At 66.0% G+C, this 228976-nt stretch carries 199 protein-coding genes, 1 tRNA gene and 3 pseudogenes (2 of these 203 only partly in view); 63 read left to right on the plus strand and 140 right to left on the minus strand.

Features of this window, described 5'->3' with window-relative positions; translation table 11 throughout:
- The 6 genes from CY658_RS14920 to CY658_RS14945 all read right to left on the minus strand — a co-directional run.
- Positions 1 to 2777, minus strand: partial view of a filamentous haemagglutinin family protein gene (locus CY658_RS14920; protein WP_101490938.1) — the start only. Its footprint begins 8527 nt before the window's first position; only the first 2777 of its 11304 coding nucleotides appear in the window; its start codon is at positions 2775 to 2777; its stop codon lies off the left edge, out of view.
- 100 nt (positions 2778 to 2877) lie between these two features.
- Positions 2878 to 3897 (minus strand): FecR family protein, encoded by a 1020-nt coding sequence (locus CY658_RS14925; RefSeq protein ID WP_101490939.1) that lies wholly within the window; start codon positions 3895 to 3897, stop codon positions 2878 to 2880.
- A 99-nt stretch (positions 3898 to 3996) separates the two neighbouring features.
- Complete coding sequence (locus CY658_RS14930; RefSeq protein ID WP_101490940.1) at positions 3997 to 4515, minus strand: RNA polymerase sigma factor; 519 nt, start codon at positions 4513 to 4515, stop codon at positions 3997 to 3999.
- 6 nt (positions 4516 to 4521) lie between these two features.
- On the minus strand, positions 4522 to 5280 hold the full coding sequence (locus tag CY658_RS14935; RefSeq protein WP_101490941.1) for an STN domain-containing protein: 759 nt from the start codon (positions 5278 to 5280) through the stop codon (positions 4522 to 4524).
- 235 nt (positions 5281 to 5515) lie between these two features.
- Positions 5516 to 6193: a lipoprotein-releasing ABC transporter ATP-binding protein LolD gene (gene lolD / locus CY658_RS14940; RefSeq protein ID WP_101490942.1), complete on the minus strand. Its 678-nt coding sequence runs from the start codon at positions 6191 to 6193 to the stop codon at positions 5516 to 5518.
- Complete coding sequence (locus CY658_RS14945) at positions 6186 to 7442, minus strand: lipoprotein-releasing ABC transporter permease subunit (protein WP_101490943.1); 1257 nt, start codon at positions 7440 to 7442, stop codon at positions 6186 to 6188. Before CY658_RS14945 ends, lolD begins: the two co-directional genes overlap by 8 nt.
- A 123-nt stretch (positions 7443 to 7565) precedes the next feature.
- Here CY658_RS14945 and CY658_RS14950 point away from each other — a divergent pair, with 123 nt between their 5' ends.
- The 4 genes from CY658_RS14950 to CY658_RS14965 all read left to right on the plus strand — a co-directional run bounded on the left by CY658_RS14950 (position 7566) and on the right by CY658_RS14965 (position 11354).
- The gene (locus CY658_RS14950) at positions 7566 to 8534 is read left to right on the plus strand and encodes a hypothetical protein (protein WP_101490944.1); all 969 of its coding nucleotides are present in this window, start codon (positions 7566 to 7568) and stop codon (positions 8532 to 8534) included.
- Complete coding sequence (recJ, locus tag CY658_RS14955; protein WP_101490945.1) at positions 8531 to 10252, plus strand: single-stranded-DNA-specific exonuclease RecJ; 1722 nt, start codon at positions 8531 to 8533, stop codon at positions 10250 to 10252. The genes CY658_RS14950 and recJ overlap by 4 nt, the downstream gene beginning before the upstream one ends.
- Before the next feature lie 77 nt (positions 10253 to 10329).
- Positions 10330 to 10923 (plus strand): hypothetical protein, encoded by a 594-nt coding sequence (locus tag CY658_RS14960; RefSeq protein ID WP_101490946.1) that lies wholly within the window; start codon positions 10330 to 10332, stop codon positions 10921 to 10923.
- 83 nt (positions 10924 to 11006) lie between these two features.
- Positions 11007 to 11354: a zinc ribbon domain-containing protein YjdM gene (locus tag CY658_RS14965; protein WP_101490947.1), complete on the plus strand. Its 348-nt coding sequence runs from the start codon at positions 11007 to 11009 to the stop codon at positions 11352 to 11354.
- A gap of 146 nt (positions 11355 to 11500) precedes the next feature.
- Here CY658_RS14965 and CY658_RS14970 read toward each other — a convergent pair whose 3' ends face one another.
- The 5 genes and pseudogenes from CY658_RS14970 to CY658_RS14985 form a co-directional block, all read right to left on the minus strand.
- A complete protein-coding gene (locus CY658_RS14970; protein ID WP_257884873.1) occupies positions 11501 to 16867 on the minus strand; it encodes an autotransporter outer membrane beta-barrel domain-containing protein in 5367 nt (1788 codons plus the stop codon).
- A gap of 423 nt (positions 16868 to 17290) precedes the next feature.
- Positions 17291 to 17413 (minus strand): annotated as a pseudogene (locus CY658_RS33180) (ESPR-type extended signal peptide-containing protein); the annotation flags it as partial.
- 114 nt (positions 17414 to 17527) lie between these two features.
- Positions 17528 to 18250 (minus strand): response regulator transcription factor, encoded by a 723-nt coding sequence (locus tag CY658_RS14975; protein ID WP_101490949.1) that lies wholly within the window; start codon positions 18248 to 18250, stop codon positions 17528 to 17530.
- Positions 18247 to 20316, minus strand: coding sequence for a sensor histidine kinase (locus CY658_RS14980; RefSeq protein ID WP_101490950.1), 2070 nt, complete (start codon positions 20314 to 20316; stop codon positions 18247 to 18249). Before CY658_RS14980 ends, CY658_RS14975 begins: the two co-directional genes overlap by 4 nt.
- 425 nt (positions 20317 to 20741) lie before the next feature.
- Entirely contained in the window at positions 20742 to 23897 is a 3156-nt protein-coding gene (locus tag CY658_RS14985) for an ATP-binding protein (protein ID WP_101490951.1), read from the minus strand.
- Between the two features lie 141 nt (positions 23898 to 24038).
- On the opposite strand from CY658_RS14985, the gene CY658_RS14990 reads away from it, so the two are divergent.
- On the plus strand, positions 24039 to 24425 hold the full coding sequence (locus tag CY658_RS14990) for a hypothetical protein (RefSeq protein ID WP_101490952.1): 387 nt from the start codon (positions 24039 to 24041) through the stop codon (positions 24423 to 24425).
- Positions 24422 to 25237: a class I SAM-dependent methyltransferase gene (locus tag CY658_RS14995; RefSeq protein WP_101490953.1), complete on the plus strand. Its 816-nt coding sequence runs from the start codon at positions 24422 to 24424 to the stop codon at positions 25235 to 25237. Before CY658_RS14990 ends, CY658_RS14995 begins: the two co-directional genes overlap by 4 nt.
- Positions 25238 to 25309: 72 nt before the next feature.
- Here CY658_RS14995 and CY658_RS15000 read toward each other — a convergent pair whose 3' ends face one another.
- Positions 25310 to 26365 (minus strand): LacI family DNA-binding transcriptional regulator, encoded by a 1056-nt coding sequence (locus CY658_RS15000; RefSeq protein WP_101490954.1) that lies wholly within the window; start codon positions 26363 to 26365, stop codon positions 25310 to 25312.
- Positions 26366 to 26490: 125 nt separating this feature from the next.
- On the opposite strand from CY658_RS15000, the gene CY658_RS15005 reads away from it, so the two are divergent.
- Genes CY658_RS15005 through CY658_RS15025 form a run of 5 tightly spaced genes read left to right on the plus strand, consistent with a single transcriptional unit; the run spans position 26491 to position 32585 of the window.
- Positions 26491 to 27510 (plus strand): TRAP transporter substrate-binding protein, encoded by a 1020-nt coding sequence (locus tag CY658_RS15005; RefSeq protein WP_101490955.1) that lies wholly within the window; start codon positions 26491 to 26493, stop codon positions 27508 to 27510.
- Positions 27511 to 27516: 6 nt separating this feature from the next.
- Positions 27517 to 29412: a TRAP transporter large permease gene (locus CY658_RS15010; protein WP_101490956.1), complete on the plus strand. Its 1896-nt coding sequence runs from the start codon at positions 27517 to 27519 to the stop codon at positions 29410 to 29412.
- A gap of 37 nt (positions 29413 to 29449) precedes the next feature.
- Positions 29450 to 29989, plus strand: coding sequence for a VOC family protein (locus CY658_RS15015; protein WP_101490957.1), 540 nt, complete (start codon positions 29450 to 29452; stop codon positions 29987 to 29989).
- A 2-nt stretch (positions 29990 to 29991) separates the two neighbouring features.
- On the plus strand, positions 29992 to 31260 hold the full coding sequence (locus tag CY658_RS15020; RefSeq protein ID WP_101490958.1) for a ribulose-bisphosphate carboxylase large subunit family protein: 1269 nt from the start codon (positions 29992 to 29994) through the stop codon (positions 31258 to 31260).
- Positions 31257 to 32585: a four-carbon acid sugar kinase family protein gene (locus CY658_RS15025; RefSeq protein WP_101490959.1), complete on the plus strand. Its 1329-nt coding sequence runs from the start codon at positions 31257 to 31259 to the stop codon at positions 32583 to 32585. Before CY658_RS15020 ends, CY658_RS15025 begins: the two co-directional genes overlap by 4 nt.
- Positions 32586 to 32663: 78 nt before the next feature.
- Here the strand turns inward: CY658_RS15025 and CY658_RS15030 are convergent, their stop codons facing one another.
- Together CY658_RS15030 and CY658_RS15035 are read right to left on the minus strand one after the other, a co-directional pair.
- Positions 32664 to 33308 (minus strand): YqaJ viral recombinase family protein, encoded by a 645-nt coding sequence (locus CY658_RS15030; RefSeq protein ID WP_180838955.1) that lies wholly within the window; start codon positions 33306 to 33308, stop codon positions 32664 to 32666.
- Between the two features lie 192 nt (positions 33309 to 33500).
- Entirely contained in the window at positions 33501 to 34520 is a 1020-nt protein-coding gene (locus CY658_RS15035; RefSeq protein ID WP_101490961.1) for a DUF932 domain-containing protein, read from the minus strand.
- A 535-nt stretch (positions 34521 to 35055) separates the two neighbouring features.
- Between CY658_RS15035 and CY658_RS33010 the strand changes: the two genes are divergently transcribed.
- A complete protein-coding gene (locus CY658_RS33010; RefSeq protein WP_257884874.1) occupies positions 35056 to 35181 on the plus strand; it encodes a hypothetical protein in 126 nt (41 codons plus the stop codon).
- A gap of 151 nt (positions 35182 to 35332) precedes the next feature.
- Here the strand turns inward: CY658_RS33010 and CY658_RS15040 are convergent.
- From CY658_RS15040 to CY658_RS15070, 7 genes are all read right to left on the minus strand, one after another.
- Positions 35333 to 35408: transfer RNA gene (locus tag CY658_RS15040), tRNA-Thr, on the minus strand.
- 60 nt (positions 35409 to 35468) lie between these two features.
- Positions 35469 to 36047 (minus strand): ClpXP protease specificity-enhancing factor, encoded by a 579-nt coding sequence (locus tag CY658_RS15045; protein ID WP_101490962.1) that lies wholly within the window; start codon positions 36045 to 36047, stop codon positions 35469 to 35471.
- A 41-nt stretch (positions 36048 to 36088) separates the two neighbouring features.
- Positions 36089 to 36700 (minus strand): glutathione S-transferase N-terminal domain-containing protein, encoded by a 612-nt coding sequence (locus tag CY658_RS15050; protein WP_056572661.1) that lies wholly within the window; start codon positions 36698 to 36700, stop codon positions 36089 to 36091.
- Positions 36701 to 36796: 96 nt separating this feature from the next.
- A complete protein-coding gene (locus CY658_RS15055) occupies positions 36797 to 37573 on the minus strand; it encodes a cytochrome c1 (protein ID WP_101490963.1) in 777 nt (258 codons plus the stop codon).
- Positions 37574 to 37609: 36 nt separating this feature from the next.
- Entirely contained in the window at positions 37610 to 39046 is a 1437-nt protein-coding gene (locus CY658_RS15060) for a cytochrome b (protein ID WP_101490964.1), read from the minus strand.
- 14 nt (positions 39047 to 39060) lie between these two features.
- Complete coding sequence (petA, locus tag CY658_RS15065) at positions 39061 to 39678, minus strand: ubiquinol-cytochrome c reductase iron-sulfur subunit (RefSeq protein ID WP_101490965.1); 618 nt, start codon at positions 39676 to 39678, stop codon at positions 39061 to 39063.
- 160 nt (positions 39679 to 39838) lie between these two features.
- Entirely contained in the window at positions 39839 to 40600 is a 762-nt protein-coding gene (locus CY658_RS15070; RefSeq protein WP_257884875.1) for a response regulator transcription factor, read from the minus strand.
- A gap of 922 nt (positions 40601 to 41522) precedes the next feature.
- Here CY658_RS15070 and CY658_RS15075 point away from each other — a divergent pair.
- Complete coding sequence (locus CY658_RS15075) at positions 41523 to 42140, plus strand: YjbF family lipoprotein (protein ID WP_180838956.1); 618 nt, start codon at positions 41523 to 41525, stop codon at positions 42138 to 42140.
- Complete coding sequence (locus tag CY658_RS15080) at positions 42137 to 45193, plus strand: YjbH domain-containing protein (RefSeq protein ID WP_101491298.1); 3057 nt, start codon at positions 42137 to 42139, stop codon at positions 45191 to 45193. Before CY658_RS15075 ends, CY658_RS15080 begins: the two co-directional genes overlap by 4 nt.
- A gap of 102 nt (positions 45194 to 45295) precedes the next feature.
- Here the strand turns inward: CY658_RS15080 and CY658_RS15085 are convergent, their stop codons facing one another.
- Positions 45296 to 47299: a polysaccharide biosynthesis protein gene (locus tag CY658_RS15085; RefSeq protein ID WP_101490967.1), complete on the minus strand. Its 2004-nt coding sequence runs from the start codon at positions 47297 to 47299 to the stop codon at positions 45296 to 45298.
- A gap of 452 nt (positions 47300 to 47751) precedes the next feature.
- Between CY658_RS15085 and CY658_RS15090 the strand changes: the two genes are divergently transcribed.
- Together CY658_RS15090 and CY658_RS15095 are read left to right on the plus strand one after the other, a co-directional pair.
- Entirely contained in the window at positions 47752 to 48186 is a 435-nt protein-coding gene (locus CY658_RS15090) for a low molecular weight protein-tyrosine-phosphatase (RefSeq protein WP_101490968.1), read from the plus strand.
- Entirely contained in the window at positions 48183 to 50444 is a 2262-nt protein-coding gene (locus tag CY658_RS15095) for a polysaccharide biosynthesis tyrosine autokinase (protein ID WP_101490969.1), read from the plus strand. The genes CY658_RS15090 and CY658_RS15095 overlap by 4 nt, the downstream gene beginning before the upstream one ends.
- A gap of 69 nt (positions 50445 to 50513) precedes the next feature.
- Here CY658_RS15095 and CY658_RS15100 read toward each other — a convergent pair whose 3' ends face one another.
- From CY658_RS15100 to CY658_RS15180, 18 genes are all read right to left on the minus strand, one after another.
- Positions 50514 to 50870 (minus strand): VanZ family protein, encoded by a 357-nt coding sequence (locus tag CY658_RS15100; RefSeq protein WP_257884876.1) that lies wholly within the window; start codon positions 50868 to 50870, stop codon positions 50514 to 50516.
- Positions 50871 to 50911: 41 nt separating this feature from the next.
- Positions 50912 to 51553, minus strand: a complete 642-nt coding sequence (locus CY658_RS15105) for a PglD-related sugar-binding protein (RefSeq protein ID WP_257884877.1) — start codon at positions 51551 to 51553, stop codon at positions 50912 to 50914.
- Positions 51505 to 52065, minus strand: a complete 561-nt coding sequence (locus tag CY658_RS15110) for a sugar transferase (protein ID WP_101490971.1) — start codon at positions 52063 to 52065, stop codon at positions 51505 to 51507. The genes CY658_RS15105 and CY658_RS15110 overlap by 49 nt, the downstream gene beginning before the upstream one ends.
- A gap of 2 nt (positions 52066 to 52067) precedes the next feature.
- Positions 52068 to 53006: a UDP-glucose 4-epimerase family protein gene (locus CY658_RS15115; protein WP_101491300.1), complete on the minus strand. Its 939-nt coding sequence runs from the start codon at positions 53004 to 53006 to the stop codon at positions 52068 to 52070.
- Between the two features lie 32 nt (positions 53007 to 53038).
- Positions 53039 to 54286 (minus strand): glycosyltransferase family 4 protein, encoded by a 1248-nt coding sequence (locus CY658_RS15120; RefSeq protein WP_257884878.1) that lies wholly within the window; start codon positions 54284 to 54286, stop codon positions 53039 to 53041.
- Positions 54286 to 55353: a non-hydrolyzing UDP-N-acetylglucosamine 2-epimerase gene (wecB, locus tag CY658_RS15125; RefSeq protein ID WP_101490973.1), complete on the minus strand. Its 1068-nt coding sequence runs from the start codon at positions 55351 to 55353 to the stop codon at positions 54286 to 54288. The genes CY658_RS15120 and wecB overlap by 1 nt, the downstream gene beginning before the upstream one ends.
- A gap of 95 nt (positions 55354 to 55448) precedes the next feature.
- Complete coding sequence (locus CY658_RS32485) at positions 55449 to 57077, minus strand: hypothetical protein (RefSeq protein WP_143713694.1); 1629 nt, start codon at positions 57075 to 57077, stop codon at positions 55449 to 55451.
- Positions 57074 to 58219, minus strand: a complete 1146-nt coding sequence (locus CY658_RS15130) for a glycosyltransferase family 4 protein (RefSeq protein ID WP_101490974.1) — start codon at positions 58217 to 58219, stop codon at positions 57074 to 57076. Before CY658_RS15130 ends, CY658_RS32485 begins: the two co-directional genes overlap by 4 nt.
- A gap of 27 nt (positions 58220 to 58246) precedes the next feature.
- Positions 58247 to 59530 carry a hypothetical protein gene (locus tag CY658_RS15135; protein ID WP_101490975.1) on the minus strand — a complete coding sequence of 428 codons (1284 nt, stop codon included), beginning with the start codon at positions 59528 to 59530 and terminating at the stop codon, positions 58247 to 58249.
- Positions 59531 to 59542: 12 nt separating this feature from the next.
- Complete coding sequence (locus tag CY658_RS15140) at positions 59543 to 60691, minus strand: N-acetyl sugar amidotransferase (protein ID WP_101490976.1); 1149 nt, start codon at positions 60689 to 60691, stop codon at positions 59543 to 59545.
- 7 nt (positions 60692 to 60698) lie between these two features.
- Entirely contained in the window at positions 60699 to 61469 is a 771-nt protein-coding gene (locus CY658_RS15145) for an AglZ/HisF2 family acetamidino modification protein (protein ID WP_101490977.1), read from the minus strand.
- Positions 61470 to 62090 (minus strand): imidazole glycerol phosphate synthase subunit HisH, encoded by a 621-nt coding sequence (gene hisH, locus CY658_RS15150; RefSeq protein WP_101490978.1) that lies wholly within the window; start codon positions 62088 to 62090, stop codon positions 61470 to 61472. It lies immediately after the preceding gene.
- On the minus strand, positions 62074 to 63324 hold the full coding sequence (locus CY658_RS15155; protein ID WP_101490979.1) for a lipopolysaccharide biosynthesis protein: 1251 nt from the start codon (positions 63322 to 63324) through the stop codon (positions 62074 to 62076). The genes hisH (CY658_RS15150) and CY658_RS15155 overlap by 17 nt, the downstream gene beginning before the upstream one ends.
- A 38-nt stretch (positions 63325 to 63362) precedes the next feature.
- On the minus strand, positions 63363 to 64490 hold the full coding sequence (locus tag CY658_RS15160) for a DegT/DnrJ/EryC1/StrS family aminotransferase (protein WP_101490980.1): 1128 nt from the start codon (positions 64488 to 64490) through the stop codon (positions 63363 to 63365).
- A complete protein-coding gene (locus CY658_RS15165) occupies positions 64487 to 65077 on the minus strand; it encodes an acyltransferase (RefSeq protein ID WP_101491301.1) in 591 nt (196 codons plus the stop codon). Before CY658_RS15165 ends, CY658_RS15160 begins: the two co-directional genes overlap by 4 nt.
- A 17-nt stretch (positions 65078 to 65094) precedes the next feature.
- Positions 65095 to 66042 (minus strand): Gfo/Idh/MocA family protein, encoded by a 948-nt coding sequence (locus CY658_RS15170; RefSeq protein WP_101490981.1) that lies wholly within the window; start codon positions 66040 to 66042, stop codon positions 65095 to 65097.
- Between the two features lie 24 nt (positions 66043 to 66066).
- Positions 66067 to 67368: a Vi polysaccharide biosynthesis UDP-N-acetylglucosamine C-6 dehydrogenase TviB gene (gene tviB / locus CY658_RS15175; RefSeq protein ID WP_101490982.1), complete on the minus strand. Its 1302-nt coding sequence runs from the start codon at positions 67366 to 67368 to the stop codon at positions 66067 to 66069.
- A gap of 140 nt (positions 67369 to 67508) precedes the next feature.
- Positions 67509 to 68615 carry a polysaccharide biosynthesis/export family protein gene (locus CY658_RS15180; protein ID WP_374221118.1) on the minus strand — a complete coding sequence of 369 codons (1107 nt, stop codon included), beginning with the start codon at positions 68613 to 68615 and terminating at the stop codon, positions 67509 to 67511.
- A 724-nt stretch (positions 68616 to 69339) separates the two neighbouring features.
- Here CY658_RS15180 and mscL point away from each other — a divergent pair.
- Positions 69340 to 69774: a large conductance mechanosensitive channel protein MscL gene (gene mscL / locus CY658_RS15185; protein ID WP_101490983.1), complete on the plus strand. Its 435-nt coding sequence runs from the start codon at positions 69340 to 69342 to the stop codon at positions 69772 to 69774.
- A gap of 18 nt (positions 69775 to 69792) precedes the next feature.
- Here mscL and pdxA read toward each other — a convergent pair whose 3' ends face one another.
- Genes pdxA through CY658_RS15200 form a run of 3 tightly spaced genes read right to left on the minus strand, consistent with a single transcriptional unit; the run spans position 69793 to position 72961 of the window.
- Positions 69793 to 70833, minus strand: coding sequence for a 4-hydroxythreonine-4-phosphate dehydrogenase PdxA (pdxA, locus tag CY658_RS15190; RefSeq protein ID WP_101490984.1), 1041 nt, complete (start codon positions 70831 to 70833; stop codon positions 69793 to 69795).
- On the minus strand, positions 70830 to 71603 hold the full coding sequence (locus CY658_RS15195) for a Nif3-like dinuclear metal center hexameric protein (protein WP_101490985.1): 774 nt from the start codon (positions 71601 to 71603) through the stop codon (positions 70830 to 70832). Before CY658_RS15195 ends, pdxA begins: the two co-directional genes overlap by 4 nt.
- Positions 71600 to 72961 (minus strand): MFS transporter, encoded by a 1362-nt coding sequence (locus CY658_RS15200; RefSeq protein ID WP_101490986.1) that lies wholly within the window; start codon positions 72959 to 72961, stop codon positions 71600 to 71602. Before CY658_RS15200 ends, CY658_RS15195 begins: the two co-directional genes overlap by 4 nt.
- A 291-nt stretch (positions 72962 to 73252) precedes the next feature.
- Here CY658_RS15200 and CY658_RS15205 point away from each other — a divergent pair, with 291 nt between their 5' ends.
- Entirely contained in the window at positions 73253 to 74413 is a 1161-nt protein-coding gene (locus CY658_RS15205; RefSeq protein ID WP_101490987.1) for a S1C family serine protease, read from the plus strand.
- Positions 74414 to 74531: 118 nt separating this feature from the next.
- On the opposite strand, the gene tatC is transcribed toward CY658_RS15205, so the two are convergent.
- The 9 genes from tatC to CY658_RS15250 form a co-directional block, all read right to left on the minus strand.
- Positions 74532 to 75350: a twin-arginine translocase subunit TatC gene (gene tatC / locus CY658_RS15210; protein WP_101490988.1), complete on the minus strand. Its 819-nt coding sequence runs from the start codon at positions 75348 to 75350 to the stop codon at positions 74532 to 74534.
- A gap of 73 nt (positions 75351 to 75423) precedes the next feature.
- Positions 75424 to 75885 carry a Sec-independent protein translocase protein TatB gene (tatB, locus tag CY658_RS15215; protein WP_101490989.1) on the minus strand — a complete coding sequence of 154 codons (462 nt, stop codon included), beginning with the start codon at positions 75883 to 75885 and terminating at the stop codon, positions 75424 to 75426.
- Between the two features lie 19 nt (positions 75886 to 75904).
- Entirely contained in the window at positions 75905 to 76153 is a 249-nt protein-coding gene (gene tatA, locus CY658_RS15220; protein WP_101490990.1) for a Sec-independent protein translocase subunit TatA, read from the minus strand.
- 65 nt (positions 76154 to 76218) lie between these two features.
- On the minus strand, positions 76219 to 76578 hold the full coding sequence (locus tag CY658_RS15225) for a histidine triad nucleotide-binding protein (RefSeq protein WP_099795317.1): 360 nt from the start codon (positions 76576 to 76578) through the stop codon (positions 76219 to 76221).
- On the minus strand, positions 76568 to 76957 hold the full coding sequence (locus tag CY658_RS15230; RefSeq protein ID WP_101490991.1) for a DUF4870 family protein: 390 nt from the start codon (positions 76955 to 76957) through the stop codon (positions 76568 to 76570). Before CY658_RS15230 ends, CY658_RS15225 begins: the two co-directional genes overlap by 11 nt.
- A 25-nt stretch (positions 76958 to 76982) precedes the next feature.
- Entirely contained in the window at positions 76983 to 77375 is a 393-nt protein-coding gene (locus tag CY658_RS15235) for a phosphoribosyl-ATP diphosphatase (RefSeq protein WP_101490992.1), read from the minus strand.
- A complete protein-coding gene (gene hisI / locus CY658_RS15240; protein WP_056572729.1) occupies positions 77372 to 77761 on the minus strand; it encodes a phosphoribosyl-AMP cyclohydrolase in 390 nt (129 codons plus the stop codon). The genes CY658_RS15235 and hisI overlap by 4 nt, the downstream gene beginning before the upstream one ends.
- A 41-nt stretch (positions 77762 to 77802) precedes the next feature.
- Complete coding sequence (gene hisF / locus CY658_RS15245) at positions 77803 to 78588, minus strand: imidazole glycerol phosphate synthase subunit HisF (protein ID WP_101490993.1); 786 nt, start codon at positions 78586 to 78588, stop codon at positions 77803 to 77805.
- A gap of 22 nt (positions 78589 to 78610) precedes the next feature.
- Positions 78611 to 79444 (minus strand): D-hexose-6-phosphate mutarotase, encoded by an 834-nt coding sequence (locus tag CY658_RS15250; RefSeq protein WP_101490994.1) that lies wholly within the window; start codon positions 79442 to 79444, stop codon positions 78611 to 78613.
- A gap of 133 nt (positions 79445 to 79577) precedes the next feature.
- On the opposite strand from CY658_RS15250, the gene CY658_RS15255 reads away from it, so the two are divergent.
- The gene (locus CY658_RS15255; RefSeq protein WP_101490995.1) at positions 79578 to 80885 is read left to right on the plus strand and encodes a dicarboxylate/amino acid:cation symporter; all 1308 of its coding nucleotides are present in this window, start codon (positions 79578 to 79580) and stop codon (positions 80883 to 80885) included.
- Positions 80886 to 80896: 11 nt separating this feature from the next.
- Positions 80897 to 81799: an amino acid ABC transporter substrate-binding protein gene (locus tag CY658_RS15260; protein WP_101490996.1), complete on the plus strand. Its 903-nt coding sequence runs from the start codon at positions 80897 to 80899 to the stop codon at positions 81797 to 81799.
- A gap of 19 nt (positions 81800 to 81818) precedes the next feature.
- Here the strand turns inward: CY658_RS15260 and CY658_RS15265 are convergent, their stop codons facing one another.
- The 33 genes from CY658_RS15265 to CY658_RS15425 all read right to left on the minus strand — a co-directional run bounded on the left by CY658_RS15265 (position 81819) and on the right by CY658_RS15425 (position 114808).
- Positions 81819 to 82991 carry an AAA family ATPase gene (locus CY658_RS15265; protein WP_101490997.1) on the minus strand — a complete coding sequence of 391 codons (1173 nt, stop codon included), beginning with the start codon at positions 82989 to 82991 and terminating at the stop codon, positions 81819 to 81821.
- Between the two features lie 20 nt (positions 82992 to 83011).
- Entirely contained in the window at positions 83012 to 83755 is a 744-nt protein-coding gene (gene hisA / locus CY658_RS15270; protein WP_101490998.1) for a 1-(5-phosphoribosyl)-5-[(5-phosphoribosylamino)methylideneamino]imidazole-4-carboxamide isomerase, read from the minus strand.
- 63 nt (positions 83756 to 83818) lie between these two features.
- The gene (gene hisH, locus CY658_RS15275; protein ID WP_101490999.1) at positions 83819 to 84478 is read right to left on the minus strand and encodes an imidazole glycerol phosphate synthase subunit HisH; all 660 of its coding nucleotides are present in this window, start codon (positions 84476 to 84478) and stop codon (positions 83819 to 83821) included.
- 19 nt (positions 84479 to 84497) lie between these two features.
- Entirely contained in the window at positions 84498 to 85115 is a 618-nt protein-coding gene (hisB, locus tag CY658_RS15280; protein ID WP_056572744.1) for an imidazoleglycerol-phosphate dehydratase HisB, read from the minus strand.
- Positions 85112 to 86227: a histidinol-phosphate transaminase gene (gene hisC, locus CY658_RS15285; RefSeq protein WP_101491000.1), complete on the minus strand. Its 1116-nt coding sequence runs from the start codon at positions 86225 to 86227 to the stop codon at positions 85112 to 85114. Before hisC ends, hisB begins: the two co-directional genes overlap by 4 nt.
- Positions 86224 to 86595, minus strand: coding sequence for a hypothetical protein (locus CY658_RS15290; RefSeq protein ID WP_101491001.1), 372 nt, complete (start codon positions 86593 to 86595; stop codon positions 86224 to 86226). The genes hisC and CY658_RS15290 overlap by 4 nt, the downstream gene beginning before the upstream one ends.
- An 11-nt stretch (positions 86596 to 86606) precedes the next feature.
- Positions 86607 to 87434, minus strand: coding sequence for a hypothetical protein (locus CY658_RS15295; protein ID WP_101491002.1), 828 nt, complete (start codon positions 87432 to 87434; stop codon positions 86607 to 86609).
- Positions 87435 to 87471: 37 nt separating this feature from the next.
- On the minus strand, positions 87472 to 88794 hold the full coding sequence (gene hisD, locus CY658_RS15300) for a histidinol dehydrogenase (RefSeq protein WP_101491003.1): 1323 nt from the start codon (positions 88792 to 88794) through the stop codon (positions 87472 to 87474).
- Positions 88795 to 88805: 11 nt separating this feature from the next.
- Positions 88806 to 89447, minus strand: coding sequence for an ATP phosphoribosyltransferase (gene hisG / locus CY658_RS15305; protein ID WP_099795302.1), 642 nt, complete (start codon positions 89445 to 89447; stop codon positions 88806 to 88808).
- Positions 89444 to 90733 (minus strand): UDP-N-acetylglucosamine 1-carboxyvinyltransferase, encoded by a 1290-nt coding sequence (gene murA, locus CY658_RS15310; protein ID WP_101491004.1) that lies wholly within the window; start codon positions 90731 to 90733, stop codon positions 89444 to 89446. The genes hisG and murA overlap by 4 nt, the downstream gene beginning before the upstream one ends.
- Before the next feature lie 42 nt (positions 90734 to 90775).
- Complete coding sequence (locus CY658_RS15315; RefSeq protein WP_056572757.1) at positions 90776 to 91018, minus strand: BolA family protein; 243 nt, start codon at positions 91016 to 91018, stop codon at positions 90776 to 90778.
- 19 nt (positions 91019 to 91037) lie between these two features.
- A complete protein-coding gene (locus CY658_RS15320) occupies positions 91038 to 91802 on the minus strand; it encodes an ABC transporter permease (protein ID WP_101491005.1) in 765 nt (254 codons plus the stop codon).
- A gap of 82 nt (positions 91803 to 91884) precedes the next feature.
- Entirely contained in the window at positions 91885 to 92832 is a 948-nt protein-coding gene (locus CY658_RS15325) for an ABC transporter ATP-binding protein (protein ID WP_095949878.1), read from the minus strand.
- Positions 92833 to 92865: 33 nt separating this feature from the next.
- The gene (locus CY658_RS15330) at positions 92866 to 93141 is read right to left on the minus strand and encodes an STAS domain-containing protein (RefSeq protein ID WP_099795298.1); all 276 of its coding nucleotides are present in this window, start codon (positions 93139 to 93141) and stop codon (positions 92866 to 92868) included.
- Between the two features lie 12 nt (positions 93142 to 93153).
- Positions 93154 to 93816, minus strand: coding sequence for an MlaC/ttg2D family ABC transporter substrate-binding protein (locus tag CY658_RS15335; protein WP_101491006.1), 663 nt, complete (start codon positions 93814 to 93816; stop codon positions 93154 to 93156).
- Positions 93817 to 93980: 164 nt separating this feature from the next.
- A complete protein-coding gene (locus CY658_RS15340) occupies positions 93981 to 94730 on the minus strand; it encodes an MlaA family lipoprotein (RefSeq protein WP_101491007.1) in 750 nt (249 codons plus the stop codon).
- Positions 94727 to 95215 (minus strand): outer membrane lipid asymmetry maintenance protein MlaD, encoded by a 489-nt coding sequence (gene mlaD, locus CY658_RS15345; protein ID WP_101491008.1) that lies wholly within the window; start codon positions 95213 to 95215, stop codon positions 94727 to 94729. The genes CY658_RS15340 and mlaD overlap by 4 nt, the downstream gene beginning before the upstream one ends.
- A gap of 41 nt (positions 95216 to 95256) precedes the next feature.
- Entirely contained in the window at positions 95257 to 96039 is a 783-nt protein-coding gene (gene mlaE / locus CY658_RS15350) for a lipid asymmetry maintenance ABC transporter permease subunit MlaE (protein ID WP_101491009.1), read from the minus strand.
- Complete coding sequence (locus CY658_RS15355; RefSeq protein WP_101491010.1) at positions 96036 to 96899, minus strand: ABC transporter ATP-binding protein; 864 nt, start codon at positions 96897 to 96899, stop codon at positions 96036 to 96038. The genes mlaE and CY658_RS15355 overlap by 4 nt, the downstream gene beginning before the upstream one ends.
- A gap of 65 nt (positions 96900 to 96964) precedes the next feature.
- On the minus strand, positions 96965 to 98443 hold the full coding sequence (locus CY658_RS15360) for a glutamate synthase subunit beta (protein ID WP_101491011.1): 1479 nt from the start codon (positions 98441 to 98443) through the stop codon (positions 96965 to 96967).
- A 35-nt stretch (positions 98444 to 98478) separates the two neighbouring features.
- Positions 98479 to 103224 carry a glutamate synthase-related protein gene (locus CY658_RS15365; RefSeq protein WP_101491012.1) on the minus strand — a complete coding sequence of 1582 codons (4746 nt, stop codon included), beginning with the start codon at positions 103222 to 103224 and terminating at the stop codon, positions 98479 to 98481.
- 178 nt (positions 103225 to 103402) lie between these two features.
- Positions 103403 to 104104: a transposase gene (locus tag CY658_RS15370; protein WP_101491013.1), complete on the minus strand. Its 702-nt coding sequence runs from the start codon at positions 104102 to 104104 to the stop codon at positions 103403 to 103405.
- 29 nt (positions 104105 to 104133) lie between these two features.
- Positions 104134 to 105015 (minus strand): class I SAM-dependent methyltransferase, encoded by an 882-nt coding sequence (locus CY658_RS15375; protein ID WP_101491303.1) that lies wholly within the window; start codon positions 105013 to 105015, stop codon positions 104134 to 104136.
- Between the two features lie 14 nt (positions 105016 to 105029).
- Positions 105030 to 105605, minus strand: coding sequence for a DUF1415 domain-containing protein (locus CY658_RS15380; RefSeq protein ID WP_101491014.1), 576 nt, complete (start codon positions 105603 to 105605; stop codon positions 105030 to 105032).
- Complete coding sequence (locus CY658_RS15385; protein WP_257884879.1) at positions 105602 to 106882, minus strand: MFS transporter; 1281 nt, start codon at positions 106880 to 106882, stop codon at positions 105602 to 105604. The genes CY658_RS15380 and CY658_RS15385 overlap by 4 nt, the downstream gene beginning before the upstream one ends.
- Positions 106879 to 108015 (minus strand): deoxyguanosinetriphosphate triphosphohydrolase, encoded by a 1137-nt coding sequence (locus CY658_RS15390; protein WP_101491305.1) that lies wholly within the window; start codon positions 108013 to 108015, stop codon positions 106879 to 106881. Before CY658_RS15390 ends, CY658_RS15385 begins: the two co-directional genes overlap by 4 nt.
- Positions 108012 to 109136 carry a 3-dehydroquinate synthase gene (gene aroB / locus CY658_RS15395; RefSeq protein ID WP_101491015.1) on the minus strand — a complete coding sequence of 375 codons (1125 nt, stop codon included), beginning with the start codon at positions 109134 to 109136 and terminating at the stop codon, positions 108012 to 108014. Before aroB ends, CY658_RS15390 begins: the two co-directional genes overlap by 4 nt.
- 33 nt (positions 109137 to 109169) lie before the next feature.
- On the minus strand, positions 109170 to 109718 hold the full coding sequence (locus CY658_RS33015; protein WP_101491016.1) for a shikimate kinase: 549 nt from the start codon (positions 109716 to 109718) through the stop codon (positions 109170 to 109172).
- Positions 109719 to 109741: 23 nt separating this feature from the next.
- Positions 109742 to 111889: a type IV pilus secretin PilQ gene (gene pilQ, locus CY658_RS15405; RefSeq protein WP_101491017.1), complete on the minus strand. Its 2148-nt coding sequence runs from the start codon at positions 111887 to 111889 to the stop codon at positions 109742 to 109744.
- Positions 111886 to 112428 carry a pilus assembly protein PilP gene (locus tag CY658_RS15410; protein ID WP_101491018.1) on the minus strand — a complete coding sequence of 181 codons (543 nt, stop codon included), beginning with the start codon at positions 112426 to 112428 and terminating at the stop codon, positions 111886 to 111888. Before CY658_RS15410 ends, pilQ begins: the two co-directional genes overlap by 4 nt.
- Positions 112425 to 113105 carry a type 4a pilus biogenesis protein PilO gene (locus CY658_RS15415; protein ID WP_101491019.1) on the minus strand — a complete coding sequence of 227 codons (681 nt, stop codon included), beginning with the start codon at positions 113103 to 113105 and terminating at the stop codon, positions 112425 to 112427. Before CY658_RS15415 ends, CY658_RS15410 begins: the two co-directional genes overlap by 4 nt.
- Positions 113106 to 113111: 6 nt before the next feature.
- Positions 113112 to 113732 (minus strand): PilN domain-containing protein, encoded by a 621-nt coding sequence (locus CY658_RS15420; RefSeq protein ID WP_101491020.1) that lies wholly within the window; start codon positions 113730 to 113732, stop codon positions 113112 to 113114.
- Entirely contained in the window at positions 113729 to 114808 is a 1080-nt protein-coding gene (locus CY658_RS15425) for a pilus assembly protein PilM (protein WP_056572814.1), read from the minus strand. Before CY658_RS15425 ends, CY658_RS15420 begins: the two co-directional genes overlap by 4 nt.
- 251 nt (positions 114809 to 115059) lie before the next feature.
- Here CY658_RS15425 and CY658_RS15430 point away from each other — a divergent pair, with 251 nt between their 5' ends.
- Complete coding sequence (locus CY658_RS15430; protein WP_180838957.1) at positions 115060 to 117471, plus strand: penicillin-binding protein 1A; 2412 nt, start codon at positions 115060 to 115062, stop codon at positions 117469 to 117471.
- Positions 117472 to 117504: 33 nt separating this feature from the next.
- Here CY658_RS15430 and cyaY read toward each other — a convergent pair whose 3' ends face one another.
- Entirely contained in the window at positions 117505 to 117840 is a 336-nt protein-coding gene (gene cyaY, locus CY658_RS15435; protein WP_101491021.1) for an iron donor protein CyaY, read from the minus strand.
- 12 nt (positions 117841 to 117852) lie between these two features.
- Between cyaY and lptM the strand changes: the two genes are divergently transcribed.
- Positions 117853 to 118107: an LPS translocon maturation chaperone LptM gene (lptM, locus tag CY658_RS15440; RefSeq protein ID WP_101491022.1), complete on the plus strand. Its 255-nt coding sequence runs from the start codon at positions 117853 to 117855 to the stop codon at positions 118105 to 118107.
- On the plus strand, positions 118104 to 119381 hold the full coding sequence (gene lysA, locus CY658_RS15445) for a diaminopimelate decarboxylase (RefSeq protein ID WP_101491023.1): 1278 nt from the start codon (positions 118104 to 118106) through the stop codon (positions 119379 to 119381). The genes lptM and lysA overlap by 4 nt, the downstream gene beginning before the upstream one ends.
- Positions 119382 to 119388: 7 nt before the next feature.
- Here the strand turns inward: lysA and CY658_RS15450 are convergent, their stop codons facing one another.
- From CY658_RS15450 to CY658_RS15470, 5 genes are all read right to left on the minus strand, one after another.
- Positions 119389 to 120042, minus strand: coding sequence for a sulfite oxidase heme-binding subunit YedZ (locus tag CY658_RS15450; RefSeq protein ID WP_101491307.1), 654 nt, complete (start codon positions 120040 to 120042; stop codon positions 119389 to 119391).
- 31 nt (positions 120043 to 120073) lie between these two features.
- Entirely contained in the window at positions 120074 to 121087 is a 1014-nt protein-coding gene (gene msrP / locus CY658_RS15455; RefSeq protein ID WP_101491024.1) for a protein-methionine-sulfoxide reductase catalytic subunit MsrP, read from the minus strand.
- 116 nt (positions 121088 to 121203) lie between these two features.
- A complete protein-coding gene (ccsB, locus tag CY658_RS15460) occupies positions 121204 to 122523 on the minus strand; it encodes a c-type cytochrome biogenesis protein CcsB (RefSeq protein ID WP_101491025.1) in 1320 nt (439 codons plus the stop codon).
- Positions 122520 to 124709, minus strand: a complete 2190-nt coding sequence (locus tag CY658_RS15465; RefSeq protein ID WP_101491026.1) for a cytochrome c biogenesis protein ResB — start codon at positions 124707 to 124709, stop codon at positions 122520 to 122522. The genes ccsB and CY658_RS15465 overlap by 4 nt, the downstream gene beginning before the upstream one ends.
- 120 nt (positions 124710 to 124829) lie before the next feature.
- Positions 124830 to 125501: a c-type cytochrome gene (locus tag CY658_RS15470; RefSeq protein WP_101491027.1), complete on the minus strand. Its 672-nt coding sequence runs from the start codon at positions 125499 to 125501 to the stop codon at positions 124830 to 124832.
- A 70-nt stretch (positions 125502 to 125571) separates the two neighbouring features.
- Between CY658_RS15470 and yihA the strand changes: the two genes are divergently transcribed.
- Entirely contained in the window at positions 125572 to 126327 is a 756-nt protein-coding gene (yihA, locus tag CY658_RS15475) for a ribosome biogenesis GTP-binding protein YihA/YsxC (protein ID WP_101491028.1), read from the plus strand.
- 90 nt (positions 126328 to 126417) lie between these two features.
- On the plus strand, positions 126418 to 127332 hold the full coding sequence (locus CY658_RS15480) for an alpha/beta fold hydrolase (RefSeq protein ID WP_101491029.1): 915 nt from the start codon (positions 126418 to 126420) through the stop codon (positions 127330 to 127332).
- On the opposite strand, the gene CY658_RS15485 is transcribed toward CY658_RS15480, so the two are convergent.
- Positions 127326 to 128210, minus strand: a complete 885-nt coding sequence (locus CY658_RS15485) for an LpxL/LpxP family acyltransferase (RefSeq protein ID WP_101491030.1) — start codon at positions 128208 to 128210, stop codon at positions 127326 to 127328. The genes CY658_RS15480 and CY658_RS15485 overlap by 7 nt on opposite strands.
- Entirely contained in the window at positions 128207 to 129103 is an 897-nt protein-coding gene (locus CY658_RS15490; RefSeq protein WP_101491031.1) for a lysophospholipid acyltransferase family protein, read from the minus strand. The genes CY658_RS15485 and CY658_RS15490 overlap by 4 nt, the downstream gene beginning before the upstream one ends.
- A gap of 233 nt (positions 129104 to 129336) precedes the next feature.
- Between CY658_RS15490 and metK the strand changes: the two genes are divergently transcribed.
- Positions 129337 to 130521: a methionine adenosyltransferase gene (metK, locus tag CY658_RS15495; protein WP_101491032.1), complete on the plus strand. Its 1185-nt coding sequence runs from the start codon at positions 129337 to 129339 to the stop codon at positions 130519 to 130521.
- A gap of 70 nt (positions 130522 to 130591) precedes the next feature.
- Here metK and CY658_RS15500 read toward each other — a convergent pair whose 3' ends face one another.
- The 4 genes from CY658_RS15500 to CY658_RS15515 are packed head-to-tail and all read right to left on the minus strand — an operon-like array spanning position 130592 to position 136293.
- On the minus strand, positions 130592 to 132718 hold the full coding sequence (locus tag CY658_RS15500; RefSeq protein WP_101491033.1) for a TonB-dependent receptor: 2127 nt from the start codon (positions 132716 to 132718) through the stop codon (positions 130592 to 130594).
- Between the two features lie 37 nt (positions 132719 to 132755).
- The gene (locus tag CY658_RS15505; protein WP_101491034.1) at positions 132756 to 132968 is read right to left on the minus strand and encodes a hypothetical protein; all 213 of its coding nucleotides are present in this window, start codon (positions 132966 to 132968) and stop codon (positions 132756 to 132758) included.
- A complete protein-coding gene (locus CY658_RS15510; RefSeq protein WP_101491035.1) occupies positions 132965 to 134167 on the minus strand; it encodes a PepSY-associated TM helix domain-containing protein in 1203 nt (400 codons plus the stop codon). The genes CY658_RS15505 and CY658_RS15510 overlap by 4 nt, the downstream gene beginning before the upstream one ends.
- A gap of 29 nt (positions 134168 to 134196) precedes the next feature.
- Positions 134197 to 136293 carry a TonB-dependent siderophore receptor gene (locus tag CY658_RS15515; protein ID WP_101491036.1) on the minus strand — a complete coding sequence of 699 codons (2097 nt, stop codon included), beginning with the start codon at positions 136291 to 136293 and terminating at the stop codon, positions 134197 to 134199.
- Positions 136294 to 136468: 175 nt separating this feature from the next.
- Here CY658_RS15515 and CY658_RS15520 point away from each other — a divergent pair, with 175 nt between their 5' ends.
- Together CY658_RS15520 and CY658_RS15525 are read left to right on the plus strand one after the other, a co-directional pair.
- Positions 136469 to 138061, plus strand: a complete 1593-nt coding sequence (locus CY658_RS15520; RefSeq protein ID WP_101491037.1) for a phospholipase D family protein — start codon at positions 136469 to 136471, stop codon at positions 138059 to 138061.
- Between the two features lie 253 nt (positions 138062 to 138314).
- Entirely contained in the window at positions 138315 to 140483 is a 2169-nt protein-coding gene (locus tag CY658_RS15525) for a TonB-dependent receptor (protein WP_257884880.1), read from the plus strand.
- A 46-nt stretch (positions 140484 to 140529) separates the two neighbouring features.
- Here the strand turns inward: CY658_RS15525 and CY658_RS15530 are convergent, their stop codons facing one another.
- From CY658_RS15530 to CY658_RS15540, 3 genes and pseudogenes are all read right to left on the minus strand, one after another.
- A complete protein-coding gene (locus CY658_RS15530; RefSeq protein ID WP_101491038.1) occupies positions 140530 to 141024 on the minus strand; it encodes a cupredoxin domain-containing protein in 495 nt (164 codons plus the stop codon).
- A gap of 567 nt (positions 141025 to 141591) precedes the next feature.
- A pseudogene (locus CY658_RS15535) lies at positions 141592 to 141798 on the minus strand (ATP-binding protein); the annotation flags it as partial.
- Positions 141794 to 142057: pseudogene (locus tag CY658_RS15540) on the minus strand (helix-turn-helix domain-containing protein); the annotation flags it as partial. The pseudogenes CY658_RS15535 and CY658_RS15540, both read right to left, overlap by 5 nt.
- A 510-nt stretch (positions 142058 to 142567) precedes the next feature.
- On the opposite strand from CY658_RS15540, the gene CY658_RS15545 reads away from it, so the two are divergent.
- A complete protein-coding gene (locus tag CY658_RS15545; RefSeq protein ID WP_056572926.1) occupies positions 142568 to 142858 on the plus strand; it encodes a co-chaperone GroES in 291 nt (96 codons plus the stop codon).
- Between the two features lie 55 nt (positions 142859 to 142913).
- Positions 142914 to 144566 (plus strand): chaperonin GroEL, encoded by a 1653-nt coding sequence (groL, locus tag CY658_RS15550; protein WP_099795250.1) that lies wholly within the window; start codon positions 142914 to 142916, stop codon positions 144564 to 144566.
- A gap of 163 nt (positions 144567 to 144729) precedes the next feature.
- Here groL and xylB read toward each other — a convergent pair whose 3' ends face one another.
- The 11 genes from xylB to CY658_RS15605 all read right to left on the minus strand — a co-directional run bounded on the left by xylB (position 144730) and on the right by CY658_RS15605 (position 156379).
- The gene (gene xylB, locus CY658_RS15555) at positions 144730 to 146196 is read right to left on the minus strand and encodes a xylulokinase (RefSeq protein ID WP_101491039.1); all 1467 of its coding nucleotides are present in this window, start codon (positions 146194 to 146196) and stop codon (positions 144730 to 144732) included.
- Positions 146197 to 146248: 52 nt separating this feature from the next.
- On the minus strand, positions 146249 to 147190 hold the full coding sequence (locus tag CY658_RS15560) for an AraC family transcriptional regulator (protein WP_062471853.1): 942 nt from the start codon (positions 147188 to 147190) through the stop codon (positions 146249 to 146251).
- A gap of 15 nt (positions 147191 to 147205) precedes the next feature.
- Positions 147206 to 148174, minus strand: coding sequence for a carbohydrate kinase family protein (locus CY658_RS15565; protein WP_101491040.1), 969 nt, complete (start codon positions 148172 to 148174; stop codon positions 147206 to 147208).
- 23 nt (positions 148175 to 148197) lie between these two features.
- Entirely contained in the window at positions 148198 to 148869 is a 672-nt protein-coding gene (locus CY658_RS15570; protein ID WP_101491041.1) for a transaldolase family protein, read from the minus strand.
- Between the two features lie 14 nt (positions 148870 to 148883).
- Complete coding sequence (locus CY658_RS15575) at positions 148884 to 149672, minus strand: L-iditol 2-dehydrogenase (protein ID WP_101491042.1); 789 nt, start codon at positions 149670 to 149672, stop codon at positions 148884 to 148886.
- Positions 149669 to 151048, minus strand: coding sequence for a D-arabinitol 4-dehydrogenase (gene dalD / locus CY658_RS15580; protein ID WP_101491043.1), 1380 nt, complete (start codon positions 151046 to 151048; stop codon positions 149669 to 149671). Before dalD ends, CY658_RS15575 begins: the two co-directional genes overlap by 4 nt.
- Positions 151049 to 151142: 94 nt before the next feature.
- Positions 151143 to 152180 carry an ABC transporter ATP-binding protein gene (locus CY658_RS15585; protein ID WP_101491044.1) on the minus strand — a complete coding sequence of 346 codons (1038 nt, stop codon included), beginning with the start codon at positions 152178 to 152180 and terminating at the stop codon, positions 151143 to 151145.
- Between the two features lie 18 nt (positions 152181 to 152198).
- Positions 152199 to 153023 (minus strand): carbohydrate ABC transporter permease, encoded by an 825-nt coding sequence (locus CY658_RS15590; RefSeq protein WP_101491045.1) that lies wholly within the window; start codon positions 153021 to 153023, stop codon positions 152199 to 152201.
- Between the two features lie 10 nt (positions 153024 to 153033).
- Positions 153034 to 153891, minus strand: a complete 858-nt coding sequence (locus CY658_RS15595; RefSeq protein WP_099795241.1) for a carbohydrate ABC transporter permease — start codon at positions 153889 to 153891, stop codon at positions 153034 to 153036.
- A gap of 59 nt (positions 153892 to 153950) precedes the next feature.
- Positions 153951 to 155261: an ABC transporter substrate-binding protein gene (locus tag CY658_RS15600; protein WP_101491046.1), complete on the minus strand. Its 1311-nt coding sequence runs from the start codon at positions 155259 to 155261 to the stop codon at positions 153951 to 153953.
- A 176-nt stretch (positions 155262 to 155437) separates the two neighbouring features.
- Complete coding sequence (locus tag CY658_RS15605) at positions 155438 to 156379, minus strand: LysR family transcriptional regulator (protein ID WP_180838958.1); 942 nt, start codon at positions 156377 to 156379, stop codon at positions 155438 to 155440.
- Positions 156380 to 156472: 93 nt separating this feature from the next.
- On the opposite strand from CY658_RS15605, the gene CY658_RS15610 reads away from it, so the two are divergent.
- Together CY658_RS15610 and CY658_RS15615 are read left to right on the plus strand one after the other, a co-directional pair.
- Entirely contained in the window at positions 156473 to 157453 is a 981-nt protein-coding gene (locus CY658_RS15610) for a Bug family tripartite tricarboxylate transporter substrate binding protein (RefSeq protein WP_101491047.1), read from the plus strand.
- A gap of 70 nt (positions 157454 to 157523) precedes the next feature.
- Entirely contained in the window at positions 157524 to 158561 is a 1038-nt protein-coding gene (locus CY658_RS15615) for a PdxA family dehydrogenase (protein ID WP_257884881.1), read from the plus strand.
- Between the two features lie 59 nt (positions 158562 to 158620).
- On the opposite strand, the gene CY658_RS15620 is transcribed toward CY658_RS15615, so the two are convergent.
- The 3 genes from CY658_RS15620 to tal form a co-directional block, all read right to left on the minus strand.
- On the minus strand, positions 158621 to 158953 hold the full coding sequence (locus CY658_RS15620) for a DUF805 domain-containing protein (protein ID WP_062472662.1): 333 nt from the start codon (positions 158951 to 158953) through the stop codon (positions 158621 to 158623).
- Positions 158954 to 159126: 173 nt separating this feature from the next.
- Positions 159127 to 160680, minus strand: a complete 1554-nt coding sequence (pgi, locus tag CY658_RS15625) for a glucose-6-phosphate isomerase (RefSeq protein WP_101491048.1) — start codon at positions 160678 to 160680, stop codon at positions 159127 to 159129.
- A gap of 2 nt (positions 160681 to 160682) precedes the next feature.
- Entirely contained in the window at positions 160683 to 161639 is a 957-nt protein-coding gene (tal, locus tag CY658_RS15630) for a transaldolase (RefSeq protein WP_101491049.1), read from the minus strand.
- 244 nt (positions 161640 to 161883) lie between these two features.
- On the opposite strand from tal, the gene CY658_RS15635 reads away from it, so the two are divergent.
- The gene (locus tag CY658_RS15635; protein WP_101491050.1) at positions 161884 to 162555 is read left to right on the plus strand and encodes a lipocalin family protein; all 672 of its coding nucleotides are present in this window, start codon (positions 161884 to 161886) and stop codon (positions 162553 to 162555) included.
- On the opposite strand, the gene CY658_RS15640 is transcribed toward CY658_RS15635, so the two are convergent.
- From CY658_RS15640 to CY658_RS15655, 4 genes are read right to left on the minus strand one after another with little or no spacing between them, the layout of a single operon-like run.
- Positions 162501 to 163163, minus strand: coding sequence for an HAD family hydrolase (locus CY658_RS15640; protein WP_099795233.1), 663 nt, complete (start codon positions 163161 to 163163; stop codon positions 162501 to 162503). The two genes, CY658_RS15635 and CY658_RS15640, sit on opposite strands and share 55 nt — an antisense overlap.
- Before the next feature lie 12 nt (positions 163164 to 163175).
- Positions 163176 to 164216 (minus strand): ABC transporter ATP-binding protein, encoded by a 1041-nt coding sequence (locus CY658_RS15645; RefSeq protein ID WP_101491051.1) that lies wholly within the window; start codon positions 164214 to 164216, stop codon positions 163176 to 163178.
- Complete coding sequence (locus CY658_RS15650; protein WP_101491052.1) at positions 164213 to 166486, minus strand: ABC transporter permease; 2274 nt, start codon at positions 166484 to 166486, stop codon at positions 164213 to 164215. Before CY658_RS15650 ends, CY658_RS15645 begins: the two co-directional genes overlap by 4 nt.
- Positions 166487 to 167497: an ABC transporter substrate-binding protein gene (locus CY658_RS15655; protein WP_101491053.1), complete on the minus strand. Its 1011-nt coding sequence runs from the start codon at positions 167495 to 167497 to the stop codon at positions 166487 to 166489.
- A 144-nt stretch (positions 167498 to 167641) separates the two neighbouring features.
- On the opposite strand from CY658_RS15655, the gene zwf reads away from it, so the two are divergent.
- Positions 167642 to 169114, plus strand: a complete 1473-nt coding sequence (zwf, locus tag CY658_RS15660; protein ID WP_101491054.1) for a glucose-6-phosphate dehydrogenase — start codon at positions 167642 to 167644, stop codon at positions 169112 to 169114.
- Positions 169115 to 169142: 28 nt separating this feature from the next.
- On the opposite strand, the gene ygiD is transcribed toward zwf, so the two are convergent.
- From ygiD to CY658_RS15700, 8 genes are all read right to left on the minus strand, one after another.
- Positions 169143 to 170063 (minus strand): 4,5-DOPA dioxygenase extradiol, encoded by a 921-nt coding sequence (gene ygiD, locus CY658_RS15665; RefSeq protein WP_101491055.1) that lies wholly within the window; start codon positions 170061 to 170063, stop codon positions 169143 to 169145.
- A gap of 103 nt (positions 170064 to 170166) precedes the next feature.
- Entirely contained in the window at positions 170167 to 171207 is a 1041-nt protein-coding gene (locus CY658_RS15670; protein WP_101491056.1) for an ABC transporter ATP-binding protein, read from the minus strand.
- Positions 171204 to 172274 (minus strand): ABC transporter ATP-binding protein, encoded by a 1071-nt coding sequence (locus tag CY658_RS15675; RefSeq protein WP_101491057.1) that lies wholly within the window; start codon positions 172272 to 172274, stop codon positions 171204 to 171206. Before CY658_RS15675 ends, CY658_RS15670 begins: the two co-directional genes overlap by 4 nt.
- 20 nt (positions 172275 to 172294) lie before the next feature.
- Positions 172295 to 173206, minus strand: coding sequence for an ABC transporter permease (locus CY658_RS15680; protein ID WP_101491058.1), 912 nt, complete (start codon positions 173204 to 173206; stop codon positions 172295 to 172297).
- A gap of 104 nt (positions 173207 to 173310) precedes the next feature.
- Positions 173311 to 174891, minus strand: coding sequence for an ABC transporter substrate-binding protein (locus tag CY658_RS15685; protein WP_101491059.1), 1581 nt, complete (start codon positions 174889 to 174891; stop codon positions 173311 to 173313).
- Positions 174892 to 174925: 34 nt separating this feature from the next.
- Positions 174926 to 176209 (minus strand): M20 aminoacylase family protein, encoded by a 1284-nt coding sequence (locus CY658_RS15690; protein WP_101491060.1) that lies wholly within the window; start codon positions 176207 to 176209, stop codon positions 174926 to 174928.
- A gap of 1 nt (position 176210) precedes the next feature.
- Positions 176211 to 177191 carry an ABC transporter permease gene (locus CY658_RS15695; protein ID WP_056573001.1) on the minus strand — a complete coding sequence of 327 codons (981 nt, stop codon included), beginning with the start codon at positions 177189 to 177191 and terminating at the stop codon, positions 176211 to 176213.
- A 186-nt stretch (positions 177192 to 177377) separates the two neighbouring features.
- Positions 177378 to 178601, minus strand: a complete 1224-nt coding sequence (locus CY658_RS15700) for a porin (protein ID WP_101491061.1) — start codon at positions 178599 to 178601, stop codon at positions 177378 to 177380.
- 281 nt (positions 178602 to 178882) lie between these two features.
- Between CY658_RS15700 and coq7 the strand changes: the two genes are divergently transcribed.
- The gene (coq7, locus tag CY658_RS15705; RefSeq protein ID WP_101491062.1) at positions 178883 to 179512 is read left to right on the plus strand and encodes a 2-polyprenyl-3-methyl-6-methoxy-1,4-benzoquinone monooxygenase; all 630 of its coding nucleotides are present in this window, start codon (positions 178883 to 178885) and stop codon (positions 179510 to 179512) included.
- A gap of 25 nt (positions 179513 to 179537) precedes the next feature.
- On the opposite strand, the gene CY658_RS15710 is transcribed toward coq7, so the two are convergent.
- Positions 179538 to 179987 (minus strand): OsmC family protein, encoded by a 450-nt coding sequence (locus CY658_RS15710; protein ID WP_056509299.1) that lies wholly within the window; start codon positions 179985 to 179987, stop codon positions 179538 to 179540.
- A 272-nt stretch (positions 179988 to 180259) separates the two neighbouring features.
- Here CY658_RS15710 and CY658_RS15715 point away from each other — a divergent pair, with 272 nt between their 5' ends.
- Positions 180260 to 181543: a porin gene (locus CY658_RS15715; RefSeq protein ID WP_101491063.1), complete on the plus strand. Its 1284-nt coding sequence runs from the start codon at positions 180260 to 180262 to the stop codon at positions 181541 to 181543.
- Positions 181544 to 181638: 95 nt separating this feature from the next.
- Here the strand turns inward: CY658_RS15715 and CY658_RS15720 are convergent, their stop codons facing one another.
- A complete protein-coding gene (locus tag CY658_RS15720; RefSeq protein WP_257884882.1) occupies positions 181639 to 182610 on the minus strand; it encodes a hypothetical protein in 972 nt (323 codons plus the stop codon).
- Positions 182611 to 182842: 232 nt separating this feature from the next.
- Here CY658_RS15720 and ilvA point away from each other — a divergent pair, with 232 nt between their 5' ends.
- The gene (ilvA, locus tag CY658_RS15725) at positions 182843 to 184408 is read left to right on the plus strand and encodes a threonine ammonia-lyase, biosynthetic (protein ID WP_257884883.1); all 1566 of its coding nucleotides are present in this window, start codon (positions 182843 to 182845) and stop codon (positions 184406 to 184408) included.
- A 27-nt stretch (positions 184409 to 184435) separates the two neighbouring features.
- Here ilvA and CY658_RS15730 read toward each other — a convergent pair whose 3' ends face one another.
- Positions 184436 to 185068: a type II secretion system protein N gene (locus CY658_RS15730; RefSeq protein ID WP_101491066.1), complete on the minus strand. Its 633-nt coding sequence runs from the start codon at positions 185066 to 185068 to the stop codon at positions 184436 to 184438.
- A gap of 50 nt (positions 185069 to 185118) precedes the next feature.
- On the opposite strand from CY658_RS15730, the gene gspG reads away from it, so the two are divergent.
- From gspG to CY658_RS15820, 19 genes are all read left to right on the plus strand, one after another.
- Positions 185119 to 185559: a type II secretion system major pseudopilin GspG gene (gene gspG / locus CY658_RS15735; protein WP_056573020.1), complete on the plus strand. Its 441-nt coding sequence runs from the start codon at positions 185119 to 185121 to the stop codon at positions 185557 to 185559.
- Positions 185534 to 186040 carry a prepilin-type N-terminal cleavage/methylation domain-containing protein gene (locus CY658_RS15740; RefSeq protein ID WP_101491067.1) on the plus strand — a complete coding sequence of 169 codons (507 nt, stop codon included), beginning with the start codon at positions 185534 to 185536 and terminating at the stop codon, positions 186038 to 186040. The genes gspG and CY658_RS15740 overlap by 26 nt, the downstream gene beginning before the upstream one ends.
- Positions 186037 to 186417 carry a type II secretion system minor pseudopilin GspI gene (gene gspI / locus CY658_RS15745; protein WP_101491068.1) on the plus strand — a complete coding sequence of 127 codons (381 nt, stop codon included), beginning with the start codon at positions 186037 to 186039 and terminating at the stop codon, positions 186415 to 186417. The genes CY658_RS15740 and gspI overlap by 4 nt, the downstream gene beginning before the upstream one ends.
- Positions 186417 to 187106, plus strand: coding sequence for a PulJ/GspJ family protein (locus tag CY658_RS15750; protein ID WP_101491069.1), 690 nt, complete (start codon positions 186417 to 186419; stop codon positions 187104 to 187106). The genes gspI and CY658_RS15750 overlap by 1 nt, the downstream gene beginning before the upstream one ends.
- Positions 187103 to 188137 (plus strand): type II secretion system minor pseudopilin GspK, encoded by a 1035-nt coding sequence (gene gspK, locus CY658_RS15755; RefSeq protein WP_101491070.1) that lies wholly within the window; start codon positions 187103 to 187105, stop codon positions 188135 to 188137. The genes CY658_RS15750 and gspK overlap by 4 nt, the downstream gene beginning before the upstream one ends.
- A 129-nt stretch (positions 188138 to 188266) precedes the next feature.
- Positions 188267 to 189478, plus strand: coding sequence for a type II secretion system protein GspL (gene gspL, locus CY658_RS15760; protein WP_101491071.1), 1212 nt, complete (start codon positions 188267 to 188269; stop codon positions 189476 to 189478).
- Positions 189475 to 190026: a type II secretion system protein GspM gene (gspM, locus tag CY658_RS15765; RefSeq protein ID WP_101491072.1), complete on the plus strand. Its 552-nt coding sequence runs from the start codon at positions 189475 to 189477 to the stop codon at positions 190024 to 190026. The genes gspL and gspM overlap by 4 nt, the downstream gene beginning before the upstream one ends.
- A gap of 23 nt (positions 190027 to 190049) precedes the next feature.
- Positions 190050 to 190853 carry a type II secretion system protein N gene (gene gspN / locus CY658_RS15770; protein WP_101491073.1) on the plus strand — a complete coding sequence of 268 codons (804 nt, stop codon included), beginning with the start codon at positions 190050 to 190052 and terminating at the stop codon, positions 190851 to 190853.
- A 7-nt stretch (positions 190854 to 190860) separates the two neighbouring features.
- Positions 190861 to 193182: a type II secretion system secretin GspD gene (gene gspD, locus CY658_RS15775; protein WP_101491074.1), complete on the plus strand. Its 2322-nt coding sequence runs from the start codon at positions 190861 to 190863 to the stop codon at positions 193180 to 193182.
- Positions 193183 to 193209: 27 nt separating this feature from the next.
- The gene (locus CY658_RS15780; protein ID WP_099795208.1) at positions 193210 to 194601 is read left to right on the plus strand and encodes a GspE/PulE family protein; all 1392 of its coding nucleotides are present in this window, start codon (positions 193210 to 193212) and stop codon (positions 194599 to 194601) included.
- A 9-nt stretch (positions 194602 to 194610) separates the two neighbouring features.
- Complete coding sequence (gspF, locus tag CY658_RS15785; RefSeq protein WP_101491075.1) at positions 194611 to 195855, plus strand: type II secretion system inner membrane protein GspF; 1245 nt, start codon at positions 194611 to 194613, stop codon at positions 195853 to 195855.
- Between the two features lie 22 nt (positions 195856 to 195877).
- The gene (locus CY658_RS15790; protein ID WP_062472607.1) at positions 195878 to 196777 is read left to right on the plus strand and encodes a 5'-nucleotidase; all 900 of its coding nucleotides are present in this window, start codon (positions 195878 to 195880) and stop codon (positions 196775 to 196777) included.
- A gap of 466 nt (positions 196778 to 197243) precedes the next feature.
- Positions 197244 to 199304, plus strand: coding sequence for a LamG-like jellyroll fold domain-containing protein (locus CY658_RS15795; RefSeq protein WP_101491076.1), 2061 nt, complete (start codon positions 197244 to 197246; stop codon positions 199302 to 199304).
- 40 nt (positions 199305 to 199344) lie between these two features.
- The gene (locus tag CY658_RS32785) at positions 199345 to 199521 is read left to right on the plus strand and encodes a hypothetical protein (RefSeq protein ID WP_180288492.1); all 177 of its coding nucleotides are present in this window, start codon (positions 199345 to 199347) and stop codon (positions 199519 to 199521) included.
- Positions 199522 to 199553: 32 nt separating this feature from the next.
- Positions 199554 to 201773 (plus strand): phosphocholine-specific phospholipase C, encoded by a 2220-nt coding sequence (locus tag CY658_RS15800; RefSeq protein WP_101491311.1) that lies wholly within the window; start codon positions 199554 to 199556, stop codon positions 201771 to 201773.
- Positions 201774 to 201788: 15 nt separating this feature from the next.
- Complete coding sequence (locus CY658_RS15805; protein WP_101491077.1) at positions 201789 to 204032, plus strand: phosphocholine-specific phospholipase C; 2244 nt, start codon at positions 201789 to 201791, stop codon at positions 204030 to 204032.
- Between the two features lie 48 nt (positions 204033 to 204080).
- A complete protein-coding gene (locus CY658_RS15810; protein WP_101491078.1) occupies positions 204081 to 204983 on the plus strand; it encodes a LysR substrate-binding domain-containing protein in 903 nt (300 codons plus the stop codon).
- A 138-nt stretch (positions 204984 to 205121) separates the two neighbouring features.
- Positions 205122 to 206537: a nucleobase:cation symporter-2 family protein gene (locus CY658_RS15815; protein WP_101491079.1), complete on the plus strand. Its 1416-nt coding sequence runs from the start codon at positions 205122 to 205124 to the stop codon at positions 206535 to 206537.
- Positions 206534 to 207976: an 8-oxoguanine deaminase gene (locus CY658_RS15820; protein ID WP_101491080.1), complete on the plus strand. Its 1443-nt coding sequence runs from the start codon at positions 206534 to 206536 to the stop codon at positions 207974 to 207976. The genes CY658_RS15815 and CY658_RS15820 overlap by 4 nt, the downstream gene beginning before the upstream one ends.
- Positions 207977 to 207997: 21 nt before the next feature.
- Here CY658_RS15820 and CY658_RS15825 read toward each other — a convergent pair whose 3' ends face one another.
- The 3 genes from CY658_RS15825 to CY658_RS15835 are packed head-to-tail and all read right to left on the minus strand — an operon-like array spanning position 207998 to position 210217.
- Positions 207998 to 209296, minus strand: a complete 1299-nt coding sequence (locus CY658_RS15825; protein WP_101491081.1) for a c-type cytochrome — start codon at positions 209294 to 209296, stop codon at positions 207998 to 208000.
- 7 nt (positions 209297 to 209303) lie between these two features.
- Entirely contained in the window at positions 209304 to 210029 is a 726-nt protein-coding gene (locus CY658_RS15830; protein ID WP_101491082.1) for a c-type cytochrome, read from the minus strand.
- Positions 210029 to 210217 (minus strand): DUF2970 domain-containing protein, encoded by a 189-nt coding sequence (locus tag CY658_RS15835; protein ID WP_056573062.1) that lies wholly within the window; start codon positions 210215 to 210217, stop codon positions 210029 to 210031. The genes CY658_RS15830 and CY658_RS15835 overlap by 1 nt, the downstream gene beginning before the upstream one ends.
- Positions 210218 to 210316: 99 nt before the next feature.
- On the opposite strand from CY658_RS15835, the gene CY658_RS15840 reads away from it, so the two are divergent.
- The 3 genes from CY658_RS15840 (at position 210317) to CY658_RS15850 (ending at position 212653) form a co-directional block, all read left to right on the plus strand.
- Entirely contained in the window at positions 210317 to 211735 is a 1419-nt protein-coding gene (locus tag CY658_RS15840; RefSeq protein WP_101491083.1) for an aminotransferase-like domain-containing protein, read from the plus strand.
- 61 nt (positions 211736 to 211796) lie between these two features.
- Entirely contained in the window at positions 211797 to 212180 is a 384-nt protein-coding gene (locus CY658_RS15845) for an energy transducer TonB (protein WP_257884885.1), read from the plus strand.
- A 71-nt stretch (positions 212181 to 212251) separates the two neighbouring features.
- Entirely contained in the window at positions 212252 to 212653 is a 402-nt protein-coding gene (locus tag CY658_RS15850; RefSeq protein ID WP_143713696.1) for a hypothetical protein, read from the plus strand.
- Between the two features lie 6 nt (positions 212654 to 212659).
- Here CY658_RS15850 and CY658_RS15855 read toward each other — a convergent pair whose 3' ends face one another.
- Entirely contained in the window at positions 212660 to 213928 is a 1269-nt protein-coding gene (locus tag CY658_RS15855; protein ID WP_101491086.1) for an MFS transporter, read from the minus strand.
- A gap of 101 nt (positions 213929 to 214029) precedes the next feature.
- Here CY658_RS15855 and CY658_RS15860 point away from each other — a divergent pair, with 101 nt between their 5' ends.
- Positions 214030 to 214482, plus strand: coding sequence for a GNAT family N-acetyltransferase (locus tag CY658_RS15860; protein WP_101491087.1), 453 nt, complete (start codon positions 214030 to 214032; stop codon positions 214480 to 214482).
- Between the two features lie 40 nt (positions 214483 to 214522).
- On the opposite strand, the gene CY658_RS32790 is transcribed toward CY658_RS15860, so the two are convergent.
- From CY658_RS32790 to CY658_RS15875, 4 genes are all read right to left on the minus strand, one after another.
- Complete coding sequence (locus CY658_RS32790; protein ID WP_180838959.1) at positions 214523 to 214666, minus strand: hypothetical protein; 144 nt, start codon at positions 214664 to 214666, stop codon at positions 214523 to 214525.
- 92 nt (positions 214667 to 214758) lie between these two features.
- Complete coding sequence (locus CY658_RS15865; RefSeq protein ID WP_101491088.1) at positions 214759 to 216468, minus strand: putative 2-aminoethylphosphonate ABC transporter permease subunit; 1710 nt, start codon at positions 216466 to 216468, stop codon at positions 214759 to 214761.
- A gap of 312 nt (positions 216469 to 216780) precedes the next feature.
- Positions 216781 to 217854: an ABC transporter ATP-binding protein gene (locus CY658_RS15870; protein WP_101491089.1), complete on the minus strand. Its 1074-nt coding sequence runs from the start codon at positions 217852 to 217854 to the stop codon at positions 216781 to 216783.
- 22 nt (positions 217855 to 217876) lie between these two features.
- On the minus strand, positions 217877 to 218911 hold the full coding sequence (locus CY658_RS15875; protein ID WP_101491090.1) for a putative 2-aminoethylphosphonate ABC transporter substrate-binding protein: 1035 nt from the start codon (positions 218909 to 218911) through the stop codon (positions 217877 to 217879).
- A gap of 258 nt (positions 218912 to 219169) precedes the next feature.
- Between CY658_RS15875 and CY658_RS15880 the strand changes: the two genes are divergently transcribed.
- Positions 219170 to 220993, plus strand: coding sequence for an ABC transporter ATP-binding protein/permease (locus CY658_RS15880; RefSeq protein ID WP_101491091.1), 1824 nt, complete (start codon positions 219170 to 219172; stop codon positions 220991 to 220993).
- On the opposite strand, the gene queC is transcribed toward CY658_RS15880, so the two are convergent.
- The 3 genes from queC to CY658_RS15895 all read right to left on the minus strand — a co-directional run bounded on the left by queC (position 220966) and on the right by CY658_RS15895 (position 224537).
- A complete protein-coding gene (gene queC / locus CY658_RS15885) occupies positions 220966 to 221679 on the minus strand; it encodes a 7-cyano-7-deazaguanine synthase QueC (protein WP_101491092.1) in 714 nt (237 codons plus the stop codon). The genes CY658_RS15880 and queC overlap by 28 nt on opposite strands.
- Before the next feature lie 87 nt (positions 221680 to 221766).
- On the minus strand, positions 221767 to 222249 hold the full coding sequence (locus CY658_RS15890; RefSeq protein ID WP_101491093.1) for a cyanophycin metabolism-associated DUF1854 family protein: 483 nt from the start codon (positions 222247 to 222249) through the stop codon (positions 221767 to 221769).
- On the minus strand, positions 222249 to 224537 hold the full coding sequence (locus tag CY658_RS15895; protein WP_101491094.1) for a cyanophycin metabolism-associated ABC transporter: 2289 nt from the start codon (positions 224535 to 224537) through the stop codon (positions 222249 to 222251). Before CY658_RS15895 ends, CY658_RS15890 begins: the two co-directional genes overlap by 1 nt.
- 139 nt (positions 224538 to 224676) lie before the next feature.
- On the opposite strand from CY658_RS15895, the gene CY658_RS15900 reads away from it, so the two are divergent.
- Together CY658_RS15900 and cphA are read left to right on the plus strand one after the other, a co-directional pair.
- Entirely contained in the window at positions 224677 to 226920 is a 2244-nt protein-coding gene (locus CY658_RS15900) for a cyanophycin synthetase (RefSeq protein ID WP_374221114.1), read from the plus strand.
- 87 nt (positions 226921 to 227007) lie between these two features.
- Positions 227008 to 228976: the 5' portion of a cyanophycin synthetase gene (gene cphA / locus CY658_RS15905; protein ID WP_101491096.1), read on the plus strand. Its footprint extends 599 nt past the window's final position; 1969 of the gene's 2568 nt are visible here — the first part of the coding sequence; the start codon lies at positions 227008 to 227010; its stop codon lies off the right edge, out of view.

A 228976-nucleotide genomic window follows, 5' to 3' on the forward strand; every position in this document is an offset into this window, starting at 1 on the left:
GCCCCCGTGGCCAGCTCAACGTCGCCGTTGATGATGAAGAAATTGACCCGCCCCATGCCCGAACTGCCAAGCATGTCGTCGGACAGAAAAGTTAATTTCTTTGACCTCGGAGTGACGGGGTCCAGGGGAACGTAGAAGTCCGCGCCCAGAGCGGTACCGGCGTTGAATGCATTGCCCAGGCGTTTGGGATCATGGCTGACGATGAGGGTGCCTGGCGACCAGGCTTTGTCCTCTACCCTGCCGCCACCCAGCACCAACTGGCCCCCTTTGTTGCTGGCCGGTTTATTTTGTTGGCGATCACCCGTGATGACACCGCCCCACATATCGCCTTCGAGCACCATGGCGTCACCGGCGAATATCTGAACCGCGCCAGCCTTGCGGCCTTCGGTGTACCCGGCTTCTTTGAAGTCGCCGCCTATCAACGCGCTGCGCCAGGTCGTGTTCACGCCCCAACGCGCATGCGTTTGCGCGAACCGGCCGGCAAGACCCGTGTATTCCATGTCGGGCATGGCGCTGCTCATCGTGTAGATGCCGCCATTGGCGCCCGCGAGTTTTGTGGCGGTGTTCATGCCGTCCGAATAGCGCACCGAACCGCCGGAGATGTCGAGCAGCGAGCCGGCACGCGTGATGACGGCGCCGCCAGCACGCAGCATGATGCTGCCGGCGTCGGCCGACAGCTCCCGGAGGTCGGTCTTGCCCACACCGATCCAGCCGGTCACATCCGCCAGGGGGGTGCCTACCCACTCGCCTGGCATGTCGACCATCTGGCCGTTGCCGTCCGTCCTCTGGACCCACTTCACCCCCGCCATCGGTCCGTTGCCGAACACGCCGTTTTCCCGGCGGTCGACCATCACTTTCTGGCCGCGCAACCAGGAGTTCAGCAGCAGCGGTGAATCGCGCAACTCGTTGATGCGCAACTCCGCCTCGACGAAGTTGCGCGACATCGGCACCAGCATGTCGCGCAGACCCGCCACGCTGAGGAAGGCATCGCTGTCGAGGTATATCCGGCTGTCGTCTCCCGCACTCTGCAGCACGCCTCTGAACAACGGGTTGGTCGCCGTTTCGATGTTGATCTTGCCTGCGGGCGCCAGCACGCCGGCTTTCGACTGGATGTCGATCAGCTTGCCGTACATGCCGATCCAGCCCGGCTGGTAGCGGGTGCCCAGCGCGGACGCTTCGATCTCGCTGGTGTCGGTGGCGTCCGGCATGATCTGCGTCACGCTGCCACTGCCCAGCGTCAAGGTGCCTGCCGACCAGTTGTAAAACCGGTCAATGTCGCTGCCGTACTCGCGTGTCCCCAAACCCCAGGCACGCAACTGGATCGAACCATTGCGGTTGTTCAAAGCGGTGGTGGACAGCAACACGCCGTTCTGGCGAACGTCCTGTGCCTGCAGGGTGATGTTGCCCCGATCGGCCTGCACGACGCCGTTGTTGACCACTTCGTAACCCACCGCCTTCGCGCGCGCGGCCATTTCCGGCATCACGACATCGCGCACGCCGATGGCGTAGGGATAGGGGACCTGCGACAAACCAAGCGCGGCATTCAAAAACGAACTATTCAATGCCCAGCCCGGCACTGCCGACACGGCAACGTCCAGCCCGCGCACCGGATTCGGGTCCTGCGCCGAGGGGGTTTTGAGGTAGACGTTTTCGCCGGCCGCCAGGATGACCTGGCCGTCCGGCGCAGAGAGGCGCCCGGCATTGCTCACCTTGGGCGCGAAGAGCATGATCTTGCCGCCGCTGCTCACACTCAGCCCTGCGCCTGGCGCGACCGTGACGGCACCGGGCGGCAAGCCGGGGTCAAATCGATCGACCTCACCGAGGCGGTCCGGCACAACACCGTTGCCCGGAACATAGCCGCCGACCTGGCTGTAAACCCAAGGCTTGTGCGCGGTGAATTCCCCGAATTGCGGAACAGGGTACTCAGCGCTCTGGTGCTCCATCAGCTGCGCGTTGTTGATGCCCAGCTTGAATTGCTGGTCGGTCAGGCGCAGCGAGCTGGCGACCAGGCTGCGCGTGTTCACCTGGCTCGATCCATTGAAGACGATGCCGTTGCGGTTGATCAGGTACACCGACCCGTCAGCCTGGATCTGCCCGGCGATCTGGCTGGGCCTGCCGCTCGGGTCGTTGATGCGGTTCAGCGCGATCCAGCTGTTGGTGCCGTCCTTCACGTTGCGCCCCTTCGACTGGTCGAACTTCACCGTGGTGTTCTTGCCCACGTTGAAGCTCTCCCAGTTCAGGATCGCCTTCTCGTCGGTCTGCTCGATACCCACCACCGTGCGCCCGCCCGCGGCCGTCTGCACCGGCGCCTTGGCATTGAGCCAGCCGGCCGTCAGGCTGTGGGTGTCGACCTTCAGGCCGCCGTCGGCCAGGCCGTCGGGCACGTCCGAGGCACCAGCCAGCGCGGCATTGCGCGCCGCCTCCTGGGCGGCCTGCTGTGCGGCGATGCCGCGGGCGGCCAGGTTCAGGTTGTCGATGGAGCGCTGCAGCTGGGCGTTGTCACGCTGTTGCACGGCCAGCGGGTTGGTCAGCATCGATGCCGGCATGCCGTTGGGCAGGCGGCCCGTCGCCGAGGCGGTGTTCTGCATGGCACTCTTGTTGGCAAACCAGGCGCCGCTGAAGGCCTGCTGGGCCTGGGCATCCATCAGCAGTGCGCCGTTGGCCGCCAGCGTCATGGCAATGGCGCGCGCGATCGGCGCCATGCGAAAGCGCCGCGCCTGCCGCGGGTTGCGCGCCTTCGTTGCGTGGATCGGTGTGAGGGGCCCGCGTGTGCTCATGAGTCGTGTCCGCCGGAAAGTTGAGTCGATGCACTACGACGAACGGCCGCCCCACGACCCCGCAACTTATTTTTCAGGCCGCGCACCACGGCCGTCCGATTCAGCTGAGAACGGTCAACCCGCCCGGCAACGAACGGGCGTCGAGATCGAAGGCATGCTGCAGCTGCGCGAGCGCCAGGTCGAGCGATGCGATGTAGAAGCTGCCGGTGACTAGGCGGCTGCGCGCGGCCGTGTTCATCAGCACGACGCGGCCGCGCCGGTAGCGGTTGATCTCGTCGAGCACGTCGGACAACCGGGCCTGCGTGAACACCAGCTCGCCCTTGCGCCAGGCCGACAGGTTGGCGGCGCCGATCAGCGCCACGCTGCTCACCGACGTGCCGTCGTACACCGTCTGCTGGCGCGCGCGCAGCTCGCGCGCGCCCGCGGGGTGCTCCACGCGCACCGCGCCTTCGATGCAGGTCACGCACACCTTGGCGTCCAGGTAGCGGACCTCGAAACGCCCCGACTCGGCCAGGCTGCGGCCGGCCCCGGCCACGACGCCGAAGGGCCGCGCGCCGCTGCCGGACGACAGATCGAACGCGGCCTCGCCCTCGAGCAGGTCGACGCCGGTCGTCCGGCCGTCCACCGTGCGGCGCCGGATGCGGGTCTGGGTGTTCAGCGTGACCTGCACCCGCTCGGTGAGGCCCACTTCCAACTGCTCGCCGGTGGCGGTGCGGTAGTCGGCACCCCACCCCGCCGGCGCGGGCCACAAGCCCGCGGGCGGATGGAACAGCGCCACGCCCGCCACGCCGGCCATGGCCGCCGTGCCCGCTGCCGCACCGAGGAAGGCGCGGCGCGCGAGCACCGGCCTGGCCAGATGCCGCGCATGAAACGCCGCCGCATCGGCATTGCCGCGAAGCACGCCGGCAGAGGCCGGACCGAGCACGGCCCATTGCGCCCTGGCCTCCCTGAAGACCGACGCGTGCGCCGGGCTGCGCGCCAGCCAGTGCTTGAAACGCTGGGCGTCCTGCGGCTTGACGGCACCCGAATGAAACAGGCGCAGCCACTCCCAGGCCTCGTGCCGCGTCGTGTCGGCCGCGAGGGCGGGATCGTCGGCGGGGGCCGTCAGGGGGTCGTGCATCACGGCCGCGGCCCTTCTTCGGGGCCGCGGCCCGCTGCGAGGACCTGGGTGATTCGATGTTTCACTGCGTACGACGAACGGGCCGCGCCGATCCCGCAACTATTTTTTGTCATGGGCCATCCGGGCACTCAGGTAGTCGTGCGCATGCTTGAGTTCGTATTCGACGGTGCGCAGGGAAATGTCCAGCCGCCGGGCCACTTCGGGCTGCGTCAGTCCGTCCATGTGCACGAGCACGACGACCTCGCGCCGCCGCGCCGGCATGCGGTCCAGCAGCTTGACCACGGCGTCCAGCTGCGAGCGCGCTTCGGCGATCCGGGCCGGACCGGGCGCCGTGTCGGCCAGTTCCATCAGCGCGTCGATCTCGTCGAACGGCAGGTTGCGGCTCTGGCGACGCTGGATGTCCAGCGCGATGTTGAACGCCATGCGCACGAGGTAGCCGCCCGGCCGCTGGATCGGTTCCTGTTCGCTTCCGCCCTGGTCGTTCACGCGCAGCCAGGTGTCGTGCAGCGCGTCCTCGGCCAGGTCTGCATTGCGCAACGCGCGGCCCAGCTGGCGCTTGAGGGCGTCGTAGTGCCTGGACAGGTAGTCCATGAGCACGGGGCGGACGTCTTCGGCCATGCTGGATCAGGACGGCGCGCGGCCGGCCGCCTCGCGGCAGCGCGTTCCGCCGCGCGCATCGGTGGGCAGGATGAGCAAGGTCAAAGGCTGCGGCAGGTCTGGCGGCGGCGCATGCGCAAGGCGCACGCCCCGCAGAACCTCCAGCATCTCGGCGTCCCGGGCCGCGTCGCCGGTCAGGCCGAGCAGGCGCGGCCGGCGCAGCTGGCCCGCCTCGTCCACCTCGAAGCGCAGCAAGGACCGGTACGTTCCCGGCCGCGTGCGCGCGTTGTCGCACAACGCGTCCCAGACCCGCGCCTGCAGCAGGCTGGGGTAACCCGCGAGGCTTCCAAGGCTGGCCGCGCGCGGGGCCTCCGCCCGAGCCTGCGCCGGCCTCAGCGCGAGCGTGACGGCCGAACCCGTGCGGACCTTTTCGGCCACCAGGCCCGTGCCCTCCAGCAACAGGTCAAGCGCGGCGTCGGGGGCGTAAAGCCCGCGCACCGCAGAGGACGTCAGCTCGGCCAGGATTTCGCTGCGAAAGAGTGCAGGCTGCCGCGTGACAGCGGCATAGCGCTTGAGCGCATCGGCCAAGGGAAGCGAGGGAATGTCGAAATCCAGTGCTGCGTCACCCGTGCGGGGCAACGCGCCGGCCGGGGCCTCGCCCTCACGCAGCGGCGATGCAGGTCCGTCGGTCGCGCAGGCCGTGCCGGCCGCCCAGGACAGCGCGAGCGCGCAGAGTGCGACGCTGCGGCCTGTGGCGCCCGCGAACCCAAGGTGCACGTCGCTCACCCCCGAGGCGCGACGATGCCGCGCGCATCGTCACGCCCGCCGTGAGGATGCGAAAGCCATGGCAGGGAGAAAAGTCGAGTCGGCAAGGAATGCACGCCAGTCGGGAAACTTGCATGCTGTCACCGGCGTGTGACGGTCTCGTTGCAACGTCAGACTTTCGTACGCCTCGGCGCGTGGCGCGCATCCCGTGTGCCGCGGGAAGCCCGAGGCCTCCCCTCGAGCGGCTGACCAACGCTCAGCCCGCCAGCCGCCCCGCCACCAACTGCAGCACGCGGTCGCAGCGCTTGGCCAGGTCCTGGTCGTGCGTGACCATCACGAAGGCCGTGCCGTGCCGGTGCGCAAGGTCGAGCATCAGCGCGAACACGGCATCGGCGGTGCTGCGGTCGAGGTTGCCGGTGGGTTCGTCGGCCAGCACGCAGGCGGGCTTCGTGACCAGTGCGCGTGCAATCGCCACGCGCTGGCGCTCGCCGCCCGACAGCTCGGCCGGCCGGTGGTGCAGGCGTTCGCCAAGACCCACGCTCGCGAGGATCTTTGCGGCGGCCTGCGATGCTTCGCCGGCCTCGACGCGGCGGATCTTCAACGGCATCGCGACGTTGTCGAGCGCGCTGAACTCGGGCAGCAGGTGATGGAACTGGTAGACGAAGCCCAGGTGATGGTTGCGCAAGCGGCCCTGCTCGGCGGCATCGGCATGCGCAATGTCCTTGCCGAGCAGTTCGACCTTGCCCGCGGTGGGCGCGTCGAGCCCGCCCATCAGGTGCAGCAGCGTGCTCTTGCCGGAGCCGGACGCGCCGACGATGGCCAGCGTTTCCCCGGCGTGCACGTCGAGGTCGACACCGTGCAGCACGGTGAGGTCGATGCGGCCTTCGTGAAAGCGCTTGGTGAGGCCGCGGGCCTTCAGGACAACATCACTCATAGCGCAGGGCCTCGGCGGGATTGACGCGGCTGGCGCGCCAGCTCGGATACAGCGTGGCCAGGAAGGCCAGGATGAGGGAAATGATCGCGATCGGCATGATGTCGCTTTGCTGCGGGTCGCTCGGCATCTTGCTGATCAGGTAGATGTCCTTGGGCAGGAAGCTGGCGTGGAAGAGCTGCTCCAGGAAGGGCACGATCACGTCGATGTTGTAGGCAATGCCCAGCCCCAGCAGCAGGCCGCCCACGGTGCCGATCACGCCCACCATGGCGCCCTGCACCACGAAGATGGCCATGATGCTGCGCGGCGAACTGCCCAGCGTGCGCAGGATGGCGATGTCGGCGCGCTTGTCGGTCACGGTCATCACCAGCGTGGAGACGAGGTTGAAGGCCGCCACCGCGACGATCAGCGTGAGGATGATGAACATCATGCGTTTCTCGACCTGCACGGCCGCGAACCAGGTCTTGTTCTGGCGCGTCCAGTCGCGGATGAGGAACTGCCCCGGCAGCGTGACGGCGAGCTGGTCGGCCACGTCGCGCGCTTCGTGCAGGTCATGCAGCTTGAGGCGGATGCCGGTCGGGCCTTCGAGGCGGAACACCTTGGCCGCGTCTTTCTCGTGCACCATCGCCAGCGCCGAGTCGTACTCGTAGTGGCCCGAGTCGAACACGCCGACCACGGTGAACTGCTTCAGGCGCGGCACCACGCCGGCCGGCGTGACCTGTCCGCCCGGCGCCACCAGCGTGACTTGGTCGCCGGGCTGCACAAACATCGATCGCGCCAGCTCGACGCCCAGCACGATGCCGAACTCGCCGGGCACCAGCTTGTCGAAGGTGCCGCCCTTGGCGATGCTGCCGGTGTCGGTGACCTCGGGCTCGAGTGCGGGATCGATGCCGCGCACGATGGCGCCCTTCATGTCTTCGCCGCGCGCGATGAGTGCCTGCGTGTTGATGAAAGGCGCTGCGCCGATCACCTCGGGGTTCTTGCGGGCGTCGGCCATGATGGCGTCGATGTCCTGCAAGGCCTGGCCGTCGCGCGAGAAGATCTCGATGTGCGACACCACGCTGAGCATGCGGTCGCGCACTTCCTTCTGAAAGCCGTTCATCACGCTGAGCACGATGATCAGCGCCGCCACGCCCAGCGCGATGCCGAGCATCGACACGCCGGAAATGAAGGAGATGAAGCCGTTGCGTCGCGTGGCACGGCCTGCGCGCGTGTAGCGCCAGCCGAGCTGCAGTTCATAAGGGAATCGCATCAGAAGCCCCGCCCCGTGGCCTCAAGGGGCATGGGCGCACCCGCGGGGGGCGGCAAATACACGGGGTGAGGGGCGAGGGGGTAGGTCATACGGTGGAATTGTGGCATCCCGGACAATAGGGAAATGGCCGAACCTCTCCCACGTCATCTGTTGATTCCCTTTGCCGGCCGCGGTTCCCCGGCTTGCCGCGCGGCGCTCGCGACCCTGCGGCTGCCGAACCTCGAAACCCTGCTGCTGCGCCTGACGCTCGCCGACACCGACACGCAGGACGACAGCACCCGCTCCCCACCGCACGAACGCGCGCTGGCCCGCGCGCTCGGCCTGCCCGCCGCCGACGACGGCTGCATTCCCTGGGCCGCGCTCGAAGCCCGCCAGACCGGCCTGGCCGCGCCCGGCGACCACGAGGCCTGGGGCCTGGTGACGCTGTGCAACTGGCAGGTCGGCATCGACGACGTGGCACTGGGCGATCCGTCCGCCATCGAGATCGACGCTGACGAATCGACGGCCCTGCTGGCCGTAGCACAGCCGTTCTTCGAGGAAGACGGCATCGCGCTGTACCCCTCCGGCACGCCGGGCCGCTGGCTCGCCCGCGCGCCCATCTTCGACGGGCTGGCCACCGCCTCCATCGACCGCGCCGTGGGTGACCCGATTTCGAAGTGGTCGCCGCTGGGCGACGCGTCGCGGCCGCTGCGCCGCCTGCAGAACGAGATGCAGATGCTGCTGTACACGCAGCGCGTGAACGACGAGCGCACCGCGCGCGGCGTGCCGCCCATCAACTCGTTCTGGCTCAGCGGCACCGGCGCGCTGACGCAAGACGTCGCGCTCGCTGGCCCGGCGCCCGAAGTCAGCGACGCCCTGCGCATCGCCTCATTGCGCGACGACGGCGCCGGCTGGGCTGCTGCCTGGCAGGCCCTGGACGCCGGCGCCATCGCCAGCCTGCTGAGCGACTACACCCGCGGCGCCGACGTGGCGCTCACGCTGTGCGGCGACCGCGCCGCGCAGCGCTACACCGTGCAACAGCGCGGCCTGGCCCGCTGGGCCAAGAGTTTGTTCGATCGCACACGCGCCGCCAGCGTGCTGGAGGCCCTGTGAAAATCATCGCTCGAGACATCCCCCCGCGCACCGTCTGGGCGCTGGAACAAGCCGGCGTGCATCCGCTGCTGGCGCGCCTCTTTGCCGCACGCGGTGTGCGCGGCAAGGACGAGCTCGACGACGGCCTCGCGCGCCTGCTGCTGCCCGACACGCTGCGCGGCACGCGCGAAGCCGCCATGCTGCTGGCCGACGCCATCGCACAGGACAAGCGCCTGTGCATCGTCGCCGACTACGACTGCGACGGCGCCACCGCCTGCGCGGTCGGCGTGCGCGGCCTGCGCCTGCTGGGCGCCAAGCACGTGAGCTACCTCGTGCCCGACCGCGTGGTCGACGGCTACGGCCTGACGCCGCCGATTGCCGAGCGCGTGGCCAACGCCGGCGCCGACATGCTGATCACCGTCGACAACGGCATCGCCAGCGTCGAGGGCGTGGCCGCTGCCAAGGCGCGCGGCCTGCAGGTGCTGGTGACCGACCACCACCTGCCCGGCCCCGAACTGCCGCTGGCCGACGTGATGGTCAACCCCAACCAGCCCGGCTGCGAGTTCGAAAGCAAGAGCATCGCCGGTGTCGGCGTGATGTTCTACGTGCTGCTCGCGCTGCGCTCCGAACTGCGCACGCGCGGCGTGTTCGACACCGCCACGCAGCCCAAGCTCGATGCGCTGCTGCCGCTGGTCGCGCTCGGCACCGTGGCCGACGTGGTGAAGCTCGACGCCAACAACCGCCGCCTCGTGGCGCAGGGCCTGCGCCGCATCCGCGCGGGCGCGATGCCGGCCGGCGTGGCGGCGCTGTTCAAGGCCGCGGGCCGCACCGCCTCGGCCGCGACCACCTTCGATTTCGGCTTTGCCCTCGGCCCGCGTATCAACGCGGCCGGCCGGCTGGCCGACATGACGCTGGGCATCGAATGCCTGCTGACCGACGACGCGGGCCGTGCCGACGAACTCGCGCGCATGCTCGACGGCATCAACCGCGAGCGGCGCGACATCGAAGGCGGCATGCGCGACCAGGCGCTGCTGCTGGCCGAGTCGCTGTTCGCGGCCGACGGCGAAGGCGTCGACGCACCACCGCCGGCCATCAGCGTGTTCGGCGCCGACTTCCACGAAGGCGTGGTGGGCATCGTCGCCTCGCGCATCAAGGACCGTTTTCATCGCCCGACCTTCGTGTTCGCGGCCAGCGCGGCGCCCGGCAAGGAGCAGGAGCTGAAGGGCTCGGGCCGCTCGATTCCGGGCTTTCACCTGCGCGACGCGCTCGACCTCGTGGCCAAGCGCCACCCAGGCGTGTTGCTGCGCTTCGGCGGCCACGCGATGGCCGCGGGCTGCACCGTGGCGCGCGAGCACTTTCCGGTCTTCGAACGCGCGCTGGCGCAGGTCGCGGGCGAATGGCTGGCCGAAGCCGCGCTCACGCGCCAGATCGAGACCGACGGACCGATCGCCCGCGAGTACATGCGCATCGACCTCGTCGACACGCTGCACCGCGAGGTCTGGGGCCAGGGCTTCGCGCCGCCCACCTTCAGCGAGGAGGTCGAGGTGGTGTCGCAGCGGCTGGTGGGCGAAAAGCACCTGGCGCTCAAGCTCAAGCACCAGGGCCAGCCGATCGATGCGATCTGGTTCAGCCACACCGAGCCGCTGCCGCCGCGCGTGAAGCTGGCCTTCCGGCTCGATGCGGACGAGTGGCAGGGCGTGCGCCGGCTGCGCTTCCTGGTCGAGGGGGCGGAGGTCTGACGCGGCCGGGGTGACGGCGGGCGCGCAAGCGTCCTAGACTGGAGGCCCATTCATTCATTCGATCGGGGCACTCTCGAATGCAGCAAGAAGCCATCTCGGCCCACGACATCTTTCCGCACATCCGTGTCGTGATGGGCATGGTCATCGGCCTGGGCGTCACCCGGCTGCTGTCGGGCGTGGCGCGCATCGTGCAGCACCCGACGCAGTACCGGCTCTATGCCGTGCACCTGGCCTGGGTCGCCTCGGTGCTGCTGGCGCTGGTGCATTTCTGGTGGTGGGAGTTCGGCCTGTACCAGATCGACAGCTGGACCTTCGGCACCTACGCCTTCATCGTCAGCTACGCGATTCTTCTGTTCCTGCTGTGCGCGCTGCTCTTTCCCGACAGCATGCAGGACTACGCGAGCTACCAGGACTACTTCTACGCCCGCCGCGCATGGTTCTTCGGCTTGCTGGCCGCCACCTACCTGCTCGACGTGGTCGACACGCTGATCAAGGGCGAGGCGCACTTCGCCCGCTTTGCGATGGAGTACCTCATTCGCACGCCCATCCTCGTGGGCCTGTGCATCGCGGCGGCCCGCTCCGCCAACCCGCGCTTTCACACGGCCTTCGTCGCGGGCACGCTGGCGTACCAGCTGTCGTGGATCTTCCGGCTCTTCGACACCTTGGATTGAGCCGCTGCGGCCCACAGGACCTGCGTCCCTGAGGGCAGGCTAGTATCCACGTCCTTCAACCGATACGGACCCCACCTACCGCCGTGAGCACTCTGCCCCCTTGCCCCCAATGCCATTCGGAATTCACCTACGAAGACGGCCTGAACCTTGTCTGCCCCGAATGCGGTCACGAATGGTCCGCCTCGGGCGCTGCCGCCGAAAGCGCGGCCGATGAGGGCCGGGTCATCAAGGATTCGGTCGGCAACGTGCTGAACGACGGCGACACCGTCACCGTCATCAAGGACCTCAAGGTCAAGGGCTCGTCGCTGGTCGTGAAGGTCGGCACCAAGGCGAAGAACATCCGCCTGATCGATGGCGATCACGACATCGATTGCAAGATCGACGGCATTGGCGCGATGAAGCTGAAGTCGGAGTTCGTGCGCAAGGCCTGAGACCGGCCTGGCTCATGCGGGCGAAACCCGCTTTCTGGGCCTTTCCCTTGCACGCCGCCATCGCATCGACGCTCGCGGCCCCGGGATGGGTGCCCGGCGCCGCGCATCTCAGGACGTCGCATCCGAACCGAGCGACGAAGCGCTGGCTACCATTTCACGCGCACGCCGAGCGCCCCGTTGATCGAGCTTTTCACCTTTGCGTTGCCGCCCGATGACCAGAGCTTGCCGACTTCGCCGTACAGGCTCGTCGTCTGGCTCAACGCCATCGTGAAGCCGCCCGCCAGTTCGGTGCTCGTGCCGCCGGTGGGCGCCGCGATGTCGGTCGTGGTGGCACCGTTGACGAAGCGTGCAATGTCGGTGCCGCTGGACGACTTGTAGACGTTGAAGCGCCCGTACGGCTGCAGGGTGCCCATGCCGGTGTCGATCTCGCCCTTGACCCGCACGCCCGCGCGCGCGATCCAGCCGCTGTCGGCGCGCGGCTGCACGACGGCGCCGACGATGGCGGTGTTGCCCAGGTCGATGTGCTGATGGATCAACTGCAGCTGGGGTTCGATGCGCCAGCCGCTGCCGCCCAGCGCAAACGCCTGGCCCACTTCGATGGAACCCAGCAAGCTGTGGCCCTTGCCGCCGATGCCAGCACCAAGCATCGGCTCGGCGGTGTAGCGGTGACGCCCCGATTGCACGACGACATCGGCGTAGAAACCGCTGGCGCCGACATACGTGCCGTAGACGCCGGCGTACTGGCTGCGCAGGTCGTTGCGGCCGGTTCGCAGGTTGCGCACGCCACTTGCAAAACCGGTCGTCGTGGCATCGCCGTCGAGCTGGCCGACGTAGAGACCCGCGCGCCAGTGGGGCGTGGCCAGCAGGTCGGTACCGGCCTGGAAGCCCGTCAGGCGCCCCTTGCTGGCGGGAGAGACCGTGCCGCCCTGCTGGACGTCGATGTCGGTGGAGAGCACACGGGCCCAGGCGCGGCGCGGCGTGCTGCCGGCGTCCGGGACCGAGCCCTTCGCATCGTCGTCGCCCAGGCGCTTGTGCATGTCGCCCAGCATGGCGAGGTTGCCCTGGCGAAGCTGGCTTGGCAGTGCCGCATAGAGCGAGGCTTCAGCGCGGTACGTGGGGACGGGAACGACGACGGGGACCGGGGGCGCACCCGGCGCGGGCGGCACGGGCGGCGTGACCGCCGTCGTGGTGGAGCGCAGGTACCAGTTTTCTCCGGCGCCGGCGGCGTCCCCCGCATTCAGGCGGTACTCGTAGGCGCCCGCATCCACGTGGCCGCCGGCCAGCACGAAGGCATCCCTGGTGGTCTGCGCGGTGGTGGTGGCGCCGTTTCGCGCGCCGATCACCTCGATGCCGTCGCCCGTGGTGAGCGCGCCCAAGCCGCCCAGATTGGCGACCTGCACGCTGGTCTTGCCGCTCGCGGCGCCGCCGTTGATCACCAACCGGTCCGACAGCCCCGTGCCGTTGAGCGCAGCCGCCAGCTTGAGCACGCCGTTGTTGCCGACGTAGTTGCCATTCACCGTGAGCGTGGTGCCTGCGGCCGCACCGACGAGCGACACGGTGCCGCTGTTGGCGAGCGATGCCACGGTCTGATCGAAACCGGCGAGGTCGAGCGTGGCGCCAGTGGCCACGCTGTGTGCAGAGGACGCACTGAAGGTGTTCAGCGCACCAGCCTTCAACGTGCCCTGTGCCACGTTCGTCGCACCGGTGTAGGTGTTGGCGCCCGACAGCGTCAGCGTGCCCGTGCCCTGCTTGGTGATGAACCCGCCGCCGCTGATCGCGCCGGCCAGCGTGGCACTGAACGCACCGGTGTCGATGACCGGATCGTTCTGCCCCGTGAGCCGGATGGCATTGGCGAGGCTCACCCCCTCGGCGCTGAAGCCCAGCGTGGTGTCGTCGTCCATCGTCAGCGCGCCCGTGCCCAGCGCTCGGCTGTGGCCGACGTTCAACCGGCCCTGGCGCAGCGCGGTGCCGCCCGTGTAGGTGTTCGCGCCCGACAGCGTGAGTGTGCCGCTGCCGACCTTCACGACCGAACCGCCCGTGCCCGCTCCCGGCTGGGCGAACTGGCTGCCCTTGTCGCTGACCACGCCGGACAGCGTGTCGTTGGTGTTCAGGGCACCGAGCGTGAGCTTCGATGCGCCCAGCACCAGCGCACCCGCGCCGGAGAGCGACCCGATTTCGACACCGGAGGCAGAGGTCGAGCCCGACACGTCGACCGTGCCGCCTGCCGCGTTGGCGATGCGGGCGTGTGCCCCCGTGGCGGTGCCCTCGAAGTGCACCGTGCCGCCGCTGTGGTTGGCAATCTGCGCCGTGCCGGCCGACGACGCGCCGAGAAAGCTCAGCAGGCTCTTGCCGCCATTGACGATCGTGGCGTTGCCCGCGGTGGCATCCCGCAGGAAGTACACCGCGCCGCCCTGGTTCGTGATGCTCGACGTAGCGGCGGTGCTGGCGTCGCCGAACTGCAGCGCATTGGCGTCGGGCGTTTGCCAGCCCGCGCCGTTGACGAAGAGCGTCGAGGACATCGCGCTCGCGTCCTGCGCGAACGACATCCGGTTGCCGACGTCGGCCATGCCGGAGCGCCCGACCGTGTAGCTGTTGCTGCCCGCTTTGGCGCCGGCCGTGAAGACAAGACGCGTGCCGCTGCCCTGCTGCTGCACCGCGCCCGCGCCGAGCGTGCCCGCCCCCGCGACGCTGACCGAGGCGCCGCCCATGAGCGTGGTGCCGCCTTCGTAGGTGTTGGGCGCGGCGATCGCCAACGTGCCGCCGGCGCCTGTCACGCTCAGGGCTCCCGTGCCGCCGATGCCGCTGACGAAGCCGAGCAGGTTCGCGCCCAGGTCCAGCGTGCCTCCGCCTGCGCCGAGCATGACCGCTCGCGCGGAGATGATCGGCGCCGAGCCCGACGCGATGCGCAAGGTGCCCGCGTCGAGCGTCAGCCCCGCGCCCACCGCGCCGAGGTTGCGATCGTCCGAAATCTGCAGTGCACCGCCGCGCACCGCAGTGCCGCCGCTGTAGGTGTTCAGGCCCGTGAGCGCGAGCGTGCCGTTGCCGGTCTTCACCACGCCGTCCGTGCCCGCGATGACGTTGCCGATGGTCGCGTTCCAGCTGCTGCCCGCGGCGCTGCCGTCGCCCACGCGCAGCTCAACCGGTCCGGGCGAGGCCTTGTCGGCAACCAGCGTGAGCGTGCCGCCGGACAGCCGATAGCCGTCGCTCGCGAACTGGATGCCCGTGGCCGCCACCGCGCCGTCGGTGTTGTCCACCACGACGTGGCCCGCCGCGCCGCCGAAGATCGCGAACCCCGGCTGTGGCTGCATGGCCGCGGTGACCGCCCCCTTCACATCGGTCCAGTTCGGTTGTGTGGCGCTCCAGGTGCCGTCGCCCCCGCCCATCTGGGTCGCGCTGGCCAGGCCGTTGCCATTCCAGAAGTTCAGGACCTGGGCGGGATCGATGTTGACCAGGTTGACCTTCTTGTCCCCCGTGAGGTACTGGACAGAAAAGTTGTTGGGGGCCGCGCCGCCCAGTGCAATGCCGCCGTTCGTCCGCGTGAGCGTGTTGCCGTAGCTGAACAGGTTGTAGATCCCCGGCCCCATGGTGCCCGTGTCGATGATGTTCAACGTAGCGCCGTTGAGATACAGGTCGACGCCCACCTTCACGCTGTCGCCCACCCCGGGCACCGCGTAGCTGCTGCCCGGCGCGCCAAACTCGAAGTCGAGCACGCTGCCCTGGGCCAGGCTCAGGTCCCCGGCGATGGTTAGCGTGCCGATCGAATTGCCCGGCGCCAGGTGTGCGCCCGACGCGACCGTCACATTGCGCTCTATCGTGCCGGAGCCGCCCAGCGTGCCGCTGCTGTTGACCTGCACGCTCTCCGCCACCGAGCCGTTGACGGTCAGCCTGCCGCCGTTGACGGTGGTGTCGCCGCTGTAGGTGTGGACACCGTTGAGTGTCAGGTTGGCCGCGCCGTTCTTGATCAACCCGCCTGCGCCGGTGACCGGCCCGGAGAACGTCAGGTCCCGGGTGCCGCCGACGGTCAGGTCGGCCTTCAGGTCGAATCTGTTGTCCAGGGCCACCGCGGTATTGCTGTCGAGCGTCGCCGCCCCGGCGACCGTCAGTGGGTCCACACCCAGCGCCGTGTCGTGGCCGACGGTCAGGGTGCCGGCGTTCAGGATCGTGCCACCGAGGAAGTCATTAGCGCCGTTGATGACGAGGTTGGAAACGCCGACCTTGACCAGGCCACCGGTGCCACCGATCACGCCATCCAGGGTCAGCGCATGGTTGCCACCGAGGGTGAGGTTCGCGTGGTCGAGGTCGACCGCGTTGTGCAGGCGCAGCGGCGAATGGTTGGAGAGAACGCTGTCGCCGGTCACGGTCAGCGCGCTCGCGCCCAGGGCCGCGGCATTGCCGACGGTCAAGGTGCCGGCGCTGAGGGTCGTGCCGCCGCTGTAGCTGTTGGCGCCGTAGAGCGTCAGGTTGGCCGCGCCGTTCTTGATCAACCCGCCGTTGCCGCTGATCGTCCCGGAGAACGCCAGGTCCTGCGTGCCACCGATGCTCAGGTCGGCATTCAGGGCCATGTGGTTGCCCAGGAGCACCGCGGTATGGCTGTCGAGCGTCGCCGCTCCGGCGACCGTCAGGCCGCCCAGACCCAGCGCCCCGCTGTTGCCGACGGTCAGGGTGCCGGCGTTCAGGGTCGTGCCACCGAGGAATTCGTTGTCGCCGTTGAGGACAAGGTTGGAAGCGCCGTTCTTGGTCAGCCCGCCGGCCCCGGTGACGGTGCCATTGAGCGTGAGGGCGTGGCTGCCGCCCAAGGTCAGGTTGCCAGCCAGGTTGACATCGTTGCCCAGGGTGACCGCGACGCTGGCGTCGAGGGTGGTGCCTGCGCCCGTGATCAATGCGCCGGTGCCCAGGGCGGTATCGGAGCCGACGATCAGCGTGCCGCCGTTCAGCACGGTGCCGCCCTTGTAGCTGTTGACGCCGTTGAGGCTCAGGCTGGCAGCACCGTTCTTGAAGAGACCGCCCGCCCCGGCAATCTTGCCGTCGAGGCGCAGCGCCTGGCTGCCGCCGACGGTCAGGTTGCCGCCGAGGTCGACATCGTTGCCCAGGGTGACTGCAGCGCTGGCGTCGAGGGTGGTGCCTCCGGCCGCGTTCAATGCGCCGGTACCCAGGGCAGCGGCATTGCCGACGATCAGGGTGCCGGCGCTGAGGGTGGTGCCGCCGCTGTAGGTGTTGTCGCCGAAGAGCCTGAGCATTCCCCCGCCGGTCTTTGTGAGCGCGCCGTCGCCGGACAGCACGCCCGACAGCGTCGCGCCAAAGCCGTTGGTATCCAGCGTGGAAGTCGTGCCAGTCAAGGTGGCGGGCATGCCTGTCGTCAAGTCGCCGGTCGTCACCCGCAACGTGCCACCCGCCCAGTTGAAAGTGCCGGTGGCGCCGGCAACTGCAGGCCGCAGCCCTTGACCTGCGCCGACCTCCAGCGTGCCGCCTGCGTTCAGGTTGAGCGTGCCCGAGCCGCCAGGGACATTGCCCAACTCCAACTCGCGGCCACCGCCAACGCGGACTGTGCCGCCGTTTGCAATGCTGAGAATGCCGACGCCCGTCGCGCCAAGGCCGAAAAGGATTCCGCCGTCGACTTTGAGCAACGAGCCTCTCCCATTGACCTCTATAGTTCCCGCGTGGTCTACCCCCACAGCGAGCCTGAAAATGTTTAACGTCCCGCCATCGGTCACCTTGACCATGCCGCTGACGGAGCTGCCCAGGCTCATATGATCGCCATAGGCAACAGCGCCAGAACCCGATATCTCGGCAGTGCCGGAGCCCCAGAAAAACACGTGTTCGCCGATGGTGGGCGGTGCGCCCTCCTGCCAGTTGCTTCCGTCGAGCCAGTCTCCGGGCGCTACGGCCGTCCACGTTGCGGCCGCCGCCACCGGAGACATCGTCCCCACGATCAATGCAGCAGCGAGGGCAACCACGCACCGAGCCCCTGATGGCCCTCCTGCTGCCGACCTGGCGGTCTCGGATACGGCTTGGCACACGCCGGTGCGACGATTGAAAACAAGGCGATGGGTGCGGTTCATGAACTGGCTCCTCCGTAGGGTGGTGTGGGGCCCGCGCGGCGGGCTTTCAGGAAAGTCGGGTTCTCGTGGGCGCGCGCAGTGGCAGCCACCGATGTCATGTGTGAAGTGCGACCGTCAGGGCTCGACATACGCAGCGCCCTGGAAGCTGTAGCCTTCCCCGCGCACCGCGACGATGGGCAGTTTTTGCGCACAGGTCTGCTCGGCCTTGCGGCGCAACCGCGAGACCGTGACGTCGAGGTTGCGCTCGTACGCCTCCAGGCCAGGGCGCCCCATCGCGGCCAGCAAGGTGGCACGGTCGACGACCTCGCCGGCGCGTGCGACCAGCGTGTGGACCAGCCTCGCTTCGGAGTTGGACAGCTGCATGCGCTGGCCGTCGGGCGCCAGCAGAATCCAGCCGGTGCGCTGGTAGCGCCATGCATCTGATGGCGCGGCGTCCCCGCCTGAATCTTCCAGGGAGGTCCGCGCGCCCTGGACCTCCTGGCTGCGCTGCAGCAGGTTGTGCAGGACCATTTCCAGCTCCCGCAGGTTCACCGGCTTGACGAGGTAGTAGTCGGCGCCCAGGCCCAAGCCTCTGAGGCGATCGTTCGCGACGCCCCGGGCGGTCAACATCACGATGCGCATGGCACTGCGCGCCCGAAGCCGGGCCAGCACGGCAAAGCCGTCGTCGCCGGGCAGGTTGACATCGCACACCACCGCGTCGAAATGCTGGCGAGCCAGTTCTGCGTCCACGTCCTCGGCGCTTGGCACGCCACGGGCTGACAAGCCGACGCCGTTGAGGTATCGCAACAACGTGTCGCGCAAGTCGTCGTCGTCCTCGATCACGAGCACGGCATTCATTGCGACGTGACCTCTTCAGCGAGGCGCCCGTCGGCGACATCGCCTGCGGTCGGACACGGCAGCGTCAGCGTCACCACGGCACCGCCCTCGGCGCGGTTCGCCGCCGCCACGCTGCCGCCGTGAAGCAAGGCGATGCGCTGCACCATGTGCAGGCCCAGACCGATGCCCGGTATGCGCCGCGCGCCTTCTGCGCGATAGAAGCGATCGAACACATGCGGCAGGTCTGGCGGCCTGAAGCCGGGCCCCTGATCGAGCACCTGGACCGCGACACATGCCCCCGCCGTACCGCCCGTCACCCCACCTTCCAGGACGCAGGCCCGCACCTCCACCGGCGATGTCGCGGGTGCGTACTTGAGCGCATTCGTCAGAAGGTTGTCCAGCGCGATGTGCAGCAGCGTCTCGTCCGCCAGCACCGTCGGGTGCGATGCCTCGAGGCTCAGGCGGATGCGGCCGTGGGCGCTGCCTTCGTTGTGCTCATCGATCTTTTCGCGAAGCAGCTCGGCCAGGTCGATGTCGCGGCGGCTCATGGACTCGCTGGACGCCTCCAGCCACTGATCTGCGAGCAAGGTGTCCATCAGGTCGCGCATGCGGGACACCGTGCGCGTGATCTTCTCCGCCTCCCGCTTGACGTCGTCGCGCGCAAGGCCGAGACGCTCATCCGAAAGAATCTGGGCAGCACCGCCGATCGTGCCGAGCGGGGTTCGGAACTCGTGGGACACCATGGCAAGCATCCCCTGCTGCTCGCGCAGCGCCATCGTCAGCTGGTTGTGGGTCAGGTGGTGCTGGGCAATCTCCTGGCGCAAGTCTTCGGTGCGCACGTTCACGCGCTGTTCCAGGCGTTCGCCATGGCGCAGGGACAGCGCCAGCGCGCGGCGCTCGCGGTTGCGCACGCGCCAGCCCAAGGTGAAGAAGAACGCAAGAATATGAATGATGGCGCCGATCGCATAGCTGTACTGCGTCGTCAAGGCGTAAGGCAACCATTGCAGGTTCTTGGCGAAGTGCTGCACGCCCAATGCCAGATAGACCGCGTACCCGATCAGGCTCGGCCAGGCCTCGACGTTGCGGCGCAGCAAGACCGCGCACTGCGACACCACGCAAATCGACATCAACACCCACAGCACACTCAGCGGCAACGCGATGTGCCGGAACCCGCCGGCAAGGGCCACGATGCAGGCCAGTGCGCACACCACGCTCAGCGCCTGGAACACGCGATCCATGCGCGGAAACTGGTGCGCCATGTCGAGCAGGCTGCGTGCGAACGCGAAAGCCGCAGCGGTGTGCAGGCACACGGAAAAGCTGTGCAAGCGCACCGCCGCCGCAGGACTGTCCAGCAGGCCAAGGGACGCCGGCAGATCCTGCGAACTCGCAAACAGCAAGGCGAGCGTCGACAGATAGCCCGCGTAGGCGATGAACCGGCGGTCCGGCACCGCCACGCCCACCACCAGACTGACGAAGGCGAGGAGCAGCACCATGCCAATGGCCCCCGCGCTTGCCACGGTGATTTTCTGTTGCACGTCGGCCAGCTCACGCACTGACGACACGCCGCCGGAGAGACTGAGCGCCCGGGCGCCGGCCAGGCGGACCCACACCCAGCGGGGTTGATCGTCAACCAGATTCAGCAGGCGCACGGCGGGGAGTGTTCCGGGCCAATCCCTCAACAGGCTCGAACGCAGATCACCCAGTTCCCGGTGGACCAGTGCCTCGCCTGCGCCAGGCAACCACACGTCCATGGTGTCCACGTAAGGTGCACTCAGCCTGAGCCACCACCCTCCCTGGATCGGATCGGCCCTCTGCTCGCGCGTCGTCTGGAGTGGAAAGCGCACCCACCACGCGCCGTGTGAGTAGCCGCCGTTGAAGCTGGCCTGAATGGGCTGGAAGCGTTGCGAATAAGGCGGCAGAGCCACCTCGCTCTGACTGAGCATGCCCGAGGCATCGTGATAAACCTGCAGATGACCATCGAAGGTGCGCTCGGCGAAAGACAGCTCCGGATCAAGACGCAGCGCGGGAGGTTCCGCCCGACTCGCCATGCAGAGAAACAACAGCAGGGCAACGACGATGCCGGCCATCGCGCGAACGCTGCGCAAGCAGAACAGCAGCGGGACGGAATGCGCCGTCGATCGCACGTCAGACACGGCGCCGTGAATGCTGGTTCTGAATCACGCCGCCCACCCCTGCGTACTGCAAGTTCCCATCTCGTTTCCTGTGTTGTTGGTCGGCCTGCGACACGGACCGGCTGGAGCCTCACATGTCGAGCCGTGCGGCGCCCGCTGCGTCGCTTCGCTGCGCCAATTGAATTTTGGGGCGAACACATGGCCATCGGATCTTGCTTTTTCTTGCAATTACCGGCGCATGAAAACTTTATGCGTACGTGATATCCCGCAAGGCAGGCGCAGCCGGGACGCTGTGGATCACAAGGGCGCGCGTGTCGGGCGTGGGGCCGTGGCCGATGTCATCCGTTCGTCGCGCGCGTGCCGCGCGCCCTTCCTGGCCCCTAGCCGGCCAGTTCCTGGCAGCGTGCGGCGTCCAGCGCGTGGCCGCAGGCGCGGAACTCCCGCGCTGCCGCGGCGAAGCCTTCGCGCGCGGCAGCGACACGGCCCGAGGCCCGTTCGATGTGGGCCTGCGCCTCGTGCAGCGACGCGTACCAGGCCGGCAGCTTCATCACCACATTCGCCAGGTATTCGGACTGCTGCTGGTGGCCGGCCGCCAGGTCCAGCGCGTGCCCTCTCGCGGCCGCGATGGTGGCCGGGATGGCGAAGGTGATGCGGCAGCCGGGGCAGCTTTCCAACGGGCCGCGCACGTTGGCCTCGGCTTCCTCCAGCACGCCCAGCGCGGCATCGGGTTGCGTGGCCATTGCGATGCGGGTGCCGTAGATGCGGTCCAGCAGGTGGAAGCCGACGTCGGACTGGCGCGCGACGTCGAGCGCTTCGTCGAGCAGGCCGCGCGCCCGGTCCATCTGCCCGCGGTAGATCGCCAGTTCGGAGCGGCGCTGCAGCGACAGCGCTTCGCCCGTCGCGCCGCCGATCGCGCGGTGCATGCGCCCGCCCGCCACGAGGTCTTGCTCGGCGGCGTCGAGCTGGCCGCTGAGCAGCCAGGCTTCGCCGCGCAGCGTGACCGCGAACGCATGCCCACGCGCCGCGCCCAGCCGCTGCGCTTCCGTGGCCAGCGCATTGGCGAATGCGATGACATCGGCATACGGCCGCGAGCCGTACAAGAAGCGCTGCGTGATGCACAGGTGGCCGTCGAACACGCGCACCGCCAGCTGCGGCAGGTGGCTCGTCTCCTTGAGGTCGGCCCACACGCTGCCATGCAGGTCACCGCGCGCGTGCGCCGCCGCGGCTTGCGACCAGGAGGCGATCACGAGCGTGCCTTCGTCACCGGTCTCCAGGGCAATCCGACGCACTTCGGCCGACCGACGCGTGCCTTCGGCGGGGTCCCCGAAGCCCAGGGCCGCCGCGCCGCTGTAGGCCAGCGCTTCGGCGAGGCGCCCCGCCACCGTGGTGGGATGCACGTCCTGCAGGTACTTCAGCGCACCGGGCGGGTCGCTCATCTTCACTTGCGCCAAGGCGCGCTTGGCGCGCAATTCGTGGGACAGCGCTTCGGGCGCGACGGCGGCGGCCGCATCGTAGGCGGCCAGGGTGCCGGGTCGGCCCAGTGCGTCCAGCGACTCGGCACGCAGCGCCAGTGCTTCTGGCTGCGCCGGCCGGTGCGCGAGCAGCGGCTCGACGTGGCGCAGCACGTCTTCGCAGGCACCGAGGCGAAAGGCCTGGCGCGCAGCCGCCAGCGAACACGGCATCGCCCGCTCGGCATCGCCCGCAGCGAGCCAGTGGTGGCCCACCAGGCCCGGTGACGCACCGCCTTGTTCGAGCCGCGCCGCCACGTCGCGATGCAACAGCACACGCCGGTGCGGCGGGATGCCTTCGGCCAGCGCCTCTCGCACAAGTGCGTGGCGGAAGCGATAGCGGCCCTCGGCCACCACCAGCACGCCTGCGGCCAGCGCCTGGTCGAGACGCGCCAGCGCGTCGTGGCTCTCGTCGGCGGCCAGCGCAACGGCCGTGGCCACGTCGAAATCTTCGGCCGACAGCGCCAACCGGCGCAGGGCCTCCGTCGTGCCGGGGTCCAGGTCGCACAGGCGTTCGGCCAGGGCCGACGACACGCTGCGGGGCATCGCCGCCGTGGCGCCGTCTGATGTGGCTGCAGCGCGCGCGAGTTCGATCACGGCAAACGGCAGGCCTTCGGCGCGACGCGCGATGGCGGTGGCGGCCTCGCCTGCCATCGGTGCGTCGGCTGAGCGGGCCGCGAGCAGCGCCGCTTCTTCCTCGGACAGCGGCCCCAGTTCAAGGGCCTCCAGCTGGCCGGCGCGCAGCAAGCGCGAGGTGTTCCGGTCCAGCAGGGGCGGCAGTGCGTGCCGGCACGCGAGCAGCACGAACACCGGGGGACCGCTCGCCGCCAGCTGCGTCAGCGTCTCGGCGCTCGCGTCGTCCGCCGCGTGCGCGTCGTCGACGATGAGCAGCACCGGCTTTTGCGAGGCCGTGGCCAGCAACAGCCGGCGCACGGCGCCCACCATCTGGTGGCGCCCGAGCGGCATCGCCAGCGGTTTCACGTCGCCCGAAGCGGTCATCTGCGCCAGCACGGCTTGGGCGTGCGCGCCGATGGCCTGCGCCGCATCGGGCAGTTCGCCGAGCAAGGGCTCCACCAGGTCGGCCGCGATGCCATAGGGCCGGGTCCAGTCGCTGGCCTGCAACGAGCGCACCTGCCAGCCCAGGCCCCGCGCTTCTTCGGCGGCGCGGCGGCAGAAAGCGGTTTTGCCCATCCCCGCCGGCGCGCGCACGATCGCGCCACCCGGGCGGCCCGCGAGGCTGGCGCGCAGCCATCCCAGCACACGCACCAGCTCCATGGCCCGGCCGACGAAACGCGGCGCGGCGCCTTCCAGGCCCGCCACGCAGTCGCGGTACAGCGCCTCGGCCGATGGACCGGGACGCATGCCCAAGGTCTGCTGCAGGTGGTCGCGCAGGTGGCCGTACCAGCGCAGCGCCGAAGAGCGTCGCCCGGCGGCCAGTTCCTCGCGCATCAACTGGACATGGGCCGCTTCGTCGGTCGGGTCTTCGCGCACCAGCCGTTCCAGGTCGCCGGTCTGGCGCAACAGCCGCAGGAACTTGTCGCGCAAGCGCTGGCGCGGCGCCTCGGTCCAGGCTTCGTAGCGGGCGTCGGGCAGGAGGTCGCCACTGTAGAGCTGCGCGGCCGCCTTGCAGGCCTGCGGATCGCCGCTGCCCAGGGCTTCGTCCGCGGCGCGCTCGAAGCGGTCGGCGTCGCACGCCACCGCATGGTCGGGCAGCAGGAACACCCGGCCGCCCCGCAACACCAGGGCGTCGGGCTGACCGATGAACTGGCGCGCGTGGTGCGCGGCCTTGCGCAGGTTGGCGCTGCCCGCGTCAGGGTCCAGGTGCGGCCACAGGGCTTCCACCACCTGTTCGTTCGCCAGGCTGCGGTCGGGCTGCAAGGACAGCAGTTGCAGCAACTCGGCGGCCCGACGGGTCAGCGGCACCGCAGGCGTCTGCGGGTCATCCCCGGCCACCCCCACGCTCAGGCGGAACGGGCCCAGCAGCCGGATCGACACGGCATCGGACGACGGAGTCGGTGGGAGCGACATCGCGATTCCTTTCCACCAGCACTAGGCCGGGAACGTTTCAGGAACGCCAAGCGTGGAGGATGAGTATGCCGTCTATCGAATCTGGCGGGTGCAACGAATAGACGCCCCATCCCGCGCCCGCGGCCCCTCAAGGAGTACCTCATGCATATCGCAAAAGACGCCGTCGACGTGAAGATGGAAATTCCCGGTGCCCTGATCCGGCAGCGTTTGGATTTCGGCGACGCGACCGGCTACAGCAAGATCAGCGGCGAGTACTTCACGCTGTCCGCGGGCGTCGACACGACGCCGCTCTTCCAGGGCCTGAACCACAACTCGTGCCAGTGCCCGCACTGGGGATTCGTGCTCAAGGGCCAGATCACCACCACCGACGACGCCGGGGAACAGGAGACCGTCAAGACCCACGACCTGTTCTATTGGCCGCCCGGCCATAACGTCAAGGTCGACGCCGACGCGGAGATCGTGATGTTCAGCCCGCAACACGAGCACACGCACGTGATCAACCACATGATCGAGAAGGTGAAGTCATGAACCCGAACAAGGCCCTCTGGGAAAAAGGCGACTTCACGCGCATCGCCGAGAGCATGCGCGAGAGCGGTGAAGACGTCGTGCGGCACGCGCACATCACGCCCGGCATGCAGGTGCTGGACCTCGGCTGCGGCGATGGCAACACCGCCATCCCGGCCGCCAAACTCGGCGCGCAGGTGCTGGGCGTCGACATCGCCGCCAACCTGGTCGCCGCGGGCAACCGGCGGGCAGCCCAGGCCGGGCTGTCGGCCAGTTGCCGGTTCGAGGAAGGAGATGCCTGCGAGCTGCGGCTCGAGAACGCGTCCTTCGACCTCGTCATCAGCATGTTCGGCGCCATGTTCGCGCCCAGGCCCTTCGACGTGGCACGGGAGATGGTGCGTGTCACGCGTCCGGGCGGGCGCATCCTCATGGGCAACTGGATCCCCAACGACCCCACGCTGGTGGCGCAGATCCTGAAGATCAGTTCGTCGTATGCGCCCCCGCCGCCCGAAGGTTTCGTGAGCCCGATGGGCTGGGGCTCGACCCCGAACATCCTCGAGCGCTTTGGCGCGGTGGGCATTGCCTCGGAGGCGATCAGCTGGGAACGCGACAGCTACATCTTCGACTTCAAAGGCTCCGCGGAGGAATTCGTCGACACGTTCCGGCAGTTCTATGGCCCGACCATGAACGCATTCGACGCGGCCGCCAAGGCCGGGCGCACCGACGAATTGCGTGCCGAACTGGTGACGCTGTTCCAGAGCCAGAACCAGAGCCAGTACCCCAACACCTGCCTGATCGCCGCGACGTTCCTGCGGGTGACGGTGGAGGTGGGCTGACCCGCTCCAGCGCAACCAGATGATTGCCGCGGCTACCAAGTGATACGACCTCGTTGCAGCGAGGTGCAGTCTTTACGGAAGGTTCTCGCGAAAGATCACCTGGCTGCGCGTGGTCTCCACGCCGCTGAGCGCTTCGCGCTTGTCGCGCAGGTTGGTGAAGATGCGCACGCAACTCATCAGCGTGGTGTGCGGGCTCTGCGTGATCACCGCGTCCATGCTGCCGTCGATGAGGAGCGCGCGGGTGTCGGGCGTGAGGCCGTGGCCGATGAAGACCACCTTCTGCTCGCGCCCCGCTTCCTTCAGCGCACGCGCCACGCCGTCTGACGCGCCGCCGATGTTGTAGATGCCGCCCATGTCGGGGTGCTGCTCCAGCAGCGCGCGGGTCTGGCGGTAGTTCTTGGCCGCATCGTCCTGGCCTTCGCGCAGGCCCACCACTTCGAGCTTCGGGAACATCTCGTCGATGACGTGCAGGAAGCCCGCCTCGCGCTCCTCGTGCGCCTTGTAGCTCAGGCTGCCCGCGATGAGCGCGACCTTCGCGGCGCGCGCGCCGATGAAGCGGCCGATGAGGTAACCGGCCGTGCGCCCGGCGGCGCGGTTGTCGAGCCCCACGAACGCAGCGCGCTCGGAGTTCGACAGATCCGAGATCAGCGTGACCACCGGCAGCCCGCGCGCGGCCAGCGCGGCCACCGCTTCGCGCACCGCCGGATGTTCGAGCGCCATCATCGCGATGCCGTCGCAACGCTGGCCGTGCTTGCGCAATGCGTCGGCCAGCTCGTGCGGATTGAAGCTCTCGATGAACACCGTGCGGCACTGCACGTTGAACGGCGCCCAGTGTTCCTGCGAGTACCCCACCATGTCGCCCAGCATGCGGATGAAGCGGTTGGTGCCCGCCGGCAGCAGGAACACGAGCCGCAGCGGTGGCGGCGTCAGCGCCGCATAGAGCTCGGGCCCCGGCAGGTAGTCGAGCTCGCCAGCTGCCTTGAGCACACGCTGCACCGTGGCGTCACGCACGCCGGGCCGGCGGTTGAGCACGCGATCGACCGTGGCGGTCGACACCTGCGCCGCGCGCGCGATGTCGACCACGCGCGCGCGGCGTGCATCGGAAGGAGGTGAAGGGTTATCCCGCATACATCAAAAACCATCAGGATCGAGTTTGACCCGGATGATGCATCCTTTTATCTTCGCTGTGGCCCGAATCCACCGATGCATCAGATTGCATCAAGCGCATTCCGAAGATCCTGGAGACAAAAGACATGACCTCGCTGACCCGCCGCAGTGCACTGCGCACGCTTTCCGCCCTCCCCGCCGCCGGCATCGTGTCGGCCGTGCCGCGCATCGCGCGCGCCGCGGAGTTCTCGTACAAGTACGGCAACAACCTGCCGCTGAGCCATCCGCTGAACGTGCGCGCGCAGGAAGCTGCGGACCGCATCGCCAAGGAAACCAAGGGCCGGGTCGAGATCAAGATCTTTCCGAACAACCAGCTCGGCGGCGACACCGACATGCTCGCGCAGGTGCGCTCGGGCGGCATCGAGTTCTTCACGCCCTCGGCGCTCGTCATCGCGACGCTCGTGCCGGTGGCCGCCATCAACGCGGTGGGCTTTGCGTTCAACGACTACAGCCAGGTGTGGGCCGCGATGGACGGCAAGGTGGGCGCGCACGTGCGCGGCGCCATCGCCAAGTCGCGCCTCTACGCCTTCGAGAAGATGTGGGACAACGGCTTTCGCCAGACCACCAGCAGCAAGGCCGCCGTCGCTAATGCGAAGGACATGGACGGCCTGAAGATCCGCGTGCCGGTGAGTCCGCTGTCGATCTCGATGTTCAAGGGCCTGGGCGCCGCGCCCGCGAGCCTGCAGTTCAGCGAGGTGTACTCCGCGCTGCAAACCAAGATCGTCGATGCGCAGGAGAACCCCCTGCCCATCATCCAGGTCGCCAAGCTCTTCGAGGTGCAGAAGTTCTGCTCGCTCACGAATCACATCTGGGACGGCTACTGGTTCATTGCCAACGGCCGCGCGTGGGACGCCTTGCCCGCCGACCTGAAGACCATCGTCGCGCGCGCCATCAACGACGCCGGCATGCAGCAGCGCGAAGACATCAAGAAGCTCAACGACTCGGTGGTCGGCGACCTGCAGGCCAAGGGCCTCACCATCAACCGCCCCACGGCCGACAGCTTCCGCGCGAAGCTACGCGAATCGGGCTTCTACGGCGAGTGGAAGGGACGCTTCGGCCCCGAGGCCTGGGCGTTGCTCGAAGGCACCGTCGGCAAGCTGGCTTAAGCGGCCATGGTGCATGAATCCACTTTCGAGGCGACGCCGTTTACTGGCGCTGGCCCTTCGGCCAACGCGCTGAGCGGCATCGCCGGGCGCGCCGACCGCGTGATCGGCGGCGCCGTCGAGGCGGTGGCGGCGCTGCTGGTGCTGGCCGAGATCTGCGTGCTGTTCGCGGGCGTGGTGTCGCGCTATGTGTTCCATGCGCCGCTGGTGTGGTCGGACGAGCTCGCGTCGATCCTCTTTCTCTGGCTTTCGATGCTGGGCGCCGTGGTCGCGCTGCGGCGCGGCGAGCACATGCGCATGACGGCGCTGCTGCAGAAGGTGACGCCTTCGACGCGCGCCATGCTCGATGCGTTTGCCATCGCCGCATCGATCACGTTCCTCGTGCTGATCGTCTGGCCCTCGATCGACTATGCGCACGAAGAGTCGTTCATCGTCACGCCCGCGCTGGAGATCAGCAACGCCTGGCGCGCCGCGGCCATTCCAGCGGGCATCGGCATCATGCTGGTAATGGCACTGCTGCGGCTGTTGCGCGTGTGCACGGGCAAGCAGATCGCGGTCGCGGTGCTTGGCATGGCCGCGCTGGTGGGCGTCTTCTGGCTCGCCGCGCCGCTGTTCGCGACGCTCGGCAAGTTCAACCTCGTGATCTTCTTCGTGGTCGTGGTGGCGGCCACCGTGCTCTCGGGCGTGCCCATCGCGTTCTCGTTTGCGCTCGCCACCTTCGGCTACCTTGCGCTCACCACGCGCACGCCGCTGCTGGTGATGGTGGGGCGGCTCGATGAAGGCATGTCGCACCTGATCCTGCTCGCGGTGCCGCTCTTCATCTTCCTGGGCGCGCTGATCGAGATGACGGGCATGGCGCGCGCCATGATCCAGTTCCTCGCGAGCCTGCTGGGCCATGTGCGCGGCGGCCTCTCGTACGTGCTGATCGGCGCGATGTACCTGGTGTCGGGCATCTCGGGCTCCAAGATCGCCGACATGGCCGCGATTGCGCCGGTGCTGTTCCCCGAGATGGTCAAGCGCGGCGCCAAGCCCGGCGACCTCGTGGCGCTGCTCTCGGCCACCGGCGCGCAGACCGAAACCATTCCGCCGTCGATCGTGCTCATCACCATCGGCTCGGTGACGGGCATCTCGATCGCCGCGCTCTTCACCGGCGGGCTGCTGCCGGCCGTGGTGCTGGGCGCGGCGCTGTGCGTGGTCGTGTGGTGGCGCTACCGCCGCGAAGACCTGAGCGGCGTGCAGCGCTACAGCAAGCGCGAGATCGGCAAGCTGCTGATGGTCGCGCTGCCCGCGGTGCTGCTGCCTTTCGTGATCCGCGCGGCCGTGGTCGAAGGCGTGGCCACGGCCACCGAGGTGTCGACCATCGGCATCGTGTATTCAGCGCTCGTCGGCCTCTTCGTGTACCGGCAGTTCGACTGGAAGCGCCTGAAGCCGATGCTGATCGACACCGCCTCGCTCTCGGGCGCGATCATCTTCATCGTCGGCTGTGCCACGGCCATGGCCTGGGGCCTCACGCAGTCGGGCTTCTCGCAGGACCTGGCCCGCATCATGGGCGCGCTGCCGGGCGGCGCGTATGGCTTCCTGGCCGTGTCGATCGTCGCGTTCATCGTGCTGGGCAGCGTGCTCGAAGGCATTCCGGCCATCGTGCTGTTCGGGCCGCTCCTCTTCCCCATCGCCAAGGCCGCGGGCGTGCACGAGGTGCACTACGCGATGGTCGTGATCTTCTCGATGGGCATCGGCCTGTTCGCGCCGCCCTTCGGCGTCGGCTACTACGGCGCCTGCGCCGTGAGCAAGGTCAACCCCGACGAAGGCATCAGGCACATCTGGGGCTACATCGCCGCGATGCTGGTGGGCCTCGTGATCGTGGCCGCCTTCCCGTGGTTCTCGACCGGCTTCCTGAAATTCTGATCACAACAACACACTCACATCACCGGAGCCAATTGCAATGAGTCGATTCCTCGGCGAAATCCGCCAGCTGGGCTATGTCGTGCACGACATCGAAGCCGCCATGGACTACTGGAGCACCACCCTGGGCGTGGGCCCGTGGTTCTACAACCCCAAGGTGCCCATCAAGAACTACCGCTACAACGGCGAAGCGCACGAACCGCACAACTCGGTGGCGCTCGCGAACTCGGGCTACGTGCAGGTCGAGCTGATCCAGACACGCAACGACGTGCCCTCCATGTACCGCGACTTCCTGCAGGCCGGCCGCACCGGTCTCCAGCACGTCGCCTACTGGACCGCCGACTACGACGCAGACCTCGCACGCCTCACCGCCCAAGGCTTCAAGCCCGTGATGAGCGGCGAAGTGGGCGAGCGCGGCCGCTTCATCTACTTCGACACCGAGTACCACCCGGGCACGGTGATCGAGCTGTCCGAAGTGGCGGGGCCGAAGGGCAAGATGTTCGACCTGATCCGCAGCGCCTCCGAAGGCTGGGACGGCAGCGAGCCGGTGCGGCCCTTTCCCGACCTGAGCAAGCTGTGACGATGGCGGCCGAACGCATCCGCGCGCGCTACCTGATCGAGACGCCGGTGGACCTGGCGGCCGTCGCCGAGGTGATGGCCGGCGAGCAATCGTGCGGCACCTTCACGCGCGTGGAGGGCGAGACCGATGCGCTGCGCGAACGTGCGCGTGCGACGGTCGAGGCGATCACCGAGCTGGAACCCGCCGAGGCGCCGAGCCTGCCGAACGCGCTGCTGGAGCGCAAAGGCACGCGTGGGCCGTGGCGGCGTGCGCATGTCGATATCTCGTTTCCTGTCGCGAACATTGGCGCCAACTTACCGACGCTTGCGGCGACCGTCTCCGGCAACCTCTATGACCTGGGCGAAGTGACTGGCCTGCGGCTCGAGTCGCTGCACGTTCCGGCCGCGTACCGCGCGCAATTCGAGATGCCGCGCGTGGGCATCGCGGGCACGCGGCGCGCCACCGGCGTGGCGAGCGGTGCGCTGGTCGGCACGATCATCAAGCCGAACGTGGGCCTGTCGGCCACCGAGACCGCCACGCTGGTCGGCCGGCTCTGCGCCGCGGGCGTCGATTTCATCAAGGACGACGAGGTCTGCGCCGACCCCGCGCATGCACCGCTCGCAGAGCGCGTGCCCGCCGTGATGGCGGTCGTGCGCGCCCACCAGGAGCGCACCGGCAAGCACGTGATGATGGCCTTCAACATCACCGACGAAACCGACGCGATGAAGCGCCACGCCGACCTCGTCGAGCGCGAAGGCGGCTCCTGCGTGATGGCCAGCCTCAACTGGTGCGGGCACTCGGGCATCCAGACGCTGCGGCGCCACACCAGCCTGGCGCTGCACGGCCACCGCAACGGCTACGGCGCGTTGTCGCGTCATCCGCTGCTGGGCATTTCGTTCCAGGCGTACCAGACGCTGTGGCGCCTCGCGGGCGTGGACCACATGCATGTGCACGGCCTGCAGGGCAAGTTCTCGCAGTCCGACAGCGAAGTCATCGAATCGGCGCGCGACTGCTTCACGCCGCTCACCGATGCGGCGGACGACCGCGTGATGCCTGCCTTCTCGTCGGGCCAGTGGGCAGGCACCGTGCCCGCCACCTGGGCCGCCATCGGCAGCGACGACCTGCTCTTCATGGCGGGCGGCGGCATCCTCGCGCATCCGGACGGCGCCGAGGCTGGCGTGACCAGCATCCGCCAGGCCTGGTCGGCCGCGCGCGCGGGCACGACGCTGCAGGACGCCGCGAAGCACGCGCCCGAACTCGCGCGCGCTCTGGCCTTCTTCGGCAAGCCATGACGCCGGCCCCGGCCGTCGTCTACTACGGCGACGATTTCACCGGCGCGACCGACACGCTCGGTACCGCAGCACGCGCGGGCCTGCGTGCCTTGCTGTTCTTGAAGACGCCTGACGCCGCGCGGCTCGAGCGCGTCGGCCCGCTCGACGTGCTGGGCATCGCGGGTGCGGCGCGCGCGATGACGCCGGAGGAGATGCAGGTCGAACTTGCCCCCGTCGCCGCGCTGTTCCGTTCGCTCGGCGCGCGTGTACTGCATTACAAGACCTGCTCGACCTTCGACAGCGCACCGCACATCGGCTCGATCGGCGCCGCGGTGCGCGCGTTGCGCGGCGCGGTCGAACAACCGTGGACGGCGATCGTCGGCGGGCAGCCGAACCTGGGCCGGCATTGCCTGTTCGGCAACCTGTTCGCCGCGGCGGGCGCTGGCGGCGAGGTGTTCCGTATCGACCGCCATCCGACCATGAGCCGGCACCCGGTGACGCCGATGCACGAGGCGGATTTGCGACAGCACTTGGCGGGACAAGGTCTGGCCGACGTGCATTCCATGCCTTTCACGGCGGCGTCGAAGGGCAGTGCGGCACTCGAGGCTGCGCTGCAACGCGCGCTTCAGCCGCCCTCACCCGCAACGCCGCCTGGCGCCGTGCTGTTCGATGTGGCCGATGCCGCGCAGCTTGCGACCATCGGACAGGTGCTGTGGGCGCGGGCACAGCGCAACACCTTGCTCGCGGTGGGCCCCAGCAGCGTGGTCGACGCGCTGGCGCCAGCGCTGGACTCACGCAATGGCACCGCGCCGGCGCGGCGCGTCGTCACGCCCGCACCGGGGCCTGTGCTGGTGCTTGCCGGAAGCCTGTCGCCCGTCACGGCACGGCAGGTCGCGGCGGCACGGTCATTCGAGACCGTGTGGCTCGATGCATCAGCGATGGCGCAGCGGGACGCCGCCACGCTGGAACGCCATGCGCGAGACATCGCGAACGGGCTCGCCAGCGGCCGCAACGTGCTGGCCTGCACCCGCCCCCTTGATCCAATGCCGATCGAACGCAGCATCGACGCCCAAGCCCTCGCGCGCGCCGGTGGCGAACTCCTGGCCCGCGTGCTGGCCATCGTGCCGCTGCAACGCGTGGGCATTGCCGGCGGCGACACCTCGAGCCATGCCGTGCAGGCGCTCGACGCCTGGGGGCTTTCGTACGTGGCGGACATCGGCGCCGGCACTTCGTTGTGTCGCGTGCACAGCGACGACGCCGCGCTCGACGGCCTTGAGATCATGCTGAAGGGTGGCCAGATGGGCTCGGACGACGTGTTCGAGCGTCTGGTGCACGGCGCAGCGTAGGCAGGCGTCCAGGTTCCCTTGTGCGAGCGAGCCAAGCGCCGCTTCGGCAGAGCCTGACGCGCCATCCCCGAAGGTCCGTCAGCGCAGCGACTGCGCGCAATGTGCCAACGCCTGGCGCAAGGTGGTGCCCACGCGCCGCAGCGAAAGCCCGTGACGGGCGGCCATCTCGTCGCGCGTCAGCTCATGAATGCGCAAGCCCATGAAGATCGCCTGGTGACGATGCGGCAAGCCGCGCATGGCGCGCTCCACAGCCAGCAAGCCGGAGCGGGCCTCGGCAAGGCCTGCCCCCCAGAGCTCAGCCGCATCCATGCCGACGCATCGGCATTCCAGAAGCTGGACATCGGGGGCGCCGACGACATCGCGGCCGGGGTGGGCCAGCATCCAGGGGTATTGCGGGTGCCGCAGCACAGCGCGAGTTCGCTGCACCTGGCGTCCCGTGCGCAGCGCGTAGTGCGCCGCCACGATGGGCTCGAGCAGCCGGCTCCAATAGGCGGCGGTATCTGCAGACCGAGCCAGGCAAGGATCGACGGGTTGCAGCAGGTCGTGGCGCTCGGTCCTCTCCATCCATAGCCGCACGGGGGACTTGAAGGGATCACGGCCTATGGCCGCAGCGGCGTCGAGACAGCCGAGGCCGGCTTCGCCCGCGCTCGGCCAGCGCCCGGTGATCGCATCCTTCGAACAGGCGGATGGCACCAGGCGCAATGCGGGGGCGCGCGAGCGCACACGAGTGCTCGGGGAACGCTGTGTGTTCCGGGGCGTTGAGTTCATGGATATCTTTCTGAAGGTTGGAACTGCCCCATCCAGCAAAAAGCCCCGCCCTCTCGATGGAGAGGCGGGGCTTTGGTGGAGGAGCTGAGTGGGAGTGGTGAGAGGGAGGAGGAGGAGGAGGAGGAGGAGGTCGAAGATCAAACAGCGTCAAGCGGCGAGCTCCAGTGCATGCGCCAACGCTCGTTGCTTGAGGGCAGCGCCTTGGCCGAACCAGGCGCTGTCCAGGCGGTACTCGCGGTTGCGAGCCCGGCGCTCGTGGTCGACGAATTCGGTCATCGCGCTGAGCAAGCCCCAGGTCGTGCCCCGCGCAGCGGCAAGCTCGGCGCCCCGGCCCTTGCCCTCGTACAACTCGAGGACCTTGCGGGCCGCCCAGGCTCGCGGTATGGACTGGGTGCCGGTCTGGGCTGTGGCGAGCCCGTTCGATTCGATCGGCCCATAGAGCACACGCTGGATATAGGCATCGACCTCTTTGCCCTTGACCTTGCGCTCGGACAGGACCTTCATGCGGTACATGAAGTCGTCCCACTGGCCGATGGCAATGCCCAGCTGCCTTTTGACAGCATCGGCATCGAAGCAGGTGTTATGGGGCACGCGAATCACGTTGCTCGTGTTGTCCAGTGCGATGGCCAGCGTGTTGTTGCACACGACTCGCACGGTCGTCGGCGTGACCGTGGTGGCCAGCGAGCCGTCGCAGGAGGTTGCGAACAACAGATAGCCATTGACGGTGTCGCTACCCTTGAGCACGGCTTGCTTGCCGGTACGTGCCAGCGCCCAGACCTTGCGCCCACCCTTGAGGACCCCTGCCGTCTCCATCTCGTAGCCGCCCACCTCGGTGAGGTCGCGATAAAACTCCAGGACTTCGCGGGGCTGCACGACCTGGTAGCGGCTGCTGACGACCGACAGCGGTGAGCGCGAGTCGCTGCGGTAGAGCACCTTCTGGTCGGCAAAGGATTCCAGGATCTGAGGGGAATCACCCTCAGGTTGTGAATCACTGGCGCACGACACGGCGCCTTGGACGATGAAGCGCACCGGGGTTTCCTGGATGGTCCAGTCCATGCCGGCTTGCTGGGCCCAGACCTCAAGGGGTTGCTTGGGTTGGAGACGATGGCCCAGGCGATGCCAGGGGGTGTCGCCCGCGTAGGCCATTGTTTCGATGAGATGTGCCATGAGGTGATTTCCTTTTTTGGGTCGGAGGTGAGGAAAGAAGAGTGGTCAGCGGCGCGAGGCCGAGAAGGTGTGGCCGCAGGCCAGGCAGCGGGGGTTGCGCAAGATCGCGTCGTCGACGACCTCGCCAAGCGCGGCGCCGACATGTGAAGTCGTAGCCGTGGGACTTGAAATGCACAGGACATTCAGGAAAAGGTCAGAACACACGCCAGGCAGGGTCGGACGGCAAAAAGCCCAGCGCGGCGGAGACCGGGCTGGGCTTTGTTGGGGGCAGATGGACTTTCTACTGTCTATCCGGTGTGGTCATATGGGGCTGAAAATTTCTGGAGTCGCCACGACGCCTGGGTTTCTGGGTCCGTGTAATAGCGCATTGGCTGAAACTTCCCACTTTATGCCCCCGAAGCGGAGCAACTATGGGCGCGCCAAAGCCACAGGAGTCCATTCAAGCGTCAACTCATTCTTGGCATCGCCGCTTGAGCTGAAGTTCACACATCTATCCTCCGGGCGCTAAGCTAGAGTTTCTTTTGGAGGAACCACGATGGATTTTGATTTTGACGCCTGCGACATGGACTACGATTTCCAATGGGAATCGGCCCTACGGGTCACACACCTGGAAGAGGCGGAGTTTCAGGCCAACCTACTCGGCTACTCACTGAACGAATAGCAAGCTCTTGAATTGTTACCGCCAGTCCAATCGCGATCCAGCATGAGCATGAGCATGAGCATGAGCATGAGCATGAGCATGAGCAAATGAAAGTTTGCTCCAGGAGAAAAGAAAAAGCCCGACAACGCAGGACGTTGTCGGGCTTTTTGTCTGGTGCCGCTTGTCGGAATCGAACTGACGACCTTCCGCTTACAAGGCGGGTGCTCTACCAATTGAGCTAAAGCGGCTGAAAGAAAAACAGTGCTGGCGAAGATTCTAAGCGGCCGGCTTTGGGGCCGACCGCGTCGTCACTTGACGCGCTTGAGCGACGGTCGGGTGCCGCCACCAGCCGGCGGGCGCGGCGGCTCGTCGGTCGGGTCGGCAGGTTCCGAGTCGGCATCGACCGTCTCGTCACCGTCTTCGCCCGTCACCAGATGAAACACCTTGCTGGCGTCGCCTTCGGTGCCCCGCGAGGCATCGCGCAGCGGCATGCGCGGCGCGTTGTTCGGCGATGAAGCGGCCGTGGCAGCGTCATCGCCGCCATCGCCCGACGTGGCGGCCGGCACGGGTGCCGGAAACGCCATGCCCTGGCCGTTCTCACGGGCGTAGATCGCGATCACGCGGCCGACCGGCACGCTGATTTCGCGCGCCGTGCCGGCGAAGCGGGCCTTGAACTCGATGAAGTCGTTGCCCAGCTTCAGCGAACTGGTCGCGTCGAAGCTGATGTTCAGCACGATCTCGCCGTTCTTCACGTACTCGCGCGGCACCTGGACGGTGTCGTCGACCAGCACCGCGACATAGGGCGTGAACCCGTTGTCGGTGCACCACTCGTACAGCGCCCGGATGAGGTACGGGCGGGTGGAAGAGGACTCGAGCGCGTTGATCATGAAGGACGGCGAATTACGAGGAAAGCAAGCACGCAGCTTACTTACTTGCGCATGACCTTTTCAGACGGGGTCAGTGCTTCGATGTAGGCCGGGCGCGAGAAGATGCGCTCGGCGTACTTCAGCAGCGGTGCCGCGTTCTTGCTGAGGTCGATGCCGTAGTAGTCGAGGCGCCACAGCAGCGGCGCGATCGCCACGTCGAGCATCGAGAAGTTGTCGCCCAGCATGTACTTGTTCTTGAGGAACACGGGCGCGAGCTGCGTGAGGCGGTCGCGGATGTGCGAGCGGGCCTTTTCGATGGCCTTGTCGTTGCCCTTGGTGGTGCGGTTCTCGAGCGTGGCCACATGCACGAACAGTTCCTTCTCGAAGTTGAGCAGGAACAGGCGCACGCGCGCGCGGTCGACCGGGTCGCCGGGCATCAGTTGCGGATGCGGAAAGCGCTCGTCGATGTACTCGTTGATGATGTTCGACTCGTACAGGATCAGGTCGCGCTCGACCAAAATCGGCACCTGGCCGTACGGGTTCATCACGCTGATGTCTTCGGGCTTGTTGTAGAGATCGACGTCGCGGATCTCGAAATCCATGCCCTTTTCGAACAACACGAAGCGGCAACGGTGAGAGAAGGGGCAGGTCGTTCCTGAATACAAGACCATCATGGCGAGAGACTCCTAAAAATCAAAAAGAGTGGGTCGCCTGGGCAACCCACTCTGTGGGACCGGACGCACGAGGCGCCCGATCGGCGTGAACGGAAATTACTTGACGTCTTTCCAGTACGAGGCGTTCAGTCGCCATACGAAAACCACCGACATGGCCAGGAACAGCAGCACCCAGACGCCGATGCGCACGCGGGTGTTCTGTGCAGGTTCGGCCATCCACTGCAGGTAGCCAACGAGGTCGCCCACTGCGCTGTCGAACTGCACCGGGGTCAGCGTGCCGGGGGTCACTTGCTCCCACTTGCCCGTGAACACGTCGGTGGCATGACCGTGCTGCTCGACCTTGGCGTGCACCGGCTGGCGCTCACCCTGCAGTTCCCACAACGGGTTCGGCATGGCGACGCTCGGGAACAGCAGGTTGTTCCAGCCGGTGGCCTTGGTATCGTCGCGGTAGAAGCTGCGCAGGAAGGTGTACAGGTAGTCGGGGCCCGTGCCGCCGTGGCCGGCGCGCGAACGTGCGACGAGCGTCAGGTCGGGCGGCGTGGTGCCGAACCATTCCTTGGCCTGGCGCGCGTCGATGTTGGCCTTCATGGTTTCGCCGACCTTGTCGGTCGTGAACAAAAGGTTGTCCTTGATCTGCTGCTCGCTGATACCGATGTCCTGCAGGCGGTTGTAGCGCATGAAGGCGGCCGAGTGGCAGTTGAGGCAGTAGTTGACGAACAGCTTGGCGCCGTTCTGCAGTGCCGCCACGTCGGTGGTCTTGTTGGGCGACTTGTCCCACGCCAGACCGCCGGATTCGGCGGATGCGGCCGCGGAGAAGGTCAGGCCCAGAGCCAGACCCATGACAGCGAGCCAGCCGGAAATTCTTTTCTTCATCGTGTTTCTCTCAAGCTCTCTTGCACTTCTCGCGCATCAATGGGCGGCGAAGACCACGCGCTCGGGCACGGTCTTGAATTCGCCCTTGCTGCTCCACCACGGCATCAGCAGGAAGAAGCCGAAGTAGAAGAGCGTGCCGATCTGCGAGATGGTCTGGGCGATGTCCAGGGCGAACGAGCCGATGACCAGGTTGCCCCAGACGCCGGGTGCCTGGATGCCCAGGTAGCCCAGGATCAGGAACAGGAACACGAACACGCCGTAGACATACTTGTGCCAGCTCGGACGGTAGCGGATCGACTTGACTTCGCTGTGGTCGAGCCACGGCAGGAAGAACAGGATGATGACCGAGCCGCCCATGATGACCACGCCCCAGAACTTGGCGTCGAAGGTCTTGAGCAGGAAGATGGCGACAGCGGCCACGACCACGGCGGCAATCTTGAGGCCCATGCCCGACTTGCCCTTGACGAAGTTCCAGATGGCGGCCGCCGCGATGATCAGCGCGAACACGTTGACCATGTCGTCGGTGGTGGCGCGCAGCATCGAATAGAACGGCGTGAAGTACCAGACTGGCGCGATGTGGTTCGGCGTCTTCAGCGAATCGGCCGGGATGAAGTTGTTGTACTCCAGGAAGTACCCACCGGCTTCAGGCGCGAAGAAGATCACGGCCGAGAAGATCGTGAGGAACACCACCACGCCGAAGATGTCGTGCACCGTGTAGTACGGGTGCGACGGGATGCCGTCGACCGGATGGCCGTCAGGACCGCGATTGGCCTTGATCTCGATGCCGTCGGGGTTGTTGGAACCCACTTCGTGCAGCGCGATCAGGTGGGCCACCACGAGGCCGAGCAGCACCAGCGGCACAGCGATGACGTGGAAGCTGAAGAAGCGGTTCAACGTGGCGTCGCTCACGACGTAGTCGCCGCGGATCAGCAGGGCCAGGTCAGGACCGATGAACGGGATGGCAGCGAACAGGTTCACGATGACCTGGGCGCCCCAGTAGGACATCTGGCCCCACGGCAGCAGGTAGCCCATGAAGGCTTCGGCCATCAGGCACAGGAAGATCGCGCAGCCGAACACCCAGATCAGCTCGCGCGGCTTGCGGTAGCTGCCGTACATGAGGCCGCGGAACATGTGCAGGTACACCACGATGAAGAACGCCGAGGCGCCCGTCGAGTGGATGTAGCGGATGAGCCAGCCCCAGGGCACGTCGCGCATGATGTACTCGACCGATGCGAACGCCTGGTTCGCGTCGGGCTTGTAGTGCATCACGAGGAAGATGCCGGTCACGATCTGGATCACGAGGACCAGCATCGCGAGCGAGCCGAAGATGTACCAGAAGTTGAAATTCTTCGGTGCGTAGTACTTGCCCCACTGGTCGTTCCAGAGCTTGGTCAGCGGGAAACGGTTGTCGACCCAGTTGAGCAGCTTCTCGCCTGCGGGGGCGTTGGGGGAAACTTCGTGAAATTCAGCCATGTTCGTGGTCTCCCTCAGGCCTTCTTGCTGTCGTCGCCGATGAGCAGGCGCGTGTCCGACAGGTACATGTGCGGAGGCACAGGGAGGTTGTCAGGAGCGGGCTTGTTCTTGAAGACGCGACCGGCGAGGTCGAACGTGGAACCGTGGCAAGGGCAGAGAAAACCGCCTTCCCAGTCGTTCGGCAGCGAGGGTTGCGGGCCAGCCTGCAGGCGGTCGACCGGCGAGCAGCCGAGGTGGGTGCAGATGCCAACCACGACCAGCACATCGGGCTTGATCGAACGTTGGCCGTTCTGCGCGTACGTGGGCGTGAATTCGTCGGGGTGACGCTTGGAGAGCGGGTCGGCGAGCTGGCCATCGAGCTTGGCGAGTTCGGCGATCTGTTCGGGAGTGCGCTTGAGAATCCAGACCGGCTTGCCGCGCCATTCGACGGTGATTTTTTCGCCGACCTTGAGGGCCGAGATGTCCACTTCGACCGCGGCGCCCGCGGCTTTTGCCTTTTCGGACGGCTGGAATGTGCTCACAAAAGGGATTGCGGTGGCCACGCCGCCCGCTACGCCGGCACAGCTGGATGCGATCAACCACGTCCGCTTGCTTGTGTCGATCCGGGGCGAGCCGGAGGTCATGTCACTCATGGGGATCCTCTAAGTCTTCTTCGCTGGAGCAGGGGCTGACCTTTGCCACAGCAAGGTCAACCCGAGATTGTAGCGGGGCGCAAAAGGGTTTTTCAATGATTGCCGCGCGTCCGCACGGCGCCGCTGCGCATGCGCGACAGCGCGCAACAACCCGAGGCGCTCAGCTCAGCAGCCCGTACTGGGTCGCCTGCCGGACGGCCTGGGTTCGCGACTTGACCGCCAACTTGCGGTAGATCCGCTTGGCGTGGAACTCGACCGTGTTGATCGAGAGGCAGATCGCTTCGGCAATCTGCCGGTTGCTCCAGCCTTGCGCGATCAACCGCAGCACATTGAGCTCCCGAGGTGACAGCAGCCCGGGAGCAGGCATCGGGGGCGAAACCGTGTCGCAGTCGCGCAGCGCGGACTCGACACCCTCCGGCTTCGCGGACGCCGCAATCAAGCCGAGGACGCGACGCGCGACGCGTGCATCGATCGGCGAACCACCGCGCTCGATGGAGCGCAGCAAGAAAGAGAGTTCGGCATCGTCGGTGCTCGTAAGCAGATAGCCGGAGGCACCAGACGAGATCGCGGCCTCGACCAGCAGGCGGTCGTCGTCCTTCGACATGGCGATGGCGTCGATCTGCGGGTAGACACGCCGCAGGTGCGACAGAAGTGCGACGCCGCCGTCATCGGACAAGTGCATGTCGACCAGCACTAGGTCGTAGGGCAGCGCGGCCAGCAGATGGATAGCTTCTGCGTGCGTGGAGGCAATCACCACTCGGCGACCTGGGGCCAGGTCGCAAAGGAGGCGTCGCATGCGGTCGGCCAGCGCCAAGTCGCCCTCGACGATCAATGCGCCGAAGAATGCGCAACCCAAGCCGGCGTATCGCCCAGCGAGCGCTGGGGCCGAGTTTGCGCTGCTGGGGGACAGGTGATTCATCATGAGCAGACACCCCCGCTCACGCCATCTGCCGCGCTCACGCACTCCCGCACACCTGCCGCCACCGCCCCCTCAGACAATCGAACCACGCATATCCCCTTGTTGTGCCCAGCGGCATACCTTGAATGTCAACTTTCGTTTCGGGTACTGCAGGAACGATGCCCGGACCTCGGTGATACGGCCAACCGCAACGAGGCGTCGGCCAGTGCGTTGATTTCATTGAGGAATTGCAGCGGCGGCACTCGGCACCACGCTGATCAAGGTGCGCATCAGTCGCAGGCGTTACGGCCGCGCCGGACGGAACGTTACGTAGCATCGAGATACATATGCACTCGTCACATTCACCAGCAAAAATCGAGGCAATATGCGGTTACAAGGATGCTGTGGCAAACGCCCCATGCCCAAGGCCAAATTAGTTGCGGCACACTTCTGATGCTGCTAATCTCGAATCAAGAGCATAAAAACCCTTTGAGAGGATCACTGTGAAGATGAACAAACTGGTTGCTACCGTCGCCCTTGCCACCCTGGCAATCTCGTCGGCTTTTGCCCAACCACAGGTTACCCCTGCGCCCGCAAGCAACAACACTCGCGCATTTGCACCGGGCCCCGCTGGCGCTCCGAGCGCAACCGCTGCTGGCCTTGGCGGCCTGACCCCCGTTCAATGGGGCGCTGTTGGAGGCACCGGCGCACTGATGCTGGCCCTCGGCAGCAGCAACAACGGCAACGGCGGCGGCGGCTTCTTCGTCCCCGGCACCGGCACCACTGGCACGGGCACCACCGGCACGCGTTAATGCTGGTTGCCCTCCTGAAAGGAGGGCATTCGCTGAAAAGTCCGCGCGTTGCTTCCGCCACGCGACTCTTAGAACGTTGCCTTTTGGCAACGTTTTGCTTGGGCGTTGGCGGTTGCTCCTCCGGAACCTCAGCCATGCTGGATTCAGCTCGCCTGCTCTATCGCGGTGAGTCTGAAGCGGCCCAGCCCAATTTCAACCCCAGCTATCGGTATCTGCGGACTAGCGTCAATGGACGCGTCCTCTTCATGGTGCTCGGCTACATCGACCGGCGCGCCGAAGGGCCCGTCGAGGTTTGGTATAGCGGCACGGGTGAGGTCGTCCGACTCCTGAATGGCCAGCTGGTCGGCACGACCGGCTTGTCCATCGACTGGCGCGACGTTCGACTCTCCAACCCGCCTGCCTGGCAAGCTCATGCTGCCAACGCAACGCAGACCTACGTTCGAGAGCGCGACCTGATGCCCGGCTATCGCTTCGGCATTCGCGACGACGTCGCGCGCGCACCAATTACCCCTCCCCCCGACAGCGCCCTTGCTGGTGCGTCGGCCAACTCCTTGAGTTGGTATGAAGAACGCAGCGTGTCCCGCCCTGCGGCAGCCTCCGTTCCCCCCGCACGCTTCGGCGTTTCATTTGCTTCTGGCGCCCCTCAGGTCGTGTATTCGGAGCAATGTATTTCCCGCGACCTCTGCATGAGCTTCGAACAGTGGACACCCCCCACACCAGCAGCCGACACCGCGGCGCGCGCTGGTACATGAGCCCCCTCTTTCTGCAAGCCATCAGACCCCCGCATTGGCCCCGTCGGACGGCCCTTGCCTGCGCGCTGATGGCGAGCCTTGGCGCCTTGGCGGAGCCGTCGCAGAACACAGCAACCGTCGAACCTGCAAGCGACGCCGAGGTGCGCCCCGGCGAGCGGCTGAGCAGTTGGCTGCTGCGCCAACCCGAGGGCACTGCAGCACCCGGACTGGCTTGGCGCGTGCCGCAGGAGCGGCTGGCCCAACAGTTCCTGAAGAACACCCTGCTCGTGCGCCTCGAAGCGGCCAGCAGGCGCGCACCACGGGCCGAGCAACTCGATCGGCTGAAGCTCATCACGTGGCTGCAGAATCTCCCGATCACCGGCCGCGTCGCGCTGGGCATTGTGGACCCTCGCTGGCTGCAGGCACACCCAGATCAAGATCCCCTGCTGTCGGCCGGACAGCAACTCGTTCCCCCCCCTTCGCAACTGAAAACCATCGCGGTCGTACGGCCCGATGGCGAACTCTGCCATGTGGCACACGAAGCCGGCCGGACCGTTTGGGACTACGTCATCGCCTGCGCGCCCAACACCACCCACGACTGGGCATGGGTTGCGCAGCCCGACGGCCGGACGTCGCGCGTGGGCATCGCCCCCTGGAATGGCCATCCTTCCGACGAACCGGCTCCCGGCGCATGGATCTGGGCAGCGCCGCGCGGCATGACCGAACTGGTCGACGCGTCGGAAGGCATCATCAAGTTCCTTGCGACGCAAGGCCCGTCGCCCCAGGCAGCAACGCTGCGCGCAACCACTGCGGCGCTTGCGCCTGCAAAGCCGCTCATCGCGACCAGTCCACCCGCCCTGCCGTCAGTGCCACCGGAAAGCATCATCTCCGTGCGCTCCGACGCTTCGGCCCCGCAGTACAAAGCACCGCGCACGAGCAGCAACGACTGGGGCGAGACAGGTCTTCTCCAAACGCCCACGGCACGCATGGGCGAAGCCGGCGATTTCCGCACATCGATCAGCCACGTGTCTCCCTATACACGGCTGAACGTGATGTTCCAGCCGCTGGACTGGCTAGAGGCCGGCTTTCGCTACACCTCGGTCAGCAACCGTACCTATTTCGCCACTACCCCAGGCCAGAGCTACAAGGACAAGAGCATCGACGTTAAGGTCCGACTGTTGCGTGAATCAGCCTACGTGCCTGAATTGGCGCTGGGCTTCCGCGACCTCGGTGGCACCGGCCTCTTCTCTTCCGAGTACTTGGTCGCCAACAAGCGCTACGGCGATCTCGACTTCAGCCTCGGCATCGGCTGGGGCTACCTGGGCAGCAGCGGGAACATCCGAAACCCATTGCTCGCACTGAGCAACCGCTTCAGAACCCGCTCCGCCAGTTCATCGACGGGGGGCGAAGCAAACTTCAACTCCTTCTTCCGAGGCCCGGCAGCTCTGTTCGGCGGCATGGAATGGCGCACCCCCTGGGATCCCCTGACCGTCAAGCTCGAGTACGAAGGCAACAACTACAAGAACGAACCTCAGCAGAACAACCAGGTTCAGCGCTCGCCTTTCAACATCGGGCTGGAGTATCGCTACTCACCCGGCGTCGCCTTCACCGCCGGTCTGGAACGCGGCAACAAAGTGATGGTGGGCCTGACCCTGTCCACCAATATGGCCAACATGCGGGCCAGCAAGCCCGCAGACCCGCCTCCACCCCGCTTCACCCCAGAGGCGCCAGCCAATCCACCCGGCTGGGCCACCACCGCCGCCGAGATCCAGGCACGCACCGAATGGACCGTGCAGCGCATCGCGCCGCAAGGTGACAGCGCACACGTGTGGATCACCGAAAGTCACACGGTGTACCGCGAGGCCCGTGTGCAGCAGGTCATTGCCGTCATGCATCGCGATGCCCCGGCATCGATCAAGCGCTTCATCCTTCACTACAACGAGCGCGGACTCGCACTGCACACGCAGGTTGTCGATCGCAGCGAGTGGGTGACGGCGCACTACCAGGCACAGACGCCCGCCGAACTGCGCGCCACGGACCAGCGTGACTACGCCCCGCCGCGCGACCGGACCGAGGATGGGCTCTACGTGCCGGCAGCGCCACAGCGCCCCCCCGCCGACGTAACAGCCGCCGTCAGCGCATCACCCGGCGAGACGCCGGCCATGGCTCCCTGGGAGCGGCGCACGGAAAAACTCACCTTCGGCCTGACCCCGAGCTTCTCGCAGATCCTCGGCGGCCCCGATGCCTTCCTGCTCTATCAACTCGGCGTCTCGGCCACTGCGGAGTACCGCTTCACACCCAGCACCTGGGTGAACGCCGCGCTGAACTGGCGCCTGATCGACAACTTCGACAAGTTCACCTACACAGCGCCCAGCAACCTTCCGCGCGTGCGAACCTACCAGCGCGAGTACGCAACGACCAAGCGGTTCACCATGCCGGTGTTTCAGTTGACCCACGTGGGCCGACTGAACGAAGACCAGTACTACAGCGTCTACGGTGGCGCCCTTGAGTCGATGTTTGCCGGCGTGGGCGCCGAATGGCTCTACCGCCCGTGGCGCAGCAAATTCGCCTTCGGCATCGATGTCAACCATGTGCGTCAGCGAGACTTTGCTCAGGATTTGGGTCTGCGCGATTACAAGGTCAACACCGGCCACGCCACGCTCTACTGGGATACGGGCTGGAACGGCGTACAGGCCAGGATCAGTGCGGGGCAGTACCTTGCGGGCGATCGAGGTGTGACCCTTGACATCAGCCGCCGCTTCGACAACGGCGTGACGATCGGCGCCTGGGCGACCAAGACCAACGTCTCCGCGGCACAGTTCGGCGAAGGCAGCTTCGACAAGGGCATCTACGTGTCCATCCCCTTCGACGCACTGCTACCGCGCTCGAGCAAGTTCACTGCGAACTTTGCCTGGGCGCCGCTGATACGGGACGGTGGCGCAAAGCTGGGGCGGATCAACCCGCTGTTCGAGATGACCTCGATACGGGACCCGAAGGCCTTCAGCTTCACACCGCCCGACGACAAGGCGCCCAAGGCCGGGGACAACATCCTCGACTTCAAGCGAGCGCAATAGGCGACGCTGGCTGAAAACAAAAGAGCCCCGATCCGGGGCTCTTGGTCTCAGCACTACCCCGGGCGAGTCGAGGCGGAAAAAGAACGACGCGGTTCTATCGAATCAGATTGCCACGGCAATTGGATTCGGCGCGGACGGCAGGTCGGCCTCGCCCACCTGCGCAGCGCCGGCTGCTGCTGCGAGCGGCAGAGCCCGGTCATGCACACGGTGACGCTCCATGTGCACCCAATCCACAACCTCGGCATGAGGTCGATAGCCGGGCAGCATCTGCGTCAGCGTCCGCTTCAGCATCGGTACATCGCTGCTTTCGAGTGCCGCGTTCAGCGTCTCGAACTGGCGCCAGAGCTCATTCCAAGGCAGGCAGGGATCGTGCGCCTTCATGACACGAGGATGCGCCGTAGGCATCGCGCTGTCACCAATCAGGAGCTCTTCGTAGAGCTTCTCTCCGGGTCGCAACCCGGTCACCTGCAGCTCGATATCGCCATCCGGCGAATCCTCGTCACGGACTGTCCGCCCTGAAAGCTCTACCAGCCGGCGAGCGAGATCAATGATCCTCACGGGCTCGCCCATGTCGAGCACGAAGACATCGCCACCCTGCGCCATCGCGCCCGCCTGGATCACCAGCTGGGCGGCTTCGGGAATCGTCATGAAATAGCGCGTGATGTCCGCATGCGTGAGCGTGATCGGGCCACCCGCCTCGATCTGCTTGCGAAACAACGGCACCACCGAGCCACTGGAGCCGAGCACATTGCCGAAGCGGACCATCGAGAAGCAGGTGTCCGAACTCTGCTGCGCCAGCCCCTGCAACGCCATTTCGGCAACCCGCTTGCTGGCCCCCATGATGTTCGTCGGCCGCACTGCCTTGTCGGTGCTGATGAGGACAAAGTTGGGAACCTTGCACTCCATGGCGATCCGCGCCGTTGTGAGCGTACCTATCGCGTTGTTTCGCACGCCCTCTGCCGGGTTGTGCTCGACGAGCGGCACATGCTTGTATGCTGCTGCGTGATAGACCGTGTCAGGGCGCCAGGCGCGCATCACTTCACGCAGCCGTGCCGCATCGCATACCGAAGCGAGCAACGGGATGACACGCACGGTCGGGGCCAGTTGCTCCAACTCCTGGTGGATGCCATAGAGCGCGTACTCGCTTAATTCCACGAGCAATAGCGTTGAAGGCGACAGCTGAACAATCTGCCGGCACAACTCACTGCCGATGGAGCCACCAGCACCAGTCACCAGCACCACTTGGCCCTGGATGTGCTTGTGCAGCAGGTCTGCCACCGGCTCGACTGGATCGCGCCCCAACAAGTCCTCGATGTCGACTTCGACCAGATCATTGACCTGGACCTTGCCATTGGCCAGATCGAGTAACCCCGGGAGCATCCGTACATGCAGATGCAAGGGCAATAACTGGTTGAGAATTTCAACGCGGCGTCCGCGACTGGCCGAGGGCATCGCCAAGAGCACGTCTGTGATGCCCCAACTGGCAGCGTTGTCGCTCAGCCACTCCGAGGACTGAATGCGCAGACCGTTGATCGTGTTGCCTTGGAGATGCGAGTCATCGTCAACGAAAGCGCGGACCACCATGTCCCGACTTTGGGCCAACGCCGCGGCCAGCTGCAAACCCGCGCTACCGGCACCGTAGATCACAACCTGAGGCAATTGCTTACGTTGCAGAGCGCTCATGTAGAGACCGCCCAGCCAATAGCGCGCAAACATGCGCGAGCCGGCGATAGCCAGGAACAAGAGCAACGGCACCAGCAAACCGACCGTGCGCGGCACTCCTCGCACGCCGACCACAGAGAAGATCAACGCATAGCCGAGGCCAAACAATACGCACGCGCGCACGATGGCCATGACTGCAGCCGTGCCGGCATATCGAAAGATGGCTCGGTAGAGCCCAAACACCACAAAGAGAGGGAGCGCAAGGGCTACAGCGACCGCCACGGCTGACCACTGAACGCCACGCGGCGTCATCCACTGCTCGAAACGAAAGCTGAATGCCAACCAGACACACAGGACGCAGAGCATTGCATCCACCCCGAGAGCCAGCATGCGCTTAATGGGGCGCGGCAAAGCAAGCAAGGGCGTAGCCAGACGATTGATCACACTGAAAACTCCTGCGGCGTTTGGAGTGCGCCGCGCTGCAACAATTGTCCGTGAAGGGTACCCACCCCTCCCCCCCAATTCAGGGTATTCGCGACACCCATAATGTCATTTTTTGTATCTTTTGCATCGACATGACTTTGGTCATAGAGCCGCTGATCAGCCCCCTCAAGCAGCTGTCCCTTTGGCAGCCATAACCGATTCGAGCCTAGAAAGCCTGCGGCTTGACCAATTCCACGAGGCAGTGGGCGCCGATGCCCTGACTACAATGCCAAGGGCGTGCCTACCCATCCTTCAGCTCTCTTAGCTAGATAGTGCGATTCAATCGCTCAACGAAGGACAAATGGCGAGGACATTTCTGATGACATGTGATTCATGCCGGACATGAAGCACGCGGCACGCAACACGTTGAGTCTGACAACAGAGGCACAAGCCTTCGCAGGGAGCCAAGTCTCATGAAATCTGTTCTGGTGGTATGCATTGGCAACATCTGCCGTAGCCCGATGGGGGAAGCACTGATTGCTGCAGCATTGCCGCAGGTTCGAGTCACGTCAGCGGGGACTGGAGCCTTGGTGGGGCATCCAGCAGATCCGATTGCACGCAAACTCATGGCCGAACGTGGCATCGACATCGAGGCCCACCGGGCACGCCAACTTACAGGGCAGATGTGCCAGCAGGCAGACCTCATTCTTGCGATGGACGAAGCCCAGCGGATTCACATCGGGCAGCGCCATCCGTTGACTCGGGGCAAGCTGTTTCGCTTGGGCGAAGTCGCACGCGTTGACATTCCCGATCCTTACCGCATGGGCCGCCCGGCCTTCGAGCACGCCCTGCAACTTATCGCTGACGGCGCCCAAGCCTGGGCCGAACGCATTCGCAAACTCTCATGACTTCTTCTGCTTCCACTCCGGCTCCTTCCGCAGCACTCGCGCGCGACGATGACAACGATGCAATTCATCTGTCCGAGTACTTCGATATCTTGCTCGACCGAAAGTGGCTGGTGGCAGGCGTTACCGCCGTCGCTCTCGTCATCGGTACGGCCTATGCGCTCCTGGCTACGCCGATCTATCAATCCAACCTTTTGATTCAGGTCGAAGACTCCGCCCCAGACGCCAAGAACTTTCTTGGTGACACCGCGAATCTCTTCGATGTGAAGACACCGGCCACGGGCGAAATCCAGATCATTCGCTCGCGATTGGTCATCGGAGGCGCCATCGAGGCAAAGCAGCTGTATATCGATGCGCAGCCTCGCTATCTGCCGTTCGTCGGCGAATGGCTCTCAAGGCGCGCCAAGGGACTATCGAGCCCGGGCTTCCTTGGAATGGGTGGATACGTTTCCGGCACTGAAGCCGTCGACATTGCCAAGCTCGACGTGCCTTCCACGCTCGAAGATCAGAAGCCTTTCACGATCACAGCACTGACCGGCGGCCAATACACGCTGACCCACCCCGATCTTGCTGAACCATTGACCGGTACCGTTGGCAAAGTGCTCAACCAACAGATTCCAGAAGGTGCCATCACCTTGGTGGTATCGCGGCTCAATGGCAAACCCGGGGCGGAATTTCTGGTCTCACGCGCCTCGTTGCTCACGACCACCGAAGATATCCAAAGACGCCTTCAACTGGGAGAACAAGGAAAGCAGTCAAACGTGATCAGTGTTTCGCTCGAAGACAGCGATCGTGATCGGCTGCGAAGCACGCTCAACGAGATCGGCGCTCAATATGTTCGCCAGAACGTTGAGCGAAAGGCCGCTGAAGCCGAAAAGACCATCGAATTTCTCGATCGACAGCTTCCCGAATTCAAGCAGCAACTCGAAGATTCGGAAGACGCATACGCGCGCTTCCGCAACCAGAATGGCACCGTCGCCTTCGACGAAGAGGCCAAGGCGGCCCTGACCATGTCAGTTCAGCTGCAGACCAAACTGCTTGAGTCCCAACAACTGCGGCGTGAACTGCTTTCGCGCTTTACCGAGAGCAACCCAAAGGTCCAAATGATCGACGGCCAGATCGCGGCCATTCGCCATGAGATCGAAGGCCTCGAGACCCGTGTCAGCGCCATGCCAGCCGTCCAACGCGACGCTCTGCGGCTCGAGCGAGATGTGCGCGTCAATGGTGAACTCTACAAGTCGATGCTCAATAGCTCACTGCAATTGCGTCTTGTAAAGGAGGGCAAGATTGGGAATGTGCGACTGCTCGATACCGCTATTGAGCCGAAGAAGGCCGTTAAACCACAGAAGTCTTTAGTCGTCGCACTTTCTCTGGTACTCGGATTGTTGGCTGGCGTGGCCTTTGCCATTCTCCGGAGCAAGCTTTCAAGCGGCATCCAAAACCCGCAAGAAATTGAGGAGCGTCTCGGCCTCAACGTCTATTCCGTTGTGCCACTGGCGCTCGAGCAGGAAACGCTTCTGGAGCATATTGCAGGCGGCGCGAAGGGTGTGCAATTGCTGGCCGTGACGTCCCCCGAGAGCCTTGCCATCGAGAGCCTGCGTAATCTACGTGTTTCCCTGCAACTGACTTTGATGGAGACCGGGAACAACCGTGTGCTTATCACGGGCGCTACGCCTGGCGTGGGCAAGAGCTTCGTCTCCGGCAATTTCGCCGTCATCATGGCGCAAGCCGGTAAGCGTGTTCTGTTGATCGATGCCGACCTACGCAAAGGTCATCTTCAAAAGGCCTTCGGGTTGCCACGCAAGGGCGGCTTGGCGGACGTACTGTCAGGCGAGATGACGCCCGAGCAAGCGATTCATGCTCAAGTCGTCCCGAACCTGGACGTCCTGACCACGGGCGCCTACCCGTTCAACCCCGCCAACATGATGCTGTCGTCAGCGCTTGGCGAGTTGCTGGACGCTTTCTCGGAACGCTACGACCTGGTGGTGATCGACAGCCCGCCGGTGCTAGTGGCCGCTGATGCCGCTGCAGTTGCTGCGCATGCAGGTGCTGTGCTGCTGGTCGCTCGCGACAACCTGACCCAGTTGGGCGAATTGAACGAGAGCGTCAAGCGCCTTGCGCATGCAGGTCAGCAAGTCAACGGCGTGGTCTTCAATGGCATGGACCTCTCGCGCAGGCACTATGGCAGCTATGGCTACAAGTACGGTGGCTACCGCTACACCGAATACAAGTACAAAGAAGCTGGGCTGGCCTCGGAATAATTAGCGGGACGCGGCAAGGGAGCCGCTCTCCATGCGGCCTCTTCAGCGAGTTTCCGCAACGCAGGAGAATCAGCGCCTGATTTGTCGCCGAGCCAGCCACCATGTCAGCCGCGCGAGCATTTCTCCAACAAGCAGGCCCAACCCATCTGCCCAGAGGTCGCTCCATTCAGCGCATCGATCAGGCGTGAAAGACTGCAATATCTCGATGAGTGCACCGTAGGCCAGCAAGCCAGGCAGCAGCCATATGCGCCCCGGCCAAGCCTTGTGTGCCAGGAAGGCCAATGTTGCAAAAGCGAGGACATGATTGCTCTTGTCCCAGCCGGTGCTGGGCATAGGGGTCGAGGGAGGCGCGAGCGACAGCACAAGAATCGCGCAAACGCAGGCCCAGAAAGCCCAGGCCGATAGCAAAGCGATCTTCGACTTCACCTGCTTACGCTCTTTCGGGCTCGGGTAGTACGGAGACCACCTCAGGCATCAACCACTTCACCCGCTCGCAGCACGCGCCCAGCAGGAACCTTGACACCATAAGCGAGCGCTGAGCCCACCGGCATCCACGCTGAACGCCCGAGCACACTGCCCCCCGCCATGCCCGCGTTGACACCGAGATGGCCGAATGACTCCACCACGCAGTCATGATCGACAACGGCTCCACAGTTGACGATCACGCCTTCGCCCAGCTGAGCCCCGGTTCCGACGATAGCGCCGGCCATGATTGCACAGCCCTCGCCGATCGTGGCTGCGGGCGACACCATGGCTGCCGGATGAACCACCATCGCCAGCGTCAATCCCTGTGCCTTTACTTGCTGATGCAAGGCCTCACGCAATGCGTTATTGCCGATCGCCACGATCACCGTATCGATTCGGCCACGGCAGTCGGCCAGCATTGCCGTTGTGCCCCAGACCGGGCAGCCCCACAAATGATGCTGCTGTGGCTTGGCCGCGTCATCCAGGAACGCCGTCAATGCATAGTTCTGCCCAAGCGATGCGGCCTCAGCAACGGAACGTCCATGGCCCCCCGCCCCAATGATCAGCAAGCGCTTTTTCAACTGCTCTCCCATCTTCAGTGCGTCACACCTTCGCGCCTCAGCACCTTGACGAAGGTAAGCCATAGGATGCGGATATCAAACCAGAACGAGCGACGCTGAAGATATTCGACGTCGAGTTGGACCTTGGCTGGAATGGGCAACTCATCGCGCCCATTCACTTGCGCCCAGCCCGTCAGGCCCGGCACCAACACAAGAACACCATGCTGCGTCCGCAGATCGATCAGATCCTGCTGATTGAAGAGTGCCGGGCGAGGCCCAACAAAACTCATGTCCCCAACCAAAATACTCCACAATTGCGGCAACTCATCTAGACTTGTTTTTCTCAAAAATGACCCCATCGGAGTCAAATAAACGTCGGGGTCTACAAGCAAATGAGAAGCGACGGCAGGTGTGCCAACCCGCATGCTGCGAAATTTCGGCATCTTGAAAATACGATTCTTTCGCCCAACCCGATCAGACCAGTACAAGACGGGTCCAGGCGAAGTTAAACGTACTGCCAGCGCTACTACTGATAAAGGTATGATCAGTAGCAGCGCCGCGATCAACGCCAAAAAGAGATCAAACAAGCGCTTCATAATCACGCCTCCAAAGCCATTCGGCTTAAACCTTCAATGGTCGACAATGGAGGCTCCCACCCCAATACCTTCCGGGCTTTACTTATATCTACCTGCAGGTTTCCGCAGATTTTCTGAACGGTAGCACGGCGTCCAATCAAATTCCCTACCGCCTGCAACAAAGGCACAGGAACTGGTAATAGCCGGGCTCGCCGATTCAACGAATCCCCCATAAATCGCAACAAATCAGACGTGGAAATGTCCTCACCGTCACCAGCAAGAAAGACCTGATTTGCTGCAGATGGATGTTCAATGCAGTTTGCAATCAAGCTTACCAAGTTCTCGATTCCAACAAGTGTTCTTCGATTGTGCACCGACCCAAAGGGCAGTGGGACTCCCGATTTTACGGCCCTTAACAAACGACCAAAATTACCGGGCGCCCCAGCGCCATAAACGAGAGGCGGGCGAATCACGACAATTTCCATGCCCGTTCTTTCTCCTATTTTGAAGAGCCCTATTTCTGCCTCCATTTTTGAAATGGCATATGGCTCTTGAGGGGCTGGCATATCAGTTTCGGTAAATGGCTTGAAGCTCTCCGAACCATTTACACCGATAGAGCTAATGAACACAAAGCGGCAAACCCCCGTATCCGCAGCTTGCTGAGCCAAATTGAGGGTGCCCTCGACATTAACAATACGAAATTCACTCAGCGGATCAAAGTTTCGCCCATTGGTGACATGGGCCCTCGCTGCCAGATGTACGACGACTTCAGCATCAACTAAGGCTCGGTTCCAATCGGTGGACGCATCAATCGAACCAATATCAACAATGTCGGCAGAATGTATGTCGACAGGGGTGCCCGTATGCCTTAACCCACAACGCACCTGATGGCCAAGCAATTTCAACTGAGGATATAGCGAACGACCTATAAATCCGCTTGCACCAGTCAGCATACATTTCATGTGTCTAGTCTTCGCCAAAAAATCCAAAAGCATCAACTTGGTTCAAACAGCTTGACATAGGAAGCAGCGAGCGCTGCATAGTCATGATTTTTCAGTACGTATGAGCGCCCTCTGTTGCCCATCTCTCTTCGTTGCGCTTTCGAAAGGCTGGCTATATTTCGCATTGCCAGAGCGACAGCCTCCGCATCTCCCGGCGCAACCGAATATCCACAGTCGGCTTCCCGTACCGGATCGTTTCCGGCATGCACAGCAAAAACGACCGGCAATGCAGCAAGCATGTAATCAAACAACTTGTTGGGGCTAATGCCAAATCTAAAAATTGGCTCGGGGCGAAGAGAAATGAAACCTGCGTCCACTTCGCCCAGTAGCTCGACGATTTGCGCCTTTGGAATCTGCCCAAAAATCCGAACATCTGCGTCCAGCCCAAGTTCAAGTACTAATTTTTTCAGATCCGATTCCACCTCCCCCTTCCCCACTATTATTGTTTTTATGCTGTTGCCCGCTTGCGATTTCAGGATGGACATGGCCTTTACCAACGAATCGACATGATTCGGCCGCCCTAAGGCCCCTGCATAGATAAAAATAGTAGATCCATTTTTTCTCCATTCCTTAGCAAGAGGAATAATGGGATGCACTTCGCTTGCGTGCTGGCTTTCTTGGCGATCAATGCCGTTGGGGACATATGCCCATCGCTCCACCGCCAACCCTCGATCAATCATATGAGGGGCAGTGAGCGGCAAGAGCGAAACGACACGATCGGAGTATTTATAAGCAAATTTTTCCACCCACTCAGTGAAAGTTATCACAGGATGATTGGCAGAAACCCCACCCAATTCCACGAGACTAAGCGGCCACAAGTCTCGCACTTCAAAAAAAATCTTCGCGCCATATTTTTTTGCCACTGAGCGAGCGGCCAAAAAAGAATATGGGTGAGGACTCGATGCAATAATTACGTCCGGCTTGCCATAACGCGAAGCGTATTCCGATGAGTTTCGGAAAAAATTCCAAGAAAACTGCATCATATTCAGCAAGCGCCCCAACCCATTGCCAGCGTAATTGCGCCCCTTGACAAACTCATATGGCACGCCGCCAATTATTTTCGCTCCATCGTTCTGAGGTCGATCTAAAAGATGATGAAAGGATGCCGAAAAAACGGTAGCACGAAGACCCAATTCAATCCAGTGCTGCGCGAGAAAATAAGGACGACTATATCTACCAACCCCCGGCCCCCCTGCATAAGGATGGATATACCAAATGTTAGGCTTTCTTTTATTCCTCATCATTTTGCCAAATGGAGCGCAATTCTTTTTGCTGCTTGTCCGCCGCCATAAAGGGCCTTTTCATCCGTGATTTTTCGACCCAAGTTAGCTTGCGCCGCGGCCAGAATGGCTTCAAAATCTGCGCCCACGAGGGTATTGGCTCCTATATCAATTAGCTCAACCCACTCGGTTTGCTCACGAAGAGTGACGCAAGGTTTTCCAAAAAAGAATGCCTCTTTTTGTACTCCGCCACTATCCGTTAGCACCAACGCGCTTCGTTGCAGAAGAGCAATCATCTCTAGGTAGCCGACCGGCTCGATGAGCGTCACGTTAAGAGTCAGGCTAGCCTTTTTTAAAGCCTCCCGTGTCCGTGGATGCAAAGGGAGTACCACCTGAGCAAGCGTCGCATGCAATTTATTTAGCGCAGCGACTATGGCTTCTAGGCGAATCGGGTCGTCCGTATTCTCGGCGCGATGCAGCGTCGCTAGAATAAAACCCTCACCCACTACACCGGCAACTGTTCTTTGGCCAGTGCGCCCGGCAAAAAAAGCAGCGGAATCTTGCATGACGTCGCCAACCTTCAGAATTTTCGATTCTTTATTGGCAAATCCCTCTTGGCGCAAGTTCTCAACAGCAGCATCGGTAGGACAGAACAAGACATCGCTTAATTGATCAGTCAGTATTCGATTTACCTCTTCTGGCATGCGCATATTGAAACTTCGAAGGCCAGCCTCTACGTGCGCGATAGGAATATTCAATTTCGCCGCGGCTAGCGCGCCCGCCAAGGTGGAATTTGTGTCTCCGTAGACGAGCACGCGGTCAGGCTTTTCTTCCAATAAAATTCGCTCTACTTCAATCAACATGCGGCCGGTCATTTTCCCGTGCGATTCCCCATTGATATCGAGTTGATGACGCGGACGCGATAGCCCGAGCTGGTCAAAAAAAACGCCGGACATATTTTCATCAAAGTGCTGTCCCGTATGTACGACAATTTCTTCCAATTCAGGGTGCTCGGCTATTGCCATAGAAACAACGCTGGCTTTAATGAATTGCGGACGCGCGCCGATAACAGTAAGAATTCGGTTCATTGAAATTTTTGAGGTTTTGCCAGACAATCGAATTACACTTGACCGCTGGCTTCAGGTTGATTAATGAATTGGATGCCCGTGGTCCTCAGGTGAATCTATCGCACACCTACCAAACTCGGCCAGAACATCAGCCTATTTGCCATGCGCACGTTCGGTGAGGCTTGCGGCATCAACGAACCGTAGCGGTCGGCAATATCAGAAGTCGACTCGGGCTTTGGCGCGTCGTCAATCGTAGAGTCAAGTAGCGACAAACCAATGTCCGTCAGGATGGGGTAATAGCGCCCCCAACTTGCATAGCCTCCGGTCGGAAATGCACTCGACAAGCCAAAGGGTGGGTAGCCTTCCAAACAGCGATCCATTCCATTGCTATACGCAACCCGATACCACCCATTCGAGCCGTTCCAATAATTGGAAAAATACGGACGCTTTGTATCGCCGTTCCAGACATGAGCCACGAGTTGCGCCGAAAAAAATCGCGTCAGATTTGGGTCCGGCAGATTTTTGTTATTCAGTTCAAAAATCTTGGTCAACGCGTCGCGGTTGCGCTCTAACGCATCCAGCACAGGCACCAAGCGACGAGAATGACTCAGATCCCATCCGAGAGTCGAGACCGGTTCCACGCTCTTGATTGGCACCTTTAAATCAGCAGCAACGGCCCTGTCCTTTGCTGCGCAAACAGCTGGCTTTCCTGGCCCGGTGTAACCTGCGTAATGGTTGTCAGAATACAGGCGCCAGAAACCGCGATCCAACTCAGCGGCCATCGTTTCTCCGGTCCCAGGGGAATTTATTTCCTTTAAAGAGATTCTGGAATTGAAAAACGTCAACAATACCTTGATCGCCTGCTGATGGTGCCTGACTGCTTTTTCATCCAGAAAAAACGAGCTTCGTAAATCAGGTCTTTTCACCAAAATTCCGGCCAGTTCGGCATACAACCCAATCAGCCAAAGCTCCTGATCTTTAAAGAAGTATTTTGAACTGCCATCGACAATGTCGCTCGGCGTTTTTTGAATCGCCTCACCCCAAAGAGCAAGGCTTTCTTTATCAGTTGCGCGAAGCAAATGAGATGCCAGCAATTGAGCGGTCTCATTTACAAATTTCTCATTTTTTTCTGATTTGGCAGGCGATCCAGTGAGCGAGTTGGCGAGCTGACTCAACAAGGCAAGTCCTTGCACACTAACAAGCATCACCTCGGTATCGCGGAGACGATTGCCAGAATTGCAGCTAGCTCCGCCCCGGCATATCCAGCCGCGCGGATCTGATGAATCGGGGGAGGCCGATGAAGCCATCGACTGGCGGTATACCTTCGACCCGCCCGCGGCGGATCCCGCCAATTGCACCGGTCCAAGCTGGCCATAAACCAGGCTCCAATCGCTCGCAAATTCATTCAATCGTTCCGGCCGACCACAGCGTATCGCCATTGACAGTAAATTGTGCAAAGTACTCTCAAGATCGTAGAGCGCATAAGTGTCGCCTTGATCGCGCAGGCGTTTTTGCAGCAACTGTCCGGAGACCCAAGCTCGCCCGGATTCGTCCCAAAGCGCCCACGTCGCCTTTTCAATCGCGCCACCACAGGCAGTTCGTTTTAGCGCCTTTTGCGCAACCGAAGGGCGTGAAGGAGTTTCGCCTATTGCGGGAGCTTCTGTTCCTGCCGACGCTGCCTGGCTCACCAAGATGCCGGCTAACACAAGCGCTCCCGGTTGCAAAATGGTCCGGAAATTCATCATGAATCCATCATCCTGCGATAAAACGCAATCAATTTTCGAGCTTCCATATCCCAGTTATAGCGCTCCTGAATCGACTTCTGTCCATTCTGGCCCATACTTTTCGCCTCCTCCGGATGCGCGACCAAATAGTCAATTGCTTGGGCAACGGCTCTTGAATCAAGTGGGTCTACGCAAATTCCGCATTGACTCCCGTCAATAATTTCCTGCCAGAGCGGAAAGTTCGATGCAATAACAGGAATGCCAGCACTCATGTATTCGAACATTTTGTTCGGCAAAGCGTCAAGATGACTAATTGTTGGAGAAAACGTGACCAGTCCGGCAATTGATTCAGCCAATACAGTCCGAACTCCCTCCCGATTCACGAATCCGAGTTCATCGACATGCTCCCAACCGGCCTCGCTCTTTACCACTTTCTCAAATTCAGGCTCTGAAAATTTTCCGCCCAACTTTAACCTGACGCCCGAAGATGTGTATGGCAGTGCCTGCACCAACTCCCTCACGCCACGAATCTTTGAAATCCCCCCAATATAGGCAACTTGAAGAGCTCTCGACGACCAAGCGATTTTTGGAGGAGGCGTCAGCTCCCCGAACATTGGGAAATTACCAACATTCACCGTATTTGGATTTATCGACAAAAACTTCTTGCAAATAAACGGAGTAGCAGCAACGACGCCGTTTAATCTTCGACAGGCCCACGATTCATACTGAGCAAAAACTTTCGACAATAACCACCGGAGTGGTCTATTCAGATAGGGCTTCCCAAGCAACTGCTTAGGAACATCTTCGTGGGCATCGAAAATGACTCTTTTTCCTGCTTTCTTTAGAGCCAGCCCGATTGGAATCAGCTCGGGGTCATGCAAGTGATAAATCTGAGCATCAACTAAAAGGGCTTTTTCCAAAACGCGTTGGGGGGCATGACGTATGCGCTGCAAGCGACTGCTCGAAGCGCCAGCGTCAATAATTCGAACGTTCTCATTTATTTCGTCGCCCTTTCCATCAGCGACGATCAAGTGAACCAGGCAGCCTGCATCAGCGAGTGATCGACATTCTTTGAGAAAAATACGGGTGTCATGACGTGCGTGTACCGACGTCAGGTGGCATATCGATGCCCCCTCAACTTTATCTTCGCGATATTCATTCATTCTCAAACACCTTTTCAATTCACTTCGCTATTCGACCGGGCTTGCGTTCCTTGAGAAAAGGAAGGCCACAAGGAGGCAGAGAAAAATCCCGGAAGACAAGAATGCGGTTCCAAATGCTTGCTCTGTCAATAGCAGTCCATACATTGCGCCAATGGGCAGAAATATCTCGTCTTTTTTCCACTTATAAGCAGAATCAATGACGGCAAAAACAAAAGATACAAAGAAAATCGCAAGTAGATATAGGGCGACGCCCCCAGAAGCTAGGGCATACATAAATGCATTTGTATTGGCGTTAAGGTTATCCATTCCGAGATAATCCTGGCCAATGTAAATAGCTATGCCAACGTCGAGTTTTTTACCAAAAATCCAGGAGTCGAGATCTGAAAAAGTGCTTAGTACGTAATCAACATAGACACCTTGCAGGAAAGGTGGAATTACCATAGCCCGACGAACAAATAATTCAGAAATGAATGACTCGCCAAAAAGCATTTCCACCAATGCCGCCAACAGTACTAAATTCAAGCCCAACAAAACATAGCCATGAAAGTATTCGAACTTCTCTTTGCGAAGAAGAAATCCGAGAAACCACATAATCATGGCATACAGAAAAGGGGCTTTAACTCCTATCAGCCAGAATCCAAAAACCGCATACGCGATTGCTAGGCCGGTGATGAGGAAATTTCCTCTGCGTCCGCCGATAAATGCCATCACCGGCATGACGCCATTGATCGACATCGCGAATAAGTATGTCGGAATTGTGCCGACACCGAATGACTCTCTGGCGGAAATTCTTCTGTCATACATCAATTCCCAGTCGAATCCGCCCCCTCCGAATGCAGTAACTCCCACAAGGGCGGAAGTCAGCAGCAACAAGCCCAAAGCCCAAATTCTCCACGAAGAGGAGAAAAGACCAAGGCGCGCCAGCTTCCTGACCTCGGTTCTAGCAATTATTTGCCGAATACCCTTAAAAAGTATCACCGGCAATATACCGATGCAAAGCATGGAAAGGCCAAAATAGAAATCCGCCTGGCCGCTTACGCTCCAATACCCGGCGCCCCAAATCAAACAAAAAGCCAAATAGAAGAATAGAAAAATATCCGACGGCAGGCTGATTTTTTTTGGAAGGAAGTAAAAAATCAAGCAACCCCAAATAATCGAGATCAGGAGACTGTCGAACCCCGAACTCAACTCATGCAGGCCGGCGTAGCTGTTTCTATCCAGAATTCCGCCAAAAGAATACAGCACCAGCGACGAAATCATGGCCAACACACAAAGTGCGGCAAGATAGAGCTTGCTTTTTACCTTCAACATAAAGCAATCAAACTACGAATATGCCGAGACTTTTCGACCAAGAATCTTGCCCGCCAGTCCCTGAATACGCTTAAGCACTCTGTAGCGACGATTCCAGCTTCGATAGTTTTTATGGCTATTGAGCGGGAGCTGCATGTACCCGTCGAACTCGCTGCGGGTAATTCTCAACTTTTTGCAAAAATAAGAAATATCTCGTTCCAGTTCATCTGCTGGATATAACGGCTTCTTCAATTCCAACAACGCTTCTTCACGGGTCATTTGCCCAGAAACGATGAGACTTGACAGATGCGGCAGTCGCTTGTCGTATCCGAAACGCGCGGGAAGATAATAATTTTGAAAGAGTTTTGTGAAAATTGATTCCCCATGCTTTCGGCCATACGAGCGCCACCCAATTTTCTCCAACTCTTGAATCGCTCCATCTTTATTAAAAGGCATGAAGTTCAATGGACGGATTACGCGCATTTTTTTAATCAGCGGATAGTAAATGTAATACTGCCAAAAACTGACTATGGGATACGTCGCTAACTTCTTGCTGCCGTGCTTTTTGTGAATATCGAGCAGATTAATTGCGTCCATGGCGCTGCCGTGCCAAGACCTGGGAAAAACTCCTTCGGTCGCCAGGTTTCCACCCGAGAAGACATAACGGACACCATTTTTTACAGCAAAAGAATACAGAGCTGCGAAAAAAGCGTGATCCTGCGGCACATCTTGGTTGGAGATTCCCGAGCGCAAATAGGCGATATGGAGATCGCGCATCTCTTCCCAATTCACAACATGGGTATGCAAGTCGTACCCACAGTGCTCTACAATTTTTTCAATGTTCGAAACGGCAAGTTCACTATTCCATCCTGCATCGACGTGGACAACCAATGGGCGCAGGCCCCATTCGTGCGCCTTCAACGCCAGATATGAACTATCTACGCCGCCTGAAAGGCCAATAATGCAGTCGTACTCATCGCCTTTTCCCTCTACTTTGATTTTTGCAATCAACTCATTCAGTCGACGCTTACCATCTTCATTGGGAAACCATGCTTCCTTAGCCGTTTTTTCAAATTCATGTACGTGGTTGCACACGCCTTGATCGTCGAAAACAATGTCGATATCCGACGTGTCCATCACCGTTCGGGTGCAAATTTGATATTTTCTTTTTTCAGCGGTCATAATTGAATTATCTTTTCCGAATCAGCAGCTCTTTTTTCTGAGCTTCCGTTAAATACCCAATAAGCACGGCTCGATGCTTACCTCTGAACACGAACATTGCACCGGCCGCCACTGCGGCCGCACCGCCGTCATTCAATGCTTGACCAAGGTGCTCCACGGTTCCCGCGCCACCAGCGGCAACTACTGGAATTTTTACCGCGCCTGAAACCAGGCGGAGCAAATCGATGTCATATCCAGCCATCGTTCCGTCTCGATCCACGTTATTGAGAAGAATTTCTCCTGCGCCGGCCTCTTCCAAATTTCGTGCATAGTCTACAACCGAGTATTTCAACTCGATTGAGGCTGACTTCACAGCCACTTTGTACCCGGTTAATAAGCCGCGCCTCACATCGAGTCCTGCCATAATTGCCTGGCTTCCGAAAATTTTGGAGGCCTCCGTAAGAATTTTGGTAGATTCAGCGAGAGCAGAATTAATGACCACCTTCTCAACACCGGCGCGGAGCAGCTTTCTAATTTGCTCCAACGTGCGAATACCGCCACCATAAGCAACCGGCATGAAGCATTCGCTCGCTATTTCCGAAATTATTTCGTAATCAGGCTCTCTGTCTTCACGAGAAGCATTGATGTCAAGCACAACCAATTCATCAACTTCTTTTTCGTTAAAGATTCGAACCGCATTTATTGGATCACCGATATAAACGGGATCCTTGAATTTTCTCGTTTTCACCAACCCCCGCTCGCTCAGAAGCAAAGTCGGAATTACGCGGGCCCTGTACATCTATACCGCCTTTTGCATTTCGGAAAAATTTGCCAGGATTCTTTTTCCGTATCGATGGCTTTTTTCGGGATGAAATTGAACGCCCATTATATTTTTCTCAGCGACAGCGGCGCAAAAATCAATTCCGTACGCAGAGCCCAGGAGTTCAAGATTTCTATCTTTTGATTCCATGTAATAGCTGTGAACGAAATAGTATCGGGCATCATCTTCCAACTCTTTGAGGAGGGGGTGGTTTACTTGGCGCTTCACAACTTCACCCCATCCCATATGAGGCACATGAAGTCCTGAATTTTCAGGGAGACGTTTGACGACCATATCGAGCCATCCAAGACCTGGTAGATTTCCCTCTTCGCTTCCGTGCCCCAACATCTGCGCTCCTACGCAAATACCCAAGATCGGAATGTTTTTTTGGAAGACCTGTTTCTCCAGTAGAGGGATCAGTCCACTTGCCCGAAGATTAGAGACACAAGCGTCAAAGGCACCATTGCCCGGCAAGATCAAACCGCTGGCCGCTTCAATTTCAGATGCGTCGCTTGTTATCTTGCATTTAGCTCCGATGCGAAGGAGCATGTTTTCAACCGCTCCAATATTTCCGATGTCATAGTCAATAATTGCGATCATTTTTTTCGCCCAAAGAAAGCTTATAAGACAAGATTAAATAGATCACATACAGCATGCTATAACCGGCACCGTATGACTGGAGCGCATGAGAATAATTATTGAATGTCGTCAGAGTCCCAATAGTCATGGCAAACAACGAAATCTGCCACATCAGATCGATGTGCTGTTTCTCCGCCAAGTAAAACATGTAGCTCAATGGACTCGCCACAAATCTCAGCATGAACATTGGCAATAGCCAGACAGCAATTGTTCCTGCGGGACGCCAGTTCTCGCCAAAGCAAAAAGAGAAAAGGTCCTCTCCCCACCACATCAGGCCTGACATCACAAGCACAGATGCCGCGGAAAGCACCATGAAAGTCTTGGAATAAGTCTCTCGGCATTCGCCTTTCTCCCGCCAATCCGATGCTGCATGCCGTCTAAAAACGTCCAGCACCGCCCGGCCGAGCAGCGAAATAGGGGCCCCTAGTGTCCGCAATGACAAGGCGAGATAGCCACTTATTTCCGATCCGAATCGACTGGCGACGATAATCAGCGGCAGTTGCGCAGCGGCGGTATTAATGACATCGGCCGGCAAAGACATGATCGGGAGTCTTCGATAGCGGGACCAGAATTCAAGCAGTTGCCGCTTAATGTCTTTGGGGAGTCGACCTAATGGCATTATTTTCAATGCCGCAAGAAATCCGATCGATGCTCCCATGACATGGGCGACTACCAACGTAGACGAGGAAGCCCACTCAAGTCCCGCCACAATTTGCATTAAAGTAATTGAAGATGCGAACACGATTCGCATGATCGAAAGTTTCTTATACTCGCCCTCTGCTGCAGCCCAAGACTGCCAAATCTGAGAGCCGGCAATGGCAAAGGCGGCCGGTACGACCAAAATTCCAAAGATCGCCGGGGTTTTCTTGAGCCAATCTGGAGATAAGAGAAGCGTGCCGCCTACTCCAATGGCCAGAAGAATCACCCCAAACGCCGTTGTCAACAAGGTGGCTGCGACGGCGACTCGGCGAGCATCGCCATCGGCAACCATTGCAAGCGCCATTTCAAATCGACCGGTTATGGCTACCGCAAAGAAAAGCGCAACTCCCTGCCACGCAGCATAGAGTCCGAATTCATGCGGCGCAAATAGTCTTGCAAGAATCAGTGACCCCAGGATCGGAATTAGCTGCGCAATCGTGCTCCCGGTTAACACTGATACGACCTGACGCCAAAAACGACCAACCTCCCGTTTCATAAATTGAGCTTACTTTTCATGCGTGACGGGGCCAGCAATTAACCGTGAAGGGTCGAAATGGCCTCAGTGATCTCGATAATTGTTGATTTTTTCAAGTAGGGATGCATTGGCAGGCTAATGACGTGCTGCGCAATCAAGTCACCTACAGGAAGGCTAACGCTGTCATCACGTACCGCCGGCTGCTTATTGAGAGGAATAGGATAGTGAACAGCCGTGGGTATATTCGCGGCTTTCATTGCTATTTCCAAGCTGCTTCGATCTGGCACTTGAAGAGTGTATTGAGCGAAGGCGCTTGTGTTGGTCAACTCGATATACGGAGTGGTGATCCGATTCAAGCCACTTCCATCCGAATTCTTCCCATTTTTCGTTAACCTTGCGAAGTTGCTTTCATAAAGGGAAGCGACTTCTTGACGCTGTTCTATTTCTCCATCGAGTAGAGGTAGTTTGGCCAAAAGAATTGCCGCTTGTATCGTGTCGAGGCGGCTATTTACGCCCACCCGGACATGGTGGTATCGCCGATCCTGCCCGTGCCGGGCGATCTGCCGCATGACCTTGGCCAGTTCGTCATCGTTGGTGAAGATGGCCCCGCCATCGCCATAGCAGCCCAACGGCTTACTGGGAAAAAAGCTCGCACAAGCAATGGTGCTGAGATTGCAGCTCTTGCGGCCTTTGTAGGTGGCGCCAAAGCTCTGCGCGGCATCTTCGATGACGGTAATTCCATGCCGCTCAGCAATGGCGTTGATGGCGTCGAAGTCCGCACACTGTCCATACAGGCTCACCGGAACAATGGCCTTGGTCCGCGGGGTGATCGCGGCCTCCAGCAATGCGGGGTTCAGGTTGTAGGTGCGCGGATCAACGTCCACATACACCGGCTTGGCGCCCAGCAGCGCCACCGTTTCGGCGGTGGCGATATAGGTAAAGCCCGGCGTAATGACTTCATCACCAGGCCCGATGCCAAGCGCCATTTGTGCGATCTGCAAAGCATCCGTACCGTTAGCCACGGTGATGCAATGCTTGGCACCCGTATAAGCCGCCAGCTTCTCTTCCAGTTCTGCGACTTCAGGCCCGAGGATGTATTGACCATGCGCCAGCACGCGCTGAATCGCGGCGTCGATCTGGTCCTTGATGCGGGCTTGCTGAGTCTTGAGGTCGATGAATTCGATCATGGCTTCTTGGCATCCAACTTAGTCACGGCATTGCCGTCGAGTACATAGCGCGCGCCGGTGTGCGCGCAAATGGCTTCTGCTGCGCCTTGCAGCGGCAACGCAAGTTGCTCGCCGAATTCGCTCATCCAGCCGATCTGCCTGGCGGGAACGCCGACCATGAGTGCATAGGCCGGCACGTTCTTGTTGATCACGGCGCCGGCGCCGACAAAGGCGTATTCGCCCACGGTGTTGCCGCAGACGATGGTGCAGTTGGCACCCAGCGTGGCGCCGCGCTTCACCAGGGTGCGGCGGTATTCGTCCTTGCGCGTGACGGCCGAGCGCGGGTTGTAGACGTTGGTGAAGACCATGCTCGGCCCGCAGAACACGTCGTCTTCCAGGGTGACAGCGTCATAGACGCTGACGTTGTTCTGGATCTTGACGTTGTGGCCGATGGCCACGTCGTTACCGACGTAGACGTTCTGCCCGAGCGAGCAGCCCTCGCCGATGGACGCCTGTGCGCTGACGTGCACCCAGTGCCAGATGCGGGTGCCGTCGCCGATGCGGGCGCCCTCGTCGACGATGGCGGTGGGGTGAGCTTTGTATGCCATGCCGGTCTCGCGGCGCGTCAAGCGAGCTGCCGCACGAACGGATGCACTTCGCCTTGCTCGCCCTTGACGGGCGTGGCGCTGCGGATCACGTTGACGGTCTCGATGCAGTGGCGCGCATCTTCGAGGCCATAGCCGCGGCCGGCCAGGATTTCCTTGTAGCTCACCGTGTGCAGGTCGGTGAAGCCTTCGGAGAACTCAAGCTTCTCGCCGCTGATGTCGATGTTGCGGAAGGTGGTCTTCTTGCCCTTCACATCGGCCGGCAGATCGTCGGCGTCGATGGACAGGAACCAGCGCACGCGCGCGCGTTCGTATTCGAGATAGCCCGCCGCCTTGGCTGTGCCGCTGTAATGCACCACGTTGCGCTGCAGCTTTCCGAAGATGAAATGCAGCATGTCGTAGAAGTGCACGCCGATGTTGGTCGCCACACCGAACGACTTGCGGTTGTCGCCCTTCCAGCTTTCCATGTACCACTTGCCGCGCGAAGTAATGTAAGTGAGCTCGACGTCGAACTTGGTGTCCGCGGGTGCCGCTGCCACCTTGTCGCGCAGCTTCAGGATGGCTTCGTGGTGGCGCAGCTGCAGGATGTTGAAGACGCGCTTGCCAGTCTCCTTTTCAACGCGTTGCAGTTCGTCGACGAGGTCCGGAGTGGGCACCAGGGGCTTCTCGCAAATCACGTCGCAACCCAGGCGCAGCCCGGCGGCAATGTGCGGATGGTGCAGATAGTTGGGGCTGCAGATCGCCACATAGTCCAGGGCCGTCGCAGGGTTGCGCTTGAGTTGCTGCGCATATTCATAGAAGCGCTCGAACTCGGTGAAGAACTCGCTCTGCGGCGAAATGCTGTCGATGATGCCGACCGAGTCGTTGATGTCGTAGGCCACGGCCAGATGGTTGTCCGTGTCTTTGATGGCGCGCATGTGGCGCGGAGCGATGTATCCGGCAGCGCCGATGAGGGCAAAGTTTTTCATATCGAAGAAGAAACGAGAAATGGCTTACAGGCGGAACACAGAGAAGCCGCTTTCGCGGGCTTCCTTTGAATTGAACAGGCTCTTGACGTCAACCAGCACGGGCTGCTCGCCTCGGCACAAAGCACGCAACTCGGCCATGGTCGCGCCGCGATACTCGTTGTGGCCCACCGCAACAACGAGGGCATCCACCGGATGTTCCGCGTCAACTTGGCCAAGTTGAAGGCCGTACTCGCGAGCCACCTCTTCGGCGTCCGCCCATGGGTCCACAATTTCTACAGAAGCACCCCAAGCTTCGAACTCGCGAACCATGTCGACGATCTTGCTGTTACGGATGTCCGGGCAGTTTTCCTTGAAGGTGATGCCCAACACACCGATGCGGCAACGCGGCACGTCCATGCCGTTCTTCAGCATCAGCTTGATGGTGTTGCGGGCCACGTAGCGCGCCATGTTGTCGTTGATGCGTCGGCCGGCCAATATCACCTGCGGGTGGTAGCCGACCTGCTCCGCCTTGTGCGTGAGGTAGTACGGGTCCACGCCGATGCAATGCCCGCCCACGAGCCCTGGACGGAAGGGCAGGAAGTTCCATTTGCTGCCCGCGGCCTCGAGCACGTCGAGGGTGTCGATGCCCAAGCGCTCGAAAATGACGGACAGCTCATTGACCAGTGCGATGTTCAGGTCGCGCTGCGTGTTCTCGATCACTTTGGCGGCCTCGGCCACCTTGATGCTGGCGGCCTTGTGTGTCCCGGCAGTGATGATCTCGTTGTAGAGAGCATCCACCACATCGGCCACCTCGGGCGTGCTGCCACTCGTGATCTTCTTGATCTTGGTGAGCGTGTTGACCTTGTCGCCAGGGTTGATCCGCTCCGGGCTGTAGCCGCAGAAGAAATCGACATTGAATTTCTTGCCGCTGAATTTCTCCAGCACGGGCACGCACACTTCTTCTGTCGCGCCGGGATAGACGGTGGACTCGAAAATAACGATCGCCCCCTTCGGCATGACCTTGCCGACGGTTTCACTGGCCTTGATCAGGGGCGTGAGGTCGGGCCGGTTCGCATTGTCGATCGGCGTTGGCACGGTCACGATGAAGACAGCACAGTCGCGTAGGTCATCGCCCTGCGACGTGAACGCAAGTTGAGCCGCCGCCCTCAACTCTTCGCTGGTAGTTTCAAGCGTGTGGTCGTGTCCACCCTGCAGTTCTGTGATTCGTTTGGCATTAATGTCGAAGCCGACCACGCGTCGCTTCTTGCCAAATTCCACGGCGAGGGGAAGACCCACGTAGCCGAGACCGATGATCGCGATAGGTTGAGTTGATTGAATGACTTGCATATTGAAAAGCGCTGGAGGCGAAAAATTGGCGACAGACTCTGAGCAAAGTCATGTCGCCGCACCGCATTCGCGGCCGCTGATTTCAGAACAACCTAGACCGCGCCGTGAACTTCGGAAACTCGGCGTGGATCCAGATTCGATTAGCGATGCCTGCTGTAAACCTCGCTCGCGTTGTTGACCACGGTCGCGGATGGCAGGATCAAGCTGACCACGCGGTTCCACTTGACCAGCGGCACCGGGTCGACATACACCACGTCATGCGACTGCAATCGGAACTGGCTTGCCAGTGCCATCGTTGCCGGGTTCTTGGCGTTCAGATGGAAGATGGCCGGCGCACCGGTCGCGCCTTGGCGAATCACGTAGATCTGACCGGCGTTGGAGGTGGTCGTCATCGGACCACCTGCCTCGCCCAAGGCCTCGCTCAAGCTCAAGCGGCCGTTGCTGCGCATGGACAGAGCAACGGGCGCCATGATTTCGCCCATGACGAAGACCTTGGAGTCTTCCCGGTGCGCCACGCGGACGGTGTCACCGTTCTTCAACGGAATGTTGTTTCCGTCATAGCCAGCCTCACGCAGCCGGGTCATATCGATCGGGACCGAACGGCCGTCGCGAATGAGAGTAACCGCCGAGCGATTGGCATTCGACGTCATGCCTCCGGCGCGGTTGATCGCTTCGCTCAGCGTCATCGGCACGTCGGTGAAGATCTGCGACCCCGGGGTGCGCACTTCGCCTTCTACATAAGCGCGGCGGCTTCGGAAGGACTGAATGCGCACCGTCACTTGGGGATCGCGAACATGTGGCCGCAACAGCTTGCCGATCAGGTCGGAAGCATCGCCTTCGCTCAGGCCCGCCACACGCACGCGGCCGATGTAGGGGAAAGCAATCTCACCGTCAGCATCGACGATGAAGCCAGGCGCCACTTGCACACCAGTCGGATCGGCTGACTGCGAAATCACGGCGCCCGCGTTGGGCAGCAGTTCCGGGTGGTCATACACGATCACGCCCACAACGTCGCCCGACCCAATCGTGTAGCGCGCGCCCTTGCCAAACAACGCCTGCACATCAGGCGGCACGCCCTTGGGCGACACCTCCGCCAGCGTGCGCACCAGCGCCAGCGAGATCGGGGTGATTTCGCCTTCAGGCGCTTCGTCGGGAAGGTAGCGGAACTGGGACGGCAGCTCGCTGCCTGCTTCGTAAGGCTCCACCGACCCCATGCCGGGCACCACGGCACAGCCCTGGAGCAACATCGCGCCGGCAAGCGCTACCCACGCGAGGGCTTTCGCATCTCTTCTCAATTCAGGTCCCTTGAAAGTCAGTCAGTCAGTCGTATCAACAACAACGAAGCGGCGAAAGAACAATTCCCGGAGGCATGCGAGGCTCGCACATCCGTTCTGTTGTATCGCGCTTCTTTTTCAAACACTTGTGATCGCCACCACTACGCGGCACCATTTATGTAAAAATTTGAACAGCTAAAGTCGCTCTGAAACTGGAATATTCAGGCGGCAAGGGTGCAGAATTCATCGCGGGGTCACGCAAGAACCTGATACACCCGGGACGAATGCGCGCTGACAGACAGAAGTCTTGAAGGTCGATTTCGCGCGGCCGCTCCCCACTGCTCCCCTCTCATCGTACCAGTGCAGTGCACTGTCAATGGGGTTGCGCCTGCGTTCCAGAATGCTTCCGGACGGGCTGTCTAGCGCCCTCAGGCCTTCTTTCCGAGCGTAGAACGCGACGCGCTCGGCCGGTTCTACCCATTCCTCGAAATTGGAAACAAGACGTTCCAAAGCGTAGCCGGCAACAGTCAGCCACGGAGACTGGGTACCCTCCACCCGTTCCAGGCACGCGCCACCGGCGGTCTTTCCCCAGTTGCGGTCCAGCATCACCCGGCGCGCCCGCCCGTCTTGGCAGCCCGCTTCCGCAGGCATACTGGTACCCCTTTCAACAGCAGGTCTTCAGCACCCTTACTGAATCATGAGCATCCTCAGCGAATTCAAGGAGTTTGCCGTCAAGGGCAACGTCGTCGACCTCGCCGTCGGCGTGATCATCGGTGCGGCGTTCGGCAAGATCGTCGACTCGCTCGTGGCCGACATCATCATGCCGCTCGTGGGCTTGGTGTTCGGGAAACTCGACTTCTCGAACCTCTACGTAACCCTGGGCACGGTGCCGCCGGGCGTGACGAACACGCTGGCGGAGCTGAAGAAAGCCGGCGTGCCCGTTCTGGCGTACGGCAACTTCATCACGATCGCTGTCAATTTCGTGATCCTCGCCTTCATCATCTTCATCATGGTCAAGCAGATCAACAAGCTGCGCAAGACCGAAGAGGCCGCGCCCGCAGCGCCGGCCGCCACGCCTGAAGACATCACGCTGCTGCGCGAAATCCGCGACAGCCTGAAGCAGCACCCCTGAGCCTTTTTGGCCGCGCGCTCAGGCGCCGGCCAGCGTTCGCGCCATGCGCAACGCCTCGACGAGGCTCGACGCATCGGCCACGCCCTGGCCCACGATGTCGAACGCGGTGCCGTGATCGGGGCTGGTCCGCACCAGCGGCAGCCCGAGCGTCACGTTCACGCCCTTCTCCACCCCGAGGTACTTGACCGGGATCAGGCCCTGGTCGTGGTACATCGCAATCACCACGTCGAACTCGCCGCTGGACGGCACGCCGGCCTTGGCGCGCGCGCGCATGAAGATGGTGTCGGGCGCATGGGGCCCGTGGGCGTCGATGCCCTCGGCGCGCGCAGCCTCGATGGCTGGCGCGATGATGGTGCGCTCTTCCGAACCGAACAGGCCGCCCTCGCCCGCATGCGGGTTGAGCCCGGCCACGCCAATGCGCGGCGGCCGGCCGAGCGCGTGGGTCAGCGCGCGGTGGGTGATGCGCAGCGTGTCCAGCACGCCGTCGAAGCGCACGGCCTCGATGGCATCGCGCAGCGACATGTGGATGCTCACGAGCACGGTGCGCAGCTCGTCGTTGGCCAGCATCATGCGCACGGGCACGTCGGCCACGGTGCGGCCCAGGTGGGCGGCGGCTTCGGCCTGCAGCAGCTCGGTGTGACCGGGGTACGGAAAGCCGGCCGCGGCCAGCGCTTCCTTGTGCAGCGGAGCGGTGACGAGGGCCGAGATCTCGCCGCGCAATGCGGCGCGCGCGGCCCACACCACGCAGTCGCCGGCCGCGCGACCGGCTTCGGCGCTGATGCGCCCTTGTTCGATGCCTTGAGGCGGCGCGATCACCTGCAGCACCGGGATGCAACCGGGCGGCACGGTGGCCGCTTCAGCGACGCTGCCGATCTCCACGACAGGCCACGCCAGCCGCCCCGGCGCCGCGAGCGCCTGCGAGGCTTGTCGCAGCGTGCCGACGTCACCGGCCACAAACGCACCGCGCACGGCGTCGGGCGCATCGCGGAAGGCCTTGGCAATGATCTCGGGGCCGATGCCCGCCGGGTCGCCGAGCGTGATCGCGATCGGCGCCTTCATGCCGGGTTGTCGATGTCGATGAACTCGTGCTTCAGCCCGAGCTGCGCCGCCACGTGGGCCGCCACGGCCTGCGCGCCGTAGCGCTCGGTGGCGTGGTGGCCGCAGGCCAGGAAGGCCACGCCCAGCTCGCGGGCGTAGTGCGCCTGCGGCTCGGAAATCTCGCCGGTGATGAAGGCGTCGGCACCGGCCGCAATGGCGGCCTCGAAGTAGCCCTGGGCGCCACCCGTGCACCACGCGATGTTCTTGATCGGGCGGTGGGCCGTGTCGAGCAGCGTGACGGGCCGTTTCAGCACCTTCTCAACATGGGTCGCCAAGGCCTTCGCGCTGGCGAAGTTCTCGCCGTTCTCGCGCGCGCCCAGGAAGCCCAGCTCCTGCTCACCGAAACGCCCCGCCGAGCCCGGATGCGCCACGAGCCCCAGCTGCAAGCCAAGCTGCGCGTTGTTGCCCAGCTCGGGGTGCGCGTCGAGCGGCAGGTGGTAGGCGAACAGGTTGACGTCGTCGCCCAGCAGCAGGCCCAGGCGCTGCTTCATCCAACCGGTGACGCAGCCGTCCTGGCCGCGCCAGAACAGGCCGTGGTGGACGAAGATGGCATCGGCCTCGGCGTGGATCGCGGCCTCGATCAGCGCGCGGCTGGCAGTCACGCCCGAGACGATCTTGCGGACCACGGCGCGCCCCTCGACCTGCAGGCCATTGGGTCCATAGTCCTTGAAGCGCCCGGGGGCCAGCAGCAGGTCGAATGCGAGAAGCAGTTCGTGGCGTGTGGTGCTCATCGCGACATTGTCGCGCTCCCTGCGGCCACCGCGCCATCGCGCACCGGGTGGCCGCGTGCGGCCAGGGGCCACAGGGCCAGCAGGAAGCCCAGCGCCGCCAGCGCGGCGACGTAGTGCGCCGGCGCCATGGGGTCGTGCTGCAGCCACAGCGTGAGGATCACCGGCGTCAGCCCGCCGAAGACGGCATAGGACATGTTGTAGGCAAACGAAAGCCCCGTGAAGCGCACCGGCGCCGGAAACGCGCGCACGCCCGCGATCGGCACCGTGGCGATGGTGCCCACGAACAGGCCGACCAGCCCGTAGTGCCAGAACAGCGTGGCCGGCGTGCCGGGCAGCCCGGTGTAGAACAGGTAGGCGGTGGCAAAGAGGCCGCCCCAGCCGATCAGCATCACGGCGCGCGTGCCGATGCGGTCGCTGGCCCAGCCGACGATCACGCAGCCGATGGTCAGGGTCAGCGTGGCGAGCGCGTTGGCTTCGAGCGCCAGCGCGGCCGGAATGTGATGCACCTTCTGCAGGTAGGTGGGCGTGTACAGCACGACCACCACGATGGCTGCGGACAGCACCCAGGTCTGCAGCCCCACGTACACGCACGCGAGCCGGTGCTCGCGCAGCACGGTGCGCAGCGGCAACTCGCGGGCAACCGTCTTGCGGCCGGCCAGCTCCTTGAAGACCGGCGTCTCGTGCAGGAAACGCCGCAGGTAGACCGAGAACAACCCGAACACGCCGCCCAGGATGAAGGGAATGCGCCAGGCGAAGTCGTGCACCTGCTCGGGCCCGTAGTGGCGGTTGATGGCCACGGCCACCAGCGAGCCCAGCAGGATGCCGCCGGTGATGCCCGAGGTCAGCGTGCCGATGCCGAAGCCGTAGCGCCGGGCCGGCACGTGCTCGCCGACGAACACCCAGGCGCCAGGCATCTCGCCGCCGATGGCCGCGCCCTGCAGCACGCGCATCGCCAGCAGCAGCAGGGGCGCCGCGACACCGATGCTCGCGTAGGTGGGCAAGAGGCCGATCACCAGCGTGGGCGCCGCCATCAGGAAGATCGACAGCGTGAACATGCGCTTGCGGCCCAGCAGGTCGCCGAAGTGCGCAATGACGATGCCGCCCACGGGCCGTGCGAGGTAGCCCGCGGCGAAGATGCCGAAGGTCTGCAGCTGGCGCAGCCAGTCGGGCATGTCGGCGGGGAAGAACAGCGCGCCCAGCACGGTCGCGAAGAAGACGTAGATGACGAAGTCGTAGAACTCGAGCGTGCCGCCGAGGGCGGACAGCGCCAGGGTCTTGTAGTCGCGGGCATCGAGCGTGCGCGCCGGAGCAGGCGTGACGGCGTTCGCGCCGTCCGTGTAGGTAGCTTCTGAGGTCATGGCAGGAAGGGCATCGTGGCCGCTCGCCTGCCTTGGAACCGGATAGGGGCAGAGCGTGGCGCGCCGACGAAAGAATCGCCTGGCCGCATCCGCCGGGTGGGCAGCGCGGGAGGCCTGAGGGGGTGATCCGGGTCGGATCGACTGTCGATACTAAGGGTTAGCCCTTATTCACGCGCCGGAGGCCGCCCAATCTCGACCCTGCCGCGCGGTCTATGGCGCCAGCGGGTTGAGGGACAATTGCAACCGGCGCCCTCTTTCAGCGCTTTTCCAACGCTCTTCCTTCAAGCTTTCATGAAACGCACCTGGCTGCTCTTTGCCCAAGCCGTGACCGTCCTGCTGGCGGCCTATTTCGTCGTCGCGACGCTCAAGCCTGAATGGATCCACAAGCGCTCAACCTCGCTGGGCGGCGTGGTGTCCATCGTAGAGGCGCCGAGCGGCGCGCCGGCCGCGCCCGCGCCGGGCAGCCTGAGTGCGGCGGCCAAGAAGGCCTCGCCGGCGGTCGTGAGCATCAACACCAGCAAGGCTGCGCAGCGCCACCCGCGCAGCAACGACCCGTGGTTCCGCTTCTTCTTCGGCGACCAGGCCGACCAGCCCCAGGTGGGCCTGGGCAGCGGCGTGATCGTGAGCACCGACGGCTACATCCTCACCAACAACCACGTGGTCGAGGGCGCCGACGAAATCGAAGTCACCCTGAACGACAGCCGCCATGCGCGCGGCAAGGTGATCGGCACAGACCCCGACACCGACCTGGCCGTGCTGAAGATCGAGCTCGACAAGCTGCCGGTGATCGTGCTGGGCAACTCCGACGAGCTGCTGGTGGGCGACCAGGTGCTGGCCATCGGCAACCCCTTCGGCGTCGGCCAGACGGTAACCAGCGGTATCGTCTCGGCGCTGGGCCGCAACCAGCTGGGCATCAACCAGTTCGAAAACTTCATCCAGACCGACGCGGCCATCAACCCCGGCAACTCGGGCGGCGCGCTGATCGACGTCGACGGCAACCTGCAGGGCATCAACACCGCGATCTACTCGCGCTCGGGTGGCAGCATGGGCATCGGTTTCGCCATTCCCGTGTCGATGGCCAAGATCGTGCTCGAGGGCATCGTGAAGGAAGGCCAGGTGCGCCGCGGCTGGATCGGCGTCGAGCCGAGCGACCTGTCGCCCGAACTGGCCGAGACCTTCGGCGTGAAGGCCGACGCGGGCGTGATCATCACCGGCGTGCTGCAGAACGGCCCCGCCGCCAAGGCCGGCATCCGCCCGGGCGACGTGATCACCTCGGTGGGCGAGAAGAAGACCGACAGCGTGCAGGCCCTGCTGACCGCCGTGGCCGGCCTCAAGCCGGGCGACACCTCCCGCTTCGCATTGCAACGCGGCACCGACAAGATGGAACTGGACGTGACGCCGGGGCTGCGACCGAAGAGCCCGATCCGGCAGCAGTTGCCCAACAACGAGTAAGCAAGAAACGCGGGATGCGGCTCCGGCCGCAGACCCCACAACAACAAAAAAGAAAGCGGCCCTCGGGCCGCTTTCTTTTTTGGCACGCCGCCAGGGCGGGGCCGATCGATTCGGGAGATCAGGAGCTGCCGGAAGACTCCGACCCCGCGCCCTCTTCTTCACCTTCGGGCGCCTTGCCCTTCCCCGCGAAATAGCGCGCCCCGATGATGCCCACCTCGTACAGCAGGCACATCGGCACCGCCAGCGCGAGCTGCGAGACCACGTCGGGCGGCGTGAGCACCGCGGCCACCACGAAGGCGATCACGATGAAGTAGCCGCGGAACGAGCGCAGCTTCTCGATGGTGACCATCTCGAAGCGCACCAGCAGCATCACCACGATCGGCACCTGGAAGGCCACGCCGAAGGCGATGTACAGCGACAGGATGGCCTCGACGTAGGACGAGATGTCGGGTGTGGCCGCCACCGCGTCAGGCGTGAATTTCTGGATGAAGCCGAACATCTTGTCCAGCACGAACAGCTGCACGAAGGCGATGCCGCCGTAGGCCAGCATGCTGCCGAAGAAGATCAGCGGCAATGCGAAGCGCTTCTCGTGGCTGTACAGGCCCGGCGCGACGAACATCCAGGCCTGGTACATGAGCCAGGGCAGCGCCAGCAGCACGGCCGCCATCATCAGCACCTTGAGCGGCACGAAGAACGGCGAGAACACGCCGATGGCGATCAGCTTGGCGTCCGGCGGCATGTGCGCGCGGATCGGCATCGCGATGATGTCCATCAGCCCGCTCGGGCCGGGCCAGATCGCCAGCAGAATGCCCGCGACCGCGAGGCCGTAGACGCAGTACAGCAGCCGGTCGCGTAGCTCGACCAGGTGCTGCACGAACGGCTGCTCGGTGCCCGCCAGCTCGTCTTCTTCTTTGTTCTTGTTGTCGGAATCGGCCATGGGGAAAGGAGAAAGCGTGGGAGACACAGGCGCACAGGGCGCCCGGGAACGCCGCGGGGCGTGCGTGTGAGCGTCAGTTGATCTTGTGCGGGCGGAAGCGGGCGACCCGCGCCGCGCCCGACAGCGCCTTGGTACGCACGCCATTGCGCGCCTTGTACCAATTCGGCGTGGCGCCCTGTTTCAGGCGCCAGTTCTTGCGGGGGTGCCTGTATTCGGGCACCGCCTGTTCGGGCTCGGCCAGCGCCGACAAGGTGTCGCCGGACGCGCCGGCAAACTGCTTCTCGAACTCGCTGGCGCCGGTGTGGATGCTGTGCTCCACGTCGCGCGCCGCGTCCTCGACCGTGGTCTTCATCTTGCGAAGCTCGTCGAGCTCCATCGAACGGTTGACTTCGGCCTTGACGTCGTTCACGTAGCGCTGTGCCTTGCCGAGCAGGGCGCCCACCGTGCGTGCAACGCGCGGCAGCTTCTCCGGCCCGATCACGATCAACGCCACGACGCCGATGAGCGCCAGCTTCTCAATGCCGAGGTCGATCACGGATGTGTGCCTGCGGTGCTCAGGACTTCTGGCGCGCTTCGACGTCGATCGTCGACTTGTCGCTGTTGGCCGGTTGGCCGGTCACTTGCTGCGTGGGGGCCGGTGCAGCGGAGGCGTCGGTGGAAGCCGAGCCGTCCTTCATGCCGTCCTTGAAGCCCTTGACGGCGCCACCGAGATCCGAACCCATGTTCCGCAGCTTCTTGGTGCCGAAGATCATGACCACAACGAGCAGCACGATCAGCCAGTGCCAGATGGAAAAAGAACCCATGGAGAACTCCTAAGAATGTGTCCGATTTTAGTCGGGGGGAATGTGACAGTTTGGCTTAACCCTGATCAGCCGCGAAGCCAGGGCCGGGGGCCGCCCATGACGTGCACATGGAGATGGTGAACCTCCTGCCCGCCTTCGGCGCCGGTGTTCACGACGACGCGGTAGCCGCCGTCTGGATAGGGCCTGCAGCCCTGCTCCAGCGCCAGCTGGGGGGCCAGCGTCATGATCTTGCCCATGAGCGCCGAATCCTCGGGCGTGAGCTGCGCCATCGAGGCGATGTGTTTCTTGGGCACGAGCATGAAATGCACCGGCGCCCAGGGCGAGATGTCGTGAAAGCCGAACAGGTCGTCGTCTTCGTAGACCTTGCGCGAGGGGATCTTGCCTTCGACGATTTTGCAGAAGACGCAGTTCGGATCAGATGACATCTTTGGGTTCCATGGGACGGCTGTCGTTCATGCGGATCATGCCTTTCACGATCCGGTAGAGGAACCACAGCGAAATCAGGCTCCAGGCGATCCAGCCCGGCACGAACAGCAGCAGCCAGAGCCACGAGGTGACGATGTACAGCAGGCCGGCCCACAGCACCGAGCGGATGCGCCAGCTGAAGTGCGAGGCCTGCCAGGTACCGGCCGCGTCGTCGCGCTTCACGAAGTCGATCAGCAGCGCGATGAGCAGCAGCAGCACGGAGGCCTGCGCGCCCGGCACGACCGCGCCGATGGCCACGATCAGGTGCAGCACGTAGCTGACCCAGCCCCAGGTCTTGAGGGAGTTGTCGGGTTCCACGTTCACGATGTCATTGGCCATGGTCGATGCCCTTTCAATCGATCATTCAGTCGTTGGAAGCTTCGCGGGCCTGCACCTTGCGCAGGGCTTTTTCCTCGATGCCGCTGGTGCCTTCGCGGCGCTCGAGCTCCGCGACGACGTCGGCTGGCGAGAAACCGTAGTGGGCCAGCGCCACCATCGTGTGGAACCACAGGTCGGCCACTTCGTTCACTATTTTCGAGCGGTCGCCGCCGTGGTCGGCGTCCTTGGCGGCCATCACGACCTCGGTGGCTTCTTCGCCGATCTTCTTGAGGAAGGCGTCCGGGCCCTTGTGCAGCAGCCGGGCGACATAGCTCTTGTCGGGGTCGCCGCCGTTCGCGGGCAGGCGGCTCTCGAGCACCGCGGCCAGGCGGGCGAGTGCGTCGGAGATGTTGTGGGCGTCGTTCACTGTGGCGCTCATTTGTAGATCGACTCCGGGTCTTTCAAGACCGGTTCGACCACGGTCCACTGGCCCTTTTCGTACTTGCTGAAGAAGCAGCTGTGGCGGCCGGTGTGGCACGCAATGCCGGGCTCGTGGCCGAGCTGGGTCACCTTGAGCAGCACCACGTCGTTGTCGCAGTCGAGGCGGATCTCGTGCACGGTCTGCACGTGGCCCGATTCCTCGCCCTTGAACCACAGCTTGTTGCGCGAGCGGCTGAAATACACCGCACGGCCCAACTCGGCGGTCTTTTCGAGCGCCTCGCGGTTCATCCACGCGAACATGAGCACGTCGTTGGTGCCTTGTTCCTGGGCGATCACGGGCACCAACCCGTTCGCGTCCCACTTCACTTCATCAAGCCAATTCATGGGGATATTGTCGAGGATAGGAAAGACCCTTTGGACGCGTCTCAGGCGTCGATGCGCACGGGAATCCCGCGCTCGGCCATGCGGGCCTTGGCTTCGCCCACGGTGTGTTCGCCGTAGTGGAAGATGCTCGCGGCCAGCACCGCGTCGGCGCCGCCCTTCTGGATGCCGTCGGCCAGGTCGTCGAGGCTGCCGACGCCGCCCGAAGCGATCACCGGCACGTTGACGGCGTCGCTCACGGCGCGCGTCAGTGCGAGGTCGAAGCCGCTCTTGGTGCCGTCGCGGTCCATGCTGGTGAGCAGGATCTCGCCCGCGCCGCGGCGCGCCATCTCGATCGCCCACTGCACCACGTCGAGGCCGGTGTTCTTGCGCCCGCCGTGGCTGTAGACGTCCCAGCCCGCGCCGCGCGTGGCGGCGTCTTCGGGGCTGCGGCGCTTGGCGTCGATGGCGACCACGATGCACTGCGAGCCGTACTTCTGGGCCGCGTCGCTGATCACCTGCGGGTCGGCGATGGCGGCCGAGTTGAAGCTGGTCTTGTCGGCGCCCGCGTTGAGCAGCCGGCGCACGTCGGCCACGGTGCGCACGCCGCCGCCCACGGTCAGCGGAATGAAGACCTGCGAGGCCACCGCTTCGATGATCGGCAGGATGAGGTCGCGGCCGTCGCTGGTGGCCGTGATGTCCAGGAAGGTGAGTTCGTCGGCGCCCTGCGCGTTGTAGCGCGCCGCGATCTCGACCGGATCGCCGGCATCGCGCAGCTCGAGGAAGTTGACGCCCTTGACGACACGGCCGCCGGTGACGTCGAGGCAGGGAATGATGCGTTTGGCAAGCATGGGAAGTTGAACCGGAAGGAAATCAGAGAACGGTGAGCTGTTGCCAGCCCTGCCATTGGGCGCCGGGGGCCAGCACGACGGGTTCGTCGATGCGGGCCGCTTCGACGCAGAGCATGTGGCGGAAGCCCTCTGCGGGCATGTCCGCGAGTGTCGCACCGAGCGCGGCGCCGGGGTTCCAGACCACGGTTTCGGTGCAGGTTTCGCTCTGGATAATTTCGAGCGTGCCGCCGGGCTGCACCAGCCGCAGCGGCTGCGCCGGGGCGGTGTAGACGCTGTCGAACTCGGCGTCGAACTGCAACGCGGCGGCCGTTTCGGTCTGGCGGACGTCGCGCACGGCGTCCCAGCGCGGCGCGCCCTGCAGGCCTTCGAGGCGCACGGTGGCGATGTCGTCCACGCGCAGATAGGTGTGCAGCGCGGCCGAGAACGGCCAGGGCACGTCGCCGGTGTTGGTCAGGGTGAGCGCGGTGCGCAGCTGGCCGGCCGCGAGCGTGGCGTCGAGGCGCGCTTCGAAGGCATGCGGCCAGAGCCGGCGGGTGGCGTCGTTATCGCGCAGCACGAGCCGCAGCGTGTCGGCCGCGCCCGATTCCTCGCGAATCCAAGGCAGATTGCGCATGAAACCATGCTTGGGGAGCATGCCACGCTGGTTGAACTGGGGGCAGCACAGGGGAACGCCGCCGCGGATGGCGGTTTGGCCGTCAAAAACGGCTTTCGGACTCAGATACAGTCGCTCCCCACCGCGGGCCGGGGCCCAGGAAAGCACCTGGGCGCCATGCAGCGCGACCGTCAGGGTGCTGCCATCGGCCGCCTCGGCGTGCAACGCCGGCTGGCCTCGAAACTCGATCGAGCGGATGTCCATGTGAGGAATTGTAGGCAGCCGCCGCATCCTGACAGCGGGCCATTGCGTGCCTGCGCCTTTCTTGGATACGCTGTCGCGGGTCGGTCCCGCGCACTCGAAAAGAACCACTCTCACACGACTCAAGGGGATACGCATGAAGAAAAAGCTGCCCATGGCCGCCTGGATCCTGATTGCCATGGTGCTCGGCATCATCGTTGGCTACATGATCTTCACGAGCTTTCCTGACAAGAAGGCCGCCAAGGAGGTCGCCGACTACGTCTCCATCATCTCCGACGTCTTCCTGCGCCTCATCAAGATGCTGATCGGCCCGCTGGTGTTCTCCACGCTGGTGGTGGGCATCGCGCACATGGGCGACGCCAAGTCGGTCGGCCGCGTGTTCGGCAAGGCGATCGGCTGGTTTCTCACCGCATCGCTGATCTCGCTGGTGATCGGCCTGGTCATGGCCAACGTGCTCAAGCCCGGCGAGAACCTGGGCCTGCCGCTGCCCGACATCGGCGCCTCGGCCAACCTGGCGACCAACAAGTTCACCTTCAAGGACTTCGTGAGCCACACGGTGCCCAAGTCGTTCGCGGAAGCCATGGCCAACAACGAAATCCTGCAGATCGTGGTGTTCTCGATGTTCTTCGGCGTGGCGCTGGCCTCGCTCGGCGACAAGGCCAAGACGCTGGTGGCGGCCATCGAGGAGCTGTCGCACGCCATGCTCAAGATCACGGGCTACGTCATGAAGCTCGCACCGCTGGCCGTGCTGGCCGCCATGGCCGCCACCGTGGCCGTGAATGGCCTGGGCATCCTGATCAAGTTCGCCGTGTTCATGCGCGACTTCTACCTGGGCCTGTTCGTGCTGTGGGGCGTGCTCATCATGGCCGGCCTGCTGTTCCTGGGCCCGCGCGTGTTCAAGCTGCTGGTGCTCATCAAAGAGGCCTTCTTGCTGTCATTCGCCACCGCGAGCTCCGAGGCCGCCTACCCGAAGATCCTGCAGGCGCTCGACCGTTTCGGCGTGAAGCGCAAGATCTCCAGCTTCGTGATGCCGATGGGCTACTCGTTCAACCTCGACGGCTCGATGATGTACTGCACCTTCGCCGTGCTGTTTATCGCGCAGGCCTACGACATCCACATGCCGATCAGCACGCAGATCACGATGCTGCTGATCCTGATGCTCACCTCCAAGGGCATGGCCGGCGTGCCGCGCGCCTCGCTGGTGGTGATTGCCGCCACGCTGAACCACTTCGACATTCCCGAGGCCGGCCTGCTGCTGATCCTGGGCGTGGACACCTTCCTGGACATGGGCCGCTCGGCCACCAACGCGGTGGGCAACTCCATCGCCACGGCCGTGGTCGCGAAGTGGGAGGGCGAGCTGCTGTCTGAGAGCGAGGCCGAGGTCAACGCCAAGGCGCTCGACGAAGAAGCCGCGGCCACCCTCGCCCACCCGGCGCACGCGTGAGGCACGCGGCCATGCAACGCCCTGCCCGCCTGCTCGCCGCCTGGGTCCTGTCGCTGCTGGCCACCGCAGCGCTGGCCCAGGAGCAGGCGCCCACCGTGCTCAGCGGCACGCTGGCCAAGGTGCGCGCGAGCGGCACCATCGCCATCGGCCACCGCGAGGCCTCCGTGCCTTTCTCGTACCTCAATGCGCGCAAGGAGCCGATCGGCTATTCCATCGAGCTGTGCCGCGCACTCGTCACGGCCATCGAGGACACCGTCAACAAGAGCCTCACGATCCAGTGGGTGCCCGTCACCTCCGACTCGCGCATCGACGCGGTCGTGAGCGGCCAGGTCGACCTCGAGTGCGGCTCCACCACCAGCAACCTCGAGCGCCAGAAGCGCGTGGCTTTCTCGCCGACGATGTTCGTCTCGGGCACCAAGGTGCTGGTGAAGAAGGGCTCGCCGATCCAGTCGTTCCGCGATCTGGCCGGCAAGAAGGTGGCCGTGACGGCCGGCACCACCAACGAGAAGACGCTGCGCGACCTATCGCAGAAGTTCAAGCTCAACATCGAGCTGAAGGTGGCACGCGACCATGCCGAATCGTTCGCGCTCGTGAAGGACGGCCAGGCCGACGCCTTCGCCACCGACGACGTGCTGCTCTACGGCCTCATCGCGCGCGATGCCGCCAAGGCGCAGTACGAGGTGGTGGGCGACTTTCTCTCCTACGACCCCTACGCCGTCATGTACCGCAAGGGCGACGCGCAGCTGAACAAGGTGGTGATCGACACCTTCCAGGTGCTGGCGGAAGACGGCGAGATCCACCGGCAGTACAAGCGCTGGTTCATGCGCAAGCTGCCCTCGGGGGAAAGCCTCAACCTGCCGATGAGCGCGCAGCTGGAAACGATCATCCAGACGATGGCGGTGAAGGCCGAGTAGGCCTGCCGCCTGACCTTCTTTACCGCGCCGGCCACTCCCAGCGCGGAATCTCGCTCATGTCGAGGTTCGCGATGCGGGTCTCGCCGAAGCGTTTTTCGAGCACCACCGGTTGCAGGCCGTCGCTGTCGTCCAAGGCGGCGATCAGGCGCGCCGCGTGCGACACCACGATCACCTGCGACGCGCGCGCGGCCTGCGCGATGAGGCGGCCGAGCGCGGGCAGCAGGTCGGGGTGCAGGCTGGTCTCGGGCTCGTTGAGCACCAGCAGCGCGGGCGGACGCGGCGTCAGCAACGCCGCGATCCACAGCAGGTAGCGCAGGGTGCCGTCTGACAGCTCGGCGGCCGTCAGCGGCCGCAGCAGGCCGTGCTGGTGCATCAGCGTCTCGAAGCGATCGCCGTTCGCGTGCACCTCGATGCGGGCGCCCGGAAAGGCGTCGTCCACGGCGCGGTCGAGCGCCTCGCCGTCGCCGATCTCGCGAATGGTCTGCAGGGCGGCGGCCAGGTCGGCCCCGTCGTTGGCGAGCACGGGCGTGTAGGTGCCCAGCTGCGGCTGGCGCGCCGGGGCGTCGGCATCGGAGCGGAAGTGGTCGTAGAAGCGCCAGGAGCGCATCTGCTCGCGCAGCGTGAGCATCTCGGGCGCGTCGCGCGGGTCGGCGTGCTCGGTCATCATGCTGGCGAAGGCCGGGATCGGCCGGCCGACGGCCTGCCAGCCCTTGCCGTCGCGCAGGCGCAGCGCGGCGCCCTTGCGGTCGACCAGGTGCGTGGCGGGGCGCAGCAACGGGCCGCTCCAGATCGCCTCGTGCTTGATCTGCGGATCGCGCGAGAAGGCCGACGACGGAATCGGCGGCGGCAGGCCGATGTCGATGGCGTAGCCGAAATCGTCGGCCTCGGCGCCAGCGAAGCCCAGCTTCAGCGCAACCGGCTCGCTGCGTGTGGTGCCCTGCACCGGCACGTCGCCGCGCAGCATGGCCGCCGAAAAACGCTCGGGCCCGGCCCACAGCGTGGAAGACAGCCCGCCCTCGCGCACCAGCGAGCGGATCACGCCGCCGTTGGCGATGTCGGCCAGGAGGCGCATCGCGCGGTACACGCTCGACTTGCCGCTGCCGTTGGCACCGGTCACCACCGTGAGGCGGCCCAGCGGCACCGTCAGCTGACGCAGCGAGCGGTAGTTGGCAATGGCGAGCGCGGAGAGCACGCGCCGCTATGCGAAAGGCGTCAGACGCCGGCCAGCGCGTCCGCGCGCGCCTGGGCGGCGGCGAAGTCGAGGTCGCCCGAGTAGATGGCGCGACCGCAGATCACGCCCTCGACGCCTTCGGACTGGACCGCGCAGAGCTGGTCGATGTCGGCCATGTTCGACAGGCCGCCCGAAGCGATGACCGGAATGGTCAGCGCCTGCGCGAGCTTGACGGTGGCGTCGATGTTGATGCCCGAGAGCATGCCGTCGCGGCCGATGTCGGTGTAGATGATCGATTCGACGCCGTAGTCCTCGAACTTCTTGCCCAGGTCGGCCACCTCGTGGCCCGTGAGCTTGCTCCAGCCGTCGGTGGCGACCTTGCCGTCCTTGGCGTCGAGCCCCACGATGATGTGGCCGCCGAAGGCCACGCAGGCGTCCTTCAGGAAGCCCGGATTCTTGACCGCGGCGGTGCCGATGATCACGTAGCGCAGGCCATCGTCGATGTAACGCTCGATGGTGTCCAGGTCGCGGATGCCGCCGCCGAGCTGCACCGGGATGTCGTCGCCGACTTCCTTCAGGATCGCCTTGATGGCCGCGTGGTTCTGCGGCTTGCCGGCGAAGGCGCCATTCAGGTCGACCAGGTGCAGCCGGCGCGCGCCGGCCTGGACCCATTTGCGGGCCATGGCGGCAGGGTCTTCGCTGAAGACCGTGGATTGGTCCATGTCGCCCTGCTTGAGGCGAACACAGTGGCCGTCTTTGAGATCAATGGCGGGAATGAGGAGCATGGAAGTGGCGCGAGTGTGCGAAAGCCGGGCTGTGGAGAGTTCGGCCCGGTCGGGGAAAAAGGTTCAGGGATTCCAGTGGAGGAAGTTGCGATACAGCTGCAGCCCATGGTCCGCACTCTTCTCCGGGTGGAACTGGGTGGCAAAAATGTTATCGCGTGCGATGGCTGCGGTAAAGCATGCCCCGTAATCCGCCTCGCCCACGCTGTGCCGGGCATCGGCCGGGCGCGCGTAGAAGCTGTGCACGAAATAGAAGTAGCTCTGGTCAGGAATGCCCGCCCACACCGCGTGCGGCTGGGCCTGGCGCACCTGGTTCCAGCCCATCTGCGGCACCTTGAAACGGCTGCCGTCGGGCTGCAGGCGACCGGCCAGGTCGAACTTGATGACCTCGCCAGGAATGAGCCCCAGGCCGTCGGTCGGGCCTTCGTCGCTGCGCGACAGCAGCATCTGCATGCCCACGCACACGCCGAAGAGCGGCTTGTTGGCGGCCGCTTCGAGCACCGACTCCTGCAGACCCGAATCGCGCAGCTCGCGCATGCAGTCGGGCATGGCGCCCTGCCCCGGCAGCACCACGCGCGTGGCCTTGCGGACCACGTCGGGGTCGGAGGTGACGAACACTTCCACGCCCACCTGGTCGGCCGCGTGGCGCACGGCCTGCGACACGGAGTGCAGGTTGCCCATGCCGTAGTCGACGACGGCGACGGAATTGGCTGCTACAGATTTCATAGCTGTTCGCGAACGGAGGTCAGAGCGAGCCCTTGGTCGAGGGAATGACGCCGACGGAGCGCGGATCGAGCTCCAGCGCGCCGCGCATGGCGCGGGCGAAGGCCTTGAACACGGTCTCGCATTGGTGGTGCGCGTTCACGCCCTTCAGGTTGTCGATGTGCAGCGTGACGAAGGCGTGGTTCACGAAGCCCTGGAAGAACTCGTAGGTGAGCTGGCTGTCGAAGGTGCCGATCATGCCGCTGGTGAAGGGCACATGCATCACGAGGCCCGGGCGGCCCGAGAAGTCGATGACCACGCGGCTCAGCGCCTCGTCCAGCGGCACGTAGGCATGGCCGTAGCGGCGAATGCCCTTCTTGTCGCCGATGGCCTGGGCCACGGCCTGGCCGAGCGTGATGCCGACGTCTTCCACCGTGTGGTGGCCGTCGATGTGCAGGTCGCCCTCGCAGTCGATGTCCAGGTCGATCAGCCCGTGGCGGGCGATCTGGTCGAGCATGTGATCAAAAAAGCCGATGCCCGTGGAGAGCTTGGCCTTGCCGGTGCCGTCGAGGTTGACGCTGACCGTGATCTTCGTCTCGGCGGTGTTGCGGGAGACCGTCGCGATGCGATCGGTGCTGCCCGGGGTCGTGGGGGTGGTCATAGTGAGGCTTCGAGCGCCGCCAGCATCTGCGCGTTCTCGTCGGCCGTTCCGACGGTGAGGCGCAGGCAGTTGGCGAGCAGTTCATGCATTTTAGAAACGTTCTTCACCAGCACCCCGCGGGCCTTCATACCCTCGAAGGTCCGGGTGGCATCGGGCACGCGCAGCAGGATCATGTTGGCGTCGCTGGGCCAGGTCTTCACGCCCGGCAGCCGGGCCAGCGCGGCCATGAGCTGGTCGCGCCCTTCGCGGATCTGGCGTGCCTGCGCCTCGAACACCGCGGCGTGCTCCAGCGCGAACAGCGCGGCTTCGCAGTTGAGCACGCTGATGTTGTAGGGCGGGCGCACCTTGTCGATCTCGGCGACCAGCGCGGCGGGGCCCATGAGGTAGCCCAGGCGGATGCCGGCCAGGCCGAACTTGCTCAGGGTGCGCATCAGCAGCACGTGGCGATGCTGAGCCAGCCTGTCGATGTAGCTGCGGGCGGCGAAGGGCTGGTAGGCCTCGTCGATCACCACCAGGCCGCCCTGCGCGCCCTGGGCCTGCACGATCTTCTCGATGACGGCATCGTCCCAGAGGTTGGCGGTCGGGTTGTTCGGGTAGGCGAGGTAGACGATGGCCGGCTTCTCGCGCGCGATGGCGGCCAGCATGGCGGCCTCGTCGAGTTCGAAATCGGCCGTGAGCGGCACGCCGACGAAGCGCAGGCCCTGCAGCTGGGCGCTCATGGCGTACATGACGAAGCCGGGCACGGGCGCGAGCACGGCGGCGCCGGGCTGGTCGCAGGCGATGCCGAGCAGCGAAATCAGTTCGTCCGAGCCGTTGCCCAGCATCAGCCCGAAGCCTTCGGGCAGGCCCGCGTGAGCGGCCAGTGCGCGCTGCAGGTCGGCACCTCGGTCGCCGGGGTAGCGGTTGAGCGCCAGCGCGCCCAGGCGCGCACCCAATTCGGTCTGCAGCGCGGGCGGCAGGCCGTAGGGGTTCTCCATCGCGTCGAGCTTGAGGAAGCCGCGCGCGTCCTGCACCGCGTAGGCGTGCATGGCGCGCACGTCGGCGCGAATGCGCTCGAGCGGCAGGCGGGTGTCCGAAGCGGAAATGGAAGCGGAAGAGTCGGAAACGGTCATCGGGTGCAGCGGTAGCTGTTGCGGAGGGCGCCGGCCATGACCAGTTGCACGGGCATGTCGGCTTCATAGCTGTCGGCGTGGCGGCTCAGCTCGGTCTGGTAGAGCGAGCGGGCCATCGCGGGTTCGAGGCGGCGGCCCTCGACGCAGAACGGCGGCAACTGGCCGTTGCGCTGCGACGATTCGACGCCCTCGCGCAGACCTTCGAGCACGCCGACGAGGTAGTAGCTGGCGTAGGCCTTGCCGTCTTTTTCACCGGCTTCGAGGGTACGCAGCTCGCGGATGCTCATGGCCTGCGCACCCGCGCCGGCCGCCAGTGCAAGCAGCAGCGCCGACAGGCGCGGCAACAGCAGGACGGCGGCACGTTGCATGGCCTCGCTGCTTACTTGCGGTAGCGCGGCGCCGGGGCGTACGCGCCGTCGGCCGGGAAGGCGCTGGGCTGCGACGGCGAGGCATCGCGGCGCGTGCGGCGCGGCACATTCGGCTCTTCGAGCTCGAACAGCGCGGCGCCGATCACGCCGATGTTGCGCACGTCGCCGGCCTCGGTGTTCGCGGCGTAGGCGCGGCCCGGCGTAGCGAAACGGAAGGCGGCCACTTCGCTCTGGCTCTTGCGGAAGCCTTCGATGTTGAGGGTCTGCTGCGGGCGCAGCACGTAGCCGCCGTTGCGCAGGCTGCCGGGCTTGCCGTTGAGCACATCCAGGCCGTCGACGGTGGCGATCACCTCGTAGCTGCGGTCGCTGAGGTTGCGAAAGCGCAGCGTGTAGCGCGCGCCTTCGACGCCGGCGAGGCGGAACATGTCATTGCCGCTGCGGCGTGCGCGCTGCAACGGCAGCGGGCGGTCGTTCTCGTCGAGCACCGACCATTCGATGTCGCCCTGGGCCAGCTGCAGGTTGAGCCGGCGCTCGGGGTTACTGCCCGCATCGCGGCGCACGCTGGCGGCGTCGTTGTAGCCGAGCGAGGCCACGTCGTCGGGCTGGTCGGACAGGCGCTTGGCGGCGACCGTGCGGGTCTTCGACTCGATGCCCTCGCCCCATTGCGTGCCGAGCTGGGCTGGCGCGGGCGCGGGCTTTGCGGCACTGGGCGTGGCGGTCATCGCGGCCGTTTCGCCGCGGTTCTGCGGCATCTGGGTGCAGGCGGCCAGCAAGGCGGCACCTGCAACGAGGCCGGTGGCGAAGCGGAAAAATCGCGAACGATAGAGGCGTTGAATCATCTGGCGTGCTCCTCCCTGAAGCGGGGTTGTTGGAGCCTCAGATCTTACGCAGGCGCATGCGCGCGGCTTCGGCGTGCGCCTGCAGGCCCTCGCCCTCGGCCAGCGTGACGGCGATCGGGCCCAGCACCTGGGCGCCCGCTTCGCTCACCTCGATGAGGCTGGAGCGCTTCTGGAAGTCATACACGCCCAGCGGGCTCGAGAAGCGCGCCGTGCCGCTGGTCGGCAGCACGTGGTTCGGGCCGGCGCAGTAGTCGCCCAGGCTCTCACTGGTGAAGGCGCCCAGGAAGATCGCGCCGGCGTGGCGCAAGAGCGGCTCCCAGCGGCCCGGCTCGCTGCTGCTCACCTCGAGGTGTTCGGGTGCGATGCGGTTGCTGATCTCGCAGGCCTCCTCCATGCTCTTCGTGTGGATCAGCGCGCCGCGGCCGTTGAGCGAGGCGGCGATGATCTCGGCGCGCGGCATGGTCGGCAGCAGGCGGTCGATCTCGGCCTGCACGCGGTCGATGTAGGCGGCGTCGGGGCACAGCAGGATGCTCTGGGCCAGCTCGTCGTGCTCGGCCTGGCTGAACAGGTCCATGGCCACCCAGTCGGGCGGCGTGGAGCCGTCGGCCAACACCAGGATCTCGCTCGGGCCCGCGATCATGTCGATGCCCACGGTGCCGAACACGCGGCGCTTGGCGGCGGCGACGTAGGCGTTGCCGGGGCCGGTGATCTTGTCGACAGCAGGCACGGTGGCAGTGCCGTAGGCCAGCGCGGCCACGGCCTGCGCGCCGCCAATGGTGAAAGCGCGGGTGACGCCTGCCACGTAGGCCGCGGCGAGCACCAGCTGATTCTTCTCGCCGTTCGGCGTGGGCACGACCATGATGATCTCGCCCACACCCGCGACGTGCGCCGGAATGGCGTTCATCAGCACGCTCGACGGGTACGCGGCCTTGCCGCCCGGCACGTAGATGCCGACACGGTCGAGCGGCGTGACCTTCTGGCCGAGCAGCGTGCCGTCGGCGTCGCGGTAGCTCCAGCTTTCGCCGGAGGCCTTCTTCTGCGCCTCGTGGTAGCTGCGCACGCGGCGCGCGGCGGCTTCGAGCGCGTCGCGCTGCACGGCGGGCAGCGCTTCGAAGGCGGCCTTGAGCTCGGCCTGCGTCAGCTCCAGCTCGGGCAACGTCTTCACGCCGAGCTTGTCGAAGCGGTTCGTGTACTCAAGCACCGCGTCGTCGCCGCGCTTCTGCACGTCGGCCAAGATGTCGGCCACCACCTTCTCGATCGCAGCGTCGGCGTCCGCGGACCAATGCAGCCGCGCCTTGAATTCAGCATCGAAGCTGGCTGAGTTCGTGGACAGTCGGGCGGGGGCTGCTTGCAGAGTCATGTGCGTGAGGTTCAGGCGGAAGGAATGGCTGACGCGAAGGCGTCGATGATGCGGCGGATGGGTTCGCGCTTGAGCTTGAGCGCGGCCTGGTTAACGACCAGCCGGGCGCTGATGTCCATGATGCGCTCCACCTCGACGAGGTGGTTGGCCTTGAGCGTGTTGCCGGTCGAGACCAGGTCGACGATGGCGTCGGCCAGGCCCGTGAGCGGCGCCAGCTCCATGCTGCCGTAGAGCTTGATCAGGTCGACGTGCACGCCCTTGCTGGCGAAGAAGTCGCGCGACAGGCCCACGTACTTGGTGGCCACGCGCAAACGCGAGCCCTGCTTCACGGCCGAGGCGTAGTCGTAGTCGGCGCGCACGGCCACGCTGAGGCGGCAGGCCGCGATGCGCAGATCGAGCGGCTGGTACATGCCCTGGTTGCCGTTTTCGAGCAGCACGTCGAGGCCGGTCACGCCCAGGTCGGCGCCGCCGTACTGCACGTAGGTCGGCACGTCGGAGGCGCGCACCAGCACCACGCGCACGTCGGGGCGGGTGGTTTCGAGAATCAGCTTGCGCGACTTCTCGGGGTCTTCGGTGACCTCGATGCCGGCGGCGGCCAACAGGGGCATCGTCTCTTCGAAGATGCGGCCTTTGGAAAGAGCCAAAGTGATCATGCGGCGGCTCCGGTCACGCGTTCAATGTCGGCACCGAGGCCGCGCAGTTTCGATTCCATGCGGTCATAGCCCCGGTCGAGGTGATAGATGCGGTCGACCAGCGTCTCGCCGTCGGCCACGAGGCCGGCGATGACGAGGCTGGCGGAGGCGCGCAGGTCGGTGGCCATCACGGTGGCGCCCGAGAGCTGTTGCACGCCCTCGACCATCGCGACCTTGCCTTCGACGTGGATGCGCGCGCCCAGGCGCACCATCTCGTTCACGTGCATGAAGCGGTTCTCGAAGATGGTCTCGGTGACCATCGAGGCGCCGCGCGCAATGACGTTCAGGGCCATGAACTGGGCCTGCATGTCGGTCGGGAAGCCGGGATATTCGGTGGTGCTGAAGCTCTGCGCCTTCAGGTGGTCGTACGCGGGGCCCAGCGAGCCGATGCGGATGCCGTCGGGTTCGGTCACGACGGTGCAGCCGGCGTCGCGCAGCTTGTCGATCACGGCGTCGAGGTGGTCGCCGCGCGCATGGCGCAGGAAGGCCTCGCCGCCCGTGGCCGCCACGGCGCACAGGAAGGTGCCGGCCTCGATGCGGTCGGCCACCACGGCGTGCTCGCAGCCGTGCAGCTTCTCGACGCCCTGGATGCGGATATGGCTGGTGCCGTGGCCTTCGATCTTCGCGCCCATGCGGATGAGCATTTCGGCCAGGTCGACGATCTCGGGCTCCTGCGCGGCGTTTTCGAGCAGCGTCTCGCCCTCGGCCAGCGCGGCGGCCATGAGGAAGTTCTCGGTGCCGGTGACGGTGACCATGTCGGTCAGGATGCGCGCGCCCTTCAGCCGCGTGCGGCCCTCGGGCAGGCGCGCGACCATGTAGCCGTGCTCGACCAGGATCTCGGCGCCCATCGCCTGCAGGCCCTTGATGTGCTGATCGACCGGCCGCGAGCCGATGGCGCAGCCGCCGGGCAGCGAGACCTTGGCGTGGCCGAAGCGCGCCAGCAGCGGGCCCAGCGCCAGCACCGAGGCGCGCATGGTCTTCACGAGTTCGTAGGGAGCTTCGGGGTTGCCGAGTTCGCCGGCGTTCAGGCGCACGGTGCCGTTGTCGTCGGCCTCGGCCGTCACGCCCATGTTGCGCACCAGCTTGAGCATGGTCGACACGTCCTGCAGGCGCGGCACGTTGTGCAGCACCACGGGCTGGTCGGTCAGCAGCGCTGCGCACAGCTCGGGCAGCGCGGCGTTCTTGGCGCCGGAAATGAGCACTTCGCCGCGAAGCTCACGCCCGCCGCGAATCAGAAGTTTGTCCATCAAGGATCCAGCGAAATCAGGAGGCCCGCAGGGGCCGGAAAGTCATTTGTCCACTGCCGCCCATTCGGCCGGCGTGTAGGTCTTCATCGAGAGCGCATGCACCTCGTCGGTGTGCATTTTCGCACCGAGGGTGGCGTAGACCCGCTGGTGGCGCTGGATGGCGCGCTTGCCCTCGAATTCGGCCGAGACGATGGTCGCGTACCAATGTCGGCCGTCGCCCTCGAGCGTGATGTGCTCGCACGGGAGATGGGCAGCGATGATGGTCTGGAGTTCGTCAGCGGTCATGGGGTCTTGGAAGTCGCGGTCAGCCGCGGATTTTGTAGCCGATGCGCAGGAGATGAACGGCAATCGCGCTCACCACCAGCCAGGCGGAACCGACGATGCCGAAGCTCAGCCAGGGCGAGGCATCGCTCACCCCGAAGAAGCCGTAGCGGAAGCCGTCGATCATGTAGAAGAAGGGGTTCAGGTGGCTCACGCTTTGCCAGAACGGCGGCAGCGAACCGATCGAATAGAACACGCCCGACAGGAAAGTCATGGGCATGATCAGGAAGTTCTGGAACACGGCCATCTGGTCGAACTTCTCGGCCCAGAGTCCGGCGATGAGGCCCAGCGTGCCCAGCATGGCCGCGCCCAGCAGCGCGAAGACCACGATCCAGACCGGCGCCACGAAGCTGGGCACGGCAAAGAAGATGGTCACGGCGAACACGCCCACGCCCACCGCCAGCCCGCGGATCACCGAGGAGCCCACGTAGGCGAAGAACCAGCCCCAGTGCGACAGCGGCGTGAGCAGCACGAACACGAGGTTGCCCATGATCTTGCTCTGGATGATCGAGGACGAGCTGTTCGCGAACGCGTTCTGCAGCACGCTCATCATCACGAGGCCGGGGATCAAAAAGGCGGTGTAGCCCACGGTGCCGTAGACCGTCACGCGGCCCTCGAGCACATGGCCGAACACCATGAGGTACAGCAGCGCGGTGAGCACCGGCGCGCCGACGGTCTGGAAGCCGACCTTCCAGAAGCGCAGCGTTTCCTTGTAGAGCAGCGCGCGCCAACCGGTGACCGCCATCATGAGACCCCCTTGCACGGCACTGCGTGTCCGTGCTTCCCCCCGAGGGGGAGCTTCGCTTGCTTGGGGCGGCCCGGCGCGGCGCTCATCGCGACACCTCCAGCGGCGTCTGCTCGCCCGCCATCAGGTCGATGAACACGTCTTCCAGATCGGCCTTGCGCATTTCCACGTCTTCCACCGCGACGCCGGCTTCGCGGATCGCGGCCAGCAGTTGTTCGACTTCATGCGCGTTCTGCGCCGGCAGCTGCACGATGCGCCCGGTGATGCGCGCGTGCTGGGCGATGGCCCAGGGCAGCATGGCGTCGGTCTTGAAGCGCAGCACGTTGCTCGCGGCCGACTTCAGCAGCTCGCTGGTGCGGTCCAGCGCGATCACCTTGCCGAGCTTGAGCATCGCGATGCGGTTGCACAGCGCCTCGGCCTCTTCGAGGTAATGGGTGGTCAGCAACACGGTGCTGCCCTGCTTGTTGAGCTTGGCGACGAACTGCCAGAGCGTCTGGCGCAGCTCGACGTCGACGCCGGCCGTGGGCTCGTCGAGCACGATGACCGGCGGCTTGTGCACCAGCGCCTGTGCCACCAGCACGCGGCGCTTCATGCCGCCCGAGAGCTGGCGCATGTTGGCGGTGGCCTTGTCGGCCAGGCCCAGGCTTTGCAGCAACTCGTCGATCCAGGCTTCGTTGTTCTTGATGCCGAAGTAGCCCGACTGGATGCGCAGCGACTCGCGCACGTTGAAGAAGGGGTCGAACACCAGCTCCTGCGGCACGATGCCGAGCTGGCGCCGGGCTTCGGCGTAGTCGCGCTGCACGTCGAAGCCGTGCACGCTGATCGCGCCCGCCGTGGGCCGCGACAGGCCCGCGAGCATGCTGATCAGGGTGGTCTTGCCCGCGCCGTTGGGGCCGAGCAGGCCGAAGAACTCGCCCGGCTCGATCTGGAAGGAAACCTCGTCGACCGCACGCAGCCCTTGTTTGCCTTGGGCGCGTTGCTGACGGGAGGGAGGGTAGGTCTTGGAGACCGACTGGAATGAGATCGCGGGCATGGGAGCCCGCGATTTTACGGGGCCGTTACTTTTTCAGGGCGCAGCGGGCAAAAGGCCTGCAATGCCGTACAGCGCGGCCAACTCGCGCAGGCGGGGAGAGAGGCCTTTGACGGAAAAGCTGCGGCCCAGCGCGCTCGACTCACGCCGGCACTCGAGCAGCACCGCCAGTGCGGAGGAATCGAACTGGGCCAATGGCGTGGCATCGACCACGGTGGAGGTCGAGTCGGTCTGGCCCTTGAGCCCCTGCTGCAGCATGCGCATGCAGGCAGGAGCCTCGTCGTGGGTGAGCCGGGAGGGAAGGACCAGCATGGCGTACGCCCGTCAGCCCTTGCCGTTGCCCTTGTTGCGCGCGGCCAGCGCGGCAATCAGGCCATCGATGCCGCTCTTGTTGATTTCCTGCGCGAACTGGGTGCGGTAGGTGTCGACCAGCCAGACGCCCAGCACATTGAGGTTGTAGACCTTCCAGCCGGCGCCCTGGCCCGGCGTCTTTTCGAGGCGGTAGTCGAGCTGCACCGGATCGCCGCGGCCCTTGACCTCGGTGCGCACGAGCACGTCGGTGTCGGTGGGCGCGCCGCGGAACGGGCGGATGGTGACGGTCTGGTCGCTCACCTGGTCGAGCGCGCCGGCGTAGGTGCGCACCAGCAGGGTCTTGAACTCGTCCTGCAGGCGCTTTTGCTGCTCGGGCGTGGCCTGGCGCCAAGCCGGGCCGACGGCCGAGGCGGTCATGCGCTGGAAGTTGACGTTGGGCATGATCTTGCTGTCGACCAGCAGCATGATCTTGTTGATATCACCGGCCTTGATCGACGAATCGGCCTTGATGGTCTCGAGCACGTCGGTCGACAGGCGCTTGACGAGCGCGTCGGGGGCCTCGTCGGCCGCAAATGCGGGCTGGTGCACGAAGGCGGTGGCGGCGCCGAACAGCAGCGCGCCGGCCAATGCCAGGCGGCCCATGTCGCGTCGTTGCAGCAAGATCTTGTTGTTCATGGTGAGTCCCTCAGGTTGAATTGTCTTCCCTGCACGGTGCAGCCAATGGCCCCGTGCTGAGACAGGAACGGTTTCGACAGGCGCCAGGCCGACCGGGTTCCTGAAGCGGAGGTGAAGCCTGCAACCGGATGCAAGCAGAACCACCCCGTCCGCCCCTTTTGCCGTCACTTGCCAGCGTTGTCGTCGTCCGGCGGATTGCCGTCGTAGACCTGGTTGCGGCGGCGCTGCAGGAACGCATCGCGCGTGAACGAATACTTGTCGAGCGCCGCTTCGCCGAGCAGGCGGGTCGCGCCCAGGTAGCGCGAACGGGTGTCCACGACACGCAGGCCCGCCAGCGAATTGCGCCAGGCGATGTCGTGGATGTGGCCCTGTGCATCGCCGTACATGTCGACCGGACGGGCGATCGTGTCGCGCAGCGTGGACGGCCCGAGCAGCGGCAGCACCACGTACGGACCGGCGCCCACGCCCCAGTAGCCCAGCGTCTGGCCGAAGTCTTCCTCGTGGCGCGGCAGGCGCGCCTCGGAGGCGACATCGAGCAGGCCGCCCAGCCCGAAGAAGGTGTTGACGTTCAGCCGCATGAAGGTCTCGGCGCTGTTCTGCAGCTTGAGCTGGGCCACGTTGTTGGCCAGGCTCCAGACGTCGCCGAGGTTGCTGAAGAAATTGGTCACACCCTGGCGCACCAGCGAGGGCACCACGCTCTGGTAGGCGCTGGCCACGGGCTCCAGCACGGCTTCGTCGACGGTGTCATTGAAGCGCGTCATGCCGCGGTTGTACGGCTCGAAGGGGTCGGTCGGGCTTGCGCCGGGGCCGGTGGCGCATCCGGCCATGAGCGCAACGCCGACGGTTGCGGTGGCCCAACGGGCGGAGCTAGCTACACTTTTAATAGCAGTCGACGAAAAAAGTCGTGTGGTCATTTCTTATTGGCTGTTCCCGGCGCCGTACTCCCGTCGGCGGCCTTGCTGTACAGGAACTGGCTGATCAGGTTCTCCAGCACCACGGCCGATTGGGTCGCGGTGATGGTGTCGCCGGCTTGCAGGTTCTTTTCCTCGGCGCCCGCCTCGATGCCGATGTACTGCTCGCCGAGCAGGCCACTGGTCAGGATCTTGAGCGAGCTGTCCTTGGGAAAACTGTAACGGTTTTGAAGCGCCAGCGTCACATCGGCCTGAAAGGCCTTGTCGTTGAACGCGATGGATTCCACACGACCGACGACCACGCCAGCGCTCTTGACCGCCGTCTGGGGCTTAAGCCCGCCGATGTTGTCGAAACGCGCGGTGACCGTGTAGGTCTTCTGGAAGTTCAGGCTCAGCAGATTGGCCGACTGCAGTGCCAGGAACAGCAAGGCGGCGCCGCCGATCAGCACGAACAGGCCGACCCAGATGTCGTTGGTGGAACGTTGCATGGTTTGCACTCTCTGTCTAGAACGATGGGGCCGGGGCCCCTTTAGATACTGAACATCATGGCGGTGAGCAGGAAGTCCAGCCCCAAGACCGCCAGCGACGCCATGACCACGGTGCGCGTGGTGGCGCGCGACACGCCCTCGGGCGTCGGCTGGGCCTCGAAGCCCTGCAGCAGCGCGATGAAAGTCACGGTGAAACCGAACACGATGCTCTTGATGACGCCGTTGCCGACGTCGCGCCAGACATCGACGCCGCCCTGCATCTGGCCCCAGAACGCGCCCGGGTCGACGCCCAGCATGATCACGCCCACGACGTAGCCGCCCATGATGCCGACCGCGCTGAACACGGCCGCCAGCAGCGGCATCGTGATAACGCCGGCCCAGAAGCGCGGCGCGAGGATGCGCTGCACCGGGTCGACCGCCATCATTTCCATGGCGCTCAACTGCTCGTTGGCTTTCATGAGGCCGATCTCGGCCGTCAACGACGTGCCGGCCCGGCCGGTGAACAACAAGGCCGCCACCACAGGGCCGAGTTCGCGCACGAGACTCAGCGCGACCAGCAGGCCGAGCGCTTCGGACGAGCCGTAGCGCTGCAGCGCGTAGTACATCTGCAGCCCGAGCACGAAGCCCACGAACAGGCCCGACACGCCGATGATGGCGAGCGAGTAGTTGCCGAGGAAATGGATCTGGTCACGCACCAGTCCGAAGCGACGCATGATCTGCGCGCCCGGACCGAGCAGGCGCAAAAAGAGTTTGGCGCCGTGGCCCATACCAGCCAGCTGGCTGCGCACGGCAAAGCCGACATCGGCGGGCTTCCACCAACTCATGAGCGCCCCCCTTCCCGGTTCCCGAAATCGTCTTCGATGCTGACGCCCGGGTAGTGGAATCGCACAGGCCCATCGGGCAGTGCGTTGACAAACTGGTGCACCAGCGGATCGGCGCTTTCACGCACCTCTTCAGGCCGCCCCTGCGCGGCGATGCCGCCGTTGGCCAAAACGATCACGTGGTCGGCGATGCGGAAGGTTTCTTCGAGGTCGTGCGACACGATGATGCTGGTGAGGCCCAACGCGTCGTTGAGCTGGCGGATCAGTCGCGCGGCCGTGCCGAGAGAGATCGGATCGAGCCCCGCAAAGGGTTCGTCGTACATGACGAGGTCGGGGTCGAGCGCGATCGCACGGGCCAGCGCCACGCGCCGCGCCATGCCGCCTGAGATTTCACTGGGCATCAGGTCGCGCGCACCGCGCAGGCCGACGGCGTCGAGCTTCATGAGCACGATGTCGCGCACCAGCGCTTCCGACAGCTGCGTGTGCTCACGCAGCGGAAAGGCCACGTTGTCGAACACGCTGATGTCGGTGAACAGCGCGCCGAACTGGAACAGCATGCCCATGCGGCGCCGCGCCGCATACAACGTGGCGACATCGAAGCGGCCGACGTCTTTGCCATCGAACAGCACTTCGCCGCGCTGTGCGCGTTGCTGGCCGCCGATCAGGCGCAGCACGGTGGTCTTGCCGCCACCCGACGCCCCCATCAACGCCGTCACCTTGCCTCGCGGCACGGAAAACGACACGCCGTCGAGGATCGCGCGCGCGCCGTAGCCGAACGAGACATCGCGGAATTCGACGAAGGAGGAAGACGGTGGTGTGGCTGGGTCCATCACAATAAAAAAGCCGGGCGCCCTGAGAGGCATCCCGGCATGCGGTTTCCGCGGATGATAACGGGGCCGCGAACGGCGCCGCTTCACTGAAACAAAAATCAGCGCGGTAAGTCGCTGAATCCCATCAAGAATTCGTCGACAGAGCGCGCGGCCTGCCGGCCTTCGCGAATTGCCCACACCACAAGTGACTGTCCGCGACGAATGTCACCTGCAGCGAATACCTTGGGCACATTGGTAGCGTAGCCGCCGATGAAGTCGACCGTGGCGCGCGCGTTGCCGCGGGCGTCCTTCTCGACACCGAAGGCGTCGAGCACGGTGGCCACGGGGCTGATGAAGCCCATCGCGAGCAGCACGAGGTCGGCCTTGAGGATCTGCTCGCTGCCGGGCACTTCCTGCATCTTGCCGTCCTTCCACTCGACGCGAACGGTCTTCAGGCCCGTGACCTTGCCCTTCTCTCCGATGAACTCCTTGGTCGAGATGGCGAACTCGCGCTCGCAACCTTCTTCATGGCTGGAGCTGGTGCGCAGCTTGATCGGCCAGTAGGGCCACGTCAGCGGACGGTTCTCTTCTTCGGGTGGCTGCGGCATCAGTTCGAACTGCGTGACGCTCACGGCGCCGTGGCGGTTGCTGGTGCCGACGCAGTCGGAGCCGGTGTCGCCGCCGCCGATGACGATCACGTGCTTGCCTTCGGCGCGCAGCTGGCCCTTGACCTTGTCGCCCGCGTTGACGCGGTTCTGCTGCGGCAGGAACTCCATCGCGAAGTGGATGCCGTCGAGGTCGCGGCCGGGCACGGGCAGGTCGCGCGATTGCTCGGCGCCACCGGTGAGCACCACGGCGTCGAAGTCTTTCTGCAACTGCTCGGGCGTGATGGTTTCCTTGGCCAGGTTGGTGACCTTGGAACCCTTGCCCAACGGGTCTTTCGTGGCACCGACCATGACGCCGGTGCGGAAGGTCACGCCTTCGGCCTTCATCTGCTCGACGCGGCGATCGATGTGCGTCTTCTCCATCTTGAAGTCGGGGATGCCGTAGCGCAACAGGCCGCCGATGCGGTCGTTCTTTTCGAACAGCGTCACGTCGTGGCCGACGCGCGCCAGTTGTTGAGCCGCCGCCATGCCGGCAGGGCCGGCCCCGACCACGGCGACCTTCTTGCCAGTCTTGTGCTTGGCAACGCGCGGCGCCACCCAGCCTTCGTCCCAGGCGCGGTCGATGATCGCGTGCTCCAGCGACTTGATGCCGACCGCGTCGTCGTTCACGTTGAGCACGCAGGCAGCCTCGCAGGGCGCGGGGCAGATGCGGCCGGTGAACTCGGGGAAGTTGTTGGTCGAGTCGAGCACCGCGAAGGCGTTCTGCCAATCGTCGCGGTACACGAGGTCGTTGAAGTCCGGAATGATGTTGTTGACCGGGCAGCCGCTGTTGCAGAACGGCGTGCCGCAGTCCATGCAGCGTGCGCCCTGCACTTTGGCTTGATCGGTGTTCAGGCCGACAACGAATTCCTTGTAGTGCTTGACGCGTTCTTCGACGGGCTTGTAGCCCTCTTCGACACGCTCATGCTCCATGAAGCCGGTGATTTTTCCCATCGTGCTGTCCTCTGTTCTTCGTATCTATGGCGCGCTCAGACGGCGGCCGTGGCGGGCGCGGCCAGTGCGTGCGGCTCGAGGCCCACGTGGGCGTTGTTGCCGCTGCTGGCCAGCTCGACCTGGCGGTCGTGCAGTTCGGCCAGGGCACGCTTGTATTCGTTCGGGAACACCTTGACGAACTTGGTGCGCGACTCGGCCCAGTTGTCGAGCAGCTCGCGCGCGCGCTTGCTGCCGGTCCAGCGGTGGTGCTCTTCGAGCAGCTTCTTCAGCTGCGCTTCGTCGGTCTCGCCGCCGTGCCAGATCTTGCGATGCACGCTCGCCGTCTGCTCGGCCGAGGTCAGCACCTTGTCGAGCGACACCATCGAAAGGTTGCAGCGCGTGGCGAACTGGCCATCTTCGTCGTAGACGAAAGCAACGCCGCCGCTCATGCCGGCCGCGAAGTTGCGACCCGTCTTGCCGAGCACGGCGACCGTGCCGCCCGTCATGTATTCGCAACCGTGGTCGCCCGTGCCTTCGATGACCGCCGTGGCACCCGAGAGGCGCACCGCGAAACGCTCGCCGGCCACGCCGCAGAGATACGCCTCGCCGGTCGTCGCGCCGTACAGCGCGGTGTTGCCGACGATGGTGTTGCGCACCGCTTCACCGCGGAAGTCGAGGCTCGGACGCACCACCACGCGGCCGCCCGAAAGGCCCTTGCCGGTGTAGTCGTTGGCATCACCGATCAGGTACAGCGTGATGCCGCGTGCCAGGAACGCACCGAACGACTGGCCGCCCGTGCCTTCGAGCTGGATACGGATCGAATCGTCGGGCAGGCCCTGCGGATGCACCTTGGTCAGTGCGCCCGAGAGCATGGCGCCCACCGAGCGGTTGACGTTGCGCGCCACCTCGATGAACTGCACCTTCTCGCCCTTGTCGATGGCGGGACGCGACTTCTCGATGAGCTTCACGTCGAGCGCGCGCTCGAGGCCGTGGTCCTGGTTCTCGACGTGGTAGCGCGGCACATCGGCCGGCACGATCGGCAGCGCGAACAGGCGGCTGAAATCGAGGCCCGAGGCCTTCCAGTGTTCGATGCCCTTGCGCATGTCGAGCAGGTCGGCGCGGCCGATCAGGTCGTCGAACTTGCGAATGCCCAGCTGGGCCATGATCTGGCGCACTTCTTCGGCAACGAAGAAGAAGTAGTTGACGACGTGTTCGGGCTTGCCCGAGAACTTCTTGCGCAGCAGCGGGTCTTGCGTGGCCACGCCCACCGGGCAGGTGTTCAGGTGGCACTTGCGCATCATGATGCAGCCCTCGACCACCAGCGGTGCGGTCGCAAAGCCGAACTCGTCGGCGCCCAGCAGCGCGCCGATGGCGACGTCGCGGCCGGTCTTCATCTGGCCGTCGGCCTGCACGCGAATGCGGCTGCGCAGGCGGTTGAGCACCAGCGTCTGTTGCGTTTCGGCCAGGCCGATTTCCCACGGGCTGCCCGCGTGCTTGATCGACGACCAGGGCGAAGCGCCCGTGCCGCCGTCATGGCCGGCGATCACGACGTGGTCGCTCTTGCACTTGGCAACGCCCGCGGCGATGGTGCCGACGCCGATTTCGCTCACCAGCTTCACGCTGATGCTGGCGTGCGGCGCGGTGTTCTTCAGGTCGTGGATGAGCTGCGCCAGGTCCTCGATCGAGTAGATGTCGTGGTGCGGCGGCGGCGAGATGAGGCCCACGCCCGGCACGGCATAACGCTGCTTGCCGATGTACTCGGTGACCTTGCCGCCGGGCAGCTGACCGCCCTCGCCCGGCTTGGCACCTTGCGCCATCTTGATCTGGATCTGGTCGGCCGAGTGCAGGTACTCGGCGGTGACGCCGAAGCGGCCCGACGCGACCTGCTTGATGCGCGAACGCAGCGAGTCGCCGTCCTTCAAGGGCAGGTCGACCTCGACGTTGGCCGCGCCGATCACGCTCTTGAGCGTATCGCCCTGCTTGATCGGGATGCCCTTCAGTTCGTTGCGGTAGCGCGCCGGGTCTTCACCGCCTTCGCCCGTGTTGCTCTTGCCGCCGATGCGGTTCATGGCAATGGCAAGCGTGGCGTGTGCCTCGGTGCTGATCGAGCCCAGCGACATCGCGCCGGTGGCGAAGCGCTTGACGATTTCGGCAGCGGATTCGACTTCGTCGACCGGAATGGCCTTGGCCGGATCGATCTTGAACTCGAACAGGCCGCGCAGCGTGAGGTGACGGCGGTTCTGGTCGTTGATGAGCTGCGCGTATTCCTTGTACGTGTTCCAGTTGTTGGAACGCGTGCTGTGCTGCAGCTTGGCGATGGCGTCGGGCGTCCACATGTGCTCTTCGCCGCGCGTGCGCCAGGCGTATTCGCCGCCGGCGTCGAGCATGTTGGCGAGCACCGGGTCGTCACCGAAGGCAGCCTTGTGCATGCGGATGGCTTCCTCGGCGATCTCGAAGACGCCGATGCCTTCCACGCGGCTGGCGGTGCCGGTGAAGTACTTGTTCACTGTTTCGGTGTTCAGGCCGATGGCTTCGAACAGCTGGGCGCCGCAGTAGCTCATGTAGGTGCTGACACCCATCTTCGACATGATCTTCGACAGGCCCTTGCCGATGGCCTTGACGTAGTTGTAGACCGCCTTCTCGGCGCTCAGGTCGCCCGGCAGGTCGGCGTGCATGGCCGCCAGCGTTTCCATCGCGAGGTACGGGTGCACGGCTTCGGCGCCGTAGCCGGCGAGCACGCCGAAGTGATGCACTTCGCGCGCCGAACCGGTCTCGACCACGAGGCCGGCGGTGGTGCGCAGGCCCTCGCGCACGAGGTACTGGTGCACGGCCGAGAGCGCCAACACGGCGGGGATCGCGACTTGCGTCGGGCCCACGCCGCGGTCGCTCACGATCAGGATGTTGTGGCCGCCCTTGATGGCATCGACCGCTTCGGCGCAGAGCGAGGCCAGCTTGGCTTCGACGCCTTCATCGCCCCAGCCCAGCGGGTAGGTGATGTCGAGCACGTAGCTCTTGAATTTGCCCTGCGTGTAGGTGCCGATGTCGCGCAGCTTCGCCATGTCGGCGAAGTCGAGAATGGGCTGGCTCACTTCGAGCCGCATCGGCGGATTGACCTGGTTGATGTCCAGCAGGTTCGGCTTGGGGCCGATGAAGGACACGAGCGACATCACGATCGCTTCGCGGATCGGGTCGATCGGCGGGTTCGTGACCTGCGCGAACAGCTGCTTGAAGTAGTTGTACAGCGGCTTGTTCTTGCTGGAGAGCACGGCCAGCGGGCTGTCGTTGCCCATGGAGCCGATGCCTTCTTCGCCGGCCTGCGCCATCGGGCTCATCAGGAACTTGATGTCTTCCTGGGTGTAGCCGAAGGCCTGCTGGCGGTCGAGCAGCGCGACCTGGCTCACGGGAATCGCGGCCGGTTCGGCCTTGACGCTGTCGAGCTTGATGCGCAGGTTTTCGATCCACTGCTTGTAGGGCTTGCTGTTGGCGAGGGTGGACTTGACCTCCTCGTCATCGATCATGCGGCCCTGCTCCAGGTCGATCAGGAACATCTTGCCGGGCTGCAGGCGCCACTTGCGCACGATCTTCTGCTCGGGCACGGGCAGCACGCCCGACTCGGAGGCCATGATGACCAGGTCGTCGTCGGTCACACAGTAGCGCGAGGGGCGCAGGCCGTTGCGGTCGAGCGTGGCGCCGATCTGGCGGCCGTCGGTGAACACGATGGAAGCCGGGCCGTCCCACGGCTCGAGCATGGCGGCGTGGTACTCATAGAACGCGCGGCGGCGCGTGTCCATGGTGGCGTGCTGTTCCCAGGGCTCGGGAATCATCATCATCACGGCCTGGCTGATGGGGTAGCCGGCCATCGTCAGCAGCTCGAGGCAGTTGTCGAAGGTGGCGGTGTCGGACTGGCCGGCGAAGCTGATCGGGTAGAGCTTCTGCAGGTCGGCGCCGAGCACGGGCGACGACATCACGCCTTCGCGCGCCTTCATCCAGTTGTAGTTGCCCTTGACCGTGTTGATTTCGCCGTTGTGCGCAACGTAGCGGTACGGGTGGGCCAGCGGCCACTCGGGGAAGGTGTTGGTCGAGAAGCGCTGGTGCACCAGGCCCAGGGCCGAGACGCAACGCTTGTCTTGCAGATCGAGAAAGTAGGTACCGACCTGGTCGGCCAGCAGCAGGCCCTTGTAGACCACGGTGCGGCTGGACATGCTTGGAACGTAGTATTCCTTGCTGTGCTTGAGCTTCAGGCGCTGGATGTTCGCGCTGGCGGTCTTGCGGATCACGTACAGCTTGCGCTCCAGCGCGTCCTGCACGATCACGTCGTTGCCGCGGCCGATGAAGATCTGGCGCAGCAGCGGTTCTTTTTCGCGCACGGTGGGCGACATGGGCATGTCGCGGTTGACCGGCACGTCGCGCCAGCCCAGCATCACCTGGCCTTCGGCCTTGATGGCGCGTTCCATCTCTTGCTCGCAGGCTTCGCGGGAGGCGTGTTCCTTGGGCAGGAAGATCATGCCGACGCCGTATTCGCCGGGCGGGGGCAGCGTGACGCCCTGCTTGGCCATTTCTTCGCGGTACAGCAGGTCGGGCAGCTGGATCAGGATGCCCGCGCCGTCGCCCATCAGCTTGTCGGCGCCGACGGCGCCGCGGTGGTCGAGGTTCTCGAGGATCTTCAGACCCTGCAACACGATGGCGTGACTTTTCTCGCCCTTGATATGGGCGACGAAGCCGACGCCGCAGGCGTCGTGCTCATCGGCACCGGAATACAGACCGTGTTCTTGGAGGTGTTGAATCTCGGCAGCCGTCGTCATGGCGCGCTCCTTCAGTTTTCGCAGGGAAAGGGAGCATATTGCGATGCACAAAGAATGCCAAACACTTTAATTGGGGTCAGATTCCTATTAAATCTTGAGTTTTCTTGTCAGAATTAAATTGGGGACATATCAAAAATGGAAGCAAAAATCCCAATAGGCATGCGGCACTTCGCCATTTTCAGTCTTGATCTTTGGGGGATGCAGGCGGCCGGCCGGCCTTGGCCTTGATGACGCGGCGCTCGGTGGACTTCTGCAACGTGTCCAAAAAACCATCGTCGCCGGCCGCCCAGCCGCGCAGCGTGGCGTCGGTCAGGGCCTGCTGATCGGCCGCGCGGACGCCGCCACGCACCAGTTCGGCATACGCCGCCTCCCGCGCAAAGGGCGTGTTGCCGAGCTCCCAGTACAGCGGGTGCGGGGTCAGCAGCCGGTCTTGCCGCAGACCGGCGTAGTGGCCGTGGCTGGACCAGGGGAAGTCGCGTGCCTCTGCGACCATCCCGGCGCGCACCGGGTTCAGGTCGATGTAGGCCATGCAGGTCAGCAGGTAGCGCTCGGTCTGGATCAGGGTCGATCTGTAGCGCCCTTCCCACAACGTGCCGCTGCGGCCGTGACGGTCGTTGAAGTAGCGCACGTAGCTGCGCCCGACCGACTGCATGAACTGCGGCAGGCCCGTGGTGCTGTCGGGCGTGGCCAGCAGGTGGAAGTGGTTGTCCATCAGCACGTAGGCGTGCAGCGCGATGCCGAAGCGCACGGCGTTCTCGGCCAGCAGGCCGAGCAGCTTCTCGTGGTCGGCACGGTCGACGAAGATCGGCTGGCGGTTGTTGCCGCGCTGGATCACGTGGTGCGGCATGCCGGCCAGCGTGAGACGGGGGAGACGGGCCATGGTGACGATGGACGACGCCGTCCGAATACTCAGTCGACGAGGCGGAAGCGCGTGTCGCCCAGCGTGTCGAGCCCGAACTGCGCCAGCAGCTCGCGCAGCCGCGTCGCCGCGCTCGCCTTGCGCTGGCCGGTGTAGCGCGCCAGGATCAGCTCGTTCTTCATGCTGTGCTCCCAGCCGACCAGCTCGGTGACGGTGACGCTGTAGCCGTTGGCTTCCAGGTACAGGCAGCGCAGCACGTTGGTGAGCTGGCTGCCGATCTCGCGCGTGTGCAGCGGATGGCGCCAGAGTTCGGCCAGCGGCGTGCGCGACAGGGCCAGCGCCTTCGTCTCGCGCAGGCAGGCCGCCACTTCGGCCTGGCAGCAGGGCACGAGCACCATGCAGCGCGCCTTCTTGGCAAGGCCGAAGGCAATGGCATCGTCGGTGGCGGTGTCGCAGGCGTGCAGCGCGGTGACCACGTCGATCTGCGCCGGCAGTTCGCTCGCCTGCGCCGATTCGGCCACGGTGAGGTTCAGGAACGACATGCGCCCGAAGCCCAACTGCTGCGCCAGCGCGCGGGAGCGCTCGACCAACTCGCTGCGCGTCTCGATGCCGTAGACATGGCCGCCCTGCCGCGCGCGGAAGAACAGGTCATAAATGATGAAGCCGAGGTACGACTTGCCGGCCCCGTGGTCGGCCAGCGTGGCCTCGGCGCCCTCGCCCGGCAGTTCGCGCAGCAGCTGCTCGATGAACTGGAACAGGTGGTAGACCTGCTTGAGCTTGCGGCGCGAATCCTGGTTGAGCCGACCTTCGCGCGTGAGGATGTGCAACTCCTTGAGGAGCTCGACGGACTGGCCCGGCCGCAGGACTTCGGCCAGCTCGGCCTCGGCCTTGGCAGCCTTGTTTGTGGGGTGCGCTTTCGCGGGACGGGACATGGTGTTCTTGGTGTTCATGACGTGGCGCTTCCCGGGCCGACATCGAGCGCGGTCCAGCCGGCCGGGCCCAGGGCTTCGAGCGTCTCGATATTGCGCTCGAAGATCGCCTCGGCCTCCGGAAAGGCTTCGACCGCGCGGTCCATGCTGTCTTCGCGCAGCAGGTGCAGCGTGGGGTACGGTGCGCGGTTGGTGGCGTTGGTGATGTCGTCGGGCTCGGTGCCGCCGAACTGGAAATGCGGGTGAAAGCTGGCGAGTTGCAGCACGCCGTCGAAGCCCGCGCGAGCAAGCTTGCGCTCGGCGCGCTCCGTGAAATCGTTGAAGTCGAGAAAGTCCGCCAGGGCGTGAGGGACGATCAGCAGCGTGGTGTCGCGCACCTCGGCGTCGAGCGCGACGAGCGCACGGGCTTCAGCCAGCAGCGCATCGATGAGGCGGCCCTCGTGGGTGTCGAGGTAGGTGACGTAGTGGATCTGGCCCTTCACATGCACCGCCTTGGCGAAGGGACACAGGTTGAGCCCGATCACCGCGCGTTCGAGCCAGCGACGGGTGTCGGCTTCGGCTTGTGCGGTTTCAATGACCGTTGGCCCGCTCATGACGTGGCCTCCGCCAGCTTGCGAATGCGGCCGAGCCGCGTGGCGATCACCATGCCGGCGAGCGAGCAGGCCAGCGTGGCGGTCCAGGTCCAGTGCCAGCCACCGACGCGGTGCGCCACCCAGGCCACCGCGGGCGGCGCCAGGAACTGGCCGAGCGAGGACGCCTGCTGCATCAGACCGACGGTGGTCGACACGGTGCTCGGCCCCGGCGCCAGCCGCACGCCGAGCAGGAAGAGCGTCGCCGGGATCATGCCGCCGCCGAGCGAAAAGGCGCAGATCGCGGCATAGCGTAGCGCGGGCGGCAGGCCCAGCGCCTCGGTCCCCTGCCCCACCTGCGCGAAGGCGGCGACACCGCCCAGCGCCATGGTCAGGAAGCCCCATTGCAGCAGGCGTTCAGGTGCCACGCCGCGTTGCAGCCAGCGGCCGCCCATGAGGTTGCCGACGATGTTCATCGCCGCGGCCAGCGCGGTCAGCACCGCGCTCCAGGCGGCCGGCACCTTCGCGTCGGCGTAGATGGCGGGAAGAAAACCGATCACGGCCATCCACTGCGACGAGTACACGGCGAAAGTCAGCGCGATCAGCCACGGCGCGCGTGCGCCGACCGTCTCGCGCAGCCGCGAGGCCCAGCCAGAAGATGCAGATTGAGAGCTCGCGCCGGCGACGCGAGCCCGGTCGCGTGGCACCGCCAGCCACACCCAGAGTGCCGCGCCCGCGGACACCAGCGACAGCGTCCACCACCAGTCGGCCCATCCGCCCCAGGCGATCAGGGCCGGCCCGATGAGCAGCGCGAGCGCCACGCCGAGCGGCATGTAGGCGCCCCACAAGCCCAGCGCGGCCTTGTCGGCGCCCGCCGGCGTCAGTGCGCGGATGAGCCCCGGGCCGGGCATCACCGCCATCAGGAAGCCGATGCCTTCGGCTGCGCGCAGCACGAACAGCCAGAGCACCGCGTGCGACTCGCCCATCAGGCCGGCGCCGACGGCGCCGCCCAGCAGGCTGGCCGTGGTCAGCACCGCCAGCCCGACGAGCATGCTGCGACGCAGGCCGATCGAATCGGCCGCGAGCCCGGCCAGCAGGCCCAGCGTCATGCTCGCGACCTGGACCAGCGAGAGCAGGAAACCGGCTTCGACCAGGTCGATGCCGAGCGACGCCTGCAGCGCCGGCACGGCGGGCGGCAGCTTGCCCAGGTGCAGCGCGGCGCTGACGCCGCCCAGCACGACGGCGAAGGCGGCGGCGGGCACACGGGCCGACGCACTGCTCGAACGCACGGCCGCCGTCACGCGATGCCCCGGCGGCCGGTCAGCCGCTCGTGCTCGCGCATGGCGAAGCGGTCGGTCATGCCGGCGATGTAGTCGGCCACGGCACGGTGCCGGTCGCGGCGCTCGGCGTACGACGCGGGCATCTCGGTACCGCGTGCCAGGTAGGCATCGAACAGCTCGCGCACGACCTCGCTCGCCTGGTCGGTGGTCTGCGTGACCTGCGGATGGCGGTAGAGGTTGCGGAACAGGAACTGCTTGAGCGCCTCCGACTGCGTCTGCATGGCGCTGCTGAAAGCCACCAGCGGCGGCGCCTGGCGCACCGCGTCGGCATCGGCGGGGCCCAGCGCGTCGATGGCTGCGCGCGTCGTGTCGATCACGTCGTAGACCTGCGCGCTGAGCATGCGGCGGATGGTTTCATAGAGCACGCGCCGGCCCTGGCCCGGCAGCTGCGGATGCTCGGCCAGCGCCTCGCGGCGGTAGCGCTCGAACAGTTCGACGTCGGCCAGCTGCTCGACGCTGATAAGGCCCGAGCGCACGCCATCGTCGATGTCGTGCGCGTTGTAGGCGATGGCGTCGGCGAGGTTGCACAGCTGCGCTTCCAGCCCCGGCTGCGTGCGGTCGAGAAAGCGGCGCGCCACGCCCTGCGGCTCGGCGGCCTCGATGCGTTCGGCGTTGGCACGCGAGCAGTGCTTGAGGATGCCTTCGCGCGTTTCGAAGCTGAGGTTCAGACCGTCGTACTGCGGATAGCGGTGCTCCAGCGCATCGACCACGCGCAGGCTCTGCAGGTTGTGCTCGAAGCCGCCGTGTTCGGCCATGCAGGCATTGAGCGCATCCTGGCCCGCGTGGCCGAAGGGTGTGTGGCCGAGGTCGTGGGCCAGCGCGATGGCCTCGACCAGGTCTTCGTTGAGGCGCAGCGCACGTGCAATGGAGCGGCCCAGCTGCGCGACTTCGAGCGAATGCGTGAGCCGCGTGCGGAACAGGTCGCCCTCGTGGTTCAGGAAAACCTGGGTCTTGTAGACCAGCCGGCGGAAGGCGGTCGAATGAACGATGCGGTCGCGGTCGCGCTGGAAGGCGTCACGCGTGGGCGCGGGCGGCTCCGCGTGGCGCCGTCCGCGCGAGCGCGCGGGGTGGCAGGCGTACGCCGCAAGGCTCATGCCGCGCAGCACTGCGCGAGCACGTCGCGCACCATCACGTCGGGCGCGCTGCGCACGACGGCGGAGCCGGGTCGGTCGATCACCACGAAGCGAATCTCGCCGGCTTCCGATTTCTTGTCGACGCGCATCAGCTCGAGGTAGCGCTCGACCCCCAGCGCCGGCCCCACGACGGGCAAACCGGCACGCTCGATCAGGCGCGTGAGCCGCGCGACGAAAGCCGCGTCGACGCCGCCGAGCCGCTGCGACAACTGCGCGGCCATGACCATGCCGCAGCCGACGGCCTCGCCATGCAGCCACTCGCCGTAGCCCAGGCCCGACTCGATGGCATGGCCGAAGGTGTGGCCGAAATTGAGGATGGCGCGCAGGCCGGTCTCGCGCTCGTCCTGACCGACCACCAGCGCCTTGATCTCACAACTGCGCTTGACGGCATGGGCCAGCGCAGCCGGATCGCGCGCCACCAGCGCTTCGATGTTCGACTCGATCCAGTCGAAGAAGGCCATGTCGTAGATCGGGCCGTACTTGATGACTTCGGCCAGGCCGGCGCTCAGTTCACGCGGGGGCAGCGTCTGCAGCGTGTCCAGGTCGCACACCACGAGCTGCGGCTGGTAGAACGCACCGATCATGTTCTTGCCCAACGGGTGGTTGATGGCCGTCTTGCCGCCCACCGACGAATCGACCTGCGCCAGCAGCGTGGTCGGCACCTGCACGAAAGGCACGCCGCGCATGTAGCTGGCGGCAGCGAAGCCCGTCATGTCTCCCACCACCCCGCCGCCGAGCGCGAACAGCACCGTCTTGCGGTCGCTGCCGTGGCCCAGGAGCGCGTCGAAGATCAGGTTGAGCGTCTCGAGGTTCTTGTGCACCTCACCATCGGGCAGTTCGAGCAGGTGGACCGTTCGGAAGCGGTCGGCCAGCACGGTCCGCAAGGCTTGCGCGTAAAGCGGCGCCACGGTCGTGTTGCTGACGATCAGTGCGCTCGCGGCCGCGGGAACGACGCCGAAGCTGGCGGGGTCTTCCAGCAGGCCGCCACCGATCAGGATCGGGTAGCTGCGCTCGCCGAGCTGGATCTCGACGCGTTCGGGCTGTGGTGAGGCGGAAAGTGCGGGCGAAACAGACAGGGACATGGCCGCGAGTTTAGGCGCTCGGGCCTGTCGGGGTCAGTCGGAGGGCTCTTCCGGATGGGCGCCAGGTTCGACCACGCCGGCCAGTTCAAGCTGCATCACGATGAGGTTGACGAGCACGGCAATCGACGGGCGGCCGGTGTCGACCACGTCATGGGCCGTTTCCCGGTAGAACGGATCGCGTGCATCGTGCAGCTCGCGCAGCCGGCCCAGCGGGTCGGCCACCTGCAGCAACGGGCGCTTGACGTCGTGGCGCAGGCGCCGGAACAGGTCTTCAGGTGAAGAGCGCAGGTAGATGACGTGGAAATGGCCGTGCAACTGCTGGCGGTTGGCCTCGCGCAGCACGGCGCCGCCGCCCGTCGCCAGCACGCCGTGGGGGCTGGCGGCCAGGTCAGCAATGACCGCCTGCTCGATGTCGCGGAAGGCGGCTTCGCCTTCGCGATCGAAGAAATCCCGGATCGTGCAGCCGATGCGCTGCTCGATCACGTGATCTGTGTCGATGAAGGGAGTGTTCAGCCGAGCGCCCAGGCGCCGGCCCACTGCGGACTTTCCGGCGCCGGGCAACCCGACAAGTGCGACCGCCACGCGGTGGCTGCTACGCCCGCGCGTCAGCGCGCGGCGTTGCGGTCGGTAATCATCTTCGGGGTGATAAAGACGAGCATTTCAGTCTTGTTGGCAACGCGTTCGCGCTTGCGGAACAATGCCCCCATGTAGGGGATTTCACCCAGCACCGGCACGCGCGATTCGTCATTGGTTTCGGTGAGTTCGAAGATACCACCGATGACGACCGTGCCGCCGTTCTCGACCAGCACCTCGGTTTGCACGTGCTTGGTGTTGATGGCCGGGCCCGCCGACGTGTTGACGCCGCGGGCGTCCTTGCTCACATCCAGCGTCAGGATGATGTTGCCCTCGGGCGTGATCTGCGGTGTGACTTCGAGCTTGAGCACCGCCTTGCGGAACGAGATCGAGGTGGCGCCGCTGGACGTGGCCTGCTGGTAGGGAATTTCCTCGCCCTGCTCGATCAGCGCCTTGGTCTGGTCGGCCGTGATGACGCGGGGACTGGACACCAGCTTGCCCTTGCCATCGGCTTCAAGCGCCGAGATTTCGAGGTTCAGCATGCGCGACAAGCTCGAGTTGAACAGCGAGATTGCGAAGGTGCCGGCCGAGTTGCCGGTGCCGCCGGCATCGCCTGCGGGCAGGTTGATGAAGTTGGAGTTGGTCCAGGTGGCTGCTGCGGCGCCGACGCCACCGGTGGTGGTGGTGGTGGGCATGACGCCGAAGGTGCCGTATGCCGGATTGCCGTTGGCCGACGCGACGCGTTCGCGGGAGATACCGCCGCCCATCCGCACGCCGAGCGATTTGCCGAAGGTGTCGGAGGCTTCCACGATGCGCGCTTCGATCAGCACCTGCCGAACGGGAATGTCCAGCTTCTGGATCAGATCGGTGACCTGGGCCAGGCGCGAGGGGATGTCCGAAACAAACAGCTGATTCGTCCGCGCTTCAGCAATCACGCTACCGCGAGGGCTCAGGATGCGCGAGGTCGTGCCGCCGCCGCCGCCGCCACCACCCGCCGATGCACCAGTACCCGTCAGACCTTGCGCAATCGCAATGGCCTTCGTGTAGTTCAGCTGAAACGACTGCGTCCGCAGCGGCTCCAGGTTCTCGATGGCCGCCTTGGCTTCAAATTCGAGCTTTTCCTTGGCGTTGATCTCATCCTTGGGCGCGATCCACAGCACGCTGCCATTCTTGCGCATGCCCAGGTTCTTCGCCTGCATGATGATGTCGAGCGCTTGGTCCCAAGGCACGTCCTTCAGCCGCAGCGTCAGCGCACCGCTGACCGAATCAGAGGTCACGATGTTGAAGTTCGTGAAGTCGGCAATCACCTGCAGCAGCGAGCGGATCTCGATGTTCTGGAAGTTGAGCGACAGCTTCTCGCCGTTGTAGCCGACACCCTGCGTGAGCTTGCTCGGATCGATCTTGCGGGCGCGAACTTCCACCACGAACTGGTTTTCGCTCTGGTAGGCGCTGTGCTCCCAGTCGCCCTTGGCATCGATCGTCATGCGCACGCGGTCACCCGATTGCTGCGAGGTGATCAACTGCACGGGCGTTCCGAAATCGGCCACATCCAGGCGGCGGCGCAGGCCTTCGGGCAGCGTCGACTTGGTGAATTCCACGATCAGGCTCTTGCCTTGCTGCTTCACATCGACGCCGACCTGGTTGTTCGGCAGGTCGACCAGCACGCGGCCGGTGCCGTCGGCACCGAGGCGGAAATCGACGTCGCGCAATGGCAGCGTGTCACGGTTGCGGTTTTCGGCGAAAGTGGTCGCGGCAGAGACCGCGAGCGCCGTTCCGGCGACCGGCTCGAGCACGACCAGCAGCGACTTGCCCTGGATCTCGGCCTTGTACGCCGTCGCCTGCTTCAGGTTCAGCACCACGCGGCTGCGATCACCAGCCTGCACCACGTTGACCGAGCGCAGGTTGCCCTGGTTCACCTCGATGGCCGAGCGCCCGATGGCGTTCGTCACGCCCGGGAAATCCAGCGCGATGCGCGCCGGCGTCTGCACGGAGAACCCGGCGGGCACCGCGGTGAGCGGCTGCGCCAGGTCGATGCGGATCACTTCCGCGCCCGACTGGGTCGAGCTCGTCACCGACTCGATCGCGTTTTGCGCATGGGCGACGGCCAGGGCACCGAAAGCCAGCAGACCCAGGCCGGCGGCGCGCAGCCACTGTGCCATCGTTGATTTTTTTTGGTTCATTTCGCACTCTCTTGCAACTGCAGCGTGGCTACGCGTTCGATCCATTCGCCCGCGGCGTCCTGCACGATCTCGCGCAGAGCGACTTCGGTTTCGTTGATACGGGTGATGCGCCCGTAGTTGAGGCCCAGGTACTCGCCGACCCGGACCTTGTAGAGCAGCTTGTCCACGCGCACGAGCGCCACTGGCTGGCCGTTGCGGTTCATGCTGCCGACCATCGCCATCGTGTCGAGCGGGAACGCTTCGAGCGCTTCCTTGCGGCGCGCCAGCTCCGGGGCGATCAGCTCGGAGGTGCTCGGCTGGTTCGACTCCCGGCGCAGCGCCTGGGTCAGCTTCAGCATGTTGAAGGGTTCGAACGACGACGCCTCGGTGTAGGCCTGCGGCGTGAATTTCTTGGGTTCGGAAATCGGCGGCACCGAAGGCTTCACCTGGGCGCGCTCCTCGACCATCCAGCGCTGCAGGTCTTCCTGATCTGAATCGCCGCAGGCGCTCAGGCCCACGGCGGCCAGTGCCAGCCACAGAACTTTGGCGATCGGCTTCATTTCTTCGCCTTCGGCGCTGTGGCGCGTTTCTGGGCGGCCCGCTCGTCTTCATCGAGATAGCGGTAGGTGCGCGCGGTGGCGTCCATCGTCAGCACGTCCTTGTCCTTCTGCGGTGTGACGGTCACGTTGTTGAGCGTCACGATGCGCGACAGGCTGGCCACATCGGCTGCGAAGGCGCCCATGTCGTGGTAGCGGCCCGTGACGCGCACGGCGATCGGCAGCTCGGCGTAGTAATCCTTGACCGAGACCTGGCCCGGGCGGAACAGCTCGAATTGCAGGCTGCGGCCGAGTCCGGCCTGGTTGATGTCGGAAAGCAGCGCATCCATTTCTGCCTTGCTGGGCAGTTGCTTCTCGAGAAGGATCACGTACTGCTGCACTTGCTCGCGCTGTTTCTTCAACAGATCGAGGTTGGCGGCCTGCGCCACCTTCTTCTTGTAGTCAGCCCGGAGCGTCACTTCCTTGGCGCGCTCGGCTTCGAGCTCGTCGTTCGAGTTCGTGAGCCAGAGAAACCACAGGCCTGCGAGCGCCAACGCGGTCACAGCCAGGCACAGCGCGTAGCGCGGCACCGCCGGCCACATGGAAGGGTCGTTCGGATTCAGTCCACGGAACTGGTCGCCGAAGTTCCGCAGTGCGGTGGCGACGTCGACTTTGGGGAGGGATCGGTTGCTGATGGCCATGATCGGTTACCCCTTCGCCTGTGCCTTGGCGGCCAGGGCCTTCTCGGCCTCCGCCTTCTGGGCGTCAGTGGGCCGCTTGAGGCCGATGCGCATCGTGAAGTTGGCCACACGGCGCTGGTCGCGCTGGCTCAGGTTCACGTTGGCCGAGGTGATTTCGACCAGCTCGGGCTTCACGAGCCAGGGGCTGTTGTTGCCGAGGTTGCGCAGCAGTTCCGACACACGTTCGTTCGATTGCGCCATGCCTTGCAGGGTCACGGTCTGGTTGTCCTGCTTCATGCTGGTCAGATAGACGCCGTCGGGCAACTGCCGGACGAGTTCGTTGAGCAGGTGCACCGGCAGGTTGCGGTCGCCTTGCAGGTCTTCCACAGCCAGCTGACGCGCGCGCAGGGCGGCAATTTCGTCCTGCAGCGTCGAGATTTCCTTGATCTCGACTTCGAGTTTCTTGATCTCGGCCTGAAGGAAGCCGTTCTTCGATTGCTGCGCCGAAATCTGGGCTTCGAACCAGAGATAGCCCAGCCCGGCGATCAGAACCCCGAGCAGCGCGGCACCGCCCAGCGTGCCGTAGAAAGCCTCGCGACGGCGCTTGCGCGCGGCTTCGCGGTGCGGAAGCAGATTGATCAGGATCACTGCAGGAACCTCCGCATGGCCAGGCCGCAGGAGGTCAGATAGGACGGCGCCTCGCGGCGGACCTTCTTCTCACGGATGCTGGGGCCGAAGTCCATGCCATCGAACGGATTCACGAGCGAGCACGCGAACGAGGTCTGACGGGTCACAGCATTGGTCAGTCCGGGCAACGACGACGAGCCACCCGCCAGCAGCACGTAGTCCACGCGGTTGTGCGGCGTGCTGGTGAAGAAGAACTGCAGCGCACGCGCGATTTCCTGCGCGATGCTTTCGACGAAGGGCTTGAGCACGCCCGAGCCGTAATCGTCGGGAAGGTCGCCGCTGCGCTTCTTGGCTTCGGCTTCCTCGGCGGAAAAGCCGTACTGGCGCACGATCAGTTGAGTGAGTTGTGCGCCGCCAAAAGCCTGGTCGCGGTCGTACAACACTTCCTGGTTGCGCAACACCTGCATGCTGGTCGTGAAGGCACCCACCTCGAACAGCGCCACGATGGCGTCCACGCCCTTACCGGGGAGCTGCTCGATCAGGCGCGCGGTTGCCAAGCGCGATGCATACGACTCGACATCGAGAATCATCGCCTTGAGGCCAGCGGCTTCCGCCAGGCCTTCGCGGTCCTGCACCTTCTCTTTGCGGGAGGCGGCGATCAGCACTTCCACGTCGCCGACAGACGACGTGCTCGGGCCCGTCACGCAGAAGTCGAGGCTGACTTCATCGAGCGAGAACGGGATGTACTGGTTGGCTTCGGACTCGACCTGGATCTCGAGTTCCTGCTCGCTCATGCCACCGGGAAGAATGATCTTCTTGGTGATGACGGCTGAAGGCGGCAGCGCCAGCGCGACGTTGCGGGTCTTGGTGCCGCTCTTGCGCACGACACGGCGCACGGCTTCGGCGACTTCGTCGAATTTTTCGACGTTGCCGTCGGTGATCCAGCCGCGTTCGAGCGGCTCGATGGCGCAGCGCTCCAGAACCAGCTTGCCGCTGGCCTCGCGGCCGAGCTCCACCAGCTTCACGCTGGACGAACTGACGTCCAGTCCCAGCAGGGGGGCGTTTTGACGACGAAACAATGATCCAAGAGCAGCCAAGTTAGGTCCCTCTCCCCCTGTTATTTGTAACCAATGGAAAAATATGCGTTCGGTTGCATGCTAGCAGCAGGCACTGCGCCCACCAAGCGTGCAGAAAGCCCGGAATCGACAACCGTTGTCAAAACGTGACGTCAAAGCCGCATTCTGTAACTTTCTGCTTAGCCCCGGGGGAGGGAATGCGCGAGGTAACAAAGATCCGGGCGCGCGGAGGGGGCGGCTTTTTATAATGTCGGGTGACTCTCCGGGCCCCCATGCAAGAAAATTCCAGCCCCAAGGGGCGCGCCAAGACCCCTCCACCCGAACGCCCCTTCTGGCTCAAATGGCTGTTGCGTTTCGTGTTCTGGGGCGCAGGCATCGCTGCGGCGGGCCTGCTTTCCATCCTGTGCGTGGTGGCCGTGGCCCTGGCAGTGGCCTATCCCAACCTGCCGGACATCTCGGAACTCTCCGATTACCGCCCCAAGCTGCCGCTGCGGGTGTTCTCCGCCGAAGGCACGCAGATCGGCGAATTCGGGGAAGAGCGACGCAACCTCACCCCCATCGCCGCGATCCCCAAGGTCGTGAAAGACGCCGTCCTTGCCGCCGAAGACAGCCGCTTCTATGACCACGGCGGGGTCGACTACAAGGGCCTGGTCCGCGCCGGCCTCGCGAATCTGAACCGCGTGAAGAGCCAGGGCGCGTCGACCATCACCATGCAGGTGGCCCGCAACGTCTACCTGAGTTCCGAGAAGACGCTGACCCGCAAGATCTACGAGGTGCTGCTGACCTTCAAGCTGGAGCACATGCTGAGCAAGGACCAGATCTTCGAGATCTACCTGAACCAGATCTACCTCGGAAACCGCGCCTACGGCTTCGCGGCCGCCTCCGAAGCCTATTTCGGCAAGCCGCTGTCCGAGATGTCGATCGCCCAGGCCGCCATGCTCGCCGGCCTGCCGAAGGCGCCCGGCGCGAACAACCCGGTCAACAACCCGCAGCGCGCACGCGGCCGCCAGTTCTACGTGATCGACCGCATGCAGGAAGCCGGCTTCATCACCGCCGAACAAGCGGCCGAAGCCAAGAAGGAAGAACTGCACCTGCGCGACGCCGCCGATCCGAACCGCCTGCACGCCGAGTACGTCGCCGAAACCGTGCGCCAGCTGATGTATGCGCAGTACGGCGACAGCACCTACACGCGCGGCCTCAAGGTCTACACCTCGCTGGTCGCCGCCGACCAGGCGGCGGCCTACAAGGCCCTGCGCAAGGGCATCATGGATTACGAGCGCCGTCAGGTGTACCGCGGCCCCGAAAAGTTCATCGACCTGCCGAACGACCCCAAGGAGCTCGACGAAGCGGTCGACGACGTGCTGAACGACCACCCCGACAACGGCGACGTGATGGCAGCCGTGGTGCTCAAGGCCACGCCCAAGGAAATCCAGGCCATCCGCGCCAACGGCGACGCTGTGCAGATCACGGGCGACGGCCTCAAGCCGGCACAGTCTGGTCTGTCGGACAAGGCACCGCCCAACATCAAGATCCGCCGCGGCGCCGTGATCCGTGTCGCGAAGACGCCCAAGAACACCTGGGAGATCACCCAGCTGCCCGAAGTCGAAGGCGCATTCGTCGCCATGGACCCGCGCGACGGCGCCATCAAAGCGCTGGTCGGCGGCTTCGACTTCGGCAAGAACAAGTTCAACCACGTCACGCAGGCGTGGCGCCAGCCGGGCTCGAGCTTCAAGCCGTTCATCTACTCGGCGGCACTCGAAAAGGGCTTCACCCCCGCCACCGTCATCAACGACGGGCCGCTGTTCTTCGACGCCGGCACCACCGGCGGCCAGCCCTGGGAGCCCAAGAACTACGGCGGCGGCTTCGACGGGCCGATGTCGATGCGCACGGCGCTGATGAAGTCGCGCAACCTCGTGTCGATCCGCATCCTGCAATCCATCGGCACGCGCTACGCGCAAGACTGGATCACCAACTTCGGCTTCGACAAGGACAAGCACCCCGCCTACCTCCCGATGGCGCTCGGCGCCGGTGCCGTCACGCCGATGCAGATGGCGGTGGGCTACTCGGTGTTCGCCAACGGCGGCTACCGCGTGAATCCGTACCTCGTGACCCGCGTCACCGACCACAAGGATCGCGTGCTGGTCGACGTCCAGCCGCCGCTGCTCAATGAAGCGTCGCGTGCCATCCCGCAGCGCAACGCCTTCATCATGGACACGCTGCTGCAGTCCATCACGCGCGCCGGCACGGCCGCGAAGGCGCAGGCGATGCTCAAGCGCCCCGACCTCTACGGCAAGACCGGCACCACCAACGACTCGCTCGACGCCTGGTTCGCGGGCTTCCAGCCCACCATGACGGCGATCTCGTGGATCGGCTACGACACGCCGCGCAACCTGGGCGACCGCGAAACCGGCGGCGGCCTGAGCCTGCCGATCTGGATCAACTACATGGAAACCGCCCTCAAGGGCGTGCCCGTGACCGACCTGTCGACCACGCCGCCCTCGGGCATCGTGAGCGTCGGCGGCGAGTGGTATTACGACGACTACGCGCCGGGCCGCGGCGTGTCGAGCCTGGGCGTGGAATCTTCTGCGCCGGTGGCACCAGCGGAAGCCCTGAGCGGCCCGGCGATCAGCGCACCTGCGCCGCCCGAGGAGCGCAACCGCATCCTCGACCTGTTCAGGAACTGATCAAAAGGAAGGGAAGCAGCGGGAAGTGGCGGCTCAGGCCGCTGCTGCGAACACCAACGGCAGCCCCGCCTGCAGCGTCGCCTCGCGTGAGAGGTTGCCGAAAAATTCCTCTCCGGTCTTGGTGTCCACCCACACCCGGCCGTCGTGCCGGTAGTGGTAGCCGCCGGAGCGTGCCGCCAGCCAGATTTCGTGCAGCGGCTTCTGCAGGTTCACGATCAGCTGGCTGCCGTTCTGGAACGACATCGTGATCATCCCGCCGACCCGCTGGTTGTCGATGTCGGCGTCGGTCGCGTCGTTGATGCGGTCGCAGCCCTGCTCGATGGCGGCAAGCGCCGCCTCGGCGTGATCCATGTACTCGGTGTCGGTCATTACAATTTCAGCATGTTGAATGTTCGCCAAATTCTAATGAGCGCTCGCGCCCGCACCGCGCTCATGGTCTGCCTTGCCGCCAGCGCGGCCGGCCTTGCGGCGTGCGGACAGCGCGGCGCGCTCTATCTGCCGACCGATCCGGCGGCCGCCCAGCGCGCCACCTTGCCCCAATTGCTCACGCCCGGCGGCTCCTCCAAAGCCTCCGACAACGAAGCGGCCCCCAAGCCCGCCGCAGCGAGCAGCGCCCCCACCTCTCCCCAGAAATGACGACGAACACCCCCCTGCCCGGCCACCCCCACATCGCCCACCGCGACGGCGCCCTGCACGTCGAGGGCGTCGCGCTCGACGCGCTGGCGCGCACGCACGGCACGCCGCTGTTCGTCTATTCGAAGCAGTGGATGCTCGACGCCCTGGCCGCCTACCAGCGCGGCTTCGAGGGCCGCGAGGCGCTGATCTGCTATGCGATGAAGGCCAATTCGTCGCTCGGCGTGCTGCGCGTGTTCGCCGAGGCCGGCTGCGGTTTCGACATCGTCTCGGGCGGCGAGCTGTCGCGCGTGCTGGCGGTGGGCGCTGACCCGAAGAAGATCATCTTCTCGGGCGTCGGCAAGACGCGCGCCGAGATGCGCCAGGCCCTGGCGGCCGGCATCGCCTGCTTCAACGTCGAGAGCGAGGCCGAGCTCGACGTGCTCAACGAGGTGGCGCTGGCCGAGAAGGTGCGCGCCCCGATCAGCATCCGCATCAATCCGAACGTCGACCCGAAGACACACCCGTACATTTCCACGGGCCTGAAGGGCAACAAGTTCGGCATCGCGCACGACCGCGCGGTGCAGGCCTACCAGCACGCCGCCCGGCTGCCGGGCCTCGAGGTGGTCGGCATCGACTGCCACATCGGCTCGCAGATCACCGAAGCCTCGCCCTACCTGGACGCCTGCGACCGCGTGCTCGACCTGGTGGAAGCCATCGAGGCGGCCGGCGTGCCGATCCATCACCTGGACTTTGGCGGCGGCCTGGGCATCGACTACAACGGCGAGGTACCGCCCAAGGCCGATGCGCTGTGGCAGCAGCTGCTCGCCAAGCTGGACGCACGCGGCTTCGGTCAGCGCAAGCTGGTGATCGAACCCGGCCGCTCGCTGGTCGGCAATGCCGGCGTGTGCGTGACCGAGGTGCTCTACACCAAGCCCGGCGAGGACAAGAACTTCTGCATCGTCGACGCGGCCATGAACGACCTGCCGCGTCCCGCGATGTACCAGGCCTTCCAGAAGATCGTGCCGCTGCGCGAGCGCGCCGGCGACGCGCCGACCTACGACGTGGTGGGCCCGGTCTGCGAAAGCGGCGACTGGATCGGCCGCGACCGCGCGCTTAACGTGGTGGCCGGCGACCTGCTGGCCGTGCTGTCGGCCGGTGCGTACTGCATGAGCATGGCCAGCAACTACAACACGCGCGGCCGTGCGGCCGAGGTTCTGGTGAGCGGCGCCACAGCGAAGCTGATCCGCCGCCGCGAGACGATGGAAGACCAGCTGCGCGCCGAGATCGACGGCTGATCCGGTCTCAGCCGGTGCGCAGCGGCTTCTCGCTGCTGCGCGCGGCCACTGCGGGCTTGGCCTGGCGCTTGCGCGCGAAATTCCAGACACGCCACGCCAGCAGCACCCCGATGATCGCGGCGTAGACGAACACTTCGGCGAAGTTGTTCTTGCCCGCGCGCATCCAGAAGAAGTGCAGCAGCCCGAGCCCCGCGATCACGTAGACCAGCTTGTGCAGCAGCTGCCAGCGCTTCGCGCCCAGGGCCTTGATCGCGCGGTTGAATGACGTGGCCGCCAGCGGCGTCAGCAGCACGAAGGCCGAGAACCCCACGAGGATGAACGGCCGCTTGGCGATGTCCTTGGCGATGTCGGCCCACTCGAAGCCCATGTCGAACCAGCTGTAGCACAAGAGATGCAGCACGACATAGAAGTACGCGAACAGGCCCAGCATGCGGCGAAAACGCGCCAGCGCGTTGAGCTTGGCGATCACGCGCAGCGGTGTCACCGCCAGCACGATGCAGATGAAGCGCAGCGTCCAGTCGCCCGTCGCGCGGATCAGGAACTCGGCCGGGTTCGCGCCCAGCCCGTCGGTGAACGCGCCGTAGGCCAGCCGCGCGAACGGCAACAGGCACAACAGGAAGATGACCGGCTTGGTCGCCGGGTGCATGAGCAGCTTGTTCAGCATGGCGCGAGGACCGGGCGGGCGCGCCCGCTCAGAAGTTCTTCTTCAGGTCCATGCCGGCGTAGAGCTGGCCGACCTGCGCCTCGTAGCCGTTGAACATCTCGGTCTTGCGCCGCTTCGCGAACAGGCCGCCGCCGTCGCCGATGCGGCGCTCGGTCGCCTGGCTCCAGCGCGGGTGGTCGACGGCCGGGTTCACGTTCGAATAGAAGCCGTACTCCTGCGCCGCCGCCTTGTTCCAGGCCGTGCTCGGCTCCTTCTCGACAAAGCGGATCTTGACGATCGACTTGGCCGACTTGAAACCGTACTTCCATGGCACCACGAGGCGCACGGGCGCACCGTTCTGGTTGGGCAGCACCTCGCCGTACATGCCGAAGGCCAGCAAGGTGAGCGGGTGCATCGCCTCGTCCATGCGCAGGCCTTCGGTGTAGGGCCAGTCGAGCACGCGCGAGCCGACGAAGGGCATGGTTTTCGGGTCGGCCAGCGTCACGAACTCGACGAACTTGGCATTGCCCTGCGGCTCGACCTTCTTGATGAGCTCGGCCAGCGAGTAGCCGACCCACGGGATCACCATCGACCAGCCTTCGACGCAGCGCAGGCGGTAGATGCGCTCTTCCTGTGCGCTGAGCTTGAGCAGGTCTTCGATGCCGTACTTGCCCGGCTTCTTGACCAGCCCCTCGACCTCCACGGTCCACGGCCGCGTCTTGAGGGTGCCGGCGTTCTTCACCGGATCGCCCTTGTCGACGCCGAACTCGTAGTAGTTGTTGTAGCTGCTCGCGTCCTTGTAGTCGGTGAGCTTTTCCATGGTCTGCGCGCCCGGCACGGCCGACTTGGCGCCCGGCAGCAGCGCCAGCTTGTGCGGGCCGGTCGTCTGGGCGAAGGCCTCGCGCCCGGCGAAGGTGGCGAGCGCCGCGCCGGCGGCACCACCGGCCATCAGCTTGAGCAGGTCGCGCCGGCCTTCGTAGGCCGCGCGCGGCGTGATCTCGCTCGACAGCGGATGGACAAAACCGGCGCCGTGGCTGCGGTGCGGGCGGGAAGGAAGCGACATGACAGGCCTTTCGCGTGAATCGGGATGCTCAGGGTAGTTCGTGACATGCCCCGGTTCGGTTACGCGCCACGGCGGCGCGTGGTTTCAATTCTTCGCGAAAGGCGCAGAACCTGCGCTCAGAGCGTGCCGTAGCTGTGCAGGCCGCTCAGGAACATGTTCACGCCGAGGAAAGCGAAGGTGGTCACGGCCAGGCCGGCCAGCGCCCACCAGGCCGCGACGGTGCCGCGCAGGCCCTTCACAAGGCGCATGTGCAGCCAGGCCGCGTAGTTGAGCCAGACGATCAGCGCCCAGGTTTCCTTCGGGTCCCAGCTCCAGTAGCCGCCCCAGGCATCGGCCGCCCACAGGGCGCCGAGCACGGTCGCGATGGTGAAGAAGGCAAAGCCGACGGTGATCGACTTGTACATGACGTCGTCGAGCACTTCGTTGGCCGGCAGGCGTGCCGCGATGCGCTTGCGCCCCAGCAGGATGCCCGCGGCGATCAGCGCCGAGATGCCCGCGTAGACCACCCAGTAGCTGCCGCCGGCTTCCTGCACGCGCTGGCGGAACGCCACCGGCACGAAGCACAGCGCCGCGCCCAACAGCCAGATCGGCGTGAGCTTGTACCAGCGGGTTTCGTTGGCCTGCTCCTTGATGAGGTAGGCGAAGGCCACCATGGCCGCGAGTGCGAAGGTGCCGTAGCCGATGAAGTTGGCGGGCACATGCAGCTTCATCCACCAGCTCTGCAACGCAGGCACCAGCGGCTGGATTTCATGCGCCTCGCGCACGATCGTGTACCAGAGCAGAAAACCGACCGCCGCGCTGACCACCAGCATCACGAAGGCGCCGAGCGCGCGCGTGTTGTAGCGCTCTTCGAAGTACAGGTAGAACGCGGCCGTCAGCCAGCAGAACAGCACGAACACTTCGTACAGGTTGCTCACCGGGATGTGGCCGATGTCCGGGCCGAGCTGGTGGCTTTCGTACCAGCGCACCATGGTGCCGATCAGCGCCATGGTCACGGCCGCCCAGGCCAGGCGGGAGCCGATCAGGTCGAAGGTGTCGGCCTGCTGCTTGCCGGCGACGAAACCGATCCAGTAGAACAGCGTGCTCATGAAGAACAGCACGCTCATCCAGAGGATGGCCGACTGGCTTGACAGGAAGTATTTGAGCCAGAACACCGAATCGGCGCGCGCCAGGTCGCCCTGGTAGGAGCTGATGGCCAGCAGCGAGGCCGCAGCCACCACCAGCGTCAGCACCCGCAGCGGGCGCCAGAACCAGCAGATGCCGATGACCGAAATCAAGGCCGCCATCAGGATCGGCTTTTCGTAGCTGTCCATCGAGGCGGCGTGGCGCATGAAGGCGAACGCGCCGCCGGCCAGCACCAGCGCCGCGAACACCCAGTCGAACAGGTTGCGGCGGGAGAGCCAGCTTTCGTGGAGCGTGAGGGTCGTGGTGTTCATGGTGACGCCGGTTCTTCTTTCTTCAGGGCGAGCAGCTTGTGCTTCAGATGCTCGAATTCGCGATCGCTGTCCAGGGTCTTGCGGTTGACCGAGAACGCCATCGTGGCGACGGTTTCGCTGGTGTCGCGGCCGTCGTTGTCTCCAGATGCGCCGCCGCCGGGTGTCAGCCACACCCACAAACGGCGCTCGCGCACGTACAGCATGGCAAAAATACCGACGATCAGCAACAGACACCCCAGATAGACGATGTTCTTGCCAGGGGCGCGCGCCACCTGGAACACGCTGGCCTGCACCTGGGTGAAGTCGGTCATCATCATCGCGACCGGCGCCGGATAGAAGTGCGCGTCGCTCAGGGCCAGCACGGCCTGCGTCAGGTAGCCCTGCGATTTCTCGTCGTTCGGCAGCGGGGCCAGGCCGGCGCTTTCGCGGCTCAGGTTGAGCACTTCGAACAACACGTCGTTGAGGATGCGCACCAGCACCGTGCCGGCGCGTTCACGCTCGGCCTCGGGCACGTTGGCTTCCATGAACTCGGCGATCGCCTGCCAGCCGCCCTGCGACGCGGCGTCGGGCTTGGCGCGCTCGGCACCCGAGAACAGCGCCAGCGCACGGGCAGCCGACACGCGCAGCTGCTCGGCCATTTCGGGGCGCTTCGGGTCGGTGGCCTTGGCGATGTAGCGCTGGATGGCGCGCTCGCGCGTGGCGGGGTCGCCCAGCGCGGTGCGCATGCGCACGAAGCCGTCCATCGACCCCTGCTCGTCGGAGGGCACGCGCAGGTAGCGGAACGGGTCTTCGGGCTTCTCGCGCATGCCCAGCAGGAACACCGGCTGGCCGTCGCCGGCGTCGACCGGCACCATGTAATTCTGGTATTCCCGCGCCTGGCCCGACGCGTCGCGCAGCTTGTAGCCGATGCTCGGGCCGATGTTGCGCAGCACCTTGGGCTTGTTGGTCTTGTTGGCGGCGCCCAGGCGCGACTCGAGGCTGTGGCGCAGGTCGACCTTGCGCACGTCGGCGCCGCTGCTCATGGTGCCGCCGTCGGCGAAATTCTCGACGTTGATCACGCGCAGCGCGGCGTACTCGAGCGTGAGCTTGTCGGTGCCGTTGGTGATTTCGGTGCTCGGGCCGCCGATGATGCCTTCGACCTCGAAGGGCTTGGCCGCAGCCGCCATCGGCACCGCCTTGAGCTTCACCGTGGAGCCGCCGTCGTCGAAGCTCGACTGATAAATCTCCACGCCCTTGTAGCTGGCCGGGTGGTTCACCTCGATGCGCGCCGGCACCTGCTCGCCGCTCTCTCGGTCATGCAGCACCACCTCGCTGGCGAACAGCTTGGGCATGCCGGTCGAGTAGTAGTCGACGATGAACTTCTTCAGCTCGATGGTGAACGGCAGCTCCTGCAGCAGCACGCCATCGGCCTGATTCAGGATGGCCACGTTGCCCCGCCCGCCCTCGGGCACGAGGATGTTGCCGCGGAAGGTCGGGTTGGCGGTCGACAGGCGGTGCTCGGGGCCCACGTCGGCGATCATGCCGCCGCCCGTGAACACGCTCTTGCCGTTGAACCAGGTCTGGGCGCGCACCACCAGGTCGCCGTCGAGCAGGCCGCCGATGCACACCAGCACGATGGCGCTGTGGGCCGCGATGTAGCCCAGCTTGTGGGCACCGCCGGCGCGCGCCGCGACCATCCAGCCCGCCGCGGCCTTGCCGTCGGCGCTGGCGTTGCGCTGCTGCAGCTTGACCTTCCAGCCGCCGCTCACGAGCAGCTGGCCGATGCGGTTGGCCGCCATGTCAGGCGTTTCCGCCAGGCGGTTCTCGGCGCGCTGGCCGAAGGCCTTGAGGCTCTGGGCGCGAATGTCTTCCTTGAAGGTGCGCAGGTCGATCAGGATGCGCGGCGTGTTGCGCGCGACGCACAGCGACGTGCTGATCACCAGGAACAGCAGGATCAGCATGAACCACCAGGCGCTGTAGACCGAATCGAGCCGGGCCGCGCGGAACAGCTCGGCCCAGAAGGGCCCGAACTGGTTGATGTAGTTGTTGATCGGCTCATGCTGCTTGAGCACGGTGCCGATGATCGAGGCGATGCAGATGACCGTCAGCAGCGCGATCGCGAAGCGCATCGACGACAGCAGTTCCACCGCGGCGCGAAGCAGCTGCGGGCCGCGATGCACGCGAAGGCCATGGGTGGAAACGGTCATCGGAAGGGAACCAGGAAAGGGGAAAAAACAAAAGGGCGGGCCATCCTGCTGGATCGGCCCGCCCTTTGTTTGGGATTTTTATCGGCGGTTAGTTCACGCTGGACAGCGCGACAGCGGAAATCAGCGCAGGCCGGCGATGTAGTCGGCGACAGCCTTGATTTCGCGGTCGTTGAGCTTGGCGGCCACGCCGTTCATGGGCGAGCTGTTCAGGCGGACGTTGTCGCGGAAGGCCACGAGCTGGGTCACGGTGTAGTCGGCGTGCTGGCCGCCCAGGCGCGGGTACTGGGCCGGGAGGCCGGCACCGTTCGGGCTGTGGCAGCCGGCGCAGGCGGGGATCTGGCGATCGCCGATGCCGCCGCGGTAGATCTTTTCGCCGAGGGCGACCGTGTCCTTCTCTTTCGAGAAGCCCGGCTTGATCTTCTTGGAGCCGACGAACCAGGCGATGTTGCGCATGTCTTCTTCGGACAGCGCCGACGCCAGCGGCTTCATGATCGCGCTCTTGCGCTTGCCGGACTTGAAGTCCTGCAGCTGCTTGAGGATGTATTCGGGGTGTTGTTGCGCCAGCTTGGGGTTGGCTGCGATGGCCGAGTTGCCGTCCGCGTTGTGGCACGAAGCACAGCTTTGGCTGTTGGCCGGCGTCGCGTTGAACAGCGTGTCGCCCTTGGCGGGATCGGGCTTGGCCGGCTTGGCGGCTGCCGCTGCGGGGGCAGCGGCATGCTCATCGGCTGCAAAACTCGCGCTGGCTGTGACGCCCATGAGGGCTGCAAGCAGAATATTGGCAAACAACTTCATATCGGGGGCTTAGATTTATGGCGCAAAACCCCGCGATTCTACAATGGCGCCCCGTTCCGAAAGCCCATTGATGACCTCCCCGCGCGCCAAGTCCGCCGCTTATCCTCCCCGCGCGGCCCCTGCCGTGGACCCGCAGGTCGCTGAACGCGAGCGCGTGGCCCTGGGTTGGCTGCACACCGCCCACTTCCTGACCAGCGCTCCGCAGCTGGAACACCTGCCCCCGGTCGACCTGCCCGAGATCGCTTTCGTCGGCCGTTCCAACGCCGGCAAATCGACCGCCATCAACACCCTGACGCAGCAGACGCGCCTGGCTTTTGCCTCGAAGACGCCGGGCCGCACGCAGCACATCAACCTGTTCGGCATCGGCAAGCAGAAGGTCGACGACGCCGTGCTGGCCGACCTGCCCGGCTACGGCTACGCGGCCGTGCCGAAGGAAGCCAAGCTGCGCTGGCAGCGCGTGATGGGCAACTACCTCATGACGCGCGAAAGCCTGCGCGGGGTTGTCCTGATGTGCGATCCGCGCCACGGTCTGACCGAGCTCGACGAGATCCTGCTCGACGTGATCCGCCCGCGTGTGCAGCAAGGCCTCAAGTTCCTGATCCTGCTGACCAAGTCCGACAAGCTCACGCGCAGCGAAGCCGCCAAGGTGCTGTCGATTACGCGACTGAACGCCGGCGGCGGCGAGGTCAAACTGTTCTCGGCCCTGAAGAAGCAAGGGGTCGGCGAGGCGGCCGAGTTGCTGTGGCGCTGGGTGCATCCCGACGACGCTGCCGCGGCACCGGCGACACCGGTGGCACCCGAGCCGCCACCGGCCGAAGACGCCTGATGCGCTAGAGGAACCGGCTGCATCGAGCGCCTCGCCTGCGAAGTTCACTATCAAAAGAATAGCGACAGTCAACCCAAGGAGACACGAAGCATGATCGAGACCTTCCAACGCGGCCTGCCCAACGGCACCACCCTGAGCTGCCGCGCCGCCGGCAAGCCGGGCCAGCCGCTGATGGTGTTCCTGCACGGCTTTCCCGAGGCCGCGTTCATCTGGGACGAGCTGCTCGCCTACTTCTCGGACCCGGCCCATGGCGGCTACCGCTGCGTGGCGCCCAACCTGCGCGGCTTCGAGAAGTCCAGCGCCCCCACGGAAGTGGCCGACTACAAGGCCCACCTGCTGATCCAGGACATCCAGCAGCTCGTCGCCACCGAGAGCGCCGACGGCACGATGGCCGCGCTGGTCGCCCACGACTGGGGCGGCGCCTTCGCCTGGGGCTACGCCAACGCCTTCCCGCAGCAGGTCGGCAAGCTGGTCATCATCAACTCGCCGCACCCGGGCACCTTCACGCGCGAACTGCGCAACAACCCGGCGCAGCAGCAGGCCAGCGCCTACATGCACTTCCTGGCGCGCCCCGATGCCGAAGCCCTGCTCGCGGCCGACGACTTCAAGCGCATGTGGCCCTTCTTCCTGCTGATGAAGGCCGGCCCGGACGGCTTCGGCTGGCTCACCGAAGAGGTGAAGCAGCAGTACCGCGAAGTCTGGAGCGCGGGCCTCACGGGCGCCTGCAACCTGTACCGCGTGACGCCGATGAAGCCGCCGCTGCCGGGCCAGACCGTCGACAGCATTCCGGTGCTGCCGCGCGAACGCCTCACGGTGAACATGCCGACCTTCGTGTTCTGGGCGCTCGACGACGCAGCATTGCTGCCGGGCCTGCTCGAAGGGCTGGAAGAGTACGTGCCGAAGCTCGAGGTCAAGAAGGTGCCGAACGCCACCCACTGGATCGTGCACGAGCAGCCGCAGCTGGTCGTGCGTGAGATCGAGGGCTTCCTGGCCCGCAATCAGTAGATCGGAGGCTCGCCTTCAGGGCGCGTTTTAAAGCGCCGATGCACCCAGTAGTACTGGGACCGCATCGTGTCGATGTAGCCCTGCAGGCGCTCGTTCATGAGCGCCGTGTCGGCCTCGACGTCGTCGGTCGGGAAGTTCTGCCACGCCGACAGCACCTGGATCTCGTAGCCGCCGGGCGTGAGCTTCGCCACCACCGGCACCACCTTGGCCTTGCCCAGCCGCGCAAAGCGCGAGAGTGACGGCACGGTGGCCGCCTGCACGCCGTAGAACGGCACGAAGATGGTCTGGTCGCGCCCGAAGTCCATGTCGGGCAGCAGGTACAGCAGGCCGCCCTTGCGCAGCCCCGAGAGGATGGGCTTGATGCCGTCGACCCGGTTGAGCGCCGCCACATCGCCGAAGCGGGTGCGGCCTTCGCGAATCCAGGCGTCGACCATCGGGTCGCGCTGCGTCGTGTAGATCGTGGCCGACGGGCGCGCCGTGTGCATGGTGAGCGCGGTGGCCGCGGCATCGAGCCCGTAGAAGTGCGGCGCGAACAGGATCATCGGCGCGTCGCCCTCGGCGATCTCGCGGATCTCCGAGGCAGAACCGACGATCTTGAGCCGGCTCTTCACCACCTGTTCGGGCGCATGCCAGAGCCAGCTGCGGTCCAGCCACGACTGCGCGACGAAGACGAAGGTCTCGCGTGCGATGGCGCGGCGCTCGGCCTCCGATTTTTCGGGGAAGCACAGGGCCAGGTTGCGATCGACCACGCGCCGCCGCGGCACGGCGATGGTGTGCAGCACGCGACCAAGAACCTTGCTGAAGCCGCGCACGAGCGGCAGGGGCAGCGGGGCCAGCACCCGCATGAAGCCGATACCGAGTCGGGAGCTGAGGCTCATGGCGCAGCCCCTCCAGCCGCAGCCACCACGGTGGGTTCGCCGCGCGGCTCCTTGTAGCGCGCGTAGTCCCAGACGTACTGGCCTGGCAGGCTGTGGATCAGGCGGCCGATGCCGTCGTTCATGGCAGCAGCGGCGTCTTCGATCGAGGCCTTGGGGTCGGTGAGCGCGGTGCCGACGATCGGCTCGAAACGGATCACGTAGCCCGCGCCGCGCGGCAGGCGCTCGCACACGCTGAGGAAGCAGGCGGCGCCGGTCTGTTGGGCCAAACGGGGAAGCAGGGTCATGGTGTAGGCGGGGCGGCCGAGGAAAGGCGCCCACACGCCCTGCCCCATCGGCGGCACCTGGTCGGGCAGGATGCCGGTGTAGCCGCCGCTGCGCAGCGTGCGGATCAGGCCGCGCACGCCGGTGTTGTTGGTCGGCAGGGTCTGCAGGCCGGGCCGGTCGCGCGAGCCCGCGGCGATCAGGTCGGCCATCCACTTTTTGCGCGCCGGACGGAACAGCGCGGTGATCGGCCCGAAGTCTGCGAGGAAGCGCTCGCCGATGGCCTGGCCGCACATCTCCCAGCTGCCCAGGTGCGGCGCCACGAGGATCACGCCCTTCTTCGCGCGCATGGCGGCCTCGAAGGCCTCGACGCCTTCCCAGCGCACCACGCGCGTCAGCACGCTCTCGCCCTGCGGGCGCAGCCACAGCCAGGGCAGTTCGGAGGCCATGTGGCCGGCGGCAGCGATGGCGGGACGGTACTGCGCGGGCGAGAAACCGGCGCTCTCGGCGTTGGCCTTGAAGCGGCGGCGGTAGTCCGGCGCGCACCACCAGACCAGCCATCCCAGCAAGGCGCCGAGCCGATGCATCAACGGCATCGGCACGCGGGCAAGCAGGCGGAACAGGGTGATCATTGAACGGGGAGGGGGAGAGAGTCAGGAAGCGTCAAAAGGCGGACGCGCGCGCATGGTATTGCGCGGCTCGAATAGAATGCAAATTGTCGCCGAGTTACGGAACAACTTGCAGGGCGACACCCACAAGCGCGAATGCGGTTGTGTCCCGTCGATTCTTCGACATCTGCTAAAGCGTTCGCCAGGGCTCCGCAGAGTTGGCAACGCGCCAATTGCAACTTCAAGGAGTGACTACAGTGGCGAACGACTTTCTCTTTACCTCCGAATCGGTCTCCGAAGGCCATCCCGACAAGGTCGCGGACCAGATCTCGGACGCGATCCTCGACGCGATCTTCGAACAAGACCCCCGCAGCCGCGTGGCAGCCGAAACGCTGACCAACACCGGCCTCGTGGTGCTCGCCGGTGAGATCACGACCAACGCGCACGTCGACTACATCCAGGTCGCGCGCGACACCATCAAGCGCATCGGCTACGACAACACCGAGTACGGCATCGACTACAAGGGCTGCGCGGTGATGGTCTGCTACGACAAGCAGTCCAACGACATCGCCCAGGGCGTGGACCACGCGTCCGACGACCACCTGAACACCGGTGCCGGCGACCAGGGCCTGATGTTCGGCTACGCCTGCGACGAGACGCCCGAGCTGATGCCCGCGCCGATCTACTACGCGCACCGCCTCGTGGAGCGCCAGGCCCAGCTGCGCAAGGACGGCCGCCTGCCCTTCCTGCGCCCTGATGCCAAGAGCCAGGTCACGATGCGCTACGTGGACGGCAAGCCCCACAGCATCGACACCGTGGTGCTCTCCACCCAGCACAGCCCCGACCAGAGCGAAACCTCGACCAAGATGAAGGCCTCGTTCAACGAAGCCATCATCGAAGAGATCATCAAGCCCGTGCTGCCCAAGGAATGGCTGCAGAACACGCGCTACCTGATCAACCCGACCGGCCGCTTCGTCATCGGCGGCCCGCAGGGCGACTGCGGCCTCACCGGCCGCAAGATCATCGTCGACACCTACGGCGGCGCCTGCCCGCACGGCGGCGGCGCGTTCTCCGGCAAAGACCCGTCGAAGGTCGACCGCTCGGCCGCCTACGCCGCGCGCTACGTGGCCAAGAACATCGTGGCCGCCGGCCTGGCGCGCCAGTGCCAGATCCAGGTGGCGTACGCCATCGGCGTGGCCCAGCCGATGAACATCACGGTCTACACCGAAGGCACCGGCGTGATCTCGGACGAGAAGATCGCCGAACTCGTGCGCGAGCATTTCGACCTGCGCCCGAAGGGCATCATCCAGATGCTCGACCTGCTGCGCCCGATCTACCAGAAGACCGCCGCCTACGGCCACTTCGGCCGCGAAGAGCCCGAGTTCACCTGGGAAGCGACGACGCAAGCCGCGGCACTGCGCGCTGCGGCCGGCCTCAAGTAAGCACACAGCAAGCTGGCCTAAAGGCCCGCCGTCCCCTCGGGGCGGCGGGCCTTTGTCATGGCGCGTTCGTTCAGAAGCGGTACGCGCCGCTCAGGCCCAGTGTCCAGTTGCGCCCCGGTGCGGGTTCGTAGAAGCGCGCATTGCCTTCGTTGACGATGACCGAGCCCATGTAGCGCCGGTCGAACAGGTTGTCGACGCGCGCGAAGGCGTTGAAATCCCAGCGCTCCCACTTCTTCAGGTAGCCGGCGTACAGCGCCGCCACGGCGTAGCCGTGCGCGCTCACGGTGTTCAGGTCGTTGGCCTGGATGCGGCTCAGCGCACGCATCTCGACACCCGCGCGCCAGCCCTCCGGCGGCACCCAGCCGAGCGAGGCGAACAGCGATTGCCGCGCGATGCCCGGGATGCGGTTGCCCGCGTTCACCGCGTTGCTGCCCGCGCAGGGCGACGGCGAGCAGAACGCATCGCGGTAGGTCGCGTCCAGCCACGTGTAGGCGACCTGCGTGCGCCAGTGGTCGGCCGTTTCGTGCTGCCACCCCAGCTCGAAACCGTTGCGCCGCGTGCGCCCGGCGTTCTGGAAGGTCGCGCGACCGCCGCTGTTGGTGGCGGTGACGATCTCGTCGCGCGTGCGGGTGTGGAACAGCGCCGCCGTCAGCAGGCCGCCGGCCAGCCGCGCTTTCGCGCCCACTTCGAGGCTGTCGTTCACCGAAGGCCGCAGCCCGAAGTTGAGCCCGCTCGCGCCGCCCGGGCGGTACGACAACTCGTTGAGCGTCGGCGTCTCGAAGCCACGGCCGACCGAGCCGTATACCGCGAGATCGGGCGTGGCCTGGTAGCGCAGCGACGCCACGGGCAAGGTCTTGCTGTAGCTCGCGCTGCCGCTGTCGTCGCGGTTCGCGCCACCGATGTAGAGGTCGTGCGAATCGAAATGCACGCGGCTGCGGCGCACGCCGGCCTCGAGCGTCCAGCGCTCGGCGAAGCGCCAGGCCGCCTGTGCATAGGGGTCGAGGTTCCAGACCTCGTTGCGCTCGTTGCGGCGCAAGCGCCCCTGCACGCCCAGCACGGGCATCGCCGCGGACCCCTGGTAGTTCTCGTAGCCGCGGCGGCGCTCGCGCAGGCTGTCGTAGCCCAGGCCCGCCACGAGGTCGAAGGGCCGGTCGGCCAGCTGCAGCGTGGCGGTCCAGCGCAGGTCGACGCCGCCGTACTGGCGCGTGAGGTCGATCACCCCGCCCGCATGCAGCGGGCTCTGCTGCGCCGACGGCGGGATCGACTGGAACTGCACGGTCTTGCGCTCGCCGCCATAGACCATGAACTGCAGCGCCTGCTCGGCATTGAGGCGCCGCTCGTAGCGCAGACCGACCTGCGTCTGCTCGACCGTCTTGCGCGTGTCGTACTGCAGCGCGAGCGGCGCCTTGCGCGGTGCCTGCGCGACCTGCTCGGCCGTCAGGCCCAGCGGGTCTTGCGCCTCGATGCGCACGCTGTTGAACACGAGCGTCAGCTTGTCGCCGTTATCGAGCGCAACGCCCAGCTTGCCGTTCGCGATGTTGCGCCGCGCGGCGCTCTGCTCGCGCCAGCCGTCGGTGCGAAAGTGGCTCGCGCCGAGCAAATAGTCGACAGCGCCCTGCGCGCCGCTGAGCTGCAGCGACTGGCGCCAGCTGCCGAAGCTGCCGCCCGCCAGCGAATAGGACAAGCGCGGCGCGCCCTCCCCCGAGGCCGTGAACGCCTGCACCACGCCGCCCGACGAATTGCCGTACAGCGCCGAGAACGGTCCGCGCAGCACCTCGACGCGATCGACCGAGCCGATGTCGATGTTCGAGGTCTGCCCCTGTCCGTCGGGCAAGGTGGCCGGAATGCCGTCGACGTACAGGCGCACGCCGCGCACGCCGAAGGTGGAGCGCGCGCCGAAGCCACGCACCGACAGCTGCAGGTCCTGCGCGTAGTTCATGCGGTTCTGCACCTGCAGGCCGGGCACGGCGCCCAGGCTTTCGGACAGGTTGACCTGCATCCGGCTGTCGCGCATCTCGTCGCCGTCGACGCGATCGACCGAGCCGGGCACGAGAAAAGGAGACAGCGCGCCGCGCGGCGTGGAGACGGTGACATCGCGCAGCGTGCCGGCTGGCACTGCGGCAGGTTGCTGGCCGTGCACGGCCAGCGGAGCGCCCAGGATCAGCAAGCGAAGCGGGTAAGAGAGTGCGGCATTCATCGGCACCGATTCTGCGTCGGTGCCCTGCCCCTTTCGCCTAGCGCGAACCCGTGCGCGGCGACCGGCGCCAGCCGTACCAGGCGCACACGAGCACCGGAATGCCCAGGCCCACCCAGGCCACCATGTCGCCGAAGCCGCCGTCGCTGAACAGCGCGGTGATGAGGCCGATGGTGGTCAGCACGCCCAGCACGATCGGCCAACCCCACATGCGCCAGAAGGACTGGTGCGGTGCCTTGTGGTGCGCCGTCATGCCTGCACCTTCATGGCCGGTGCCGGATCAGGCTGCGGGCCCGAGGCCGAAGGCGGTGCGCGCTCCGTGGCGGGCGACGCCGTGGTCGATGTCCGGGCCGGCACGGTGTTGCCACGCTTGAGCCACAGGTACAGCCCGCTGCCCAGCACGATGATGGTCGCGATGTCGAGCAGCGCCCACAGGATCTGCATCGGCATGCCGCCGTAGTCACCGAAGTGCAGCGGCTGCGACACCAAGAGGCCCGTGAGGTACCACGGCATCTTCGGCGCCGCCGTGACTTCCGCCGTCTTGGCATCGACCAGCACCGGCTGCAGCAGCTTCGAGGTGAAGGGCTCGTTGCCGCGCAGGAAGAAGGTCGTGTGGTGCGGGCTCGAGAACGAGGTGCCCGGGAAGGCGATGAACGACAACTTCATGCCGGGCGCCTTCTGCATCGCGCCTTCCATCGAGCGCTGCAGCGAGCCGCGCTCGGCCACCGGCACCACCGGCTCGTTCTTGTAGGGGGCGAGCAGCGTGCTCAGCTGGTCGTACTGCCAGTACTTGATGATCAGGTCGGCCCAGGTGTTGATCATGCCGGTGGAGCCCACCACGAACAGCCACACCAGCGTGACGATGCCCAGCAGGTTGTGCAGGTCGAGCCACTTCAGGCGCGGGCGCTTCTCTCGCCGCACGGTGCCGAAGTCGAGCTTGCGCATGAACGGCGAATACAGCACCACGCCCGAGACGATGGCCACCAGCAGCAGCAGGCCCATGAAGCCCAGGAACAGCTTGCCCGGCAGCCCTGCGAACAGGTCGACGTGCAGCTTGAACATGATGTACATGAAGCCCTGGCTGAACTCCGGCTGCGCCAGCACGACGCCGGTGCGCGCATCGACCGCCACCGACTTGAAGTCTTCGGTGGGTTCGGGCGTGGGCGTGAGCGTGACGAACCACAGGCCGTCGTCATCCTCGGGCTGCGAGACGAACTGCACCACGCGGTCGGGGTGCTTGGCGCGGCCGATCTCGACCACCTTGTCCAGGCTGATGCGCGGCGTGTTCGCCGGCATCTTCGGCGCATCGACCTCGGTGCCCAGCAGGTGGCCGATCTCGTGGTGGAAGATCAGCGGCAGGCCGGTGATGCACAGCAGCAGCATGAACACCGTGCAGACGAGGCTGCTCCACTTGTGGACCCAGGCCCAGGTCTTGATCTTTCGGCTGTCCATGTCGTCGTGCGTCGTTGGGTGGGAAAAGGCTAGAAGCGGTAGGTGGCGCTCGCCACGATGTTGCGTCGCGCACCGTACCAGCAGTCACCGCGCGAGAGGCAGGTGCTGAAATACACCTTGTCCGTCACGTTGTTGATGTTGAGCGCATAGCGCCACTGGGCCGTATCGTAAGCAAACACCAGGTCGGCCAATGCAACGCCCGGTATCCGCGGACCGGTGCCGAACTGCGTGTCGCGGAACGAGCTCATCACGCGCACGCCGGCGCCGGCCGAGAAGCCGCTCATGCCGGCCACCGAGAACTTGTACTTCGCCCAGAAGCTGGCCTGGTGCTTGGGCAGGCCTTCGATCTGCGCGTCGGCGTCGGTGTAGTTGTAGTGGGCGATCAGGTCGAGGTTGGCGCCCACCGAGCCCTTGGCTTCCAGCTCCACGCCCTTGGTCTTGGTCAGGCCGCGCTGCGAGAACACCTTCGGCTGCTCTTCGACGATCTGGTTCTTCTCGCGCAGGTCGTACACCGCGGCGCTGAAGGCCAGGGCACGGTCCTTGGGCTCGTACTTCACGCCCGCTTCCCACTGCTCGCCGCGCAGCGGCGAGAAGATGCGGCCTTCGCGCGGCGACTGCGGCGTGAACGACTCGCTGTAGCTCAGGTACGGCGACCAGCCCGAGGGATGCGCGTACATCACGCCCAGGCGCTTGGTGGTGGCGCTGCTCTTTTGCTCGTCGCTGCCGACGGCGCTGGAAACGGCGCGGTCATGGCGCAGGCCGGCCACGAAGATCCAGTTGTCGAGCTTGATCTGGTCCTGCAGGTACAGGCCGGTCTGGCGCTGGCGGGTGCGCGGACGCGCCACGCGCTCGGGCTCGTCGAGGTGCCCGTACACCGGCGCATAGATGTCGATGGTGTCGGCCGTGGTGCCGCCCCAGACGTTCTCGCGCTGGCGCGCGTAGTCTGCACCGATCAACAACGTGTGCTTGAGCGCGCCGGTCTGGAAGTGGCCTTCGACGTGGTTGTCGAGTGTCTGCGTGCGGTTGCGGGTCAGCTGGCTGTCGTAGTAACGGGCCAGCACGCGCTTGAAGATCGGGTCGGTCGACCAGCTGTCGAAGCCGCTGAACGCGCCGCCGTAGTGGTAGCGGTTGTCGTTTTCGTTCTTCGCGTAGCGAAAGTTCTGGCGCACGGTCCAGCTGTCGTTGAACTTGTGCTCGAACTGCCAGCCGAAGGTCTGGCGCTCGCTGTTGTAGTAGTCGCTGGGCTCGCCGATGAAGCGGCTGGCCGGCACGCGGCCGAACGGCGCCGGCAGCAAGGTGCCTTCCCACGGCAGGAACTGCGAGCTGCTGCCGCTCTTGTCTTTTTGCCACAGGCCTTGCAGCGTCAGCGAGGTCGCCGAGTTGGGTCGCCAGGTGAGCGACGGCGCGATCACGCTGCGGTCGTCGGGCACGTAGTCCACCTGCGAATCGGACTTGCGCTGCAGCGCGATCAACCGGTACGACAGCGAGCCGTCGGCGTTCAGCGGGCCGGTCAGGTCGGCCTGCACCTGCTTGCGGCCGAAGCTGCCGAACTGCACGCCCACTTCGCGCTGGGCCTCCTGCAGCGGTCGCTTGCTGACCATGTTGACCACGCCCGCCGCGGTGCCCGCGCCGAACAGCATGCCCGAGGGGCCGCGCAGCACTTCGAGGCGCTCCAGCGTGTAGGGCTCGGTGCGCGTCGTGCTGGTGTAGTAGCCGTAGGCCTGGCGCAGGCCATCCAGATAGATGTCGGGGTAGGCGCCGCGCACGCGGATCGAGTCGGTCCGCGAATCGACACCGTAGGCGTCGGAGCGCACGCCCGCCGCGTAGTTGAGGGCGTCCTGCAGGTTGTTGGCGCCCTGGTCGACCATCTGGTCGCGCGTGATCACGGTGACGGACTGCGGCGTTTCCGACAGCGGCGTGTCGGTCTTGGTGGCGGTGACGGCGTTCTTCGCGCGGTAGCCGATCACCGGTGAGGTGGCGGTTTCGGCTTCGGCGTTCGCATCGACGCGCACTTCAGGCAACGAGCCCGAACTGCCTGTTTGCGCCAGCACATGCTGCTGCGCGTAGATCGCCAGACAGCCCACCAGCACCGAGGCGGCCCTGCGCCGCGCCAAGATTCTTGCCATGTTTTTATCGCTCAGTGAACACTATTGATAACAATTCGCATTCTATTGTCAAGAAAGTCGCGGTCCACGGGTTTTCCAGCAGCAGGGCGAGAGGTGTTGCAAAAGTGCCGCGATCGGCCGCGCCAGCCGGGCTACGATCCCGCCCGCACGCCGTTTGCGTGCGCTGACAGGCCCCATGCTCAAGCTCCTCGCCTTGTTGTTTCCCGCGCTGCGCGGCCCGGCGCTGGTGCTGGTCGTGCTGGTGCTCACCGGCTGTGCCGGCCTGCCGCCGCGCATGCCCGATGCGCCACCGGCAGTGGCGATTCCCGCCTCGTCCGCCACCCCGCTCGGCCGCGCCGCCGCCAGCCTCGATTCGCCGCCCGACGGGCTCTCGAGCATGCGGCCGCTGATCGAAGCCTCGTTCGCGCTCGACGCGCGGCTGGAGCTCATCCGGCGCGCCCAGTCGTCGCTCGACGTGCAGACCTACCAGCTCGGCAACGACAAGACCGGTCGCCTGCTGCTGCGCGAACTGCGCGACGCCGCCCGGCGCGGCGTGCGCGTGCGCCTGCTGCTCGACGACTTCTACACGGCCGGCATGGACCGCCTGCTGCTCGGACTGGCCGCCGAGCCCAACGCGCAGGTGCGGCTGTTCAACCCCTTCGTGAACGCGCGCGACAGCTCGTCGATGCGCTGGCTGGAGTTCTTCGGCGATTTCCGGCGGCTCAACCACCGCATGCACAACAAGCTGTTCATCGCCGACGGCGCCATGGCCATCGCCGGCGGACGCAACCTCGCGGACGAGTACTTCCTGCGCAGCGAGAGCGCCAACTTCATCGACTTCGAGCTGCTGCTGGCCGGCCCGGTGGTGGCGCAGTCCGCCGGGATCTTCGACACCTACTGGAACAGCGACGTCGTCTACCCGCTGCAGCGCATGGCCGGCACGACGCTCACGCCCGACGAACTCAAGGCCGCCTTCGACACCGCGACCTCGCCCGCCTTCGCGCCGCTGCCTGACCCGCTGGCCGCCACCGACCTGCTGGGCGACCTGCCGCTGGGCGCGCAGCTCGCGAACATCGGCGAGACGCGCTGGATCCGCGCCGAGGCCGCCGCCACCGCCGACAGCCCGAACAAGGCCCTCGGCAAGATGGCCCAGCCGCAGGAATCGCTGGCGCAGCGCTTCCACGAGATGCTGGGCGCCGCGAAGTCGAACGTGGTGGTGATCTCGCCCTACTTCATTCCCGGCGACGAGGGCATGGAGCGCATCCGCATGGGCCGCGATCACGGCCTGAGCATCACCGTGGTCACCAACTCGCTGGCCGACAGCGACGAGCCGCTGGTGAACATCAACTACAACCGCTACCGCGTCGACATGCTCAAGCTGGGCGTGAACCTGTACGAGGTGAGCACGCAGCAGCTCAAGCGCAGCGGCCAGTTCCGCAGCCTGCTCAAGAAGGCGCGCGGGCGCCTGCATGCCAAGCTGGCGCTGGTCGATCGCCAGTGGGTGCTGCTCGGCTCGATGAACCTCGACCCGCGCTCGGCCCTGCTCAACACCGAGTTCGGCGTGCGCGTGCGCAGCTTCGAGCTCACGCAGGCGCTGCTCTTTGCCTACCAGCTGGACGACATGGAAGGCGTGTACCGCGTCGTGCTCAAGCCCGACGGCCAGAACGTGCAGTGGATCGGCACCGGCGACGTGCACAACGAGGTGCTCGACAGCGAGCCCGACTCCAGCATGCTCACGCGATTGCAGCTGCTGCTGTTCTCGTGGTTCGTGCCGACCGACCAGCTGTGAGCGGGCGGCTGCGCGTCGCATCGCCGCCACAGAGGGCGGGCGCGTCGCAGCCGGCTCTCTAGAATCCAGCCCGCCGCGCCCAGCGGCCGTCACCACGGGTGCCGCCGGCGGAGCTTCCGCCCGAGCGGCCCTCGCCTCACCCAGATTTTTTCAAGGCAAGGCACGACATCGCCCTTCGTCCCGCCGACGAAGGCCGTGCCGTGCGCGTGCGCGGCCGCCGTGCGTACAACGCCCTTCAAAAAAACTGGACAACATGAAGCCCTCTTTCCGTACCGCCCCCACGTCGCGCCCGCTGTGGCGTCTTTCCCTGCTGGCAGGCGCCGCCCTCGCGTCGCTGAGCGGCACCGCCCTGGCGCAGACCACCGCTTCGACCCTGAAGGAAGTGACCGTCAGCGCCGAGGACGACAAGGGCTACGCCCCCGCCGCCGCCAGCACCGCCACCAAGGGCAGCGCACCGCTGCGCGACGTGCCGCAGGCCGTCAACGTGCTGCCCGAGCAGCTGCTGCGCGACCAGGGCGCGGTGTCGATGCAGGACGCCCTGCGCAACGTGCCGGGCGTGAGCTTCAACCACGGCGACGGCCAGCGCGACCAGGTCGTGATCCGCGGCTTCAGTGGCATCTCCGACTGGTTCGTCGATGGCGTGCGCGACGACGCGCTGTACTTCCGCGACCTCTCGGACACCGAGCGCATCGAGGTGCTCAAGGGCCCGGCCGCCGTGCTCTACGGCCGCGGTTCCTCGGGCGGCCTGATCAACCGCGTGACCAAGAAGCCCGTGTTCGATCGCCGCTTCGGCGAGGTCTCGCTGGGCCTGGGTAGCAACCACTACACGCGCAGCACGATCGACCTGAACACGCCCATCGGCGAGAACATGGCGTTCCGCCTGAACGTGGCCGGTGAGAAGTCGGACAGCTACCGCGACCAGCAGTTCACCGACCGCTACAACATCGCGCCCTCGCTCGCGATCAAGTTCAGCCCGCAGACCGACCTGCTGCTGCAGTACACCAACCTGCGCGACCAGCGCCTCACCGACTTCGGCATTCCGGCGCTCAACGGCCGCCCGGTCGACGTGCCCATCGGCGCCTACTACGGCTCCGCGCACGGCAAGCGCGACGACACCGTGACCAGCAAGGTGCAGACCTTCACCGCCACGCTGAACCATCGCTTCAGCGACGCGCTGAGCCTGCGCAACACCACGCGCTACTCGAGCTACCACCTGGACCGCAACAACACGCTGCCCAGCGGCACCACCGACCCCGTGCGCCTCACGGTGGGCCGCACGCGCGGCATCGTCGACCGCGACGAGAGCGGCTGGTTCAACCAGACCGACCTGACCTGGCGCAACGACATCGGCGGCTTCAAGCAGGAGTGGCTGGTCGGCGCCGAGTTCGGCGTGCAGCGCAAGCGCCTGTTCAGCGTGTCGTCCGCCACGGGCTTCGAGCGCGTGAGCCTGTTCAACCCGGTGGCCGATCCGCAGCCGATTCCGCTCGCGACCTACCTCGCCGACGGCGCGATCCCGAGCAACAGCGAGTTCAAGACCGCGGCCGTCTACGTCCAGGACCAGATCACGCTGGCACCGCACTGGAAGGCGCTGATCGGCGGACGCTACGACGTGTTCAAGCAGGACACCAGCTTCGAGCGCAAGCTCGCGCCGCTGGAACGCACCGACCGCAAGTTCAGCCCGCGCGCCGGCGTGGTGTGGCAGCCGGATGCGGTGCAGTCGTACTACGTGTCGTACAGCCGCTCGTTCCAACCCTCGGGCGAGAACTTCGCGCTGTCCACCGGCAACATCGACAACGCGCCCGAGATCACCGTCAACAAGGAAATCGGCGCCAAGTTCGACCTGCTCGACGGCGGCCTGAACCTCACGACCGCGCTGTTCAACCTGGAACGCTCGGGCATCAAGAACACCGACCCGAACAACCCACGCCGCCAGATCAACGTCGGCACGCAGCGCACCAACGGCCTGGAGCTCGCGCTCAACGGCCGTCTGCCGGGCCGCTGGGACGTGAGCGCGGGCTATGCGTACCTCGACGCGAAGATGACCAAGTCGCTCGCCACCGTGAGCTCGCTGCAGCTGCCCTTGGGCGCCGCGATCCCGGTGCAGGGCAAGACCGCCGCGCTCACGCCGCGCCACTCGGCCTTCGTGTGGGCCATGAAGGACCTCGGCCACGGCTTCAGCGCCGGCGGCGGCCTGAACTACGTCAGCGCGCGCTATGCGTCGCTGAGCAACCTCGTCACCCTGCCCTCGTACCTGACCGCCGACCTCGCGGCCAACTACAAGGCCGAGCGCTACGAGATCGCGCTGAACCTGAAGAACATCGCGAACCGCAAGTACTACGTCTCGGCCCACGGCAGCGTGGACAACCTGATCCTGCCGGGACCGGGGCGCGAAGTGCAGCTGACGCTGCGCGCGAAGTTCTGAGCGTGCGGGGCGGCTGCGTGTTCAACACGCGGCCGCCTCTTGGTTCTTACTTGCCGGCCTTCCCCACTAGCACCGCGCCCTTCATCCCGGCGTCGTAGTGGCCTGGCTGCAGGCAGCCGAAATCAACCTTGCCGGCCTGCGTGAACTGCCAGACGATCTCGCCGGTCTTGCCCGCGGCCAGCGTGACCATGTTCGGATCGGCGTGCTCCATCTCGGGGTTCTTCTTCATGGCGTCGTAGTGCGCCTTGAGCGCCTTCTCGGTCCCGAGCACGAGCTCGTGCTTCAGGACACCCGAGTTCTTGACGACGAAGCGCACTGTCTCTCCTTGCTTGACCTTGATGTCTGCAGGCGTGAAGCGCATCGCGTCCGTCATGTCGACCTGGACCGTGCGCGTCACCTTGGCGGCCACGCCGGGCTTGCCGACGGCGGCTTCGGCATCGTCATGGCCGTGATCGCCGGCATGGGTGCCCGAGGCGGAAGCGCCGACGGCGGCCAATGCGGCCAAGGCAGCGAAAACGGTGTTGCGGAAGGTGAGAGCCATGGTGTCCTTGGAGATTGGAAGGGTGGATCGGGCGGCCTGCGCGCGCATCCGTCCGGTGCTGCGTGCTGGGGTGCCGCGACTCTAGGAAGCCCGCCCCGTCAATCGCCGATCACGTGGATTACAAAGAAGCAATCCGCGCGCGGCCTCTGCATGGGTCTGAGTGGGCTTATTTCACCCGGACAAAAGAACCCTAAACGTTCCGACCGATGGCACTCGGCAGCCCGGGGTTTCCCCGTAAAAGCACAGCCGTGCAAGACTGCGGAACGACGCTTAACATTCGCAGCGTCCCTGTCGCAACTCATTGATTTTCAAAGACCGAATCTCGAGTGTGTTAAATCACTTTCGAGCCGCGTGCCATTGAACATTCGACTACGTTAATTCCACGTCACCGAGCTTTCGCCCATGTTGGAAGTCGCGGTTACTATGCTTTGATCAAAACTCTTGTCGAGCGAGAGTAGATCGCACGCCTGTCCCTATGTGACCTGCCGTCCCGTGTTGGATTCCGCCGATCTCTGACCCTAGATTTCCATTGAATACTGACCCACCCGTTTTGTGAGCCTGAAGGCTTCACAGTGTGGATAAGTGCTTGGTGTTCTCCTTTTTAGGTTGGGACTTCGCAGAACTGTTTTTGAACCGGAAGCTGTCGTTTCCGGTCTCCAGGATGTGGCACCGATGTGTCAGCCTGTCCAACAGCGCGGTTGTCATCTTCGCATCGCCAAAGACGCTAGCCCACTCCCCGAAGCTGAGGTTCGTGGTGATCACGACACTGGTTTGTGTGGATCTGCCGCAGATTGCGCCGCTGTTTGCGCGATTTAGTTGCCTCGATCGCGAGCCAGGTCGCGAGCTTCTCGGCATAGGGATCGAGCTTGCTTGAACTCGCCCGCTTGGCGTAGCGCGGCTCTTCATCGCCGGCTCGCAGGTACTTCTTTACGGTGTTGCGAGACAGGCCTGTACGCCTGGCTATCTCGCGAATGGACATCTGCTCGCGCAGGGCCCAGCGTCTGATGACACTCAATGTCGCCACGTCTATCACTCCTAGGATCCCCTGCTTTAAAAATGAGCAGGGTAGGGTTTTACGTGGGTCAGTCTTAGACGGAAATTACTGCGTTTAGTGGGTCAATTTTCGGCAGCAATCAACAGCGGGGCTGCCCTGCTACTTGTCAGCCCAAGCCAATCAAGACTTTTGGCAGCGGTTTGCGAAAAAAGTGCACCTTTTCAGACCGTCCGCCGAGGCTCCTTGCTCCAAGCCTTGCAGATTGAACCTTCTGGCCGCCCTTACACCGTCCCCGCCGGCCGCTAGCGCCAAGTTTTATCCGGATAAAATAATTATTGCGCGAATGTTCAATGACGCGCTTACGAAAGACCAGCGTCGTTCCGCAAAGACGAGGGCAAGGGCCACGCTCTTGAAAGGTCATCGAATGCCCTTATGATTAGCACTCGCTGCTGACGAGTGCTAACAGCCCTCCCATCCAGTCGACAGGTCGCCGGTTTCTCCGGCGCCCGACCACAAACAAACCCGTTTCTTACCCTTCCAGGAGATGCAATGAAACTTCGTCCTTTGGCCGATCGCGTGATCGTCAAGCGTGTTGACAGCGAAACCAAGACCGCCTCTGGCATCGTCATCCCCGACGCAGCCGCCGAAAAGCCCGATCAGGGTGAAGTCCTGGCCGTGGGCCCGGGCAAGCGCAACGACAAGGGCGAACTGGCCGCACTGACCGTCAAGGTCGGCGACCGCGTCCTGTTCGGCAAGTACAGCGGCCAGACCGTCAAGGTCGATGGCGACGAACTGCTCGTGATGAAGGAAGACGACCTGTTCGCAGTCGTCGAGAAGTAATTCTTCTCCTCCTTTCGATCTCATCCAAATTCAATCCATTCGGAGTTAATTCATCATGGCAGCAAAAGACGTAGTCTTCGGCGGAGAAGCCCGCGCACGCATGGTCGAGGGTGTCAACATCCTGGCCAACGCAGTCAAAGTGACCCTGGGCCCCAAGGGCCGCAACGTGGTGCTCGAGCGTTCGTTCGGCGCCCCCACCGTGACCAAGGACGGTGTGTCCGTGGCCAAGGAAATCGAACTCAAGGACAAGCTGCAGAACATGGGCGCCCAGCTCGTGAAGGAAGTGGCCTCCAAGACTTCGGACAACGCCGGTGACGGCACCACCACCGCGACCGTGCTGGCACAAGCCATCGTTCGCGAAGGTTTCAAGCTGGTGGCTGCCGGCATGAACCCGATGGACCTGAAGCGCGGCATCGACAAGGCTGTCACGGCCCTGGTCGCCGAGCTGAAGAAGGCTTCCAAGCCCACCACCACCTCCAAGGAAATCGCGCAAGTCGGCTCCATCTCGGCCAACAGCGACGAAACCATCGGCAAGCTCATCGCTGACGCGATGGACAAGGTCGGCAAGGAAGGCGTGATCACCGTGGAAGACGGCAAGTCGCTGGACAGCGAACTCGACGTCGTCGAAGGCATGCAGTTCGACCGCGGCTACCTGTCGCCCTACTTCATCAACAACCCCGAGAAGCAATCGGCGCTGTTGGACAACCCCTTCGTGCTGCTGTTCGACAAGAAGATCAGCAACATCCGTGACCTGCTGCCGGTGCTGGAGCAAGTCGCCAAGGCTGGCCGTCCGCTGCTGATCATTGCCGAAGAAGTCGAAGGCGAAGCCCTGGCTACCTTGGTCGTGAACACGATCCGCGGCATCCTGAAGGTTGTGGCTGTCAAGGCTCCTGGCTTCGGCGACCGCCGCAAGGCCATGCTGGAAGACATCGCCATCCTGACGGGCGGCAAGGTCATCGCTGAAGAAGTGGGCCTGACGCTCGAAAAGGTGACGCTGGCCGACCTGGGTCAAGCCAAGCGCATCGAAGTGGGCAAGGAAAACACGATCATCATCGACGGCGCCGGCGCTGCTGGTGACATCGAAGCCCGCGTGAAGCAAGTGCGCGTTCAGATCGAAGAAGCGACCAGCGACTACGACCGTGAAAAGCTGCAAGAGCGCGTGGCCAAGCTGGCCGGCGGCGTGGCAGTGATCAAGGTTGGCGCTGCCACCGAAGTCGAAATGAAGGAAAAGAAGGCTCGCGTCGAAGACGCCCTGCACGCCACCCGCGCTGCAGTGGAAGAAGGCGTTGTGGCTGGCGGCGGCGTGGCTCTGCTGCGTGCCAAGCAAGCTGTGGGCGACTCGGTCAAGGGCGACAACGCCGACCAGGAAGCCGGCATCAAGCTGGTGCTGAAGGCCATCGAAGCCCCCCTGCGCGAAATCGTGAACAACGCCGGCGGCGAAGCCTCGGTGGTGGTGAACGCTGTGTTGGCCGGCAAGGGCAACTACGGCTTCAACGCTGCGAACGACACGTACGGCGACATGCTCGAGCTGGGCATCCTGGACCCGACGAAGGTCACCCGCACCGCACTGCAGAACGCCGCTTCGGTGTCCTCGCTGCTGCTGACGACCGAAGCCATGATCGCTGACGCTCCGAAGGACGAGTCGGGCGCCGGCGGCGGCATGCCTGACATGGGTGGCATGGGCGGCATGGGCGGCATGGGTATGTAAATTTCGCTCGCCCCCAGGCTGCGCGGCACTTCGTGTCCGCTACGCCAACCCCCTACCGGGGGCAACACCTGCGGCCCGGCAAAGCCGGTTCCGCGGTGTTTCGCGAAATAAAAAACCCGTCTTGCGACGGGTTTTTTTATGGGCGCTCGGTTTGTTGTGCCGCCTATCGGAACTGGTCACGCAGCGCCATGTACAGCACCTGAAAACGCGCATGCCGCGTCTTGTGTTCACCCGCCCCGTCGGATGAAGGCGTCAGCGTCTGCTTCACCGGCGGCAGCGTGCACACGTCGGCCACCGCGCCCCCATCGGCCAGCCACGCCAACCGCGCCGCACCGAGTGCCCCGCCCGTCTCGCTGCCCGCATAGAGCGTGAGTTCGACCTGGAAGATGTCGGCCAGCAACTGACCCCACCAGACACTGCGCGCACCGCCACCCACTAGCGCGACTTCGCGCAGCGGCATGTCGGCCGGCAGGCGCAACGTGTCGAAGCCGTCGCGCAAGCCGAAGCTCACGCCCTCGACCACGGCATAGGCGATCTCTGCGGGGCCATGGGCATGCGTCAGGCCGAACAAGGTGCCCTGCGCGTTCGGGTTGTTGTGCGGGGAACGCTCGCCCGACAGGTACGGCAGGAACAGCGGGCATCGCGCCCGGTCCGCCAACGCGACCGATGCCGCCGCTTCGAGCAACGCCGCTTCGTCCGCGAACTTGAAGGTCTTGGTCGCCCAGCTCACCGCGCTCGCGGCCGAGAGCATCACCGACATCTGGTGCCAGCGCTTGGGCAGTGCGTGGCAGAAGGCGTGCATCGCCTGCGCGGGGTTCGGCAGGAAACGGTCGGTCGAGACGAACACCACGCCCGAAGTACCGAGCGAGACAAAGCCCTGCCCCGGTTCCACGAGCCCCATGCCGACCGCGCTGGCGGCGTTGTCGCCCGCGCCGCCGGCGATCTTCACGCCATCGCGCAAGCCCCAGCGCGCCGCCAGCTCAGGCTTGAGCAGCGCGGAGACTTCGCTGCCTTCGACCAGCCGCGGCATGTGATCGCGCGTGAGCCCCGTCGCCGCGAGCAGCTCGTCGGACCAGTCGCGCGCGCCCACGTCGAGCCACAGCGTGCCGGCCGCGTCGGACATCTCGCTGACCGCCTCGCCGCTGAGCATGAAGCGCAGCCAGTCTTTCGGCAGCAGCACGCGCGCGACGCGGGAGAAGATCTCGGGTTCGTGCTCGCGCACCCACAGCAGCTTGGGCGCGGTGAAGCCGGGCATCGCAAGGTTGCCTGCGATTTCGCCCAGGCGCGGCACGGCGCGCGTGAGCGCCTCGCACTGCGCGCCGCTGCGGCCGTCGTTCCAGAGAATGGCCGGGCGCAGCACCTCGCCCGCCGCATCGAGCAGCGTGGCGCCGTGCATCTGGCCCGACAGGCCGATGGCGCGCACCTGCGACAGCGCCTCGGCATGTGCTGCGCGCAGTTCGGTCATGACCGCGTCGAGCGCCTGCCACCATTGGGCGGGCGCCTGTTCCGACCACAGCGGGTGCGGCCGGTCGACCGTGAGCGGCGCACGTGCCACGCCGACGATGCGGTGATCGTCCGCAAGCAGCAACGCCTTGAGCTCGGACGTGCCGAGGTCGAGTCCCAGATACAAGATCGTCTCCCTGATGGCGCCTTTGGAGCAGGCGCATTCGCCTTGAAAGAAGTCAGCCGAAGCGCGTGTCGGCCTGGCGCCTGAATTCGCTGGGCGTCATGCCCTTGATTTCGAGAAAGCGCCGGTTGAAGTTCGCCACGTTGTTGAAGCCCACCTGGTAGCAGATGTCGGTCACGTAGTGGTCGGTCTGCATCAGCAGGTGACAGGCGCTGTTGATGCGCACGCGGTTCACGAAGTCGGTGAAGCTGTTGCCGGTCGAGCGACGGAAAAAGCGGCTGAAGCGGCTCTCGCTCATGCCGAGCTCGGCGGCCACATCCGACATCGAGATCGAGTCGGTCATGTTGTTGGTGATGCGGTTGACGATGTCGTTGATCTGGTCGACCTGCGCATCGCCGTCGCTGCCCTGCACGCCCTGCATCTGCACGCTCGACAGCAGCCGGTAGTCGGTGCATTGCGCCAGGTCGGCCATGAACTCGCAAAAGAGGCCCAGGCGCCGCACGCCGCGCGCCGCCTTGATGGCGTCCCAGTGCGCGAGCGCCTGCGCCGACATGCCGAAGAACTCGATGCCGTGGCGCGCGCGGTCGAGCAGCGGCATCACATCGCGCAGCTCGGGAATCTCGGCGGCCGCGCGCTCGATGGGCTCATGGCGGAACTGGATCACGCGGTCGCGCCCGGCGGCGCCTTCCTCGGGCACGTCGAGCGAGATCCAGTTGTGCGGAAGACGCGGCCCGCACAACACGAGATGCCCAGGCTGGAACGGCCCGATCCAGTCGCCGATGAAGGCCTTGCCCGAGGTCTCGGTGATCAGGTGCAGCTCGTAGTCTTCATGGAAGTGCCAACGCACCAGCGGGCTCGGAAAGCCGTGCGCGAGGCAGCGCACCAGGCCGGTTTCTTCCGGGGCCTCGTAGCCCAGCGAGGGAGAGCGCGCGAAATCGCGCTCCAGTTCGGGCTGGCGTTGGCGAGGGATCGCGCGTTTGCGGGTGGTCGTTGTCATGGCAGCACGGATCGATCAGGGCCGGGAAGCGACGGCCTCATTGTCTTCCTGCGAAAGCGCCGTGTGAACGGCTTCCAGCGTCGGTGGATCGGCGCCCTCGCGGGTGCAGTTCAGGGCCGCGGCGGTGGCGGCGAAACGCATCACGGCGCACCAGTGGTCGTCGCCGAGTTCGGCCAGTTGCGCGGGGTGCTCGACGCCATGCGCCAGCAGCGCCACCGACAGGCCGGCCGTGAAGGTGTCGCCCGCGCCGATGGTGTCAACCACCTCGACGCGCGGCGCGGCCACGGTGAGCGGTGCGCTGCCGGTGCGCCACAGCGTGGCGCCGGCACCGCCGCGCGTGACGACCACGGCGCGCGCGCCAGCCGTGAGGCACTCGGCCGCGAGCGCATCGACGGGCCGCCCGGGGGCGAGCAACTGGGCGTCTTCGTCGCTGAGCTTGACGAGGTCGGCCATGGCGAACCACTCGGTGACGCGGGCGCGGAAGGCGGCCATGCTCGGGATCAGGCTGGGTCGCACGTTGGGGTCGAACACGACCACGCAGCGCCCGGCATGGGCCGCCACGAGGTCGGTGATGCGCGACGACGCCGGCTCTTGCAGCAACGAGATCGAGCCGAAGTGCAGGAAACGGCATTCCGCCGGCAGCTGCGGCAGCGGCTCGGGCGCCCAGGTCGCGTCGGCACTGCCGCGTGTGTAGAAGGCGTAGCGGTTGGTCTGCGGCGTGCGCTCGACAAAGGCCAGCGTCGACGGCGCGTCGCTGCGCAAAATGAGACGGGTGTCGACGCCGTTGCGTTCGAGAAAGGCCATCAGCCGTTCGCCGAACAGGTCGGTCGAGAGCTGCGTGAGAAAGCCGGTCGGCTGCCCGAGCCGCGCGCAGGCCACGGCCGTGTTGAGCGGCGAGCCGCCCTCATGGCCCAGGAACGCCAGCGAACCCCCTTCGCTGGCGGTGAAATCGATCAGGGCCTCGCCCGTGAGTGCTATGCGCATGGTGTGTTTATTTTGTGCTTCTGTCAGGGCAAGGCCCGGGCGTCGGCCAGGAAACCCGCTTCGGCAGCCAGGGTGGCGGGATGGTCGAGCAGCTCGGCAAAGAGGCGCGGCGGAATGGTGATGGCGCCCACGCCCAGCCCGAGCAGCGACAGGTACGCCGCGCGCGAACGGATGCTCGCCACCAGCAGCCGCGTGCCCGCCGCGGGGCGCCGTGCGACCAGCGACTGCATCTGCGCGATGAGCGCGAGCCCGTCGATGCCCGCGTCTTCGAGCCGGCCGAGGTACGGCGCCGCGTAGGCCGCGCCCAGTTGCGCGGCGAAGTGCGCCTGCTCGGGCGCGTACACGGCGGTCCAGGTGACGGGCACGCCCTGCGCGATGAGCTGCGCGCCGGCGTCCAGGCCCTGGCGCGTGGCGGGAATCTTGATGACGAGCTGGCCGCGGTCGAACTGCGGCAACAGCGCCTGCGCGTCTTCGAGCATGCCGTCGACCTCGCTCGAATACACCTGGGCCTGCACCTGGCGCGCACCCAGGTCGATGCAGCGCTTGAGCAGCCCCGGCACGGCCGCGCGGCCCACGCCGGCACGCTGCAGCAGCGTCGGGTTGGTCGTCACGCCATGCACCACCGGGTGCGGCAGGCAGGCCTGCAGGTCGGCCAGGTCGGCGCTGTCGAGGTACAGATGGAAATCGTCGTTCATGCGAAAGAAGGGGTTCAGCTCATGACATTGCCGCCATCGACATTGAGGGTCTGCGCCGTGATGTAGCGCGCCTCGTCGCTGGCGAGAAACACCGCCGCCCCTGCAATGTCGCCCGGCACGCCCATGCGCCCGAGCGGCACGTCGAGGCCGACACGCCGCTTCTTCTCGCCCGGCGCGAGCCCTTCGGCTTTGGCAAACAGGCTGTCGACATGGTCCCACATCGGCGTGTCGACCACACCGGGGGCGATGCCGTTGACGCGGATGCCGTGCGGCGCCATGGCCAGCGCGGCGCTCTGCGTGTAGCTGATGACGGCCGCCTTGGTCGCGCAGTAGTGCGACACCAGCGCCTCGCCGCGGCGCCCGGCCTGCGAGGCCATGTTGATGACCGATGCGCCCGGCGTGCCGGCCTCGACCATGTGGCGCAGCACGGCCTGCATCACGAAGAACATGCCCTTCACGTTGACGGCGAAGAGCCGGTCGAACGAGGCTTCGTCGCTGTCGAGCAGCGGCGCGAGGTCGAACACGGCGGCGTTGTTGAACAGCGTGTGGATCGGGCCGAAGGCGACCTGTGCCTCGGCCAGCATGTGCGTGATGGCCTGGGTGTCGGTCACGTCGGCCGCGATGTACGCGAGGCTGTCGAGGTGGCGCTGCTGCAGAGCCCGCACCGCGTCGGGCGCGGCGGTCGCGCGGTCGATCACGCTGCAGCGCGCGCCCTCGGCGATGCAGGCCTCGGCCACCGCCAGGCCGATGCCGCCGCCGGCACCGGTCAGCAGCACATGGCGGTCCTGCAGCCGGCCGCTCATGGCGCGGCCTTCTCCGCAACGAAGCGCGCGACGCGCTCGCCGGCGCGGCGCACCGCATCGACCAGCCGCGCATCGCCCGCAAGGCTGCCCCACAGCCCGGCATCGGCGCACAACGCCGCCACCGGGTCGGCCGCGTCGCAGATGGCATGCGCCACCGCGTCGTCCATGCTCTGGTCCTGGTAGGCGTAGGGCAGATCGCCCCGGTGCCAGCGCTGCAGGAACGCGAGGAACAGCGCGGGCAGCATCGCCACGCTGTCGATGCCCTGCCCGGCCGCGAGGCGCTCGCGCACCGTCGGCGCGATGAAGCCCGGAATCTTCGAAAAGCCATCAGCCGCCACGCGCTGGTTGGTGTCACGGATCGCGGGGTTGCCGAAGCGGTCGAGCACCACGTCGCGGTAGGCCGCGAGGTCGATCGGGCTCGGGCTCAGGCACGGGATGACGTCGTCGGTCACGTAGTCGAAGGCCATCCGGCGGATGGCGGCGTCGTGCGTGCCTTCGTGGATGAACCCCAGCCCCGCCAGCGTGCCCGCCCAGGCGATGCAGCTGTGCGTGGCGTTGAGGATGCGGATCTTGGCCTCTTCATACGGCTGCACCGAGTCGACCAGCTCGGCACCCACGCGGTCCCAGTCGGGCCGCCCGGCGACGAAATCGTCTTCGATGACCCACTGGATGAAGCTCTCGCCCGTGACCGCGGCGCCATCGTCGCGGCCCGTGGCGGCTTGCACGCGCGCGCGCAACTCGGGCGGGGGGCGCGGCGTGATGCGGTCGACCATCGCGTTCGGGCAGCGGGTGTTGGCGTCGACCCAGGCCTGCAGCGGCGTGTCGCCGACCAACGCGATGAATTCGAGCAGCCCTGCGCGGAAGCGATCGCCGTTGTGGCGCAGGTTGTCGCAGTTCAGCAGCGTCACGGGGCCCGCCTGTGCGGCACGCCGTGCCCGCAGGATCGCGCAGACCGCACCGTAGATCGTCTCGCCGGCCTCGCCGCGCTGCGCGCGTTCGATGTCGGTTGCGAGGTCGGCGAACGACAGGTCGAGCTTGCCCTTGGTATCGAGGTAGTAGCCGGCCTCGGTCACGGTGAAGGAGACGATGCGCGTGGACGGCGCGGCGCCGCGCGCGATCACTGCGGCCAGCGACGGCTCGTACGGCAGCACTTCGCGGATCGCTTCGATCTGCTCGTAGCGGTACTCGCCGGCCGGCGACACGGTCTCGAGCGTGTAGCGCCCGCCCTGCGCCTGCAGCGCCGAAACGACCTCGGCCATGTCGGGCCGGATGTTGGCGCCCGACAGCGACCAGCGGGTGTCGCCCGCATCGATCAGCCGCTGCAGGTAGACGGCCTGGTGCGCGCGATGAAACGAGCCGAGGCCGAGGTGAAGCACCGTGAATTCCGAAGGCGCCGGTGGGGTGGGCACGAGGGCCGCTGCTGCTGCGAGGGTCACGGGGAAGGTCCGGAAAAAAGTGAAGGTCGTCGGGTCAGGCGGCCACAGCGCGGCCTTCGCGGCTGAACAGGTGCAGCACGGACGGATCGAGCTCGACCGCCACGTCGTCACCGGCCTGCAGCGGCGTGCGCTCGTTCTGGCGCGCAATGAGCGGCACGCCGCCCACGTCCACGTGGATCAGCGTGTCGGCGCCCAGCGCCTCGATGAGTTCGACGCGGCCCGGCACGCCGGCGGCTGCGCCCTGCTTCGGATGCACGCGCAGGCCTTCGGGGCGTACGCCCAGGAAGCCGTCGCTCGGCAAACGCCCACCGGTCGCGGCGGAAAAGCTCGGGATCGCGCTCGCCGACACCATGTTCATCGACGGCATGCCGATGAACTGCGCGACGAACTGGTTGGCCGGGCGGTCGTACAGCTCGAGCGGCGTGCCGACCTGTTCGATGAGCCCGTCCTTCAGCACCACCACGCGATCGGCCAGCGTCATGGCTTCGACCTGGTCGTGCGTGACGTAGATGGTGGTCGCGCCGAGCGCGCGGTGCAGCTTGTGGATCTCAACGCGTGTGTTGCCGCGCAGCGCCGCGTCGAGGTTCGACAGCGGCTCATCGAACAGGAACACCTTCGGCGCACGCACGATGGCACGGCCGATGGCCACGCGCTGGCGCTGGCCGCCCGACAGATCTTTCGGCGTGCGGTCGAGGTACTGCGTGAGGTTCAGCGTCTTCGCCGCGTACTCGACCTTGGTCTTGATCTCGCTCTTGGGCACGCCCGCGAGCTTGAGCGCGAAGGACATGTTGTCGTACACGCTCATGTGCGGATACAGCGCGTAGCTCTGGAACACCATCGCCAGGTCGCGCTTGCCCGACGGCGCCCAGGTGATGTCCTTGCCGTCGAGCAGCAGGCTGCCGCTGGTGATCGGCTCGAGCCCCGCGATCAGGCGCAGCAGCGTCGACTTGCCGCAGCCCGAAGGCCCGACGAAGACGATGAACTCGCCCTTCTGGATTTCGAGGTCGACGCCCTTGATGATGTTGACGTCACCAAAGCTCTTCTTGATGTTCTTGAGTTCGAGGTAGGCCATGAGATGTCTCCCTTTTCTTTACTTGACGGCGCCGAAGGTCAGGCCTTGCACCAGTTGCTTCTGGCTGAACCAGCCGAACACGACGATGGGCGCGATGGCCATCAGCGACGCGGCCGACAACTTGGCCCAGAACAGGCCTTCGGGGCTGGAGTACGAGGCGATGAGCGTGGCCAGCGTGCCGGCCTTGGCGGAGGTGAGGTTGAGGGCCCAGAAGGCCTCGTTCCAGCTCAGCACCAGGCACAGGAGGCCGGTCGATGCGAGCCCGCCGACCGACAGCGGCATCACGACATGGCGGAACTCGGTCCACAGGCTCGCGCCGTCCATGCGCGCGGCTTCGAGGATCTCGTTCGGAATGTCCTTGTAGGCGCTGTAGAGCATCCACACCATGATCGGCAGGTTCGACAGCGTGAACACGATGGTCAGCGCGCTGAGCGAGTCCAGCATGCCGGCGGTCTGCGCCAGCACGTAGATCGGCACCAACGCGCCGACGGCCGGCATCATCTTGGTGGAGAGCATCCACATGAGGATGTCGCGCGTCTTCTTCGTGCGAAAGAACGCCATCGAGTACGCAGCGGGTGCGGCGATCAACAGGCCCAGGATGGTCGAGCCCAGGCTGGTGATGAGCGAGTTGCGCGCATACAGCAGGTAGTCGCTGCGGCGCTGCACTTCGCCGAAGTTGTCGAGCGTGGGCTCGAAGATGAACAGCGGCGGCACGTGGATGGCCTGCAGCTCCGTCTTGAAGGCCGTGAGAAACAGCCAGCCGAGCGGGAAGAACAGGAGCAGTGCCACGGCCCACGCACCGACGGTGCGCAGCAGTTGGGGAAGGAAGTTGCTGGGTTGCATGGTCGTTCCTTCAGTCAAGGTTCTTGCCGATGATGCGAATGAGGAACACCGCGACGATGTTCGCCAGCACCACTGCGAACAGCGCACCCGCGGAAGCCACGCCCACATCGAAGTTCATGAGCGACTGCTTGAAGATCATGTAGGTCATGTTCGTGCTCTCGTTGCCCGGGCCGCCATTGGTGGTGATGGCGATCTCGGCGAACACGCTGAGCAGGAAGATCATCTCGATCATGATCACCACGGCCATCGGGCGGCCGAGGTGCGGAATGGTGAGATAGAAGAAGCGCTGGAACGAACTCGCGCCGTCCATGCGCGCCGCTTCCATCTGCTCGCGGTCGAGCGACTGCAGCGAGGTGATGAAGATCAGGCAGGCAAAAGGCAGCCACTGCCACGCCACCATGATGATCACGGAGAACAGCGGCACGTCGGTGAGCCAGTCGACCGGCTGCGCACCGAAGAAGCGCCACAGGTCGGCGAGCACACCGTAGATGGGGTTCATCATCATGTGCTTCCACAGCAGCGCGTTCACTGCGGGCATGACGAAGAAGGGCGAGATCAGCAGCACGCGCACGATGCCGCGGCCCGGGAAGGGCTCGTTCACCAGCAGCGCGAGCAGCACGCCGAACACCACGGTGATGACGATCACGCTGCCAATGAGCAGCAGCGTGTTCCACGTGGCCGGCCAGAAGTCGGGGTCGGTGACGAAGTAGTGAAAGTTCTCGAGGCCCGCGAACGTGCGTTCGCCGGGTTGCATGAGGTTGTAGTTCACGAACGAGAAGTACAACGTCATCAGCAGCGGCACGATCATCCAGAGGAAGAGCGTGAGCACGGCGGGCGCCATGAGGGCGCGGGGCAGGAGTCTTTTCATGGTCTGTTCCTCTCGGGCTGCGGCCCTCTCCCCACGGGGGAGAGGGGAAGAAGCGCGGCTTACTTGTAGTAGCCGGCCTTCTTCATCTCGCGCTCAGCGGTTGTCTGCGAGGTCTTCAGTGCCTGGTCGACCGTGACCTTGCCCGCCAGTGCCGCGCTCATCTGCTGGCCCACCGCCACGCCGATGGCCTGGAACTCGGGAATGGCCGCGTACTGCACGCCGACGTACGGCGACTTCGGCAAGGTGCTGTCGCTGAGGTTGGCGCTGTCGATGGCCTTCTTCTCGGCGGCGGCGAACTTGGCAACCTTCTGGAACTCGGGGTTCGCATAGGTCGACTTGCGCGTGCCCGTGGGCACCGTGCCCCAGCCGTGTTCCTTGGCGACGAGGTTGACGTACTCCTTGGAGGTCGCCCACTTCACGAAGGTCTGTGCGGCGGCGCCCTTGGTCGAGCTGGCGGGAATGGCGAGGTTCCAGGTCCACAGCCAGTTCGCGCCCTTCGGCGTGACGGCGACAGGGGCCTGTGCGAAGGCCACCTTGTCGGCCACCTTCGACTGCTTGGGATCGCTGATGAACGAGGCGGCGATGGTCGCGTCGACCCACATGCCGCACTTGCCTTCGTTGAAGAGCGCGAGGTTCTCGTTGAAGCTGTTGGCCGAGGCGCCCGGCGGGCCGTAGGCCTTCATGAGGTCGACGTAGAAGCCGATCGCGTCCTTCCAGGGCTTGGTGTCGATCTGCGGCTTCCACTGCATGTCGAACCACTGGCCGCCGTTGGTGTTGACCAGCGTGGTCAGTAGGGCCATGTTGTCGCCCCAGCCCGGCTTGCCGCGCAGGCACATGGCGTACAGGCCGCCCTTGGGGTCGTGGATCTTGCCGGCCAGTTCCTTCACCTGCGCCCAGGTGGGCTGCTCGGGCATCTTGAAGCCGACCTTGTCGGCCAGGTCCTTGCGGTACATGAGCATCGAGCTCTCGCCGTAGAACGGCGCGGCGTAGAGCTTGCCTTCATGCGACAGGCCGGCGCGGATGGCGGGCAGCAGGTCGTCGACGTCGTAGGCGGCATCGGTGGCGATGGGCTGCAGCCAGCCCTTCTTCGACCAGATCGGCGCTTCGTACAGGCCGATGGTCATCACGTCGAACTGGCCGCCCTTGGTGGCGATGTCGGTGGTCACGCGCTGGCGCAGCGTGCCTTCTTCGAGCGTGACCCACTTGAGCTTGATGTCGGGGTTGGCCTTTTCGAAGAAGGGCGTGAGCTTCTGCATCTCGATCATGTGGCCGTTGTTGACGGTTGCGATCACGAGTTCGGTGGCGGCGTGGGACACGAGCCCCGTGCCGATGAGTGCGAGGGCGAGGCCCGCTTTCAGAAAGCGTTTCATGTTGTCTCCTTGGGTGAGCGACGCCCCGGTATCGTGGTCGCCGTGCCCGGATTCTGGAGAAACGCGCTTGCGCCTTTGGTATTTCGAAGGTCGCCCCCAGTACTTTCATGCACCAGTTGGCTAGTGAAATCCCTAGTTGATGCAATTCAGGATGGAAAACTGCCTGTCCGAAGTTCTCAGCCGTGCCCGCTCCCGCCCAGCAACTGGCGCCGGAACTGCGCGGCGGCCGGCGACAGCGCCCGGTCCTCGCGGGTGATCAGACAGATCGGCGGCACCCGCACGGGCAGCTCGACCGGCACCGTGCGCAGCACGCCCAGCCGGCCGTAATGGTTGGCCTGCGAGGCCGGCATGACGGCGGCCATGTCGGAGTTCTCGAGCAGGGCCGTGATGGCGATGGGCGATGCCGTTTCGATGATGTCCAGCCGGGCCTGGATGCCCGCCTCGCGCATGGCGGCCTCGAAGCGCCCGCGCTGCGGCGACCCCGGAGGCTGCAGCACCCACGACCAGGTCGCCATCTCTGCCAGCGTGACCGTGGCCGCGCGCTCGAACACCGGGTGCGCGGCGCGCACGACGACCACCTGCGATTCGCCCAGCAGCGGCACGCTCGCGTACTTGGCCTCGTCGTGGCCGTCGGTGAGACGGCCCAGCACGAGGTCGACGTCGCCCTGCTCCAGCTGCGCCTGCATCACGTCGCTGGTTTCGACCACCACCGACACGGCCACCTGCGGATGGCGCAGGTGGTACGCCACCAGCGCCGGCGCCAGCAGCTCGGGCACGGCGCCCGGCACGCTGCCCACACGCAGCGCGCCGCTCAGGCCCGAGCGCAGCGCAAGCATTTCCTCGCGGGCGGTGCCGAAGTCGCTGAGCACGCGGCGGGCGTAGCGGATGAGGATCTCGCCGTAGGGCGTGGGCGCCATGCCGCGCGCCGAGCGCTCGAAGAGCTGCTCTCCCAGCGACTCCTCCAGCTGCTGCAGCAGCTTGGTGGCCGCGGGCTGGCTGATGTTCATGGCCTCGGCCGCGCGGCCGAGGTGGCGGTGCGCGTCGAGCCGGGCCAGCAGGAGCAGCTGGCGCGGCCGGACGTGGAGCATCAGCGAAGCGTCGGTGAGGCCTGGTTTCATGCACAAAAGTATATGGAGCTTCGGCCTTTTTCGATTGGATCGCGTGCCCGAAGCTCCGTAGGCTCGGGGCCACAACAAGCAGGAGACGACGCGATGACCCTCTTTCCCCTGGCCCGCCATGCCGGTGTGGCGGCGCTGCTGGCGCTGGCCGCCTGCCTGAGCGCAGGCGCACAGCCGGCCTACCCCGACAAGCCGCTGCGCATCCTGGTCGGCGCCTCGCCCGGCGGCGGCACCGACATCCTCGCGCGCGTGCTGGCCGACAAGTTCTCGCCCGCGCTCAAGCAGCCCGTGACGGTGGAGAACCGCCCCGGCGCATCGAACACCATCGCCGGCGAACTCACGGCCCGCGCGCCGGCCGACGGCGCCACCCTGCTGCTGGCCACCAACACGGCGCAGGCCGTGGCGCCGCACATCCTCAAGCTCAAATACGACCCGCTGAAAGACCTGCAACCCATCGGCCTCGTGGCCGTGATGCCCAACGTGCTGGTGGTGTCGGCCAACTCGCCCTACAAATCGGTGAAGGACCTGTTCGCGGCCATGGCGGCCAAGCCGGGCGGCTTCAAGTACGCGTCTTCGGGCATCGGCAGCACGCAGCACGTGGGCGGCGAAGCCTTCAACCTGGCCACGGGCATGACCTCGATCCACGTGCCCTACAAGGGCAGTTCGCAGGCGCACATCGACATCATCTCGGGCGAGGTCGAGATGATGTTCGACAGCACCTCCTCCGCCATGGGCCAGATCCGCGCCGGCAAGTTCCGCGCGCTGGCCGTGAGCGCGCCGCAGCGCTCGCCCGAGCTGCCCGACGTGCCCACACTGGCCGAACAAGGCATCAAGGGCGCCGACGTGTCCACCTGGTACGGCCTGTACGTGACGGCCGGCACGCCGCGCCCGGCGGTCGAGCGGCTGAGCGCCGAACTGACGCGCACGATGAACCTGACGGACGTGCAGTCGCGCATCAAGGCACTCGGCGGCGAGCCCGGCACGCTGACCGGTGAGCCCTTCGCGGCGATGAACAAGCAGGAGTTCGACCACTACGGCCAGCTCGTGCGCGCGGCGCGCATCAAGGCCGAGTGAGGCCGACCTTTCCCTTCTCTTTTCCCCACATCCATTGCCGACCATGCCAACCCCATCGACAACTCCGAGCGTGACCTCCGCCAAACCCCGCATCGCCGTGCTGCTGGGCGATCCCAGCGGCGTCGGCCCCGAGATGGCCGTGAAGCTGCTCGCGCGCCAGCGCAACCTCGACGCCGCGCGCGTGCTGCTGATCGCCGACCCCGTCGTGCTCGCGCAGGGAGAACGCGTGGCAGGCATGAAGCTCGCCCCACTGCAGGTGAACACCCTCGACGATCTGCGCTTCGAGGACGGCCGGCTGAGCCTCCTCACACGCGACTGGATGGCAGGCGAGGAGCCGGTGCTTGGTGAGTCGAACGAACGCTCGGGCCGCGCCTCGTTCCAGGCGCTCGAAGACGCGACCCTGGCCGTGCGACGCGGCCAGGCGGATGCGATCCTCTTCGCACCGCTCAACAAGCATTCCCTGAGGCTCGGGGGCCTGACGCACGAGGACGAGCTGCGCTACATGCAGGAACGCTTCGCCGTGACCAGCTTCGTCTGCGAGTTCAACCTCACCGGGTCGCTGTGGACCTCGCGCGTGACCTCGCACATTCCGCTGAAGGACGTGGCGCGGCACATCACCGTGGAAGGCGTGAGCGACGCCGTGAAGATCATCGCGTCGGCACTGCGCCGCGCCGGCGTGGCGCAACCGCGCATCGCGGTGACCGGGCTCAACCCGCACGCGGGCGACGGCGGTTCGATCGGCATGGAAGAGATCGAGATCATCGCGCCCGCCATCGAACAGCTGCGCGTCGAGGGCTACGACGCGCGTGGCCCGTTCTCGCCCGATACGGTATTCATCGGCGCGCGGCGCGGCGATGTCGATGCGGTGGTGTCGATGTACCACGACCAGGGCCAGATCGCGATGAAGCTCATGGGCTTCGAACAAGGCGTGACCTTGCACGGCGGGCTGCCAGTGCCGGTGGCGACATCGGCCAGCGGCAGCGCCTTCGACATTGCCGGCAAGGGCATGGCGCAGATCGAAGGGCTGCAGCAGGCCTTCGACCTGTGCGTGCGGATGGCGAGCGGCGCGCCTGCTGCACCCGCGTCCGTCGAAACGGCGGTGGCCTGAGCTGCTTGCTTCTTACGCCCAAAAGAAAAGGGCCGCGTATGCGGCCCTTGGCAGAACGTTCAGGCGCTCGGCGGTTCGCCGTAAGCATTGCTCTCCGGCTGCGACGGCTGAACGAAGAAGTAGATCAGCACGAGATTGATCAGCGGGATGATCGACAGCAGCAAGAACCAGCCGCTCTTGCCGATATCGTGCAGGCGGCGCACGCCCACCGCGAGGGCGGGCAGAAGCAGGGCCAGCGCTGCAATGAAATACACGTACTCATGGATCAGGCCCGTCACGACGAGCACGCCGAACTGGGCCAGAAAAAACCACCAGAACTCGGAACGCGACGCACGACCCGTGAAATCGGTGTACTTGGCGATGCACGTCTTGACCGCTGTTTGAAAGTCCATTGACTCGCTCCTCTTGATGAATCCCAGGGAAATTTCCCCGGGGCCATCATATCGGCGCACTGTGCAACGACAAACTCGGCCAAACCGGCCAGCGCACTGCAAACCAATGGCCTAACGGCCTAGTAAATAGAGCGTTTGGCCAAGGCTTGCAAGGCGCGCAGTGACGTGTGCCGTCAGGCGCTCAGCCGCTTCAGCAGGCCGGCGGTCGAGGCGTCGAGCCCCGCGACATCGCCCGAGGCAAGGCGCGGCTCGATGTCGCGCGCCAGCACCTTGCCGAGCTCCACGCCCCACTGGTCGAAGCTGTTGATGCCCCACAGCGCGCCGCTGGTGAACACGCGGTGCTCGTACATCGCGAGGAAGGCGCCCAGTGCTTCGGGCGTGAGCCTCTCGAACACGAAGAAGGTGCTCGGCCGGTTGCCCGGAAAGTTCTTGTGGCCGCCTTCGTCGAGCTTGCCGACCATCAGCGCCTGCGCCTGCGCGAGCGCGTTGGCCAGCAGCTTGGAATGGTGGCCGTCGAGGTCGTGCGAGGCGTCGCGCACTGCCATGAATTCGAGCGGGATCACGTCGGTGCCCTGGTGCAGCATCTGGAAGTACGCGTGCTGCCCGTTGGTGCCGGGCTCGCCCCAGAGCACGGGCGAGGTGCCGAAGTCCAGCGGCGCGCCGCTCGCATCGACCTGCTTGCCGTTGCTTTCCATCTCGAGCTGCTGCAGGTAGGCCGGCACGCGCTTCAAGGCGCTGTGGTACGGCGCGATGCTGCGGCTCGTGAACTTGTGGAAGTTGCGGTACCAGACGTCGAGCAGACCCAGGCGCACCGGCAGGTTCTGCTCGAGCGGCGCGGTGCGAAAGTGCTCGTCCATCGCATGCGCGCCCGCCAGCAGCCGGCGAAAGCCGTCGGCACCGATGGCCAGCGCAATCGGCAGGCCGATGGCCGACCACAGCGAATAGCGGCCGCCCACCCAGTCCCAGAAGCCGAAGGTGGTGGCGATGCCGAACTTGTTCGCGGCCTCGACATTCGTCGTGAGCGCGGCGAAGTGGCCTGCGATGTCGGTGCCGCCCGATTGCTCGTACCAGCGCTTGGCCGAGAGCGCGTTGGTCATCGTCTCGGCGGTGGTGAAGGTCTTGGAAGCAACCAGGAACAGCGTATGTTCGGGCGCGAGGCCCTTCAGCACGCCCGCCAGCTCGTGGCCGTCGACGTTCGAGACGAAGTGAAAGCGTTTGCCAGGCGCCACGAACTCCGTGAGCGCCAGCACCGCCATCTGCGGGCCGAGGTCGGAGCCGCCGATGCCGATGTTGACCACGTCGGTGATCGTGTGGTCGCTGCGCACCTTCTCGGCGTAGGCCAGCATGGCGTCGAGCGTGGCGTGCACCTCGCGCAGCTCGTGGGCCGTCTGGCGACCAGTGGCCGCATCGGCCGGCGCGCGCAGCAGCGTGTGCAGCACGGCGCGGTCTTCGGTGTTGTTGATGTGCGCGCCCGCGAACATGGCGTCGCGGTGGGCCTCGAGGCCGCACTCGCGCGCCAGCGTGAACAGCAGCGCCTCGGTGCGCGCGTCGATCAGGTTCTTCGACAGGTCGGCAAAGACGTGGGGCGCTTCCTGGCTGAAGTGCGCGAAGCGCCCGGTGTCGTCCACGAAGGCATGGCGGAGGTCGAACTGGCGACCGGCCGTGTCGAAGCTGGACTGCAGTTGCGCCCAGGCCGGCGCGCGGTCACAGCGCAGAGTCATGGTCATGTTTACTTGCCGCTTTCCTGCATGAGCTTTTCGAGCTTCACGGCGTCGGCCGCGAAGGCGCGGATGCCCTCGGCGAGCTTCTCGGTGGCCATCGCGTCTTCGTTGAGCGCGAAGCGGAAGCCGGCCTCGTCGTAGCTCACCTTCTCTGCGTTGCCGCTCGCGGCAGCCTTGGCGTCGAGCGCGTGCGTGAGCGGCTCGTTGCTCGCGGCCAGTTCGGCCAGCAGCTCGGGGCTGATGGTCAGCAGGTCGCAGCCGGCGAGCGCCTGGATCTGTCCGACATTGCGGAAGCTCGCGCCCATGACCTCGGTCTTGATGCCCTGCTGCTTGTAGTAGTTGAAGATCTCGCGCACCGACTGCACGCCGGGGTCGTTGGCGCCCGCGCTGGCGGCTTCGTCCCACTTGGCACCGGCCGACTTCTTGTACCAGTCGTAGATGCGGCCCACGAAGGGCGAGATGAGCTGCACGCCGGCCGCACCGCAGGCCACGGCCTGCGCGAACGAGAACAGCAGCGTGAGGTTGGTGCGGATGCCCTTCTGCTGGAGCAGGCGCGCGGCCTCGATGCCTTCCCAGGTGGAGGCGACCTTGATCAGCAGGCGCTTCTCGGTGTCGATGCCTTCGGCCTTGTACAGCGCCACGATGCGCTCGCCGCGGGCCACGGTGGCGGCGGTGTCGAACGAGAGGCGGGCGTCGACTTCGGTCGACACACGGCCTGGAATGATGGAAAGGATTTCGGTGCCGAAGCGCACCAGCAGGCGGTCGATGACCTCGTCGAGCGGCTTGCCGGCATGTGCTTTCACGGTCTCGTCGAGCAGCGGCCGGTATTCGGCCTTCTGCACGGCCTTGAGGATCAGCGACGGGTTGGTGGTCGCGTCCTGCGGCTTGGAAATGCTGAGCTGCTTGAAGTCGCCGGTGTCGGCAACCACGGTGGTCCACTGGCGGAGTGCATCGAGTTGGTTCATGAAATCAATTATCCGGGGAGGGGTGTGACAAGTCCTGCACGCAGTTGCGCATCGGGCGATGTTTTCATGCGAACCGTAGCACGGGTTTTCGCGAAGCTCCATCGGCCTGCGGCCCGAAGGGTTGTCGGCCGCCCTGCCCTACAGGGGCTGTGGTCCGTGGCTGACGGCAACCGGCCCGGGTCGGGGGCTACCCTGAAGCGGACGCGGCAACTTGCCGAACGAGACTTTCCCCTCAGGAGCCCCCATGACCTCTCGCCACCCACGCCCCGCGCCCGTTGCCGGCCGCCCCTTCGATGACCGCCGCACCAGCCAGGCCATCGGTGCCATGGCCACTGCCTTCGTCGTGGGCGGCGTGGCCACTTGGTACGCACTGGGCGCCGCACGCACGGCCCGTGCCCGGCCCGCCGGCCCGGCCGACGGCGCCCCGCTGATGCGCGCGCCGCTGCAGGTGGTGGCGCCGGTCGATCTGCACCGCTACGCCGGCCTCTGGCACGAACAGGCCCGCCTGCCCAACCGGTTCCAGAAACAGTGCGCCGGCCCGGTGAGCGCCGAATACACGCCGCTGCCCGACGGCAGCGTGCAGGTGCGCAACCGCTGCGTGCGCGCCGACGGCAACTTCGACGAGGCCATCGGCAGTGCGCGCGTGGTGCCTGTGGCCGGCCAGCCCGGCGCGGGCCGGCTGCAGGTGCGCTTCGCCCCCGCCTGGATGGGCTGGCTGCCGCTGGTGTGGGGCGACTACTGGATCTTGAAGCTCGACCGCGACTACCAGGTGGCGCTGGTCGGCACGCCCGACCGTGAGTACCTTTGGGTGCTCTCGCGTGCGCCGCGCCTCGAAGACGACGCGCTGCAGGCCGAGCTGGACTACGCCCGTAGCCTGGGGTTCGACACCGACAAGGTCGTGCTCACCGGCAGGTAGCGCTGCAGCTGCGACGGCAGCATGGCCGGCGCGGTGCAATGGATGGCGTGCCAGCCGAAGGCGCGCGCCATCTCGACGTTGGCGGCCGAGTCGTCGATGAACACGGTCTGCTCGGGATCGAGGCCGTGGCGCATGGCCAGCACCTCGTAGATCTCGCGCTCCGGCTTGAGAAACTTCACGTCGCCGGAGAACACGCCGCCATCGAAACGCCGCATGAACGCATGCCTACGCTCCAGGGCGCGGGCAAACGGCGCGGGCATGTTCGACAGGTAGTACAGCCGCAGCGGCTCGCCGGCATCGCGCTGGGCGATGAGCTGTTCGAGCATCTCCAGCGTGACGTCGATGGGCTCCAGCCGCTCCCCGAGCCCGTCGAGCATGGCGTGCAACGACGCGGCCGGCAGCGCCAGCCGCGCCGACATGCGGGCGATCGCGTCGTCCAGCGTGCGGGTGCCGCAGTCGAAGCCGGTCCAGTCGTCGTGATGAAAAAGGGCCCGGCCCAAGGCCGCGGCAGCGGCTTCAGTGGGGGCGTGAGGGGCAAGATGGGCCTGGACCAGCCGTGTCGGCTCCCAGGCGAACAGCACGGCGCCAAGATCGAAAACCACGTTCATGGCGCCATTGTTTCATGCGCCGGGCACCACGCTCACGCCATGGGTTCCGAGCGACAGGGTGGTCTGCGTGCCGGCAGCCAGCGGGCGCGACAGGTCGGTCGACACCACGAAGACCGGCCCCAGCGGGGTGTCGAAGCCGTATTCGTAGTAGCTGCCGAGGTAGGCCGCCTTGCGCAGCGTGGCGGGCAGGCCGTCGAGCGCGCCGATGTCCCAGGCCTCGGGCCGCACCGCCACCTTCACCGTACCGGGCGCCACCGCGTAGCGCGGCTGCAGGCGCAGCGGGCCGAGCGTGACGCTGCCGTCGACCTGCGCCACAGCCGGAAACACCATCGCCTCGCCCATGAAGCCGGCGACGAACTCGCTCTCGGGACGGCCGTACAGCTGCTCGGGCGTGCCGCGCTGGGCGATCACGCCGTGGTCCATCACGATGATCTGGTCGCTCACGGCCAGCGCCTCGCTCTGGTCGTGCGTCACGTAGGCCACGGTGAGCTTCAGGCGCTGCTGCAACGAGCGGATTTCCTCGCGCATCTCGCGGCGCAGGCGGGCGTCGAGGTTGGACAGCGGCTCGTCGAACAGCAGCACCGCCGGCTCCAGCACCAGCGCGCGCGCCAGGGCCACGCGCTGCTGCTGGCCGCCCGAGAGCTCGCTGGGCAGGCGCTCGTCGAAGCCGACGAGGCCGACACCCTTGAGCGCATCGCGCGCGCGCGACGTGGCCTCGTCCTTCTTCACGCCGCTCATGCGCAGGCCGTAGCCGACGTTCTCGATCACGTTCATGTGCGGGAACAGCGCGTAGCTCTGGAACATCATGCTCACGTTGCGCTCGCCCGGGCCGAGCGTGGTGACGTCGCGCCCGCCCATGAAGATCGAGCCCGAGGTCGGCGACTCGAGCCCTGCGATCATGCGCAGCGTGGTCGTCTTGCCGCAGCCCGAGGGGCCGAGGATGGTGGTGAGCGTGCCCACGGGCACCTCGAAGCTGATGCCCTTGACGGCCATCGGGCCGTTCTTGTCGACGCCGTAGCGCTTGGTGATGTTGCGGAATTCGATGCCGTTCATACGGAGAGGCTTTCCATTTTGTGATGTCCTTGATGCGGAGGCGCGGCGCCGCGCCGCCCCAGCTTGCGCTCCCCCACCACGAACTGCACCAGCGCGATCGCCAGCGACATCAGCACCATGAGCACCGTGCAGTACGCGAGCGCGATGCCGTAGTCGCCGTTGCCGACGCGGCCGATGATGTAGGTGGTGGCCAGTTCGTTCTCGGCCGTGACCAGGAAGATCACCGCGCTCACCGTCGTCATGGCGCGCACGAAGCTGTAGACCAGCGCCGCCACCAGCGCCGGCTTGAGCAGCGGCAGCACCACCTTGAACAAGGTCTGCGAAGTCGACGCACGCAGCATCAGCGAGGCTTCGTCGAGTGAGCGGTCCAGCTGCTTGAAGGCCGCTGTGCCGGCCCGCACGCCCACCGGCAGATTGCGGAACATGAAGCACAGCACGATGATCAGCCCCGTGCCCGTGAGCTCGAACGGCGGCACGTTGAACGCCAGGATGTAGCTCACACCGAGCACCGTGCCCGGGATGGCAAAGGCCAGCAGCGCGCCGAACTCGAAAACGCCCTGCCCCTTGAACTCGTTGCGCGCCAGCAGCCAGGCGATCAGCAAACCGAGCGCGGCGGTGATCGGCGCCGAGATGCCGGCCAGCTTCAGCGTGGTGATCAGCGAGTTCCATGCCGTACCCGCCCACACCAGCCCGAACTGGCCCCACTCCAGCGCGAAGGCGCTCTTGAAGTGGTTGAGCGTGAAGCTGTAGTCGCGCCCCCAGGTCTGCACGAAGCCGCCCGCGAAGGCGAACAGGTAGACCACGGCGGTGAACGCAATCCACGGCAGCGCAATGCACTGGATGGTGCGGCGCACGCCGTCGGGCAGCGCCATCGCGATGCCGGCGTCGCCCTTGCCGCTCACGGTCGTGAAGTTTTGCTTGCCCAGCAGGCCGCGCTGCAGCGCGAACACGCCGAGCGCGAACAGCGTGAGCACCCAGGCCAGCGACGCGGCGCGGCCCTGGTCGTACTGCGCGCCGACGATGGCAAAGAAGATGTCGGTCGACAGCACCGAGAACTGGCCGCCCACCACCACCGGGTTGCCGAAGTCGGCCATGCTTTCGATGAAGCCGACCAGGAAGGCGTTGGCCAGCCCGGGCTTGAGCAGCGGCAGCGTGACGGTGAAGAAGGCACGGCGCCGGTCGGCACGCAGCATCTGCGCGGCCTCTTCGAGGCTGGGCGCGATGCCCTGCACCACGCCGCGCATGATCATGAAGGCGATGGGCGTGAAGGCGAACAGCTGCGCCACCAGCACGCCCGGCATGCCGTAGAACCAGCGCGTGGGCTCGATGCCGAACACGCTTTCGAGCACCTGGTTGACGATGCCCGCACGGCCGAACAGCAGGATCAGGCCGAGGCCGACAACGAACGGTGGCGTGATGATCGGCAGCAGCGCCAGCACCCGCAGCACGCCCTGCCCGCGCTGGCTGCCGCGCTCGGCCATCAGCGCCATCAGCGTGCCCAGGAAGGTGGTGCCGGCCGCGGTGAGCAGCGCCAGCACCAGCGTGTTCCACGCCACGCCGCAGCGCACGCCGCCCGCCAGGCAGCCCAGGCCCCAGATGCGCTCGGTGAACACGCGCGCCGCAAAGGCCGTGATCGACCATTGCCCGTCTTCGTTGAAGAACGCGCCCGACAGCGCACGGCTCACCGGGTAGGCGATGAACAGCGCCATCAGCACGCCGCAGCCGACGACCGAAGCAGCCACGAACAGGTCGCCCTTGAACAGGCCGAGCCGCGCGATGCCGAAAGCCGCCAGCAACACGAGCGCCGTGAGCGCCACGAAGCCGCCCGCGCCGATGCCGAACTGGTTGACGGCCAGCTCGCCGAACTGCGTGTTGAGGGCCGCAACGCTCCAGCCGCGCGCGCCGATGGTGAAGCCCGCCACCGCCAGGCCGATGGCGCCGATCGCGCCGCCCGCCAGCAGCCAGCGCCCCTGCGCCTTGCCGGCCGGCAAGGCTGCACCGACGGCACACAGCAGCAAACCGGCCAGCCCGATGAAGAGCCAGCTGCGGCCCTGCGTCGCCGCCTGCATCAGGCCGTTGGCGCCCTCCGCCTGGCCGAACACCTGCGGAACGGCTTCGTACCAGGTCGCGTCCTGGATCGCATACCAGGGCAGCACGAGGTAGGCCGCAAAGCCCAGCACGACCCAGGCCCAGATCCAGCGCCGTGCGCGCCGGGCGGCGGCGAGAGACGCCGGGTTGACCCGCGCGCCTTCGTTGGAACGCGCTTCCACTTAGCGCGGCAGCGAATTGACGTCTTTTTCCCAGCGCGCGATCAGGCGGCGGCGCTCGGCGCTGGCGCCGTACTTGGCGTAGTCGTAGTTGATGAACTTGATCTTCTTGAAGTCAGGAATGCGCGGGTCGAGCTTGGCGGTCGCGTTGCTCGGCAGCTGGAACTGCTTGTTCGCGGCACCCAGCTCCTGCGCGGCGGGCGTGAGCGCCCATTCGTAGAACTTCTTGGCGGCGTCGAGGTTGCGCGCGCCCTTGATGATGCTCATGGAGCCGATCTCGGCGCCGGTGCCGTCGCTGGGCGTGATGGTCTCGACCGGGAAGCCCTGCATCTTCTCGCCCGGGCCGTCGTGCACGAAGCTGATGGAGATCGCGGTTTCGCCGCGCGCCACCGCCTTGATCGGGCCGGTGCCCGAGCGGGTGTACTGGCCGACGTTCTTGTGCAGCGCCTTGAGGTAGTCGAAGGCCTTGTCCTCGCCCATGAGCTGCACCAGCGTGGCGATCATGGTGTAGGCCGTGCCGCTCGACGCCGGGTTGGCCACCTGGATGTCGCCCTTGTATTCGGGCTTGAGCAGGTCGGCCCAGGTCTTGGGCACGGGCAGCTTCTTCTTGGCGAGCAGCTCGGGGTTGTAGCCGAAGCCCAGCGGGCCGGAATAGATGCCCACGGTCTTGTAGCCCGACTGTTTGGCCTGCTGCTGGGCCCAGGGGTGAAGCTGCGTGAGCGTGGGCGACTTGTATTCGAGCGTGAGGCCCTGCTCGGCCGCCTGCAGGTGCGGATCACCCGTGCCGCCGAACCAGACGTCGGTCTTGGGGTTGTCCTTCTCGGCGATCAGCTGGGCCAGCGCCTCGCCCGAGCCCTTGAGCGCCATGTTGATGCGAACGCCGGTGGTGCGGGCGTAGACGGTGGAGATCACGTTGCACCACTCGGCCTGCACCGAGCAGATGACGTTGACGGTTTGCGCCGACGCGGCGGCCGACAGACCCAGCAGCGCGGCTGCCGTGAAAAGCTTCTTCATTGGTATTCCCCTGCCTCAGGCATAAAAAAAGGCCTTGCGGCCTTGGGTCAGCGTAGCTTTAGTACAGGTGTGCCGAATCGGTAGAAGTACCATCGCGACTGGCACACGGCCTGCTCTGCATCCAGACAAAAGGAAAGTTTTCTCATGAGCTTCGATCTCGTTCTGTTCGGCGGTACTGGCGACCTTGCGTGGCGCAAACTGATGCCCGCGCTGTTCCAGGCCTTCAGGCACGGCAGCCTGCCGCAGGACGGACGCATCGTCGGCGTGGCGCGCGACGACCTGTCGGACGACCAGTACCGCGAGCTGATCCAGTCGCGTTTCAGCGCCGTCGAAGGCGCCAAGCGCCCCTCGCCCGAGGAGTTCAAGAAGTTCGCCTCCATGCTGCACTACCTGCGCATGGACCTGTCCAAGCCCGCCGACTACGCCAGCCTGGCCGACCTCCTCAAGCAGCGCGACGCCAAGACGGTCGTGATGTACGTGGCCACGGCGCCCGCGCTCTTCACGCAGGTGGTCGAGCAGATCGCCGCCGCCGGGCTCAACGGCCCGCGCACCCGCGTCGTGCTCGAAAAGCCGCTGGGCCACGACCTCGCCTCCAACCGCGCGATCAACGCGGCGGTGGGCAAGGTGCTCGAGGAAAAGCAGGTCTTCCGCATCGACCACTACCTGGGCAAGCCCTCGGTGCAGAACCTGTTCGCGATGCGCTTCGGCAACGCGCTGTTCGAACCCATCTGGCGCCGCGAGCACATCGCCAACATCCAGATCACCATGGCCGAAGACCTGGGCGTGGAAAAGCGCGGCGCCTTCTACGACCAGACCGGCGCGCTGCGCGACATGGTGCAGAACCACGCGCTGCAGCTGCTGTGCGCCGTGGCCATGGAGCCGCCGATCAACGCGCACGCCGACGCCATCCGCGACGAAAAACTCAAGGTGCTGCGCGCGCTCAAGCCCTGGACGCCCGAGACGCTCGGCCTGCATGCGGTGCGCGGCCAGTACACGGCCGGCACGGCCTACGGCGAACGGGTGCAGGGCTATCGCGACGAGCCGGGCGTGAACCCCGACAGCCGCACCGAAACCTTCGTGGCGCTGCGTACCGAAATCGCCAACTGGCGCTGGGCCGGCGTGCCCTTCTACATCCGCACCGGCAAGCGCCTAGCTTCGCGCGACGCGCGCATCGAGGTCAACTTCCGCCCGACGCCGCACGCGATCTACCGCGCGCCCACCGGCAACGTCAACAAGCTGGTGATCAACCTGCAGCCGAAGGACGGCCTGGAACTGCACATGCTCGCGCAGGCACAGGACAACCGCCAGCGCGGCGGCAACGGCCACGCCAGCGCCGCGCAGCTGGCGCCGGTGCAGCTCGACCTCGACTTCGACAAGCGCTTCGGTGCCGAGCGCGTGGGCGCCTACGAACGCCTGCTGCTCGACGTGATCGACGGCCGCCTCAACCTGTTCGTGCGCAGCGACGAGCAGGAAGAAGCCTGGCGCTGGGTCGAGCCGCTCATCGATTCCTGGGAATCCGACGGCGGCCCGCGCCCTTATGCGGCCGGCACCTGGGGCCCCAGCGCATCGAGCGCCATGATCGCGCGCGACGGCTTCGCCTGGGGCGAAGAGCAGTAACCCAGCAGCAAGGCTGCGCGGCCTTCCTTCAGCCGAACTGAAGACAGCGCATGCCGAGCGTGCCCGACTGGAAGCCTTCGTAGACGGTCTTCGCACGCTCGCCCGGCGCCGCAGCGCCCAGGGCATACAGGAAGGGAAAGTAGTGGTCCGGCGTGGCCACGGCGGTCGACGCCCCTTCGAGTTTCTCGTAGCCGATCAGCGCACGGTCGTCCCGGCCGGCCAGCGCGGCCTTCACCGCATCGTCGAAAGACTGCGCCCACGGGCGGCTCGCCTTCGGGCCATCGGGCGTGCCACGGTCGGTCACGCGCAGGTTGTGCACCACGTTGCCGCTGCCCATCACGAGCACGCCCTGATCGCGCAAGGCCGCCAGGTCGCGCCCCACCGCATGATGGAACGCCGCCGGCTTGTCGTAGTCGATGCTGAGCTGGAAGACCGGCACGTCGGCCTTCGGGTACAGGTGCTTCAGCACGGTCCAGGTGCCGTGGTCCAGCCCCCACTGCTCGGTGGCGATCACCGGCGTCTGCTTGACGGCGCCGACCGCCGCGCGTGCGAGCGCGGGATGACCCGACGCGGGGTATTCGATGTCGAACAGCGCCTGCGGAAAACCGCCGAAATCGTAGATCGTCTTGGGCCGGGTCTGCACCGTGACGCCGGTCGCGCCCTGGCTGAGCCAATGCGCCGACACGCTGAGGATCGCCGTGGGGCGCGGCAGCTCGCGGCCCCAGGCGGCGAGGCGGCGCGTGAAGGCGTTGTCCGCGAGCGCATTCATCGGCGAGCCGTGGCCGATGAAGATGACGGGCATGCGGCGCGCGGTTGACGCGCCTGCCGCGTGCGCGATCTCGGCCATCGACGCCAGCGCGGCGGTCGCACCCAGCGCCGAGCCCATGAGAAAGCCGCGGCGGCCGAGCAGGCGGGCCGCCAATGAGGAAGGGATCGTCGGAGATGTCATGGTTTCGTTCGGGACAAGCGCCGGACTCTGCCTCATCTCTCGCTGCGCCGCAGTGCCTTTACGCACACTTCGGCCGATCTCCTTCCGCTTCGGTGACGTACCTTCAGATCCGCCCTTCCTCCACAGCGTGGCAGGCCACCTGCACGCCCTTGAGGCTCATCAGCGACGGTCGCTCCGACGAGCAGCGCGCATTGGCATGCGGGCAGCGCGGATGAAAGGCGCAGCCGGTCGGCGGGTTCAGCGGGTTCGGCACCTCGCCCTGCACCGGTGTGCGCGCACGGCCGGTGTGCTTCATCTGCGGGATCGCGTCGAGCAGCATGCGGGTGTACGGGTGCTGCGGCTCGGCAAAGAGCTTCTGCTTGTCCGCCACCTCGACCAGCCGGCCCAGGTACATCACGCCAACCTGGTCGGCGACGTGGCGCACCACGGCGAGGTTGTGCGAGATGAAGAGGTACGTCAGGCCCTGCTCGCGCTGCAGGTCCTTCATGATGTTGAGCACCTGCGCCTGCACGCTCACGTCGAGCGCGGAGGTGGGCTCGTCGCACACCAGGAACTCGGGCTGCGTGGCGAGCGCGCGGGCGATCGAGATGCGCTGGCGCTGGCCGCCCGAGAACTGGTGCGGGTACTTGCTCATGTCCAGCGGCGAGAGGCCCACCGACTGCAGCAGTTCGCCCACGCGCTGGCGCAGTGCGTCCTTGTCGGTAAGGATGCCGTGCTCGCGCAGCGGCTCGCCGATGATGTCCTCGACGATCCAGCGCGGGTTGAGGCTCGCGTAAGGGTCCTGGAAGATCATCTGGATGCGGCGGCGCAGCTGCCGGCCTTCGGGTGTCTTGAACGCGGCGTGCGCATCCTGCCCGTCGAACTGCAGGCCACCGCGGGTCGGCGCATACAGGCCGACCAGCAGCCGTGCGACGGTGCTCTTGCCGCAGCCCGACTCGCCCACCAGCGCGAGCGTCTTGCCGCGCTCGATCGAAAAGCTCACGCCATCCACCGCATGCAGCAGCACACGCGGCTTGCGTTCGAGCACGCGGTTGAGCCAGGGCGGCGACACGTCGAAGGTGCGCGCGAGGTCGTGCGCGACCACGAGCGGCTCGCCCGTGGCGGCCGCGGTCGTGGCGGTGCGGGGTTCGGTCACGGCGCTCATCGGGTCACCTCCACGAGGGGTTCGGTCGCCTCGGGCGTGGCGCGCTCGCCGGCCGCCAGGGCGTCGTGGTGTTGCGCGGCGATCTCGGCCTGCCCCGCATGTGGGTCGGCGGCGTCGTGCAGCCAGCAGGCGGCGCGCGTGGCGCCCGCATGCATCAGCTCGGGCCGTTCGGTCAGGCAGCGCGCAAAGGTGCGCGGGCAGCGCGGGTTGTAGGCACAGCCGGTCGGAATGGCGTTGAGCCGCGGCATCGCGCCGTCGATCTGGTTGAGCCGTTCGCGGTCGATCGTCATGTCGGGGATCGACGCCATCAGGCCTGAGGTGTAGGGATGCGCGGGCTGGTGGATCACTTCGTGCACCGGACCGATCTCGGCGATGCGGCCCGCGTACATCACGGCCACGCGATCGCAGGTTTCGGCGATCACGCCCATGTCGTGCGTGATGAGCATCACCGCCGCGCCACGGTCTTTGCAGATCTGCTTGAGCAGCTGGATGATCTGCGCCTGGATCGACACGTCGAGCGCGGTGGTCGGCTCGTCGGCCACGATGAGCTTGGGCTCGGCCGCGAGCGCAAGCGCAATCACCACGCGCTGGCGCATGCCGCCCGAGAACTGGTGCGGAAAGTGGTCGATGCGCTGTTCGGCGGCGGGAATGCCGGTGTCCTGCAGCAGGCCGATGGCGCGCTTGCGCGCTTCCGATTCGGTCACAGGCAGGTGGGTGCGGATGGTCTCGATGAGCTGGCGGCCCACCGTGTACAGCGGGTTCAGCGAGGTCAGCGGATCTTGAAAGATCGCGCCGATCTTGCGGCCGCGGATGGGGCGCATCGCATCGAAGCCGAGGTTGTCGATGCGTTGGCCCTCGAGCAGGATCTCGCCGCTGGCCACGCGGCCCGGCGGTTCGAGCAGGCCGATGATGGCCGCGCCGGTGAGCGACTTGCCCGCACCCGATTCGCCCACCACGCCGAGGATTTCTCCCGGCGCGATGTCGAAGGAAATGCGGTCGATCGCGCGCAGCGTGCCGCGACGGTGCGGAAATTCGACGACGAGGTCTTTGACCTGGAGCAGCGTCATGGGGCGTTGTCCTTTTCTGTTCAGCGCAAGCGCGGATTGAGCGCGTCGCGCAGCCAGTCGCCGAGCAGGTTCACGCTGAGTGCGATGAGCACCAGCATCAGGCCCGGGAACACCGTGATCCACCATTCACCCGAGAACAGGTACTGGTTGCCGATGCTGATGAGCGTGCCCAGCGAGGGCGAGGTCGGCGGCACGCCGACACCCAGGAACGACAGCGTGGCCTCGGTGATGATCGCGGTCGCGACCTGGATGGTGGCCAGCACCATCACCGGCCCCATCACGTTGGGCAGCACGTGGCGCAGCATGATGCGCAGCGGCGCCACGCCGGTGACGCGCGCGGCCTGCACGTACTCCTTGTTGCGCTCCACCAGCGTGGAGCCGCGCACGGTGCGCGCGTACTGCACCCAGCCCGTGAGCGAGATCGAAATGATCAGCACGCCGAAGGCCAGCGATTCGTGCGCGCTCGGAAAGAGCGCACGGCCGACACCGGCGATGAGCAGCGCGACCAGGATCGGCGGGAACGACAGCATCACGTCGCACACGCGCATGAGGAAGGAATCGAGCCAACCGCCGAAGAAGCCGGCCAGCAGGCCGAGCACCACGCCGACCACGACCGACAGCACCACCGACACCACGCCGACGATCAGCGAGATGCGCGCGCCGTAGATCACGGCCGAAAGAATGTCGCGGCCCTGGTCGTCGGTGCCGAGCAGGTACTTGGAGGAGCCTTCGGCGTTCCAGGCTGGCGGCAGGCGGGCGTCGCCGAGTTCGAGGGTGGCGAGGTCAAAAGGATTGTGCGGCGACACCCATCCGGCGAACACCGAACAGAAGACGCACACCAGCGCAATGACGGCGGCAGCGATCGCCACCGGCGAGTTGCGGAAGCTGTAGCCGACATCGCTGTCGAGCCAGCGAGCAAGGGTTTTTTTCATCGCCGGGCCGCGTGGGGGTTATTTTTCATCGTGAGGCAAAAAAGAATGGGCCCGCAACAAGCGGGCCCATGGTCGGGCCGCTCAGGCAGCGGCCCAGGGTCGACTTACTTGATGCTCATCCACTTGAAGTACATGAAGTTGTCGGCCAGTTGCACCAGCTCGACCTTCTTGCTCACGCCCCAGGCCAGCGACTGCTGATGCAGCGGCAGGTGGCCGATGTCGTCGGAATGGACCTTGAAGGCTTCCTTGATCATCTCGTTGCGCTTGCCCTTGTCCGACTCGGACTGGATCTTCTTGGTCAGCTCGTCCAGCTTGGGGTTGCAGTAGGCACCCAGGTTGAACTGGCCCGTGCCCTTGTCGTCGGGGCACGAGGTGAGCGAGCTCAGCGCGTTGTGCGAGTCATAGGTGGTCGGGGTCCAGCCCAGCATGTAGAAGCTGGTGTCGCGGCGCAGGATCTTCGGGAAGTAGGTGCCCTTGGTCTCGGCCACGAGGTTGATCTTCACGCCGATCTTCGCGAGGTTGGCGGCCACGCTCTGACAGATCTGGCCGTCGTTCACGTAGCGGTCGTTCGGGCAGTTCATCGAGACTTCAAAGCCGTTCGGGTAGCCGGCTTCGGTCAGCAGCTTCTTGGCGGCATCGACGTCGAAGGGCAAGCGCTTGTCCTGGTCGGCGGTCCAGCCGTTGATGCCCGGGCCGACGAGCAGCGCGGTGGGTTTGGAGGCGCCGCGCATCACGGTGCGCTGGATGCCGGCAATGTCGATGGCCTGGTAGAAGGCCTGTCGCACGCGCTTGTCCTTGAACGGGTTCTTGCCCTTCACGTTCGAGTACTGCAGCTCGTCGCGCTTCTGGTCCATGCCCAGGAAGATGGTGCGCATCTCGGGGCCGGTGATGACGCGGGCGTTGGGCGCGGCGTTGATGCGCGCGATGTCCTGCACGGGCACGGGCTCCATCACGTCGACTTCGCCGGAGACCAGCGCGGCCACGCGGGTCGCGGGGTTGGCGATGGGCGTGAACACGATCTCCTGCGCGTTGCCGTCGATCTTGCCCCAGTAGGTGCCGTTGCGCGTGAACACGGTGCGCACGTTGGGCTGGCGTTCGCGCACGCGGAACGGACCGGTGCCGTTGGCCTTGAACGAGGCGGTGTTCTCGATGCCCTTGCGGCGGTCGACGGGCTTGGTGGCCTGGTTTTCCTCGCACCACTTCTTGCTCATGATCATGGTGAGCGAGATCACGTCGGGCAGGATCGGGAACGGGCCGTTGGTTTCGATTTCGACGGCGAGGTCGCCGACCTTGCGCACGGCCTTGATCTCGCTGAGTGTGGCCTTCATGTCGGAGCCGTCGCCCTGCGCACGCGCGAAGCTGAACACCACGTCGTCGGCGCTGAACGGCGTGCCGTCATGGAACACGACGCCCTTGCGCAGCTCGAAGCGCCACACGTTCGGCGAGGTCTGCTTCCAGCTCGTGGCCAGCAGCGGTGCCAGGCTCAGGTCCTTGTTGCGGCCCACGAGAGTTTCATAGACGTTGGCGGTGACGCTCAGTTGCAGCGACTCGTTGAGCGAGTGCGGATCGAGCGACAGGGCATCGCCCTGGTTCGCGATGCGGATGGTCTGCGCGCTCGCGACCATGCTGACGGCGCTCAGAGCGCACAGGACAGCGACCGCGGCCGCCTTCTTCTTGAAACTCATGGGAACACTCCTCGGGTTGGGATCAAAAAACACATCAAGAAGCCGCGGTGGCGGCTGCTTGCTCTGGCTGCGTACCGCGGGTGGCGGCAAGCGGCATGCCCCGCTCGATCAGCCCCGCATGCAATGCGGCGCCGAGCGGCAGGATCTCGTCATTGAAGTCGTAGCGGCTGTTGTGCAGGAAGGCGCCGCTGCGGGCGTCCTGGCCGATGCGCAGATAGGCACCAGCCTTCTTCTGCAGCATGAAAGAGAAATCTTCGGCGCCCATGCTGGGCTCCAGGTTGCGATCGACGTTCTTTGCACCGACCAGCGACTCGGCCACGTCGGCCGCGAACATCGCCTCGGGCGCCGTGTTGATCGTGGCCGGATAAATGCGTTCGTACTTGATCGTCGCGGTCGCGCCAAAGCCGGTGGCAATGGCCGTGCACAGCTCGCTCAGGCGCTGCTCGACCTGCGCCTGCACGCGCGCGCTGAAGGTGCGCACGGTGCCGACCAGTGTGGCCTCGCCCGGGATCACGCTCATGGCACCGAGGTCGCCGGCCTGCACCGCGCAGATGCTGACGACGGCCGCGTCGATGGGGCGCACGCTGCGCGACACGATGGTCTGCGCCGCGGTGATGATGTGCGCGGCCACCACGACGGGATCGATGGTCTGGTAGGCGTGCGCGCCATGGCCGCCCTTGCCCTTGATCTCGATCGTCACGCGATCGGCCGCGGCCATCATGGCGCCACGGTTGATGCCCACGGTGCCGGCCGGCATCGCGGGCCAGTTGTGCATCGCATAGACGGCGTTCACCGGAAAGCGGTCGAACAGGCCGTCTTCGATCATCACGCGCGCACCGGCAAAGCCTTCTTCGCCGGGCTGGAAGATCAGCACGGCGGTGCCGTCGAAGTCGCGCGTCTCGGCCAGGTAGCGTGCGGCGCCGACCAGCATGGCGGTGTGGCCGTCGTGGCCGCAGCCGTGCATCAGGCCGTCGTTGGCGGAGCGCCAGCCGAAGTCGTTGTCTTCGCGCATGGGCAGCGCGTCCATGTCGGCACGCAGGCCGATCATGCGACCGCTGGCCGTCGACTTGCCACGGATGACGCCGACGACGCCGGTCTTGCCGATACCGTCGTGGATCTCGTCCACGCCGCAAGCGCGCAGTGCTTCGCGCACGCGGCCCGAGGTGTAGACCTCTTCGAAGCCGAGTTCGGGGTTGGCGTGCAGGTCGCGGCGGAAGGCCGTGATCTCGGGATAGAAGCTGGCGATGTGCGCGAAGGCCCGGCCGGAGGCCTGCAGGCGCGGCGTTGCTGCGGCCGTGGCGGCTGTTACGGCGCTCACCTCAATGGCCTCCCGCCTTGCCCACGCGCAGCCGGGGATCGACCACGAAGTACAACAGGTCGACCACGAGGTTGATCACCACGAAGATCAGCGCAATCAGGCACAGGTAGGCGGCCATCACGGGGATGTCAGCGAAGGTCACTGCCTGGATGAAGAGCAGCCCCATGCCAGGCCACTGGAACACCGACTCCGTGATGATCGCGAAGGCGATCAGGCCACCGAGCTGCAGGCCCGTGATGGTCATGACCGGCACCAGCGTGTTCTTGAGCGCATGGCCGAAGTGGATCGCGCGGTTCGACAGGCCCCGCGCGCGCGCGAACTTGATGTAGTCGGTGCGCAGCACCTCGAGCATCTCGGCGCGCACCAGCCGCATGATCAGCGTGAGCTGGAAGATCGCCAACGTCACCGCCGGCAGGATGATGTGGTGCCAGCCGTCGGCCTTGAACAGGCCGCTGGTCCACCAGCCGAACTGCACCGTGTCACCGCGCCCGAAGCTCGGGAACCAGCCCAGCGTCACGGCGAAGACGAGGATCAGCAGGATGCCGATCAGGAAGGTGGGCAGCGACACGCCGAGCAGCGACACAGTCATGAACACCTGGCTCATGAAGGTGCCACGGCGCAACGCGGTGTACACGCCCATCGGAATGCCGACGAACAGGGCCAGAGCTGCGGCCACGAGTGCGAGTTCGAGCGTGGCCGGAAAGCGCTCGCCGATCAGGCGCGACACCTTGGCGCCCTGACGCAGGCTCAGCCCGAACTCGCCTTGTGCGGCGTTGACGAGGAAATGCCAGAACTGCACGAAGAAGGGTCGGTCGAGCCCCAATGCGGCGCGCATTTCACGGATCTGATCGGGCTTGGCGTCCTGTCCCAACAGGAACACGACCGGGTCGCCGACATATTGAAAGAGGAGGAAGGCAATGAACGCGACCGCGATCATCACGATCACGGCCTGGATCAGGCGGCGCAGTACAAAGGCAGTCATTCAACAACAATAGTGATCGCGGCATGCTAGCAGTGCAAGCAGCGTGCCCGCACGGGGGTTCCCCGGGGGTGGAGGCGCAATTTTTACGAGTGAGAACAAGCGCGCCCCAAATGAAAAAAGCCACCCGGCTTGCGCCGGGTGGCTTTTGAGTCTTTCGATTCGAAGCTGGCTTACGCCAGCATCAAATTAGAAAGCGTGACGGATACCGAAGTCGTAGCCGGTCGAGTTCTTCGGGGTGAAGACACCGCTGTTGATGAAGGCCGGGCCGCCGACGGTCAGAGCTGCACCGTTCTTGTTGCTCACGCGAGCGACGGTAGCGTACAGAGCCGTGCGCTTCGACAGGTTGTGCACGTAGCCGATGGCCAGCTTGTTAGCCTTCGGGTCGGAAACGCGGGGCGTGAAGAACGACTCGGGCTGGTTGAAGTCGTACTTGACGTGCGAGTACGAAGCGCGGATCAGGCCAGCACCGACGGGCACAGTCACGCCCAGCAGGTAACCGGTCAGATCGGTGTCAGCAGCGGCGTTGGCGAACGGGGTGACTTCGTAGTCGACCTTGTTCTTGACGCGCGACACTTCACCGAACAGCTTCACGGGACCGAAGTCATACGAAGCGCCCAGGTTCAGCGTGTTGACCTTGTTGGTCACGCCAGCGTAGAACTGGTCACCCGAGGTGCTGCTGCCATAAGCCAGCGCAACGTCCAGAGGACCGTTGGCGTAGCCGAAGCGGCCACCGACGTAACGACCGGTGCGCGAGTTGTTCGCGACGTTAGGCGTAGCGGTACCGGGGCTGAACTTGTCCTTCTCGTGGAAGCCGTACTGCACTTGGCCGTAGAAGCCGCCCAGGTTCGGGGGCAGGAAGTAGCCGATGGTGTTGCTGGCGCGAACGTAGTTCGGGTTGCCACCAAAGCCACCCGAACCGCCGGTGGTGTTGAAACCGCTGGCCGTCGAGATCAGGTTGGTGCCAACGCCGTTGGTGCCGAACGGATCGAACACGGTGTCGTTCCAGAACGTCGGGGTGTAATCACGACCCAGGCGAACTTCACCGAAACCACCCGACAGGCTCACGGTCGAGCGACGAGCGAACGTCGACACGCCGGTTGCGCCGTCGTCATTGGTGATCGGGGCTTCGAGCCAGAAGCTGGCTGCCAGGCCGCCACCCAGGTCTTCCGTACCACGGAAGCCCAGACGGCTGGAGTTGTAACCCGAGTTGGCCAGAGCCGTACGGCTGACCTTGACGCTGCCCTGGTTCAGGTAGAACGGGTTCAGGAACGTGGCGCCGCGCAGGTCACGCGAGGTGGACGAGTAGCCGCTGATCGACGCGTCGACCACACCAAACAGAGTGACGGACGACTGAGCCGAGGCAACACCGGCAACAGCCAGGGCAGCCAGAGCAACTAGAGATTTTTTCATTGCAAGTTTCTCCAAGGTTAAACATAGGGCTCCGGTGCGAAGGGCTCACCGTGACTGGCACTTTGTGCTCCCACCGGACCCCGGGCCAACCTCCTTTTGGGAAGTTGATGCTATTGCACCAGAGCCACTGCAACAGGGCAAAACAAATCGCCCTAAATCTGGGAAGCCCCGCGTGTTTCGTTGCAGTCGTGCAACAAAGGGCTTAGGCGGGTTGTTTTTCCATGATGTGAAACAAAATGTGGCCGACTTGCATCGCTGAGCAGGTGGGTTCAAATAGGCGCATGACCGCCTTGTTCGACCCAGCCCTGACTGCCGCCGATGCGGCTTTGCGCACGCTTTTTGCCCGATCTCACGCCACTCGGGCGCTTCCCCCTGCAACTGAGCCGCAAGGTGAACTGAGCGAATCGGAACGCCGCGAAGCCGGCGCCCTGATGCGCGTGAACCATGTCGGCGAAGTGTGTGCACAGGCGCTGTACACCGCCCAAGCCGCTGTGACGCGTGACCCGGCATTGCGCGCCCATTTCCTGGAAGCCGCGCATGAAGAAACCGACCACCTGGCCTGGACCCGGCAGCGGCTGGACGACCTGGGTGCCCGCCCGTCCCTCTTGAATCCGCTCTGGTATGCGGGAGCCTTCGGCCTCGGCCTGATTGCCGGACGCCTGGGCGATCCCTTGAGCCTCGGTTTCGTTGCAGAAACCGAACGCCAGGTGGAAGCGCACCTCGAAAGCCACCTGGATCGCCTGCCGCCGACCGATCACGCCTCGCGCGCCGTGGTCGAGCAGATGAAGGTCGACGAAGCCCGCCACGCCACGCAAGCCGTGGACGCTGGCGCGGCGGAACTGCCGGCGCCAGCCAAGGCCCTCATGCGCCTGGCATCACGGGTCATGACGACCGTAGCGCACCGGATCTAGCCTCGCAGGCGCCGCTGCGGGCGTTTCAGGTTTCGATCAGGTCGAAGCTGGTCGTGATTTCCGCCGTCTTCGCCAGCATGATGCTGGCCGAGCAATAGGTTTCGTGGCTCAGGGCGATTGCCCGCTCTACCGCGGGAGCCGGAATTCCCTTGCCCGCCACGGTGAAATGCATGTGGATCTTCGTGAAGACCTTGGGGTCCTTTTCCGCGCGCTCGCTGGTCAGCTTGACGCTGCAGCGCTCGACGCGATGGCGCCCCCTCTTCAATATGAGCACCACGTCATAGGCGGTACAGCCCCCGGTACCCGCGAGCACGGTTTCCATTGGCCGCGCGGCCAGGTTCTGGCCGCCGTTCTCGGGCTTGGCCGCGTCTGGCGCCCCGTCCATCATCAGGACGTGGCCGCTGCCAGTCTCGGCCACGAAGCCCATGGCCGATCGAGTGCCTGCGTCACCGGTCCAACTTACTGTGCATTCCATGGTGTTTCAGTTCCAAATGGGACGAATTGGTGCGGAAAAATGCGCACCAAACATCAACTTGTGTGTGGGAAAAGCATCGCCCGCTTGTTGCGTCGCAACAAAGGGTGGGTATACTCTATTTCATTGCTGCGCACTTCATGATGTGCACCCAGTTGTCTCCTCCACCCTTCCAATTGGTGGATTTAGCCCCGAGTCGCAAGACTCGGGGCTTTTTTCTTTGTCCGATCGACAGAGAGCCACTCTAGCCATCCGCCCCCGAAAGGGCAGCTGCTCTGGCTGCCCTGGCTGTTGCCGGTGTTGCCTCGGCTCAGTCGTCCGTCACTCTGTTTGGTGTGGTCGACGCGTCGATCAGCGGCTACTCGTCCACCTCGCGTGACCAGAACAACGGCGTGACGTACAACGCTGCTGGCTTCCCGGTCTACAACCCCTTCTATGTGAATAAGGGCAGTGTCAAAGTCAGCCGTACGGCTCTGGCCAACTCGGGTTACAACACCAGTCGCCTGGGCTTCCGTGGCACCGAAGACTTGGGTGGTGGCCTGGCCGCCAGCTTCTGGCTCGAAGCCCCGATCACCAATGACGACGGCGCAACCGGTGTTTCGACGTTCTCGCGTCGTTCGACCGTGAGCCTGTCGGGTGGTTTCGGTGAAGTTCGCCTGGGTCGTGATTACACCCCGACGTTCTGGAACGACACCGTGTTCGATCCGTTCGGCACCAACGGTGTGGGCACCAACCTGATCATGACGGCCGGCAATTTCAACACTACCGGCGGTTCGGGTGGCTTTGGTGGCAACCCGAACTACGTTCGCGCCAGCAACACCATCGGCTACTTCCTGCCCCCGAACCTGGGCGGCTTCTACGGCCAAGTGCAGTACGGCTTCCATGAGCAGAACAAGTACGACAACGCCAACTTCACACCCAAAGCCGGCACCGCTTTCGCTCTGAATCCGAAGACTGGCGCGATCGAAAAAACTGACGTTGCAGCTGCCAAGAGTCGCACCGGCCGTTACGTCGGTGGCCGCTTCGGCTACGCCAACGGTCCTCTGGACGTTGCGCTGGCTTATGGCAGCAGCACCTCGGATGACCAGTTCTACGTGGGCACGACCTCCAAGGTCAACACGCTGAACCTGGGCGCTTCGTACGACTTCGGTCCCGTGAAGCTGTTCGGTGAAGTGTCGCGCGTCAAGAACAAGGTTGACTACGAAGTCGCCCCGCTCACCCACGCTACGCCTGACACTGATCTGACCGGCTACCTGCTGGGTGTGACCGTGCCCGTCGGCGCTGGTCTGATCCGCGCTTCGTACTCGTCCGTCAAGTACGACCTGAACCAGCCCGAGTCGTTCTTCACACCCCGCGCTGCTGACCCGAAGGCGAACAAGCTGGCTATCGGCTACGTGCACAACCTGTCGAAGCGCACGGCCCTGTACGCCACCGTTGCTCGCGTGAGCAACAAGAATGGTGCAGCCCTGACCGTTGGCGGCCCGGCCTTCGTGACCACCGGTGACTTCACCCCGAAGACCTCGACCGGCTACGACTTCGGCATCCGCCACGCCTTCTGATCGACCACGGCTCGATTCTCATGCTGGCCCTTGCCAGTTTGAATCAAGAGGCCTCCAAGCTGCCCGGCTCACGCCGGGCAGCTTTTTGTCCTTCCTCAACTCACCCGGCCACGCCTGCTCTGCAGCAGCCCCACATTCATTTCTCCGCTCAGCACCGATGCGTAGAAACGCTCGACCATGTTGACGCTCGTGCGTGCATTGCGCGCCAAGGTCAGCATGTCGATTCCTTGCCCATACAACAACCGCAACGTGATGGCGGTATGGCGCAGGCAATACAGCGTCCTCGATTGACCCAGTGGGCCCTTCTCGAGCCCCGTCTTTTCGAGCACCCAGTGAAAGAAGAAATTGAGAACCGCCAGCGCGTGCTCGCGGTTCTTCAGGTGCGGCATGAAGATGTAGTCTTCCGCCCCGCCGAAGCCATGCGCCTCGCGATAGGCGCGCAAACATTCATAGACACGAACAGCAGGCCGCAGGCTCACGATGGGTTGGCTGTGCCGCTTGGTCTCCGGCAAGTTCATCCGCAGGTAGACGTGCTTGCCGCGCACGACCTCGATGTGCTTGTGCTTCATGAGCTTGATATCGCTCGGGCGCACGAAGGTATTGACCATCCAGCGGATCAGCCACGGCAGCTCGTCGGGCATGACGAGCAGTTCACGTGCAATCCAGAAGCGCTCACCAGCCGTCAACCGATCAAGCACCGGATGCGAGTGACCACGCAACTTGCGCGCGGCCGCAATCAGCGCGCGGTACTCCGCCACGCTGAAGCTGCCTCGCGGCTGGCTGCGCACCTTGATCTTCGGAAACACGGGCGCTTCGCGCACCGCGCCGGTGTGCACACCGTGCATCACGATCTTGCGCAACAACACGAGGTACTGCGCGATCGTTGTGCTGGTGAAGCCTTGCTCGCCAAGGTGATCGATCAGTCGCTGCACATCGGCCGTCACGAACAACGTCGCCTGCACATCGCCCAGCAACGGAACGATGTGTGCACGCAATCTGTTGCCCATGACCTGCCATGTGGGCCGTCCGATTTCGCCGCGTTGCACGCGTGCGGCCTCGGCTTGCATCAGTCCTTTCGAAAGGTCACTGACAGAAACTGATAACAAATTCTGCCCAACAGTTATCGAATTAGCGGGCGTATGAATCGCGGGATAGGTGCGCGCAAAAAAACCGGAATCATTTGCAGCTGGAGCCTTGCGGAATAGGTTTATGACATTTGTGTCCATGACATTCCCCGCATGCAATACCGATGCCTCTTATGATTGATGGTTAGCAAATGAAAACTCCCTGGAAAAGATCTTGCGCAATGCACCCGTTACCGCGGCTTTAACGCCCGCCGACTATCTCAGAAAAATCCTCAATGCGCGGGTCTACGACGTGGCCGTCGAGTCCGCTCTGGAGAAGGCGCGCGCGCTCAGCGAGCGGCTAGGCAATACCGTATTGCTCAAGCGCGAGGACCAACAACCCGTCTTCAGTTTCAAACTGCGCGGTGCCTATAACAAGATGGCGCACCTCAGCAAAGCGCAATTGGCGAGTGGCGTGATTTGCGCATCGGCCGGCAACCACGCACAAGGCGTTGCGCTCGGTGCGCGCAAGCTCGGCACGCGCGCAGTGATCGTGATGCCCGTGACCACGCCGCAATTGAAGATCGATGCGGTGCGCGGTTTCGGCGGCGAGATCGTGTTGCACGGCGACAGCTATTCCGATGCCTACCTGCATGCGCTCGAATTGCAAGCGCAACAGAACCTGACCTTCGTCCATCCGTTCGACGACCCCGATGTCATCGCGGGCCAAGGCACCATCGCGATGGAAATCCTGCGCCAGCACCAGGGTCCGCTCGACGCAGTGTTCGTGGCGATCGGTGGCGGTGGCCTCATCTCCGGCGTGGCCAACTACATCAAGGCCGTGCGGCCCGAGATCAAGGTGATCGGCGTTCAGATGAACGACTCCGACGCGATGATGCAATCGGTCGCCGCGCACCAGCGCGTGAACCTGCCCGACGTGGGCCTGTTCTCCGATGGCACCGCCGTCAAGCTGGTCGGCGAGGAAACCTTCCGCATTGCGCAGAACCTGGTCGACAGCTACATCTCGGTCGACACCGATGCCGTGTGCGCTGCCATCAAGGATGTGTTCGTCGACACGCGCAGCATCGTCGAGCCGGCCGGCGCGCTGGCCGTGGCGGCCATCAAGCAGTACGTAGCCGAGCACGGCCGCCAGGGCGAGACCTACGCGGCGATCCTGTGCGGCGCGAACATGAATTTCGACCGCCTGCGCTTCGTGGCCGAGCGCGCCGAGGTCGGTGAAGAACGCGAAGCACTGTTCGCCGTGACCATCCCCGAAGAGCGCGGCAGCTTCCGTCGTTTCTGCGAACTGATCAGTGAGTTGCCTGCCGGCGGCGCACCGCGCAGCGTGACCGAATTCAACTACCGCATCAGCGACGCGGCCAAGGCCCACGTGTTCGTCGGCCTCACGACCTCGGCGCGCGGCGAGTCAGCCACGATCGCGAAGGTCTTCATCGAGCACGGCTTCGACGCGCTCGACCTCACGCACGACGAACTCGCCAAGGAGCATCTGCGCCATCTGGTGGGCGGTCGCACGGGACTCGCGCACGACGAGCGCCTGCTGCGCTTCGTGTTCCCCGAACGTCCGGGTGCGTTGCTCAAGTTCCTGAGCCTGATGCGGCCGAACTGGAACATCAGCCTGTTCCACTACCGCAACCAGGGCGCCGACTACGGGCGCATCCTCGTGGGCCTGCAGGTGCCAGCCGAAGAGTCGGCCGCCTTCGACAGCTTCCTCGAAACGCTGGGCTACCCCTGCGTCGAGGAAACGGCCAACCCGGCCTACCGCCTGTTCCTTCAGGCCTGAGAAGAAAAGAGAAAGAGACCGCTGCGCTTACTGCGCAGGGGTCTGCGCCTGCGGCGGCGGCTCCATCGCGGCGCCCGCTGTGGCGGCAGGTTGCAGTTGCTGCTGCGGCGGCATCGCCACCGCCGGCATCGTGGCCGGCAACAGCCCGGCCGGCGCAGGTGACTGCACCGTGGGCAGCCCGGCAGGCGGCGTCGGAAGCCCCATGCTCAGCGGCGCACGCACCGGCAGTTGCAGCGTGAACGCCGCCGGCCCGTCGCGCTGGGCACCGAGCGTCGCCGCGCGCACACCCACCGACTGCAGCACATAGCTTTCACCGACCTTCGAGCCGACGCGGAACGGCCGCGGCGGCTTGCCGTCGATCGAGATCAGCGCCGCGCCCTGGTTCGACGGGTCCGCCACCACGCCCGACAGCGCGAAGCGGCTCGCGGCCTCCGGCGCCACGGGGGCGTTCGACGTCACCGTGACCACGCCCAGCAACCGGGCCACCGCCTCGGCATCGGCCGCGACCGGTGCACGCGGCATCGTGGCCGCAGCGGCCACGGCATCGGCCGGGGACGCCAGCCGCAGCGCCCAGAACACCGCGGCGCCTGCGGCCAACGCCCAAAGCCCCGTCGTTGCAAGTGGGGCATGCCAGCGGGCTGCGGAGTAAGGACTTGTCATGGCCGCGGATTATCATGCAGCGCGCTTACTGCCTCATGTCCCCGCAAGCTATGAACAAACTCCTTCGTTCCGTCTCCCGCACCGCCCAGCGCGGCTTCACGCTGATCGAACTCATGGTGGTGCTTGTCATCATCGGCGTGCTCGCGGCGTTGATCGTCCCGAACGTGATCGAGCGCGCCGACGACGCCCGCGTCACCGCCGCCCGCACCGACATCAACAACCTGATGCAGGCGCTCAAGCTCTACCGCCTCGACAACCAGCGCTACCCGACCGCCGAGCAGGGCCTGCAGTCGCTGCTGACCCGCCCCACCGCGGGCCCGGCCGCACCCAACTGGAAGCCCTACGTCGAGAAGCTGCCCAACGACCCCTGGGGCCATCCGTACCAGTACATGAACCCGGGCATCAAGGGCGAAATCGACGTGCTCTCCTTCGGCGCCGACGGACAGAGCGGCGGCGAGGGCAAGAATGCCGACATCGGCAGCTGGCAGTAAACACATCGCCCTCGGCCGCGCTGTGCTGCCATCCCCTCGCGCGGTGCGCGGCTTCACATTGCTGGAGCTGATCGTGGTGATCGCGATCATCGCCATCGCGACCGCCAGCGTGAGCTTCGCAATGCGCGACAGCAACGCCGCCGCGCTCGATCGCGAGGCCGACCGCCTCGCCGCCCTGCTCGAATCGGCCCGCGCCCAGTCGCGCGCCAGCGGCGTCATGGTGCGCTGGCGCCTCGTTGAAGGCGGCGGCTTCGTCTTCGACGGCCTGCCGGCCGACGCACTTCCCACCGGTTGGATCCACGCGGGCATCACAGCCCAGCCCCTGCTGGGCGGCGGCACGCCGGTGGCGGCGCTGCAGCTCGGCCCCGACCCCATCATTCCGGCGCAGCAGGTCATGCTGCACAGCGAGGGCCCGCCCGCGCGCATGCTGCGCGTTGCCACCGACGGGCTGCGGCCCTTCACCGTGTTCGCCGTGCCATGAAACAACGGCTGCGGCGCGCCGGCTCCAGCCGCGGCTTCACGCTGATCGAGGTGCTGATCGCGCTCGGCATCGTCGCGCTCGCGCTCGCGGCCGGCTCGCAGGCCACGATGTCGCTCACGCGCAATGCGCAGCGTCAGTCCGACCTCGTGCTGGCCGGCCTGTGCGCCGAAAACGAACTCGCCAAGGCGCGCCTGTCGCGGCAGATGCCGGCCATCGGCGACTCGGGTTCGATCTGCCTGCAGGCCGGCCTCACCTTCCTCGTGACGACCACGACCGTGCCCACGCTCAACCCGAACTTCCGGCGCGTCGACGTGCAGGTGCGCGACGAAGGCAGCGCACCGCTGCTGCGCGTCTCGACCGTGGTGGGGCGCGTCTGATGGCGCACATCCGCAAGCCTTCGCGCGCACGCGGCTTCACGCTGATCGAGCTGCTGGTCGCCATCGCCGTGATGGCGCTGCTCGCGCTCGTGAGCTGGCGCGGCCTGGACAGCATGTCGCGCGCCACCACGCAGAACCAGTTGCGCGCCGACGCGGTGCTCACGCTGCAGGCCACGCTCGCGCAATGGAGCGCCGACCTCGATGCCGTCACCCTGCTCGCGCAGACACGCCCGATCGACTGGGACGGCCGCGTGCTGCGCATGACGCGCCGCGGCAGCGACACCAGCACGCCGACCGTGCAGGTCGTCGCCTGGGCGCTGCGCCCCGGCGCCGACGGCACGCGCTGGCGGCGCTGGCAGTCGGCGCCCTTCGCCACGCGCGGCGAATGGGTGCAGGCCTGGAACCTCGCGGCCGCCTGGGCACAGGATGGCGCCGCGCCCACCGGCGGCGCCACCGACGTGGCATTGATGCCCGTCAACAGCTGGCAGCTCGCGTACTTCCGCAACAACGCCTGGGTGCCGGCCGAGCCGCTGCCCGTCGCGGCAGCGAACCCGTCCAACCCGGCCGGCGCACTCGTCGCCATGCCCGACGGCGTGCGGCTCGTGCTGTCCCTGCCGCCCGGCGACGGGCTATCGGGCACGCTCACGCGCGACTGGGTCCGGCCGACACTCGGGGGGCCGCGCTCATGACCGCGCCGCGACCAAGTCGCACGGCAAGCACACGCCGCCAGTCCGGCGCCGCGCTGCTCGCCGCCATGCTGACCGTGATGCTGGTCGCCACCTTTTCCGCCGCGGCGCTCTGGCAGCAGTGGCGCTCCGCCGAGGTCGAAGGCGCCGAGCGCGCGCGCGTGCAGGCGGCTTGGGTGCTGATCGGCGCGCTCGACTGGTCGCGCCTGATCCTCGGCGAAGACGGCCGCGCCGGCGGCCCCGACCATCTCGGCGAGCCATGGGCCGTGCCCCTCGAAGAAGCCCGCCTCACCAGCTTTCTCTCGGCCGAAAAGAACGTGGCCAGCGACAACCTCGAAGGCCTGCCCGACGCGTTCCTGTCGGGCCGCATCGTCGACGCGCAGTCCAAGCTCAACGTGCTGTCGCTGGTGGATGCCGGCAAGCCGGTGCCCGCGAGCGTGGCCACCTTCACGCGGCTCTTCAACCTGCTCGGCCTGCCGGCCGGCGAGCTCGGCCAGATGACCACGCGGCTCGCGAGCGCGCTGCACACCGGCAGCACCGACGCTGCCTCGGCCGGTAGCGGCGGTGGCAGCAGCGATGCCAGCGCCGACACCGGCGGCGCCCCGCTGATGCCGCAGGAAGTCGCGCAACTCGTGTGGCTCGGTCTCTCGCCCGCCACCGCCGCCGCGCTCGAGCCCTACGTGACGATCCTGCCCGAGCGCACCACGCTCAACCTCAACACGGCCAGCGCCGAGGCCATCAGCGCGAGCGTCGAATCGCTGGGCATTGCCAGCGCGCGCCAGCTGGTGGAGCGGCGCACCCGATCCTTCTTCAAGAACATCGAAGAGGCCAACGCCGGCCTGCCCAGCGGCGGCTCGCGCTTCAACGCGGCCCAGCACGGCGTGGGCACCCAGTATTTCGAGGTGTACGGCCGGCTGCGGCTGGACCGCACCTGGGTCGAAGAACATTCGCTGCTCTTTCGCAAGGGCCTGGCCGTGACCACCGTCTGGCGCACCCGTGGCGCGGGCGCCACCACGCCTCCGGCAAAACCCTGAGTCCCGTTAACTTTTGTCCACTCAAAACACCGTCAAACGCACGTAGTCTCTGCAAGGTATGCTATTCAAACAATAGCAACAACTTGTAAGCCACCCCCTACAATCTCCGGCTTTTCCGACACCCCCTACATGACCCCGCTGCTGCTCATTGCTCCCCTCCCTCCGGCCGATGCCGCGGGTGAGTACGACTGGGCCCAGGCCGGTGAGGACGGCATCGCCCTGCGCGACCAGGGCCGTGCGCTGCTGGCACTGCTGCCGTCGGGCCCCGAGGTCACGCTCGGCATTCCGTCTGCGGCGCTCTCGTGGCACCGCGTCACCTTGCCCAAGGGCAGCATGGGCAGCACCTCGAAGCTGCGCGCCGTGCTCGACGGCCTGCTCGAAGAGCATCTGCTCGACGAACCGGAAACCCTGCACTTCGCGCTCGCCCCCGACGCCAAGGCCGGCGAGCCCGTGTGGGTCGCGGCCTGCAACCGCATCTGGCTGCGCAGCGTCGTGCAAGGGCTCGAAGCGGCCGGCCGGCGCGTCGTGCGCATCGTTCCCGAATTCACGCCGCAGCCGGCCGATGCGCCGCCGCTGCTGCAGATCACGGGTGAGGCCGAAGCGCCGCAGCTCACCGTTTGCGACGGCGACGGCGTGGTCTCGCTGCCGCTGGCCGGTGCGGGCCTGGCCCTGTCGAACAGCCTGCCGCTCGACACCGCCGTCATCAGCACCGAACCCGCCGTGGCCGAAGCGGCGGAGCACCTGCTGGAGCGCCGTGTGCCGATCGTGCAAGCGCCGCAGCGCTGGCTGCACGCCACGCGCACGCCCTGGGAGCTCGCGCAGTTCGACCTCGCCGTGACGGGCCGCGCGCGCGCCGGCAAGAAGTTCGCCTCGGTGCTGCAGACGCTGCGCTTCGCGCCCGAATGGCGCGCCGCGCGCTGGGGCATCGTGGTGCTGCTGCTGACGCAGCTCATCGGCCTGAACGCCTGGGCCTGGAAGGAGCGCAACGCGCTCGAGTCCAAGCGCCAGGCCACACGCGCCATCCTGATCCAGACCTTCCCCTCGGTGAAGATCGTGGTCGACGCGCCGCTGCAGATGGGCCGCGAGGTCGCCGCGCTGCAACAGGCCGTGGGCGACGTGGCACCGAGCGATTTCGAACCCATGGTCGGCGCGATCGCCGCCGCCCTGCCGTCCGGCCGCTCCCCGAGCGCGATCGATTTCAGCGCCGGCCAGCTGCGCCTGCGTGGCCTCGGGCTGCAGCCGCAGGAGGTCACGCAGATCACCAGCGTGCTGTCGCCGCGCGGCTACCAGGTGCGCACCGAAGGCGATCTGCTGCTGGTGCAGGCCGAGGCCAACCGATGAACTTCAGCGAACAACTCAAGGCCCGCTGGGCCGTCCTCGGGATGCGCGAGCGCCGCCTCGTCATCGGCGCCGTCGCGCTGGTGGCACTGGCCTTGCTCTGGTGGATTGCGCTCGCCCCCGCGCTGCGCACGCTGGCCGCGGCACCGGCCGAACACGCACGGCTCGACGCCCAGCTCCAGCAGATGGCCACCTTGCAGAACCGCGCAAAGGCGCTGCAGTCGCAACCGCGCCTGGCGCGTGACGACGCACTGCGCGCACTCGAAAGCTCGGTGCGCGACGGCCTCGGCGTCACGAACGCCCAGCTCATGACGGCCGGTGGCGACGGCGGCGCCACCGTCACGCTGCGCGGCGCGCCCGCCCAGAACCTGGCGCAATGGCTCGCACAGGCGCGCGGCAATGCCCACGCCGTGCCGCGCGAAGTGCACCTGACGCGCGCGCCCGTCGCACCGCCGCCGCCGGGCGCCAAGCCTGCGCCCGCCACGCCCGACCAACCACCGCAACCCCGCTGGGACGGCACGCTCGTGATGGCGCTGCCCGCCCCGCGCTGAAGCACCCCCACGCAACGCACGGCATGGCGAGACGCTCTCCGGCCCCCGACCTCCAGCCGCGCCGCGGCAGCTGGCGCTGGGCTGTGCTCGGCGCCGTCACCGGCGTGCTGGTCGCGGTCGTGCTGTTCGCACCGGCACGCTGGCTGGCATCGGCGCTGTCGGGCTGGACGCAAGGCCGTCTGCTGCTGGTCAACCCGCGCGGCACGGTCTGGAGCGGCACCGCCGCCGTCGTGTTCGCCAGCGGCGCCGGCGGCGCGCAGGCCGTTTCGTTGCCGGGCCTGTTGAACTGGCGAATGTGGCCGAACTGGCGCGGCCTCTCGGCACGCCTTGACCTTTCCTGCTGCGCGGCGCAGCCGCTGGGCCTGCAAGCCAGCCCGCGCGCCGACGGCCTGCAGCTCACCTGGCAGGACGCCCGCTCGCGCTGGCCCGCCACGCTGCTCACCGGCCTGGGCGCGCCCTGGAACACGCTCAAGCTCGAAGGCGCGCTCGACCTCACCACGCGCGCCTTCGCCATGCAGTGGGACGGCCCTGCCTTGCGCATCGAAGGCCAGGCCACGCTCGACGCCACCGACGTTTCATCCGCCCTGTCGACCTTGCGGCCGATGGGCAGCTACCGCCTGTCGCTCGAAGGCGGCACGCGGCCCACGCTGCTGCTGAGCACGCGCGAAGGCAGCCTTGAACTGAACGGCAGCGGCAGCTGGAGCGGCACCGCGTTGCGCTTCACCGGCGAAGCCAGCGCGGCACCGGGCCGCGAAGACGCACTTTCCAATTTGTTGAACATCATCGGGCGGCGCGACGGTGCGCGCTCGATCATCACCCTGGGTTGATCCGACCATGAAGAAGCCTCTGTCCTCGTCCGGCGCCCGCCCCGGCCTCATTGCGCTCGCGGTACGCCTGCTGATCGCGGCGTCGTTCGTGCCGGTCTTGCCGGCCGCCTATGCACAGACCGGCGACGCCCCGCGGCGCGGCGAACCGATCACGCTGAACTTTGCCGCCGCCGACATCGAGGCCGTGGCCCGCACCATGGCCGTGGTCACCGGGCGCGACGTGGTGGTCGATCCGCGCGTCAAGGGCACCATGAACCTCGTCACCGACCGCCCGCTGGCGCCGGCCGCCGCGTTCAACCAGTTTGCCGCTGCGCTGCGCCTGCAGGGCTTCGCGGTGGTCGAGGCCGACGGCCTCTACAAGGTGGTGCCCGAGGCCGACGCCAAGCTGCAGACCAGCACCGTCAACACCTCCATCAGCGGCGCCAGCTCGGCTGCGGGCAACCAGATCGTCACGCAGATCTTTCGCCTGAACTACGAGTCGGCCAACAGCCTGCTGCCGGTGCTGCGCCCGCTGATCCCGCCGAACAACACCATCAACGTGAACCCGGGCAACAACTCGCTCGTGATCACCGACTACGCCGACAACATGCGCCGGCTGGCGCGCATCATCGCGTCGCTCGACGTGCCCAACGCGTCCGACATCGAGGTGATCCAGCTCAAGCATTCGGTGGCCACCGACATGGTGCCGCTGGTCACGCGGCTGGTCGACGGCGGTGGCGCGAGCACGCCGGGTGCCGCCGCGCCGGGCGGGGCCGATGCGTCGTTCCGCACCACGCTGATGGCCGACCCGCGCAGCAACTCGCTGATTCTTCGCGCCGCCAACCCCGCGCGCGCGCAGCTCGTGCGCACGCTGGTCGAGAAGCTCGACCGCGCGCCAGCCGAAACCAGCAACGGCGCGGCCGGCAACATCTACGTGGTCTACCTCAAGAACGCCGATGCGGTGCGCCTCGCGGCCACGCTGCGCGCCGCCATGGCCGCGAGCCAGCAGCAGTCGCAGGTGCCCGGTGCGCCCGGCGCCGCGGGCAGCGCAGGTTCGTCGGTGCCGCCGGCCGGCATGCCGCAGCAGATGCAGGCCGGCTTCGGCGGCAACAACCAGGGCGGCGGTTCGGCCGCGGCCAACGCGCCGCTGAACAACGCCAACCAGCCGTCCACCGGCGGCCAGATCCAGGCCGACCCGAGCACCAACTCGCTGATCATCACCGCGCCCGAGCCGCAGTACCGCCAGATGCGCGCCGTGATCGACAGGCTCGACGGCCGCCGCGCGCAGGTGATGATCGAAGCGCTCATCGTCGAGGTCAGCGCCAAGAAGGCCGCCAACTTCGGCGTGCAGTGGCAGAGCGCGCTGGGCAACAACGCCGTCATCGGCACCAACTCCAGCCTGGCCAGCGCCAACATCCTGGCGCTGACGCAGGCACTGGCCACGCGCGACGTGGCCGGCATCCGGCCCTCCACCGGCCTGAACCTGGGCATCGCCGGCAAGATCGGCGGCCAGTACATCCTGGGCGCCATCGCCAACTTCTTCAACAGCGACGGCGACGCCAACGTGCTCTCCACGCCCAACCTGCTGACCCTGGACAACGAAGAAGCCAAGATCGTCATCGGCCAGAACGTGCCCTTCGTGACCGGCCAGTACGCCAGCACCTCGGGCTCGGTCGGCATCAACCCGTTCACCACGGTGGAACGCAAGGACGTGGGCCTCACCCTGCGCGTGCGCCCGACCATCAACGAGAACGGCACCGTGAAGATGACCATCTTCCAGGAGACCTCCACGGTCGACCAGAACACCGTGAAAGACCCGAACGGCCCGACCACCAACAAGCGCTCCATCGAGTCGAGCGTGCTGGTCGAAGACGGCGGCCTCGTCATGCTCGGCGGCCTGCTGTCGGACAACTACGGCAACACCATCGAGAAGGTGCCGCTGGCCGGCGACATCCCCGTGTTCGGCAACCTGTTCAAGAACGAGGTGCGCACGCGCGACAAGAGCAACCTCATGATGTTCCTGCGCCCCGCCGTGATGCGCGACGGTGCCTCCACCGAAGCCTTCGCCTACGACCGCTACGACGAGATCCGCGGCATGCAGCAGCGCACGCAGCCCAACACCGACAACATCATGCTGCGCGGTGTCGACTCGGCGCCCGTGCTGCCCGAGGCGCCGCTGGTGCGCATCAACCGCCTGAACAGCAACGACGGCAGCAAGACCCGCATGGAAGGCACGCAGCTCATCCCGCCACCGCGCCCCGCGAGCGACAACCGCCGGCTCGCGCCCAGCCCGCTGCGCGGCGCGCTGCCGCCCACCTCCGATCCGACCAGCTCGCGCGAGTCGCCCTGAACCCCGTCCCGCACACGCCAGCCCCCCATGCGCTATCCCCTGCCCTACGCGTTCGCCCGCAGCCAGCAACTGCTGCTCGAAGCCACGGACGACGGCCGCCACACGCTGTGGATGTCTGCCCACCCGGCGCGCAGCGCGGTCGGTGAAGTGACCCGCAAGTACGGCGTGCAGGCCTTCGAGGTGCTCGACGCCGGCCCGCTCGCCCAACGCATCAGCGCCGCCTACGCCCAGGGCGAATCGAGCGCCGCCGCGGTGGTCAGCGAAGTGCAGAACGACGCCGACCTCTCGCGCATGATGCAAGAGCTGCCGGCCGTCGAAGATCTGCTGGCCAGCGCCGGCGATGCGCCCATCATCCGCATGCTGAACGCACTGCTCACGCAGGCCGCGCGCGACGGCGCCAGCGACATCCACATCGAGCCCTACGAGCGCACCTCGTCCGTGCGCTTTCGCATCGACGGCACGCTGCGCGAAGTGGTGCAGCCCAACCGCGCACTGCATGCCGCGCTGATCTCGCGCCTGAAGATCATGGCCGACCTCGACATCTCCGAGAAGCGGCTGCCGCAGGACGGACGCATCAGCCTGCGCATCGGCACGCGCGCGGTCGACGTGCGGGTGTCGACGCTGCCCAGCGCGCACGGCGAACGCGCCGTGCTGCGTCTGCTGGACAAGAGCGAATCGAAGCTCACGCTCGAATCGGTGGGCATGCAGGGCGACTCGCTGGCACGCTTCGAAAAGCTCATTGCGCAGCCGCACGGCATCATCCTCGTGACCGGCCCCACCGGCTCGGGCAAGACCACCACGCTGTATGCCGCGCTGGCCCGGCTCGATGCGAGCCGCAGCAACATCATGACGGTCGAAGACCCGATCGAGTACGAGCTGCCGGGCGTGGGCCAGACGCAGATCAACGCGAAGATCGAACTCACCTTCGCCAAGGCCTTGCGCGCCATCCTGCGGCAAGACCCCGACGTGATCATGATCGGCGAAATCCGCGACTTCGAAACCGCGCAGATCGCCATCCAGGCTTCGCTCACCGGCCACCTCGTGCTGGCCACGCTGCACACCAACGACTCGGTGAGCGCCGTCACGCGCCTGACCGACATGGGCGTGGAGCCCTTCCTCTTGAGTTCGTCGCTGCTCGGCGTGCTGGCCCAGCGCCTCGTGCGCAAGGTCTGCACTGCGTGCGGCGGCCCCGGCTGCGAGGTCTGCGGCCAGACCGGCTACCAGGGCCGCACCGGCATCTTCGAGCTGCTCGTGGCCGACGACGAAGTGCAGGCACTCATCCACGGCAAGGCCGCAGAAAGCGCGCTGTTCGAAGCCGGCGCACGCGGGGGTCTGCGTTCGATGCGCGAAGACGGCGAACGGCTGGTGCAGGCCGGCATCACGTCGCGCGCCGAACTCGTGCGCGTCACCCGCGAGTAGCGACCCGCAATGCCCGCCTATTCCTTCGAAGCCATCGATGCCAGCGGCCACTCGCGCGAAGGCGTGCTCGAGGCCGACACCGCACGCGCCGCACGCGGCCTGCTGCGGGCGCAGGCGCTCATTCCGCTGTCGGTCAAGCCGGTCGGCAGTGGCGATGCGGCCGGTGGTGGCGGCGCCGGGAGCCACGCGCTCACGCGCTGGCTCGGCGGCGGCAAGCGGGTCTTCAACTCAACCAACCTCGCCGTGTGGACACGCCAGCTCGCCGGTCTCATCTCGGCCGGCCTGCCGCTGGAACGTGCGCTCACGGCCCTCACCGACGAGGCCGAATCGGAACCCCAACGCAACCTCGTCGCCTCGCTGCGCGCCGAGGTCAACGCGGGCTCGCCCTTCGCGCGCGCGCTGTCGGCGCACCCGCGCGAGTTCTCGCCCATCTACACCGCCGTGATCGGCGCCGGCGAGCAAAGCGGCAACCTCGGGCTCGTGCTCGAACGCCTCGCCGACGACCTCGAAGAGCGCCAGGTGCTGCAGCAGAAGCTGATCGGCGCCGCGCTGTACCCCGCCATCGTCACGCTGGTGGCGATCGTCATCGTGATCTTCCTCGTGAGCTACGTGGTGCCGCAGGTGGCCCAGGTGTTCGCGGGCACCAAGCGCTCGCTGCCCTTCCTCACGACCGTGATGCTGTCGCTGAGCGCGGCCGTGCGCAACTACGGCTGGTGGATGCTGGGCGTTGTCGTGATCGCGGCCGTCGGCGTGCGCGTCGCTCTGGCGCAGGAAGCCTTCCGCCTCAAGTTCGATGCCGCCTGGCTCAAGCTGCCGCTGGTCGGCAAGCTCGCGCGCGGCTACAACGCGGCGCGCTTCGCAAGCACGCTCGCCATGCTGGCCACGGCCGGCGTGCCCATCCTGCGCGCGCTGCAGGCGGCCTCCGAAACGCTGGGCAACCGCGCCATGCGCGCCGACGCGCTCGACGCGCTGGTGCTGGTGCGCGAAGGCGCGCCGCTGGCCTCGGCATTGGCGCAGAAAAAGCGCTTCCCGGGGCTGGTGTCGATGTTCGCGCGCCTGGGCGAACAGACCGGCACGCTGCCCGTGATGCTGCAACGCGCCGCCAACCAGCTCGGCGCCGAAGTGCAGCGCCGCGCCATGCACCTGGCCACCATCCTCGAGCCGCTGCTCATCGTCGCCATGGGCGGCGTGGTCATGCTCATCGTGCTGGCCGTCATGCTGCCTATCATCCAGCTCAATCAGTTCGTCAAGTGACGACGGACGGGGAGCCCCTCACATGCCCGTAACGCTCGAAGACAAACTCGTGGTCGCGATCTCCTCGCGTGCCCTCTTCAACCTCGAAGAAGAAAACAAGATCTTCGAGGCCGGCGACAACGAGGGCTACATGAAGCTGCAGCTCGACCGCATCGACGAACCGGCTGCCCCCGGCATCGCGTCGTCGCTGATCCGCAAGCTGCTGCGCTTCAACGACGACGGCGTGCAGCGCGTCGAGGTGGTCATCCTCTCGCGCAACGACCCCGTGTCGGGCATGCGCATCTTCAAGTCGAGCGCCGCGGCCGACATCAAGCTGCAGCGCGGCGTGTTCACCCAAGGCCGCCCGCCCTTCGGCTACCTGCGCCCGCTGCGCGCGCACCTGTTCCTGTCGGTAAACGCACAAGACGTGCGCGAAGCGCTCGCCGCGGGCTTTCCGGCCGCGCGCGTGCTGGTCGAATCGGTGAAGGCCAGCGACGCGTGGCCGAACGAAGTGCGCATCGCCTTCGACGGCGACGCCGTGCTCTTCAGCGACGAGGCCGAGCGCGTGTTCCAGGCCGAGGGCCTCGACGCCTTCCAGGCGCACGAACTCAGCAAGGCCGACCTGCCCCTGCCCGAAGGCCCGTTCAAGCCGCTGCTGATGGCCCTGCACCGCCTGCAGATGGCGGGCAATGCGCAGATGCGCATCCGCACCGCGCTGGTCACGGCGCGCAGCGCGCCGGCGCACGAGCGCGCGATCCGCACGCTCATGAAGTGGAACATCCGCGTCGACGAAGCGATGTTCCTCGGCGGCCTGCCCAAGGGTGAGTTCCTGCGCGAGTTCGAGCCCGACTTCTTCTTCGACGACCAGACCGGTCACGTCGACGCGGCGTCGCGGCATGTGCCTGCGGGGCATGTGTCTAGCGGCATCAGCAACGAGTCCTGACGCCGCTCAGGGCGCGATCCCGCCGACGGGGCACCTTGCTCCGCGAATGTCCTCCGGCCTTCGGCCTCCCCCTTGATTTAACTGCGCAAGGCACCCCATCGACGTGATCGTTGGGCAGTGCGGTCGTTGATCGACCGCACACCAGCGCTGCTCCCCGTGCCCAGGGCACTGGGTGCTTCCCGCAGCGAAATTAAGGAGGAGGCCGCAGGCCGGGGGACATTCGCGGAGGGAAGTACCCGGTGGCCTGGGCACGCGCCCCAGTCCCTCTCTTGCAGCTGTTGAAGCAGCCGCAGACCAGCGCGTTGTCACACGCGTTTCGTCCCACTGTCATCGCTCGTTCACTGCCGAGTAACGGGTTCTCCCTAGTCTTGTCGCCTGTCCGGTGCGCAGTGCCTTCGTGGCACTTTTTTTTCGCGCCGGGCTTTCACCTCCTTCGACAGACAACAAGAACCGAACGGCTTTTCCGATGCGTCCGACTCCTTCCACGCACGCCGCGCCCCTCACGCGCTGGCTGTTGCCCCTTGCGATTTCCGCCGCACTCGCGGCCTGCGGCGGTGGAGGCGGCGGTGGCGTTGCCTTTCCGCCGATCAGCGGCGGCACACCGACGCCACCACCGGCCAACACGCCCAACGAAGGCAAGAGCGGACCGAAGGCGCTGATCGTTGAGATCGACGGGCTCACGCATGCAGCATTGCGCGAAGCCATCGCACAGAAGAAGGTGCCCGCCGCGCTGCAATCGTTGCAGCTCGCTCCCGCATGGACCGGCGGCACCGATGGCGCACTCAGCGAACAGCCCGTCACCGACGGCCCCGGCTGGGCCACGCTGCTGACCGGCACCTGGGTGCCGCGCCACGCGGTGCGTGCCGACACCGTCGACCAACGCATCGACGCCAAGCTCGCGCCCTCGGTCTTCGCCTTCGCGAAGCAGAAGAAAGAGGCGGGCTACCTGACCGCATCGGTCACCGCCAACACGCTGTATCCGAACCTGCTGCTCGCGGAAACCGGCACGCTCGACACCGCCGTCGATTGCGCCGGTGCCGACGCCTGCGTGACCGCCAACACCACGCGGCTCATCGGCGCGGGCTACGACCTGCTGGTCGCGCAGTACAGCGCGCCTGCTGCCGCAGCCGCCAACGGCCTGCGCAGCGACACCTACCAGCGCGCCGTCTCCGACACCGCTGCCGCTGTCGGCCAGCTGCTCGCGCGCATCGCGCAACGCACGGCCAACGACGCGAAGGAAGACTGGCTCGTGATCCTCACGACCGGCCACGGCCTCGATGCCTTCGGCGGTGTCACGTCTCTGAAAGACATCGACAACAAGACCGTCTTCATCGCCAGCAACAAGACCTTGCCCGCGCTGCCCGCCGTCGGCGCCGCCTCGCCGACCGACGACAACGCGCTGCGCCAATCGGCCGCCGCAACCGACATCGCGCCCACGGTGCTGCGCCACCTCGGCGCGCTGCCCGCGACCACGGCCTACAACTTCAACGGCCAGGCCCTGCAAGCCACCACCGCCGTGCAGCTACTCGCGGCGCGCACCAGCGCCGACCGCAGCAGCATCGAGCTCTCGTGGACGCTCGCGGGCGACCTCGGCGGCCCCGTGCAGGTGCTGCGCGACGGCAAGCCGATCGCCACGCTGCCGGCTGGCGCCACGCGCTACACCGACCCCGTCAAGGCCGCGGCCGATGGCCTCTACGCGTTCCAGTACACGGTCGCCGCCGGTGGCGCCAGCGTCTCGATCTCCGCGCAGATCGCCTACGTGAAGGTGGGCTTGGTCAATCTGTTCCCGCTCGACGCCCTGCCCGCGCTGGACCTCAACGCCGCCGCGACGCTCGTGCCCATGGCTGCGGATGCGGACAGTGGTTCGCTCGTGGCCGACGACAACTTCCAGCCGCCCTACCGCGTGCAGGCGCTGCGCGTGGACAGCCGCATCAAGAACGCGAGCGGCATGGCCGGCTACAAGCTGCTGCAGACGCGCGACGTGACCACGTCTGCAGCCGTCGCCGCCTTCACCTTCGGCTTCTGGCTGCGCACCGACGCCACCTGCAGCCAGGGCGTGAGCAACGGCGCCTCGGTCATCGCCAACAAGAACTACGACACGGGCGACAACGCAGGCCTGGCGCTCGGCCTGTTCAGCAACTGCGAGCTGCGCTTCAACACCGGCACCGGCAGCGGCCGCGGCGAGATCAAGGGCAAGCACTTCCTGAGCGCAGGCCGCTGGGTCTACGTGGCGATGGTTGTCGACAAGGCCGGCAAGAACATGAGCGGCTATGTGTTCGACCCGGTGAAGGGCACGCAGACCGGCAGCGTCGCGCTCTCGACCGCACTGGTCGCCGCGCTCGGCGGCCTCGGCAAGGGCATCGCCCTGAACGAAGACGCCACCGGCCTGTACTACCAGCGCTGGTCGGCCTCGCCGCGCGGCGCGATGGACTTCAACGACTTCGCGATCTGGAACCGCGCGCTCACCGCCGAAGAACTCACGGCCATCTACACCTCGGGCCAGCCGCTGTCGGCGCTCGCTCCCTGATCACCCCCGATCTCCACGACATCACAAAGAGGATCACCCCATGCTGCTTCAAGCTTCCCTCCCCACGCGGCTGCTGGCCGCCTTCCTCCTGGCTTGCACGCTGTCCGCCTGCGGCGGCAGTGACAACAACGGCGGCGGCTTCCCGCCCATCATCACGCCGCCCCCGCAGCCCCAGCCCGAAACCGGTGTGAAGCCCGAAATGCGCTGCGCCCCTTGACGCGCGACTTCATGAACAGCCACGACAAGACCATGAATTCACGCCGCAAATTCCTCACGGGCACCGCCACCACCGGCGCTGCCGCCCTCGCACTCTCGGCCTTCCCGCCGAGCATTCGTCGCGCACTGGCCATTCCGGCGAACAACAAGACCGGCACCATCAAGGACGTCGAGCACATCGTCATCCTGATGCAGGAGAACCGTTCGTTCGACCACTACTTCGGCACGCTCATGGGCGTGCGTGGTTTCGGCGACCGCTTCACGATTCCGCTGCCGGGCGGGCGCAACGTCTGGCAGCAGGCCGACGAAACGGGCACGCCCGTGCTGCCCTACCACCTGGACCAGACCAAGGGCAACGCACAGCGCGTGGCCGGCACGCCGCACGACTGGAACGACGGCCAGAACGCCTGGGACGGCGGTCGCGCCTACCAGTGGGTCAAGTACAAGAAGACCGGCACCGCGCCGTACACCCAGGCCATGGGCTACCTCGAGCAGGCCGAGCTGCCGTACCAGTTCGCGCTGGCCAATGCCTTCACGCTGTGCGACGGCTACCACTGCAGCATGCACACGGGCACCAACTCGAACCGCATGTTCCACTGGACCGGCACCAACGGCCCCACGGGCGCGGGCGTGGCCTCGGTCACCAACGAGTGGGACGACAGCTACACGCCGCCGTCGACCACCGGCTACGAGTGGAAGACCTTCCCCGAGCGCCTGCAGGCGGCCGGCATCACCTGGATCGTGTATGAAAACATGCGCGACAACTTCGGCGACAACCCGCTCACCGGCTTCAAGCAGTACCGCCAGGCCAGCGAGGCCTCGGGCAAGCCGATCAAGAACACCGGCCCGGTGCCGGCCTACGATCCGGCCAGCGACGACGTCGGCAACCCGCTGTACAAGGGCATCGCCAACACCATGCCCGGCGCCAACGTGGAGGAGTACCTGAACACCTTCCGCAACGACGTGAAGAACGGCAAGCTGCCGCAGGTGTCGTGGATCGTCGCGCCCGCCACCTATTCGGAGCACCCCGGCCCGTCGAGCCCCGTGGAAGGCGGCTGGTACATCCAGGAAACGCTCGATGCGCTCACCGCCGTGCCCGAGGTGTGGAGCAAGACCGTGCTGATCATCAACTTCGATGAGAACGACGGCTACTTCGACCACTACCCGTCGCCGGCCGCGCCTTCGCTCAACCCCGACGGCTCGGCCGCGGGCAAGACGACGCTGCCCGAAACCGACATCGCCTTCGAGCGCTTCACGCACCCCAAGCCGCCGGGCACCGTCAAGCAGCCCGCGCCAGACGGTCGCGTGTACGGCCCCGGCGTGCGCGTGCCGATGTACATCATCTCGCCCTGGAGCCGCGGCGGCTGGGTCAACTCGCAGGCCTTCGACCACACCTCGGTGATCCGCTTCATCGAGACGCGCTTCGGCGTGAAGGAGCCCAACATCAGCGCGTTCCGCCGCGCGGTGTGCGGCGACCTCACGAGCGCCTTCAACTTCGCCACGCCCAACAGCGAGGCACTGCCCACGCTGGCCGGCCGCACGACCAAGACGCAGGCGAACGACAAGCGCGCGGCACAGGAAGCCCAGGCGCAGGTGCCCATGCCTGCCGACCCGCAGCTGCCGCGCCAGGCCGCTGGCACGCGCCCCTCGCGCGCCCTGCCCTACGAACTGCACGTGAGCGCACGCAACGACGCCACCAGCGGCAAGGTGCGGCTCGTGTTCGCCAACACCGGCAAGGCCGCCGCCGTGTTCCATGTGTACGACAAGCTCAACCTGGAACGCCTGCCGCGCCGCTACATGGTCGAGGCCGGCAAGACGCTGGACGACACCTGGAACGCGATGGTCGACAACACGGGCTTCTACGACCTGTGGGTGCTCGGGCCCAACGGCTTCCACCGCCATTTCCGCGGCGACCTGAACAGCCTGCGCGCCGGCGATGCGCCCAACCCCGAAGTGCGCGTGTGCTACGACATCGCCAACGGCAATGTCTACCTGCAGATGCTCAACGGCGGTCGCAACGCCTGCAAGTTCACCGTGCGTCCCAAGGCCTACCGCACCGACGGCCCGTGGACCGCGACCGTGGCCGGCGGCACCTCGGCCGAGCAGCACTGGGAGCTGGCCGCCAGCGGCGCCTGGTACGACTTCGAGGTGACCTGCGACGCCGACACCAGCTACTACCGGCGCTTCGCGGGCCGCGTGGAAACCGGCCGGCATTCGGTCAGCGACCCGGCCATGGGCACGGCCCGCGCCTGAGGCCGGGGTGACACCATGAGCTCCCGCCGCAGCTTCCTCACCGGCACCGCCACTACTGGTGCCGCCGCGCTCGCACTCTCGGCCTTTCCGCCGAGCATCCGACGCGCCCTGGCCATTCCGGCCAACAACAAGACCGGCACGATCAACGACGTCGAGCACGTCGTGATCCTGATGCAGGAGAACCGTTCGTTCGATCACTACTTCGGCACGCTCGCCGGCGTGCGTGGCTTCGGCGACCGCTTCCCCATTCCGCTGCCCAAGGGCCTCAACGTCTGGCAGCAGAGCGACGCCGACGGCAACGTGGTGCTGCCGTACCACTTCGACAGCCGCAAGGGCAATGCGCAGCGCGACGGCGGCACGCCGCACGACTGGGACGACAGCCAGCAGGCCTGGGGCGGTGGCCGCATGCACGAATGGGCGCGCTACAAGACGCCCAAGGCCATGGGCTACCACAAGCAGGCCGAGGTGCCGTTCCAGTTCGCGCTGGCCGATGCCTTCACGCTGTGCGACGCGTACCACTGCGCCATGCACACCGGCACCGACGCGAACCGCTCGTTCCACATCACCGGCACCAACGGGCCGACCGCGCAGAACGTGGCCTTCGTCACCAACGAGTGGGACTGGCTCGACGCCACCCCCAGCAAGGTCGACACCGGCTACACGTGGAAGACCTATGCCGAGCGCCTCGAAGACGCCGGCGTGAGCTGGATCTGCTACCAGAACATGCCCGACGAATGGGGCGACAACATGCTGGGCGCGTTCCGCCAGTTCCGCCGCGCCAACCGCGCATCGCCCTACCCGGTGACGAGCGGCTACTACAAGGCACCGTTTTCCGACACAGGCCAGAAGCTTCCCTTCCACGCCTACGACGCAGCCAGCGACAACCCGGGCAACCCGCTCTACAAGGGCATCGCCAACACGCTGCCCGGCGACAAGCCCGAGGACTACCTGGACGCGTTCCGGCGCGACATCAAGGCCGGCCGCTTGCCGAAGGTGAGCTGGATCAACGCACCCTCGGCCTACTGCGAGCACCCGGGGCCATCCAGCCCGGTGCAGGGCGCGTGGTTCATCCAGGAAATCCTCGATGCGCTCACCGCCGTGCCCGAGGTCTGGAGCAAGACCGTGCTGCTGGTCAACTTCGACGAGAACGACGGCTACTTCGACCACATGCCCTCGCCGTCGGCGCCCTCGCTCAACTCCGACAAGACGCCGGCCGGCAAGACGACGCTCGCCGCCGACGCACTGAAGCCCGAGTACTTCACGCAGCCGGCGCCCGACGGCAGCACCTCGCAACCCGCGCCCGACGGCCGCGTGTTCGGCCCCGGCCCGCGCGTGCCGCTGTATGTGATCTCGCCCTGGAGCCGCGGCGGCTGGGTCAGCTCGCAGGCCTTCGACCACACCTCGGTGCTGCAATTCCTGGAAACGCGTTTCGGCGTGAAGGAGCCGAACATCTCGCCCTTCCGGCGCGCGGTGTGCGGCGACCTCACGAGCGCCTTCAACTTCGCCACGCCGAACACCGAGGCCCCGCCCCAACTCGCAGGCAAGTTGAGCCGAACGGATGCCGACAAGGTGCGCAACGACCAGCAGGCGCTGCCGCAGGTGCCGCTGCCGACCGACCCGCAGCTGCCGCGCCAGGCCACCGGCACGCGGCCGTCGCGCGCCCTGCCCTACGAGCTGCACACGAGCGCCAGGGCCGACACCCTCACCGGCACCGTGAAACTGATCTTCTCGAACACCGGCAAGGCGGCCGCCGTGTTCCATGTGTACGACAAGCTCAACCTCGACCGCCTGCCGCGCCGCTACATGGTCGAGCCCGGCAAGACGCTCGACGACAGCTGGGCCGCGGCCACCGACAACAGCGGCTTCTACGACCTCTGGGTGCTCGGCCCCAACGGCTACCACCGCCACTTCAAGGGCGACCTCAACCGCCTGCGCGCGGGCGGCGTGGCCGCGCCCGAGGTGCGTGTCTGCTACGACATCGCCAACGGCAACGTGTACCTGCAGATGCGCAACGACGGCAAGGCCGCGTGCAAGTTCACGGTGCGCGCCAAGGCCTACCGCGACGACGGCCCGTGGACCGCGACGGTGAACGGCGGCGCGCAGGCCGAACAGCACTGGGAGCTCGCCGCCAGCGGCCAGTGGTACGACTTCGCCGTCACCTGCGACAGCGACCCGGCCTTCTACCGCCGCTTTGCCGGCCGCGTGGAAACCGGCAAGCACACGGTCAGCGATCCGGCGATGGGCTTGCCCGACCTTTGAAGACGTAGGCATGATCCTCCCGCGCCCGCCAGTGGCGCGGGGGAATTCATGCACGCCAAGGTCATTCGGTACTTCGTCGAGGTGGTTCGCGCGGGCTCGATCCGCAAGGCGGCCGAGCAGCTGCACGTGGTGCCCACGGCCGTCAACCGGCAGATCCTCAACCTCGAGGAAGAACTGGGCGCGCCGCTGTTCGAGCGCATCCACAACACGCTCAAGCTCACGCCCGTGGGCGAGATCGTGCTGGCGCATGCGCGCGGCACGCTGCGCGAGTTCGACCTCGTGCGCCAGCGCATCGAGGACGTGCGCGGCCTGCGCCAGGGCGAGGTCACGCTGGCCACCACGGCCGGCCTGGCCGACGCCTTCCTGCCCGCTGTGGTGCAGCGCTTTCGCGCCGCGCACCCGGGCATCCAGCTCAAGCTGCTCGGCCTGCCCATCGCGGCCGTGCTGCGCAGCGTGGCCGAAGGCGATGCCGACCTGGCGCTGGCCTACGACGTGCCCGGCACGGCCGGCTTTCGCACGCTGTTCAGCAGCGAGTGGCCGATCGGCGCGGTGGTGCCGCCGGGCCATCCGCTCACGGCGCATGCGACGGCGGTGCTGGCGGAGTGCGTGGGCTACCCGCTGATCCTGCCCGCGCCCTCGCTGTCGATCCGCCCGATCCTCGACGCCGCGTTCGAGCGCTCGGCCATCCGCGTGTCGCCGGTGGTCGAGACCACCTCGACCGCGCTGATGCGCCGGCTGGTGCGCGACGGCGGCGGCATCACGCTGCTGAACCGCCTGGACGTGGACGAAGAGCGCAACGACGGCACGCTGGTCTTCGTGCCGCTGCGCGACACCACGCTGGGCGCGCAGACGCTCACGCTCGAGACCCGCGCCGCGCAGCCGCCGAGCGCCGCGGCCGAGCTGTTCGCGAACCATGTCGTGGCCTGCCTGGACGACCTGCTGGCGCCCTGAAACCGCGCGCATCCGCTCTGGCAGCCCTTGCGATGACCGTCCACTTTTTGTGCACAGGGCGCGTCATTTATTGACTTTGCATGTGCAAAGACATCGCTCCTAGACTGCCGCGCCGGTTCATCGGCAGGAAAGGTTCCCATGTTCTCGAACGATAAAAAGACCCCCGCAGGAGACGGCGAAGGGGTCGACCAGAAGCTTCCGCTCGCCCGTTGCGGCGCATTGAGCCTGCAGCACGTGCTCGTGATGTACGCGGGCACGGTGGCCGTGCCGCTCATCGTGGGCGGTGCGCTCGGCCTCTCGAAGGCCGACATCGCCTTCCTCATCAACGCCGACCTGTTCGCCGCCGGCATTGCCACGCTGGTGCAGGCCATCGGCTTCTGGCGCTTCGGCATCCGCATGCCGGTGATGATGGGCGTGACCTTCGCGGCGGTCGGGCCGATGATCGCCATCGGCATGGACCCGTCGCTCGGGTTGCCCGCGATCTACGGCGCGACCATCGTGGCGGGCGTGTTCGGCATGCTCGTCGCACCGCTCATGGGGCGGGTGCTGGGCGTGTTTCCGCCGCTCGTCACGGGCACGGTCATCACGCTGATCGGCGTGTCGCTCATGGGCGTGGCCATCAACTGGGCCGCCGGCGGCCAGCCCACCGCGACCCGCATGATCGACGGCGTGGCGCACGCAGTGGCCAACCCGGCCTACGGCGAGCCGGTGAACCTGGCGATTGCCGCGGCGGTGCTGGCGGTGATCATCGCGATCACGCGCTTCGGCAAGGGCCTCATCGCCAACATCGCGGTGCTGCTGGGCATCGTGTTCGGCGTGGGCGTGTCGCTGGCGCTCGGGCGCATGCACTTCGACGGGCTCGAAGAAGCGAGCTGGATGGCCGTGACCACGCCCTTCCACTTCGGCCTGCCGCGCTTCGAGCTCACGGCCATTGCCTCGATGTGCATCGTGATGCTCATCACGCTCGTCGAATCGACCGGCATGTTCCTCGCGCTGGGCGAGATCACCGGCCGCAAGGTGACGACCGACGCGCTCACGCGCGGGCTGCGCGCCGACGGGCTGGGCACTGTCATCGGCGGGGTGTTCAACACCTTCCCCTACACCTCGTTCTCGCAGAACGTGGGGCTGGTCACGGTGACGGGCGTGCGCTCGCGCTACGTGGCGGCGGGCGGTGGCCTGATGCTGATTGCGCTGGCGCTGTTTCCGAAGATCGCGCACATCGTGGCCTCGGTGCCGCAGTTCGTGCTCGGCGGCGCGGGCATCGTGATGTTCGGCATGGTGGCGGCCACGGGCGTGCGCATCCTGGGTGCGATCGACTATGCGCAGAACCGCCACGCGCTGTACGTGATCGCCATTTCGATCGGGCTCGGATTGATCCCCACGCTGTCGCCCAATTTCTTCCAGCACTTCCCCGCCTGGACCCATCCGCTGACGCACAGCGGCATCGTGCTGGGCACGCTGGCCGCGGTGCTGCTCAATCTTTTCTACAACGGCGTGCTGTCGAAGGAACGGTCCTTCGCGATGGCGGCGCGCACTTCGCACGGCTCCGAATGACTTTTCAACATCCATCTTCTTCCTCGCAACCGCAGCAGCGCCCGCCGCTGCTGATCGTCCGCCACGCCGACGTGCTCGTCACCATGGACGCCGCCCGGCGCGAGATCGCCGACGGCGCCGTGGTGATGGACGGCCCCGCCGTCGCCTGGGTGGGCGCCACGGCCGAGCTGCCGGCGCCGTACCTCGACGCGCTGTGCAGCGGCCAGGCCGAGGCCATCGACATGCACGGCCACGTCGTGATGCCGGGGTTGGTCAACACGCACCACCACATGTACCAGAGCCTCACGCGCGCCGTGCCCGAGGCGCAGGACGCGGAGCTCTTCGGCTGGCTCACTCACCTGTACCTGCTGTGGGCGCGGCTCACGCCCGAGATGATCCGCGTGTCGACGCAGACCGCCATGGCCGAGCTGATGCGCTCGGGCTGCACCACCACCAGCGACCACCTCTACCTGTTCCCGAACGGGTCGCGGCTCGACGATTCGATCGAGGCCGCCGACGCCATGGGCATGCGCTTTCACGCCGCGCGCGGCAGCATGAGCGTGGGCCGCAGCGCCGGCGGCCTGCCGCCCGACGAGGTGGTGGAGACCGAGGCCGCGATCCTGCGCGACAGCGAGCGGCTCATCGACCGCTGGCACAACCCCGCGCGTCATGCGATGCGCCGCATCGTGCTCGCGCCGTGCTCGCCGTTCTCGGTGTCGCGCGACCTGATGCGCCTGTCGGCCGAGCTGGCACGCGCGCGCGGCGTGTCGCTGCACACGCACCTGGCCGAGAACGACAACGACGTCGCCTACTCGCGCGAGAAGTTCGGCATGACGCCGGCCGAGTACGCCGAAGACCTGGGCTGGGTGGGCCCCGACGTGTGGCACGCGCACTGCGTGAAGCTCGACGACGCCGGCATCGCGCTCTTCGGGCGCACCGGCACCGGCGTGGCGCACTGCCCGTGCTCGAACATGCGGCTGGCCTCGGGCATCGCGCCCATCGGGGCCATGCGGCGCGCGGGCGTGCCCGTGGGCCTGGGCGTGGACGGCAGCGCGTCGAACGACGGCGCGCACATGCTGGGCGAGGCGCGCCAGGCCATGCTGCTGCAGCGCGTGGGCTACGGCCCCGCCGCCATGACGGCGCGCGAGGCGCTGGAGATCGCCACGGTCGGCGGCGCCCGCGTGCTCGGGCGCGACGACATCGGCGCCCTCGCACCGGGCATGTCGGCCGACCTCGTGGCCTTCGACATGCGCGGCGTCGACCACGCAGGCGCGTGGCACGACCCGGTCGCGGCGCTGGTGTTCTGCACGCCGGTGGCGGCGGCGCTGAGCGTGATCGACGGCGTGGTCCGTATCCGCGACGGGCGCTTCACCGGCTTCGAGCTGGCGCCGCTGCTGGCCACGCACCGCGACCTGGCGCGCACGCTGTACGAAAGCGCGCGGCATCCGCACACCGCCTGAAAAAGCGGTGCGCCGTGCGCGTCAGCGGCGCATCGTGTCCAGCTGCGTGACGGGCGCTGCGTTGTTGCCCCACGACCCGCGGATGTAGGTGAGCACCTCGGCCACCTCGGTGGCGTCGAGCGCGTGACCGAACGGCGGCATGCCGTAGGGGCGCGGGTTGCCGGCCGTCGCGGGCAGGAAGCCGCCGTGCGCGACCACCTGGATCAGGTTGGTGGGCCGCGCCATCGTCACCGCGCGGTTGCCCGCGAGCGGTGGGTAGGCCCCGGCCGCGCCCTGGCCCTGGTCGCCGTGACAGTAGGCGCAGCGCTGGTCGTAGATTCTTGCGCCGCGCACCATCGCGCCGGCGTCGCGCCGCAGCGGGGCGGCGGGGGCCTTCTGGGCTTCGGGCGCGTCCTGTTTCACGGCCTCGGGCAGGTCCTTCAGGTAGATCGCCATCGCGCCCAGGTCGGCGTCGCTCAGGTACTGCGTGCTGCGGAACACGACGTCGGCCATCGGGCCCATCACCGAGCCGCGCGGGGAGGTGCCCGACTTGAGCAGCGCCACGACATCGGCCGCGGGCCAGTCGGCCACGCCCGCTTCGTGCGGATCGGCGAGCGAAGGCGCGTACCAGTTCTCCACCGCGATGAGCCCACCCGAGAGCCCGAGCTTGGTTTCGGTCGCGCCCAGCGAGTTGCGGCTGCCGTGGCAAGCGATGCAGTGGCCCAGCCCGCCGACCAGGTAGGCGCCGCGGTTCCATTCGGCCGGCTTGTTCGCGTTGGCCACGAAGGGCTGTGGCTTGAACGAAAGCGCGCGCCACACCGCGAGCGCGGCCTGCGTGTCGTACGGAAAGCGCAGGCGGTGCGCCTGGTTTTCCGTGGCGGCGGGCGCCACGCTGCGCAGGTAGGCGTAGAGGGCGTCGGAGTCCTCGCGCGTGACCTGCGTGAAGTTCGGGTACGGGAAGGCCGGGTACAGCAGGCGCCCGTCCTTGCTGCGGCCGTTGTGCATGGCGCGCCAGAAGTGCGCGCTGCTCCAGCCGCCGATGCCGTGCGTCGCATCGGGCGTGAGGTTGGTCGCGTAGATGGTGCCGAACGGCGTTTCGAGCGGCACGCCGCCCGCATAGGGCTGGCCGCCGCGCGTGGTGTGGCAGCCGGCGCAGTTGCCCGCCAGCGCGAGGTAGCGCCCGCGCTCGACCAGCTGCGGCGTGGCGTCGAAGGCTTCGGCGCGTTCGGGCAGCGGGTCTTCGCCGCGCAGGTTCAGCGCCAGCACGACGCCGGCCAACACGGCCGCCAGGGTGACGAGGCCCAGCAGGGCCCAGCCGAAATGTCTCAATCGCGCGGTCATCGGGTTCTCAGGGTTTCGCTGCGGTCGGCATGCCGCCGCAGGTGACGGGCAACGGCGCGGGCAGCGAGGCGGCCGGGCGGGTGTCGGCCGGCATCGGCTGCACGGCCAGCCAGCTGGCCACGGCGTTGATGTCGGCGGTGGTCATGCGCTGGCCGATCTGCGCCATGCAGTCGGGCGCGGGCGCGTGGCGCTCCTTGGTGAGCCAGGCGCCGAGCTGCGACGACACATACAGCCGCGGCAGACCCAGCAGACCCGGAATGGCCGGCTGCACGCCCGTGAGCGCGGCGCCGTGGCACTGCACGCAGGCCGGGATGTTGCGCGCCGCATCGCCTTCGAGCGCCAGCTGGCGGCCGCGGCGCAGCTGCTCGGGCGAGGCGTCGCTCTGCGGCGAGATCGCCGCGTACGGCAGCGACAGGTTCGCGAAGTAGTCGGCCATCTCGCGCAGGTAGTCGTCCGACAGGTGCTGGACCATGTAGGTCATGTCGCTGTTGAAGCGGCGCCCGTCGCGAAAACTCACGAGCTGGTTGAACAGGTAGCCCGCGGGCTTGCCCGCCAGGCGCGGGAAGAAGCCGGCGTTGGTGGTGGCGCCCTCGCGCCCGTGGCAGGCGATGCAGGCGGCCACGCGCTGTTCGATGGTGTCGGGCACGGTGGTGGTGGCTGCGCGCGTCATGACAGGCGCAAGCGGCAACAGCAGCGCCAGGGCCAGCGCTGCGCGATGGAGCACGGCCTTCATCACGTGCCTGCCGCGAAATGCGCCAGGGCCAGCAGGCCCGCGATCAACAGCAGGGCCATGCACAGCCCCACGCCGATCAGCGGCAGGATGCCCAGTTGGGCGGTCCGCTTGTCGGCGTCGGCCCGGCGGCCGCCCAGCCCGATGAAGCTCCAGAGTACGGCGCGCACCGCGCGCATCAGATTGAACATGGCTCCACTGTCGCGCAAACGGGTCAAAAAAAACAGATGCAGATCCAGCTCGATTCACCATATCAGATTAGAGTCCCCGCGAATGACAACGGCCCCCCGATGAAGCGTTATGAAGCCCTGGCCTCGGACATCGAGGCCTCGATCCGCAACGGCACCCTCAAGACCGGCGACCGCCTGCCTTCCGTGCGCCACACGGGCAGCAGCCGCGGCGTGAGCGCCTCCACCGTGTTCCAAGCCTACTACCTGCTGGAGGCGCGCGGGCTGGTGCGCGCACGCGACCGCTCGGGCTACTACGTGGCCGGCGGCGGCCTGCGCGACGCGCCGCCCGAGACCACCCTGACCTCGCGCCCGGCCGAAGGCCCGCGCGCGCTCGAGGTGAGCGACCAGGTGTTCGACATCCTCGAAGCCAGCATGTCGCGCCAGGTCGTGCCCTTCGGCTCGGCCTTTCCGAGCCCGCTGCTGTTTCCGCTGGCGCGGCTGGGCCAGTTCATGGCGGCCAGCGCCAAGTCGCTCGACCCGTGGCGCACCGTGGACGACCTCACGCCCGGCAGCGCGGCCCTGCGCCGCCAGATCGCGCTGCGCTACCTGGCCGACGGCCTGCCCGTGCCGGCCGAGGAGATCGTGGTCACCAACGGCGCGCTCGAGGCGCTCAACCTCTGCCTCTCGGCCGTCACGCGGCCGGGCGATGCAGTCATCGTCGAGTCGCCCACCTTCTACGCCGCGCTGCAGGCGCTCGAACGCATGGGCCTGCGCGCCATCGAGGTGCCGACGCACCCGGGTGAAGGCATCGACCTCGACGCGCTGGCGCAGGCCATCGCCGCGCACCAGCCGACCGCCTGCTGGCTCATGACCACCTTCCAGAACCCGCTCGGCAGCCTGATGCCCGACGCGAAGAAGAAGGCGCTCGTCGAACTGCTCGCGCGCCATGAGTTGCCGCTGATCGAGGACGACGTGTACGCCGAGCTCTACTTCGGCGAGCGCCGCCCGCCGCCGGCCAAGGCCTTCGACACGCAGGGGCTGGTGCTGCACTGCTCGTCGTTCTCGAAGAGCCTGGCGCCCGGCTACCGCATCGGCTGGGCCTCGGCCGGGCGCTTCGCGCGCAAGGTGGCACGGCAAAAGCTCACGACCACGCTCAGCACCTCGGTGCCCGCGCAACTGGCGCTGGCCGACTACCTCGAGAAGGGCGGCTTCGACAAGCACCTGCGCAAGCTGCGCCAGACGCTGGCGATGCAGCAGGCCACCTTCGCGCAGGCCGTGGGACATTACTTTCCGGCGGGCACACGCGCCACGCGACCGCTGGGCGGGTACTTCCTGTGGGTCGAGCTGCCGCCGCAGGTGAATGCGCTGGAGATCCATCGCCTGGCGCTGGAGCGCGGCATCAGCGTGGCGCCCGGGCCGATCTTCTCGGCGACGCGCGCGTTCGCGAACTGCCTGCGGCTGAACTACGGGCATGCGTGGGATGCGCACAGCGAGCAGGCCTTGCAGACGCTCGGGCGACTGGTCGCGGACGCGGCCTGAGGTCGGTGAAGGTGTCGCCGATACTCGGCCGGTTCGCCTTGAATTCAAACAGGAAGACGCGATGAAGACTCCACCCCGGCCCTTCGCCCACGCGCTCATGGTGGGCGCCACCGCCGCCCTGCTGACCGCCTGCGCGGCACCACCGTCGACACCCGGCGAGTGGTCGCCGCAGCCACCCAATCCGAACGCGCCCTACCCGGCCGAATCGCGGATGAACGGAGAGCAAGGCATGGTGCTGCTGCGCGTGCGCACCACGCCCGACGGCCTGCCGGCGAGCGTCGAAGTAAAGGAATCGAGCGGCCACGCACGGCTGGACCGCTCGGCCGTCGAGACCGTTCGCACATGGCGCTTCAAGCCGACGCCGGACGACGGCACGGTGGTGTGGCGGGAAGTGCCGATCCGGTTCTTCATCACGTCGCCGCCGCAGCAGCCGACGTTCAATTAGGAGGTGGTGCGTTGTGAACGACCTTCGTGGGCTCGATGCATCAAACGCATCGCATCCGAGGCATGACCTGCATGCATGAAATCGACTTTGACTTGGTGGGCAAGCCGCCCGACTTTCCTCAACGATGCGAAGCCTTCATCTGCGAGGGCTTCCGCGCCGATGGCAAGACCATTTGCACGGCCAACCGGACCTATGTGAAGTTGGGTGGCAGGTGGTACAGCCTGGCTCTCGAGATTCAAGCGATCGTATGGAGTGCGTACAGCGAGCAGCCACAGCCATGGCGTATTGAAGAGGAGGCCTGGGACTACCCCCACGTCGACGTAGGATCGATGGCCCGAGTCATCGGCCAAGACCTGACCGATATCAAGATGGACGCGCTTCCGTCAGGAAGCCGCGTCTTGTTCCGATTCGCGAACGACCAGACGATCGAGATCTCTTCGTCCGACGATGTGAGTTCGTACGCGGTCGGTTAGAGGCCCTCAAGCCGCCACAGCCACCCCACCCCGCCGCATCCGGCTCACCCTGAACAACAGGAACGCCGTGATGCTCACGTTCACCAGGTTCCATCCGATGCCGTTCAAAAAGGCCGCGTGGTAGCTGCCCGTCAGGTCGAACACCTTGCCTGACATCCAGCCGCCCAGCGCCATGCCGAACAGCGTGAACATCAGCACCGTGCCCACGCGCGCACCAGCCTCCTTGGGCGGAAAGTGCTCGCGCACGATGATCGCGTACGAGGGCACGATGCCACCCTGGAACAGGCCGAACAGCGCCGAGATCACATACAGCGGCACCAGCCCGTCGAAGGGCAGAAACAGCAGCAGCGCCACGCACTGCAGCAGGCCGCCCAGCATCAGCGTGCGCAGCCCGCCGATGCGGTCGCAGATGGCGCCCGACACCAGCCGGCTCACGATGCCGAAGCCCAGCATCAGCGACAGCATCATCGCGCCCTGCGCCGGGCCATAACCCAGGTCGCCGCAGTACGCCACGATGTGCACCTGCGGCATCGCCATCGCCACGCAGCAGGCCACACCCGCCACGCACAGCAGGCCCTGCGCCGTGCCCAGGCTCAGGCCGAAGGGGCGCGTCATGTCGCGCACCAGGGTGCTGCCCGCAACGTGCGACACCGGCGCCACCTCCGCCAGTGCCGGCGGCCGCGCGCGGAAGAAGAGCGCGAGCAGCGCCATCGTCACGCCGCAGAAGATGCCCATGCCGACGTAGGTCTGGCGCCACCCCACCTGCTCGACGAAGTGCTGTGCAATGGGCGGCCACACGGCGCCCGCGAGGTAGTTGCCGCTGGCGCACACTGCCACCGCAATGCCGCGCCGCTTGACGAACCACAGCGAGGTGTCGGCCACCAGCGGCGCAAAGGCCACCGAGCTGCCGAGCAGGCCGACCAGCAGCGCCTGCGCGATGGTGAACGACACGATGTCTTGCGACAGACCCGTGGCGATGTAGCCTGCGGCGAGAAAGACAGAGCCCATCAGCAGCGGCTTCATCACGCCGACGCGGTCCGCCAGCTTGCCCATGAGCACGCCGCCGAAGCCGAAGCCCAGCATCAGCAGCGTGTAAGGCATGGAGGCATCGGCGCGCGCCACGCCGAACTCGGCCTGCACGGCGGGCAGCATGACCGACACCACATACATGCCGCTGCTGCCGACCGTCATGACCAGCAGCGTGAGGGCCAGGCGCACCATGGCGTAGCGCGAATCGGGCTGGTGGACGATGGCTGTGTCGTGTGTCGTCTTCATTCTTTTTTGTCTCTCCACGCATGCATCGGGCGGCGCATGTCGTGTGGCATTCTCGCGGAAGGCTGCGTCGCTTGCTGCGCACGCCCTCGAGAACCCAACGCATGCAAATCACCTACAGACAGGCCGTGCCTGAAGACACGCCCGCGTGCATCGAACTGCGCGGCCGCACGCGAGAGAACGCCTTCTCCGTCGAAGACCTGAGGGCGCTCGGCATCACGCTGGAAAGTTGGCAGGCCAGCATCGCTGATGGCTCGCTGCCCGGCTACGTCGCCCTCGTCGATGGCGAACTGGCGGGCTATTGCTTCGGCGACCGTGACACCGGCGAGATCGCCGTGCTGGCGCTGCTGCCTTCGCACGAAGGCCAGGGCATCGGCAAGGCGCTGCTCGCGTTGATGGTCGATGAGTTCAAAGGGCTCGGCTTCCAGCGGCTCTTTCTTGGCTGCTCGCCCGATCCGCAGGTGCGCTCGCACGGGTTCTACCGGCACCTGGGCTGGAAGCCCACGGGCGAATTCGATGCGGCGGGCGATGAAGTGCTGGCGTACGTCCCGTCCTGAGACGTAGCCCGTGGCCGGTGCGCGTCAACGCCCGGCAGCCTCAGCCCACGAATGGCGCGGGCATGACGACGACGAAGCTCGACGACAAGGCCTTCGGCACCGGCACACCGGGCTTGCGCTTGCCGTCACAGGCCGCTGTCAGCAGGCCGAGACACAACAGAAGAACAAAGGCTGTGCTTCTCATGCGGCGCATGCTAAGCCCGCGGTATCGCGCGTCAAGTCGGACGTAGCGCCAATCGGCATGGCGCCGCCGCTGTCAGGCGGCTGCGTTGCTCGTCACCGCTGTCGCCAGGCCTGCGTGCGCTTCAACGCCCCATGCCCGGCCAGCGCGAACAGGCCGCGGCCGACGGCGGCCGTGAGCATGATGAGCGAGGCCATGGCGGCCGCGGGCGCCACGTCGCCGGCGTCGTCCATGTTGAGCACGGCGATGGCGGCCAGCGTGGTCTGCGGCGAGTAGAGGAACACGACGGCCGACACGGTGGTCATCGCGTTGACGAAGAAGTAGCCCGCCACGTTGAGCACAGTGGGCAGCGCCACCGGCAGGTGCACGCGCCACAGCGTGCGCCAGAACGGCACGCCCATCGACTCGGACACCAGCTCGTACTCGCGGTCGAGCTGGCGCAGCGCGGTGAGCGACGTGAGGTGCGCCACCGAGAAAAAATGCGCCACGGTGCAGACCACCAGAATCGACATGCCGCCGTAGATGCCGTGCAGCGGGTTCAAGGCCGAGTTGAAGAAGAAGATGTAGCCCACGCCGAGCACGAGCCCCGGCACCGCGAGCGGCAGGTTGGCCAGCAGGTTCAGCAGCTCACGCAGCAGGCCGAAGTGGCGCGGCTTCTCCACGAAGTAGGCCGACACGAAGGTGGCGAGCGCACCCGCCACGGCCGCGTACAGCGCGAGGCGCAGCGAGTTGCCGTAGCTGCCCCAGCCGCCGCCGTCCATGTTGCTGAAGTCGTAGTTCTTCAGCGACGGCGTGAGCTTGTAGGGCCAGTAGCTGGCGAGCGAGGCGAACACGGCCATGCCGATCATCACGACGATGGCGAAGGCGGTGAGCGTGCAGAACACGAGCAGTGCGCGGTCGCGCGACTTCACGGGTTCAGGTTGATAAGGCGTGGCGCGCGCCGACAGCGCCGCGGCCTGCTTGCGGCGCACGCGGCGTTCGACGAGGAACGACAGCACCGCCGGGATCAGCAGCACGAGACCGACCACCGCACCCATCTGAAAATTCTGCTGGCCGACCACCTGCTTGTAGATGTCGGTCGCGAGCACACCGGTCTGGCCGCCCACGACCTTGGGCACGCCGAAGTCGGTGATGACGAGCACGAACACGACCATCGCGGCCACGATGAGGCCGTAGCACGACGCCGGCAGCGTGACGGTGCGGAAGATGCGCCAGCGCGAGGCGCCCAGCGTCTGCGCGGCTTCGTACAAACGCCCGTCGGACGTGGCCATGGCGGTGGTGAGGATCAGCAGCGCATGCGGCAACGTCCAGAACACCGAGCCGAGCACGATGCCCAGCGGGCCGTAGATCGACAGGTCGCCCAGCAGCCCTTTGAACAGGCCCTGGTTGCCGAACAGGTAGATCAGGCTGATGGCCGGCAGCAGCGAGGGCGCCAGCAGCGGCATGAGCGCCACGGCGCGCAGCAGGCCCTTGGCGGGCATGCACGACAGCGTGAGGCCGTAGGCGTACACGTAGGCGATAGAGGTGCACAGCACGGCGCTGATCACCGCGAGGGCGACGCTGTTGAAGGCCGACTGCACGAGCGCGGGGTTTTCGAAGTAGCGCGCGAAGTTGGTGAGGCCTACGAAGTTGCCAGTACGGTCGTAAAAGCTCTGGCCGACGAGTGCGCCGACAGGGAGCGCGACGATCACGACGAGCAGCAACACGACGAGCAGCACGGCGGCGCCGGTGAGCCAACGCTCGCGGTCGAAATGCATCGTGCGCGGTGTTGCGATCGGGGCGAGGGCTTCGGAAGGGGTGCTCATGTTGTTCTTCTTTTGGTGTCGTTGTTCAGGGCGCGTGCACAGGCCACCGGGTACTTCCCTCCGCGAATGTCCCCCGGGCTTCGCCCTCCTCCTTTATTTCGCTGCGGGAAGCACCCAGTGTCCTGTGCACACCGAGCGCGGTCGTGGTGCTGTTCGATCAACGGCCGCACTGTCCAACGCTCACGTCGATGGGGTGCCTTGCGCAGCGAAATAAAGGAGGAGGCCGCAGGCCGGGGGACATTCGCGGAGCAAGGTACCCCGTCGGCGGGATTGCGCCCTGAATGACCCACGGCCGGAAGGCACGGTCGCATCTCAGTGCGCCAGCACCGACAGCGCATTCAAGGGCAGCTGGATGTGCACCATGCTGCTCGGGACCAGCGGCTCTTCACCGCCGCTGCGCGCATCGGCGGGCAGCTCGGCTTCGATCTCGATGCCCAGCGGCTCGCAGGCCAATCGCGCCGAGGTGCGGTTGCCGAAGAACTCGGTGTCGAGCAGGCGCGCAGCAAAGCTGTTGGTGCCGAGTTCGGAACCGAAGCGCTTCACCACCACATGCTCGGGGCGGATGCCCACGGTGGCTTGCGAGCCCACGCTGAGGTTGCCCGGTGCGCAGAACAGTTCGCTGTCGCGCACACGCACCTTGCCGTCGGCCAGTACGGTGGCGGGCAGCATGTTCATGCGGCCCACGAAGCCCGCCGCGAAGCGGGTGCGCGGCTGGCGGTACAGCTCGTCGGGCGTGCCGGCCTGCTCGATGCGGCCGTTGTGCATCAGCACCACGCGGTCGGCCATCGAGAGGGCTTCTTCCTGGTCGTGCGTGACCATGATGGTGACGATGCCCAGGCGCTTCTGCAGCGCGCGGATCTCGCTGCGCAAGGTGGCGCGCACCTGCGCGTCGAGCGCGGAGAGCGGCTCGTCGAGCAGCAGCAGGCGCGGGTTGGGCGCGAGCGCGCGCGCCAGGGCAATGCGCTGTTGCTGGCCGCCCGAGAGCTGCACGGGGTACTTGTCGGCATGCGCGGTGAGCCCGACGAGGTCGAGCATTTCGCGCGAGCGCTTGGCCATCTCGCGCGCCAAGGCGCCCGTGGGGTGCAGGCCGTAGGCGATGTTCTGCGCAGCCGTGAGGTTGGGGAAAAGCGCATACGACTGGAACACCACGCCGAAGCCGCGCGCCGCGGGCGGCAGGCCCGCGATGTCCTGGCCGCCGAGCAGGATCTGCCCGCTGTCGGCGCGTTCGATGCCGCACACGATGCGCAGCAGCGTGGTCTTGCCGCAGCCCGAAGGACCGAGCAGGCAGACGAACTCGCCGGGCTCGATGTCCAGGTCGATGCCGTCGAGCACGCGCGCGGCGCCAAAGGACTTGCCGATGCCGCGAAGAGAGAGAAAGCTGGTCATGTGCGGCTACCCGGAATCCCGATCACATCGGCTTTTTTTCAGCCTTGGCGTCGTAGCGCTTCGACCATTCCGTCAGGATGCGGTCGCGGTTGGCGGCAGCCCAGTTGAAGTCGTTCTTGGCCAGCAGCTTCTCGACGTCGCCCGGCACGAACTCGAGCTTTTCCTGGATGCCCGGCAGCGCGAGCACGGCGAAGTTCTTCGCGTAGAGCTCGTTGGCCTGCTTGGTCACGGCCCAGTCGGCCAGGGCCTTGGCGGCGTCCTGCTTCTTGCTGGTCTTCATGATGCCGGTGGCTTCCATGTCCCAGCCCAGGCCTTCCTTGGGCAGCACGATGTCGATGGGGGCGCCGTCGCGCTTGGTCTTGTTGGCGCGGTATTCGAACGACATGCCGAGCGCGAACTCGCCGGCGCCGGCCTGGCGGCAGGGCTTGCTGCCCGACAGGCTGTACACGCCGATGTTCTGGTGCAACGCGTCCATGTACTTCCAGGCCTTGTCTTCGCCCATCATCTGGATCCAGCCCGACACCATGAGGTAGCCGGTGCCCGAGGCCGCGGGGTTCGGCATGGTGATCTGGCCCTTGTAGACCGGGTTGGTCAGGTCGGCCCAGCTGGTGGGCTTGGGCAGGCTCTTCTTCGTGGCTTCAACGGTGTTGAAGCAGATGGCCGACGACCACACGTCCATGCCGACCCACTTCGGCGGGTTGGCGGTGTCGCGCATGGTGGGCTTGATGGCCTCCAGGCCCTTGGGCGCGTAGGGCTGGAGCATGCCTTCCTTGTCGAGCAGCATCAGCGAGGTGGCGGCCAGGCCCCACACCACGTCGGCTTGCGGGTTGGCCTTTTCGGCCAGCAGCTTGGCGGTGACGATGCCGGTCGAGTCGCGCACGAACTTCAGTTCGATGTTCTGGTTCTCCTTTTCGAAGGCGGCCTTGTAGGCCTGCACCTGGTCGGCTTCGAGCGCGGTGTAGACCAGCAGCTCGGTGCGGCCCTGGGCCGATGCGGCAAAAGCCAGCGAGAACAGGGCGGCGGGCACGGCGGCCCACATCAGACGACGATGCAGCATGGGAGATTCCCTCGAGGTAAGAACTGGCGGTGTACGCAAAAAGAAAACACGGCCGGGGCCGTGAACGCAGCGATGCTCGCAGCGGTATGTGACAAAGGTTTGTCACATGACACAGAGATGCCACGGCGCGGTCGTGGGCGTCACACGGCTGTCATGTCGACGGGGTGACGCGGGCGGCTTCAGCCCCGTCTAAGGAAGCTTTGTCTACGATGGGCTCCCCACGAGGTTCGGCGCACGAGCGCCTGCGAGGAAATCTGCATGTCATCTTCTGCCCCATCGCCCACCATCGCCGCGCGTGCCGGCACCTTCGTCCAGGTCGTGCGCCGCGTGTTCCGGCTCGCGGCGCCCTACTTCAACTCCGAGGAAGAGAAATGGCGGGCGCGCCTGATGTTCGCGGGCATCGTGGCGCTGAACCTGGCGTATGTGTACGCGCTGGTGCTCTTCAACCAGTGGTACGGCCGCTTCTACGACGCGCTGCAGAACAAGGATGCGACGGTCTTCTGGCGCGAGATCCGCGTGTTCGCCGTGCTGGCCTTCTTCAACATCGCGATCCAGGTGCTGAAGTTCTATGTGACGCAGATGCTCCAGCTGCGCTGGCGCGCCTGGATGACGCGCAACTACCTCGGCCGCTGGATGGCCGACCGGGCCTTCTATCACCTGGAGCTGGCGCGCTACGCGCACGCCGACGGCGCGACGCCCGACAACCCCGACCAGCGCATCCAGGAAGACATGCAGATGTTCACCAATGCCACGATGACGCTGTCGATGGACTTGATGAATGCGGTGGTCACGCTGCTGAGCTTCATCGGCATCCTGTGGGGCCTGTCAGGCACCTTCGACCTGTCGCTGGGTGGCAGCACGTACCAAATTGCCGGCTCGATGGTGTGGCTGGCGCTGGTCTACTGCGTGATCGGCACGGCCATCACGCACTTCATCGGCCGGCCGCTGATCGGCCTGAACTTCCGCCAGCAGCGCTTCGAGGCCGACTTTCGCCACCACCTGGTGCGCGTGCGTGAGTACAGCGAAGCCATTGCGCTCGACCGCGGCGAGACGGTGGAGCGCGGCCAGCTCGACGTGCGCTTCGGCGCGGTGCTGCGCAACTACCTGCAGCTGATCAAGCAGCAGAAGAACCTAGTCACTTTCACCGCGATGTTCGGGCAGGCCTCGCTGATCTTCCCGTTCATCGTGTCGGCGCCGCGCTTTTTCAGCGGCGCCATTCAGCTGGGCGGCCTCATGCAGATTTCATCGGCCTTCGACAAGGTGCAGGAATCGCTGAGCTGGTTCGTCGCCAACTACGACCGCGTGGCCGTCTGGCGCGCCACCACCGACCGCCTGATCAGCTTCGACGACGCGATGCGTGCGCATGCCGCGCGCGAAGACGCCCTGCAGCGCGAGGACGGCGCCGCCGCGCTGGACACCACCGGCCTCACAGTGGCACTGCCCAATGGCACGCAGCTGCTGGCCGGCGCCGCACTGGCAGTGCGCCCCGGCGACAGCGTGCTGCTGCAAGGCCCGTCGGGCAGCGGCAAGTCGACGCTGTTCCGCACCTTCGCGGGCATCTGGCCGTTCGCAAGCGGCAAGGTGCAGGCCCCGGCAGACGCGGTCTTCATGCCGCAGCGCCCCTACCTGCCCGACGGCAAGCTGCGCGAGGCGCTGACCTATCCGCACCCGGCCGCCGGCTTCAGTGACGACCAGCTGCGCCAGGCGCTGGTCGATGCATTGCTGCCCGACCTCGTGAACCGGCTCGACGACAGCGACGCCTGGAGCCAGAAGCTCTCGGGCGGCGAGCAGCAGCGGCTGGCCATCGCGCGGGTGTTGCTGAAGAAGCCGGCCTGGCTGTTCGCCGACGAAGTGACCAGCGCGCTCGATGCACCGGCCGAAGCCGTGCTCTACCAGCGGCTCGCCGACACGGTACGGGCAGGTGGCGGCGCGATGGTGTCGATCGCGCACCGCCCGGCGGTGGGCGATTTCCATGGCCAGCGGTGGACGCTGGTGCCGCAGGAAGAAAGCGCGGGCGGCGGCGCGCGCTACCGGCTCGATACCGCTGCGGCTGCTCAGCCCACCGCGGGCTGGTCGACGTAACGCTCCCAGCCCTTCTTGCGCAGCTCGCAGGCCGGGCATTCGCCGCAGCCGTAGCCCCAGGCCTGGCGATGCTCGCGGTCGCCCAGGTAGCAGGTGTGGGTTTCTTCGACGATCAGGTCGACCAGCGGCTGGCCGCCCAGGCGGTGGGCCAGCGCCCAGGTTTCGGCCTTGTCGATCCACATGAGCGGCGTTTCGATGACGAGGCGGCGCTCCAGGCCGAGCGACAGCGCGAGCTGCATGGCCTTCATGGTGTCGTCGCGGCAGTCGGGGTAGCCCGAGAAGTCGGTTTCGCAGACGCCGGTGACGATCACCTGCAGCCCGCGCCGGTAGGCCAGCGCGCCCGCGAGCGTGAGGAACAACAGGTTGCGCCCGGGCACGAAGGTGTTGGGCAGGCCGTCGGCCTGCATGGCAAAGGCGACTTCTTCGGTGAGCGAGGAGCCGCCGAGCTGGGCCAGCGCGGCCAGCGTGAGCACGTGGTCTTCGCCCAGGCGCGGCGCCCATTCGGGAAAGCGCTCGCGCATCTGGGCGAGCACGGTGCCGCGCACGTCGAGCTCGACGCGGTGACGCTGGCCGTAGTCGAAGCCCAGGGTTTCGACACGCTGGTACTTGGACAGGGCCTCGGCCAGGCAGGTGGCCGAGTCCTGGCCGCCGGAAAACAGAACGAGGGCGGTGGTGTGCAGGGGCATGTCCGTCAACGGCGGGGCCGCTGTAGTGCAAATGCGTGATTTTCGCAGCCGATCGATGCGGCTGCGGGCCGCCCTGTTCGGCGGCTTCTAGAGAAAGCGCTCCAGCAGCTTGCGCGACGCGCGATCGAGCGCCTTGGTATCGGGAATGCGGAACTGCACGCCGTGCGCGCTCGCGATGAGCAGCGCGCCGCCGTCGAGGCGGCGGATGTCTTCCTCGGCCTTGAGCACGAAGCTGGTGTCGCCGCGGTCGGTGCTCACGGTCCAGGTGCTGGGCACGCCGAAGCTCGACACGCCGTGCAGCTTCAGCAGCGTCGGCGCAAAGTCGCGCACGGCGAGTTCTTCGGTCAGCAGCGCCTGCGCGGGTGCGGGCAGCTGGTCGACGCGGTCGACCCACACGAGTTCGCGGCCTTCGCTGCCGACGAGCGACACGCCCTCGTTGGGCGCACTCAGCGGAAAGGCACGCACGGGCGTCACGCCCACGTGGCGCTCGCCCTGCGCGTCGGTCAGCACGAGGCGGCCGAAGGTGTCGCGTGCGAGTTCAAAGCTCATGGTGTTGGTGTTGCTGCTCATCACACGTCCCCTGCCGGATGGGCGGCGTGGCTCACGGCCAGCGGCGCCTGGGCGTTGGCGCGCTCGTCGGCGGCGCCTTCGCTCACATCGTCTTCGTCGCCCTGGCGCAGTTGCGCCTGGTACAGGCGCCAGTAGGCGCCCTGCTTGGCCATGAGCGCGTCGTGCGGCCCGACCTCGACCACCTCGCCGCGGTCCATGACGACAAGGCGGTCGGCCTTGCGCAGCGTGGACAAACGGTGCGCGATGGCGATGGTGGTGCGGCCCTGCACGAGGTTGTCGAGCGCCTTCTGGATTTCCTTTTCGGTCTCGGTGTCGACGGCCGAGGTGGCCTCGTCGAGGATCAGGATGCGCGGGTCGATGAGCAGTGCGCGCGCGATGCTGATGCGCTGGCGCTCGCCGCCCGACAGGCCCTGCCCGCGCTCGCCGACCAGCGAGTCGTAGCCGTGCGGCAGGCGCAGGATGAAGTCGTGCGCGTGGGCCGCGCGGGCTGCGGCAACGACCTCTTCGCGCGTGGCGTCGGGCTTGCCGTAGGCGATGTTCTGCGCGATGGTGCCGAAGAACAGGAACGGCTCCTGCAGCACCAGCCCCACGTGGCGGCGGTAGTCGGCCACGGCGAAGCGGCGGATGTCGGTGCCGTCGACCTTGATGGCGCCGTCGGTCACATCGTAGAAGCGGCAGATCAGGTTGACCAGCGTGCTCTTGCCCGAGCCGCTGTGGCCCACGAGGCCGATCATTTCGCCGGGCTCGATGGTCAGGTCGAGGTCGTGAATGACGGCGCGCGAGCCGTAGCGAAAGCCCAGCCCGCTCATCTCGATGCGGCCCTGCACGCGCTCCACCTTCACCGGGTTGGCCGGCTCGGGCACGTTGCTCACGTGGTCGAGGATGTCGAAGATGCGCTTGGCGCCGGCCGCAGCCTTTTGCGTGACCGAGACGATGCGGCTCATCGAGTCGAGCCGCGTGTAGAAGCGGCCGATGTAGGCGATGAAGGCGGTGAGCACACCCACCGTGATGTGGCCGCGCGCCACCTGCCAGATGCCGAAGGCCCAGACCACGAGCAGGCCGATTTCGGTGAGCAGCGACACGGTCGGCGTGAACAGCGACCAGGTGCGGTTGAGCTTGTCGTTGACCTGCAGGTTGTAGGCATTGGCAACGCGGAAGCGCTCGGCTTCGCGGCGCTCCTGCGCAAAGGCCTTGACCACGCGGATGCCGGGGATGGTGTCGGCCAGCACGTTGGTCACTTCGGACCAGACGCGGTCGATCTTCTCGAAGCCGGTGCGCAGGCGGTCGCGCACGACGTGGATCATCCAGGCGATGAAGGGCAGCGGCACCAGCGTGACCACGGCCAGCAGCGGGTTGATCGAGAACAGGATGACCGCCGTCATGACGATCATCAGCACGTCGTTCGCGAAATCGAGCGCGTGCAGCGACAGGAAGACGTTGATGCGGTCGGTTTCCGAGCCGATGCGCGCCATGAGGTCGCCGGTGCGCTTGCCGCCGAAGTAGTCCAGCGGCAGGGTCAGCAGGTGCTCGTAGGTGGTGGTGCGCAGGTCGGCGCCGATGCGCTCGGACACCAGCGCCAGCAGGTAGGTGCGCGCCCAGCCCAGCCCCCAGCCGACCAGCGCGGCGATCAGCAGGCCGCCCAGGTAGAGGCCGACCCGGCCGGAATCGATCTTCTGCCCGTTCTGGAACGGAATCAGGATGTCGTCCATCAGCGGGATGGTCAGGTACGGCGGCACCAGCGTGGCGGCGGTGGAAATCAGGGTCAGAACAAACCCGAGGATCAGCTGCTTGCGGTACGGCCCGGCAAAGCGGCCCAAACGCAGCAGCACCCAGGTCGAGGGCGGCGTTTGCAGTTCGGTGTCGGTGCCGTCGACCTCGAGACCTTCGGGCACCTCTTCTGTCGCCTTCGTGACAGCCGGCGCCGCGCGCTGGCCGAACAACTTGAGCATCTTGAGCGCCGCCGGCTGGCCGGCGAGCGTGTAGCGCCACCGGGCGAGCTGTCCGGCGGGCCCGATGAGGTCGAGGGTTCCGACGCCCGCATGGTCAGAAAGACGCATTTCCAGGGCCTGATCGGAGAGTGGCCACTCACGCCATTCGCCGCCGGGTTCCAGGGCGATGAGCCGCTGGTCGGTCAGGGCGACGAGGCCCGTGGCGAATCGAAGTTGGTCGTCGAGGTCAACCGCAAGTGTTACCGAAACGTTTTCAGCGCCTGCGAGTCGGCTTTTCAGCACGCCTGAAACCGCCTCCGTTTCGCCCGCCTGGGCGCCGACTGGATCGTGATGTTGCATTGTGTTTATTTGACTCTTGCCCGTCGCGGGCCGCAGGGACCGCGTCATGGCGTCCTTGGTCGGGCGCCGATTCTGACTGATCGCCATGGGTGCGCTTGAAGGCGCCGTGGTGCTCGGCCAAAGCACATCGAACGTTTGCATGACCCGTTTCGACGACATCCAATTGCTGCGCATTAACTATTTGCGCGGTCCCAACCTCTGGACCTACCGTCCGGTGCTCGAAGTCTGGCTCGACCTGGGTCCACTGGAAGACTTCCCCTCCAACAAGATCGACGGTTTCACCGACCGGCTGACCACCCTGCTGCCGGCGCTCATCGAGCACCACTGCGGCGTGGGCGAGCGCGGCGGCTTCATCCAGCGCCTCACCGAAGGCACCTGGTCGGGCCACGTGCTGGAGCACGTCGTGATCGAACTGTTGAACCTGGCCGGCATGCCGACCGGCTTCGGGCAAACCCGCAGCACCTCGGAGCACGGCGTGTACCGCATGGTGTTCCGGGCGCGTGACGAGCAGGTCGCCCGCGTGGCACTGGCCGAAGGTCACCGCCTGCTGATGGCGGCCATCAACAACGACCCGTTCAGCGCGGCCGACGTGCAAACGGCGGTCGAGGCGGTCAAGGCCAAGGTCGAAGACTGCTACCTCGGCCCGAGCACCGCGGCCATCGTGTCCGCCGCCACCGACCGCGGCATTCCGCACATGCGCCTGAACAGCGGCAACCTCGTGCAGCTGGGCTACGGCGCCAACCAGCAACGCATCTGGACCGCGGAAACCGACTACACCAGCGCCATCGGCGAATCGATTGCCAGCGACAAGGAACTGACCAAGTCGCTGCTCGCCAGCTGCGGCGTGCCCGTGCCGCACGGCCAGGTGGTCGAGTCGCCCGAAGAAGCCTGGGAAGCCGCCGAAGACATCGGCCTGCCGGTGGTCGTGAAACCGTCGGACGCCAACCATGGCCGCGGCGTGTCGCTCGAACTGACCACGCGCGAGGAAGTCATGGCCGCCTTTGCGGTCGCCGAGCCCGAAGGCAGCGACGTGATGGTCGAGCGCTTCATTCGCGGCCACGAACACCGCCTGCTGGTGGTGGGCGGCGAGGTGGTGGCGGCCGCGCGCGGCGAGATCATCACCGTGACCGGCGACGGCACGAACACCGTGGCCGGCCTGATCGACAAGCAGCTCAACAGCGACCCGCGCCGCGGCGCCGAAGAAGAGTTTCCGCTCGACGTGATCGTGCTGGCCACCGACGCCAAGCTGCAGCTGGAGCTCAAGCGCCAGGAACTCGACGGCACTTCGGTGCCGGCCGCCGGCCGCGTGGTCACGATCCAGCGCAACGGCAACATGGCCTACGACTGCACCGACCTCGTGCACCCCGAGGTGGCGCACGCCGCCGTGCTCGCCGCCCGCGTGGTCGGCCTGGACATCGCGGGCATCGACATGGTCGCGCAAGACATCTCCAAGCCGCTGGGCCCGCAGGGCGGCGCGATCGTCGAAGTGAACGCCGGCCCCGGCCTGCTGATGCACCTGAAGCCGGCCATCGGCTCGCCGCGCCCCGTGGGCCGCGCCATCTGCGACCACCTGTTCCCCAACGACGCGCCCGGCCGCATCCCCGTGGTGGGCGTGGCCGGCTCGCGCGACACCGCCGTGCTCGCGCGGCTGGTGGCCTGGCTCATCAACCTCGGCGGGCGCCACACCGGCCTGGCCTGCCGCGACGGCCTGTTCCTCGAACGCCGCCGCGTCGACGCACGCAACAGCGCCAACTGGGACGCCGGCCACCGCCTGCTCGTGAACCGCGCCGTCGAAGCCGTGGTGATCGAGAACGGCGCCGAAACCATCCTGCGCGACGGCCTGGCCTACGACCGCTGCGAAGTCGGCATCGTGACCGACCTCGAAGGCTCCGAAGCCCTCGCCGACTACGACATCACCGAGAGCGACCAGATGGTCAAGGTGCTGCGCACCCAGGTCGACGTGGTGCTGGCCGAAGGCACGGCCGTGCTGAACGCCGACGAGCCGCGCATCGCCGCGCTGGCGCCGCTGTGCGACGGCGCCGTCATCCTCTATGCGGCCGACCCGCAGGCTGCCGCGCTGTCCGCGCACCAGGCCGCCGGCGGCAAGGCCGTGCTGGTGCGCCAGGACCGCGTGGTGCTGGCCAACGGCACGAGCGAATCGTTCCTGCCCGGCCTGGGCCGCCTGACCATCTGGCGCGCGACCCACGTCAGCGTGAGCCTCGAAAGCCTGCTGGCCGCCGTGGCCGCTGGCTGGGCCCTGGGCATTCCGCTCAACCTGATCGGCGCCGGCGTCGAGGCCTTCGAAGCCGACCTGCAGGCGGCCCTGGCCTCGCTGCAGCTGTCGCAGACCTCGCCGCTTTCTCCCCAACAACAACTGGCATGACCCGATGCGCTGCCCCGCAACCCGCGGGGCCGGCGCCCAAGTCACACCGCAAGATCACTGCAACCGCGCGCCCCGTGCCGTAGCCCCATGAAAGTCACCCGCATCCGCGCCCTGCGCGGCCCCAATCTCTGGAGCCGCCACACCACCATCGAGGCCGTCGTGGCCTGCGAAGGCGACGAGAACGCTGTCGGCAAGCTCGACGGGTTCGAAGCCCGCCTGCGCGCCCGCTTCCCGACCATCGGCGAGCTGCACCCCATGGTGCTCGGCCAGCCGCTGGCGCTGGCCCATGTGCTCGAGAACGCCGCCGTGGCGCTGCAGGCCCAGGCCGGCTGCGCCGTCAACTTCGGCAACACCGCACCGACGACCGAAGAAGGCGTGTACCAGGTCACCGTGCAGTACTCCGAGGAAGACGTCGGCCGCCGCGCGCTGGCCCTGGCCGAAGAACTGATCCAGGCCGCACTGGCCGACACGCCCTTCGACGCCGACGCCGCCATCACCGAGCTGCGCGACCTCGACGAGTCGGAGCGCCTGGGCCCGAGCACCGGCTCCATCGTCGACGCCGCCGTGGCGCGCGGCATTCCGTACCGCCGCCTCACGAGCGGCAGCCTGGTGCAGTTCGGCTGGGGCTCCAAGCAGCGCCGCATCCAGGCCGCCGAAATCGACAGCACCAGCGGCGTGGCCGAAGCCATCGCGCAGGACAAGGAACTCACCAAGCAACTGCTCAACGCCGCCGGCGTGCCGGTGCCGCTGGGCCGCCCCGTGGTCAGCGCCGACGACGGCTGGGTGGCCGCCGAAGAAATCGGCCTGCCGGTCGTGGTCAAGCCGCAGGACGGCAACCAGGGCAAGGGCGTGACGGTGAACATCACCACGCGCGAACAACTCACCTCGGCCTACGACTCGGCCGCCGTGTACGGCGAAGTGATGGTCGAGAAATTCCTGCCGGGCTTCGACTTCCGCCTGCTGGTGGTGGGCGACCGCCTCGTGGCCGCCGCGCGCCGCGACCCGCCGCAAGTCATCGGCGACGGCAGCTCGACCGTGCGCCAGCTGATCGACACCGTGAACCTCGACCCGCGCCGCGGCGAGGGCCACGCCACCTCGCTCACCAAGATCCGACTGGACGACATCGCCATCGGCCGGCTCGAGTCGCAGGGCCTCACGCCCGAGAGCGTGCCCGAGCTGGGCCAGCGCGTCGTGCTGCGCAACAACGCCAACCTCTCGACCGGCGGCACCGCCACCGACGTGACCGACACCGTGCACCCCGAAGTGGCCGCGCGCGCGGTCGATGCGGCGCAGATGGTCGGCCTGCACATCTGCGGCGTCGACATGGTCTGCGAGAACGTGCTGCGCCCGCTCGAAGAACAGCACGGCGGCGTGGTCGAAGTGAACGCGGCGCCCGGCCTGCGCATGCACATCTCGCCCTCGTTCGGCCGCGGCCGCGCGGTCGGCGAAGCGGTGATGGACACGCTGTTCGCGCCCGGCGACGACGGCCGCATTCCCGTGGTGGCCGTCACCGGCACCAACGGCAAGACCACCACCGCGCGCCTGATCAACCACATCATTGCCTCCAGCGGCCTGCGCACCGGCATGACGAACACCGACGGCGTGTACGTCAACGGCCGCCAGACCGACAGCGGCGACTGCAGCGGCCCCAAGAGCGCGCGCAACGTGCTGATGCACCCCGACGTCGATGCGGCCGTGTTCGAAGTGGCCCGCGGCGGCGTGCTGCGCGAGGGCCTGGGCTTCGACCGCTGCGAGGTGGCCGTGGTCACCAACATCGGCAGCGGCGACCACCTCGGCCTGAACTACATCACCACGGTGGAAGACCTGGCGGTGCTCAAGCGCGTGATCGTGCGCAACGTGGCCCCCGACGGCTACGCGGTGCTCAACGCGGCCGACGTGAACGTCGCCGCCATGGCGGCGACCTGCCCCGGCCACGTCATCTTCTTCGCTGCCGACCGCATGCACCCGGTGATGGCCACGCACCGCGCACAGGGCAAGCGCACCGTGTACGTCGACCAGGACACGCTGGTGGCCGCCGAAGGCTCGTGGCGTGAGC

It is taken from the genome of Variovorax sp. RO1, from assembly GCF_002849325.1.
GTDB lineage: Bacteria > Pseudomonadota > Gammaproteobacteria > Burkholderiales > Burkholderiaceae_C > Variovorax.

Excerpts from the sequence above, each read along its gene's own strand:
- CY658_RS15620 (WP_062472662.1), bottom strand. The coding sequence starts at position 158,953 with ATGGACTTTCAAACAGCGGTCAAGACGTGCATCGCCAAGTACACCGAT.
- CY658_RS15800 (WP_101491311.1), top strand. The coding sequence starts at position 199,554 with ATGAATTCACGCCGCAAATTCCTCACGGGCACCGCCACCACCGGCGCT.
- CY658_RS15470 (WP_101491027.1), bottom strand. The coding sequence starts at position 125,501 with ATGAAGTTGTTTGCCAATATTCTGCTTGCAGCCCTCATGGGCGTCACA.
- CY658_RS15815 (WP_101491079.1), top strand. The coding sequence starts at position 205,122 with ATGTTCTCGAACGATAAAAAGACCCCCGCAGGAGACGGCGAAGGGGTC.
- CY658_RS15655 (WP_101491053.1), bottom strand. The coding sequence starts at position 167,497 with ATGAAGAAGCTTTTCACGGCAGCCGCGCTGCTGGGTCTGTCGGCCGCC.
- CY658_RS15860 (WP_101491087.1), top strand. The coding sequence starts at position 214,030 with ATGCAAATCACCTACAGACAGGCCGTGCCTGAAGACACGCCCGCGTGC.
- CY658_RS15200 (WP_101490986.1), bottom strand. The coding sequence starts at position 72,961 with ATGACCTCAGAAGCTACCTACACGGACGGCGCGAACGCCGTCACGCCT.
- CY658_RS15670 (WP_101491056.1), bottom strand. The coding sequence starts at position 171,207 with ATGAGCGCCGTGACCGAACCCCGCACCGCCACGACCGCGGCCGCCACG.
- CY658_RS15055 (WP_101490963.1), bottom strand. The coding sequence starts at position 37,573 with ATGAAGAAAAGAATTTCCGGCTGGCTCGCTGTCATGGGTCTGGCTCTG.
- CY658_RS15165 (WP_101491301.1), bottom strand. The coding sequence starts at position 65,077 with ATGGCATACAAAGCTCACCCCACCGCCATCGTCGACGAGGGCGCCCGC.
- CY658_RS15830 (WP_101491082.1), bottom strand. The coding sequence starts at position 210,029 with ATGAAGGCCGTGCTCCATCGCGCAGCGCTGGCCCTGGCGCTGCTGTTG.
- CY658_RS15105 (WP_257884877.1), bottom strand. The coding sequence starts at position 51,553 with ATGGCTTACCTTCGTCAAGGTGCTGAGGCGCGAAGGTGTGACGCACTG.
- CY658_RS15135 (WP_101490975.1), bottom strand. The coding sequence starts at position 59,530 with ATGTTGAAGGTAAAAAGCAAGCTCTATCTTGCCGCACTTTGTGTGTTG.
- CY658_RS15600 (WP_101491046.1), bottom strand. The coding sequence starts at position 155,261 with ATGAAACGCTTTCTGAAAGCGGGCCTCGCCCTCGCACTCATCGGCACG.
- CY658_RS15545 (WP_056572926.1), top strand. The coding sequence starts at position 142,568 with ATGAAACTTCGTCCTTTGGCCGATCGCGTGATCGTCAAGCGTGTTGAC.
- CY658_RS15610 (WP_101491047.1), top strand. The coding sequence starts at position 156,473 with ATGACCCTCTTTCCCCTGGCCCGCCATGCCGGTGTGGCGGCGCTGCTG.
- CY658_RS15095 (WP_101490969.1), top strand. The coding sequence starts at position 48,183 with ATGACTTCTTCTGCTTCCACTCCGGCTCCTTCCGCAGCACTCGCGCGC.
- CY658_RS15295 (WP_101491002.1), bottom strand. The coding sequence starts at position 87,434 with ATGATTCAACGCCTCTATCGTTCGCGATTTTTCCGCTTCGCCACCGGC.
- CY658_RS15740 (WP_101491067.1), top strand. The coding sequence starts at position 185,534 with ATGCCGACATCGGCAGCTGGCAGTAAACACATCGCCCTCGGCCGCGCT.
- CY658_RS15500 (WP_101491033.1), bottom strand. The coding sequence starts at position 132,718 with ATGAATGCCGCACTCTCTTACCCGCTTCGCTTGCTGATCCTGGGCGCT.
- CY658_RS15205 (WP_101490987.1), top strand. The coding sequence starts at position 73,253 with ATGAAACGCACCTGGCTGCTCTTTGCCCAAGCCGTGACCGTCCTGCTG.
- CY658_RS15090 (WP_101490968.1), top strand. The coding sequence starts at position 47,752 with ATGAAATCTGTTCTGGTGGTATGCATTGGCAACATCTGCCGTAGCCCG.
- gspK (WP_101491070.1), top strand. The coding sequence starts at position 187,103 with ATGACCGCGCCGCGACCAAGTCGCACGGCAAGCACACGCCGCCAGTCC.
- CY658_RS14945 (WP_101490943.1), bottom strand. The coding sequence starts at position 7,442 with ATGCGATTCCCTTATGAACTGCAGCTCGGCTGGCGCTACACGCGCGCA.
- CY658_RS15900 (WP_374221114.1), top strand. The coding sequence starts at position 224,677 with ATGACCCGTTTCGACGACATCCAATTGCTGCGCATTAACTATTTGCGC.
- ccsB (WP_101491025.1), bottom strand. The coding sequence starts at position 122,523 with ATGAACACCACGACCCTCACGCTCCACGAAAGCTGGCTCTCCCGCCGC.
- CY658_RS15825 (WP_101491081.1), bottom strand. The coding sequence starts at position 209,296 with ATGACCGCGCGATTGAGACATTTCGGCTGGGCCCTGCTGGGCCTCGTC.
- CY658_RS14980 (WP_101490950.1), bottom strand. The coding sequence starts at position 20,316 with ATGGCCGGCATCGTCGTTGCCCTGCTGTTGTTTCTCTGCATGGCGAGT.
- cyaY (WP_101491021.1), bottom strand. The coding sequence starts at position 117,840 with ATGACCGACACCGAGTACATGGATCACGCCGAGGCGGCGCTTGCCGCC.
- CY658_RS15415 (WP_101491019.1), bottom strand. The coding sequence starts at position 113,105 with ATGGCCATCAGCAACCGATCCCTCCCCAAAGTCGACGTCGCCACCGCA.
- CY658_RS15530 (WP_101491038.1), bottom strand. The coding sequence starts at position 141,024 with ATGGCTCTCACCTTCCGCAACACCGTTTTCGCTGCCTTGGCCGCATTG.
- hisB (WP_056572744.1), bottom strand. The coding sequence starts at position 85,115 with ATGACCACCCCCACGACCCCGGGCAGCACCGATCGCATCGCGACGGTC.
- CY658_RS15720 (WP_257884882.1), bottom strand. The coding sequence starts at position 182,610 with ATGCAAGCCGAGGCCGCACGCGTGCAACGCGGCGAAATCGGACGGCCC.
- mscL (WP_101490983.1), top strand. The coding sequence starts at position 69,340 with ATGAGCATCCTCAGCGAATTCAAGGAGTTTGCCGTCAAGGGCAACGTC.
- CY658_RS15080 (WP_101491298.1), top strand. The coding sequence starts at position 42,137 with ATGAGCCCCCTCTTTCTGCAAGCCATCAGACCCCCGCATTGGCCCCGT.
- ygiD (WP_101491055.1), bottom strand. The coding sequence starts at position 170,063 with ATGACATCTCCGACGATCCCTTCCTCATTGGCGGCCCGCCTGCTCGGC.
- CY658_RS15570 (WP_101491041.1), bottom strand. The coding sequence starts at position 148,869 with ATGAACGACGATTTCCATCTGTACCTCGACAGCGCCGACCTGGCCGAC.
- groL (WP_099795250.1), top strand. The coding sequence starts at position 142,914 with ATGGCAGCAAAAGACGTAGTCTTCGGCGGAGAAGCCCGCGCACGCATG.
- hisF (WP_101490993.1), bottom strand. The coding sequence starts at position 78,588 with ATGCTTGCCAAACGCATCATTCCCTGCCTCGACGTCACCGGCGGCCGT.
- CY658_RS15565 (WP_101491040.1), bottom strand. The coding sequence starts at position 148,174 with ATGCGCATAGCACTCACGGGCGAGGCCCTGATCGATTTCACCGCCAGC.
- lolD (WP_101490942.1), bottom strand. The coding sequence starts at position 6,193 with ATGAGTGATGTTGTCCTGAAGGCCCGCGGCCTCACCAAGCGCTTTCAC.
- CY658_RS15635 (WP_101491050.1), top strand. The coding sequence starts at position 161,884 with ATGACCTCTCGCCACCCACGCCCCGCGCCCGTTGCCGGCCGCCCCTTC.
- CY658_RS15560 (WP_062471853.1), bottom strand. The coding sequence starts at position 147,190 with ATGACAACGACCACCCGCAAACGCGCGATCCCTCGCCAACGCCAGCCC.
- CY658_RS15490 (WP_101491031.1), bottom strand. The coding sequence starts at position 129,103 with ATGATCACCCTGTTCCGCCTGCTTGCCCGCGTGCCGATGCCGTTGATG.
- hisA (WP_101490998.1), bottom strand. The coding sequence starts at position 83,755 with ATGCTCCTCATTCCCGCCATTGATCTCAAAGACGGCCACTGTGTTCGC.
- CY658_RS15430 (WP_180838957.1), top strand. The coding sequence starts at position 115,060 with ATGCAAGAAAATTCCAGCCCCAAGGGGCGCGCCAAGACCCCTCCACCC.
- CY658_RS15795 (WP_101491076.1), top strand. The coding sequence starts at position 197,244 with ATGCGTCCGACTCCTTCCACGCACGCCGCGCCCCTCACGCGCTGGCTG.
- CY658_RS15695 (WP_056573001.1), bottom strand. The coding sequence starts at position 177,191 with ATGACTGCCTTTGTACTGCGCCGCCTGATCCAGGCCGTGATCGTGATG.
- CY658_RS15480 (WP_101491029.1), top strand. The coding sequence starts at position 126,418 with ATGATCGAGACCTTCCAACGCGGCCTGCCCAACGGCACCACCCTGAGC.
- CY658_RS15810 (WP_101491078.1), top strand. The coding sequence starts at position 204,081 with ATGCACGCCAAGGTCATTCGGTACTTCGTCGAGGTGGTTCGCGCGGGC.
- CY658_RS15790 (WP_062472607.1), top strand. The coding sequence starts at position 195,878 with ATGCCCGTAACGCTCGAAGACAAACTCGTGGTCGCGATCTCCTCGCGT.
- CY658_RS15010 (WP_101490956.1), top strand. The coding sequence starts at position 27,517 with ATGGTGCATGAATCCACTTTCGAGGCGACGCCGTTTACTGGCGCTGGC.
- CY658_RS15145 (WP_101490977.1), bottom strand. The coding sequence starts at position 61,469 with ATGTACAGGGCCCGCGTAATTCCGACTTTGCTTCTGAGCGAGCGGGGG.
- gspM (WP_101491072.1), top strand. The coding sequence starts at position 189,475 with ATGAACTTCAGCGAACAACTCAAGGCCCGCTGGGCCGTCCTCGGGATG.
- CY658_RS15865 (WP_101491088.1), bottom strand. The coding sequence starts at position 216,468 with ATGAGCACCCCTTCCGAAGCCCTCGCCCCGATCGCAACACCGCGCACG.
- CY658_RS15520 (WP_101491037.1), top strand. The coding sequence starts at position 136,469 with ATGCTCAAGCTCCTCGCCTTGTTGTTTCCCGCGCTGCGCGGCCCGGCG.
- CY658_RS15365 (WP_101491012.1), bottom strand. The coding sequence starts at position 103,224 with ATGACGACGGCTGCCGAGATTCAACACCTCCAAGAACACGGTCTGTAT.
- CY658_RS14960 (WP_101490946.1), top strand. The coding sequence starts at position 10,330 with ATGCAGCAAGAAGCCATCTCGGCCCACGACATCTTTCCGCACATCCGT.
- CY658_RS32785 (WP_180288492.1), top strand. The coding sequence starts at position 199,345 with ATGCTGCTTCAAGCTTCCCTCCCCACGCGGCTGCTGGCCGCCTTCCTC.
- CY658_RS14985 (WP_101490951.1), bottom strand. The coding sequence starts at position 23,897 with ATGTCGCTCCCACCGACTCCGTCGTCCGATGCCGTGTCGATCCGGCTG.
- CY658_RS32790 (WP_180838959.1), bottom strand. The coding sequence starts at position 214,666 with ATGAGAAGCACAGCCTTTGTTCTTCTGTTGTGTCTCGGCCTGCTGACA.
- CY658_RS15840 (WP_101491083.1), top strand. The coding sequence starts at position 210,317 with ATGAAGCGTTATGAAGCCCTGGCCTCGGACATCGAGGCCTCGATCCGC.
- CY658_RS15360 (WP_101491011.1), bottom strand. The coding sequence starts at position 98,443 with ATGGGAAAAATCACCGGCTTCATGGAGCATGAGCGTGTCGAAGAGGGC.
- CY658_RS15060 (WP_101490964.1), bottom strand. The coding sequence starts at position 39,046 with ATGGCTGAATTTCACGAAGTTTCCCCCAACGCCCCCGCAGGCGAGAAG.
- CY658_RS15045 (WP_101490962.1), bottom strand. The coding sequence starts at position 36,047 with ATGATCAACGCGCTCGAGTCCTCTTCCACCCGCCCGTACCTCATCCGG.
- tatC (WP_101490988.1), bottom strand. The coding sequence starts at position 75,350 with ATGGCCGATTCCGACAACAAGAACAAAGAAGAAGACGAGCTGGCGGGC.
- CY658_RS15260 (WP_101490996.1), top strand. The coding sequence starts at position 80,897 with ATGCAACGCCCTGCCCGCCTGCTCGCCGCCTGGGTCCTGTCGCTGCTG.
- tviB (WP_101490982.1), bottom strand. The coding sequence starts at position 67,368 with ATGCAAGTCATTCAATCAACTCAACCTATCGCGATCATCGGTCTCGGC.
- CY658_RS15020 (WP_101490958.1), top strand. The coding sequence starts at position 29,992 with ATGGCGGCCGAACGCATCCGCGCGCGCTACCTGATCGAGACGCCGGTG.
- pdxA (WP_101490984.1), bottom strand. The coding sequence starts at position 70,833 with ATGAAGGCGCCGATCGCGATCACGCTCGGCGACCCGGCGGGCATCGGC.
- CY658_RS15895 (WP_101491094.1), bottom strand. The coding sequence starts at position 224,537 with ATGCAACATCACGATCCAGTCGGCGCCCAGGCGGGCGAAACGGAGGCG.
- CY658_RS14950 (WP_101490944.1), top strand. The coding sequence starts at position 7,566 with ATGGCCGAACCTCTCCCACGTCATCTGTTGATTCCCTTTGCCGGCCGC.
- CY658_RS15320 (WP_101491005.1), bottom strand. The coding sequence starts at position 91,802 with ATGATGGCGGTCACCGGTTGGCGCGCGCTGCTCTACAAGGAAACGCTG.
- CY658_RS15255 (WP_101490995.1), top strand. The coding sequence starts at position 79,578 with ATGAAGAAAAAGCTGCCCATGGCCGCCTGGATCCTGATTGCCATGGTG.
- CY658_RS15710 (WP_056509299.1), bottom strand. The coding sequence starts at position 179,987 with ATGGAATGCACAGTAAGTTGGACCGGTGACGCAGGCACTCGATCGGCC.
- CY658_RS15835 (WP_056573062.1), bottom strand. The coding sequence starts at position 210,217 with ATGTTCAATCTGATGCGCGCGGTGCGCGCCGTACTCTGGAGCTTCATC.
- lysA (WP_101491023.1), top strand. The coding sequence starts at position 118,104 with ATGACGACGAACACCCCCCTGCCCGGCCACCCCCACATCGCCCACCGC.
- CY658_RS15155 (WP_101490979.1), bottom strand. The coding sequence starts at position 63,324 with ATGAAACGGGAGGTTGGTCGTTTTTGGCGTCAGGTCGTATCAGTGTTA.
- gspN (WP_101491073.1), top strand. The coding sequence starts at position 190,050 with ATGGCGAGACGCTCTCCGGCCCCCGACCTCCAGCCGCGCCGCGGCAGC.
- gspF (WP_101491075.1), top strand. The coding sequence starts at position 194,611 with ATGCCCGCCTATTCCTTCGAAGCCATCGATGCCAGCGGCCACTCGCGC.
- CY658_RS15235 (WP_101490992.1), bottom strand. The coding sequence starts at position 77,375 with ATGAGCGCCACAGTGAACGACGCCCACAACATCTCCGACGCACTCGCC.
- CY658_RS15850 (WP_143713696.1), top strand. The coding sequence starts at position 212,252 with ATGCATGAAATCGACTTTGACTTGGTGGGCAAGCCGCCCGACTTTCCT.
- CY658_RS15675 (WP_101491057.1), bottom strand. The coding sequence starts at position 172,274 with ATGACGCTGCTCCAGGTCAAAGACCTCGTCGTCGAATTTCCGCACCGT.
- petA (WP_101490965.1), bottom strand. The coding sequence starts at position 39,678 with ATGAGTGACATGACCTCCGGCTCGCCCCGGATCGACACAAGCAAGCGG.
- queC (WP_101491092.1), bottom strand. The coding sequence starts at position 221,679 with ATGCCCCTGCACACCACCGCCCTCGTTCTGTTTTCCGGCGGCCAGGAC.
- CY658_RS14975 (WP_101490949.1), bottom strand. The coding sequence starts at position 18,250 with ATGAATGCCGTGCTCGTGATCGAGGACGACGACGACTTGCGCGACACG.
- CY658_RS15855 (WP_101491086.1), bottom strand. The coding sequence starts at position 213,928 with ATGAAGACGACACACGACACAGCCATCGTCCACCAGCCCGATTCGCGC.
- murA (WP_101491004.1), bottom strand. The coding sequence starts at position 90,733 with ATGGACAAACTTCTGATTCGCGGCGGGCGTGAGCTTCGCGGCGAAGTG.
- CY658_RS15070 (WP_257884875.1), bottom strand. The coding sequence starts at position 40,600 with ATGATGAATCACCTGTCCCCCAGCAGCGCAAACTCGGCCCCAGCGCTC.
- gspD (WP_101491074.1), top strand. The coding sequence starts at position 190,861 with ATGAAGAAGCCTCTGTCCTCGTCCGGCGCCCGCCCCGGCCTCATTGCG.
- zwf (WP_101491054.1), top strand. The coding sequence starts at position 167,642 with ATGAGCTTCGATCTCGTTCTGTTCGGCGGTACTGGCGACCTTGCGTGG.
- CY658_RS15880 (WP_101491091.1), top strand. The coding sequence starts at position 219,170 with ATGTCATCTTCTGCCCCATCGCCCACCATCGCCGCGCGTGCCGGCACC.
- CY658_RS15355 (WP_101491010.1), bottom strand. The coding sequence starts at position 96,899 with ATGCCTCTCAGGGCGCCCGGCTTTTTTATTGTGATGGACCCAGCCACA.
- CY658_RS15380 (WP_101491014.1), bottom strand. The coding sequence starts at position 105,605 with ATGAGCGGGCCAACGGTCATTGAAACCGCACAAGCCGAAGCCGACACC.
- pgi (WP_101491048.1), bottom strand. The coding sequence starts at position 160,680 with ATGACCATGACTCTGCGCTGTGACCGCGCGCCGGCCTGGGCGCAACTG.
- lptM (WP_101491022.1), top strand. The coding sequence starts at position 117,853 with ATGTTGAATGTTCGCCAAATTCTAATGAGCGCTCGCGCCCGCACCGCG.
- CY658_RS15115 (WP_101491300.1), bottom strand. The coding sequence starts at position 53,006 with ATGAAATGTATGCTGACTGGTGCAAGCGGATTTATAGGTCGTTCGCTA.
- CY658_RS15170 (WP_101490981.1), bottom strand. The coding sequence starts at position 66,042 with ATGAAAAACTTTGCCCTCATCGGCGCTGCCGGATACATCGCTCCGCGC.
- hisD (WP_101491003.1), bottom strand. The coding sequence starts at position 88,794 with ATGACTCTGCAAGCAGCCCCCGCCCGACTGTCCACGAACTCAGCCAGC.
- CY658_RS15315 (WP_056572757.1), bottom strand. The coding sequence starts at position 91,018 with ATGACCGCTGACGAACTCCAGACCATCATCGCTGCCCATCTCCCGTGC.
- CY658_RS15680 (WP_101491058.1), bottom strand. The coding sequence starts at position 173,206 with ATGAAAAAAACCCTTGCTCGCTGGCTCGACAGCGATGTCGGCTACAGC.
- CY658_RS14990 (WP_101490952.1), top strand. The coding sequence starts at position 24,039 with ATGCATATCGCAAAAGACGCCGTCGACGTGAAGATGGAAATTCCCGGT.
- CY658_RS15505 (WP_101491034.1), bottom strand. The coding sequence starts at position 132,968 with ATGACGGCGCACCACAAGGCACCGCACCAGTCCTTCTGGCGCATGTGG.
- CY658_RS15820 (WP_101491080.1), top strand. The coding sequence starts at position 206,534 with ATGACTTTTCAACATCCATCTTCTTCCTCGCAACCGCAGCAGCGCCCG.
- CY658_RS14995 (WP_101490953.1), top strand. The coding sequence starts at position 24,422 with ATGAACCCGAACAAGGCCCTCTGGGAAAAAGGCGACTTCACGCGCATC.
- mlaD (WP_101491008.1), bottom strand. The coding sequence starts at position 95,215 with ATGCAACGTTCCACCAACGACATCTGGGTCGGCCTGTTCGTGCTGATC.
- CY658_RS15290 (WP_101491001.1), bottom strand. The coding sequence starts at position 86,595 with ATGCAACGTGCCGCCGTCCTGCTGTTGCCGCGCCTGTCGGCGCTGCTG.
- CY658_RS15525 (WP_257884880.1), top strand. The coding sequence starts at position 138,315 with ATGAAGCCCTCTTTCCGTACCGCCCCCACGTCGCGCCCGCTGTGGCGT.
- CY658_RS15075 (WP_180838956.1), top strand. The coding sequence starts at position 41,523 with ATGCTGGATTCAGCTCGCCTGCTCTATCGCGGTGAGTCTGAAGCGGCC.
- gspG (WP_056573020.1), top strand. The coding sequence starts at position 185,119 with ATGAACAAACTCCTTCGTTCCGTCTCCCGCACCGCCCAGCGCGGCTTC.
- pilQ (WP_101491017.1), bottom strand. The coding sequence starts at position 111,889 with ATGAACCAAAAAAAATCAACGATGGCACAGTGGCTGCGCGCCGCCGGC.
- aroB (WP_101491015.1), bottom strand. The coding sequence starts at position 109,136 with ATGTCCCTGTCTGTTTCGCCCGCACTTTCCGCCTCACCACAGCCCGAA.
- CY658_RS15575 (WP_101491042.1), bottom strand. The coding sequence starts at position 149,672 with ATGAGCGGCCGGCTGCAGGACCGCCATGTGCTGCTGACCGGTGCCGGC.
- hisG (WP_099795302.1), bottom strand. The coding sequence starts at position 89,447 with ATGATCACTTTGGCTCTTTCCAAAGGCCGCATCTTCGAAGAGACGATG.
- CY658_RS15335 (WP_101491006.1), bottom strand. The coding sequence starts at position 93,816 with ATGAACAACAAGATCTTGCTGCAACGACGCGACATGGGCCGCCTGGCA.
- gspI (WP_101491068.1), top strand. The coding sequence starts at position 186,037 with ATGAAACAACGGCTGCGGCGCGCCGGCTCCAGCCGCGGCTTCACGCTG.
- wecB (WP_101490973.1), bottom strand. The coding sequence starts at position 55,353 with ATGAACCGAATTCTTACTGTTATCGGCGCGCGTCCGCAATTCATTAAA.
- CY658_RS15590 (WP_101491045.1), bottom strand. The coding sequence starts at position 153,023 with ATGCAACCCAGCAACTTCCTTCCCCAACTGCTGCGCACCGTCGGTGCG.
- CY658_RS15025 (WP_101490959.1), top strand. The coding sequence starts at position 31,257 with ATGACGCCGGCCCCGGCCGTCGTCTACTACGGCGACGATTTCACCGGC.
- tatA (WP_101490990.1), bottom strand. The coding sequence starts at position 76,153 with ATGGGTTCTTTTTCCATCTGGCACTGGCTGATCGTGCTGCTCGTTGTG.
- msrP (WP_101491024.1), bottom strand. The coding sequence starts at position 121,087 with ATGTCGCTTCCTTCCCGCCCGCACCGCAGCCACGGCGCCGGTTTTGTC.
- CY658_RS32485 (WP_143713694.1), bottom strand. The coding sequence starts at position 57,077 with ATGATGAATTTCCGGACCATTTTGCAACCGGGAGCGCTTGTGTTAGCC.
- CY658_RS15640 (WP_099795233.1), bottom strand. The coding sequence starts at position 163,163 with ATGAACGTGGTTTTCGATCTTGGCGCCGTGCTGTTCGCCTGGGAGCCG.
- CY658_RS15000 (WP_101490954.1), bottom strand. The coding sequence starts at position 26,365 with ATGCGGGATAACCCTTCACCTCCTTCCGATGCACGCCGCGCGCGCGTG.
- hisH (WP_101490999.1), bottom strand. The coding sequence starts at position 84,478 with ATGAAATCTGTAGCAGCCAATTCCGTCGCCGTCGTCGACTACGGCATG.
- CY658_RS15510 (WP_101491035.1), bottom strand. The coding sequence starts at position 134,167 with ATGGACAGCCGAAAGATCAAGACCTGGGCCTGGGTCCACAAGTGGAGC.
- hisI (WP_056572729.1), bottom strand. The coding sequence starts at position 77,761 with ATGAATTGGCTTGATGAAGTGAAGTGGGACGCGAACGGGTTGGTGCCC.
- CY658_RS15390 (WP_101491305.1), bottom strand. The coding sequence starts at position 108,015 with ATGAGCCTTGCGGCGTACGCCTGCCACCCCGCGCGCTCGCGCGGACGG.
- CY658_RS15780 (WP_099795208.1), top strand. The coding sequence starts at position 193,210 with ATGCGCTATCCCCTGCCCTACGCGTTCGCCCGCAGCCAGCAACTGCTG.
- CY658_RS15225 (WP_099795317.1), bottom strand. The coding sequence starts at position 76,578 with ATGTCATCTGATCCGAACTGCGTCTTCTGCAAAATCGTCGAAGGCAAG.
- CY658_RS15035 (WP_101490961.1), bottom strand. The coding sequence starts at position 34,520 with ATGGCACATCTCATCGAAACAATGGCCTACGCGGGCGACACCCCCTGG.
- tal (WP_101491049.1), bottom strand. The coding sequence starts at position 161,639 with ATGAACCAACTCGATGCACTCCGCCAGTGGACCACCGTGGTTGCCGAC.
- CY658_RS15465 (WP_101491026.1), bottom strand. The coding sequence starts at position 124,709 with ATGACCGTTTCCACCCATGGCCTTCGCGTGCATCGCGGCCCGCAGCTG.
- CY658_RS15370 (WP_101491013.1), bottom strand. The coding sequence starts at position 104,104 with ATGGCCCGTCTCCCCCGTCTCACGCTGGCCGGCATGCCGCACCACGTG.
- yihA (WP_101491028.1), top strand. The coding sequence starts at position 125,572 with ATGACCTCCCCGCGCGCCAAGTCCGCCGCTTATCCTCCCCGCGCGGCC.
- hisC (WP_101491000.1), bottom strand. The coding sequence starts at position 86,227 with ATGACCGTTTCCGACTCTTCCGCTTCCATTTCCGCTTCGGACACCCGC.
- CY658_RS15750 (WP_101491069.1), top strand. The coding sequence starts at position 186,417 with ATGGCGCACATCCGCAAGCCTTCGCGCGCACGCGGCTTCACGCTGATC.
- CY658_RS15120 (WP_257884878.1), bottom strand. The coding sequence starts at position 54,286 with ATGAGGAATAAAAGAAAGCCTAACATTTGGTATATCCATCCTTATGCA.
- CY658_RS15005 (WP_101490955.1), top strand. The coding sequence starts at position 26,491 with ATGACCTCGCTGACCCGCCGCAGTGCACTGCGCACGCTTTCCGCCCTC.
- gspL (WP_101491071.1), top strand. The coding sequence starts at position 188,267 with ATGACCCCGCTGCTGCTCATTGCTCCCCTCCCTCCGGCCGATGCCGCG.
- CY658_RS15805 (WP_101491077.1), top strand. The coding sequence starts at position 201,789 with ATGAGCTCCCGCCGCAGCTTCCTCACCGGCACCGCCACTACTGGTGCC.
- CY658_RS15330 (WP_099795298.1), bottom strand. The coding sequence starts at position 93,141 with ATGCTGGTCCTTCCCTCCCGGCTCACCCACGACGAGGCTCCTGCCTGC.
- CY658_RS15685 (WP_101491059.1), bottom strand. The coding sequence starts at position 174,891 with ATGAGTTTCAAGAAGAAGGCGGCCGCGGTCGCTGTCCTGTGCGCTCTG.
- CY658_RS15875 (WP_101491090.1), bottom strand. The coding sequence starts at position 218,911 with ATGCTGCATCGTCGTCTGATGTGGGCCGCCGTGCCCGCCGCCCTGTTC.
- CY658_RS15375 (WP_101491303.1), bottom strand. The coding sequence starts at position 105,015 with ATGTCCCGTCCCGCGAAAGCGCACCCCACAAACAAGGCTGCCAAGGCC.
- coq7 (WP_101491062.1), top strand. The coding sequence starts at position 178,883 with ATGACCGCCTTGTTCGACCCAGCCCTGACTGCCGCCGATGCGGCTTTG.
- CY658_RS15250 (WP_101490994.1), bottom strand. The coding sequence starts at position 79,444 with ATGGACATCCGCTCGATCGAGTTTCGAGGCCAGCCGGCGTTGCACGCC.
- CY658_RS15730 (WP_101491066.1), bottom strand. The coding sequence starts at position 185,068 with ATGACAAGTCCTTACTCCGCAGCCCGCTGGCATGCCCCACTTGCAACG.
- CY658_RS15870 (WP_101491089.1), bottom strand. The coding sequence starts at position 217,854 with ATGACCAGCTTTCTCTCTCTTCGCGGCATCGGCAAGTCCTTTGGCGCC.
- CY658_RS15160 (WP_101490980.1), bottom strand. The coding sequence starts at position 64,490 with ATGATCGAATTCATCGACCTCAAGACTCAGCAAGCCCGCATCAAGGAC.
- CY658_RS15050 (WP_056572661.1), bottom strand. The coding sequence starts at position 36,700 with ATGATGGTCTTGTATTCAGGAACGACCTGCCCCTTCTCTCACCGTTGC.
- CY658_RS15645 (WP_101491051.1), bottom strand. The coding sequence starts at position 164,216 with ATGAACGGCATCGAATTCCGCAACATCACCAAGCGCTACGGCGTCGAC.
- CY658_RS15585 (WP_101491044.1), bottom strand. The coding sequence starts at position 152,180 with ATGGCCTACCTCGAACTCAAGAACATCAAGAAGAGCTTTGGTGACGTC.
- CY658_RS15180 (WP_374221118.1), bottom strand. The coding sequence starts at position 68,615 with ATGTTGCTCCAGGGCTGTGCCGTGGTGCCCGGCATGGGGTCGGTGGAG.
- CY658_RS15130 (WP_101490974.1), bottom strand. The coding sequence starts at position 58,219 with ATGAATGAATATCGCGAAGATAAAGTTGAGGGGGCATCGATATGCCAC.
- CY658_RS15485 (WP_101491030.1), bottom strand. The coding sequence starts at position 128,210 with ATGAGCCTCAGCTCCCGACTCGGTATCGGCTTCATGCGGGTGCTGGCC.
- CY658_RS15700 (WP_101491061.1), bottom strand. The coding sequence starts at position 178,601 with ATGAAAAAATCTCTAGTTGCTCTGGCTGCCCTGGCTGTTGCCGGTGTT.
- CY658_RS15340 (WP_101491007.1), bottom strand. The coding sequence starts at position 94,730 with ATGACCACACGACTTTTTTCGTCGACTGCTATTAAAAGTGTAGCTAGC.
- CY658_RS15410 (WP_101491018.1), bottom strand. The coding sequence starts at position 112,428 with ATGAAGCCGATCGCCAAAGTTCTGTGGCTGGCACTGGCCGCCGTGGGC.
- CY658_RS15325 (WP_095949878.1), bottom strand. The coding sequence starts at position 92,832 with ATGCCCGCGATCTCATTCCAGTCGGTCTCCAAGACCTACCCTCCCTCC.
- CY658_RS14925 (WP_101490939.1), bottom strand. The coding sequence starts at position 3,897 with ATGCACGACCCCCTGACGGCCCCCGCCGACGATCCCGCCCTCGCGGCC.
- CY658_RS15890 (WP_101491093.1), bottom strand. The coding sequence starts at position 222,249 with ATGAGCAGCAACACCAACACCATGAGCTTTGAACTCGCACGCGACACC.
- CY658_RS15230 (WP_101490991.1), bottom strand. The coding sequence starts at position 76,957 with ATGGCCAATGACATCGTGAACGTGGAACCCGACAACTCCCTCAAGACC.
- CY658_RS14930 (WP_101490940.1), bottom strand. The coding sequence starts at position 4,515 with ATGGCCGAAGACGTCCGCCCCGTGCTCATGGACTACCTGTCCAGGCAC.
- CY658_RS15595 (WP_099795241.1), bottom strand. The coding sequence starts at position 153,891 with ATGAAAAGACTCCTGCCCCGCGCCCTCATGGCGCCCGCCGTGCTCACG.
- CY658_RS33010 (WP_257884874.1), top strand. The coding sequence starts at position 35,056 with ATGGATTTTGATTTTGACGCCTGCGACATGGACTACGATTTCCAATGG.
- CY658_RS15195 (WP_101490985.1), bottom strand. The coding sequence starts at position 71,603 with ATGAGCACCACACGCCACGAACTGCTTCTCGCATTCGACCTGCTGCTG.
- CY658_RS15110 (WP_101490971.1), bottom strand. The coding sequence starts at position 52,065 with ATGAAGCGCTTGTTTGATCTCTTTTTGGCGTTGATCGCGGCGCTGCTA.
- CY658_RS15140 (WP_101490976.1), bottom strand. The coding sequence starts at position 60,691 with ATGACCGCTGAAAAAAGAAAATATCAAATTTGCACCCGAACGGTGATG.
- mlaE (WP_101491009.1), bottom strand. The coding sequence starts at position 96,039 with ATGAGTTGGTGGAAGCCCGCCGATGTCGGCTTTGCCGTGCGCAGCCAG.
- CY658_RS15515 (WP_101491036.1), bottom strand. The coding sequence starts at position 136,293 with ATGGCAAGAATCTTGGCGCGGCGCAGGGCCGCCTCGGTGCTGGTGGGC.
- CY658_RS15605 (WP_180838958.1), bottom strand. The coding sequence starts at position 156,379 with ATGAAACCAGGCCTCACCGACGCTTCGCTGATGCTCCACGTCCGGCCG.
- CY658_RS15015 (WP_101490957.1), top strand. The coding sequence starts at position 29,450 with ATGAGTCGATTCCTCGGCGAAATCCGCCAGCTGGGCTATGTCGTGCAC.
- hisH (WP_101490978.1), bottom strand. The coding sequence starts at position 62,090 with ATGATCGCAATTATTGACTATGACATCGGAAATATTGGAGCGGTTGAA.
- CY658_RS15845 (WP_257884885.1), top strand. The coding sequence starts at position 211,797 with ATGAAGACTCCACCCCGGCCCTTCGCCCACGCGCTCATGGTGGGCGCC.